The sequence below is a fragment of the Neisseria subflava genome (assembly GCF_003044645.1).
In the GTDB taxonomy this organism is placed as follows: Bacteria; Pseudomonadota; Gammaproteobacteria; order Burkholderiales; family Neisseriaceae; genus Neisseria; species Neisseria subflava_B.
On the sequence record NZ_POXL01000001.1, the window covers coordinates 1 to 230,686 of the forward strand.

The 230,686-nt window shown below is 47.3% G+C and carries 212 protein-coding genes, 3 tRNA genes, 1 other RNA gene and 4 pseudogenes (1 of these 220 cut by a window edge); 116 read left to right on the forward strand and 104 right to left on the reverse strand.

What is annotated here, in order from left to right:
• Positions 1 to 439 precede the first annotated feature (439 nt).
• Positions 440 to 1,093: pseudogene (locus DBY97_RS00005) on the reverse strand (IS1595 family transposase).
• A 95-nt stretch (positions 1,094 to 1,188) separates the two neighbouring features.
• On the opposite strand from DBY97_RS00005, the gene DBY97_RS00010 reads away from it, so the two are divergent.
• Both DBY97_RS00010 and DBY97_RS00015 read left to right on the forward strand, forming a co-directional pair.
• Positions 1,189 to 3,132, forward strand: a complete 1,944-nt coding sequence (locus DBY97_RS00010) for a PEP/pyruvate-binding domain-containing protein (protein ID WP_107857035.1) — start codon at positions 1,189 to 1,191, stop codon at positions 3,130 to 3,132.
• A gap of 91 nt (positions 3,133 to 3,223) precedes the next feature.
• Positions 3,224 to 3,856 (forward strand): histidine phosphatase family protein, encoded by a 633-nt coding sequence (locus DBY97_RS00015; RefSeq protein ID WP_107857036.1) that lies wholly within the window; start codon positions 3,224 to 3,226, stop codon positions 3,854 to 3,856.
• Positions 3,857 to 4,133: 277 nt separating this feature from the next.
• On the opposite strand, the gene DBY97_RS00020 is transcribed toward DBY97_RS00015, so the two are convergent.
• From DBY97_RS00020 to DBY97_RS00050, 6 genes are all read right to left on the reverse strand, one after another.
• The gene (locus tag DBY97_RS00020; protein WP_107857037.1) at positions 4,134 to 5,345 is read right to left on the reverse strand and encodes an NADH:flavin oxidoreductase/NADH oxidase family protein; all 1,212 of its coding nucleotides are present in this window, start codon (positions 5,343 to 5,345) and stop codon (positions 4,134 to 4,136) included.
• Between the two features lie 73 nt (positions 5,346 to 5,418).
• Positions 5,419 to 5,730 (reverse strand): ArsR/SmtB family transcription factor, encoded by a 312-nt coding sequence (locus tag DBY97_RS00025; protein ID WP_107857038.1) that lies wholly within the window; start codon positions 5,728 to 5,730, stop codon positions 5,419 to 5,421.
• A 266-nt stretch (positions 5,731 to 5,996) separates the two neighbouring features.
• Positions 5,997 to 6,332 carry a thioredoxin family protein gene (locus tag DBY97_RS00035; protein WP_107857040.1) on the reverse strand — a complete coding sequence of 112 codons (336 nt, stop codon included), beginning with the start codon at positions 6,330 to 6,332 and terminating at the stop codon, positions 5,997 to 5,999.
• A 92-nt stretch (positions 6,333 to 6,424) separates the two neighbouring features.
• Positions 6,425 to 6,925, reverse strand: coding sequence for an OsmC family protein (locus DBY97_RS00040; RefSeq protein WP_224783358.1), 501 nt, complete (start codon positions 6,923 to 6,925; stop codon positions 6,425 to 6,427).
• A 46-nt stretch (positions 6,926 to 6,971) separates the two neighbouring features.
• Complete coding sequence (locus tag DBY97_RS00045; protein ID WP_234394511.1) at positions 6,972 to 7,277, reverse strand: aldo/keto reductase; 306 nt, start codon at positions 7,275 to 7,277, stop codon at positions 6,972 to 6,974.
• Positions 7,277 to 7,855, reverse strand: a complete 579-nt coding sequence (locus tag DBY97_RS00050; protein ID WP_107857041.1) for an NAD(P)H-dependent oxidoreductase — start codon at positions 7,853 to 7,855, stop codon at positions 7,277 to 7,279. The genes DBY97_RS00045 and DBY97_RS00050 overlap by 1 nt, the downstream gene beginning before the upstream one ends.
• Before the next feature lie 176 nt (positions 7,856 to 8,031).
• Between DBY97_RS00050 and DBY97_RS00055 the strand changes: the two genes are divergently transcribed.
• A complete protein-coding gene (locus DBY97_RS00055; RefSeq protein WP_107857042.1) occupies positions 8,032 to 8,922 on the forward strand; it encodes a LysR family transcriptional regulator in 891 nt (296 codons plus the stop codon).
• A gap of 82 nt (positions 8,923 to 9,004) precedes the next feature.
• Here the strand turns inward: DBY97_RS00055 and DBY97_RS00060 are convergent, their stop codons facing one another.
• Positions 9,005 to 9,856, reverse strand: a complete 852-nt coding sequence (locus tag DBY97_RS00060) for an MBL fold metallo-hydrolase (protein WP_107857043.1) — start codon at positions 9,854 to 9,856, stop codon at positions 9,005 to 9,007.
• A gap of 97 nt (positions 9,857 to 9,953) precedes the next feature.
• Between DBY97_RS00060 and DBY97_RS00065 the strand changes: the two genes are divergently transcribed.
• Complete coding sequence (locus DBY97_RS00065; protein WP_107857044.1) at positions 9,954 to 10,940, forward strand: GlxA family transcriptional regulator; 987 nt, start codon at positions 9,954 to 9,956, stop codon at positions 10,938 to 10,940.
• A gap of 298 nt (positions 10,941 to 11,238) precedes the next feature.
• Here DBY97_RS00065 and ygiD read toward each other — a convergent pair whose 3' ends face one another.
• On the reverse strand, positions 11,239 to 12,024 hold the full coding sequence (ygiD, locus tag DBY97_RS00070; RefSeq protein WP_107857045.1) for a 4,5-DOPA dioxygenase extradiol: 786 nt from the start codon (positions 12,022 to 12,024) through the stop codon (positions 11,239 to 11,241).
• Between the two features lie 243 nt (positions 12,025 to 12,267).
• Here ygiD and DBY97_RS00075 point away from each other — a divergent pair, with 243 nt between their 5' ends.
• From DBY97_RS00075 to DBY97_RS00090, 4 genes are all read left to right on the forward strand, one after another.
• Positions 12,268 to 12,786 (forward strand): GbsR/MarR family transcriptional regulator, encoded by a 519-nt coding sequence (locus tag DBY97_RS00075; protein WP_063068990.1) that lies wholly within the window; start codon positions 12,268 to 12,270, stop codon positions 12,784 to 12,786.
• Positions 12,787 to 13,048: 262 nt separating this feature from the next.
• Positions 13,049 to 13,438, forward strand: a complete 390-nt coding sequence (locus DBY97_RS00080) for a DoxX-like family protein (RefSeq protein WP_107857046.1) — start codon at positions 13,049 to 13,051, stop codon at positions 13,436 to 13,438.
• Positions 13,435 to 13,917, forward strand: a complete 483-nt coding sequence (locus DBY97_RS00085; protein WP_063075737.1) for a DUF2269 family protein — start codon at positions 13,435 to 13,437, stop codon at positions 13,915 to 13,917. The genes DBY97_RS00080 and DBY97_RS00085 overlap by 4 nt, the downstream gene beginning before the upstream one ends.
• A gap of 41 nt (positions 13,918 to 13,958) precedes the next feature.
• Positions 13,959 to 14,798 carry an NAD-dependent epimerase/dehydratase family protein gene (locus DBY97_RS00090; protein ID WP_107857047.1) on the forward strand — a complete coding sequence of 280 codons (840 nt, stop codon included), beginning with the start codon at positions 13,959 to 13,961 and terminating at the stop codon, positions 14,796 to 14,798.
• A gap of 257 nt (positions 14,799 to 15,055) precedes the next feature.
• Here DBY97_RS00090 and DBY97_RS00095 read toward each other — a convergent pair.
• The 4 genes and pseudogenes from DBY97_RS00095 to mobA all read right to left on the reverse strand — a co-directional run.
• A pseudogene (locus DBY97_RS00095) lies at positions 15,056 to 15,184 on the reverse strand (NADPH quinone reductase MdaB); the annotation flags it as partial.
• Between the two features lie 167 nt (positions 15,185 to 15,351).
• Positions 15,352 to 17,064: a DUF262 domain-containing protein gene (locus DBY97_RS00100; protein ID WP_107857049.1), complete on the reverse strand. Its 1,713-nt coding sequence runs from the start codon at positions 17,062 to 17,064 to the stop codon at positions 15,352 to 15,354.
• A 421-nt stretch (positions 17,065 to 17,485) separates the two neighbouring features.
• Positions 17,486 to 18,064: an NAD(P)H-dependent oxidoreductase gene (locus DBY97_RS00105; protein ID WP_107857050.1), complete on the reverse strand. Its 579-nt coding sequence runs from the start codon at positions 18,062 to 18,064 to the stop codon at positions 17,486 to 17,488.
• A gap of 384 nt (positions 18,065 to 18,448) precedes the next feature.
• Complete coding sequence (gene mobA / locus DBY97_RS00110) at positions 18,449 to 19,030, reverse strand: molybdenum cofactor guanylyltransferase MobA (protein ID WP_107857051.1); 582 nt, start codon at positions 19,028 to 19,030, stop codon at positions 18,449 to 18,451.
• A gap of 260 nt (positions 19,031 to 19,290) precedes the next feature.
• Between mobA and DBY97_RS00115 the strand changes: the two genes are divergently transcribed.
• The 3 genes from DBY97_RS00115 to trmB all read left to right on the forward strand — a co-directional run bounded on the left by DBY97_RS00115 (position 19,291) and on the right by trmB (position 22,558).
• Positions 19,291 to 21,051, forward strand: a complete 1,761-nt coding sequence (locus DBY97_RS00115) for a histidine kinase (RefSeq protein WP_107857052.1) — start codon at positions 19,291 to 19,293, stop codon at positions 21,049 to 21,051.
• The gene (locus tag DBY97_RS00120; protein ID WP_070647160.1) at positions 21,048 to 21,704 is read left to right on the forward strand and encodes a response regulator; all 657 of its coding nucleotides are present in this window, start codon (positions 21,048 to 21,050) and stop codon (positions 21,702 to 21,704) included. The genes DBY97_RS00115 and DBY97_RS00120 overlap by 4 nt, the downstream gene beginning before the upstream one ends.
• Before the next feature lie 137 nt (positions 21,705 to 21,841).
• A complete protein-coding gene (gene trmB, locus DBY97_RS00125) occupies positions 21,842 to 22,558 on the forward strand; it encodes a tRNA (guanosine(46)-N7)-methyltransferase TrmB (protein ID WP_107857053.1) in 717 nt (238 codons plus the stop codon).
• Between the two features lie 59 nt (positions 22,559 to 22,617).
• On the opposite strand, the gene ilvA is transcribed toward trmB, so the two are convergent.
• Positions 22,618 to 24,141: a threonine ammonia-lyase, biosynthetic gene (gene ilvA / locus DBY97_RS00130; RefSeq protein WP_107857054.1), complete on the reverse strand. Its 1,524-nt coding sequence runs from the start codon at positions 24,139 to 24,141 to the stop codon at positions 22,618 to 22,620.
• Positions 24,142 to 24,345: 204 nt separating this feature from the next.
• On the opposite strand from ilvA, the gene DBY97_RS00135 reads away from it, so the two are divergent.
• Positions 24,346 to 25,563, forward strand: coding sequence for a D-alanyl-D-alanine carboxypeptidase family protein (locus DBY97_RS00135; protein WP_107857055.1), 1,218 nt, complete (start codon positions 24,346 to 24,348; stop codon positions 25,561 to 25,563).
• Between the two features lie 106 nt (positions 25,564 to 25,669).
• On the opposite strand, the gene DBY97_RS00140 is transcribed toward DBY97_RS00135, so the two are convergent.
• Entirely contained in the window at positions 25,670 to 28,111 is a 2,442-nt protein-coding gene (locus tag DBY97_RS00140; RefSeq protein WP_107857056.1) for a calcium-binding protein, read from the reverse strand.
• 185 nt (positions 28,112 to 28,296) lie between these two features.
• On the reverse strand, positions 28,297 to 29,925 hold the full coding sequence (locus DBY97_RS00145) for an ABC-F family ATPase (protein ID WP_003683571.1): 1,629 nt from the start codon (positions 29,923 to 29,925) through the stop codon (positions 28,297 to 28,299).
• Between the two features lie 185 nt (positions 29,926 to 30,110).
• Here DBY97_RS00145 and DBY97_RS00150 point away from each other — a divergent pair, with 185 nt between their 5' ends.
• The 5 genes from DBY97_RS00150 to DBY97_RS00170 all read left to right on the forward strand — a co-directional run bounded on the left by DBY97_RS00150 (position 30,111) and on the right by DBY97_RS00170 (position 33,780).
• The gene (locus tag DBY97_RS00150) at positions 30,111 to 30,305 is read left to right on the forward strand and encodes a hypothetical protein (protein WP_036493670.1); all 195 of its coding nucleotides are present in this window, start codon (positions 30,111 to 30,113) and stop codon (positions 30,303 to 30,305) included.
• Between the two features lie 13 nt (positions 30,306 to 30,318).
• The gene (locus tag DBY97_RS00155; protein WP_107857057.1) at positions 30,319 to 30,768 is read left to right on the forward strand and encodes a lipoic acid synthetase; all 450 of its coding nucleotides are present in this window, start codon (positions 30,319 to 30,321) and stop codon (positions 30,766 to 30,768) included.
• A 160-nt stretch (positions 30,769 to 30,928) separates the two neighbouring features.
• Positions 30,929 to 31,765: a sulfate ABC transporter permease subunit CysT gene (gene cysT, locus DBY97_RS00160; RefSeq protein WP_004520580.1), complete on the forward strand. Its 837-nt coding sequence runs from the start codon at positions 30,929 to 30,931 to the stop codon at positions 31,763 to 31,765.
• A gap of 84 nt (positions 31,766 to 31,849) precedes the next feature.
• A complete protein-coding gene (gene cysW, locus DBY97_RS00165; protein WP_107723225.1) occupies positions 31,850 to 32,710 on the forward strand; it encodes a sulfate ABC transporter permease subunit CysW in 861 nt (286 codons plus the stop codon).
• Entirely contained in the window at positions 32,707 to 33,780 is a 1,074-nt protein-coding gene (locus DBY97_RS00170) for a sulfate/molybdate ABC transporter ATP-binding protein (RefSeq protein WP_107857058.1), read from the forward strand. The genes cysW and DBY97_RS00170 overlap by 4 nt, the downstream gene beginning before the upstream one ends.
• Positions 33,781 to 33,834: 54 nt before the next feature.
• Here DBY97_RS00170 and ung read toward each other — a convergent pair whose 3' ends face one another.
• A complete protein-coding gene (gene ung / locus DBY97_RS00175) occupies positions 33,835 to 34,494 on the reverse strand; it encodes a uracil-DNA glycosylase (protein ID WP_107857059.1) in 660 nt (219 codons plus the stop codon).
• A 192-nt stretch (positions 34,495 to 34,686) separates the two neighbouring features.
• Between ung and DBY97_RS00180 the strand changes: the two genes are divergently transcribed.
• The 4 genes from DBY97_RS00180 (at position 34,687) to DBY97_RS00195 (ending at position 38,346) form a co-directional block, all read left to right on the forward strand.
• Positions 34,687 to 35,949: a multifunctional CCA addition/repair protein gene (locus DBY97_RS00180; protein WP_107857060.1), complete on the forward strand. Its 1,263-nt coding sequence runs from the start codon at positions 34,687 to 34,689 to the stop codon at positions 35,947 to 35,949.
• The gene (locus DBY97_RS00185) at positions 35,949 to 36,587 is read left to right on the forward strand and encodes a hypothetical protein (protein WP_049333475.1); all 639 of its coding nucleotides are present in this window, start codon (positions 35,949 to 35,951) and stop codon (positions 36,585 to 36,587) included. Before DBY97_RS00180 ends, DBY97_RS00185 begins: the two co-directional genes overlap by 1 nt.
• A gap of 62 nt (positions 36,588 to 36,649) precedes the next feature.
• On the forward strand, positions 36,650 to 36,961 hold the full coding sequence (locus DBY97_RS00190; protein WP_049333474.1) for a hypothetical protein: 312 nt from the start codon (positions 36,650 to 36,652) through the stop codon (positions 36,959 to 36,961).
• A 167-nt stretch (positions 36,962 to 37,128) separates the two neighbouring features.
• Complete coding sequence (locus DBY97_RS00195) at positions 37,129 to 38,346, forward strand: uracil-xanthine permease family protein (protein ID WP_101755453.1); 1,218 nt, start codon at positions 37,129 to 37,131, stop codon at positions 38,344 to 38,346.
• A gap of 117 nt (positions 38,347 to 38,463) precedes the next feature.
• Here the strand turns inward: DBY97_RS00195 and ffs are convergent.
• Positions 38,464 to 38,560, reverse strand: an RNA gene (gene ffs / locus DBY97_RS00200) — signal recognition particle sRNA small type.
• 260 nt (positions 38,561 to 38,820) lie between these two features.
• Between ffs and DBY97_RS00205 the strand changes: the two genes are divergently transcribed.
• Positions 38,821 to 42,654: a DUF3683 domain-containing protein gene (locus DBY97_RS00205; protein ID WP_107857061.1), complete on the forward strand. Its 3,834-nt coding sequence runs from the start codon at positions 38,821 to 38,823 to the stop codon at positions 42,652 to 42,654.
• Between the two features lie 187 nt (positions 42,655 to 42,841).
• On the opposite strand, the gene DBY97_RS00210 is transcribed toward DBY97_RS00205, so the two are convergent.
• Genes DBY97_RS00210 through DBY97_RS00220 form a run of 3 tightly spaced genes read right to left on the reverse strand, consistent with a single transcriptional unit; the run spans position 42,842 to position 45,770 of the window.
• Positions 42,842 to 44,296, reverse strand: a complete 1,455-nt coding sequence (locus DBY97_RS00210) for a LutB/LldF family L-lactate oxidation iron-sulfur protein (RefSeq protein ID WP_107857062.1) — start codon at positions 44,294 to 44,296, stop codon at positions 42,842 to 42,844.
• Positions 44,293 to 44,994 carry a LutC/YkgG family protein gene (locus tag DBY97_RS00215; protein WP_107857063.1) on the reverse strand — a complete coding sequence of 234 codons (702 nt, stop codon included), beginning with the start codon at positions 44,992 to 44,994 and terminating at the stop codon, positions 44,293 to 44,295. The genes DBY97_RS00210 and DBY97_RS00215 overlap by 4 nt, the downstream gene beginning before the upstream one ends.
• Positions 44,991 to 45,770, reverse strand: a complete 780-nt coding sequence (locus DBY97_RS00220; protein ID WP_070814087.1) for a (Fe-S)-binding protein — start codon at positions 45,768 to 45,770, stop codon at positions 44,991 to 44,993. The genes DBY97_RS00215 and DBY97_RS00220 overlap by 4 nt, the downstream gene beginning before the upstream one ends.
• Positions 45,771 to 46,437: 667 nt before the next feature.
• On the opposite strand from DBY97_RS00220, the gene DBY97_RS00225 reads away from it, so the two are divergent.
• The 10 genes and pseudogenes from DBY97_RS00225 (at position 46,438) to clpP (ending at position 58,737) form a co-directional block, all read left to right on the forward strand.
• The gene (locus DBY97_RS00225; protein ID WP_107857064.1) at positions 46,438 to 48,348 is read left to right on the forward strand and encodes an alpha-amylase family protein; all 1,911 of its coding nucleotides are present in this window, start codon (positions 46,438 to 46,440) and stop codon (positions 48,346 to 48,348) included.
• Between the two features lie 155 nt (positions 48,349 to 48,503).
• A complete protein-coding gene (locus DBY97_RS00230) occupies positions 48,504 to 49,328 on the forward strand; it encodes an amino acid ABC transporter substrate-binding protein (protein WP_036490794.1) in 825 nt (274 codons plus the stop codon).
• Positions 49,318 to 50,034 (forward strand): amino acid ABC transporter permease, encoded by a 717-nt coding sequence (locus DBY97_RS00235; protein WP_199900720.1) that lies wholly within the window; start codon positions 49,318 to 49,320, stop codon positions 50,032 to 50,034. Before DBY97_RS00230 ends, DBY97_RS00235 begins: the two co-directional genes overlap by 11 nt.
• A gap of 9 nt (positions 50,035 to 50,043) precedes the next feature.
• The gene (locus DBY97_RS00240) at positions 50,044 to 50,811 is read left to right on the forward strand and encodes an amino acid ABC transporter ATP-binding protein (RefSeq protein WP_107857066.1); all 768 of its coding nucleotides are present in this window, start codon (positions 50,044 to 50,046) and stop codon (positions 50,809 to 50,811) included.
• Positions 50,812 to 50,982: 171 nt separating this feature from the next.
• A complete protein-coding gene (locus DBY97_RS00245) occupies positions 50,983 to 52,902 on the forward strand; it encodes an ATP-binding cassette domain-containing protein (protein ID WP_107857067.1) in 1,920 nt (639 codons plus the stop codon).
• Between the two features lie 47 nt (positions 52,903 to 52,949).
• Positions 52,950 to 53,303 carry a nucleolar protein gene (locus DBY97_RS00250; protein WP_107857068.1) on the forward strand — a complete coding sequence of 118 codons (354 nt, stop codon included), beginning with the start codon at positions 52,950 to 52,952 and terminating at the stop codon, positions 53,301 to 53,303.
• Positions 53,304 to 53,339: 36 nt separating this feature from the next.
• Positions 53,340 to 53,891 carry a hypothetical protein gene (locus tag DBY97_RS00255; RefSeq protein ID WP_107857069.1) on the forward strand — a complete coding sequence of 184 codons (552 nt, stop codon included), beginning with the start codon at positions 53,340 to 53,342 and terminating at the stop codon, positions 53,889 to 53,891.
• Between the two features lie 293 nt (positions 53,892 to 54,184).
• Positions 54,185 to 56,524 (forward strand): annotated as a pseudogene (locus DBY97_RS00260) (DNA translocase FtsK); the annotation flags it as partial.
• A gap of 192 nt (positions 56,525 to 56,716) precedes the next feature.
• The gene (gene tig, locus DBY97_RS00265; protein ID WP_107857071.1) at positions 56,717 to 58,027 is read left to right on the forward strand and encodes a trigger factor; all 1,311 of its coding nucleotides are present in this window, start codon (positions 56,717 to 56,719) and stop codon (positions 58,025 to 58,027) included.
• A gap of 89 nt (positions 58,028 to 58,116) precedes the next feature.
• Complete coding sequence (gene clpP, locus DBY97_RS00270; protein ID WP_049333839.1) at positions 58,117 to 58,737, forward strand: ATP-dependent Clp endopeptidase proteolytic subunit ClpP; 621 nt, start codon at positions 58,117 to 58,119, stop codon at positions 58,735 to 58,737.
• Between the two features lie 64 nt (positions 58,738 to 58,801).
• Here clpP and DBY97_RS00275 read toward each other — a convergent pair whose 3' ends face one another.
• Positions 58,802 to 60,787: a site-specific recombinase gene (locus DBY97_RS00275; protein WP_107857072.1), complete on the reverse strand. Its 1,986-nt coding sequence runs from the start codon at positions 60,785 to 60,787 to the stop codon at positions 58,802 to 58,804.
• 229 nt (positions 60,788 to 61,016) lie between these two features.
• Entirely contained in the window at positions 61,017 to 63,590 is a 2,574-nt protein-coding gene (gene clpB / locus DBY97_RS00280) for an ATP-dependent chaperone ClpB (RefSeq protein ID WP_107857073.1), read from the reverse strand.
• 258 nt (positions 63,591 to 63,848) lie between these two features.
• On the opposite strand from clpB, the gene trpS reads away from it, so the two are divergent.
• From trpS to tpx, 3 genes are all read left to right on the forward strand, one after another.
• Entirely contained in the window at positions 63,849 to 64,859 is a 1,011-nt protein-coding gene (gene trpS / locus DBY97_RS00285; RefSeq protein ID WP_107857074.1) for a tryptophan--tRNA ligase, read from the forward strand.
• A gap of 83 nt (positions 64,860 to 64,942) precedes the next feature.
• On the forward strand, positions 64,943 to 65,482 hold the full coding sequence (locus DBY97_RS00290; protein ID WP_107857075.1) for a hypothetical protein: 540 nt from the start codon (positions 64,943 to 64,945) through the stop codon (positions 65,480 to 65,482).
• A 43-nt stretch (positions 65,483 to 65,525) separates the two neighbouring features.
• Complete coding sequence (gene tpx / locus DBY97_RS00295) at positions 65,526 to 66,020, forward strand: thiol peroxidase (RefSeq protein ID WP_107857076.1); 495 nt, start codon at positions 65,526 to 65,528, stop codon at positions 66,018 to 66,020.
• A 110-nt stretch (positions 66,021 to 66,130) separates the two neighbouring features.
• Here tpx and ftsH read toward each other — a convergent pair whose 3' ends face one another.
• Together ftsH and DBY97_RS00305 are read right to left on the reverse strand one after the other, a co-directional pair.
• Positions 66,131 to 68,092, reverse strand: coding sequence for an ATP-dependent zinc metalloprotease FtsH (ftsH, locus tag DBY97_RS00300; protein WP_107857077.1), 1,962 nt, complete (start codon positions 68,090 to 68,092; stop codon positions 66,131 to 66,133).
• A gap of 70 nt (positions 68,093 to 68,162) precedes the next feature.
• A complete protein-coding gene (locus tag DBY97_RS00305; protein ID WP_107857078.1) occupies positions 68,163 to 68,783 on the reverse strand; it encodes an RlmE family RNA methyltransferase in 621 nt (206 codons plus the stop codon).
• A gap of 111 nt (positions 68,784 to 68,894) precedes the next feature.
• Between DBY97_RS00305 and yhbY the strand changes: the two genes are divergently transcribed.
• From yhbY to DBY97_RS00345, 8 genes are all read left to right on the forward strand, one after another.
• Positions 68,895 to 69,182 (forward strand): ribosome assembly RNA-binding protein YhbY, encoded by a 288-nt coding sequence (gene yhbY / locus DBY97_RS00310; RefSeq protein ID WP_049333825.1) that lies wholly within the window; start codon positions 68,895 to 68,897, stop codon positions 69,180 to 69,182.
• A 224-nt stretch (positions 69,183 to 69,406) separates the two neighbouring features.
• The gene (locus DBY97_RS00315) at positions 69,407 to 70,834 is read left to right on the forward strand and encodes a tetratricopeptide repeat protein (protein WP_107857079.1); all 1,428 of its coding nucleotides are present in this window, start codon (positions 69,407 to 69,409) and stop codon (positions 70,832 to 70,834) included.
• 617 nt (positions 70,835 to 71,451) lie between these two features.
• Complete coding sequence (gene aceE, locus DBY97_RS00320) at positions 71,452 to 74,115, forward strand: pyruvate dehydrogenase (acetyl-transferring), homodimeric type (protein ID WP_107857080.1); 2,664 nt, start codon at positions 71,452 to 71,454, stop codon at positions 74,113 to 74,115.
• Between the two features lie 144 nt (positions 74,116 to 74,259).
• On the forward strand, positions 74,260 to 75,870 hold the full coding sequence (gene aceF, locus DBY97_RS00325; protein WP_107857081.1) for a dihydrolipoyllysine-residue acetyltransferase: 1,611 nt from the start codon (positions 74,260 to 74,262) through the stop codon (positions 75,868 to 75,870).
• A gap of 77 nt (positions 75,871 to 75,947) precedes the next feature.
• Positions 75,948 to 77,732, forward strand: coding sequence for a dihydrolipoyl dehydrogenase (lpdA, locus tag DBY97_RS00330; RefSeq protein ID WP_107857082.1), 1,785 nt, complete (start codon positions 75,948 to 75,950; stop codon positions 77,730 to 77,732).
• 89 nt (positions 77,733 to 77,821) lie between these two features.
• A complete protein-coding gene (locus DBY97_RS00335) occupies positions 77,822 to 78,160 on the forward strand; it encodes a P-II family nitrogen regulator (RefSeq protein WP_003683576.1) in 339 nt (112 codons plus the stop codon).
• Between the two features lie 411 nt (positions 78,161 to 78,571).
• Positions 78,572 to 79,948 carry a UDP-N-acetylmuramate:L-alanyl-gamma-D-glutamyl-meso-diaminopimelate ligase gene (gene mpl / locus DBY97_RS00340; protein WP_107857083.1) on the forward strand — a complete coding sequence of 459 codons (1,377 nt, stop codon included), beginning with the start codon at positions 78,572 to 78,574 and terminating at the stop codon, positions 79,946 to 79,948.
• A gap of 206 nt (positions 79,949 to 80,154) precedes the next feature.
• Positions 80,155 to 80,808: a DUF1287 domain-containing protein gene (locus DBY97_RS00345; protein ID WP_107857084.1), complete on the forward strand. Its 654-nt coding sequence runs from the start codon at positions 80,155 to 80,157 to the stop codon at positions 80,806 to 80,808.
• 115 nt (positions 80,809 to 80,923) lie between these two features.
• On the opposite strand, the gene DBY97_RS00350 is transcribed toward DBY97_RS00345, so the two are convergent.
• The 5 genes from DBY97_RS00350 to lon form a co-directional block, all read right to left on the reverse strand.
• Positions 80,924 to 81,052, reverse strand: a complete 129-nt coding sequence (locus DBY97_RS00350; RefSeq protein ID WP_003683546.1) for a FeoB-associated Cys-rich membrane protein — start codon at positions 81,050 to 81,052, stop codon at positions 80,924 to 80,926.
• Positions 81,049 to 82,917, reverse strand: a complete 1,869-nt coding sequence (gene feoB / locus DBY97_RS00355) for a ferrous iron transporter B (RefSeq protein ID WP_049336637.1) — start codon at positions 82,915 to 82,917, stop codon at positions 81,049 to 81,051. The genes DBY97_RS00350 and feoB overlap by 4 nt, the downstream gene beginning before the upstream one ends.
• A 27-nt stretch (positions 82,918 to 82,944) precedes the next feature.
• On the reverse strand, positions 82,945 to 83,214 hold the full coding sequence (locus DBY97_RS00360; protein WP_036490759.1) for a FeoA family protein: 270 nt from the start codon (positions 83,212 to 83,214) through the stop codon (positions 82,945 to 82,947).
• 349 nt (positions 83,215 to 83,563) lie between these two features.
• Positions 83,564 to 83,833: an HU family DNA-binding protein gene (locus tag DBY97_RS00365; protein ID WP_003683413.1), complete on the reverse strand. Its 270-nt coding sequence runs from the start codon at positions 83,831 to 83,833 to the stop codon at positions 83,564 to 83,566.
• A gap of 185 nt (positions 83,834 to 84,018) precedes the next feature.
• Positions 84,019 to 86,478: an endopeptidase La gene (lon, locus tag DBY97_RS00370; RefSeq protein WP_107857085.1), complete on the reverse strand. Its 2,460-nt coding sequence runs from the start codon at positions 86,476 to 86,478 to the stop codon at positions 84,019 to 84,021.
• A 213-nt stretch (positions 86,479 to 86,691) separates the two neighbouring features.
• Here lon and DBY97_RS00375 point away from each other — a divergent pair, with 213 nt between their 5' ends.
• The 6 genes from DBY97_RS00375 to DBY97_RS00400 all read left to right on the forward strand — a co-directional run bounded on the left by DBY97_RS00375 (position 86,692) and on the right by DBY97_RS00400 (position 92,602).
• A complete protein-coding gene (locus DBY97_RS00375; protein ID WP_107857086.1) occupies positions 86,692 to 86,967 on the forward strand; it encodes an HP0495 family protein in 276 nt (91 codons plus the stop codon).
• On the forward strand, positions 86,967 to 87,569 hold the full coding sequence (lipB, locus tag DBY97_RS00380; protein ID WP_049352317.1) for a lipoyl(octanoyl) transferase LipB: 603 nt from the start codon (positions 86,967 to 86,969) through the stop codon (positions 87,567 to 87,569). Before DBY97_RS00375 ends, lipB begins: the two co-directional genes overlap by 1 nt.
• A 129-nt stretch (positions 87,570 to 87,698) precedes the next feature.
• Positions 87,699 to 88,682 (forward strand): lipoyl synthase, encoded by a 984-nt coding sequence (gene lipA / locus DBY97_RS00385; protein ID WP_070591250.1) that lies wholly within the window; start codon positions 87,699 to 87,701, stop codon positions 88,680 to 88,682.
• 79 nt (positions 88,683 to 88,761) lie between these two features.
• Positions 88,762 to 90,504: a hypothetical protein gene (locus tag DBY97_RS00390; protein ID WP_107857087.1), complete on the forward strand. Its 1,743-nt coding sequence runs from the start codon at positions 88,762 to 88,764 to the stop codon at positions 90,502 to 90,504.
• Between the two features lie 221 nt (positions 90,505 to 90,725).
• The gene (locus tag DBY97_RS00395; RefSeq protein WP_107857088.1) at positions 90,726 to 91,850 is read left to right on the forward strand and encodes a GmrSD restriction endonuclease domain-containing protein; all 1,125 of its coding nucleotides are present in this window, start codon (positions 90,726 to 90,728) and stop codon (positions 91,848 to 91,850) included.
• A complete protein-coding gene (locus DBY97_RS00400) occupies positions 91,847 to 92,602 on the forward strand; it encodes an MAE_28990/MAE_18760 family HEPN-like nuclease (protein WP_070765485.1) in 756 nt (251 codons plus the stop codon). The genes DBY97_RS00395 and DBY97_RS00400 overlap by 4 nt, the downstream gene beginning before the upstream one ends.
• On the opposite strand, the gene DBY97_RS00405 is transcribed toward DBY97_RS00400, so the two are convergent.
• The 5 genes from DBY97_RS00405 to DBY97_RS00425 are packed head-to-tail and all read right to left on the reverse strand — an operon-like array spanning position 92,586 to position 98,087.
• Positions 92,586 to 93,608 (reverse strand): DNA cytosine methyltransferase, encoded by a 1,023-nt coding sequence (locus DBY97_RS00405; protein ID WP_012221661.1) that lies wholly within the window; start codon positions 93,606 to 93,608, stop codon positions 92,586 to 92,588. The genes DBY97_RS00400 and DBY97_RS00405 overlap by 17 nt on opposite strands.
• 60 nt (positions 93,609 to 93,668) lie before the next feature.
• Positions 93,669 to 94,694 carry a TniQ family protein gene (locus DBY97_RS00410; RefSeq protein ID WP_070765483.1) on the reverse strand — a complete coding sequence of 342 codons (1,026 nt, stop codon included), beginning with the start codon at positions 94,692 to 94,694 and terminating at the stop codon, positions 93,669 to 93,671.
• Entirely contained in the window at positions 94,691 to 95,584 is an 894-nt protein-coding gene (locus tag DBY97_RS00415; protein WP_070765482.1) for a TniB family NTP-binding protein, read from the reverse strand. Before DBY97_RS00415 ends, DBY97_RS00410 begins: the two co-directional genes overlap by 4 nt.
• A complete protein-coding gene (locus tag DBY97_RS00420) occupies positions 95,581 to 97,443 on the reverse strand; it encodes a Mu transposase C-terminal domain-containing protein (protein WP_107857089.1) in 1,863 nt (620 codons plus the stop codon). The genes DBY97_RS00415 and DBY97_RS00420 overlap by 4 nt, the downstream gene beginning before the upstream one ends.
• Complete coding sequence (locus DBY97_RS00425; protein WP_070765480.1) at positions 97,440 to 98,087, reverse strand: heteromeric transposase endonuclease subunit TnsA; 648 nt, start codon at positions 98,085 to 98,087, stop codon at positions 97,440 to 97,442. Before DBY97_RS00425 ends, DBY97_RS00420 begins: the two co-directional genes overlap by 4 nt.
• A 241-nt stretch (positions 98,088 to 98,328) precedes the next feature.
• Here DBY97_RS00425 and DBY97_RS00430 point away from each other — a divergent pair, with 241 nt between their 5' ends.
• Positions 98,329 to 98,835, forward strand: coding sequence for a DUF4189 domain-containing protein (locus DBY97_RS00430; RefSeq protein ID WP_107857090.1), 507 nt, complete (start codon positions 98,329 to 98,331; stop codon positions 98,833 to 98,835).
• Between the two features lie 209 nt (positions 98,836 to 99,044).
• Here the strand turns inward: DBY97_RS00430 and hemB are convergent, their stop codons facing one another.
• The 5 genes from hemB to ybaK all read right to left on the reverse strand — a co-directional run bounded on the left by hemB (position 99,045) and on the right by ybaK (position 102,913).
• On the reverse strand, positions 99,045 to 100,046 hold the full coding sequence (hemB, locus tag DBY97_RS00435) for a porphobilinogen synthase (protein WP_003683488.1): 1,002 nt from the start codon (positions 100,044 to 100,046) through the stop codon (positions 99,045 to 99,047).
• 32 nt (positions 100,047 to 100,078) lie between these two features.
• A complete protein-coding gene (locus DBY97_RS00440) occupies positions 100,079 to 100,789 on the reverse strand; it encodes a DUF6973 domain-containing protein (RefSeq protein ID WP_107857233.1) in 711 nt (236 codons plus the stop codon).
• Positions 100,790 to 100,948: 159 nt separating this feature from the next.
• Positions 100,949 to 101,821, reverse strand: a complete 873-nt coding sequence (locus tag DBY97_RS00445) for a DMT family transporter (protein ID WP_107857091.1) — start codon at positions 101,819 to 101,821, stop codon at positions 100,949 to 100,951.
• A gap of 3 nt (positions 101,822 to 101,824) precedes the next feature.
• On the reverse strand, positions 101,825 to 102,412 hold the full coding sequence (locus DBY97_RS00450) for a DnaJ domain-containing protein (RefSeq protein ID WP_107857092.1): 588 nt from the start codon (positions 102,410 to 102,412) through the stop codon (positions 101,825 to 101,827).
• 15 nt (positions 102,413 to 102,427) lie between these two features.
• Positions 102,428 to 102,913, reverse strand: a complete 486-nt coding sequence (gene ybaK, locus DBY97_RS00455; protein WP_049329597.1) for a Cys-tRNA(Pro) deacylase — start codon at positions 102,911 to 102,913, stop codon at positions 102,428 to 102,430.
• A gap of 99 nt (positions 102,914 to 103,012) precedes the next feature.
• Between ybaK and DBY97_RS00460 the strand changes: the two genes are divergently transcribed.
• Positions 103,013 to 103,366, forward strand: coding sequence for a RidA family protein (locus DBY97_RS00460; protein WP_049349838.1), 354 nt, complete (start codon positions 103,013 to 103,015; stop codon positions 103,364 to 103,366).
• 128 nt (positions 103,367 to 103,494) lie between these two features.
• A complete protein-coding gene (gene ttcA, locus DBY97_RS00465; RefSeq protein ID WP_004519719.1) occupies positions 103,495 to 104,454 on the forward strand; it encodes a tRNA 2-thiocytidine(32) synthetase TtcA in 960 nt (319 codons plus the stop codon).
• Positions 104,455 to 104,544: 90 nt separating this feature from the next.
• Here the strand turns inward: ttcA and DBY97_RS00470 are convergent, their stop codons facing one another.
• Positions 104,545 to 105,165 carry a TetR/AcrR family transcriptional regulator gene (locus DBY97_RS00470; protein WP_107857093.1) on the reverse strand — a complete coding sequence of 207 codons (621 nt, stop codon included), beginning with the start codon at positions 105,163 to 105,165 and terminating at the stop codon, positions 104,545 to 104,547.
• Positions 105,166 to 105,552: 387 nt separating this feature from the next.
• On the opposite strand from DBY97_RS00470, the gene DBY97_RS00475 reads away from it, so the two are divergent.
• From DBY97_RS00475 to DBY97_RS00490, 4 genes and pseudogenes are all read left to right on the forward strand, one after another.
• The gene (locus DBY97_RS00475; protein ID WP_107857094.1) at positions 105,553 to 107,598 is read left to right on the forward strand and encodes a TonB-dependent receptor; all 2,046 of its coding nucleotides are present in this window, start codon (positions 105,553 to 105,555) and stop codon (positions 107,596 to 107,598) included.
• 96 nt (positions 107,599 to 107,694) lie between these two features.
• On the forward strand, positions 107,695 to 108,093 hold the full coding sequence (locus tag DBY97_RS00480; RefSeq protein WP_107857095.1) for an extensin: 399 nt from the start codon (positions 107,695 to 107,697) through the stop codon (positions 108,091 to 108,093).
• Positions 108,094 to 108,193: 100 nt separating this feature from the next.
• Positions 108,194 to 109,428, forward strand: a pseudogene (locus DBY97_RS00485) (MFS transporter).
• Between the two features lie 143 nt (positions 109,429 to 109,571).
• A complete protein-coding gene (locus DBY97_RS00490) occupies positions 109,572 to 110,060 on the forward strand; it encodes a DUF456 domain-containing protein (protein WP_049333782.1) in 489 nt (162 codons plus the stop codon).
• Positions 110,061 to 110,128: 68 nt separating this feature from the next.
• Here the strand turns inward: DBY97_RS00490 and DBY97_RS00495 are convergent, their stop codons facing one another.
• From DBY97_RS00495 to DBY97_RS00520, 6 genes are all read right to left on the reverse strand, one after another.
• The gene (locus DBY97_RS00495; protein ID WP_049348483.1) at positions 110,129 to 110,788 is read right to left on the reverse strand and encodes a YecA family protein; all 660 of its coding nucleotides are present in this window, start codon (positions 110,786 to 110,788) and stop codon (positions 110,129 to 110,131) included.
• A 34-nt stretch (positions 110,789 to 110,822) separates the two neighbouring features.
• The gene (locus DBY97_RS00500) at positions 110,823 to 111,614 is read right to left on the reverse strand and encodes a TrmH family RNA methyltransferase (RefSeq protein ID WP_107857234.1); all 792 of its coding nucleotides are present in this window, start codon (positions 111,612 to 111,614) and stop codon (positions 110,823 to 110,825) included.
• A gap of 118 nt (positions 111,615 to 111,732) precedes the next feature.
• Entirely contained in the window at positions 111,733 to 112,281 is a 549-nt protein-coding gene (locus DBY97_RS00505; protein ID WP_107857096.1) for a sigma-E factor negative regulatory protein, read from the reverse strand.
• Positions 112,282 to 112,286: 5 nt separating this feature from the next.
• Positions 112,287 to 112,886 (reverse strand): RNA polymerase sigma factor RpoE, encoded by a 600-nt coding sequence (gene rpoE, locus DBY97_RS00510; RefSeq protein ID WP_036493687.1) that lies wholly within the window; start codon positions 112,884 to 112,886, stop codon positions 112,287 to 112,289.
• A 187-nt stretch (positions 112,887 to 113,073) separates the two neighbouring features.
• Entirely contained in the window at positions 113,074 to 114,429 is a 1,356-nt protein-coding gene (gene tilS, locus DBY97_RS00515) for a tRNA lysidine(34) synthetase TilS (RefSeq protein WP_107857097.1), read from the reverse strand.
• 91 nt (positions 114,430 to 114,520) lie between these two features.
• Positions 114,521 to 115,480, reverse strand: a complete 960-nt coding sequence (locus tag DBY97_RS00520; RefSeq protein WP_107857098.1) for an acetyl-CoA carboxylase carboxyltransferase subunit alpha — start codon at positions 115,478 to 115,480, stop codon at positions 114,521 to 114,523.
• Positions 115,481 to 115,684: 204 nt separating this feature from the next.
• Here DBY97_RS00520 and DBY97_RS00525 point away from each other — a divergent pair, with 204 nt between their 5' ends.
• Positions 115,685 to 116,086, forward strand: coding sequence for an RNA-binding S4 domain-containing protein (locus DBY97_RS00525; protein ID WP_003679090.1), 402 nt, complete (start codon positions 115,685 to 115,687; stop codon positions 116,084 to 116,086).
• A 94-nt stretch (positions 116,087 to 116,180) separates the two neighbouring features.
• Here the strand turns inward: DBY97_RS00525 and DBY97_RS00530 are convergent, their stop codons facing one another.
• From DBY97_RS00530 to DBY97_RS00545, 4 genes are all read right to left on the reverse strand, one after another.
• Complete coding sequence (locus DBY97_RS00530; RefSeq protein WP_107857099.1) at positions 116,181 to 117,380, reverse strand: hypothetical protein; 1,200 nt, start codon at positions 117,378 to 117,380, stop codon at positions 116,181 to 116,183.
• 96 nt (positions 117,381 to 117,476) lie between these two features.
• Positions 117,477 to 119,240 (reverse strand): exodeoxyribonuclease V subunit alpha, encoded by a 1,764-nt coding sequence (gene recD / locus DBY97_RS00535; protein ID WP_107857100.1) that lies wholly within the window; start codon positions 119,238 to 119,240, stop codon positions 117,477 to 117,479.
• Between the two features lie 132 nt (positions 119,241 to 119,372).
• A complete protein-coding gene (gene lolD / locus DBY97_RS00540) occupies positions 119,373 to 120,056 on the reverse strand; it encodes a lipoprotein-releasing ABC transporter ATP-binding protein LolD (RefSeq protein WP_107857101.1) in 684 nt (227 codons plus the stop codon).
• A complete protein-coding gene (locus DBY97_RS00545) occupies positions 120,049 to 121,299 on the reverse strand; it encodes a lipoprotein-releasing ABC transporter permease subunit (protein WP_107857102.1) in 1,251 nt (416 codons plus the stop codon). The genes lolD and DBY97_RS00545 overlap by 8 nt, the downstream gene beginning before the upstream one ends.
• A 214-nt stretch (positions 121,300 to 121,513) precedes the next feature.
• Here DBY97_RS00545 and DBY97_RS00550 point away from each other — a divergent pair, with 214 nt between their 5' ends.
• Positions 121,514 to 121,801 (forward strand): hypothetical protein, encoded by a 288-nt coding sequence (locus tag DBY97_RS00550; protein WP_003683377.1) that lies wholly within the window; start codon positions 121,514 to 121,516, stop codon positions 121,799 to 121,801.
• A gap of 62 nt (positions 121,802 to 121,863) precedes the next feature.
• On the opposite strand, the gene recR is transcribed toward DBY97_RS00550, so the two are convergent.
• From recR to rnr, 4 genes are all read right to left on the reverse strand, one after another.
• A complete protein-coding gene (gene recR, locus DBY97_RS00555; RefSeq protein ID WP_107857103.1) occupies positions 121,864 to 122,469 on the reverse strand; it encodes a recombination mediator RecR in 606 nt (201 codons plus the stop codon).
• Positions 122,470 to 122,551: 82 nt separating this feature from the next.
• Complete coding sequence (locus tag DBY97_RS00560; RefSeq protein ID WP_107857104.1) at positions 122,552 to 124,405, reverse strand: SurA N-terminal domain-containing protein; 1,854 nt, start codon at positions 124,403 to 124,405, stop codon at positions 122,552 to 122,554.
• A 145-nt stretch (positions 124,406 to 124,550) separates the two neighbouring features.
• Positions 124,551 to 124,898: an ArsC family reductase gene (locus tag DBY97_RS00565; RefSeq protein ID WP_107857105.1), complete on the reverse strand. Its 348-nt coding sequence runs from the start codon at positions 124,896 to 124,898 to the stop codon at positions 124,551 to 124,553.
• 82 nt (positions 124,899 to 124,980) lie between these two features.
• Positions 124,981 to 127,461: a ribonuclease R gene (gene rnr / locus DBY97_RS00570; protein ID WP_107857235.1), complete on the reverse strand. Its 2,481-nt coding sequence runs from the start codon at positions 127,459 to 127,461 to the stop codon at positions 124,981 to 124,983.
• 94 nt (positions 127,462 to 127,555) lie between these two features.
• On the opposite strand from rnr, the gene DBY97_RS00575 reads away from it, so the two are divergent.
• The 3 genes from DBY97_RS00575 to DBY97_RS00585 all read left to right on the forward strand — a co-directional run bounded on the left by DBY97_RS00575 (position 127,556) and on the right by DBY97_RS00585 (position 127,921).
• A tRNA-Leu gene (locus tag DBY97_RS00575) sits at positions 127,556 to 127,642 on the forward strand.
• Positions 127,643 to 127,680: 38 nt separating this feature from the next.
• A tRNA-Leu gene (locus DBY97_RS00580) sits at positions 127,681 to 127,767 on the forward strand.
• Between the two features lie 63 nt (positions 127,768 to 127,830).
• Positions 127,831 to 127,921: transfer RNA gene (locus DBY97_RS00585), tRNA-Ser, on the forward strand.
• 177 nt (positions 127,922 to 128,098) lie between these two features.
• On the opposite strand, the gene DBY97_RS00590 is transcribed toward DBY97_RS00585, so the two are convergent.
• The 5 genes from DBY97_RS00590 to dnaQ all read right to left on the reverse strand — a co-directional run bounded on the left by DBY97_RS00590 (position 128,099) and on the right by dnaQ (position 131,557).
• A complete protein-coding gene (locus DBY97_RS00590) occupies positions 128,099 to 128,836 on the reverse strand; it encodes a thermonuclease family protein (protein WP_107857106.1) in 738 nt (245 codons plus the stop codon).
• 73 nt (positions 128,837 to 128,909) lie between these two features.
• Positions 128,910 to 129,581, reverse strand: coding sequence for a ribose-5-phosphate isomerase RpiA (gene rpiA / locus DBY97_RS00595; RefSeq protein WP_107857107.1), 672 nt, complete (start codon positions 129,579 to 129,581; stop codon positions 128,910 to 128,912).
• Positions 129,582 to 129,624: 43 nt separating this feature from the next.
• Positions 129,625 to 130,104, reverse strand: coding sequence for a 2-C-methyl-D-erythritol 2,4-cyclodiphosphate synthase (gene ispF, locus DBY97_RS00600; protein WP_107857108.1), 480 nt, complete (start codon positions 130,102 to 130,104; stop codon positions 129,625 to 129,627).
• Between the two features lie 32 nt (positions 130,105 to 130,136).
• Positions 130,137 to 130,823: a 2-C-methyl-D-erythritol 4-phosphate cytidylyltransferase gene (gene ispD, locus DBY97_RS00605; protein ID WP_107857109.1), complete on the reverse strand. Its 687-nt coding sequence runs from the start codon at positions 130,821 to 130,823 to the stop codon at positions 130,137 to 130,139.
• Positions 130,820 to 131,557 carry a DNA polymerase III subunit epsilon gene (gene dnaQ, locus DBY97_RS00610; RefSeq protein ID WP_107857110.1) on the reverse strand — a complete coding sequence of 246 codons (738 nt, stop codon included), beginning with the start codon at positions 131,555 to 131,557 and terminating at the stop codon, positions 130,820 to 130,822. Before dnaQ ends, ispD begins: the two co-directional genes overlap by 4 nt.
• A gap of 341 nt (positions 131,558 to 131,898) precedes the next feature.
• Between dnaQ and DBY97_RS00615 the strand changes: the two genes are divergently transcribed.
• From DBY97_RS00615 to DBY97_RS00630, 3 genes are all read left to right on the forward strand, one after another.
• The gene (locus DBY97_RS00615; RefSeq protein WP_107857111.1) at positions 131,899 to 132,375 is read left to right on the forward strand and encodes a hypothetical protein; all 477 of its coding nucleotides are present in this window, start codon (positions 131,899 to 131,901) and stop codon (positions 132,373 to 132,375) included.
• A 142-nt stretch (positions 132,376 to 132,517) separates the two neighbouring features.
• Positions 132,518 to 133,201, forward strand: coding sequence for a 16S rRNA pseudouridine(516) synthase (locus DBY97_RS00620; protein WP_107857112.1), 684 nt, complete (start codon positions 132,518 to 132,520; stop codon positions 133,199 to 133,201).
• A 783-nt stretch (positions 133,202 to 133,984) separates the two neighbouring features.
• Positions 133,985 to 135,349, forward strand: a complete 1,365-nt coding sequence (locus DBY97_RS00630) for a sodium-dependent transporter (RefSeq protein WP_107857113.1) — start codon at positions 133,985 to 133,987, stop codon at positions 135,347 to 135,349.
• Positions 135,350 to 135,408: 59 nt separating this feature from the next.
• Here DBY97_RS00630 and dld read toward each other — a convergent pair whose 3' ends face one another.
• From dld to DBY97_RS11415, 4 genes are all read right to left on the reverse strand, one after another.
• Positions 135,409 to 137,100, reverse strand: a complete 1,692-nt coding sequence (dld, locus tag DBY97_RS00635; RefSeq protein WP_036490674.1) for a D-lactate dehydrogenase — start codon at positions 137,098 to 137,100, stop codon at positions 135,409 to 135,411.
• A 165-nt stretch (positions 137,101 to 137,265) separates the two neighbouring features.
• Positions 137,266 to 139,389 (reverse strand): polyribonucleotide nucleotidyltransferase, encoded by a 2,124-nt coding sequence (gene pnp / locus DBY97_RS00640; RefSeq protein ID WP_107857114.1) that lies wholly within the window; start codon positions 139,387 to 139,389, stop codon positions 137,266 to 137,268.
• Between the two features lie 233 nt (positions 139,390 to 139,622).
• The gene (locus tag DBY97_RS00650; protein WP_107857115.1) at positions 139,623 to 140,486 is read right to left on the reverse strand and encodes a phosphoribosylaminoimidazolesuccinocarboxamide synthase; all 864 of its coding nucleotides are present in this window, start codon (positions 140,484 to 140,486) and stop codon (positions 139,623 to 139,625) included.
• Positions 140,487 to 140,649: 163 nt separating this feature from the next.
• The gene (locus DBY97_RS11415; RefSeq protein WP_283120751.1) at positions 140,650 to 142,140 is read right to left on the reverse strand and encodes a calcium-binding protein; all 1,491 of its coding nucleotides are present in this window, start codon (positions 142,138 to 142,140) and stop codon (positions 140,650 to 140,652) included.
• Between the two features lie 441 nt (positions 142,141 to 142,581).
• On the opposite strand from DBY97_RS11415, the gene rfbD reads away from it, so the two are divergent.
• The 5 genes from rfbD to DBY97_RS00695 all read left to right on the forward strand — a co-directional run bounded on the left by rfbD (position 142,582) and on the right by DBY97_RS00695 (position 149,291).
• The gene (gene rfbD / locus DBY97_RS00670) at positions 142,582 to 143,445 is read left to right on the forward strand and encodes a dTDP-4-dehydrorhamnose reductase (RefSeq protein ID WP_107857116.1); all 864 of its coding nucleotides are present in this window, start codon (positions 142,582 to 142,584) and stop codon (positions 143,443 to 143,445) included.
• Positions 143,446 to 143,596: 151 nt separating this feature from the next.
• Entirely contained in the window at positions 143,597 to 146,443 is a 2,847-nt protein-coding gene (gene uvrA, locus DBY97_RS00675) for an excinuclease ABC subunit UvrA (protein ID WP_107857117.1), read from the forward strand.
• A gap of 88 nt (positions 146,444 to 146,531) precedes the next feature.
• Positions 146,532 to 147,542, forward strand: coding sequence for a ParA family protein (locus DBY97_RS00680; protein WP_107857118.1), 1,011 nt, complete (start codon positions 146,532 to 146,534; stop codon positions 147,540 to 147,542).
• 2 nt (positions 147,543 to 147,544) lie between these two features.
• A complete protein-coding gene (locus tag DBY97_RS00685) occupies positions 147,545 to 148,474 on the forward strand; it encodes an SIR2 family protein (RefSeq protein WP_107857119.1) in 930 nt (309 codons plus the stop codon).
• A gap of 286 nt (positions 148,475 to 148,760) precedes the next feature.
• The gene (locus DBY97_RS00695) at positions 148,761 to 149,291 is read left to right on the forward strand and encodes an REP-associated tyrosine transposase (protein ID WP_107857121.1); all 531 of its coding nucleotides are present in this window, start codon (positions 148,761 to 148,763) and stop codon (positions 149,289 to 149,291) included.
• A gap of 296 nt (positions 149,292 to 149,587) precedes the next feature.
• Here the strand turns inward: DBY97_RS00695 and DBY97_RS00700 are convergent, their stop codons facing one another.
• From DBY97_RS00700 to DBY97_RS00725, 5 genes are all read right to left on the reverse strand, one after another.
• Positions 149,588 to 149,953, reverse strand: a complete 366-nt coding sequence (locus DBY97_RS00700; protein WP_107857122.1) for a DUF5339 family protein — start codon at positions 149,951 to 149,953, stop codon at positions 149,588 to 149,590.
• A gap of 190 nt (positions 149,954 to 150,143) precedes the next feature.
• Positions 150,144 to 151,925, reverse strand: coding sequence for an anaerobic ribonucleoside-triphosphate reductase (gene nrdD, locus DBY97_RS00705; RefSeq protein WP_107857123.1), 1,782 nt, complete (start codon positions 151,923 to 151,925; stop codon positions 150,144 to 150,146).
• A 117-nt stretch (positions 151,926 to 152,042) separates the two neighbouring features.
• On the reverse strand, positions 152,043 to 152,552 hold the full coding sequence (gene nrdG, locus DBY97_RS00710) for an anaerobic ribonucleoside-triphosphate reductase activating protein (RefSeq protein WP_107857124.1): 510 nt from the start codon (positions 152,550 to 152,552) through the stop codon (positions 152,043 to 152,045).
• 287 nt (positions 152,553 to 152,839) lie between these two features.
• Positions 152,840 to 153,982, reverse strand: coding sequence for a THUMP domain-containing class I SAM-dependent RNA methyltransferase (locus DBY97_RS00720; RefSeq protein WP_107857125.1), 1,143 nt, complete (start codon positions 153,980 to 153,982; stop codon positions 152,840 to 152,842).
• 116 nt (positions 153,983 to 154,098) lie between these two features.
• A complete protein-coding gene (locus tag DBY97_RS00725) occupies positions 154,099 to 155,490 on the reverse strand; it encodes a nucleobase:cation symporter-2 family protein (protein ID WP_107857126.1) in 1,392 nt (463 codons plus the stop codon).
• A gap of 336 nt (positions 155,491 to 155,826) precedes the next feature.
• Here DBY97_RS00725 and dapA point away from each other — a divergent pair, with 336 nt between their 5' ends.
• The 7 genes from dapA (at position 155,827) to DBY97_RS00760 (ending at position 161,236) form a co-directional block, all read left to right on the forward strand.
• Positions 155,827 to 156,702, forward strand: a complete 876-nt coding sequence (gene dapA / locus DBY97_RS00730) for a 4-hydroxy-tetrahydrodipicolinate synthase (protein ID WP_070748801.1) — start codon at positions 155,827 to 155,829, stop codon at positions 156,700 to 156,702.
• 126 nt (positions 156,703 to 156,828) lie between these two features.
• Positions 156,829 to 157,914 (forward strand): outer membrane protein assembly factor BamC, encoded by a 1,086-nt coding sequence (gene bamC, locus DBY97_RS00735; protein WP_432760700.1) that lies wholly within the window; start codon positions 156,829 to 156,831, stop codon positions 157,912 to 157,914.
• 122 nt (positions 157,915 to 158,036) lie between these two features.
• The gene (locus DBY97_RS00740) at positions 158,037 to 158,267 is read left to right on the forward strand and encodes an NGO_0222 family membrane protein (protein ID WP_003746993.1); all 231 of its coding nucleotides are present in this window, start codon (positions 158,037 to 158,039) and stop codon (positions 158,265 to 158,267) included.
• Between the two features lie 9 nt (positions 158,268 to 158,276).
• On the forward strand, positions 158,277 to 158,870 hold the full coding sequence (gene rdgB / locus DBY97_RS00745) for an RdgB/HAM1 family non-canonical purine NTP pyrophosphatase (protein WP_107857128.1): 594 nt from the start codon (positions 158,277 to 158,279) through the stop codon (positions 158,868 to 158,870).
• A gap of 53 nt (positions 158,871 to 158,923) precedes the next feature.
• Positions 158,924 to 159,286, forward strand: coding sequence for a thioredoxin family protein (locus DBY97_RS00750; RefSeq protein WP_107857129.1), 363 nt, complete (start codon positions 158,924 to 158,926; stop codon positions 159,284 to 159,286).
• A 96-nt stretch (positions 159,287 to 159,382) separates the two neighbouring features.
• On the forward strand, positions 159,383 to 160,558 hold the full coding sequence (gene hemW, locus DBY97_RS00755) for a radical SAM family heme chaperone HemW (RefSeq protein ID WP_107857130.1): 1,176 nt from the start codon (positions 159,383 to 159,385) through the stop codon (positions 160,556 to 160,558).
• 135 nt (positions 160,559 to 160,693) lie between these two features.
• Positions 160,694 to 161,236, forward strand: a complete 543-nt coding sequence (locus tag DBY97_RS00760; RefSeq protein WP_049344773.1) for an opacity family porin — start codon at positions 160,694 to 160,696, stop codon at positions 161,234 to 161,236.
• 111 nt (positions 161,237 to 161,347) lie between these two features.
• Here the strand turns inward: DBY97_RS00760 and DBY97_RS00765 are convergent, their stop codons facing one another.
• From DBY97_RS00765 to ruvB, 7 genes are all read right to left on the reverse strand, one after another.
• Entirely contained in the window at positions 161,348 to 161,716 is a 369-nt protein-coding gene (locus DBY97_RS00765) for a VanZ family protein (protein ID WP_107857131.1), read from the reverse strand.
• On the reverse strand, positions 161,713 to 161,922 hold the full coding sequence (locus DBY97_RS00770) for a dioxygenase (RefSeq protein WP_107857237.1): 210 nt from the start codon (positions 161,920 to 161,922) through the stop codon (positions 161,713 to 161,715). The genes DBY97_RS00765 and DBY97_RS00770 overlap by 4 nt, the downstream gene beginning before the upstream one ends.
• A 103-nt stretch (positions 161,923 to 162,025) precedes the next feature.
• Positions 162,026 to 162,604, reverse strand: a complete 579-nt coding sequence (gene pth, locus DBY97_RS00775) for an aminoacyl-tRNA hydrolase (RefSeq protein ID WP_107857132.1) — start codon at positions 162,602 to 162,604, stop codon at positions 162,026 to 162,028.
• 54 nt (positions 162,605 to 162,658) lie between these two features.
• Complete coding sequence (locus DBY97_RS00780) at positions 162,659 to 162,931, reverse strand: RnfH family protein (RefSeq protein ID WP_063075512.1); 273 nt, start codon at positions 162,929 to 162,931, stop codon at positions 162,659 to 162,661.
• A complete protein-coding gene (locus tag DBY97_RS00785; RefSeq protein WP_063075511.1) occupies positions 162,924 to 163,355 on the reverse strand; it encodes a type II toxin-antitoxin system RatA family toxin in 432 nt (143 codons plus the stop codon). Before DBY97_RS00785 ends, DBY97_RS00780 begins: the two co-directional genes overlap by 8 nt.
• 90 nt (positions 163,356 to 163,445) lie before the next feature.
• The gene (locus DBY97_RS00790; protein WP_107857133.1) at positions 163,446 to 165,353 is read right to left on the reverse strand and encodes an ATP-binding cassette domain-containing protein; all 1,908 of its coding nucleotides are present in this window, start codon (positions 165,351 to 165,353) and stop codon (positions 163,446 to 163,448) included.
• Positions 165,354 to 165,475: 122 nt separating this feature from the next.
• The gene (gene ruvB, locus DBY97_RS00795) at positions 165,476 to 166,507 is read right to left on the reverse strand and encodes a Holliday junction branch migration DNA helicase RuvB (protein ID WP_039862144.1); all 1,032 of its coding nucleotides are present in this window, start codon (positions 166,505 to 166,507) and stop codon (positions 165,476 to 165,478) included.
• Positions 166,508 to 166,723: 216 nt separating this feature from the next.
• On the opposite strand from ruvB, the gene cmk reads away from it, so the two are divergent.
• From cmk to DBY97_RS00850, 10 genes are all read left to right on the forward strand, one after another.
• Entirely contained in the window at positions 166,724 to 167,383 is a 660-nt protein-coding gene (gene cmk, locus DBY97_RS00800) for a (d)CMP kinase (RefSeq protein WP_107857134.1), read from the forward strand.
• A gap of 154 nt (positions 167,384 to 167,537) precedes the next feature.
• Positions 167,538 to 169,223 (forward strand): 30S ribosomal protein S1, encoded by a 1,686-nt coding sequence (rpsA, locus tag DBY97_RS00805; protein WP_003678994.1) that lies wholly within the window; start codon positions 167,538 to 167,540, stop codon positions 169,221 to 169,223.
• A 10-nt stretch (positions 169,224 to 169,233) separates the two neighbouring features.
• Positions 169,234 to 169,548, forward strand: a complete 315-nt coding sequence (locus DBY97_RS00810; protein ID WP_003678992.1) for an integration host factor subunit beta — start codon at positions 169,234 to 169,236, stop codon at positions 169,546 to 169,548.
• 260 nt (positions 169,549 to 169,808) lie between these two features.
• Positions 169,809 to 170,945 carry a cell division protein ZapE gene (gene zapE / locus DBY97_RS00820; protein WP_101755521.1) on the forward strand — a complete coding sequence of 379 codons (1,137 nt, stop codon included), beginning with the start codon at positions 169,809 to 169,811 and terminating at the stop codon, positions 170,943 to 170,945.
• A 94-nt stretch (positions 170,946 to 171,039) separates the two neighbouring features.
• Positions 171,040 to 171,465 (forward strand): nucleoside-diphosphate kinase, encoded by a 426-nt coding sequence (ndk, locus tag DBY97_RS00825; RefSeq protein ID WP_004519785.1) that lies wholly within the window; start codon positions 171,040 to 171,042, stop codon positions 171,463 to 171,465.
• A gap of 168 nt (positions 171,466 to 171,633) precedes the next feature.
• The gene (gene rlmN, locus DBY97_RS00830; RefSeq protein WP_070826197.1) at positions 171,634 to 172,722 is read left to right on the forward strand and encodes a 23S rRNA (adenine(2503)-C(2))-methyltransferase RlmN; all 1,089 of its coding nucleotides are present in this window, start codon (positions 171,634 to 171,636) and stop codon (positions 172,720 to 172,722) included.
• 8 nt (positions 172,723 to 172,730) lie between these two features.
• Positions 172,731 to 173,486 carry a type IV pilus biogenesis/stability protein PilW gene (pilW, locus tag DBY97_RS00835; RefSeq protein ID WP_070748823.1) on the forward strand — a complete coding sequence of 252 codons (756 nt, stop codon included), beginning with the start codon at positions 172,731 to 172,733 and terminating at the stop codon, positions 173,484 to 173,486.
• A complete protein-coding gene (locus DBY97_RS00840) occupies positions 173,487 to 174,371 on the forward strand; it encodes a helix-turn-helix domain-containing protein (protein ID WP_107857135.1) in 885 nt (294 codons plus the stop codon). It abuts the gene before it with no gap.
• Position 174,372: 1 nt separating this feature from the next.
• The gene (gene ispG, locus DBY97_RS00845; protein WP_107857136.1) at positions 174,373 to 175,638 is read left to right on the forward strand and encodes a flavodoxin-dependent (E)-4-hydroxy-3-methylbut-2-enyl-diphosphate synthase; all 1,266 of its coding nucleotides are present in this window, start codon (positions 174,373 to 174,375) and stop codon (positions 175,636 to 175,638) included.
• Between the two features lie 33 nt (positions 175,639 to 175,671).
• Positions 175,672 to 176,517, forward strand: coding sequence for a DUF817 domain-containing protein (locus tag DBY97_RS00850; RefSeq protein WP_107857137.1), 846 nt, complete (start codon positions 175,672 to 175,674; stop codon positions 176,515 to 176,517).
• A 60-nt stretch (positions 176,518 to 176,577) separates the two neighbouring features.
• On the opposite strand, the gene DBY97_RS00855 is transcribed toward DBY97_RS00850, so the two are convergent.
• Both DBY97_RS00855 and DBY97_RS00860 read right to left on the reverse strand, forming a co-directional pair.
• Positions 176,578 to 178,119, reverse strand: a complete 1,542-nt coding sequence (locus DBY97_RS00855; RefSeq protein WP_107857138.1) for an L-lactate MFS transporter — start codon at positions 178,117 to 178,119, stop codon at positions 176,578 to 176,580.
• Positions 178,120 to 178,332: 213 nt separating this feature from the next.
• Entirely contained in the window at positions 178,333 to 178,914 is a 582-nt protein-coding gene (locus tag DBY97_RS00860; protein ID WP_070460856.1) for a superoxide dismutase, read from the reverse strand.
• Positions 178,915 to 179,068: 154 nt separating this feature from the next.
• Here DBY97_RS00860 and dnaB point away from each other — a divergent pair, with 154 nt between their 5' ends.
• From dnaB to DBY97_RS00890, 6 genes are all read left to right on the forward strand, one after another.
• Positions 179,069 to 180,475, forward strand: coding sequence for a replicative DNA helicase (gene dnaB / locus DBY97_RS00865; protein WP_036490624.1), 1,407 nt, complete (start codon positions 179,069 to 179,071; stop codon positions 180,473 to 180,475).
• Between the two features lie 157 nt (positions 180,476 to 180,632).
• Positions 180,633 to 181,325, forward strand: a complete 693-nt coding sequence (locus DBY97_RS00870) for a pilus assembly FimT family protein (protein WP_107857238.1) — start codon at positions 180,633 to 180,635, stop codon at positions 181,323 to 181,325.
• 12 nt (positions 181,326 to 181,337) lie between these two features.
• Entirely contained in the window at positions 181,338 to 182,045 is a 708-nt protein-coding gene (gene pilV / locus DBY97_RS00875; RefSeq protein ID WP_107857139.1) for a type IV pilus modification protein PilV, read from the forward strand.
• Complete coding sequence (locus DBY97_RS00880) at positions 182,045 to 183,028, forward strand: PilW family protein (RefSeq protein ID WP_107857140.1); 984 nt, start codon at positions 182,045 to 182,047, stop codon at positions 183,026 to 183,028. Before pilV ends, DBY97_RS00880 begins: the two co-directional genes overlap by 1 nt.
• Positions 183,007 to 183,615 carry a pilus assembly PilX family protein gene (locus DBY97_RS00885; RefSeq protein WP_107857141.1) on the forward strand — a complete coding sequence of 203 codons (609 nt, stop codon included), beginning with the start codon at positions 183,007 to 183,009 and terminating at the stop codon, positions 183,613 to 183,615. Before DBY97_RS00880 ends, DBY97_RS00885 begins: the two co-directional genes overlap by 22 nt.
• Before the next feature lie 17 nt (positions 183,616 to 183,632).
• Complete coding sequence (locus tag DBY97_RS00890) at positions 183,633 to 184,109, forward strand: PilX family type IV pilin (protein ID WP_107857142.1); 477 nt, start codon at positions 183,633 to 183,635, stop codon at positions 184,107 to 184,109.
• Positions 184,110 to 184,162: 53 nt separating this feature from the next.
• Here the strand turns inward: DBY97_RS00890 and DBY97_RS00895 are convergent, their stop codons facing one another.
• Entirely contained in the window at positions 184,163 to 184,783 is a 621-nt protein-coding gene (locus tag DBY97_RS00895) for a Smr/MutS family protein (protein WP_107857143.1), read from the reverse strand.
• Positions 184,784 to 184,919: 136 nt separating this feature from the next.
• On the opposite strand from DBY97_RS00895, the gene DBY97_RS00900 reads away from it, so the two are divergent.
• The 6 genes from DBY97_RS00900 to mutL all read left to right on the forward strand — a co-directional run bounded on the left by DBY97_RS00900 (position 184,920) and on the right by mutL (position 191,309).
• On the forward strand, positions 184,920 to 185,297 hold the full coding sequence (locus tag DBY97_RS00900; RefSeq protein ID WP_003683408.1) for a hypothetical protein: 378 nt from the start codon (positions 184,920 to 184,922) through the stop codon (positions 185,295 to 185,297).
• Between the two features lie 135 nt (positions 185,298 to 185,432).
• Positions 185,433 to 186,908, forward strand: coding sequence for an anthranilate synthase component I (gene trpE, locus DBY97_RS00905; protein WP_107723134.1), 1,476 nt, complete (start codon positions 185,433 to 185,435; stop codon positions 186,906 to 186,908).
• A 43-nt stretch (positions 186,909 to 186,951) separates the two neighbouring features.
• Complete coding sequence (locus DBY97_RS00910) at positions 186,952 to 187,521, forward strand: RNA 2'-phosphotransferase (RefSeq protein WP_107723133.1); 570 nt, start codon at positions 186,952 to 186,954, stop codon at positions 187,519 to 187,521.
• Between the two features lie 83 nt (positions 187,522 to 187,604).
• The gene (locus DBY97_RS00915; protein ID WP_107723132.1) at positions 187,605 to 188,741 is read left to right on the forward strand and encodes a 5-(carboxyamino)imidazole ribonucleotide synthase; all 1,137 of its coding nucleotides are present in this window, start codon (positions 187,605 to 187,607) and stop codon (positions 188,739 to 188,741) included.
• Between the two features lie 72 nt (positions 188,742 to 188,813).
• Entirely contained in the window at positions 188,814 to 189,296 is a 483-nt protein-coding gene (locus DBY97_RS00920) for a GNAT family N-acetyltransferase (RefSeq protein ID WP_003678948.1), read from the forward strand.
• Positions 189,297 to 189,332: 36 nt separating this feature from the next.
• The gene (mutL, locus tag DBY97_RS00925) at positions 189,333 to 191,309 is read left to right on the forward strand and encodes a DNA mismatch repair endonuclease MutL (RefSeq protein ID WP_107723131.1); all 1,977 of its coding nucleotides are present in this window, start codon (positions 189,333 to 189,335) and stop codon (positions 191,307 to 191,309) included.
• A gap of 57 nt (positions 191,310 to 191,366) precedes the next feature.
• On the opposite strand, the gene kdsA is transcribed toward mutL, so the two are convergent.
• From kdsA to DBY97_RS00940, 3 genes are all read right to left on the reverse strand, one after another.
• Positions 191,367 to 192,209, reverse strand: coding sequence for a 3-deoxy-8-phosphooctulonate synthase (gene kdsA / locus DBY97_RS00930; protein ID WP_107723130.1), 843 nt, complete (start codon positions 192,207 to 192,209; stop codon positions 191,367 to 191,369).
• A 74-nt stretch (positions 192,210 to 192,283) separates the two neighbouring features.
• Entirely contained in the window at positions 192,284 to 192,667 is a 384-nt protein-coding gene (panD, locus tag DBY97_RS00935) for an aspartate 1-decarboxylase (RefSeq protein ID WP_036490602.1), read from the reverse strand.
• A gap of 78 nt (positions 192,668 to 192,745) precedes the next feature.
• A complete protein-coding gene (locus DBY97_RS00940; RefSeq protein ID WP_107857144.1) occupies positions 192,746 to 194,287 on the reverse strand; it encodes a YdgA family protein in 1,542 nt (513 codons plus the stop codon).
• 175 nt (positions 194,288 to 194,462) lie between these two features.
• On the opposite strand from DBY97_RS00940, the gene DBY97_RS00945 reads away from it, so the two are divergent.
• Together DBY97_RS00945 and trpD are read left to right on the forward strand one after the other, a co-directional pair.
• Complete coding sequence (locus DBY97_RS00945; RefSeq protein WP_003683598.1) at positions 194,463 to 195,053, forward strand: aminodeoxychorismate/anthranilate synthase component II; 591 nt, start codon at positions 194,463 to 194,465, stop codon at positions 195,051 to 195,053.
• An 88-nt stretch (positions 195,054 to 195,141) separates the two neighbouring features.
• Entirely contained in the window at positions 195,142 to 196,170 is a 1,029-nt protein-coding gene (gene trpD / locus DBY97_RS00950; RefSeq protein WP_003747072.1) for an anthranilate phosphoribosyltransferase, read from the forward strand.
• A gap of 64 nt (positions 196,171 to 196,234) precedes the next feature.
• Here the strand turns inward: trpD and DBY97_RS00955 are convergent, their stop codons facing one another.
• The 6 genes from DBY97_RS00955 to DBY97_RS00980 all read right to left on the reverse strand — a co-directional run bounded on the left by DBY97_RS00955 (position 196,235) and on the right by DBY97_RS00980 (position 200,765).
• Positions 196,235 to 196,585 carry a CsbD family protein gene (locus tag DBY97_RS00955; RefSeq protein WP_003747074.1) on the reverse strand — a complete coding sequence of 117 codons (351 nt, stop codon included), beginning with the start codon at positions 196,583 to 196,585 and terminating at the stop codon, positions 196,235 to 196,237.
• Positions 196,586 to 196,701: 116 nt separating this feature from the next.
• Positions 196,702 to 197,268: an SGNH/GDSL hydrolase family protein gene (locus tag DBY97_RS00960; protein WP_036490593.1), complete on the reverse strand. Its 567-nt coding sequence runs from the start codon at positions 197,266 to 197,268 to the stop codon at positions 196,702 to 196,704.
• Between the two features lie 122 nt (positions 197,269 to 197,390).
• Positions 197,391 to 197,648, reverse strand: a complete 258-nt coding sequence (locus tag DBY97_RS00965; RefSeq protein WP_070587765.1) for a hypothetical protein — start codon at positions 197,646 to 197,648, stop codon at positions 197,391 to 197,393.
• A 91-nt stretch (positions 197,649 to 197,739) separates the two neighbouring features.
• Positions 197,740 to 198,222: a sel1 repeat family protein gene (locus DBY97_RS00970; RefSeq protein WP_070587768.1), complete on the reverse strand. Its 483-nt coding sequence runs from the start codon at positions 198,220 to 198,222 to the stop codon at positions 197,740 to 197,742.
• A 71-nt stretch (positions 198,223 to 198,293) separates the two neighbouring features.
• On the reverse strand, positions 198,294 to 200,456 hold the full coding sequence (locus tag DBY97_RS00975) for a heavy metal translocating P-type ATPase (RefSeq protein WP_107857145.1): 2,163 nt from the start codon (positions 200,454 to 200,456) through the stop codon (positions 198,294 to 198,296).
• Positions 200,457 to 200,555: 99 nt separating this feature from the next.
• Positions 200,556 to 200,765: a heavy-metal-associated domain-containing protein gene (locus DBY97_RS00980; protein WP_003674677.1), complete on the reverse strand. Its 210-nt coding sequence runs from the start codon at positions 200,763 to 200,765 to the stop codon at positions 200,556 to 200,558.
• Positions 200,766 to 200,912: 147 nt separating this feature from the next.
• Here DBY97_RS00980 and cueR point away from each other — a divergent pair, with 147 nt between their 5' ends.
• Positions 200,913 to 201,305: a Cu(I)-responsive transcriptional regulator gene (cueR, locus tag DBY97_RS00985; RefSeq protein ID WP_107857146.1), complete on the forward strand. Its 393-nt coding sequence runs from the start codon at positions 200,913 to 200,915 to the stop codon at positions 201,303 to 201,305.
• A 246-nt stretch (positions 201,306 to 201,551) separates the two neighbouring features.
• On the opposite strand, the gene DBY97_RS00990 is transcribed toward cueR, so the two are convergent.
• Entirely contained in the window at positions 201,552 to 201,761 is a 210-nt protein-coding gene (locus tag DBY97_RS00990) for a heavy-metal-associated domain-containing protein (protein ID WP_004519826.1), read from the reverse strand.
• Positions 201,762 to 201,905: 144 nt separating this feature from the next.
• Between DBY97_RS00990 and DBY97_RS00995 the strand changes: the two genes are divergently transcribed.
• From DBY97_RS00995 to DBY97_RS01005, 3 genes are all read left to right on the forward strand, one after another.
• Entirely contained in the window at positions 201,906 to 203,078 is a 1,173-nt protein-coding gene (locus DBY97_RS00995) for a sugar transporter (RefSeq protein ID WP_107857147.1), read from the forward strand.
• Positions 203,079 to 203,271: 193 nt separating this feature from the next.
• Complete coding sequence (locus tag DBY97_RS01000) at positions 203,272 to 204,687, forward strand: SLC13 family permease (RefSeq protein WP_107857148.1); 1,416 nt, start codon at positions 203,272 to 203,274, stop codon at positions 204,685 to 204,687.
• Positions 204,688 to 204,805: 118 nt separating this feature from the next.
• A complete protein-coding gene (locus DBY97_RS01005) occupies positions 204,806 to 205,315 on the forward strand; it encodes a peptidylprolyl isomerase (RefSeq protein WP_004519830.1) in 510 nt (169 codons plus the stop codon).
• Positions 205,316 to 205,390: 75 nt separating this feature from the next.
• On the opposite strand, the gene DBY97_RS01010 is transcribed toward DBY97_RS01005, so the two are convergent.
• Positions 205,391 to 205,888, reverse strand: a complete 498-nt coding sequence (locus tag DBY97_RS01010) for a YbhB/YbcL family Raf kinase inhibitor-like protein (RefSeq protein ID WP_070749591.1) — start codon at positions 205,886 to 205,888, stop codon at positions 205,391 to 205,393.
• Positions 205,889 to 206,074: 186 nt separating this feature from the next.
• Between DBY97_RS01010 and ypfJ the strand changes: the two genes are divergently transcribed.
• Complete coding sequence (ypfJ, locus tag DBY97_RS01015; protein WP_107857149.1) at positions 206,075 to 206,914, forward strand: KPN_02809 family neutral zinc metallopeptidase; 840 nt, start codon at positions 206,075 to 206,077, stop codon at positions 206,912 to 206,914.
• A 121-nt stretch (positions 206,915 to 207,035) separates the two neighbouring features.
• Positions 207,036 to 208,418, forward strand: a complete 1,383-nt coding sequence (locus DBY97_RS01020; RefSeq protein WP_107857150.1) for a phosphomannomutase/phosphoglucomutase — start codon at positions 207,036 to 207,038, stop codon at positions 208,416 to 208,418.
• A 104-nt stretch (positions 208,419 to 208,522) separates the two neighbouring features.
• Here DBY97_RS01020 and rpe read toward each other — a convergent pair whose 3' ends face one another.
• Entirely contained in the window at positions 208,523 to 209,203 is a 681-nt protein-coding gene (rpe, locus tag DBY97_RS01025; protein WP_107857151.1) for a ribulose-phosphate 3-epimerase, read from the reverse strand.
• Positions 209,204 to 209,480: 277 nt separating this feature from the next.
• On the opposite strand from rpe, the gene DBY97_RS01030 reads away from it, so the two are divergent.
• Positions 209,481 to 209,909, forward strand: a complete 429-nt coding sequence (locus DBY97_RS01030; RefSeq protein ID WP_049336552.1) for a Spy/CpxP family protein refolding chaperone — start codon at positions 209,481 to 209,483, stop codon at positions 209,907 to 209,909.
• A 65-nt stretch (positions 209,910 to 209,974) separates the two neighbouring features.
• On the opposite strand, the gene DBY97_RS01035 is transcribed toward DBY97_RS01030, so the two are convergent.
• Together DBY97_RS01035 and DBY97_RS01040 are read right to left on the reverse strand one after the other, a co-directional pair.
• Positions 209,975 to 210,841, reverse strand: coding sequence for an ATP-binding protein (locus DBY97_RS01035; RefSeq protein WP_036472369.1), 867 nt, complete (start codon positions 210,839 to 210,841; stop codon positions 209,975 to 209,977).
• A gap of 15 nt (positions 210,842 to 210,856) precedes the next feature.
• On the reverse strand, positions 210,857 to 211,471 hold the full coding sequence (locus DBY97_RS01040; protein ID WP_070826168.1) for a riboflavin synthase: 615 nt from the start codon (positions 211,469 to 211,471) through the stop codon (positions 210,857 to 210,859).
• Positions 211,472 to 211,596: 125 nt separating this feature from the next.
• Here DBY97_RS01040 and DBY97_RS01045 point away from each other — a divergent pair, with 125 nt between their 5' ends.
• The 3 genes from DBY97_RS01045 (at position 211,597) to DBY97_RS01055 (ending at position 213,968) form a co-directional block, all read left to right on the forward strand.
• On the forward strand, positions 211,597 to 212,442 hold the full coding sequence (locus DBY97_RS01045) for a 23S rRNA (adenine(2030)-N(6))-methyltransferase RlmJ (RefSeq protein ID WP_070826167.1): 846 nt from the start codon (positions 211,597 to 211,599) through the stop codon (positions 212,440 to 212,442).
• 130 nt (positions 212,443 to 212,572) lie between these two features.
• Positions 212,573 to 212,926 (forward strand): hypothetical protein, encoded by a 354-nt coding sequence (locus tag DBY97_RS01050; protein WP_070826166.1) that lies wholly within the window; start codon positions 212,573 to 212,575, stop codon positions 212,924 to 212,926.
• Between the two features lie 67 nt (positions 212,927 to 212,993).
• A complete protein-coding gene (locus tag DBY97_RS01055) occupies positions 212,994 to 213,968 on the forward strand; it encodes a class 1 fructose-bisphosphatase (RefSeq protein ID WP_070826165.1) in 975 nt (324 codons plus the stop codon).
• 143 nt (positions 213,969 to 214,111) lie between these two features.
• Here DBY97_RS01055 and waaF read toward each other — a convergent pair whose 3' ends face one another.
• The 3 genes from waaF to guaB form a co-directional block, all read right to left on the reverse strand.
• Complete coding sequence (waaF, locus tag DBY97_RS01060) at positions 214,112 to 215,131, reverse strand: lipopolysaccharide heptosyltransferase II (protein ID WP_070826164.1); 1,020 nt, start codon at positions 215,129 to 215,131, stop codon at positions 214,112 to 214,114.
• A 66-nt stretch (positions 215,132 to 215,197) separates the two neighbouring features.
• Positions 215,198 to 215,962 (reverse strand): energy transducer TonB, encoded by a 765-nt coding sequence (locus tag DBY97_RS01065; RefSeq protein ID WP_070826163.1) that lies wholly within the window; start codon positions 215,960 to 215,962, stop codon positions 215,198 to 215,200.
• A 65-nt stretch (positions 215,963 to 216,027) separates the two neighbouring features.
• Positions 216,028 to 217,491 carry an IMP dehydrogenase gene (guaB, locus tag DBY97_RS01070; protein ID WP_003678893.1) on the reverse strand — a complete coding sequence of 488 codons (1,464 nt, stop codon included), beginning with the start codon at positions 217,489 to 217,491 and terminating at the stop codon, positions 216,028 to 216,030.
• Positions 217,492 to 217,680: 189 nt separating this feature from the next.
• Here guaB and DBY97_RS01075 point away from each other — a divergent pair, with 189 nt between their 5' ends.
• Positions 217,681 to 218,106 carry a DUF4124 domain-containing protein gene (locus tag DBY97_RS01075; RefSeq protein ID WP_049322303.1) on the forward strand — a complete coding sequence of 142 codons (426 nt, stop codon included), beginning with the start codon at positions 217,681 to 217,683 and terminating at the stop codon, positions 218,104 to 218,106.
• A gap of 69 nt (positions 218,107 to 218,175) precedes the next feature.
• Here the strand turns inward: DBY97_RS01075 and DBY97_RS01080 are convergent, their stop codons facing one another.
• On the reverse strand, positions 218,176 to 219,504 hold the full coding sequence (locus DBY97_RS01080) for an anaerobic C4-dicarboxylate transporter family protein (protein WP_107857152.1): 1,329 nt from the start codon (positions 219,502 to 219,504) through the stop codon (positions 218,176 to 218,178).
• 224 nt (positions 219,505 to 219,728) lie between these two features.
• On the reverse strand, positions 219,729 to 221,303 hold the full coding sequence (locus tag DBY97_RS01085) for a glycosyltransferase family 2 protein (protein WP_107857153.1): 1,575 nt from the start codon (positions 221,301 to 221,303) through the stop codon (positions 219,729 to 219,731).
• Between the two features lie 83 nt (positions 221,304 to 221,386).
• On the opposite strand from DBY97_RS01085, the gene DBY97_RS01090 reads away from it, so the two are divergent.
• Positions 221,387 to 222,352 (forward strand): tRNA dihydrouridine synthase, encoded by a 966-nt coding sequence (locus DBY97_RS01090; RefSeq protein WP_107857154.1) that lies wholly within the window; start codon positions 221,387 to 221,389, stop codon positions 222,350 to 222,352.
• Positions 222,353 to 222,393: 41 nt separating this feature from the next.
• Here the strand turns inward: DBY97_RS01090 and DBY97_RS01095 are convergent, their stop codons facing one another.
• From DBY97_RS01095 to DBY97_RS01105, 3 genes are all read right to left on the reverse strand, one after another.
• Positions 222,394 to 223,119, reverse strand: coding sequence for a hypothetical protein (locus DBY97_RS01095; RefSeq protein WP_107857155.1), 726 nt, complete (start codon positions 223,117 to 223,119; stop codon positions 222,394 to 222,396).
• A 157-nt stretch (positions 223,120 to 223,276) separates the two neighbouring features.
• Positions 223,277 to 223,750 carry an iron-sulfur cluster repair protein DnrN gene (dnrN, locus tag DBY97_RS01100; RefSeq protein WP_070460041.1) on the reverse strand — a complete coding sequence of 158 codons (474 nt, stop codon included), beginning with the start codon at positions 223,748 to 223,750 and terminating at the stop codon, positions 223,277 to 223,279.
• Positions 223,751 to 223,932: 182 nt separating this feature from the next.
• Positions 223,933 to 224,865 (reverse strand): AEC family transporter, encoded by a 933-nt coding sequence (locus DBY97_RS01105; protein ID WP_107857239.1) that lies wholly within the window; start codon positions 224,863 to 224,865, stop codon positions 223,933 to 223,935.
• A gap of 179 nt (positions 224,866 to 225,044) precedes the next feature.
• Between DBY97_RS01105 and DBY97_RS01110 the strand changes: the two genes are divergently transcribed.
• Positions 225,045 to 225,800 carry a GNAT family N-acetyltransferase gene (locus tag DBY97_RS01110; protein ID WP_070460034.1) on the forward strand — a complete coding sequence of 252 codons (756 nt, stop codon included), beginning with the start codon at positions 225,045 to 225,047 and terminating at the stop codon, positions 225,798 to 225,800.
• 58 nt (positions 225,801 to 225,858) lie between these two features.
• A complete protein-coding gene (locus DBY97_RS01115; RefSeq protein WP_107857156.1) occupies positions 225,859 to 226,608 on the forward strand; it encodes a lysophospholipid acyltransferase family protein in 750 nt (249 codons plus the stop codon).
• 52 nt (positions 226,609 to 226,660) lie between these two features.
• Here the strand turns inward: DBY97_RS01115 and gloA are convergent, their stop codons facing one another.
• A complete protein-coding gene (gloA, locus tag DBY97_RS01120) occupies positions 226,661 to 227,074 on the reverse strand; it encodes a lactoylglutathione lyase (protein WP_234394512.1) in 414 nt (137 codons plus the stop codon).
• Positions 227,075 to 227,279: 205 nt separating this feature from the next.
• Here gloA and DBY97_RS01125 point away from each other — a divergent pair, with 205 nt between their 5' ends.
• Positions 227,280 to 228,380: a conjugal transfer protein gene (locus tag DBY97_RS01125; protein ID WP_107857158.1), complete on the forward strand. Its 1,101-nt coding sequence runs from the start codon at positions 227,280 to 227,282 to the stop codon at positions 228,378 to 228,380.
• An 86-nt stretch (positions 228,381 to 228,466) separates the two neighbouring features.
• A complete protein-coding gene (locus DBY97_RS01130) occupies positions 228,467 to 228,931 on the forward strand; it encodes a low molecular weight protein-tyrosine-phosphatase (protein WP_107857159.1) in 465 nt (154 codons plus the stop codon).
• A 95-nt stretch (positions 228,932 to 229,026) separates the two neighbouring features.
• On the opposite strand, the gene metW is transcribed toward DBY97_RS01130, so the two are convergent.
• A complete protein-coding gene (gene metW, locus DBY97_RS01135; RefSeq protein ID WP_003682452.1) occupies positions 229,027 to 229,608 on the reverse strand; it encodes a methionine biosynthesis protein MetW in 582 nt (193 codons plus the stop codon).
• A protein-coding gene (gene metX / locus DBY97_RS01140; RefSeq protein WP_063068764.1) for a homoserine O-succinyltransferase MetX crosses the window boundary here: on the reverse strand, positions 229,605 to 230,686 show its 3' portion. The gene runs 58 nt beyond the window's last position; the window shows 1,082 of its 1,140 coding nt (coding positions 59-1,140); the start codon falls outside the window, past its right edge; it ends in the stop codon at positions 229,605 to 229,607. Before metX ends, metW begins: the two co-directional genes overlap by 4 nt.

The following is a 230,686-nucleotide window of genomic DNA, read 5'->3' on the forward strand; positions in this document are numbered from 1 at the left end:
CGGTCGAGGTGGCGGTAATTTCGACACGGTAAGCGGTATTGACCGCCTCGGATGCGCTAAAGGAGCGGACTGAAAGTGAAGGGGAAAAACGGGCAAAGGTAAGGTGGTAGGATTGGCGGGCGGTCATAAGGGTAATATCCGACTGACGATGAACACTGTATGGTAACGGGGATAATGCCGCTGGTAAAGCGAATGGGATGAATGGAAAAAAGTCTGCCCGAACGGTTGAAATAAGGGATAAAGAGACATTCCCCCCGCCCTATTCCACTATTCAGTAAAGCAGTAATACAGTTACTGCAAAACAGAATTGCCAAATTTATCTTAAAAACACCATTTAAATAGGCCGTCTGAAATCACGTTTCAAACGGCCTTTGATAAAACTGATTTATCCAGGCAACAAACAGTTTGATTTAGATTTTGGGGCTGACGTAGATTAGCCCTAAATTCCACACCAATCCCGCAGAATTTTAAGCTGCCGGGAGGGTGTGCCGAAATTAAACCGAAATTCGCATTCTTTCAAGAACAGCGGGAAGGATTTGCGTTCGATTCCGTTGTATTTTCGCAAGACGCGTTTTGCCTGATTCCAAAAATTATCAATGCCGTTAATGTGGTTCTGACGGTCTGCAAATTCCTTGGAATGGTTGATGCGGTAATGAATAAAACCGCTCACATCCAACTTGTCGTAACTGCTCAGACTATCGGTATAAACAATACTGTCCGGCATAATTTTCCGTTTGATAACAGGTATCAAAGTATCGGACTTGGCATTGTTTACAACAACGGTATAGACCCATCCGTTGCGTTTCAGGATGCCAAAGACAACTACTTTTCCTGCTGCACCGCGACCACGTCTGCCTTTAACGCCTTCCGCCGAAATAACTTGCGTCCAGCTCAACAGAGCCCTCAAAAACCTCATCGGCAACCAAGGCCAGTAATGGCTGATAACTATACGAATTTTGCGGTAGAACAGAATAGCGGAGTTGGGCTGAATGCCCAAAATATCGGCAGCGGAACGGGCGGTAACTTGGAGTACAAAAAATTCAAGTAGTTTCTTTTGAACTCTCTTGCTTAATTTACAATTGATTATCTGCATTTTCGTAGCCTAGCATAACCGCTAATCTACGTCAGCCCCTAGATTTTTACCATAGGTATATTTCTTTTCATCTGATTTAGATAACCGACAACATCATGAAGCCTGCTTTTTACCTCCCAATATTGTTTTTACTTTCAGCGTGCCGTCCTGAAGCTGAAACAGCCGATACGGCTGCACCAACGGCACGTAAGCCTTCTTATTACGAGTCTGAAAAGCGTCAAACTGCAGTCACTCCAGTTAAAACACAAATTCCTGCATTATCTGTAATCAAAAGCCAAGCCGATTTTGACTTACTTTCGCGTATCTATGAGCAAGGTAGTGAATATGAAATTCCTCATATCCTTTTCCTCATCGATCGTGAAGACGATAACCGTACTGACTATATCAATACTCCCAAATTTCGGCTGCATGAGCATTATCTGGCTACTATCTCGAAACCCATGCTGTCGAAAACTGAATTGAATCAACAATACCGTAGTCCTAACCGGCGTTATCTGTTTGGCACTATCAGTTGGCAGAATAGCACTCAGGAATATGTTTATGAGTTTTGGGAAGGAGACAAAATCACGCCTGAATTGTTGAAATTGGCGGCAGGCCGTCTGAAAAACAGTTTCTACGCTCCGTTGCGTTATAAAACCAATTCTTTATGGCAGGAAACCGTTGCCGAACAAAGCAAAGTTCCTTTTATTACCCAAGAAAGTTTGATTAAGAATTTCCCCTACCTGCCTCTATACCAAGGCAAAGCGATAGGCACATTACGCATTATTGCCAAAGAAGATGATCTCTATAATGTCGGCTCCGACGATATTATTATTTTGAAAGAGGTTCCCCTAGAGCTGCCACCTGTGGCGGGGATTATCAGTGAGAAACCATCCACTGCACTATCACATGTGAATGTATTGGCACGCGGTTGGGAGATTCCTAATATTTACCTTAAAGACGCAGAAAAAATTCTAGCCCCATATATTGGTCGTCATATCGAATTTGAAGCGACTGCTAAACAATACCGAATTGTCCAAACCAACCGGAACACTACCAGCAAAAGCTTTTCAGACGGCCTTACCCTGCCCCAACCTGATGTTTCCGATTACAGCCTTCGGGCTTTGGCAAACCTGCGCCGTGATGACAGTCGTTACTGCGGCAGTAAGGCTGCCAACCTCGGCCATATCCGCGCCCATATTGAAGGTAGTAATGTACCTGATGGATTCTGCATTCCGTTTGCCTACTATCAAGCCATGATGGATAGGCTGGGTATTAACGCGACAACACTGGCACAAATCGAAACACAAAGTGATGGAGACAACCGCAAGCGCCGCACTGCCTTACTCTCACTGCAGAAAAAAATTACCGATGCCGAAATCCCGTCAGAATGGAAACACAGATGGGCTGAACAATGGCGCAATCAATTAAACAGCAAAGGCGTGTTTGTCCGCAGCTCCTCTAATTCCGAAGACCTACCCAATTTCAGCGGCGCAGGGCTGTACACCACCGTGCCAAATGTTATCGATGAAAACGCGTTAGCCAAAGCAGTGAAGCAATCTTGGGCTTCCGTTTTCAATTACAGCGCATATGAAGCCCGCCGTATTGCCGAATTGCCTCACGATAGCGTGAAAATGAGTGTCTTTGTGCAACAAAGCATCAATGCAGATCTCTCCGGCGTATTGGTTACCATCAATCCCTATGATGCCGCTCAGAAAAATAGCGCCTACATTGCCGCCAAACGCGGGTTGGGTATTCGTGTCGTTGAGGGAAAACGGGTAGCCGAACAGGTAGTCTATAACCGTCGCAATGATTCCGTACAACGTCTCAGCTCCTCTAATGAAACCACAGCGTTGCAACTGGATAAAAATGGTGGAGTACGAGAAGTGCCTGTAACCAGTGGCAACGTGATGAATCAAGAACAAATACGTTGCCTTGACCAAACCGGCCAACAAATCAAACAGCTATTTGCTAATGGCGAGCAGGATATCGAATGGGCGTTTGACAAGGATAAGCTTGTTATCCTCCAGGCACGACCGTATCTAAACGGCACACGTTAAAGTAAAAAGGCCGTCTGAAATTATCGTTTCAGACGGCCTTTGCATCATGAGTTAGTTATACCCTATACTTCCCGTTCTCCAAGGAACTATGATGTCAAAACAACTCACTTTTTATTTTATTCGCCATGGCCGTACCCAATGGAACGAACAGGGGCTTTTGCAGGGATCCGGCAATTCACCACTGACCGAACAAGGGATTGCAGGAGCTCTAAAAACCGGGGCGGTGCTACAACAAGTAGAATTTACCGCTGCTTATTCCAGCATCTTACAACGTGCCATTGATACGGCTAGCCATATTATCGGCCAGCGTCCCATCCCTCTTTTTCAGCACTGTGGACTAAATGAGCAATCTTTTGGAAGTTGGGAAGGTATACAGATCGCTGACCTGCGTAAGCTAACCGAATTCAAACAACTGACCAATGACCCGGCAGCTTATAAAGCATTAAGCAATGGTGGCGAAACCTTTGAACAATTAGCAGTACGTGCAATGGCCGCCATTTACGATATCATTAAGGTACATCAATCGGGAGCCAATATTTTAGTGATATCGCATGGCCATACCTTGCGGCTTTTATTATCCTTACTAGGCGGAGCAACTTGGGAAAATCATCGTGATGAGGGTAAATCCGTGTCATTGTTGAATACTTCGATCAGTATTGTGAAATACGATAGTGAAAGCGGTTTTCATATTGAGCAACTTAACGATGTGGCTCATTTACAATGATCACAATCTATTACCTAATTCACACATCGACACACTGTTAGTCTGTTAACTCAAGCCCCAATACGCTTGTTTTAAATCTACTCATTATTTTTTATTTTAAATCTCAATCCAAACAACGTCTTTTCTATATTTAATGTCTCTACCGTAAATTCTAAAAAACCGTTTGAACTTAAAGATTCAAACGGTTTTTTTGGCATTAATTTATTTATATTCCATGCTTTTAAATACGGTTAAATTTTAAAATTTAATCCTCCTTCAAATCCAACCACTTGCCCCATCAAGCTCTACCTGTACTTAACCCCGCCTTGCCGTTTTCCCACAAGGTTTTCAACAATACTTTCCACGCCGACAATTTAGGATTGGGTTGTTTACCTTGCCCAATCAAGTCCATTTGTGTCATATACCAATTCATCTCCAGCATTGCGCCTGCTTTTTTATCAATGAATGCTACGCCCGTTTTGATGCGGTCGGTTTGCACGATTTGGTAGGTGCCGTTTTGCATTTGGTTTGCTAAATCAGGGACTAAGGCAAACGGGCGAGCGACGCCGACCAAATCCAAATGGCCGCTAGATAAGGCATCTTCCATGGCGTTTTGTGAACGGAAGCCGCCAGTGATAATCAGCGGGGCTTGGCTGACTGCACGGGCTTTTTCGGCGTAATCGATGAAGAAGGCTTCACGTTTGCGGGTGCTGTCTTTGGCGGCGAGCATTTGCGGGCTTTCGTAGTTGCCACCGGAAACTTCAATAAAATCAATGCCCATTTCCGATAGTTTTTGCACCACCTGCACCGATTCGCTTTCGTCAAATCCGCCTTTTTGGAAATCCGCCGAATTGAGTTTTACACCGACCAAGAAATCTTTGCCCACGGCAGCGCGGATGGCAGTGTAGGTTTCCAAAAGGAAGCGCATACGGTTTTCCAAGCTGCCGCCCCATTGGTCTTGGCGGCGATTGTGGTGCGGCGAGAGGAATTGGCTGATGAGATAGCCGTGCGCGCCGTGAATTTGTACGCCTGAAAACCCTGCCTGTTCGGCAATTTTCGCGGTTTGTACGAATTGCTGAATCAGCCCGTTGATTTCATCGGCAGTCAATTCGCGCGGCGGGTTGATAAAGCCGTCCATGCCCACCAACGGCACGGCGCTCGGTGCAAGCGGCGTTTTATTGACCACCGCAGGCGACTGTTTACCCGCATGGTTAATTTGCATGATGAGCAGCGTGTCGTTTTGCGTGCCGGCTTTCGCCCATTTTTTCAGCATCTCAAGGCTGCGGCCGTCTGAAATTACCACATCGTTTATCGAACCTTTGCCGCTTTCGGCGACCATCACATTGCCCGTAACTAAAACGCCCGCGCCGCCTTCTGCCCAAGTGTCGTAGAGGCGGACAAGTTTTTCAGACGGCTGGTCGTTTTGGGCAAGTTGCTCTTCCATGGCGGATTTGAAGATACGGTTTTTGGCGGTTTTACCGTTTTGAAAAGTGAATGGCGTGAATAACATAATCGTTCCTTTAAGTTGATAAGTTTAAAAATGTGAACGTATTTGAGTAAAAATAAAGGGTCAACGGATAACCCTATTTTGAAAGTGGGCAATTTTGAGCCATCAAATCAGCAAGCTGTTTCAATCTCGCCACCGTATCCGCCATGGCAATACTGTAAAACCGCTCTTTGCCGACCTGCTCCACTGCCACCGCTCCGGCTTGCAGCATGATTTTTAAATGGTGCGACACAGCAGGGCGCGACAGATGCAGATGCTCGGTCAGCTCATTCACATTCATCCTGCCATGTTCCCACAATATATGCAGGATTTGATGGCGGTTTTCATCACTCAACACGGTAAAGATGGGAATGCACTCGCGCATTAAATTCATGGTTTGTTGCGGCATATTTGACCTATTGAGTTTATATGTTTAAAAACTTGAACTTATTTTATTGGGAAAGATGGAGAATGTCAAAGGGAATTTTCAGAAGATGGTTTTAGCGTACAAATCACAGCGTTTCATCAATAATCATCTCAGTCTGCAAGCCATTTCAGACGACCTTTTCGTAATAAAGAACGGTCAAATTTTTAAGTGTTTTGCAAATCATCTTAAAAACTTGACCACTTGCATCATTATCAAGACCGCAGCCGTCTGAAACATTGATAGACCGGTTACTGATGTTCGCTTTCTGCTACTTTTGTCCATTTTGCCAATGTCTGCTTCATCTGTGCCTGAGGGATGAAGCGGGCCATCCGTTCTACTTCCTTGCCTTGATAAAACAGCAGCCATGCAGGTACGGTCAGCACATGGAAACGTCCGGCCATTTCGGGTATTTCAGCAATATCGGCTTTTACGGCATACACATTTCCTTCCACCGCCAAAGCTGAATCAAGCTGGGCGGCCACGACCGTACAAACACCGCAGATTGGGGCTTTGATGTACAGTGATACTAAAGGGTGTGTGGCGATGGCCTGTTCGATGTCTTTCAAAGTGTGCAATTGTTGCATGTCATGTCCTCCTTTGAGCGATTAAGCCCTTTTCTAGTTGTCCAGAAAAGGGGCTTTTAACGAAATGAAAACAAGAAAACGTTTTGAGTCGTCTAGATTTTTTCCACAACCACTTTTGCCCGCGCTTTCAGGCTGTTCAACACTGGGGAGGTGGCGGCTGAGCGGTCGGCGAAATTTTGCAGGGTAGGAAGGTCGGCGTCGGCTTTTACTTTTATGGTTAGCACCAGATTATCCAGTCCGCCGTAGCCATCTTCCATGCCGAACAGTTTGGCCATGTCGATACCGCCGCTTGCGGATATTTCAAACTGTTCCAGTTTCACGCCTGCCAATGCTGCTTGCAACTCGAAACCTATGGAGCAGCAGCCTGCCGCAGCGCTGATCAGGTATTCCACCGGATTTGGGGCGGCGTTTTCACCGCCCATGTTTTTCGGTTCGTCTGTGGTAAAGGCAGGGAAGCGGCGCACGGAGATTTCATTCTTCGTGCCGGATACCCAGCGCGAATCGGCGCGTAATACTGCCTTGCCTTTTGCATGGTCGTTTTCAACCGCTGCCATGGTAGTTCGGAAACGTTCGATATCTAACCCGTTAATCATGTTTTGTCCTTTCATATGATGAATTGCAGATGGTTTTTCGCTACACTTACACGCCCATTTTCCACGCGGAGATGCGCTTCAAATTATCCACCGTATCGTGATTGACGATGGCGGCGAACGTGCCGTCCAGTTTGGCAATTTCGGCTTTGTCTTCATCGCTGAGAGCAAAATCAAAGACGTTCAAGTTTTCCGCCATACGTTCGGGTTTGGTGGATTTTGCCAATACAATGATGCCACGTTCCACCAGCCAGCGGGTAATCACTTGCGCCACGGATTTGCCATATTTCGTACCAATTAGCGACTGACAAAATGGTGGGCAAAAGCCCACCGCTTCAAGTTGATGTTTTATCATTAACCGAACACTTTTTTCAAATGTGCTTGGTAGTCTGCGAAGTATTGTTCTACTTGTGGATTTTTAACTACATCGTTACATGTAAATGTCGGTAGACGGGTCAAACCGATGAACTCGTTGAGTTTGTGGAAAGGCATGTACACAGCATCCACATCTTTGCCTTCAAAGAAGTCGCCTTCACGGGTGAACGCTTCAATCGGCGCATTCCAAGTAAGCGAAAGCATGTGTTTTTTGCCTTGCAATAAACCACCTGTACCGAAGCCTTCGGTCGGGCTGATACGATGACGGCCATCACTGTGGTAAAGCTTGCCGTGTCCAGCGATAAATACTTCGTCTATGTATTTCTTCACTGTCCAAGGCTCGTGCATCCACCAAACAGGCATCTGCCAAATCACGGCATCCATCCACAAGAATTTTTCGATTTCTGTCTCAATATCATAGCCAGCATCAATCACAGTTTCTTTTACATTGTGTCCAAGTGCGGTCAAAACTTCTTTTGCTTTTTTGTGAAGCGTGTTGTTTAACTCACCATGCGAATGGCCGAATTCTTTTCCACCGTTTAATAATAAAATGTTCATTTTTACTCCTAGAATAAATAATTTATAAAAAAGGATGTGATGTTTGCGGTTATTGTCTTCTGTTTACTCTCATGAAGTTGCAGTCATTTTATGATTTGTTTTTATTGAGATAAATAGGGTTTATCTTTATAATGTAATGAATTAAATTCACTAATAAAAGAGAGTTTAAAGAGAAAATGCAGAACTTTAACGAACTGAATTATTTTTTGACGTTGGCGCAAACGCAGAGTTTTGTGAAAGCGGGGCAACTTTTGGGGATTTCTTCTTCGGCGTTGAGCCATAGCATGAAAAATTTAGAAACGCGGCTGAACCTGCGTCTGTTCAACCGCACTACACGCAATGTGTCACTGACCGAAGCCGGGCAGCAGCTTTTCGACCAACTTTTCCCACTTTATCAAGCCATAAACCAAGAAGTCGATGCATTAAATGATTTTTTGAATACGCCATCGGGATTGATTCGCATCAACGCCCCGGCGATGGCAGCGGAAGCCGTGTTGTATCCAAAATTAAAGCCGATTTTGAACCAATACCCGAAAATCCGCTTGGAAATCGTGGTGGACGATCGTTGGGCAGATATTGTGAAAGAAGGATTTGATATGGGCGTTCGGTTAGGTAACAAGGTAGCGAAAGAGATGATTGCGGTGCCAATTTCCGCACCGCTCAAAATGGTATTGGTTGCCTCGCCCGATTATTTGGCGCAACACGGCTCACCGAAAAATATTGATGATCTGCAACAGCACCGCCTTATCGGCATAAAACTCTCCGCTGAACACGGCACGGAGATGCAGTGGGAATTCAAATACAAAAAAGAGCTGATTACGTTCACACCAAAATCGCACTTTTCCATCAACAATCATCTGCGTCTGCAAGCCGTTTCAGACGGCCTTGGCATTGCGTGGATAGCACATATGAGCGTAGCGGATGCACTCAATTCGGGACACCTGGTCGAGCTATTGCCTGAGTATGCTATGACTTACGAACCGCTTTACCTCTATTACCCCAGCCGCCGCGGGCATTCCAATGTGTTTAAGTTGATTGTGGATGCGTTAAAAGTAAAAGCCGTCTGAAAATTCAGACGGCTTTTTTATGTGAAAGTGCGGTCAGGTTTTCAGGTATTTTTGCAAATTCTCTTTAAAAGATGACCGCTTATCAATCTAGCCTCACAGTCTCTCCGTCTTCCGGAACGTTCACACGGCTTTCAATGCCTTGACCGCGTATAAATTTACGCATATCGGCGCGGCTGATGGCGGTATGATTCACGGTATCCATGTGTACGGTGATGATTTTGGCTTTAGGCATGACTTGGCTGGCTTTTAATACATCAGCCGTTCCCATAATAATGCCGTCTGAAATGCCTGAAATCAGCGCGTAGCCCGTGTTCATAATCAGATAATCGGGTTTGTAGCGGTTCAATGCTTTGTTTACATCTGCCGTCCACACAGTATCACCCATAATATAAGCAGTTTTATGTCCGTTGCTTTGGAATACCACACCCATTGCATCACCTAAGATTTCGGCTAGCTGAGGGTTGGCATACATGGCTTCTGTACCATGTACGCCGCCGGTTTTGCTGATGGTTACGCCGTTGAAGACAGCGCTGCCGTTCAACACGCGTACATCAGTAAAGCCTTGGCTACGGATTTTTGCCGCGTCGGCTTGGTGCTGCACATATACGGGCAGTTTTTTCGGAATGGAACGTGCTGCGGTTTCGTCCCAATGGTCTTCGTGAGTATGGGTAACGATAACTGCATCCACACCGTCCAAAATTTTATTCACACTCATCGGCAGCCCGACCAGCGGCATTTTGGCTTGGTTATTGAACGTGCCGGCAAAGCCGTTCATGGAATGCTTGGGGGCGAAAAAAGGGTCAATCAAAAACGTCTGTCCTGCATATTCGACTTTGGCAGTAGCGTTACGGATATGTTGGTATGAATCGTCTGCCCAAGCGGAAAAGGCTGTCGCGCCCAAAACAGTGGCAAGAATAAATTGCTTGAATTTCATTATGTTGCTCCTTAAAAAATCATGAAGCGTATTTTAAGCAGCAGGTACATCGGCTAAAATAGGCAATATTGCCAATAAACGTAAGGATAGTGCCAAAATGTCGTCTGAAAACGAGCATAACGAGTTTCGCCAAAATCAAACTGTCCCAAAAATCGTGCTATATGCTCAATCGGGCATGAATGATTTTGTCTTCAACATTCCCTTTTCTGTTTTTCAGACGACCTATCGGGACAATCCGCTCTTTGACCTGAAAATCTGTTCCGATGACAGCAAAGACGTCATCACGGCACTGGGCGCAAGCATTCCCATACACGGCGGCCTAGATTTGACGGAAGAAGCTAACATCATCGTCATCGCAGGCTGGCGCAATATTGAAGAAGCCCCGACGCCGGAACTGGCTGAGAATTTACAGCGGGCAGCGAAACGTGGTGCACATATTGTCGCACTATGCTACGGCTCTTACGCCCTTGCCTACACAGGACTTTTAGACGGCAGAACCGCCGCCACCCACTGGCTTGCCGAAGACGACTTTGTCCGCCGCTTCCCTAAAATTCATCTGGATACCAACCGCCTATATGCGGAAGACGGCAATTTTTTAACATCGGCAGGTGCGGCGGGCGGGCTGGATTGCTGCCTGTACCTCATCCGCAAAATCCACGGTGCAACCGTTGCCAACGACCTTGCTCGTACCTTGGTTGCGGCACCACACCGCGAAGGCGGACAGGCACAGTTTATCCACCGACCTGTCGAACGTCGTACCGCCGATGACAAAATCAATCACTTATTGGACGAACTGCGCCAAAACCTTGCCACCTCATACCGCTTGGACGATTTGGCAAAAAAATTAGCCGTTTCCCGCCGAACCTTTATCCGCCATTTTTCTCAAGCCACAGGCATGAATTTCGGTGAGTGGCTCACCACAGAGCGGCTATGGCAGGTACAGGATTTGTTGGAAAATACGGATTTGCCGATAGAACGCATCGCCGAACAAAGCGGCTTCGGCAGCGCAGTAAACCTGCGTTTACAGTTCAAAGCCAAGTTTAAAATCAATCCGAATGCCTGGCGGAAAGTATTTGGCAGATAGCTCGCGTTAGTCAATCCAAGATACCTGGGTGCAGGCTGCTTTGAAGGTCGTCTGAAAACCCAAAAAGCAGCCTGCACTTTTCAGACGGCCTTTTTTCTTTTTCAAAGAGTATAGAGATTTCAAAGAGTTTTTATAAATCGTCTTCAAAATTCAAACGCTTGTTCTATCCTAATCATTTATATTCAAAGATTACAAGCTCAATTTCACTAATTAATATAGATTACAGATTTTCTATGGACACAAAATGCCGTCTGAAACAATATCGCGCATTTACAAAAAAGGATGGATTTTTTCCTTTTCACCCCACCAAAACCGACGTCATACTAAGCGATCCTGCAAGCAGCTTATCGTTGAAAAATGTAATCTTGTCTTGCGGTTCACGTAATGCCATGGTGTACAGCAACGGTAAGTAATGATCCGGCGTTGGTACAGAAAGCTCGGCCTTTTCGCCTAGCTGCTCATAATGCACCAGAGTTTCATTATCTTGTACCGCAATCGCCTGATTGACCGTTTCACGAAAAGCAAACGCCCAGTCATACCCTGCACCGATTTGATCGATATGTTCCCAGCTTATCGCCCTCAGATTATGCACAATATTACTGCTGCCGATAATCAGCACGCCTTGTTCGCGTAAAGCAGATAATTTTTTCGCCAAATTGAAATGCCATTCAGCTGATTTCAAACGGTTAAGGCTCAGTTGCACTACGGGAATATCGGCATCGGGATAGAGAAATTTCAACACCGCCCAGGCGCCATGATCAAAGCCTCGTGTTGGGTTCAACTCAACATTTTCCGACTGTAATAATGACTTCACTTGCTCCGCCAACTCAGGCGAACCGGGCGCAGGATATTGCACTTGGCTGAGCTCTTCAGGAAAGCCGTAGAAATCGTAAATCATTTCTGGATGTTTGCCAGACGTAACCTGCAAACGGCTACTGTACCAATGCGCTGAAATCATCAAAATGGCTTTGGGTTTGGCAAACTTTTGCGTAATTAGGCTGAAATTCTGATTGAACGGGTTTTCTTTATCTAACACATTCATCGGGCTACCATGCCCAACAAACAATACAGGCATTTTTTTCATTATTTTCTCCTCGTTATCGGATCCAGCAGATTGTATGGATAAATTTTTATTCAAAAAATACCGGTTTATGAATAACATCTTTTCCTCATAAGAAATCATGACTGATAAAGTCTAGAGATATTGAGAGAATATATAGAAGAAGGGGTGATTCAAAAGGCCGTCTGAACATTTTTACTTCATACGCTAAAATTTCTTTATTTCTGTATTGACAGAAATAAAAGATAAAAATAGAATACCATCACTATGAAACTGAATCCGACCACTGAAAAATTTATCCTCCATTGGGGCGAAATGGGTACCAAATGGGGGGTCAACCGTACCGTTGCACAAATCCACGCCCTGCTCTACATCTTGGGCAGGCCGATGAATGCCGAGGAAATTACCGAAACGCTCGGCGTGGCGCGCTCCAATGTCAGCAACAGTATTAAAGAGCTGCAAAACCTGAGATTGGTACATACTGTGCATATCTTGGGCGATAGGCGCGATCATTTTGAAACTTCGGATGATGTCTGGACTTTGTTCCGCACCATTGCTGAAGTGCGTATGCAGCGCGAAATAGAACCGACGCGGCAATTTTTGCAAAGCCTGATCGACAGCCCCGAATTTAGTCAGGAAAATGAAACTGCCAAGCAGCGAATCCAACAAACCCATGATTTCATTAGTACGCTGACCGTGTGGGCAAATGAAATGCTGAAGCTTTCTACTTCAACCATGGTAAAAATTTTGAAAATAGGCGCTGGAATACAAAAATTTTTCCGATGATGGCAATGGACTTGTTCTCAATAAACATAGCCAATCCTATTTAGGATACGGAAACATACTCATGGCAGCCTTGCATGGGCATATTTATCTGAAGCTTGATGTTCTTTGGTAGATTTTGAATCACTGGATATGGATTTCCCACCCAAAGAAACAATCCCGGAGCCTATTTAAAATTTTTTGCCCTATAATTTCTCTTTTAACAGAAATTATAGAAATTACAGACTAATTATATATTTAAACTAAAACAAAATAGGAAACCAGCATGTCCGACAACACTACGCACACCCTACCCGCCTACCTGTCTTACTCGATGGGGCTGCTATGGCTGTGGAGCGGTACCCAACCTCTGTTTTTCATGCCTGAAATGTCATTGGATTTGCTGCATTCGGTCGGTATTCCCGATCCGTTGCAATGGCCTACATTAATCGCCGCTTCTCTGCTGGACATTGGTTTTGCCTTTTTATGCTTCAGCCGCTTTCGCTCCCGTTCCGAAATATGGTTGCTGCAATTGATAACCGTCACGGCATACAGCCTGATTATTGCCTTCAGACTGCCCGAAATGTGGATGCATCCATTTGCACCTTTGATGAAAAATCTGCCGATTATGGCTACTTTGTTTTTCCTGTATCAATCCGTAGGAGATAAAAAATGAATACCTATTTAATCGTTAAAACCCTGCATATCATCTCGGCTACCTTAATGGTCGGCACCGGTTTTGGTACAGCGTTTTACCTCTTTTGGGCAAACCGCAGCGGTTCGGTTGCCGCGCAGTCGGTCGTCTCGCATTGGGTCATCAAAGCGGACTGGTGGTTTACAACCCCCGCCGTTATTTTCCAACCCTTATCCGGCTTATGGATGCTGTATGAACGCGGCTACACTGTTGCCACTATGCTGGAACAAAATTGGGTATGGATGACGCTGGCCTTATACATCTTTTCAGGTATTTGCTGGCTCCCCGTTGTTTGGCTGCAAATCCGCATGGCCAAGATTGCAGAAAAAGCGCATAAAGAAAACGCAGACACCATTCCGGAACCCTACTGGCGTTACGCTAGACGCTGGGAATTGCTCGGCTATCCTGCCTTTTGCGCCACTATCGTGATTTACTTCCTAATGGTGATGAAACCGATTTAAGGGTTTTCAGACGGCCTCAGCAACAATATAAAGAAAAACATATGAACATCATCATTTTCGGAGGCAGCGGCTTTATCGGCAGCCGTACCGTTCAAATCCTCAAAGAACAAGGTCACCAAGTTTGTACGCCCGACCGCCGCGCCTTCGACTTTCTTCATCCCAATGAAACAGCCGCACGCCGTTTATTGGAAGGACAAGACGTCCTCATTAACTGTATTGGCATCATGAGCCGTCATGCCCAAATACTCGAAACCGTACACTACCACACGCCTAGACAGCTCGCTACATGGGCAAAAGCAGCAGGCGTAAAACGCTGGGTGCAACTATCCGCGCTGGGTGCCGATCCATCTCACTCCATCAACTTTGTCGGCAGCAAAGGACGTGGCGATGATGCCATTGCTCAAAACGATATATCGATTGCCATAGCCAGACCATCCGTCGTTTACGGGCGAGGAGGAACCAGTTGCGAGCTATTCATCAAACTAGCCTGCCTCCCTTTACTTCCCCTGCCGGAAGGTGGCCGCTTTCCTTTGCAGCCTGTCCATCTTGCCGATGTTGCCGAAGGTTTGGCAAAACTTGCCGTCCAAGCCGACACCGACCATAGCATCATCAATATGGCTGGCAGTCAAACGCTGACTTTGGCGAAATACCTGACCACCATCCGCCAAACCCTGCACCATAAACCGCCACAACGTATTCTGTCTTTCCCCCTACGCCTGCTTAACCCAGCGCTACCGTTGGCAAATATCCTCAGCAACGGCATTATCAGCCGAGACAGCTTTTCCCTACTCAAGCAAGGCTCATGCGCCGACTATTCTGATTTTGCAGCTTTACTAGGCAGGGAACCATTGGCGGCAGAAAACTTTGCCGGTTGCCTATAAATCGGCTGATAACTATTTAACCTTAAAATCAAGAAAGAAAGGCCGTCTGTTGTTCAGACGGCCTATTCAGACATTGCTATTGACAGGTTCTAGCATCAATAAAGGTATGTTATAAGTTTCCATTTAGGAATTTGGCACATCGGCAAAAACACTATGCCGTTTCGTGCAAGCTTGCTTGTCTTTAGACACACAGTAAGCATAAACAAAAAATGAAAAAAGGTGGGCAAATGCCCACCTCCCAAACCCATATTTTGCAATTAGCCAAACACTTTTTCCAAGTGGGCTTGGTAGTCAGCTAAGTATTGTTCTACTTGTGGATTCTTAATCACATCGTTACATAAGAATGTCGGCAGACGGGTCAAGCCGATGAACTTGTTGAGTTTGTGTTCCATGCTTTCTCCAAATATTTTTATCAATAAAGCTTCTTAAAAGGTTTGAGAATTATCTCATTTTTAATGTTTTTCACAAAATCTTGTATAAATAAAAAACCGTCTGAATGATCGTTTCAGACGGTTTTTTATTGAGCCAAATCTCTTTGAGCAGACTAAAGTTCCTATAGATGCGATAAAGACCAGTTTTTGTAAATACTTTCCAATAATTCTTTTTGTCGATTTTTTACAATCTCTGGTGTCCACTCATTTTCTTTTAATACTTGGCTAGTCAGAGCATAGGAAGAAACGCTATCATTCCCTGAAAAATATTTTTCTTTCTTTATTTTAAATTCCCAATTTGAAGCAGCAGAATTGCGTCTCTTATTCAATGGAACTAAATTTGCCAATCGGTGCAACCAAGTTTGGTGTAGGGTATCGTTCCCATCTTTGTCTACCCACCACTGTTTCCATTGACTGCCGTCCTCTATTGTTTGTGGCAACACATGCTCAATTGTTAATAATCCAGACCCATTATTATAATTAGCTGCACCATCGGAAATCATAGCATCCAATCTTAAAATCAAATAATTTCTTCTAATTGATGTAAGCTTATTATAAATATTGCCATCCAACAGTTCTTTAAAGGATTGTTTTTCCTCGTCGTTTAAGAATAAGTTTGAGCTACATTGTCTTGGATTATTCTGCAAATCCTTTAAGATTAAGGCATAACGTTCAATGCGTTTATTTACATCTTTTGCGGATAGATGCAAATAAGAAGTTAATATCTCTAAATATTTAAAGAACTCAATCGATTGATTACTATCTGGTTTTTGATGTAAGAACAATATCGCTACGGGTAACCATTCAGAAAAGCCTACTCGATTTAACCAATAAACATATTGGTTTATTTCAAATTCATTGCTATCTGCTCGGTACTTACTATTTTTTAATGCACTAAATGCTGAAGCGTAACTAGAAAGTTCATTATCAATAAAGTCTGAAATAGAGGTGATTTTAGGTAAAACTAACTCTTGTAATTCTTCTAAAATACTTCTTTGTGCTTTATTTTTCAACTCTATCATACGGATATGGGTAAATAGTTCATTAAAACGGTTTCGTCCTAACTCTTGCTCTAAATCCTCCCATTTTTGAGTATATTCATCTTGATTAGTCTGTATTTTTCCTATCAAGTCTGCTTTTAAAATATCAGTTGGCAACAAATCCAAACCACGATTATTCATAACGGAAAAAATACGAAATGCTGATTTTTGATTAGGTGTAGATACAATAACCAAGCAACATTTTTGAATTAAAAAACTAAAAAAATCAAAAATAGCTACACTATCATTACTAAATTTATTTTGAATACACTCTAATATGATTTTGGCATTTCTAACTATATTTTTTTGGGCATCATTTTTACAATCATGATCTATAGTTAAATTTTTTAATTCATTGAATCTTAGTTCTTGAATATATTTTCTAAAAAAATCTTTATCACGTTGTCGAAGAGTTAATCTTGGTTGTGCAGCAAGATTTTGTGATTTTTTAGCAGGCTGCTGTAAAATTTCCTTGCCTTCAGGTTTATCTTCGTCTGAAAAATAGTGGGTTAAAGCTGCAATTAGTATAGTTAAACTAGTTAAACGTTGCTGACCATCAACCACATCTGCTTCCGGGTGATGATCTTTTTTAATAACCACAATACTGCCTAAAAAATAGCTTTCATCTGTTTTTCTTTGATAAAACTCATATAAATCATTAAATAATTGCTTGATATGCTCTTCTTCCCAAGAATATGGACGTTGATAATCAGGAATGGAATATTGGAAATCCGAACTGAATACTTTACTTAAATAAAACGCTTCACCTTTAATAGTATAATCTTGAATACTCATAATTTATTCCTAATAACAGTAAGTTTAGACATAAATATTGTACACTAATTATATGTAATAATCCTATACAACAGTATATTTATCATCCAATCCTGTCCACGATAATCCACTATTGAAAACCACAATTTCTGTTCAGATGTAAACTGTTCTACGTAAACTTTTAAACTATTCGTCTTCACTCTGGATGAGAGTTTATCTGTATTGTTAGATTAAATATTCATTCTCCCTTTCTATTAGGAAGTTTGATGTGCAAACTAACTTTTTTAGATAAAGTATTAGATACAATAATACGTTATTTAAGCCAACATATTCCTTTTTACTGCCCATGTTACTAAAAATTGGCTTTAAGATGTATTGAAAATCGAATAAAAAAGGTGAGCCAAAATGCTCACCCTCTAAACGAATGTTTCTCAATTATCAATTAACCAAATACTTTTTCTAAATATGCTTGGTAGTTAGCTAAGTATTGTTCTACTTGTGGATTTTTAATCACATCGTTACATAAGAATGTCGGCAGACGGGTCAGACCGATGAACTCGTTGAGTTTGTGGAAGTGCATATACAATACATCTACACCTTTACCTTCGAAGAAGTCACCTTCACGGGTGAAGGCTTCAATCGGCGCATTCCAAGTAAGTGAAAGCATGTGTTTTTTGCCTTGCAACAAGCCACCTGTGCCGTAGCCTTCGGTTGGATTGACACGATGACGGCCATCACTTTGATAAAGCTTGCCGTGTCCAGTGGTGAATACTTCGTCTATGTATTTTTTCACTGTCCAAGGTTCATGCATCCACCAGCCCGGCATCTGCCAAATCACGGCATCCATCCATAAGAATTTTTCGATTTCTGCTTCAACATCATAGCCGGCATCAATCACGGTTTCTTTTACATTGTGTCCAAGTGCGGTCAAAACTTCTTTCGCTTTTTTGTGAAGCGTGTGGTTCAACTCGCCATGCGAATGTCCGAAATCTTTACCGCCATCCAATAATAAAATATTCATTTCACTCTCCTAAACCAGACAATTCTAAAAAAGAGGGGCTGCTATTATGCCGTTTTAGCCTTTATTTTGAAAGTATGGCCGTCTGAACATCTTAAGCCATGCAACGTAAAATCAGAATATCCTGTGAATTTTTTCGGTCAACTGTTTTACGAGGATTTGTTTGTAGATAATTTGGACTTAGGCAGACTAAATGACCTAAAAGCTTCAGTCGATAGGGAAAAGCTAAAATTTATTTCAACGAGAAACGTATCATTCTTCTGAATATACGGATTGAATAATTTATAAGGGGACTGATTACAAGATAGTTATTACCTATTGAAAGATATTAAATAATCATCAATTTGGCATATCTCTACCTGAACATTAGTCCCCTTATCTACCCAACTACAAAGGCTGGGCCAAATCGTTTTCTGTGTTGTAGCTGATAAAATCCTGCTCATGAGGGAAATGGACAACCCGCGCGCGCTGTTGCTGCAGCCAACCTCGGATGCTGCGCATTCCTGAATAAAGGTATGGCACGGTGCTTTGCAGGATTTGCGGACGGATAAACATCACGCTGTAATGCGGTCTAGCCGGGGTTTCAACGTAAAATGCATTGCACAACGGCGTGCGTTTGGCGATGGTCTCAAACTGGGAAACCAAGTTTTCAGGTAGGCGGGGCATATCGCAGGAGACGATAAGCAACCAGTCTGCAGTAGCAATTTGCAAATCGTTGGCAGCGGTACACAAGGCGGCCAAAGGGCCGTAATGCTGCCATTGGCGCGCATCCGAGAAAACGTGCGCGCTGCGTTGGGCGTAGGATTCGAGATTGCGGTTGGCACTGATGGCGATATGGCTGACTTGCGGGCGGATTTTTTCGATAACGTGGTCTATCAAGGCTTTGTTGTGCCATTGCACCAACCCTTTATCGACACCTCCCATCCGGCTTCCCTGCCCGCCGGCCAATATCAGTGCAAAAATTTTCATTTTGGTAGTCCTTTGCAAAGCAGAGTGTGTAAGTGTTATTCGCGATGTTGTATTTATAGAATAAGTTTTTAAGGCTTCAGGCCGTCTGAAACCTGGTTTTGTGATTTAATTCACTTAAGATGAATTTTATCATAACATGATTTTACATTAAACCCCTGTTTTTTCTTATCATAACCATACAATTATTTTAGATAGGTTGTTTATAGACCAAAAGAATGATATTTTTATAAGATTATCGGATTAGTTTTCCTGCGTACTTTATGCGTTTATTCTCCGGATCTTCAGACGGCCTGAGCCTGTCCTCGCGTTTAAAACTACTGACTGTGTTATGGGTCGGCTCGGCTTTTTTATCGATTGCCTTTACCCTGCTGCTTTCTTGGCGTTTGGAAAGCGCGGCTAAAACGATTGAAGATGCGGGCAGCTTGAAAATGCAGGTATATCGTTTGGCTTATATGGCAAGCGTCCGTACGCCCAATGCTCAAATTGACAACCAAATTAAAGAATTTGAACGTACGCTGGCCAATGTAACGCAAAGCGATGCCATTCATCCGCTGATTCCGTCACAAATGCCGCTGGCTTACGATTTGATCCAATCGATGCTGTTGATTGATTGGGAATCCAACATCAAGCCTTCTTTGCAACATTACGAGCGGCCGACCCAAATCGGCCTATACCGTTTTGCCGGCAATATCGAGCTGTTTTTACAAGCTATGGAAAACGCCAACGAGCAAAATACTTTGTGGCTACGCCGTTTTCAAATGGCGATGATGTTGATGATTTTAGTGGCTGCCGGCTTGATGATTGTTTGGCATTATTCGTGGATCATCCGGCCGCTGGAAAAATTGCGCGACGGGGTAGAAACCATCAGCGAAGGTCGTTTCGGGGTACAAATCGATACAGACCAAATTCGTGAATTCGCCCAAGTCAGCAAGGGCTTCAACCAAATGAGCCGACGTCTGAAAACGCTTTATACGGATTTAGAAGGACAGGTTGACAAACAAACTCAAGATCTCGCGCGGCAAAACCGTGATTTGACCTTACTCTACCAAACCACGCGCAATCTGCACCAAACCTTTACGCCGCAACAGGCCGCAGAAGAATTTTTGGCTCAGATTCTGCCGGCGTTTTCTGCTTTGGGCGGTACGGTATATCTTTCCGATGAAGAACGCAAACGCTCTGACTTGGCGGCAAGTGTCGGTGAAACCGAAGAGGGAAATCGTGTAGAATTCCCAATCGTTTACCAGGACGAACAGCTCGGTGTATTGGCCCTGTATTTTTCAGACGGCCATATGCCCAATGAGCAAGATGAAAAATTGTTGCATACTTTAAGCGGACAGCTGGGCATTTCCATCGCTAACAACCGCATGGAACAAGAGCGCCGCCTGCTTGCCGTCTTACAGGAGCGTAACTTGATTGCACAAGGTTTACATGACAGCATCGCGCAAGCTTTGACCTTTTTGAATTTGCAGGTACAAATGTTGGAAAGCGCGTTTGCTTCAGACCAACGCGAGCAGGCCGAAGAAAATATCGGCTTCATCAAAGACGGCGTGCAGGAATGCTACGAGGACGTACGCGAACTTTTGATGAATTTCCGCACCAAAATCAGTAATAAAGATTTTCCTGAAGCGGTAGAATCGCTGCTGGCGCGTTTTGAACGACAAACCGGTATTCCAGTTGATTTAAAATGGCAGGACGACGGGCAGGCTTTGAATTATGATGAGCATTTGCAGATCATCTTCATCTTGCAGGAAAGCCTGTCTAATATCCGTAAGCACGCGCGTGCGCAACATGTCAGCGTCGAAATTGCCAACCACGGCGATTTTGTCATGACGATTCGTGATGACGGCGCAGGCTTTAATAAAGAACACCTATCAAACCGGCCTTCAGGCGAACATGTCGGCTTGGGCATTATGCAAGAACGGGCCCAACGGATTAACGCAGAATTGGCCATTACATCGCAGATTGGGCAAGGTACGGCGGTTATGCTGACTTTGCCGCAACAAATGAGAACAGCATCATGACGATTAAAATTACCCTTATTGACGACCACACCCTATTTCGCAGCGGTATCAAGGCCTTGCTTTCGCGCCAGCCTGATTTTGAAGTCGTCGGCGAAGCTTCAGACGGCCTGGCCGGCGTAAAAATGGTTGAGCAGCTCAAGCCTGATGTGGTCTTGCTGGACTTGGATATGCCGGTCATGAACGGCCGCGAAGCATTGGCCCAAATTTTAAGTATCAATCCGCAGCTGACCGTCATCATGCTGACTGTTTCCGAAGACAGCGATGATTTGACCGAATGTATGCGTATGGGTGCAAAAGGCTTTTTGCTGAAAAACATCAATGCCGACTTCCTGTTGGAAAGCATCCGTAAAGCCGTCGATGGCGACAATGTCTTCTCTCCGGAAATGACCAGCCGCTTGGTGCAATCGCTGATTTCTCCTTCTCCTTCCCGCTCCGACCATCTGCTGGAGCAACTGACCCCGCGCGAAATGGAAATCTTGGGCTACCTTGCCGCCGGACACAGCAATAAAATCATTGCCCGCCATTTAAACTTGGCTGAGTCAACCGTCAAAGTGCATGTGCAGAACCTGTTGCGCAAGCTGAATCTAAGCAGCCGCGTTCAAGCTGCGGTTTATGCGGTGCAACACAAAGTACCGCAACCGGAATTGTCTTAAAAAGGCCGTCTGAAACCTTCTTTTTAAAAGGTTTCGGGAAGAGCGTTTATTCGCTATAATCACGCCGATTTATATGCAGGGTTGTCTGATTCTTTCAGACGGCCTTTTTATTTGATTTCTCACTGATTTTAAACAATATGTCTGAAAACATTCCAGAAAATACACCCGAAAATACCGTTCCTGAAGAACACAAACGCAGCATCCGCAGTTTCGTCTTGCGCCAAGGCCATATGACCGCGGCCCAACAGCGCGCCATCGATACGATGTGGCCGCAATTTGGTGTGGACTTCCAAGAAGCTCCTTTGGATTTGAACCATGCTTTTGGACGGGACAATCCTAAAGTTTTAGAAATCGGTTTCGGTATGGGCGTCGCGACAGTGGAAATCGCCAAACGTCTGCCTGATACCGACTTTTTAGCGATTGATGTTCACGGCCCGGGCGTCGGCAATATCTTGAAGCTGATTGAGGAAGAACACATTTCCAATATCCGCGTGATGCGTCATGATGCGGTGGAAGTAGTGGAAAAGATGCTGGAAGACGGTTCTTTAGACGGCATTCATATTTTCTTCCCCGACCCTTGGCACAAAAAACGCCACAACAAACGCCGCTTGGTACAAGTGCCGTTTGTTGAAAAGCTGCTGCCCAAACTCAAAAGCGACGGCTATGTCCATATGGCGACCGACTGGGAAGAATACGCCGTGCAAATGCTGGAAGTTTTGAGCAGTTTCGACTCTTTGCAAAACACGGCTGCCGATTACGCCCCTACGCCTGATTATCGTCCTGAAACCAAGTTTGAAGCCCGAGGCAAGCGATTGGGTCATGGCGTTTGGGACTTGGTGTTCCGCAAAAAATAAAGCAAAATATAAAACACAAGGCCATCTGAAAAGTTTCAGACGGCCTTTTATCTTACTGATTAAGCCAAGAAAAGTTTATAAGCCGGATTATCGGTTTCTACTTTATAAACATAACCCAAACTCTCCAAAAAGTCGGTAAAGGCTTCATTGTCGCTTTCAGGTACATCGATACCGACCAAAATACGGCCGTAGTCCGCACCATGATTGCGATAATGGAACAAAGTGATATTCCATTCGGCACGCATATGATTCAAGAAACGGGACAACGCACCCGGGCGTTCAGGAAATTCAAAGCTGACCAAACGTTCGTTGGCTACTTTTTCCGTACGGCCGCCGACCATGTAACGGATATGGATTTTGGCGATTTCATCATTGGTCAAATCGACATTGGGCAGGCCTGCTTCAGTCAGTTGTTCACTGATGACTGCCAAATCTTGCGCACCGGCGGTTTGCAAACCGACAAAAATATGCGCATTTTTATCGCTGCCGTAGCGATAATTGAACTCAGTAATGTTCCGGCTTCCCAGCAAATTGATAAACTTCAGGAAGCTGCCCTTTTCTTCGGGAATGGTAACGGCGAAAATACCTTCGTTGCCCTCGCCCAGCTCACTGCGCTCCGAAACGTGGCGTAAGCGGTGGAAGTTCATATTGGCGCCACTGGTGACGGCAACCAAGTTTTGACCTTGGATATTGTTTTTCGCAACGTAAGCCTTCAGGCCGGCAAGTGCCAATGCGCCAGCAGGCTCGGTAATGCTGCGCGTATCGTCAAAAATATCTTTAATCGCGCCGCACAACATATCCGTATTGACCGTAATAATTTCGTCCAACAGCTCTTTACACAAGCGGAAGGTTTCCTCGCCCACCACTTTAACAGCCGTGCCGTCTGAAAACAGGCCAACATCTTTCAAATGTACGATTTCCCCTGCCTCAACCGATTGCTTCATACAGCAAGAATCATCGGTTTGCACGCCAATGACTTTAATTTCAGGGCAAACCTGTTTAATAAACGCCGCCACGCCTGCTGCCAAACCGCCGCCGCCAATCGGGACAAAAATCGCATTGATATTGCGGTGTTGACGGAGGATTTCCATGCCGATGGTTCCCTGACCCGCAATCACATCAGGATCATCAAACGGCGCGATATAGGTCAGTTTTTCCTTTTCTGCCAACTCCATCGCATAATCATAGGCATCGTTGTAAGACACACCTTTCAATACCACTTCACCGCCACGGCTCTTTACCGCATCAATTTTGATTTTAGGCGTTGTTTCCGGCATTACGATGACGGCGCGGCAACCCAAATATTGCGCCGATAAAGCCACACCCTGCGCATGGTTGCCCGCGCTGGCAGCGATCACGCCGCAATCCAAGGCTTCTTTCGGCAGCTTCGCCATTTTGTTGTACGCGCCGCGAATTTTGAACGAAAACACCGGCTGCAAATCTTCGCGCTTGAGCAAAACCTGATTGTTCAGACGGTCTGACAGACTGCGTGCCAGATCCAAAGGCGTTTCTACGGCTACATCATAAACGGAAGCAGTCAAAATACGGGTTAGATAATCAGAAAGAGGAAGGGAATGGTTCATGGTATTTTAGTGTTCGGAAATAAATTGCAATTCGGTCAAACCGACCGGAGGAAAAAGTTAAAACCATACCCCTGAGGCCGTCTGAAGGCAAGAAAAATCTTAGCAAAGCCTAAATGAGACGGTATAATGTCCGCTTAATATCTATTTAATATGCCAAACTGTTTGCTTCATAACAGTATCCACTCATATTTAAATCCACAAATAATGATGAAAAAAACGCTACTTAGCTTAATTTTTGCTGCCCTCCTGAATACTCCTGCCCTCGCTGCCAACCCGGTTGCATCTACACCTGCCGTACAAAGCGAGGCTCAAACGCAGCCGCTGCTGCACAGCATCAACAGCCCGACAACGCCGCCGGAAATTGCGGCGACGGCCTATATCGTTACCGACCTGCACAGCAAGCAAACCTTGGCATCCAACAATGCCGATACACCTATCGAGCCAGCCGCGTTGACGCAAATGATGACCGCCTACCTTGCCTTTAAAGCACTGGAAAACGGTACACTTGAAGCAAGCCAAATGCTGACCGTTTCCAATGCCGCATGGAAAGTCGAAGGTTCGCGCATGTTCCTTGATCCGAAAGTTCCTGTCAGCGTCAGCTCCTTGATTAAGGGTACAACCATCCAATCGGCCAACGATGCCGCCATTACCCTTGCCGAAGCCATTGGCAACGGCTCTATCGACGAATTCGTCAAACAAATGAATGAAGAAGCCAAACGCTTGGGCATGAAGCACACCCACTTCAACAACCCGACCGGTATTTCTTCTAACGGTCATGTTTCAACCGTTGGCGACCTTGCCATCTTGGCTGCTGCACTCATCAATGACTATCCGAAATATTATCCTTTATTCGCGAATAAATCTTTCAAATACAATAATATCGAGCAACCCAACCGTAATCTCCTACTCTATCGCGACAGCAGTATCGACGGTTTAAAAACCGGCTATTCTGAAGGCGCAGGCTACCATCTTGCCGCTTCCAGCAAACGCAACAACCGCCGCATTGTTTCCATCCTTGCCGGTGCCGAATCCACCGAAGCGCGCGCCAGCGAAAGCAGCAAACTACTCAACTGGTCATTGCAGGCATTTGATACGCCTAAACTGTACAACAGCGGAGAAGTGATTTCCCAAGTCAAAGTTTACAAAGGCAGCACCAAAGCCGTAGATATCGGCTTCTTGGACGATGTCTACATTACCATTCCCCACGATACCGGCAAAAACGTCAAACCTATTTTAGAAACGCTTCAGCCTGTCCTCGCCCCGATTGAAAAAGGCCAAGTATTGGGCAAGCTGAAAGTCATGAAAGACGGCAAAATCATTGCCGAAAAAGACGTCGTCGCCCTGACCGGCGTGGAAGAAGGCAGCTGGTTGCGCCGTATGTGGGATGCGATTGTGTTGTGGTTTAAAGGATTATTCAGTTAATGCCCTTCTAAACATTCAACCATAAACAAGATAAGCTACAAAAAGGCCGTCTGAAACCTGTTTTCTAGATTTCAGACGGCCTTTATTCAGCCTAAAAGACAGCTAATTAGATAATTCCAGCGTTGGCGGTAGATGCTGTGTCATCATGAACATCAGTCGTATCGACAGACGAGTAGCTCATGCGCTCAGTATGCGTATTGACGGCTGACAAATTATTGATATTGCCATTGCCTGACAATCTCCCCATCAACTCTTGCAGGCTCAATGTGCCTTCATCGAAACGGAAGGTATCAATCACGGCATTGTTAGTGTTACCGGAAACGAATTGGTCATTGATGGTAATGCTGTCCCCTTCTGATCCCTTAATGGTAATTTTCCAATCAGTATTGCCTCGAACATCGCTGGTAACATCAATGTGCAGGTCATTAACAGAGATATTTTGGCCGAATTGCAGTGCATTATGTTCGCCTACATTATCGATAATCGTATCCTTACCTTCTCCAAGGCTGAAAACATAAGTATCGGCACCCTTGCCGCCTACCAAGTAATCGGTTCCTTGTCCGCCGAACAAAACGTCGTCGCCATCACCGCCATTCAAACGGTCATTGCCACTTTCGCCCCATAAAGTATCGTTGCCGTTACCTCCATGTATAGAATCATTACCAATACCGCCATTGAGACGATCGTTTCCATCATAGCCAAAAATAATGTCATTACCTGAATCACCGTTAATCGTATCATTGCCCAAACCGCCTCTGATACGGTCATTGCCATCGCCGCCGCTGACAAGAGCATGGCTGCTGTCTGTAATTGTGATGATATTATCAGCACCTAAATGAAGTGAGGCTTGGGTAAGACTGTGATCATCTATTTCCGCTACATTTTTTGCAGAAGTATTTTCTGCTACCGAAAGGCTATGATTATTTTCGATGGTTAATGTAGTCTCGTTTGCAGGCTCCGGAATATTGCCTTCTTTAGGATTACGGGTTTTGGTAATCTCTTGGTCGGAAAGATTATTCACAATAGTGTTATTTTCAATTTTGATATTGTTGAGTTCTCCCAAAATATCTTTTTCGGGAGTAGCATAATCCCTGCCTTCTTCTAAATCGATAGAACCCTTAACACGACCATATGTGTCCGTATTAGTCCCATTGTTTACCAGCAAGTTATCGTGAACGGAAATACCCGTATCATTGAAATCAAAATTATGGCTGTTTTTGAATACAGTGTTTAAGCGTACACCACCCCAATTGGCATTATCTTTGATAAGATTATTGGCTACTTCATGACCTTTACCGCCAAAGATACCAATACCTGCCGCACGCCAGCCTAATTCAACGGTATTATTCAAAAAGCGGTTATTTTCAGCAACATGGGCATTGGTATTCTCATGATGACTTGACCATGTTGCTAAGCCATCATCACCATTGCCGCGGATATTGGAATTGATAACGGTGGAATTACTGGTACCTTGGGCAAAGTTAACGCCGTCTGCAAAGTTGTTGCGAATAGTAGCATTAGAAATAGTCAAACCATTAGTGTAGTGCATATCAGATGCTGGGGCATAATCACCAATCCAGGCACCTACTTCAAAATGTTCAATTTTGATATCGTGAATCGATGAACCGTTACCCAAGGTACCGGAAATAGCTTTATAGTTCGCGCCTTCGTTATAGCGAGAAGTTAAATCCGAATCCATGGAAACATTTCCAAAATCAATTTTATTGGTGCCGTGTTCAAACACGATACCTCCTCCACCTACTTTTGTGCTGGTAAAGTGCAATTTAGTGTGCCATTGTCCTGCTCCACTAATTTTTACACCTTCGGGGGCGTAAATGTGCAGCTGTTGACTGAAATCAAATTGACCTTCAGGAATGTAAACAGATTTTTTAGACGCTTTTGCAGATTCGATTGCAGCCATGAATGCTTGGTAATCATCCGAGACGTCATTGGCAATTGCGCCGAAATCAGTAATGCTGACACTGTTTTCAGGCTGTTTAATGGCATCCGGTGCTTTTTCCAAATCAACCAAGTCAATGCCTATAGGCGTGCTATCGATATTAGTGATGGTAACCTTATCCCCTACCTTAATGTTGGCTTCTTTAAATAATTGGCTGACTTCATCAAATTGGAAGCGGGCAAGCCTATCTGCCGCAGGTGTATCATTAACTTTAATATCGCCATCCGGATGATATTTGTAGTTATCCAAATATTGCCAGTTGGATTTGGAAGATAAATCCAAAGTACCGATCACTGTATTATTGACTTTGACTTCTACTTTACCGCTTTCACCGTCAGGAACGGTATAACGGATGGTTGCAGCATTGGTTTCTGCTTGCGCAATAAATGAAACAGATGCATTAGTTGGCAAATCAACATATGCCTGACCGCTTGCTTCACGGGCAGTTACGCGATCTGTTTCTTTAGAAGAAGAGTGGTTCTCAACGATACCGTTCTTCAACTCACCCTGTTCTGCCTCGTAAGTCGTGTAGGCAAGTTTTGCACCATATTGGGAAGCGTTTGATACTACAGTTTTAAGGTCTACCATTTGATATATTCCTTCAAAAATATTGTATTTTTAAATTAATCTCCGATATAAGTTCCTATTGGTCATAAAATTAGCATAAAAGTTCAGTAATCTATTATTAAGTTTGATAAAGAAAAAAATGCCGTCTGAAAACACAACGGTTTTCAGACGGCATTTCAATACCTTAATAGCTTATCAATATGAGCTTAAACTAAGCCTTTTTTCTCTAGATAGCTTTCGTAATCACCCAGGTAGTGTTCATATCCGCCTTTGCCATCCAATTCGATGATTTGGGTAGCCAGCGAAGATACAAACTGACGGTCGTGTGAGACGAAAATCAGCGTGCCGTTATATTTTTCCAGCGCCATGTTTAAGGATTCAATGCTTTCCATGTCCATGTGGTTGGTCGGTTCGTCCATGACCAAAACATTGGGTTTCAAAAGCAACAGTTTGCCGTAAAGCATACGGCCTTTTTCACCACCGGAGAGAACCTTCACTTTTTTCACGACATCGTTGCTGCCGAAGAGCAAGCGGCCTAAAGTGCCGCGGATGACTTGTTCGTCATCGCCTTCCTGACCCCATTGGCGCATCCATTCGCTCAGGTCCATATCGACGTCGAAGTCGTTTTCATGGTCTTGCGGATAGTAGCCGACACTGGCTTTTTCTGCCCATTTGATGGTGCCTTCGTCCGGCAACAGGCCGTCTGAATATTCGGGGTTGTACGCGCCTGCCAAGAGTTTCAGCAAGGTGGATTTACCTGCGCCGTTCGGGCCGATGATGGCGAGGCGCTGGCCTGCTTCAAGGATGAAGTTCAGGTTTTTAAACAACTGGGTTTCAAAACGTTTGGCCAGTTTTTCAACTTCCACTGCCTGACGGTGCAACTTGGCTTTTTCGTCGGCTTCAAAACGGATATATGGGTTTTGACGGGTAGAAGGTTTGACTTCGACCATCTCCGATTTAATTTTGTCTGCCTGTTTCAGACGGCTGGTTGCCTGACGAGCTTTGGATTTGTTGGCAGAGAAGCGGGCGACGAACTCTTGCAGCTCTTGCAGTTTCTCTTTGGCTTTGGCGTTGTCTTTCAGGGCACGCTCACGCGACTGGGCGGAAGCGAGCATATAATCGTCGTAGTTACCCGGATAGATGGTGATGGTGTTGTAGTCCAAATCCGCCATGTGTGTGCAGACTTCGTTCAAAAAGTGACGGTCGTGCGAAATAATAATCATGGTGGAGTCGTACTGGTTCAACACGCCTTCCAACCAGCGGATGGTATTAATGTCCAAGTTATTGGTTGGTTCGTCCAAGAGCAATACATCTGGTTTGGAGAACAGGGCTTGCGCCAGCAATACGCGCAGTTTGAAGCCCGGGGCAACTTCTGCCATGGTCGCATTGTGCAAATCTTCGGAAATGCCCACGCCGCTCAACAATTCGGCAGCGCGTGCTTCGGCAGTGTAGCCGTCGTATTCGGCAAACTTAGCTTCCAGTTCGGCGGCTTTCATGTAGTCGTCTTCGGTAGCTTCGGGGTTGGCGTAAATCGCATCACGCTCGGTCATCGCCGCCCACATTTCGGTATGGCCCATCATCACTACGTCCAGCACGCGCATGTCTTCGTAGGCAAACTGGTCTTGGCGCAATTTACCCAAACGCACGCCGTTTTCAATCGCTACTTCGCCGGCAGTCTGTTCCAAATCGCCGCCGAGGATTTTCATGAAGGTGGATTTGCCTGAGCCATTGGCGCCGATCAAGCCGTAACGGTTGCCTTCGCCGAATTTGACGGATACGTTTTCAAACAGCGGCTTTGCGCCGAACTGCATGGTAATGCCGTTGGTAGAAATCATTATTCGTAAAACCTTTATAAATAGAATGTTATAATCGGACGCGATTGTAGCATATTTTTGCAAAGACCTCAGGATTGAGGCCATGGCAAATGTGCCCAATACCGATGCAAGATGAAAACAGGCAACGCTTCACGCAAAAATGCGTTGTAGGCAGCCTTTCAGGCCGTCTGAAACGGAGAAACGATATAGAAACGCACAAAATCTATTACGCCGTGATTATTTTGGTATGCGCCGCTTCCATGCTACTCAGCCCGTTTTTCTATATCCGCCGCACACGATCTGGCTCTGAATTGCGGCGCGCGCCCAGACAGTGGAAACCCATCCTCTTCGCCAACATCATCATGATTGCGGCTTTGTTTGTTTGGTGGAAATGGTTTTAAGGAAAAATAAAAAATGAACAAAATCTGGATCAGCACATTACTGCTCACTTTGACAACTGCGGTTTCCGCCGCGCCTATTTTTGAATGTACCAATTCTGCCGGCCGCAAAGTCTATACCCAAGCTGGCGGCAAAAACTGCAAAGCCAGCAATATCGGCAAACCGTCCGTATATACTTCTGCGCCTGTTTCAACACCGGCAACGCCGACTTCCCCAAGCAAAGCCGAGCAGGCGGAAGAAGCTGTCGCCCCGGTCAATCCGGCTGATGTCGGCGCGGCCAAGCGTGCTTTAGATACCGCTAAGAAAAATTTGGAAGAAGGCAAAAAAGTGCGTTATGGCAATGAGCGTAACTACGCCCGTTATCTCGAACGGATAAACGGTTTGGAAAAAGCCGTCCGCTCGGCTCAGGAAAACTATGACGCGGCGCAACGCCAGCCTGCATCTCAAAATCCTGTTGCCTATTGATCCTTACCACACCAGCAAGGCCGTCTGAAACTTGATGTTCAGACGGCCTTTTCATCTTTTCAATATAACAAAATCGTCTTTATACCAAACAAAGCATTCTTTCCAGTTTTCAGACGGCCTTGTTAAAGTAAGCGTGTATTAAATTCTGACGGTTGCCATTATGTTGTTACTCAAAACACCCTCTGTATTGCCGGGTTTCAAGCTCAGCCTGGGTTTGACGGTTTTGTGCCTGTCGCTTTTGGTGGTTTTGCCGTTTGCGATGATGGCGGCCAAAGCGGCGGAAATCGGCTGGAGCGGATTTTGGAACACAATTACCGAACCCAATGTCTTGGCGGCCGTCTGGCTGAGTTTGCGGATGTCGTTTTATGCGATGTTGACCAATATCGTGTTCGGCACGTTGGTCGCCTGGGTATTGGTGCGCTATGAATTTCCGGGCAAAGGGTTGGTAAACGCTTTGGTCGATTTGCCGTTTGCGCTGCCGACGGCGGTAACAGGCATTGCTTTGGCAACCCTATACGCTCCCAATGGCTGGATAGGCCGTTTTTTCGAGCCTTTGGGCATCAAAATTGCCTTTACGCCTACCGGCATCTGGATTGCGCTGATTGTCGTCAGCCTGCCCTTTATCGTCCGCGCCGTGCAGCCGGTATTGGAAGAATTATCGGGCGAGTATGAAGAAGCGGCGGCAACTTTGGGCGCAAGCCGTTGGACTACGTTCCGCCGTGTTCTTTTGCCTGAAATCACACCGGCCCTGTTGACCGGCGCAGGCATGATGTTTGCCCGCTCTACCGGCGAATACGGCTCGGTCATTTTCATCGCAGGCAATATTCCGATGGTGTCTGAAATCCTGCCCTTGATTATTACCGGCAAACTGGAGCAATACGATGCTCAGGGCGCGTCTGCCGTTGCTCTGTTTATGCTGATGATTTCGTTTGTCATCCTGCTGATTTTAAACATTATGCAATGGACTTTAAGCCGCCGCGCCGGAGCGAGGGTTTAACAAACAACAGGCCGTCTGAAACATCAAGCAAACATTTTTCAGACGGCCTAAACGGATACAAGAATAAATCGAGACTTCACTAACATGAAAACCCATTCTACCAATCCAAACCTGAGCGAACCGCGTTGGCTGCGCGTGTTGCTGACTGCTACTGCCTTGGGCTTTCTGCTGCTGATGCTGGTCGTGCCTTTGGTTGCCGTATTCTACGAGGCCTTAAAAGGCGGTTGGGATTTGTACCTGCAATCTCTGACCGATCCCGAAGCATGGTCTGCCATCAAATTAACACTGATTACCGCGCTGATTGTCGTTCCCGTCAATGCCGTATTGGGTGTGGCGATGGCGTGGCTGCTGACCCGTTTTGACTTCCTAGGCAAGCAGTTGCTGACCACCCTGCTCGATTTGCCGTTTTCCGTATCACCCGTGGTGGCCGGTTTGATGTTCGTCTTATTGTTCGGCGCGCACACGGCATTGGGCGGCTGGCTCGAAGCGCAAGGCATACAGATTATCTTCGCCATCCCCGGCATTATTTTGGCGACGCTGTTCGTTACCTTCCCCTTTGTTGCGCGTGAAATCATTCCTTTGATGCAGGCGCAGGGAGACAACGAAGAACAGGCCGCGCTGATTCTCGGCGCAAGCGGCTGGCAGATGTTTTGGCGCGTTACCCTGCCCAACATCAAATGGGCGCTACTCTACGGCATCATCCTTACCAACGCCCGCGCGATGGGCGAATTCGGCGCAGTCAGCGTAGTATCGGGACACATACGCGGCGAAACCAACACCATCCCGCTTTTGGTCGAAATCTTCTACAACGAATACAACTTCACCGGCGCATTCGCCCTCTCCGGCGTATTGGCACTTTTAGCCTTGGCCACCTTGCTGGTGCAAAACATCATCACAAAATTACAAGACAAAAAACTCGCCGCCGCCGAAAGGAACGCAGTATGAGCATCACTATTCAAAATTTAAACAAACACTTCGGAGCATTCCACGCGCTGAAAAACATCAACCTCAACGTCCCCACCGGCAAACTCGTTTCCCTGCTCGGCCCTTCCGGCTGCGGCAAAACCACGCTCCTGCGCATCATCGCCGGGCTGGAAAACGCCGACGGTGGCCAAATTCTCTTTGACGGGCAAGACGTCACCGCCAAGCATGTGCGCGAGCGCAAAGTCGGTTTCGTGTTCCAACACTACGCCCTTTTCCGCCATATGAACGTGTTTGACAACGTTGCTTTCGGTTTGACCGTATTGCCCAAATCCGAACGCCCGTCCAAAGAACAAATCCGCGCCAAAGTCGAAGAATTGCTCAAACTCGTGCAGCTCTCCCACCTCGCCAAATCCTATCCACACCAACTCTCCGGCGGCCAACGCCAACGCATCGCCCTCGCCCGCGCCCTTGCGGTCGAACCCAAACTCCTGCTTCTGGACGAACCCTTCGGCGCGCTGGATGCCAAAGTGCGCAAAGAATTACGCACCTGGTTGCGCGACATCCATCACAACTTGGGCGTAACCAGCATTTTGGTCACACACGACCAAGAAGAAGCCCTTGAAGTTTCCGACGAAATCGTCGTCATGAACCACGGCAAAATCGAACAAACCGGCAGCGCCGAAGCCATTTACCGCAAACCCGAAAACGCCTTCGTTACCGAGTTCCTCGGCGAAACCGATGCTTTTGAAGGACGCATCGAAAAAGGCATCTGGCATTACAACGGCTTCGCATGGAAATTGGACGCGCAATACAAATGGCAGGAGCAAACTGCCATCGGCTACATTCGTCCGCACGAATGGCAGCTGGCCGCCGAAAACGAAACACCGATGATCCGCGCCGAAATCGAAAAAATCCACGCCGTCGGCGCACTGACGCATATTTTGGTGAAACACGACAAACAAGACGTGCATATCACGCTGGCAGGCAGCGATGCCGCGCGTTACCAAATCGCTGAAGGCAAAGAATTGAAGCTGATTCCGAAACAGGTTTATGTCTTTTCTCAAAACGAACTGATTGAATATTCGATTTGAGACTAAAGCATAAGGCCGTCTGAAAATATGCTTTCAGACGGCCTTTCATCTTATTTAAACCTGCCAATCAATCGGCTCTAAATCATGCGCCTGCAAATAAGTGTTTGCCTGCGAAAAATGTTTGCAGCCGAAAAAGCCGCGATATGCCGATAAAGGCGAAGGGTGCGGCGCGGTCAGCACCAAATGGCGGTTGCGGTCGATAAACGCTCCTTTCTTCTGCGCATGGCTGCCCCACAGCATAAAGACTAAATGCTCGCGTTCCTTATCCAATTGTCGGATGACTTCATCGGTAAACGCCTCCCAGCCAAAAGTCGCATGAGAATGCGCCGCACCGGCACGGACAGTCAATACCGTGTTCAACAGCAACACGCCCTGTTCCGCCCAATGCTGCAAATAGCCGTGTTGCGGAATCTGAAAACCTTCAATATCCGTCGCCAACTCTTTATAAATATTGACCAGCGACGGCGGCACTGCAATTTCAGGTTGCACGGAAAACGCCAAACCATGCGCCTGACCCGCACCGTGATACGGGTCTTGCCCCAAAATCACAACCTTTACACTTCTAAACTCTGTCGTCCGAAAGGCATTGAATACATCGCGCTCAGGAGGATAAACGGTTATCCCAGCCTGCCTTTCGTGGCGCACCTTCTCCAAAATCGTTTGAAAATACGCCTTTTCTTTTTCCGCACCAATTGCCTCGTGCCAAGTCTGCATTATTTGCCGCTCCGTATTTGAATGGGCTTATTATAAAGGATATGCCGCATAACGATATGGTTTGTTGTCGCCGCAGGACTGAAGATTATCGACAGCAACAAACCTAAAGCGTCATAATAGCGTTCTGACTCAGGCCGTCTGAAAACCCAATACGGCTTTTCAGACGGCCTTTTTATATCGTTCGATTTTTATATGAATACACAAACCATCAAAACCTATCTTGTCGGCGGCGCTGTCCGCGACCATCTTTTAGGCCTGCCCGTCAAAGACCGCGACTGGGTAGTCGTCGGTGCAGATGCGCAAACCATGTTGGCTCAAGGCTATCAACCTGTTGGCAAGGATTTTCCCGTCTTTCTCCACCCGGACAGCCACGAAGAATACGCCCTCGCCCGTACCGAGCGTAAAACTGCCAAAGGCTATGCCGGATTCAGTTTTCATGCCGATAAAGACGTTACGCTGAAACAAGACCTGATGCGCCGCGACCTGACCATCAATGCCATGGCGCAGGATTCAGACGGCACGATCATCGACCCCTTTGGCGGACAACAAGACTTGGCGGCCGGCATCCTGCGCCACGTTTCGCCTGCCTTTGCCGAAGACCCCGTGCGGATTTTGCGTATCGCCCGTTTTGCCGCGCGTTATGGTTTTCAAATTGCCGATGAAACCATGTCGCTGATGCGGAAAATGGTAGAAAACGGCGAGGCGGATGCCTTGGTTGCCGAACGCGTCTGGCAGGAATTGGCCAAAGGCTTGATGGAGAAAAATCCGCGCCGAATGATTGAAGTTTTGCGCGAATGCGGCGCACTCAAAGTTTTACTGCCAGAAGTCGATGCCCTTTTCGGCGTACCGCAACGCGCCGACTATCATCCCGAAATCGACAGCGGTATTCATACGCTGATGGTTGTACAACGAGCCGCCGAGATGAACCTGTCCCTCGCCGAACGCTATGCCGCCCTATTACACGACTTGGGCAAGGCAAAAACACCGGCCGATATACTGCCAAAACACTACGGACACGACCTTAACGGCGTCGAACCCGTCCGCGAAGTCAATCAACGCCTGCGCGCGCCCAAACACTGTGCCGAGCTTGCCGAACTCGTCTGCCGTTGGCACATCATGCTCCATCAAGTCGGGCAGTTCAAAAGTAAAACTATTTTGAATGTTTTGAAAAAAACCGACGCATTCCGCCGCCCCGAACGTTTTCAGACGGCCTTAAACGTCTGCGTGGCCGACAAACAAGGCCGTCTGAACCTTGAAGACGCCCTCTATCCGCAGCGTGAACACTGGCTGGCCTTACTTGAAGCAGCCAACCAAGTAGATGCAGGCAAAATTGCCGCCGAGTGCCGCGCGCAAGGCAAAGCCCATTTAATTGCCGAACAAATCGATCATGCACGCTTGGCGCAAATTAGGCCGCTGCAAAAAGCGTATCAGGCTGAAAAAATAGGAGGCTATTGATGGCATCTTCGCGTTATAAAATCGAACTCATGCCCGACGGCATTGCCGTATCTGCACGTGTTGTACATGACTCGCAGGAAATCGGTTTTACCGCGGTATTTCTTATGTTTTCCTTTGCTCTTACATGCATCGCGCCGTTTTACCTTGAAGAACACTATTTCACTAATTTAGAAGCCATTCTCATCCCTTTACTTTTTACTTTCTACTTAGTGGGTTCACTTGTTTACGGCCTTCTTTGGCAACTTTTCGTACGTGAAAACATCAAGATCCGTAACCATACGCTGTCTCATGGTTATACCTTGTTCTCCATTGGGCGTTGGCGTAGTTTCCCGTTGTCAGAAATCTCCGAATGGCATTCTCGTGACCATATTCCCAAAGCTCCTATTGCACAAGGAAGGGAACAGAGGTTGCCAAACGAAAACCTATACCAAAATGGTATGAAACGAAAAATTCACAATATCCCCAATATTTTACGTATCCAAAAATGTGTACAAGGTGCATGGTCTTTCGATTATCAGGGAAAAACCATACGTATCGGCGATTTTTTTGATAGCCGCGATTTTCAGGCAGTCAATATTGAATTGAACAGATTTATCCCCACATTCGCCAAAGCCCGTCAACTTAAAGACGCCCTTTGAAACAGCCGACACGATATCCGCTATAATCCGCACCTTAACCATCTTATTTCAACAATAAAATCATGACTATCCAGACCAATTTACTTCACGAAAAAATCAGCAATGAAGATTATCAACGCCTCATTGTCAAACACAGCGAATCTTTCAGCGACGGCGAAATCTGCCTATTGAATGAGATTTTGGAAAAATTTGAATTTGATGTCATACAGGAACAAGCATTGGCGCAAGCTGTGATGCAGCAGGTGCGCTTCGATCCAAACGACTACCATATCGACAGCGACGATGAAGACACGACCGGTATCTGTCCGCACTGCATCAATCCGCCCATGCCGCCCCTGCGCGATTATTTGGTTTGGCGCGAAACACGTGGCTGAAAATTTCCCTAATCGATTTTGATAAGTTATTAACCATTCGTTATCGAACAAGGCCGTCTGAACAGGTGTCATCGTTACATTTGTTCAGACGGCCTTTTGTAAATAAATGTTCATGACTAGGATAAATCAGTATAATCTGCGCCGTTTGAATTTTCTTCGGAGCTTTTATGAATCAGCTTAAAACGGCGGTAGCCGGTGCGCAGATTTTGTTTGTCGCATTCGGTGCCATGGTGCTTGTGCCGCTTCTGACGGGACTGAACCCGGCTTTGGCATTATTAGGCGCAGGCTTGGGCACCTTGTTGTTCCAATTGGTTACCAAACGTAAAGTGCCGATTTTCCTCGGTTCTTCTTTTGCCTTTATTGCACCGATCATCTATTCAGTCAAAGAATGGGGTCTGCCTTCTACCATGTTTGGCCTGTTTGCGGCAGGTTTCATGTACTTCATCTTTGCCGCATTGATCAGATGGCGCGGTCTGGATGCAGTACACAAGCTGTTGCCGCCCGTGGTTATCGGCCCGGTGATTATGGTAATCGGTTTGTCCGTTGCCTCAGAAGCCAGCAAGATGGCCATGGGTCAATCAGGCGGCAAGCAGGTCATCGACTATATCGACTCGCTGATTCTCTCCGGCTTTACCTTTGCGGTAACCGTCATCGTTTCTGTCTTCGGCAGTAAAATGATGAAGCTGATTCCGATTCTGATCGGCGTGGCTTCCGGCTATGTGTTGGCTTTAATCATGGGTTTGGTCGACACCAGCGCCATCATCAAGGCTCCTTGGTTTGCCGTCCCTCATTTTGAAACGCCTCAAGTCAACTGGCAGGCTGCCTTGTTTATGTTGCCCGTCGCCATTGCCCCTGCCATCGAACACATCGGCGGCATTATGGCCATCGGTAATGTAACCGGCAAAAACTACACCAAAGACCCTGGCTTGGACAAAACCCTCGCCGGCGACGGCTTGGGCGTATGCGTGGCCGGTTTGATTGGCGGCCCTCCTGTCACCACTTATGGCGAAGTAACCGGCGCGGTGATGATTACCAAAAACAGCAACCCCGTCATCATGACTTGGGCGGCAATTTTTGCGATTTTCATGGCGTTTTTCGGTAAGTTCAATGCGTTTTTGGCTTCGATTCCCATGCCGGTTATGGGCGGCATCATGTTGCTGCTGTTCGGTACGATTGCCTCTTTGGGCATCAAAACATTGATTGATGCAAAAGTCGATTTGATGCAGCCGAAAAATCTGGTTATCGTCAGCTCCGTATTGACGACCGGCATCGGCGGCATGATTATCAAAGTAGGTACTTTGAGCTTCGCCGGTGTAGGTTTGTGCGCCGTATTGGCCATTATCCTAAACTGCGTTTTGCCCAATACCAAATCAGAAGAAGCATAAATAGCTGGCTCATAAACTCAAAGGCCGTCTGAAAATGAGATTTCAGACGGCCTTTTTATTACGCTTTATACAATGAAAAATGCCAGAGACTTTATCATCTCCGGCATTTTTGAATAAGGTGGCGAGCCGAACCCCCGGCACTGGCTCATCAGAGTGGGCTGCTGGCTTCCGCCCCTGACCCGGTGTTCCGAATTACCATGCGGGGAGACCCGCCATAGAAGAAACGCATTATAGCGATTTTACAGAAAAACTCAAGCGATAAAATCTCTCAGGCTGTCTGAAAACCATTTACACGACAAGATTGTAAACAATATTACCTAGTTGCAAATCATTCCCATTGAAATGTTTATCGTCTTTTCCGTTGAAAAATATCGAAAATTACACTACATTAACACTTTACGCCATCAAGAAGAAATTGCATTTTTCAGACGGCCTTTAATATAAAAACATTACATCCATCAACGGAACACGACCATGACCACGACTACTGCCCCTCAGCGTATTCGAGAAATTCCCTATAACTATACTTCTTATACCGACCGCGAAATCGTCATCCGACTGTTGGGCAACGAAGCGTGGCAAATCCTGCAAGACCTGCGCGGTCAACGCAAAACAGGACGTTCGGCACGAATGCTGTTTGAAGTATTGGGCGATATTTGGGTGGTCGTGCGCAATCCGTATCTGGTCGATGACTTGCTGGAGCACCCAAAACGCCGCGCCGCGTTGGTACGCGAAATGCGCCACCGCTTAAATGAAATCCGCAAACGCCGCGACGATAATCGGCAAGTGGATGTCTTGGTTGCCGCAGCAGAAAAAGCAGTCGAGCGTTTTGATAGCAGTTTTGATGAAACCAGCCAAAAACGCCATCAGATTTTGGAACGCTTAAGTAAAATCACCAAGCCGCACAACATCATGTTTGACGGCTTGGCTCGCGTAACGCACGTTACCGATGCGACCGACTGGCGCGTGGAGTATCCATTTGTCGTCGTCAATCCTGATACCGAGGCAGAAATTGCGCCTTTGGTGCGCACCTTAATCGAGTTAGACTTGGTTATTATCCCGCGCGGCGGCGGTACGGGTTATACCGGCGGCGCCGTGCCTCTGGACGCAAACAGCGCAGTCATCAATACCGAAAAACTCGACAAGCATCGCGGCGTCGAATACGTTGAGCTGGCAGGTTTGGATGGCAGACATCCGATTATCCATTGCGGCGCAGGCGTAGTAACCCGCCGAGTAGAAGAAACCGCGCATCAGGCTGGTTTGGTGTTTGCTGTTGATCCGACTTCCGCCGATGCGTCTTGCGTGGGCGGTAATGTGGCGATGAATGCAGGTGGCAAAAAAGCCGTACTGTGGGGTACTGCCTTGGACAACCTCGCCTACTGGAACATGGTTAACCCTCAAGGCGAATGGCTGCGTATCGAACGCGTGCGCCACAATTTCGGCAAAATCCACGATGAAGAAATCGCCTTGTTTGACGTACATACGTTGGATTCAGACGGCCGCAATATCGTCAATACCAAACGCTTGGAAATCCCCGGCCACAAATTCCGCAAAGTCGGTTTGGGCAAAGACGTTACCGATAAATTCTTGAGCGGTCTGCCCGGCGTGCAGAAAGAAGGCACAGACGGCATCATCACCAGCGTCGCCTTCGTATTGCACAAAATGCCGAAATACACGCGCACCGTGTGTATGGAGTTTTTCGGCACGGTTGCCACCGCCACGCCATCTATTGTCGAAATCCGCGACTTTTTGCTTGCCCATGAAAGCGTACGACTGGCCGGTTTGGAACATTTAGACTGGCGTTACGTCCGTGCCGTCGGTTATGCCACCAAAGCGGCAGGCAAAGGCCGACCTAAAATGGTCTTGCTGGCAGACGTGGTTTCCGACGACGAAGCCGCCGTACAGGCAGCCGCCGAACACATCTGCAAACTCGCCCGTGCACGCGATGGCGAAGGCTTTATCGCCATATCTCCCGAAGCCCGTAAAACCTTCTGGCTTGACCGCAGCCGCACTGCAGCCATTGCCAAACACACCAACGCCTTTAAAATCAACGAAGACGTGGTAATCCCGCTTGAAAGGCTCGGCGAGTATTCAGACGGCATCGAACGCATCAACATTGAGCTTTCTATCCAAAACAAACTCAAACTCTGTGCCGCTTTGGAACAATATCTGTCCGGCAAACTCCCCATCGACAAAATGGGTACGGACCTGCCGACCGCCGAACTTTTAGGCGAACGCGGCAAACACGCCCTAGCCCACGTTTCTGCCGTCAAAGCGCGTTGGGAATGGCTACTTGATAACTTAGACGCGCCGCTTGCCGACTATAAAGCATGCTATGGCGCAGCTGTCCACGCCGCGCCCGAAGCCAAAGACAATGAAAGCTGCTTTATTGCCTTCCGCGATTTCCGCCTGCGCGTGTCTGTCAAAGCAGACGTAATGAAGCCGCTTTCTGAAATCTTCAGCGGCAAAACCGATACCAAAATTATCCAAGGCTTGGGCAAAATCCACGCCAAAACCGTACGCAGCCGCGTCTTCGTTGCCCTGCATATGCACGCCGGAGACGGTAACGTTCACACCAATATTCCGGTTAACTCAGACGATGCCGAAATGCTTCAGACGGCCTATCGTTCGGTCGAACGCATTATGAAAATCGCCCGTTCGCTCGGCGGCGTAATTTCCGGCGAACACGGCATCGGCATTACCAAGCTTGAATTTTTGACCGATGAAGATTTGCAACCGTTTTGGAACTACAAAAACCAAGTCGATCCCAAACACACCTTCAACCGTCACAAACTGATGAAAGGCTCGGACCTGCGCAACGCCTATACGCCGTCTTTCGAGCTTTTGGGGGCGGAATCTCTGATTATGGAAAAATCAGACCTCGGCACCATCGCCGATTCCGTCAAAGACTGTCTGCGCTGCGGCAAATGCAAACCTGTTTGCTCTACTCACGTCCCGCGTGCCAACTTGTTGTACAGCCCACGCAACAAAATCCTCGGTGTAGGCTTGCTGACCGAAGCCTTCTTATACGAAGAACAAACCCGTCGCGGCGTTTCCATTAAACATTTTGAAGAACTGATGGACATCGGCGACCACTGTACCGTGTGCCACCGCTGCGTTAAGCCTTGCCCTGTCAATATCGACTTTGGCGATGTTACCGTAGCCGTCCGCAACTACCTTGCCGATTCTGGCCACAAACGATTTGCGCCTGCGGCTTCAATGGGCATGGCATTTTTGAACGCCACAGGCCCGAAAACCATCAAAGCCCTTCGCGCCGCAATGATACAGACCGGCTTCCCTGCACAAAACTTTGCCTACAAAATCGGCAAGCTTCTTCCGATTGGCACTAAAAAGCAAAAAGCCGAACCGAAAGCCACCGTCGGTACCGCCTCAATCAAAGAACAGGTTATCCATTTCATCAACCGTCCTTTGCCGAAAAGCGTGCCTGCCAAAACTCCGCGCTCCATGCTGGGCATAGAAGACGACAAGAGCATCCCCATCATCCGCAATCCGGCCGCGTCGGAAGATGCCGAAGCCGTGTTCTACTTCCCCGGCTGCGGCTCTGAGCGCCTGTTCAGCCAAATCGGACTAGCCGTTCAAGCCATGCTCTGGCATGTCGGCGTACAAACCGTTCTGCCGCCGGGCTATATGTGTTGCGGCTATCCGCAAGACGCAGGCGGCAATAAGGCTAAAGCCGAAGAAATGAGCACCAACAACCGCGTGGCTTTCCACCGTATGGCGAACACCCTCAACTACCTCGACATTAAAACCGTCGTTGTCAGTTGCGGCACCTGCTACGACCAACTGGAAAAATACCGTTTTGAGGAAATCTTCCCAGGCTGCCGTATCATTGACATCCACGAATACCTGCTTGAAAAAGGGGTGCAGCTAAACGGCGTGCAAGGTCAGCAATACCTCTACCACGACCCTTGCCATACCCCGATTAAAACCATGAACGCCACCCAAATGGCCAGCAGCCTGATGGGACAAAAAGTCGTCTTAAGCGACCGCTGTTGCGGCGAGTCCGGTATGTTTGCCGTCAAACGACCAGACATTGCCACTCAGGTCAAGTTCCGCAAACAAGAGGAAATTGAGAAAAACCTCAAAGAGCTGCCGCAGGGCGAACCCGTCAAAATGCTCACCTCCTGCCCAGCCTGCCTGCAAGGCCTGAGCCGCTATGCCGATGACAACAATATGCCTGCCGACTACATCGTCATCGAAATGGCGAAACACATCCTCGGCGAAAACTGGCTGGATGAGTTTGTGAAAAAAGCCAACAACGGCGGTATAGAAAAAGTATTGCTCTAAAGACTTAGACAAAAACTTTTGGCTGTAATAAAGGCCGTCTGAAAATCTTTCAGACGGCCTTTTGATTCAAAAGAATCAAAATACAATAATCAAATCAAATGCCTTTACAAATAGCGATGCTACACCAGCAGTATTCAATAAAAAATAAAACCTGAGGCTTTTATCCCCCAGGTTTTATTTTCAAGTCTTATGCTTTTTCTTGCTGACGTTTTCTTTCTGCCATCATCTCATGCAATGTTTGCTTGGCAGGTTTCATCGGAACATGGTTATTGGTCCAGCTTAACTGCTTGCTTGGCGTCAATGCACGGAATTTGGTAGCAGCCCAGCCGAATGCTCGGTAAGCCTTACTGCCGCTGAAAATACCGTTAAACGTACGCCATGCCATTTGTTCGCCGAAAGTATGCGATGCACCTTGACCACGGATAGGATGTGGAACGGTTTCTGTTGGCGAACGTTGTGCTTCAACACGCAGACGTTGCATTTGTTCGGTAATCGGAATGCGTACCGGACAAACTTCAACGCATGCGCCACACATGGTACACGCAGTCGGCAGATCGCGTGTCACATCCAAACCTAACAAATGCGGAGAGATAATCTCACCAATCGGGCCAGGATAAGTCGTACCGTAAGCCGCGCCACCGATACGGGTATAAACCGGACAGTGGTTCATACACGCACCGCAACGGATACATTGCAAGGTGCGGCGCATTTGATCTTCTGCATACGCTTGGCTACGACCGTTATCAAGCAGTACCAAGTGCATTTCTTGAGGACCATCCAGCTCTTCGCCACGGCGAGGGCCGGTAATCATATTGAAATAAGTGGTAATGTTCTGACCGATGGCGGAGCGTGGCAACAGGCTGTACAAAGGTGGAACATCCGACAGCTTCGCAACCACTTTTTCAATACCGGTAATGGCGATGTGCACAGGCGGTACAGTGGTACTCAAGCGGCCGTTGCCTTCGTTTTCGACCAGACACAAAGTGCCCGTTTCAGCAACGGCAAAGTTCACACCGCTCAAACCGACATCGGCAGTGCTGTAAATATCGCGCAAAGCTTTACGCGCAAATCCGGTCAGTTGGTCTACGTCGTCTGTTAACGGCGTGCCAAGGTTTTGATGAAAAAGCTCGCTAACCTGCTCTTTGGTCTTGTGAATGGCAGGCATCACAATATGGGTTGGTTTCTCACCGGCCATTTGAACGATAAACTCGCCCAAGTCGCTCTCAACCGCTTTGATGCCTTGGTCTTGCAGATAATGGTTCAGCTCAATCTCTTCGCTGACCATAGATTTGCCTTTCACCATCAGCTTGCCGTTTTTATCGGTAATGATGTTGTGAATGATTTGGCAGGCTTCGGCAGGGGTTTCCGCCCAGTGGACTTTAACGCCTAACTTGGTCAGGTTCTCTTCCAGCTGTTCCAATAATGCAGGTAATTTGGACAACGAACGTTGACGGACATGCTCACACAAGTCACGCAGGCTTTGCAGCTCTTCTTCATCTGTCAAAACGGCTTTGCGCTTGGTCATCAGCATATCCATCGCTGTGCGCAAGCTTTTACGCAGAGGTTTGTCTTGCAAAGAAATCGCGGCGTTTTGCTTGAATGTTTCCGGCTTCATATGGAATTTAATGGTTTGGGAACTCATGCTTTTTCCTCCAAATCGGCAGGGGAAATGTGATCAGGCAGAACGGCCAAAACCACTAAATCGCGCGGGCCGTGTGCACCATAGGCCAAAGTCAATTGAATATCGGCAGTCTTAGACGGGCCGGAAATCAAAATAACGTTGGTAGGCATGCCTTTTTCTACCAGTTTTTCGCCTTCAACAGCATTATGGAATTCGTTGTACATTTTGCTGGTGTCAAATAGGCAGAAATGCACAGGTGGAACCAAACTCAGGCTGCGCGGCTCAACAGGGCTGGACTCCAGCATAATCGTACCGGTACGGGCAATACCGCATTTAGAGCCGCTAAAACCGGCCTCAATATCGGTAAAGAATTCGTTTTTCCAGTCGTCGATTTTTCGCTCAAAACCACGCGCTTCAATATTGGTATCGGCTAAAGCTGCACGAGCCAGCTGACCATGTTCTGTTTCCAATGGGAGCAGAATGTTTTTCAAGCCTTTACCTTCGGCTGCTTGGCGGAATACTTGCGGCCAGTTGGATTTGGTAACCCAATAGATTTCAGTTTTGACGGCACGCATGGCGGCCGCCCAATGTTTCAAACGCTCGACATCGTTTGCCCAAGAAACACCCATTTCACGGTAATAATCGAAAACCGGCGGTTCTTCCATCGGCAAGGCATCGGCTTTTTTCAATTTCGCTAAAATATTTTCGCGCGCGCTCATGCTTTACCTCCGGTACGTTCCAATAGGAAAGATGCAATATGTTTCGGACGTGGCATATTGGGTTCGTCTTTGGCAATTTTGCCGCCGATATTCATCATGCAGCCGCAATCCGCGCTGATGATTTCAGTTGCGCCTGTTTCTTTTAAGGCTGCGACTTTGTCGGTTACCATCGCACCGGAAATATCGGCTTGTTTCACAGAGAATGTACCGCCAAAACCGCAGCACTCGCTTTCATGGTCGTGAACGATACGTTCAACATTTTCCATGCCGTCAATCAGCTGCCAGCCTGACACATGGACATTCATCTCACGACGCGCCGCGCAGGAAGTATGGACAGCCACTTTAACCGGCTCACCTTTATCTTCAGGTTTGTAACCAATCGCCAGCAGGAAGTGGGTAAATTCAATGATACGGTTGGCACAATCAATGGCTTTTTGTTCGTACTCGGTGCCTTTGAACAAAGTCGGCCAATGGTGTTTCATCATGCCGCCGCAAGAACCGGAAGGTACGACAATCGGCCAATTTTCTGGGAATAAATCCAGTTGCGCTTTGGCAACATCAAAGGCTTCTTTAGGATGACCTGACGAATAGGCTGGTTGACCGCAGCAGCTTTGTTCCATCGGATAATGGACACGGATACCCTGTTGTTCGATTAAAGTGATGGCATCCATGCCTGCTTCTGGCATAAAAAGGTCGAGAACGCAAGTACCGAAGAAATAAGCATCGGTTGGCTTGCTGTCGAATACGGTGATTTGTGGTGGTTTGATTGCGCTCATTTTTTTGGAACGGGACAACCCGTTTTCTTGTGTAAAAATAAGATGGGTACTTTAAGTAATTGCTTGTAATGGGTCAAGTCTAATTTTAAAAAATAATATTAAAAAAGCATGACAAACCAGACAAACACCTTTTCCTTATTAACTTGATAATCTACATAATAACCACTATCAATAAGAAAACTGATGGATTCATTTTTTAATAAATGAAACTCGTACATCCCCTCTCTCTTCAAAACACAATAACTGCCTCTTTATAGAATCTTGATTTACATCAGAAGTCATGAACTTAATCTCTATGACTCATTTTTAAACAAAATAAGCAACCCCTTATGCTGTACATATGTTTCAGACGGCTATATCTGAATAAAAAGATGTCTAAGATAATAAAAATAAAAGTTTTTCTCACAAGACTCAGGCCGTCTGAAAGATAAGTTCGTCAAAAGGCTACTTTCCATCTGCTTAATCCTACTTTTAATCAAAATCAAACACTTGAAAAATCATCATCCCTAACCTTGAAAACCCTATGCACACTCAAGCACTTCCAGTATCATTGAGACAGTTTCTTGACGCAAAATTACAGTCTTAGCCGCCCACAATCGGCATGGATTTGCAAAAGAAGTGAAACCAAGCTTCAAAACAATTTCACCTTAATTTCGGAGTAGGCATTATGTTGACCCAGACTCAACAGGTTGATTTGACCTTGCATCACCTTAAAGAACGCACCCTATCGATTTATACCCCCGAACAGCGTGCAAGTATCGAGACATCTGAAGACTGGAAACAGTTTGACAGACGACTTGAGGAACACTTCCCAAAACTGATGCACGAGCTGGACAACGTTTACAACAACAACGAAGCCGTCCTCCCCATGCTGGAACAACTGATTGCCCAAGCATGGCAAAGCTATTCCCAACGCAACGCATCTTTAAAAGATATTGATATCACGCGCGAAAACGATCCTGACTGGATTTTGTCCAACAAACAGGTTGGCGGCGTGTGCTACGTCGATTTGTTCGCAGGCGATCTGCAAGGTTTGAAAGCCCAAATCCCTTATTTCCAAGAATTGGGTCTGACCTATCTGCACCTGATGCCCCTGTTTAAATGTCCCGAAGGCAAAAGCGACGGCGGCTATGCAGTCAGCAGCTACCGCGATGTCAATCCAGCTTTGGGCACAATAGACGACTTGCGCGATGTCATTGCCGCACTGCACGAAGCAGGCATTTCCGCCGTTGTCGATTTCATCTTCAACCACACTTCCAATGAACACGAATGGGCAAAACGCTGCGCCGCCGGTGATCCGCTCTACGACAATTTCTACTACATTTTTCCTGACCGTTGGATGCCCGACCAATACGACCGCACCCTGCGTGAAATCTTCCCCGACCAACACCCGGGTGGCTTCTCCCAACTGGAAGACGGACGCTGGGTATGGACAACGTTCAATTCCTTCCAGTGGGACTTGAATTACAGCAACCCGTGGGTATTCCGCGCTATGGCAGGCGAAATGATGTTCCTGGCCAACTTGGGCGTTGATATTCTGCGCATGGACGCCGTTGCCTTTATTTGGAAACAAATGGGCACAAGCTGCGAAAACCTGCCTCAGGCACACGCTCTGATTCGTGCATTTAACTCCGTCATGCGTATTGCCGCCCCGGCCGTGTTCTTCAAATCCGAAGCCATCGTTCACCCTGACCAAGTTGTCCAATACATCAGCCAAGACGAATGCCAAATCGGTTACAACCCGCTGCAAATGGCATTGTTGTGGAACACGCTTGCCACGCGCGAAGTCAACCTGCTCCATCAGGCATTGACCTACCGCCACAACCTGCCCGACCACACTGCATGGGTCAACTACGTCCGCAGCCATGACGACATCGGCTGGACATTTGCCGATGAGGACGCATGGCAGTTCGGCATCCACGGCTACGACCACCGACAATTCCTCAACCGCTTCTTCGTCAACCATTTCGACGGCAGCTTCGCGCGCGGCCTCCCCTTCCAATACAACCCCAACACTGGCGACTGCCGTGTCAGCGGTACAGCCGCAGCATTGGTTGGTTTGGCTCAAAATGACCCGTACGCCGTTGACCGCATCAAACTTTTGTACAGCATTGCTCTGAGTACCGGCGGTCTGCCGCTGATTTACTTGGGTGACGAAGTGGGTACACTCAATGATGACGACTGGTCGCAAGACAGCAATAAGAGCGACGACAGCCGCTGGGCACACCGTCCTCGTTATAATGAAAAGTTGTACAACCAACGCCATGACAGCTCGACCACTGCCGGTCAAATCTTCCAAGGTTTGCGCCATATGATTGCCATCCGACAAAGCAATCCGCGCTTTGACGGCGGCAAGTTGGTTACCTTCAATACCAACAATAAACACATCATCGGCTATATGCGCAACAACGCACTATTGGCATTCGGCAACTTCAGCGAACATCCGCAAACCATCAGTGCGCATACGCTGCAAGCCATGCCGTTTAAAGCACACGATTTGATCAGCGGTCAAACCGTTTCCCTGAATCAGGATTTGGTACTGCAACCCTATCAAGTCATGTGGCTTGAAATTGCATAAGCCGAAATTTTGATACACCACTCAAGGCCGTCTGAACAAATCAGCGTTCAGACGGCCTTTTAAGAAACTAAGATGTATTTTGTATTTTGGGCAGTTTCGCTTAGAATGCATGCTTTAATACCAGATGACACACTAAAAATCAGGAGTAAAAATCCATGTTGAAAAAATTCGTACTCGGCACCATCGCTGCAGTAGTTTTGGCTGCTTGCGGCGGAGAAGGCAGCAACTCAGCTTCTTCTGCACCGGCCCAATCCGGCGCGGCTTCCGGCTCACTGATTGAGCGTATCAACAACAAAGGTACCATCACTGTCGGTACGGAAGGCACTTACGCACCTTTCACCTACCATGATAAAGACGGCAAATTGACCGGCTACGATGTCGAAGTTACCCGCGCCGTTGCCGACAAACTGGGCGTAAAAGTCGAATTTAAAGAAACACAATGGGACTCCATGATGGCAGGTTTAAAAGCCGGCCGTTTCGACGTGGTTGCCAACCAAGTCGGCCTGACCAGCCCTGAACGTCAAGCAACTTTTGACAAATCCGAGCCTTACAGCTGGAGCGGTGCCGTTTTGGTTGCGCGCAAAGACAGCAACATCAAATCCATCGACGACATCAAAGGCGTGAAAACCGCACAATCCCTGACCAGCAACTATGGCGAAAAAGCCAAAGCTGCAGGCGCAGAACTCGTACCGGTGGACGGCTTGGCGCAATCCCTGACCTTGATTGAACAAAAACGTGCCGATGCAACCCTGAACGACGAATTGGCGGTATTGGACTATCTGAAGAAAAATCCGAATGCCGGCGTAAAAATCGTTTGGTCTGCACCGGCTGACGAAAAAGTCGGCTCAGGCCTGATTGTCAATAAAGGCAACGATGAAGCATTGGCTAAATTCAGCACAGCCATGACTGAGCTGAAAGCTGACGGCACGCTGAAAAAACTGGGCGAACAATTCTTCGGAAAAGACATCAGTGTTAAATAATTTCCTTGCCTCTCTGCCGTTTATGACGGAAACACGCGCTGATATGCTCATCAGCGCGTTTTGGCCCATGGTCAAAGCCGGCTTCGCAGTGTCTTTGCCTTTGGCGATCGCTTCTTTCGTTATCGGCATGATTATTGCCGTAGCCGTTGCTTTGGTAAGAATCATGCCCTCCGGCGGCGTTTTCCAAAAATGCTTGCTGAAGCTGGTAGAATTTTATATTTCCGTCATTCGCGGTACACCGCTGTTGGTACAGTTGGTCATCGTATTCTATGGTTTGCCTTCTGTCGGCATCTATATTGATCCGATTCCTGCCGCCATCATCGGCTTTTCGCTCAATGTCGGCGCATACGCTTCCGAAACCATACGCGCGGCAATCTTGTCCGTACCTAAAGGCCAATGGGAAGCCGGTTTTTCCATCGGTATGACCTATATGCAGACGTTCCGACGCATTATTGCGCCACAGGCATTCCGCGTTGCCGTACCGCCTTTGAGCAACGAGTTTATCGGCTTGTTCAAAAATACTTCGCTTGCCGCAGTGGTAACGGTAACCGAGCTTTTCCGTGTTGCTCAAGAGACAGCAAACCGTACTTATGACTTTTTGCCCGTTTATATCGAAGCCGCCGTGGTTTATTGGTGCTTCTGCAAAGTGCTGTTTTTGATTCAGGCGCGCTTGGAAAAACGCTTTGACCGCTATGTCGCCAAATAAGGAGTTGTCATGATTAAAATCCGCAATATCCATAAGATCTTTGGCGAAAATACCATTTTGCGCGGCATCGATTTGGATGTCGGCAAAGGACAGGTGGTTGTTATCTTAGGCCCGTCCGGCTCAGGTAAAACCACGTTTTTGCGCTGTTTAAATGCTTTGGAAATGCCAGAACAAGGTCAGATCGAGTTTGACAACGCGCAGCCGTTAAGCATCGATTTTTCCAAAAAACCAAGCAAACACGATATTTTGGCACTGCGCCGCAAGTCCGGCATGGTATTCCAACAATACAACCTCTTTCCGCACAAAACTGCTTTGGAAAACGTCATGGAAGGACCGGTTGCCGTACAAGGCAAGCCTGTCGCCAAAGCGCGTGAAGAGGCTGTCAGATTGCTTAAAAAAGTCGGTTTGGGCGATAAGATTGACCTCTACCCCTACCAGCTTTCCGGCGGTCAACAGCAGCGTGTCGGCATTGCCCGCGCATTGGCGATTCAGCCTGAATTGATGCTGTTTGACGAACCGACTTCCGCACTTGACCCTGAATTGGTACAAGATGTTTTGGATACCATGAAGGAATTGGCACAAGAAGGCTGGACCATGGTTGTCGTTACGCATGAAATCAAATTTGCCTTGGAAGTGGCAACCACCGTTGTCGTGATGGACGGCGGCGTTATTGTCGAACAAGGCAGCCCGCAAGATTTGTTCAATCATCCCAAACATGAGCGGACACAAAAATTCCTGCGCCAAATCCGTGCGGACAATGCCGATCTTCAAATTTAATTGAAACGACAGACAATTTGAAAGCATTTCCGACCGTCATTTCATAAAGGCCGTCTGAATAAGTGAAATAGAAATCGTTGATTTCGTTTTCATACTTGTTCAGACGGCCTTTTATATATCTTTTCAGGTAAAATAACGCCTTTCGTTTTACTCATCCCCTTGCCTGCCATCATGATAGAAATTAAAAAACTCACCTTACAACGCGGTTTGAAAGTCCTGCTCGACAAAGCCGATGCCGTAATCAACCCCGGCCAACGCGTTGGTTTAATCGGTAAAAACGGTACGGGCAAATCCAGCCTGTTTGCGCTGATAAAAGGTGAAATCACGCAAGATGGCGGCGAAATCCTTATTCCCAAAACATGGCGCCTTGCTTCCGTCTCTCAAGAAACGCCTGATTTAGATATTTCCGCTTTAGACTACGTTTTGCAAGGCGATGCCGAATTGCAGGCTTTTCAGACGGCCTTGGCTCAAGCAGAAGCGCAAAACGACGGCATGAAGCAAGCCGAATATCACGCCAAACTTGAAGAAATCGATGCCTACACTGCTCCGGCACGCGCCGCCAAACTGCTTAACGGCTTGGGTTTTGCACAAGAAGAACATACCCGTCCCGTCAAATCCTTTTCCGGCGGCTGGCGTATGCGCCTCAACCTTGCCCAAGCGCTGATTTGTCGTGCCGATTTGCTGCTTTTGGACGAACCGACCAACCACTTGGATTTGGAAACCGTGTTGTGGCTGGAAAACCATCTCGCTTCCCTACCCTGTACGCAAATCATCATCTCCCATGACCGCGACTTCTTGAATGCCACCACAACGCAGACCATCGAACTGTCGCAACAAAAACTGACCCAATACGGCGGCAATTACGATTTCTACCAAGCCGAACGCGCCCAACGTCTGGCGCAACAACAAGCCGCCTACGTCAAACAGCAGGCACAAATCAAACATTTACAATCCTTTATCGACCGTTTCAAAGCCAAAGCCACAAAGGCCGTACAAGCTCAAAGCCGCATGAAGGCATTAGCCAAGCTCGAACGCATCGCCCCTGCACATTTGGATAGTGAATTTTCCTTTGAGTTTGCCAATCCAACCCACCTGCCCAACCCATTATTGAAACTCGACCATTCCGACTTGGGTTATGGCGATAATACCGTTTTGCACGATATCACCTTGTCTCTCGAAAGCGGCGCACGTTACGGCCTGTTGGGCGTTAACGGCAGCGGTAAATCTACATTTATCAAAGCATTGGCAGGAAAAATCGATTTACTTTCCGGCAGCATCGTACGCTCCGAAAAGCTCAATATCGGCTATTTTGCCCAGCATCAACTAGATACCTTGCGCGCAGACCAAAGTCCGGTTTGGCATATCCAACAGCTTTCGCCCGAAGTCCGCGAACAGGAAATCCGTAACTTTTTAGGCGGTTTCAACTTTGTCGGTGATATGGCGGTTCAAAAGACCGAGCCTTTTTCGGGTGGGGAAAAAGCACGGCTCGCCCTTGCCATGATTATCTGGCAAAAACCTAATCTGCTGCTGCTTGACGAACCGACCAACCACCTAGACTTGGATATGCGCCACGCCCTGACACTTGCTCTGCAAAGTTTCCAAGGTGCATTGATTGTCGTTTCGCACGACCGCAGCCTGCTTGAAGCGACTACCGACAGCTTCCTCCTTATCGACAAAGGCCGTCTGAACAACTTCGACGGCGATTTGAACGACTACCGTCAATGGCGGTTGGCACAAGAAAACGCTGCAGCAGCCCCCGCCGCTTCTGCACAAAGCCAAAGCCGTAAGGACACCAAGCGCATAGAGGCACAAATCCGTCAGGAAAAAGCCAAACGCAGTAAACCGATTCAGCAAAAAATCGACAAAGCCGAAAAAGAAATCACGCGATTGACTGATATTCAGACGGCCTGTGAAGCATTTTTGGCACAAGAATCTGCTTATTCAGAAGAAAATAAACCCAAATTGCAAGAGACACTCGCACAATTAACAGAAACTAAAGTAAAATTAACGCAACTGGAAGAAAACTGGCTGCAATGGCAGGAAGAGCTTGAGCAAATCCAAGTGGATGTCGAAGCCGAGTTTTCCCAATAAAAATAGAGCCATCAGGCCGTCTGAAACAAAACACAATACGGAAAAACATGACTTCAACCATCAAACAAGCCGGATACTTCCTCGTATCCTCTTTCGTCTTGGGCATTTCTCTTCACGCAGCCGCCGCAGTTTATTCCTGCGGCAACGGCAGCTATACCTCCGAACCTAACTCCTCCTGCGCACAGGCTCAATTGCCTAAAATCAGCGGCCATCAAGGCAACGGTTACCACCTCAACATCCGCAGCCTCAATGCCTCTGATGAACGCACAAGTGCAAAGCCTAAGAAAAAGGCACGCGCGGAAAAATCCGATAAACAAGAGAAAAAAGCCGACAAACCGAGCAAAAACAAAAACCGTGCAAAAGCTAAGAAACAGCAGCCCATGCCGTCTGAACAAGAATAAAATGCTCAACTGCAACGAATCAGCCCTACCCGAATCATGAAAAAATATCTGCTTACCCTATCCCTGCTACCGCTTGCCATTTTCAACAACCAAGCCCACGCCGCAAAAATCTATACCTGTGAAGTCAACGGCTCGATTGTCTATACCTCGCGCCCAAGCGGCAACTGCCAAGCCGTCAACGATTTGCCGATTGTCGGCAAATACAGCAGCAGCCGATACGACGCCCCGGTCAGCGATGCGCCTACACTCAACGCGCCAACATCACAAACGGCTCCGGCAAAAAGCAAAAATACAGCGACAAAATCTAACCACAAAGCAACACCCAAACCTGCCCCTGTCCGCACCGCTTCTGAAACAGCTCCTCCTCCGGTTCCAAAATCCTCCGGCGTCAACAGCCGCCGCTCTATTTTGGAAACCGAGTTGTCCAATGAACGCGCGGCTTTGGCCGATGCCAAAAAGCAACTAAGCCAAGCGCGGACAGCCAAAGGCGGTAGCGTCAATCAACAGGCCATCAGTACGTTGCAAGGCGCGGTTTTGGATAGGGAGAAAAACATTCAAGCCCTCCAGCGCGAACTGGGCAGAATGTAAGTCCAAATCAATCAAAACATCAGGCCGTCTGAACAGGTGGAAACGAAATCCAAAATTTTCGTCACGCCAAACAGACGGCCTGAATCCTATAATGATTACGCCCGTTTCAATTTCTTGTGCCTAGTAAATACGGTATAATTTGCCCTTTACGCACATTACCTCCGGTCTTTTCAGACGGCCTTTATCTCATGACTGCAAAATCTTCTAAAACCCAAACAAAAAAACGCGTCTCTACCAAACCGGCAGCCAAACCGACCACACGCAAATCCACCAAAGCACAAACTCAAGCCGACAATAAAGTCTCCCAACGCCTGAAAGCCGCCAAAGAGCTGCAAAAAAACGAAGAAAAAAAAGCGCGTCCCGAGCATGTCGTCAACTTGATTAATGATGCTTTATGGCTGTTTGGCTTGGTTATCACCATTTATCTGGCCATTTCCCTGGCCAGCTTCAGCATGGACGACCCTGCATGGTCGCGCAGCGTTCCCAAAAGCAATGATGTTGCCAACCTCGGCGGCCTCTTTGGCTCCTATCTTTCCGATGTCGGATATTATTTATTCGGCCTATCGTTTTGGTGGTGGATAGCTGCCTCTTGCGTTTTCCTCTACAAAAATTTCCGCCCCATGAAAAAGCAGGAAAACCACAAGCCTTACAATCACGGTATAGCCGCTTTGGCATTATTCCTCCTGCTGGTGTGCAGCCCGATTATCGAACATTTTCTGTTTGACAACGCATTGAGCGAATCTCTTCCCGTCGGTGCCGGCGGCTTGGTCGGCTTATTGGCCGGCTCAGGCTTGGCTTGGCTGTTGGGTAAGTCGGGCAGCCTGTTGATTATGCTGGTGATGTTGCTGTTGTCCATTTCCCTGCTGGCTCAGGTGTCATGGTTGGAAGTCATGGCCAAATCCGGCAACCATATGGGCGGCCTGTTTGGCAATTTGATGAAAAAACTGTCTCAGTTCCAAAATAAAAAAGAAGATGTCTGCACCGAAGCTTTGGAAACCCAAAATACGCGCCGCATGGTTAAAGAAGCCAAAACCATTACCGCTACTCCGGTTGCTCCGTTGGCAGGCAGCAGCAGCAACCGTAAAACTGTTGCCGTATCCGTTGCGCCGCCCCCTAAAATCCAAACTTCCCTGTTTGACGATACTGAACCTAAAAACAACGGCGAATACCACAAGCCCAACATGAATCTGTTGCGTATGCCGTCTGAAGAACCGGTTGCCGTCAATCCGGATGAATTGCAACAAACCGCAGAATTAATCGAAGCCAAGCTGGCTGAATTTGGAATCGGCGTACAGGTTGTTTCCGCTACTTCAGGCCCTGTGATTACCCGCTACGAAATCGAACCGGCACAAGGTGTCAAAGGCAGCCAAATTGTCGCCCTGTCCAAAGATTTGGCGCGCTCGATGTCTCTGCAAGCGGTACGCATCGTAGAAACCATTGCCGGTAAAAACACCATGGGCATTGAATTGCCCAATGAGAAGCGCCAAGACGTCATGTTGAGCGAAATCCTCTCTTCTCCCGTGTTTACCGACGCCAAGTCCAAACTGACCGTTGCTTTGGGTAAAGATATTGCAGGTACGCCCGTTGTCGGCGACTTGGCAAAAATGCCGCATCTTTTAGTCGCAGGTATGACCGGCTCTGGTAAATCCGTCGGTGTGAACGGCATGATTATGTCCATGCTCTTCAAAGCCACGCCTGACGAAGTCCGTTTCATTATGATTGACCCGAAAATGCTGGAATTGAGCATTTACGACGGCATTCCGCACCTGCTCTGCCCGGTTGTGACCGATATGCGCGAGGCTGGGCAAGCGTTGAACTGGTGTGTTGCCGAAATGGAAAAACGTTATCGCCTGCTTTCCCATGCCGGCGTGCGTAATTTGGACGGTTTCAACCAAAAAGTCGAACAAGCCAAAGCAGCAGGCAAACCATTACTCAATCCGTTCAGCTTAAATCCTGACGATCCTGAGCCTCTGGAAAAACTGCCGTTGATTGTGGTCGTTATCGATGAGTTGGCTGACTTGATGATGACCGAACGCAAATCCGTTGAGCAGCAAATCGCACGCCTTGCCCAAAAAGCACGTGCTGCAGGCATTCACATGATTGTCGCCACCCAGCGTCCGAGTGTCGACGTGGTTACCGGCCTGATTAAAGCCAACATTCCGACACGCATGGCCTTTACCGTACAAAGCAAAATCGACAGCCGCACCATTCTTGACCAAATGGGTGCGGACGAATTGCTCAAATACGGTGACTCGTTATTCCTGCAACCGGGTAGCGCAGAACCGACACGCCTGCAAGGTGCGTTTGTTTCCGATGATGAAGTGCATCAGGTCGTCAATTTCGTCAAAGAACAGGCTCCGACCAATTATGTGGAAGGTCTGCTCAGTGGCGAAGCAGCCATCGAAACCACCAATATTGTCAATCCGAACGCAAACAGCGATGAGTTATTCGATCAAGCCGTTGCCTTCGTATTGGAGAGCCGCAAGACTTCCATTTCCGCCCTCCAACGCCAATTGCGCATCGGCTACAACCGTGCCGCCAATTTGGTAGATGCGCTTGAAAATGCCGGTGTTCTTTCTCCGGCAGACATCAACGGCAGCCGACGGATTCTAGCTCAAAAAGACCAGCTGTAAAAAACAACAATATCGAAACGCAAAGGCCGTCTGAAAAGAATTTCCTACTTTTCAGACGGCCTTTTTATGTTATTCGTGAAACATTGTGTTATACTAAGCAGCTAAATTTTGACCTTATGCACGCTTCCGAAATTCTTCGGAATACTGAGCAGAAGGATAACCGTTTAAACACAACAAATTTAAGGGCTTACGATGAGCGTAACTGTTGAAACTTTAGAAAATCTGGAACGCAAAGTAGTATTGTCTCTGCCTTGGTCCAAAATCAACGCAGAAACTGAGAAAAAACTGAAACAAACCCAACGCCGCGCAAAAATTGACGGCTTCCGTCCGGGTAAAGCACCGTTCAAAATGATTGCCCAAATGTACGGCGCAAGCGCACAAAACGATGTTATCAACGAATTGGTACAACGCGAATTCTACGAAGTTGCCGTTGCTCAAGAATTGAAAGTTGCCGGTTACCCGCGCTTTGAAGGCGTTGAAGAACAAGACGATCAAGAGTCTTTCAAAGTTGCCGCTATTTTTGAAGTTTTCCCTGAAGTAACTATTGGCGACCTGTCTGCCCAAGAAGTAGAAAAAGTTACTGCGACTGTTGGCGATGCCGAAGTTGACCAAACTGTAGAAATCCTGCGTAAACAACGCACCCGCTTCAACCATGTTGACCGCGAAGCCCAAAACGGCGATCGCGTCATCATTGACTTTGAAGGCAAAATCGACGGCGAGCCTTTCGCTGGCGGCGCATCTAAAAACTACGCTTTCGTATTGGGTGCAGGTCAAATGCTGCCTGAATTCGAGGCCGGTGTTGTCGGCATGAAAGCCGGTGAAAGCAAAGATGTTACCGTAAACTTCCCTGAAGACTACCACGGTAAAGATGTTGCCGGTAAATCTGCCGTATTCACCATCACTCTGAACAACGTTTCTGAAGCTACTTTGCCTGAAGTTGATGCTGACTTTGCTAAAGCTTTGGGTATTGAAGACGGCGACGTTGCCAAAATGCGCGAAGAAGTGAAGAAAAACGTTGGCCGCGAAGTTGAGCGCCGCATCGGTGAACAAACCAAAGAATCTGTAATGAATGCCCTGCTCAAAGCAGCCGATTTGCAAGTTCCTGTTGCTTTGGTCAACGAAGAAGCCGCCCGCTTGGCAAACGAAATGAAACAAAACTTCGTTAATCAAGGTATGGCTGACGCTGCCAACTTGGATCTGCCTTTGGATATGTTCAAAGAACAAGCAGAACGCCGCGTTGCTTTGGGTCTGATTTTGGCTAAATTGGTTGAAGAAAACAAACTTGAGCCAACTGAAGACCAAATCAAAGCCGTTGTTGCCAACTTCGCTGAAAGCTACGAAGATCCTCAAGAAGTTATCGACTGGTACTACGCAGAGCCTTCCCGCCTGCAAGGTCCGACTTCTTTGGCAGTAGAAAGCAACGTTGTTGATTTCGTTCTGAGCAAAGCCAAAGTAACTGAAAAAGCGCTGTCTTTTGACGAAGTAATGGGCGCACAAGCTTAATTGCTCCAAGGCCGTCTGAAACAGACAATCAAAAGCACCGAAGCGCTTTAAATGCTTTGGTGCTTTTCCATCATTAACAGGAGACAAAAATGTCCTTCGATTTCAATAATTACCTTGTCCCTACCGTTATCGAACAAAGCGGTCGCGGCGAGCGCGCATTCGACATCTACTCACGCCTTTTGAAAGAGCGCATCGTTTTCTTGATCGGCCCGGTGACAGACGAATCTGCCAATCTGGTTGTTGCGCAATTACTGTTCTTGGAAAGCGAAAACCCAGATAAAGATATCTTCTTCTATATCAACTCTCCGGGCGGTTCGGTTACTGCCGGTATGTCGATTTACGACACCATGAACTTCATCAAGCCTCATGTTTCTACTTTATGCTTGGGCCAAGCGGCAAGTATGGGCGCATTCCTTTTGTCCGCAGGCGAAAAAGGCAAACGCTTTGCCCTGCCAAACAGCCGCATCATGATTCACCAACCGCTCATCAGCGGCGGCTTGGCCGGTCAGGCTTCCGATATTGAAATTCACGCTAAAGAGCTGCTGAAAATCAAAGAGAAACTGAACCGCTTGCTTGCCAAACATTGTGATCGCGATTTAGCCGACTTGGAACGCGATACCGACCGCGACAATTATATGTCTGCCGATGAAGCTAAAGAATATGGTTTGATTGACCAAGTTTTGGAAAACCGCGAATCTCTACAAGCCTAATCTTTATTGGTTTAAATCAAAAGGCCGTCTGAAAAGTATATATTCAGACGACCTTTTTTCAATCCTACTTCGTATTGTCTTTATTATTCACTTGAACCGGATACAGCAAAATCAAAGGGTTGGCTTTTACTTGGTTCCAAAAGCTTTTCAGCAGATTGCGTATACTGCCCAAACGCGTACCGCGGGAACGGAGCGCAACAGCCAAAGCCAAAGAAAAGCTGACCACTAAATTTACCATACCGATTGCCAATACGCTTGCCAAGCCGAGTATAAACGTGAATACATCTGCATGGCCACTGATCGCGGCATAACCTAAGTTTGCCGAAGAAAACGCCACATGACGAATATCCAGCGGCAAACCGAAAAGATGGCCAAAATAGCCTGTCATGCCTAAAAGCATACCGAAAATAAAATTACCCATAAGCGAACCATAATGCTTATGAATATAAGCAGCCAACCGACGGCGCGGCTCCGGACGCATGATTTTTCGTAACAACGGATTAAATGGCAGGCGCTGACGCAGGTTCAGATAATCGGAACGGTTGTCAAAAAAGCCGGCAATAATACCCGAACAAAACAACCATACGCCGGCAATAGCGGCATACCATAAGGTCGGTTGGGTAAAAATCTCAATGGATTTGAACTGATAGGCCGTAACTGCCTCATTCAGCAAGGGCTGATCATGCGTATGGGCATAGCCAAAAGCAATCCCTGCCGCCAACAATACCGCAATCGATACATTGCCAAACACGGCGACACTTTGCGAACGGCACACGTCAATCAGCAGTTTAGCCAATTTATTGTCCACCGCTTTGCTGCCTTCATTCGAGTCCACCTGTTCGGCAAAGCTCGCTGCCGTCATGGCAGGCTGCTTGGTTGCAACAGTGCAATGCAGCATATGAATCAGCATAAAGCCCAAACCATAATTGAGCCCGGCCAAGAATGAAGTAGTAAATTCGCCGAACCCCAAAGACGCAATATGGATTTTATTCAATGCCATCAAAGCAATAATTACGCCGCCGCCCGCTGCGGAATAAAACATTTTGAAATATTCGCTACGGTTGCGCGTAATGTAATGCTCGCCATGATGGCTTTTATTTTCCGTAATACTGCGTGCCAGCATTCGGATGCTGCTTTTACGCAAGTGGCTGGTGCTGTATTGCTCCACCGCCGCATAAATCATCGCATTCATCAGATTGACGGTTAAGCGGGTGCGGCTGGTTTCGATTTGAATATTGGTCAATAATTTCAGGCGATCTATGGTTTGTTGCAAGCGTTCGAGCAAGTGGGCAACTTTTACTGACGAACCAGACCCTGCTCCGGTACCACGACGGCGCAAATAGTCAATTTGATTTTCACACTGGTCAAACATAACCTCCAAATGCGCCGTGTCGTAAGTTTCTTCGCTATGGCGATAGTGTTCTACCAATTTTGCAATTTCACGTTGCAAAGCGACAAATGCCGAATCCGCTTCCAACAAACGGGGAGCAATCCGTATTAAATCCGGCTCAATCGCTTCGGAAGCAATCCAAATAGACAGCATTTCCACCGCTCGCAAACGGGCATCTGCCAACTGTCGGCTGGCCGTCTGAAGCAAAGCAGGATCAGCTTTGCTCTGCAACAATTCATACATGCTCAACCATTGGCGCAAACTCAGGGTTTGCAACCATTTATCATCGTTTTTCGAATGAAAAAGATATAAAAATACTTCGCGCAGATTGGAAAAATCTTTATAAGACGGGCTGAAACGTTCATAAATCCGTATGCCCATCTCCCGAGTAAAACTATGGCGCGAGAAAATACCCAGCTTAATCAGCGCAGGATAGATGTGAACTTTGGACAGCCAGGCATAGAAGCGCAGGCTGAATTGACGACATAGAGCATCGTCTTGTTTTAAAGTAGATAAAATCAAATCAAAACGTTCGGAAGCCTGTTTTTTGCCTCCTCGGCGCAAAAATTTGATTAATGCATTGAGAATAAGAACAAAGTCGGTATCATTTAAGCGCTCCGACAAAATAATGTGAAGATTTTGATTAGTCAGTTTTTGCATTGTAGTATTATTACATAAGATGAGATATTTAGCAAGAACTTCAGCAAACAGGTCGGATTATATCGCATTCTTTATCAATCCACGGCACAAGATTTTCAATTAATATTCTCTAAAATTCAATGAATAATCAAATTACATAACAAATATATAATGTGAATCAATAACTAAGAAAGGCCGTCTGAATTCTTTCAGACGGCCTTTTACAACAACATACTACATTGTTTTAACCTTATGCAAACAAGAGCTTACCACCCTCTTCTTTAACATAGATTGTGCTATCAGGTGCATATTTTCCTTCAAGTAATGCTTTTGCCAGCGTATTTTCGATTTCAGACTGAATAGCGCGTTTGAGTGGACGGGCACCATACACAGGGTCGAAACCGGCTTTGGCAATCAGATCCAAGGCAGCATCATCGATTTTCAGATACAGATGTTGTACTTCCAAACGTTTTTCCAAACCTTTAAGCTGGATTTTCGCAATACTGCGGATATTGGCCTGATCCAAACCATGGAACACGACTACTTCGTCAATACGGTTGATCATTTCAGGACGGAAATGTTCTTTCACATCCTCCATCACAACTTCTTTTACTGCTTCATAGTCTTGAGTACCCATTTGTTGGATATGTTGGCTACCGATGTTGGAAGTCATGACGATAACAGTATTTTTAAAGTCTACGGTACGGCCTTGTCCGTCGGTCAAGCGGCCGTCATCCAATACTTGCAGCAAGATGTTGAATACGTCCGGATGGGCCTTTTCCACTTCATCCAAAAGAATCACACTGTATGGTTTGCGGCGGACTTGCTCAGTCAAGTAGCCGCCTTCTTCGTAGCCGACATAGCCAGGAGGCGCACCGATTAAGCGGGCAACAGCATGTTTTTCCATGTATTCGGACATGTCGATACGAATCAGATGATCTTCGCTGTCAAACAGGAAACCTGCCAAAGCTTTGCACAACTCGGTTTTACCCACACCGGTCGGGCCTAGGAACAGGAAGCTGCCGTAAGGTTTGTTTGGATCGGCAAGGCCGGAACGGCTGCGGCGGATGGCGTCGGATACAGCACGCACGGCTTCATCTTGGCCAACCACACGGCGGTGTAATACTTCTTCCATTTTCAACAGCTTGTCGCGTTCGCCTTCCATCATTTTGGACACAGGGATGCCGGTCATACGGGAAACAATTTCGGCCACTTCATCCGCACCGACTTCAGTACGGAAAAGTTTGTTTTGTTTTTTGCCGTCGAGGTTACTTTCCGCAGCTTGCAACTGTGCGCCCAATTTTGGTAACTCACCGTATTCGAGTTCGGACGCACGGGCAAAATTGCCTTGACGTTTGGCCTGCTCGATTTTGACTTTGATGTCGTCCATCTGTTTTTTGATGTCGGCGGTGCTGGAAGAGACGGCTTTTTCTGCTTTCCAGATTTCGTCCAAATCGGCGTATTCTTTTTGCAGCCCGGCGATTTCTTCGTCTATCAATTCCAGACGTTTCTTGCTGGCATCATCGGTTTCTTTGGCAACGTGCATTTTTTCCATCTTGAGCTGGATAATGCGACGGTCAAGTTTATCCATTTGCTCAGGTTTACTGTCCAGCTCCATTTTGATGCGGCTGGCTGCTTCGTCGATCAAATCAATCGCTTTATCAGGCAGGAAGCGGTCGGTAATATAACGGTCGCTCAACTCCGCTGCGGCAACAATAGCAGGGTCGGTAATATCGATACCGTGGTGGATTTCATAACGCTCTTGCAAACCGCGCAAAATAGCGATGGTATCTTCTACACTTGGCTCACCAACCAATACTTTTTGGAAGCGGCGTTCGAGTGCCGCGTCTTTTTCGATATACTGACGGTATTCGTCCAAAGTAGTCGCACCGATACAGTGCAATTCGCCGCGTGCCAAGGCCGGTTTCAACATATTACCTGCGTCCATCGCGCCGTCGGTTTTACCCGCGCCAACCAAAGTATGGATTTCGTCAATGAAAATCAAAGTGTTGCCATCGTCTTTAGCCAAGTCGTTCAACACACCTTTCAAGCGTTCTTCAAATTCGCCGCGGTATTTCGCGCCAGCAATCAAAGCCGCCAAGTCCAGAACCAAAAGGCGTTTGTTACGCAGGGATTCAGGTACTTCGCCGTTAACAATACGTTGCGCCAAGCCTTCAACAATAGCGGTTTTACCCACACCCGGCTCACCAATCAGCACAGGGTTGTTTTTGGTACGGCGTTGCAATACCTGAATTGCACGACGGATTTCATCATCACGACCGATAACAGGGTCGAGCTTGCCGTCTCGGGCGCGTTGAGTCAGGTCGAGTGTGTATTTTTTCAAAGCATCGCGTTGGTCTTCGGCATTCGCATCGCTCACGTTTTGTCCTCCTCGTACCGCATCGATCGCGGCATTGATGTTTTGTTCGGTCGCACCGGCTTCTTTCAGGATTTTGCCGGTCGCATCATTTTGCTGAACCAAAGCCAGCAGGAAAAGTTCGCTGGCGATATAGGCATCGCCACGTTTGGTCGCAGCCTTGTCCATCAAGTTCAATACAGCTTGCAGCTCACGGCTAGGCATAATATCGCCACCTTGACCGGATACTTTTGGCAAGCTGCTCAAATGTTGCTGCAAACGTTGTTTTACTTGAGGCACATTCACACCTGCATGAGCCAGTAACGCAGCAGCACCACTGTTTTGATCGTCAAGCAACGCTTTTAAGATAAAGCCTGCCTCAAGGTAGCTGCTGTCCGCAGCCAAAGCCAGACTTTGACCTTCTTGCAGAGCTTGCTGAAATTTGGCAGTCAATTTATCAAATCTCATTCTAAGTTCCTCTTCAAATATATTCTGTTAGAACCTATATAAGCGCAAATGTGGATAACTCAAGAGCCATTTACCCCATTAATCAACAATTTTTACTATATTATTGTTTTATAACGTTTTATTTTTATAATTTTATGTGCATAACTTTTATTATCCATCTATTCTTTACTCAAAAGGCCGTCTGAAAAATCAAGAATAATCAGGTATAATCGGCACCATATTTATTTTCAGACGGCCTTTGTGCCGAAGGATACTTTCATGAGCAAAAAACGAGTTTTAACAGGCGTTACCACAACAGGTATTCCACACTTGGGCAACTATGTCGGTGCCATCCGCCCGGCTATCCGCGCAGCGCAAGATTCCAATACTGAATCATTCCTCTTTTTGGCCGACTATCACGGCATCATCAAATGTCATGAGCCGGAAATGATTCATCAATCTACTCAAGCTGTTGCCGCCACATGGCTCGCCTGCGGACTCAATCCGGAACAGACCACTTTCTACCGTCAAAGCGACATTCCCGAAGTGATGGAGTTGAACTGGATTCTGACCTGTATCACTGCAAAAGGCCTGATGAACCGCGCCCACGCTTATAAAGCCGCAGTGCAGGCAAATACCGAAAACGGTCAGGAAGATCCGGATCATGGTGTGGAAATGGGTCTGTACAGCTACCCTATCCTCATGACTGCCGACATCCTGATGTTCAATGCCCATGAAGTTCCAGTCGGTCGCGACCAAATCCAACACGTTGAAATGGCACGTGATATTGCCGGTCGCTTCAACCACCGCTTCCAAGAGCTCTTCACCCTGCCAGAAGTAAAAATCGACGAAAACGTCGAACTCTTGGTCGGCTTGGACGGACGCAAAATGTCCAAGTCCTACGGCAATACCATTCCGCTTTGGGAAAACGACAAGAAAACCCAAAAATCGGTCAACAAAATCATCACCAACATGAAAGAGCCCGGAGAGCCGAAACAGCCTGATGAAAGTCCTCTGTTTGAAATCTACAAAGCCTTCTCCACGCCGTCTGAAACTGCCGAATTCACACAAATGCTGGCCGAAGGCCTTGCTTGGGGTGAAGCCAAAAAACTCTTGGGCGCAAAGATCAATGCCGAGCTCGCAGAACCGCGCGAGCGTTACAATGAATTGACAGCCAAACCCTCTCAAATTGAAGACATTTTGCAGGCCGGCGCACAAAAAGCGCGTAAAGAAGCACGCGAATTGTTGGATAAAATACGCAATGCAGTAGGTATTCGTCCGTTGAAATAATAATAGTAAGGCCGTCTGAATATTTCAGACGGCCATAACATCGTTTATCATTTGAAATATAATCGTTTTCTAGGGTTTCTCATATGAAAAAAACCTTCCCCCTTATCTTACTCAGCCTTTCATTGGCTGCCTGCGGCGGTAAATCTGAAGATACTGCAGCCAATGATGCTGCTTCAGGCAAAGCCCCCAAGCCTACCTTCAAAGTTAAATATATCGATGAACAAGCCATAGCCGGTTTGGATTTAGGTACAGCTCAAGAAGGCGAAACTAAAGAAGGTAAAAAACAACGCACCTATCCGATTAATGGTATAGAGGGCGGTGTTATCAATCTGATTGGTAAGCACCCTACTGACTTAGAAGTCATCAGCGGCCAATGCATGGAGAAAAATGAAAAAGGCGTTTCAGCCGGCTGGTCATCCAACGGAGTTTGCCACACTGCCTTTGCAAAAATGGTGGACAATATTGCCCAAGATAGCAGTAAATTGACCGACTATCTGATTTCACACGCTGCTTTGCAGCCTTATACCGAAGGAAAAAGCGGCTATGCCGCCGTACAAAACGGCCGCTATATTTTAGAAATTGACAGCGAAGGCATGTTCTATTTCCGTCGCCGTCATTACTAAACTCCTGACCATCCTATTTTCCCCCTGACACAAGGACTGAATCATGGCCCAAGTTACTTTCCAAGGCTCACCTATTTCTACAAACGGCAATTTGCCTGCCATCGGCCAAGTTGCACCTGATTTCACATTGGTAGCGGCGGACCTATCTGAGAAATCATTGGTTGACTTTGCAGGCAAACGCAAAGTGCTGAATATTTTCCCCAGCATTGACACTGGCGTATGCGCCCAATCCGTCCGCACTTTCAACAAACGTGCCTCGTCTTTGGACAATACCGTCGTCTTGTGCATTTCTGCCGATTTACCGTTTGCACAAGCCCGTTTCTGCGGCGCAGAAGGCTTGGAAAATGTAGTGACACTTTCTACATTCCGCAGCAGCTTTTCTAACGATTACGGTGTTACACTGACAGAAAGCCCATTACGCGGCCTAACTGCCCGTGCAGTGGTGGTTTTGAATGAGCAAAACCAAGTTCTCCACGCTGAGCTGGTATCTGAAATTGCGAACGAGCCTGACTACGAAGCTGCTTTGGCTGTTTTGTAATTAACCAAATAAAATCAGGCCGTCTGAAAATTTTCAGACGGCCTGAGACCTTTAGCTTATCTTCAAAATAAAAACGGTAGCTTAAAAGCTACCGTTTTCTGTTTCAAACCTTATACAGATTTATCTGTTTTGTCTGCCTCTACTGACTCAGTATTCTGAACCTCATTTTGCTCAACAGGTTCAGTAGCTTCAGCAACAGGCGCTTCAGACTCTTCTACTTTGTCATCACGGACATTGTGGCTGTAATCTTTAGGTGGACTAGGCTGTTTACCGGCCATAATTTCCAAAACTTGGTCTCGATCGATGGTTTCCCAATCCATCAGTGCTTTGCACATGGTTTCCATCTTATCGCGATTTTCATCCAAGATTTTGTAGGCCACTTGGTATTGCTCATCCAAAATACGGCGGATTTCCGCATCGATATCTTGTTGGGTTTTCTCGGAAATATTTTGAGAACGGGTTACGCTGCGACCCAAGAACACTTCACCTTCGTTCTCAGCATAAACCATCACCCCCATTTTGTCGCTCATACCATAACGCGTTACCATCTCGCGTGCCATTTGAGTTGCACGCTCAAAGTCATTAGATGCGCCGGTAGAAATACGACCGACAAAAATATCTTCAGCAATACGGCCACCGAACAAAATTGAGATCTGGCTCAACATTTGGTCTTTGTACATGCTGATGCGGTCACGCTCAGGCAGTTGCCAAGTCAAACCTAACGCACGGCCGCGAGGCATAATGGTTACCTTGTGAACCGGATCAGTAAACGGCAGGCTTTCCGCTACGATTGCATGGCCTGCCTCATGATAGGCTGTCGCACGTTTTTCATCTTCATGCATTACCATACTGCGACGTTCCGGCCCCATGTAGATTTTGTCTTTAGCATCTTCAAAGTCGCTTTGATCGACTTTAACTTTATTGCGACGACCGGCAAACAAAGCAGCTTCATTGACCAAGTTTGCCAAATCCGCACCTGAAAAACCAGGTGTACCACGAGCCAAAGAAGTCAAATCTACAGATGCATCCAAAGGCACTTTTTTAGCGTGAACTTTCAAGATTTGCTCACGGCCACGAATATCAGGCAACGGAACAACGACTTGACGGTCAAAACGGCCCGGACGCTGCAACGCAGGGTCAAGTACATCAGGACGGTTGGTTGCTGCAATCACAATAACGGTTTGATTACTTTCAAAACCATCCATTTCAACCAACAATTGGTTCAATGTTTGCTCACGCTCATCATTGCCACCGCCCAAACCGGCACCGCGCTGACGGCCGACAGCATCAATTTCATCGATAAAGATGATACATGGCGCGTTTTTCTTAGCCTGCTCGAACATATCGCGGACACGGCTCGCACCGACACCGACAAACATTTCTACGAAGTCAGAACCTGAAATACTGAAGAATGGCACACCGGCCTCACCAGCAATCGCTTTAGCCAGCAATGTTTTACCCGTACCAGGGCTACCGGCCAACAAAATACCGCGCGGTACACGACCACCCAGGCTTTGATAGCGGTTAGGCGATTTCAGGTAATCCACAATTTCTTGTACTTCTTCTTTTGCCTCATCACAACCTGCAACATCGGCAAAAGTAACTTTATTGGAATCTTTGTCCAACAAACGTGCACGGCTCTTACCAAAAGAGAATGCGCCGCCTTTACCGCCACCGCCGCTTTGCATGCGCATGAAGTAGAACCATGCACCGATCAACAACAAAACAGGCAGCAGGCTGTAAAACAGACTGGCCAGCATGCTTGGTTTTTCTTCCGGAGTCACTTTGACGCGTACTTTGTTGTCCAACAGTGTTTTAACTAAGTTGTCATCCAAAGGCGCATTGGTATAGAAGGCAGTTTTATCGGTGCGCTCACCTTTAATCAGATAGCCGCTGACAACAGATCCTTCAATATTGACATTGGATACTTCGCCACTATTAACTTGCTGAATAAATTGAGAATATTCGATTTGCTGTTTATCTTCCTGCTTATCGCTGAGCGCATTGAATGCTGCTAAAAGCATAGCACCACCCACTACCCAGACTAATATGTTTTTAATGGTATTCCCCACTGAACAGGCTCCATGGTTACAAAATAAATAAAATCAAGGGAAAGAATTTTAAAGCACCCACCCTACATTGTCAGCGTTTATTTTTACCTAATAGGTAAATCTCACTGGAACGATTGCGGGAAGCATCCGGCTTTCGAGTTTGTACACTGGCAAAAATTTCGCGCATAGCCGCCGTATACTCCTGATAACCCGCACCTTGAAACACCTTCACTAAAAAACTGCCTCCGGTTTTCAAATGTTGGGAGGCAAAATCTAAAGCCAGTTCACACAAATAAAAACTGCGTGCCTGGTCTGTTACGGCATTGCCTGACATATTGGGTGCCATATCACAGATTACAAGGTCTAACGGGCGATTATTCAACAAAGCTTCAAACTGCTCCAAAACAGTATCTTCCCTAAAATCACCCTGAATAAACGACACACCATCAATCGCATCCATCGGTAAAATATCCAAAGCAAACACCGCCCCTGTTTTACCGACCAGCTTGGCCGCCACCTGCGACCAACTACCCGGCGCACTACCCAAATCTGCTAAGACCGTACCCGGCTTAATCAATTTATCTTTCTGATTGATTTCTAATAATTTATAAGCCGCTCGGGCACGATATCCATCCTTTTGTGCCATATGGACATAATGATCGTTGACATGCTCATGCAGCCATGCTTTTGAAGATTTTGAGCGTACAGCCATCTTGATTTGAAATGCTTAAGTTAAAATTAGCATTGTACGTTATTTCCCCCGTAAATGTTCTAAATCGCGTACAATATAGCCATTATTCTTTTTAATTGGATACTTATTAATATGAGCGACAACAAACTAAGCACCAAAGAAATTTTGGCCTTGAAAGCCCAAGCACACCACCTCCACCCTGTCGTTATGGTTGGCCAACAAGGCTTGACCGACTCGGTCATCAAAGAAACCGATGCCGCATTGACAGCGCACGAATTGATTAAAGTCCGTGTTTTTGGCGATGATCGTGCTGAACGTATTGAAATTTGTGATGCACTATGTGAAACACTGGGTGCTCAACTGGTGCAACATATTGGCAAATTACTTGTTTTGTGGCGTAAAAAACCGGACGATAAATAATTTAAAGTGAATAAACAGCAGAAGTATTTTCTCAACCCACTTTATCATATGCCTCTGTTGTATTTATGCAGCATAAAACAAATTATTCCATTATTCTAAGTATAAAAATACAAATACGGTTGCCTGTTTTTGTAAATAACCCCAAAATTACAAAATCATAACGGCCGCACCCTGTCGGCCGATTATTTTATTCTTAATCCTTCACAAAATATAAAAGCAAACCGATGAATGCTCAACAATATGAAGAATCTTTTCTGCTGGCAGAAAAATTAATCACTCAAGATCCACCTGACTTTGCACGAGCCATCCCATTGCTCTGCGAAGCTGCAGAAGCCGGACATATTGAGGCTGCATTTCAGCTGGCAGGATGCCTAATCGAACATCACGAAAATGCGCAAGATTTAGCAATTGCTGTCTCATATCTCAAACAGGCCGCTCAAGCCGGTCACCCATATGCTCGTTACAACCTTCTGCAAATAGAAGAAAGCAGAGGGATTGCAATAGAAGACTTAGTTGACGCCTATCAAGAGCTTGCCGAAGAAGGATTGGCTCCTGCCCAACTGCGCCTGATGCGTTTATATGCAGACAATGGCAATGACCAAGAAGCAGTCAAATGGGCACTGAAAGCTGCCGAACAACAAAATCCTCAGGCACAATACTTCTTAGCCCAGCATTACCAATATTCCAGCTCTCCTGATTTGGAATATTCCCATAAACTTTATCAGCAATCCGCTGCACAGGGATTTATTGCGGCACACTGGCAACTCGGCCTTCAATACAAATTGGGGCAAGGTGTTGCACAAAACCCTGAAAAAGCAATCGAACATTTGCGTATTGCCGCCGATTACGACATTGTTCCAGCGCAAACTTCTCTTGCAGAACTCTTAGCTGTATCAAATCCTGCTGAAGCATTGGAATGGTTTGAAAAAGCTGCCGAACAAGGTGACAGCAATGCGCATGTAGCACTTGCCGAAATCTATCTTCTGGGTAAAAACACCGAACGAGACCCTCAAAAGGCCTATCAGCATGCTAAATTGGCTGCAGATCAAAATGACCCGGAAGGATTGCGTCTTTTAGGCGATATCCATCGCTACGGATTGGGACGAGCAGTTGATGCAGACACCGCGCGTCAATATTATCAACGCTCGGCTGATTTAGGTAATCTTGTCGCTTACCAAAAACTTCTGTCTGACAGCGCATTGAATAACCAGCAAAACTATGAGCTGACGAAAGAAATCGCCCTCCAACGTCAGGAAGCTGAACGCCTGTACAAGCTAGCATTTGCAGCGCACTATGGCTTAAAACGCCAACAAAATTATGCTGAAGCACTGGAGCTATACCTTCAGTCTGCAGAACGAGGGCACAGTAAATCACAAACCAATCTTGGCATGATGTATTACAGCGGACAAGGCGTACCTGTCGATTATGCCCAAGCGGCAAAATGGTTTGAGGCGGCAGCCAAACAAAGGGATACAATGGCTCAATATAATCTTGCCTGTCTGTATTACCACGGCCTGGGTGTAGAGAAAGACATCAATAATGCATGTTTTTGGCTGCAAGAAGCCATCCAACATGGACATGAGCAGCAAGACGTTCTCAAAAAGCTTTTAGCTCAATGGAAGCAATTTCCTCAAAAATCCTCTGCAGTTTAAAGGCCGTCTGAAATTCTCAGACTACTAACAAATGACATGCCCAGCTATTCAACTAGCCTGTGCATGTCATTTTTTAATTTTCCCTTCCTCAATCATCGTACTCTTAAAATTTCACTCTTTCTTAACCTCTTCCAAAATCTTCAGACGGCCCATTCGCTTGTAAAAAATAACACGGTCTGAATTTTCTTTTTCAAACTCGAAGTTTAAATTTAATTTTCGATTTTAGACATATTTTGAAAATTAATTTTCATATTCGAATTTTTTCATCCAAACAACAGAGACTTTTACCGTGTCTGTTTAATATTCTAATTTTAAAACCATCATAAGGGCACTTTTAAAAATCATCAATTCAACCTCTACCCTCCTATTAATATCAACAGCGCGATTTGCCAGTTTGCCCAATTACTGATAGCATTTGCAGATTAGCCAGTTTGCAAAAAATTTTAATTTTTCAGAATTTTCATTGCTTCATATAACGTATTGAAAATATTTAAATAATTAAAATTTTTTCGAATTTGACTCTTGGAATTTTCGTTTATAAGCCGTATTTGTTCACAAACGAAAATATCGGGGTACTACTCCGTCATTGAAAAACACTCAACACAAGGATAGATATTATGTCCACCCAATTACACGATGTTGACCCAATTGAAACCAAAGAATGGTTAGACGCGTTAAGCTCTGTTTTAGAATATGAAGGCAGCGAACGCGCCCAATACCTGCTGGAAAGTTTGGTCAAATACAGCCGTGACAAAGGCATCCGCATGCCTCATGGCACCACTACTCCATATTTGAACACTGTTTCCGTTGAAAACGAAAAAGGCATTCCCGGCGACCAAAACATCGAGCACCGTATTCGTGCTTTCGTACGTTGGAATGCCGCGGCTATCGTATTGCGCGCGGGTAAAAAAGATTTGGAATTGGGTGGGCACATTGCATCTTTCCAATCAGCCGCCACTATGTACGAAGTCGGCTTCAACCACTTCTGGAAAGCCAAAGGCGAAGGCGAAGAAGGCGATTTGGTATTCTTCCAAGGCCACGTTGCCCCTGGCATCTACGCACGCGCTTTCGTTGAAGGCCGTCTGACTGAAGACCAATTGAACAACTTCCGTCAAGAAGTTGCCGGTCATGGTCTGCCTTCTTACCCTCACCCTCACCTGTTGCCTGACTTCTGGCAATTCCCAACCGTATCTATGGGTCTTGGCCCATTGATGGCGATTTACCAAGCACGCTTCCTGAAATACTTGGAATCTCGCGGCCTGGCTAAAACCAAAGGCCGTAAAGTATGGGTATTCTGTGGCGACGGCGAAATGGACGAACCTGAAAGCCAAGGTGCTATTGCTCTGGCTTCACGCGAAGGCTTGGACAACTTGGTATTCGTCATCAACTGTAACCTGCAACGTTTGGACGGTCCAGTACGCGGTAACGGCAAAATCATTCAAGAGCTGGAAGGCAACTTTGCCGGGGCTGGCTGGAATGTTGTGAAAGTCATCTGGGGTCGTCGTTGGGACCGCCTCTTGGCAAAAGACAAAGATGGCATCCTGCGCAAACGTATGGAAGAGTGCTTGGACGGTGACTACCAAACTTACAAATCCAAAGACGGTGCATACGTTCGCGAACACTTCTTCAATACTCCTGAACTGAAAGCATTGGTTGCCGATATGACCGATGATGAAATTTGGGCATTGAACCGCGGCGGCCATGATCCTCAAAAAGTGTACAACGCTTACGACCGCGCAGTGAACCATGCTGATGGCAAACCTACTGTCATTTTGGCTAAAACCATTAAAGGTTACGGCATGGGCGCATCCGGCGAAGGTCAAAACGTTGCCCACCAAGCTAAAAAAATGGACAAAGCGTCTCTGAAACAATTCCGTGACCGCTTTGATATTCCTGTTACCGATGAGCAAATCGACAGCGGCGACCTGCCTTACCTGACTTTTGCTCCCGACAGCGAAGAATACAAATACCTGCATGCACGCCGTGAAGCTTTGGGTGGCTACCTGCCTCAACGTAAACCTACCCAAGAAGTTCTGGAAGTGCCTGAGTTGTCAGCATTTGAGACTCAACTGAAATCCAGCGGTGACCGTGAATTCTCAACCACCATGGCTTTCGTCCGCATCCTGTCTACTTTGCTGAAAGACAAAAAAATCGGCAAACGCGTGGTGCCTATCGTTCCAGATGAAAGCCGTACGTTCGGTATGGAAGGTATGTTCCGTCAATACGGTATTTGGAACCCTAAAGGACAACAATACACCCCTCAAGATAAAGACCAACTGATGTTCTATAAAGAATCTGTTGACGGTCAAATCTTGCAAGAAGGTATTAACGAACCAGGTGCTATGGCTGACTGGATTGCTGCTGCGACCAGCTACGCAAACAACGACTTTGCCATGATTCCTTTCTACATCTACTACTCTATGTTCGGTTTCCAACGAGTTGGCGACTTGGCATGGGCAGCAGGCGATATGCATGCACGAGGTTTCCTGCTGGGTGGTACAGCCGGCCGTACAACACTGAATGGCGAAGGTTTGCAACACGAAGACGGCCACAGCCACATTCAAGCAGACTTGATTCCAAACTGTGTAACTTACGATCCGACATTCCAATATGAAGTAGCCGTTATCGTACACGATGGCTTGCGCCGCATGTATGTTAACCACGAAGACGTGTTCTACTACATCACCCTGATGAATGAAAACTACACTCATCCGGACATGCCTGAAGGCGTAGAACAAGACATCCTGAAAGGTATGTACTTGCTGAAAGCCGGCGGCAAAGGCGATAAAAAAGTCCAATTGATGGGTTCCGGTACCATCCTGCAAGAAGTAATTGCCGGTGCCGAATTGTTGAAAGCCGACTTCGGTGTAGAAGCAGACATCTGGTCTTGCCCATCATTCAACCAGCTGCACCGCGATGCCATCGAAGTGGAACGCTTCAATCGTCTGAACCCATTGGAAACTGCAAAAGTACCGTTTGTTACTTCTCAACTGCAAGGTCATGACGGTCCGGTTATTGCCGCTACCGACTACATCCGCAGCTATGCCGACCGTATCCGCGCCTACATCCCTAACGACTACCACGTCTTGGGTACTGACGGCTTCGGTCGCTCCGACAGCCGCGCCAACCTGCGCAGCTTCTTCGAAGTTGACCGCTACAACGTTGCCGTTGCTGCATTGAGCGCATTGGCCGAGCAAGGCAAAGTCAGCAAAGAAACCGTTCAACAAGCCATTGAAAAATATGGTATCAAAGCCGATTCAGCTCCTAGCTGGAAACGCTAATTGATGTTTCAGACGGCCTGTTTGCTTCATTCAGACATCAGGCCGTCTGAAAACCGAATACTTGAATGGTTTGAACAAACTGTACCGATGTCGTAAGAAACAGTTTTCAGACGACATCAAACTGAAAATGTTAAAGGAACTCAAATGAGTATCGTAGAAATCAAAGTCCCTGATATCGGCGGTCATGAAAACGTCGACATCATCGCCGTAGAAGTCAAAGCGGGCGACACCATCGCCGTTGACGACACCCTGATTACGTTGGAAACCGATAAAGCCACTATGGATGTACCTGCTGATGCAGCCGGCGTCGTGAAAGAAGTTAAAGTTAAAGTGGGCGATAAAATCTCTGAAGGCGGCGTGATTCTGACCGTTGAAACCGGTGCTGCCGCTGCTGATGCCGCTCCGGCTCCTGCAGCAGAAGCTCCTGCTGCTCCAGCTGCCGCGCCTGCAGCCGCTCCTGCCGGTGGCGCTACCGTACAAGTTGTTGTACCTGATATCGGCGGCCACTCTGACGTAGACGTTATTGCCGTTGAAGTTAAAGTCGGCGACACTGTTGCCGTTGACGACACCCTGATTACTTTGGAAACCGACAAAGCCACCATGGACGTACCATGTACCGAAGCCGGTGTAGTTAAAGCCGTATTCCTGAAAGTTGGCGACAAAGTATCCGAAGGCTCTGCCATTATCGAAGTAGAAACTGCCGGCTCTGCCGCAGCAGCCCCTGCTCCTGCCGCTCAAGCTGCCACACCTGCACCAGCCGCTGCTCCTACTGCTGCTCCCGCACCAGCCGCTGCGCCTGCACCTTCTGCACCTGCAGCTGCCAAAATCGACGAAGCTGCATTTGCCAAAGCCCATGCAGGTCCTTCCGCGCGCAAACTGGCGCGTGAATTGGGCGTAGATTTGGGTCAAGTTAAAGGTACCGGTCTGAAAGGCCGTATCATGGGCGAAGACGTTAAAGCCTTCGTTAAATCCGTTATGCAAAGCGGTGCAGGCAAACCTGCCGCTGCCTCTTTGGGCGGTGGTCTGGACTTGTTGCCATGGCCTAAAGTTGACTTCTCTAAATTCGGCAGCGTCGAAGTTAAAGAACTGTCTCGTATTAAGAAAATCTCCGGTCAAAACCTGTCTCGCAACTGGGTTGTGATTCCTCACGTTACCGTACACGAAGAAGCGGACATGACCGAATTGGAAGAATTCCGCAAACAACTGAACAAAGAATGGGAACGCGAAGGTGTGAAACTGTCCCCATTGGCGTTCATCATCAAAGCCTCTGTTGCTGCGCTGAAAGCCTTCCCTGAATTCAACGCCTCTCTGGATGGCGACAACCTGGTGCTGAAAAACTACTTCAACATCGGTTTTGCAGCCGACACGCCAAACGGCTTGGTTGTTCCAGTCATCAAAGATGTGGATCAAAAAGGCTTGAAACAAATCAGCCAAGAGCTGACCGAATTGTCTAAAAAAGCCCGTGAAGGCAAGCTCAAACCACAAGAAATGCAAGGCGCATGCTTTACCATTTCCAGCTTGGGCGGTATCGGCGGTACAGGCTTCACGCCAATCGTGAATGCTCCTGAAGTTGCTATCTTGGGCGTGTGCAAATCCCAAATCAAACCGGTTTGGAACGGCAAAGAATTCGCTCCTCGCCTGATGTGCCCATTGAGCCTGTCCTTCGACCACCGAGTCATCGACGGTGCCGCCGGTATGCGCTTTACCGTATTCCTGGCTAACCTGTTGAAAGACTTCCGCCGCATTACTCTATAATCCGAGCATTTTCAGACGGCCTTTTTACTCAGGCCGTCTGAAAAAAGAAGTCCGAACATCATTCAGAAAGATTAGACATGAGCTTAGTTGAATTAAAAGTGCCCGACATTGGCGGTCACGAAAACGTAGATATTATTGCGGTTGAAGTAAATGTAGGCGACACCATTGCTGTGGACGATACCCTGATTACTTTGGAAACCGATAAAGCCACTATGGACGTACCTGCCGAAGTTGCAGGTGTCGTTAAAGAAGTTAAAGTTAAAGTGGGCGACAAAATCTCTGAAGGCGGTTTGATTGTTGTCGTTGAAGCAGAAGGTGCAGCTGCTGCTCCTAAAGCCGAAGCACCAGCTGCTCCTGCACAAGAAGCCCCTAAAGCAGCCGCTCCTGCTCCTCAAGCTGCTCAATTTGGCGGTTCTGCCGATGCCGAATACGACGTAGTTGTATTGGGTGGCGGCCCTGGCGGTTATTCTGCTGCATTTGCCGCTGCTGACGAAGGCTTGAAAGTTGCCATCGTCGAGCGTTACAAAACTTTGGGCGGCGTTTGCTTGAACGTCGGCTGTATCCCTTCAAAAGCTCTGTTGCACAATGCGGCCGTTATCGATGAAGTACGTCACTTGGCTGCCAACGGTATCAAATACCCTGAGCCTGAACTCGATATCGATATGCTGCGCGGCTACAAAGACGGCGTAGTTTCCCGCTTGACTACCGGTTTGGCAGGCATGGCTAAAGGCCGTAAAGTAGACATTATCCAAGGTGACGGCCAATTCTTGGATCCGCACCACTTGGAAGTTTCTCTGACGACCAGCGAAGTGTACGAACAAGCTACGCCTACCGGCGAGAAAAAAATCGTTGCCTTCAAAAACTGTATCATTGCAGCAGGTAGCCGCGTAACCAAACTGCCTTTCATCCCTGAAGATCCACGCATCATCGATTCCAGCGGCGCTTTGGCTTTGAAAGAAGTACCGGGCAAACTATTGATCATCGGCGGCGGTATTATTGGTCTCGAAATGGGTACGGTTTACAGCACTCTGGGTTCTCGCCTGGATGTGGTTGAAATGATGGACGGCCTGATGCAAGGTGCAGATCGCGACTTGGTTAAAGTATGGCAAAAACAAAACGAATACCGTTTTGACAACATCATGATCAACACCAAAACCGTTGCTGTCGAGCCTAAAGAAGACGGCGTTTACGTTACCTTCGAAGGTGCAAATGCACCTAAAGAACCACAACGTTACGATGCCGTACTGGTGGCTGCCGGTCGTGCGCCTAACGGTAAACTCATCAGCGCTGAAAAAGCTGGTGTTACCGTTACCGATCGCGGCTTTATCGAAGTAGACAAACAAATGCGTACCAACGTGCCGCACATCTACGCTATCGGCGATATCGTCGGTCAACCAATGTTGGCACACAAAGCCGTTCACGAAGGTCACGTTGCCGCTGAAAACTGTGCCGGCCACAAAGCCTACTTCGACGCACGCGTTATCCCAGGCGTTGCCTACACTTCTCCTGAAGTGGCATGGGTTGGCGAAACCGAGTTGTCTGCCAAAGCTTCCGGCCGCAAAATCACTAAAGCCAACTTCCCATGGGCTGCTTCCGGCCGTGCGATTGCCAACGGTTGCGACAATGGTTTCACTAAGCTGATTTTTGATGCTGAAACCGGCCGCATCATCGGTGGCGGTATCGTTGGTCCTAACGGCGGCGATATGATCGGCGAAGTCTGCTTGGCGATTGAAATGGGCTGTGATGCAGCCGATATCGGTAAAACCATCCACCCACACCCAACCCTGGGCGAATCCATCGGTATGGCTGCGGAAGTGGCATTGGGCGTATGTACCGACCTGCCTGCTCAGAAAAAGAAATAAGTTCACTCAAATAAAATTTGAACAAACTTGATGGAACAAAGGCCGTCTGAATGTTTCAGACGGCCTTTTCACAAATAAGGAGACTCAATATGAAAAAAATCGAAGCTATTATCAAACCTTTCAAACTCGACGATGTACGCGAAATCCTAACTGAAATCGGCATTACCGGCATGACTGTCAGCGAAGTCAAAGGTTTCGGCCGCCAAAAAGGCCACACGGAAATTTATCGTGGCGCAGAATACGCGGTTGATTTCCTGCCTAAAGTGAAAATCGAATTGGTATTGGCTGACGATAAAGTCGATCAGGCTGTTGATGCCATTTTAGAAACCGCACATTCCGGCAAAATCGGTGACGGTAAAATCTTTATTTATCCAGTTGAAGAGGCTATCCGTATCCGTACCGGAGAACGCTCAGAAGCAGCGCTTTAATAGAAATCGCAAAATACAGAATACAAATGCCGTCTGAAAAAAGTCATGACTTGTTTTAATCAAGACTTATTTCTCAGACGGCATTATTTTAATAACAACAACCATCCATTTTCTAAAGTCTATCCAAATAAACCGGTTACCGAAAAACTCACGCCATCAAGTATGGAGGAATTCAAGACAATGCTTCCCTTGACCTTCATGAACGACTTTACCGTATCAAATAACTCTTTCCAAAGTAGTGCTTACCCAATCCCATACTTGCAAAACCTCAATACCCTCCTTTTAAAATCAAATTCCTTGTATTTTTTTCCTATTCTTATTGTTGCCTAACTTTTCAGACGACCCCTTTCTTTATCCAAACTCCGTTATAATGACAGCTTTAAAATTAATTTATCCAAAGACAGTCTTATCATGAAACACATCCACATTATCGGTATCGGCGGCACATTTATGGGCGGCGTAGCGGCTATTGCCAAAGAAGCAGGTTTTAAAGTCAGCGGTTGCGACGCAAAGATGTATCCGCCGATGAGCACCCAGCTCGAAGCCTTGGGCATTGACGTACACGAAGGTTTTGATGCTGCTCAATTGAACGAATTTAAAGCCGATATTTACGTTATCGGTAATGTTGCCAAACGCGGCATGTATGTAATTGAAGCCATTTTGAACAAAGGCCTGCCTTATATTTCCGGCCCGCAATGGCTGGCTGAAAACGTATTACACCAGCACTGGGTACTCGGCGTGGCGGGGACGCACGGCAAAACGACCACAGCCTCCATGCTGGCATGGGTCTTGGAATATGCCGGCCTTGCGCCGGGCTTCCTCATCGGCGGAGTACCGGAAAACTTCAGCGTTTCCGCCCGTCTGCCGCAAACGCCGCGCCAAGACCCTAACTCAAAATCCCCATTCTTCGTTATCGAAGCCGACGAATACGATACCGCCTTTTTTGACAAACGCTCCAAATTCGTACACTACCGTCCGCGTACCGCCATTTTGAACAATCTGGAATTCGACCACGCTGACATTTTTGCCGATTTGGGCGCCATTCAAACCCAATTCCATCATTTGGTACGCACCGTGCCGTCTGAAGGCCTCATCGTCTGCAACGGCCAGCAGCAAAGCCTGCAAGATACTTTAGACAAAGGCTGCTGGACGCCCGTAGAAAAATTCGGTACCGAACAAGGCTGGCAAGTTGGTAGCGTCCATGCCGACGGCTCGTTTGACGTACGCCATCACGGCGAAACGGTCGGACACGTCGCTTGGGAACTGATGGGCGAACACAACCGCATGAACGCGCTCGCTGTCATCGCTGCCGCGCGTCATGCCGGAGTCGATATTCAGACGGCCTGCGAAGCCTTGAGTGCATTTAAAAACGTCAAACGCCGTATGGAAATCAAAGGCACGGTGAATGGCATCACTGTTTACGATGACTTCGCCCACCATCCGACCGCCATCGAAACCACTATCGAAGGTCTGCGCCAACGTATCGGTAACGCACGCATCATCGCCATCCTCGAGCCGCGTTCCAATACCATGAAACTCGGCACCATGAAAGCCGCTCTGCCCGCAAGTTTAAATGATGCAGACCAAGTATTCTGCTACGCCGGCGGCGTGGACTGGGATGTTGCCGAAGCCCTCGCGCCTTTAGGCAGCAAGCTGCACGTCGGCAAAGACTTCGATGCCTTTGTTGCCGAAATCGTGAAAAATGCCGAAGCAGGCGATCATATTTTGGTCATGAGCAACGGCGGTTTCGGCGGAATACACGGAAAACTGTTAGAAGCATTGAAATAATGCCTTCTCCAATAACTAAGGCCGTCTGAAAAGTTTTCAGACGGCCTTTTATCATGTGCTAATTAAAATCTATTAGTAATACCCAAATAGCACTCATCCATTATTAGTCCATACATACTTGCTCAAGACCATTTTTCCATTATGCATTGCCAATCCTACCCAAAATCTGATAATAATGCAGACAACATCTAAGCCGTGCATATATCATGAAACACAAAACTGCCTTTAAGCCCATAGTTCTCAGTATTGCGCTTTCCATCCTTCTGATTACAACAGCGGTATTTTTTGCCCGTCATCACAACTCTATTCCAAGCATTGACACCGTTTTCCTACAACAAGAGATTACCGAACCCGAAGGACCATCACCGAAAATCGTACAATCTGCACGAAACCAAATTGGCAAAACCCTTCGTTACGACCCTGCTTACACCAAGCTCAAATATCCAATGGGCAATGTACCGATGGAAAAAGGCGTTTGCACAGACGTGGTCATCCGTGCCTTGCGCGACCAAAATATCGATTTGCAAGAGCTTGTTCATCAAGACATGAGCCGCAACTTTTCCGTTTATCCGAAACGCTGGGGATTAAAACAGCCGGACACTAATATCGATCACCGCCGCGTCCCTAACCTAATGACTTATTTCATGCGCCAAGGCTGGGCCGTTCAAGATACAAACTATCAGGCTGGCGATATTGTAATTTGGGAACTGAAAGGCAACCGTCCCCATATCGGCATCGTCTCCGATCGAAAAATCGGCGATAGGCCTCTGATTATCCATAATATCGGTTTAGGAACCCGTGAAGACGATATCCTCTACCGCTACACCATCACTGGACATTTCAGGCTTCCCGTTCAATAAATCCTGGTGCTAAGCTCTAAATACCTAGTTTTGCATCTGAAAAGCCATAGAGCAATAAAAAAGACCGTCTGAAACCATTTCAGACGGCCTTTTACTTTTACCTAACCCTCTTTATTTAACCACAACCGCCGCATTTACCGCAGCCGCTGCTGCAGTCGCGTTTTTTCGGTTTGAATACGAATTTTCGCAAGAGGAAGAATACGCAGGCAAGCATAATCAAGCCGACGATAATATATTGAGTCATGATGATAGTATCCTTGAAGAAATTTGGTAAACCACGAATGCGGCAAAATAAGCCATCAGGAACAAATAGCCTGTAATCATAAGCATATTTTTCGTGGATTTGGTTTCGCGTCTAATCACGGTCAAAGTCGCGGCACACATCGGAGCATACACATACCAAGCCAAGAAGGCAAAGGCGGTCGGCAAGCCCCAGTTGTTGTGTATGATGGGAATTAATGCGTTTTGTACGGCATCTTCAGACGACGCGCTGACGGCATAAACGGTACCCAATGCGGCAACGACCACTTCGCGCGCGGCAATACCCGGAATCATGGCGATACACATTTCCCAAGTAAAACCCAAAGGTGCAAAAAACGGCTGAATAGCATGACCAAGCGTACCTGCCAAGCTGTAATCGATGGCGGCACCGGTTGCGCCTTCAGGCGGTTGCGGCCAGCTTACCAAGCCCCACAAGACCACGGCCAACGCAAAAATGATGGTACCCGCGCGTTTCAGGAAGGCTTTTACCCTATCCCACAAGCTGGTCATGATGTGTTTGAAGTTAGGCGTACGGAAAGTCGGCAATTCCATCAAAAGTGGGAATTGTTGCACATTGCCTTTCATCCGCGCCAAGCGTTTCATGATATACGCTGCCAATGCAGCCGACAGAATGCCTACGATATAAAGAATAAACAATGTCAGGCCTTGCAGGTTGAAAATCCCACCCACTGTACGGTCAGGAATAACAGCGGCGATAATCAGCGCATACACCGGCAAACGTGCGGAACAAGTCAGCAACGGCGCAACCGCGATGGTAACAAGGCGTTCGCGCGGGTCGTTAATGGTACGCGCCGACATCACGGCAGGAACGGCACAGGCAAAGCTGGACAAAAGGGGAATAAACGAACGGCCGGACAAACCGCTTTTTGCCATGATGTTATCCAGCAGGAAGGCTGCACGCGGCAGATAGCCTGAGTCTTCCAATAGCAGGATAAAGGCAAACAAAATCGTAATCTGCGGCAGGAACACCAACACGCTGCCCAAACCGGCAATGACGCCGTTGACGAGCAAGTCGCTGAGGATGCCCGGCTCCATGTTGGCGCCTATCCATTCGCCCAGCGCGGTAAAGCCGCCTTCGATGGCGTCCATAATCGGCGCCGCCCATGTGTAAACCGCTTGGAACACCATAAACAGGATGACCAGCAGCATAATCATGCCCCAGACGGGGTGCAGCACGATGTCGTCGAGTTTTTTGTGCCATGCGGGCAGCGTCATCTGGGTGCGTACCACTTGTGCCAAAATCGATTCGACTTCTTGATAAAGTTTGTCGCTATCCAGCGCATCGAGCGTGCGTTCGGCAGAGGCGGGGTTTGCGGGGAAAGAGCGTTTGCGCGGCAGCTTCGCCACGGCTTCGCGTACAGCCTGTACACCCGACGCGCTCACTGCAACTGTTTCCAAAACAGGTGCATCCAACAACTCGCTCAGTTTGGCCGCGTCGATATTCAAGCCCCTTTTGCGGGCCACGTCGCTCAAATTCAGCGACACCACCATAGGCAGTCCCAGCGTTTTCAGTTCCAAAATCATGCGCAGGGTCATACGCAGGTTGGTCGCGTCGGCAACGGCAATAATGGCATCGGGCGGAATGCCCATCTTGCCTACCATTACATCTTTCGCCACCGCTTCGTCGGGGCTGGTCGTGCGTAGGCTGTATGTGCCCGGCAGGTCGATAATGCGGACGGCCTCGTCGTCGAGGAAGGCGCCCTCGCGCTTATCGACAGTTACGCCCGGATAATTGGCAACCTTGGCATGTGAGCCGGTCAAACCGTTGAACAAAACGGTTTTGCCGCAGTTTGGCGCGCCAATCAAGGCAAAATAGCTTAGTTCCATCATTTTTCCTTATTCTTTCAGACGGCCTTAAACGGCCTCAACGATACGACACATAATCTTCCCGGCCTCTTCCAACCGCAGGGAAAATTGGGATTGATTGCCCAAGCGTACTGCAAACGGTCCTCTTCCAAAACCGCCCACGGCAATCACTTGCAACGGCATTCCGCTGGAAAAACCCAAATCCGCAAGACGACGGGTTACCAAGGAATCCAATTCACCAAAAACAGGGTTGGAAATAATAGAATCAATATGTACGACTGCGCCTTTTTTCAGGCGCGACAAAGGAATGGTAGACATAAGCCTCTCTTTTCATTTGTTTTAAAATCAGATTATTGAAAAAACGTGAGAAGTGTGGCGAATGTGCGGCACATTTGAAAGATTGGTTATGAATGGCTATTTGCCCCTTCTTTCGATAAGTGCGGTTTGTTTTAAGTATTGTTATTTTTTTGCTAATGATAAAACTTATTAATACAAAAATCAACTGTAGGCAGGAGAATTAAAAAAGCAGAAATCCTTTGATTGTTTGGGTTTCAGCCTTTATATACACTCGATAAACTAAAGGCCGTCTGAAAAGTTTCAGACGGCCTTCAAAATAAAAAACCGAATAGAATCGGTTTTTTATTCCTATTCAGGAAAAAACGCTCAATTACAGAGCATCTTTTAATGCTTTACCGGCACGGAATTTAGGCGTTTTAGCAGCAGCAATAGTCAAAGGCTCGCCAGTTTTAGGGTTGCGGCCTTGACGTTCGGCGCGTTCGCCGACGTAGAAAGTACCGAAACCGACCAGAGTAACAGTGTCGCCGTTTTTCAACGCATTGGTTACGGCATTAGTAGTAGCATCCAAAGCTTTTTGCGCAGCAGATTTGGAAATGCCGGCTTCTTGAGCAATTGCTTCGATCAATTCAGACTTATTCACAATTAGTCCCTTCCTATCGTAAAAAATGATGAAATGCCCGAATACTCGGGGCTTAAGCACTTTTAAAGCACATACGCACTTTATAGCAATTCTGAAATTATCATGTCAAGTAAAAGATGTGGAATTGCCCTATTTTTGTGGCATTCAGGGCAAAACCACATTTTTTGCAACATCAGACGACCAACTTAATGCTTGGTTGCTTTTGTTCTTGACTTCGTCTTAGAAGTTTGCGGGGTCTCAGCATCCGCCAATTCAGCCGCCCATTGCTCAGGCTGAGCTGCCAAACCCAAAGCCAACACTTCATCAATCCATTTGACCGGATGAATGGTCAGACCGGTTTTGACATTTTCAGGGATTTCTTCCAAATCTTTGACGTTGTCTTTTGGAATCAATACATGCTTGATACCGCCGCGCAAAGCAGCCAGCAGTTTTTCTTTCAAACCGCCGATAGGCAAGACTTCGCCACGCAAAGTGATTTCGCCGGTCATCGCCACATCTGCACGCACCGGAATTTTGGTGAAAGCAGAAACCATCGCCAAAGTCATGGCGATACCTGCGCTCGGACCGTCTTTCGGCGTCGCACCTTCAGGCACATGGACGTGAATGTCTTTCTTCTCGTAAAAATCAGGAGCCAAACCCACTGATTCAGCACGGGAACGGACAACCGACCATGCAGCCGATACCGATTCTTTCATAACATCGCCCAGTTGGCCGGTACATTGAATCGTACCTTTGCCCGGCAAAGCTACTGCCTCAACAGTCAACAACTCGCCACCGACTTCGGTCCAAGCCAAACCGGTTACCTGACCGATGCGGTTTTCGCTTTCGGCCACACCATAGTCGAAACGGCGCACGCCCAGATAGTCATGCAGATTTTTCTCAGTAACTTTAATTGCTTTAGGCTTGGCCTTGCTTACTGTTTTGGATTTGGACGCTTTTTTCTTGTCCTCATTCAAAGTAACCTGCATCACCACTTTACGGCAGATTTTGGCAATTTCGCGATCCAACGAGCGGACACCGGCCTCACGGGTGTAGTAACGGATAATATCGCGCACCGCACTTTCATCAACCACCAACTCGCCCTCTTTCACACCATTGCGCTTCATTTGTTTCGGCACAAGGTATTGCATGGCGATATTGATTTTTTCGTCTTCCGTATAACCGGACAGACGGATGATTTCCATACGGTCAAGCAGCGGAGTCGGGATATTCAAGCTGTTTGAAGTGGCAATAAACATCACATCGCTCAAATCATAATCGACTTCGGCATAATGGTCGGCGAACTTATTGTTTTGCTCAGGATCGAGCACTTCAAGCAATGCACTGGCCGGATCACCACGGAAATCGCTGCCCATCTTGTCGATTTCATCAAGCAGAAACAATGGGTTCTTCACACCCGCTTTCGCCATGTTTTGCAGGATTTTGCCCGGCATAGAGCCGATATAGGTACGGCGGTGACCGCGGATTTCACTTTCATCACGCACGCCGCCCAATGCCATACGCACATATTGTCGGCCTGTGGCTTTGGCAATCGATTCACCCAAGGAAGTTTTACCTACCCCCGGAGGGCCAACCAAACACAAAATCGGGCCTTTGAGCTTGTCCATACGTTTTTGAACGGCCAAATATTCCAAAATACGCTCTTTGACTTTTTCCAAACCATAATGGTCGGCATTCAAAATCAAATCAGCCTTGGCAATATCTTTGCTGACACGGGATTTTTTCTTCCACGGCAGCTCAAGCAAAGTATCGATATAGTTGCGCACGACGGTAGATTCCGCAGACATCGGCGGCATCATTTTCAGTTTTTTCAATTCAGACAGACATTTTTCTTCAGCCTCTTTGCTCATGCCTGCTTCTTTGATTTTTGCTTCCAACGCATCCAGTTCGCCGCGTTCGTCTTCTTCGCCCAATTCTTTCTGAATCGCTTTTACTTGCTCATTCAAGTAATACTCACGTTGGGATTTTTCCATTTGACGTTTTACACGGCCACGGATGCGTTTCTCGACCTGCATGATATCGAGTTCGGCTTCCAACTGAGCCAGCAGAAATTCCAAACGCTCAACAATGCCGGCAGTCTCCAGCACATATTGACGCTGCTCCAACTTCAGCTGCAAATGCGCGGCAATAGTATCGGCAAGACGGCTGTTGTCATCGATACTGCTGATGGTACTGATAACTTCGGCAGGGATTTTTTTGTTCAATTTCGCATATTGCTCAAATTGAGTCAGCAAGGTACGACGCAAGGCTTCAATTTCGGGATTGTCCTTGTCGCTGTTTTCATCAATCGCCTCAACATGGGATAAAAACAGTCCGCCTGTTTCGTCAACCGTCAATGCGCGCGCACGACGGATGCCTTCTACCAATACTTTCACGGTGCCGTCAGGCAGCTTCAAAACCTGTAAAACTTGGGCAACCGTACCAGTTTGGTGCAAATCTTCAGCTTTAGGGTCTTCTGTATTAGGGTCAAGCTGGGCCAACAGGAAAACCGGATCATCATTGGCCATTGCAGCCTCAAGGGCCGCAATCGATTTAGGACGACCGACGAACAGCGGCAATACCATATGCGGATACACCACGACATCGCGTAAAGGCAAGGTAGCCAGCGCACTGTATTCCTCGAAATATTTGTCTTTTGTCGGCATAGTTAATAATCTCAATCATTGTTAAATCAGAATGTAGCTCAAAATTGGGCTGAAGCGCTCCATTTCAAGACTTGAAAACAGCTTATCCGCACCTATTTTCGAAAACATCATTTTTAATAGCCCGATATGGACGTTTACGATAAAATATATCGGATTTTGGGCCGTCTGAAAACTTTTCAGACGGCCCTGGCAAACCAAACAAGGTAGTAAACCATGACAGACTCAACCGAAAAAAAATCATTAATTGAATTCCCTTGCACCTTTCCTGTAAAAGTCATGGGCGCAGTTCATCCGGAATTTGAATCCGCCATCTTGGAAACCGTGCGTAAACACGCTCCCGATACCGAGCCGCACCACATTACTGCGCGCCCAAGCAGCAAAGGCAACTACACCAGCGCAACCGTCAAAGTAAATGTCGACAACCAAGAGCAGCTCGACAATATCTACCGCGACCTGACTTCACACGAATTGGTAAAAGTGGTGCTGTAATGAAAATCGTGCACAAAGGCTTGGTCGATTACCTGCCGACTTTCGAAGCCATGAAGGCATTTAATGCCTCGCGTGACGAAAACACCGAAGACGAATTATGGGTGGTCGAACATCCGCCCGTATTTACCCAAGGCTTGGCCGGAAAACCCGAACACCTCCTCATTCGCGACGATATTCCCGTTGTCCAAATTGACAGAGGTGGTCAAATTACTTACCACGGCCCCGGTCAATTGGTCGTCTATACGATGATCAATTTCAAACGCCGTAAAACCAGCGTCCGCCATATCGTTTCCGCACTTGAAAATAGCATCATCGCCACCTTGGCAGAATACGGCATCGAAGCAGCCGCTGACCCCAAACGTCCCGGCGTTTATGTCGGCGAGCGTAAAATCGCTTCCCTGGGCCTGCGTATCAAAGACGGCTCCGTTTACCACGGCTTGGCTCTCAATGTGAACATGGATTTAAGTCCGTTTACCCATATCAACCCCTGCGGTTATGCCGGTATGGAAATGACCCAAATTGCCGACTACGTCTCTCCGGCACCCAGTTTGGCAGAGGTTTCAGACAAACTGACCAAGCATTTACAAAAAGAGCTGGCATAAGTCCGTCTGAAAATATTCGACCCCAACACCATCTTTTAACTGCCCCTCTGAACCCACAAGCCCTTAGGTCATAAAGACTACGATAAGCTTTTCAGACGGCCTTTATAACGACAGAAAGAACACATCACCATGAGTGAAGAAGTAAAACACGACCCTAAACGCGGCATCAAACTGAAAGGCGCAGACAAAACTGCACGCATTCCGATTAAAGTTGTTCCATTGGAACAAAAATTGAAAAAGCCCGAATGGATCCGCGCCAAATTACCGGGCAAGAAATTTTTTGAAATCAAAAACATTCTTCGCGAACAAAAAATGCATACCGTATGCGAAGAAGCATCTTGTCCAAATATCAGCGAATGCTTTACCAAGGGTACGGCCACATTCATGATTATGGGCGATATTTGTACCCGCCGCTGCCCATTCTGCGACGTTGGCCATGGCCGCCCCAATATGTTGGATCCTGACGAGCCTAAACACTTGGCCGAATCCGTCAAGTCCATGAACCTGCGCTATGTCGTGATTACTTCCGTCGACCGTGACGACCTGCGTGATGGCGGAGCCCAACACTTCGCCGACTGCATTAAAGCCATCCGCGAAACCAGCCCGAATACCAAAATCGAAATCCTCGTTCCCGATTTCCGCGGCCGTCTGGACATCGCACTGGAAATCTTGGCAGAAACACCGCCCGACGTGATGAACCACAACTTGGAAACCCATCCAAGCCTGTATAAAAAAGCCCGTCCGGGTGCCAACTACCAACATTCCCTCGAGCTTCTGCGCCGCTACAAAGAAATGATGCCACATATCCCGACCAAATCCGGCATCATGGTCGGCTTGGGCGAAACAGACGAGGACGTGCGCGAAATCATGCGCGATATGCGTGCCAACAATATCGAGATGATTACCATCGGCCAATATCTGCAACCTTCAGACGGCCACTTGCCCGTCTTGCGCTATGTAACGCCCGACCAATTCAAAGTTTTTGAAAAAGAAGCATACGAATTAGGCTTTACCAATGCCGCCATCGGCGCAATGGTTCGTTCCAGCTACCACGCAGACGAACAAGCAGCCGAAGCTTTGCGTGAAACCCACGGTGGTTGCAGCCATCACTAAACAATTGTGAATTCTGACGCTATTTGAGACTGAACTACGCTATTTGCGACTTTATAACGCTAAGTTCGACTGGGCAAATATGGATCAACAACCAGTTATTGAAATTGCCGAATTCCCACATGATAATAAATTGTGGCGAATTGATGGGTTAGGGAAGATTTTTTCCCAATTGAAAAATAACAATAACCTGTTTATTGAAGTCTATTTACGCCCAGTTAACTTTCACGATAATTCTGTATATAACTTTGCTAGATTTGATAGCTCTGGTAGAGAAATTCCAGAATATAATCAATTGAAAAAGATTCCTGTTAATATAGGCTTGCTTCCTATTTTAAGAGTGGGATCTCTTTGGATAAAAGGAAAACTTCAAAACAATAATGCAGTTACAGATATAGCCACTCTTAAAAATATTGAAATAAATGCAAATACAGTAGAAATAATTAATAGCAATTACAAAATAAAATATTTAGATTCAAGCAGAAGAGAACAAGAGTGCAAACTATTGTTGCAGAAAAATTTTGCAACAGATGCAAAAGTACCTTTTTCTTGCTTCAAAATTCAAAATGAGAATTACAAATATGGAATAATTATTCCAGTAATAGAAATTATCCGTTTTTATTATGCCTGTTCAACTAGACTAGCTCATTTAACATTTTCTAATCCAGAAGAAATTACAAAAATTTCATATGCGATAGATAATGAAACAGATAAGGTAGTCATTAAATTACCACAACAATATACAGATCAAGAGGCCTTTATTTTAGCAAGAATATTGACTTCAGATATTGCATTGTCTGGATTCTTTCAGATTAAAAACTCCCTAATAAAAATAGGAGTTAACGAACAACCAACTACATTATTATCTACCAATTTCCCATTTATTAATCCAACCAATTTAATGGTTCGCGGTATTAAAATTGTTGATAGATTCTTAGTTACGGAGATTTGTTCTTGTTCGGCTCCTTTTCCCGATATTTCTGTTGATAGGAGTAATGACAATCGAAAGGGAGATAAAAAAACAGATATACCTGATGATAAAAAGAAAGAGTATCGAAGAGAGGGGCGAACTCCCAGTCTCAAGGGAAATTCTATTATTCAAAATCAATATGAATCAGTCAATTGCGTATCAACATTACAATTTAACTTAAACATAAATTGCTTTTCAGATTTAATCGGTAAAAAGATTGAAAAACCCAAAAAGCCCTTTAATGAATACAAAGCACAGAAACTTGCCATAAATGAAAAAATTAATGTAACTAGCTTAGGAGTGGATTTAGGTACATGGAGCCAAACTACAATTGCACCTGCGTCCATTAGCACTTTTAATACCCAATCTGAAAAACAAAATAGGGCTGCCTTAGCTGCGACTTTTGATAATTCCGTACGGGCTATCGAACATTTGAATGAAGAATATTCAGATATTAAGGCAACTATCTACATGTCTAGCTCTCCAGCTTGTGAGTTTGTTCCATTAACTGACTCAGCCCATAAAGCCCAATGGTCGTATCTTGTTTCCAAAACCAAAACAAGGCGTAAGGTATTATTAGGAAAAATTGAGTACAAAGATAAAACATTTTGGTTGATTGAAATTCAAGCTCGAAAAAGTGAACATTTTGTTACGGCGATTATTTATTTTCAGGCAATTGACGAGACAAAGTATCTGACTCAATTATTATATGTCTTAGCAAAACAGCGAGGAATTTGGGATAAAGTTCCAAAAAACTCCAGTTTACAAATTAATACTCTAAAGCATACACATAAAGATATCAAAAACTACGCTCAAAAAATACACAAAAAAATATTAAATTTTATTTTAAAATAAATTAGTCAGTAATTTATAAATTACCAACTCTCTTATTGATAAGGCTGAGGGTATCGTAACTACTATATAGGGGTAATTATTACCATCTGCATTACCATCTGCTAACATAAATGTTAAGTAAATTCTAAAGACACAAAAGAAAAGGGTTCTTTTGATATTTCAAGGTTATGGTTTTTAATCTAAGACATAATATTAACAATTTCTATTTTTAGGTATTCAAAATGAAAAATCGAGATACTCCGCATAAAAAATTTATTAACCCTACAGGATATAGTCTATTTGCAGAAGAAGAACAACATGATTTTGAATTAATGATTGAAAATCAGATAAAAGAACATGAAAAAGAAATTGATTACTATGTAACTGATTACCCAATAGAAACACTAGTTGCCAAATTAGATCGGCAAGAATTGTTTATTCCAGGCTACCAGAGAAAAAACATTTGGGAAAAACATCGTAAAAGTAGGTTCATTGAGTCTGTTTTAATTGGCCTACCCATCCCATTTTTATTTTTTTGGCAGGATCCTTCAACTGGAAATATGGAAGTGGTAGATGGTGCACAACGACTAACAGCATTGTCTGAATTTATTCATGGTAATTTAAAATTATCCGATTTGGAAAAGCTTATTTATCTTAACGGCCAAACTTATCACCAACTCCTAGAAAGTCGTCAAAAGATTTTCAAAAATAAACCTATCCGAGGCGTAGTACTTAGTAATAAAACAGACAAAGAAGCTCGACTTGACTTATTTGAACGTCTTAATACAGGTAGCAAAAATGCTACACCTGCAGAAATTCGTCGAGGTCTGCTTCAAGGAGCATTTTACGATATGGTTGAGACTTTATCTGAAGATAAAACATTTAATGAATTAGCAAAAATTAGCAAGAATATGCAGGATATGGGGGAGCGAGAAGAATTCATTACTCGCTTTTTTGCCTATGGTGAGTATTTAGACCATTATTCTGCTAATGTTCGTAAATTTATCTTTGATTATACAGAAATCATGAATGAAGAATTTGCTAAAAATCCAAACATGCGTGCGACTTACGAACAAAAATTCCATGAAATTATGGCTTTTTTCAAAGAAAAATATCCAATTGGTTTTAAAAGAGATGGAAAGGGTCAGTCTTCTCGTACTCGTTTCGAAGGCATGGCTGTTTCAGCTTATCTCGCTGAAAAGGAAAATCCAGGCATTTTAGCTCAAGTTACCCCAAAGGAGTGCGTTGATATTTTTGACAGTAAAGAATTCATTGAAGTAACTGGTAGTGATGGTGCAAATGCCACTAAAAAGCTACATGCTAGATTATTTTTTGCTAAAAATGCCTTTAAACGGAATCATCCATGAACTCAGTAAAATCTATGATGGAAAGTCGTGAAGAGGAAATAAACCTATATATGGATCTGCTAAAGTATATCCATGATAGTACTCAACATGGTTTACCAGCTTTACAAAATAGAAATGGTGTTGAATATCAATTGGAAAATACTCATCTCCATATCCTTACCGCTAGTATCTATATGTTACTATATAACTACATTGAGGCTGTTGTTACCCAAAGCCTAAATACTTTAATTTGCTATATTCAAAATGAAAGGATGCCTATTACCCAATTTTCAGAACCCATCCAAAAAGAATGGCTAATAGGAGGGTTAAACCTTAATGATGCAAAAGCTAGTGTAGAAACACGATTAGGTAATGGACTCAAAATGCTTAAACATTTCGGTGATACACAAAAAATAGATATTAAAATTTCTAAAGGAGGAGGAGGAAATTTTAATGATGACGAAATATTTAAGCTTGCAAAGAAACTTCAAGTTAATATGTGTATCGATGACGAAACTCACCGCCAATTACGGCAAGCAGGAAATATTACCTATGAAAGTACGCGCAAATTTCAAGATACTTGTATGAAAGAAATAACCCGTGAACGAAATAAACTTGCTCATGGAGAAATCACCTTTCAAGAATGTGGTAGAAACCGAACAATATCTGATTTAATGGCAATAAAAGCCACTACTTTCCGCTATATGCATTTATTTACTGATGCATTTACTGAATATCTAATGCAGAAGAAATATCTCAAACCAACAGTTTAAAACTATTTCCGATTGCCTCACCTAGCAATACAGGAACAGCATTACCAATCATTCGACTAATTTGGCGAATTGGAGTATCAGTTTCTTGAGTGAACTGGTAATCTAGAGGAAAACTTTGGAATAAGGCTGCCTCCCTTAAAGAAATTGCACGGTCTTGTTCCGGATGCCCAAAGCGTCCATTGCCGAAGCCAATACATAAAGTTGTCATTGTTGGGGCGGGCTTGTCCCATTCCATACGACCATAAATTCGTTTATAAGACTGTCCTTTTTTTTTGCGATGACATGCGGCTCGTAAATCTTCTGGCCAATCCATCCATGTTCCTCCTGGACGAGAAGCACGAATCCGTTCTAGATTACGAGCTGACATTGATGAACACCGATGTAATACATCTATAGTATCTTGTTTGCCTGCTGCCAGTGGCGGCAAGTGTCCAATAGCCTGACGAACTGTTACATGGCAATTTGAATGCGTTGGAGGAACCATCTGAATATTACCGATACGTGATGCAAGTAATACGTGTCTACGTCGTGATTGAGGGACTCCATAATCTGCACATAATACTTTTTCAGCCCAAACTTGGTATCCCTGTTGTTTTAAATTATTTACAAAATCTTGGTATACCTCATGTTTTACAACATCTGGCACATTCTCCATAGTCACAAGCTCTGGTTGCACTTCATGAATCAAGCGAGAAAAAGCGTATAGTAATGGCCATTTTTTGTCATTACGAACATCACGACCTTGATTGTAAGTAGAAAATGGCTGACAAGGAGCACAACCAGCTAATAATCTAACTGCATCTTTTGAATAGTGCGCCTGAATCTGATCTCCAGTAACTGTTTCCACATCTTGTAATATAAATTTTGCACCTTTATTGTTATACTCGTACGCATATGCACAAGCTGCATCAATATCATATCCAGCTTTCACTTTAATTCCTGCTCGAAGTAAACCTGCTGTCAACCCACCTGCTCCACAAAATAAATCTACTGCTTCAATTTTCATTTTTCAACTCATATTTTTGATATAAGGATTATATCCTTAACTTTGATTGGAGTCGAGCTTTTAATAGTATATAAGCTCTGAATAGTACAGTTCCTTATGAACGTTTCTATTCATTTTTAAAATTATTTCCTGAAAACTTTGGGGGCAATCATTAAAATCCTTCAATAAATGGTTATAACGGACGGCTTTATCTTGCCATGCTTTAAATAGATTTTTTGGAAAATTTTGTATTAACCACAAACAAGCATGAATAGTACTGTGTCGTTCCGCCAAACTGCGACTTTCCCAACTCAGTCGACGAGAACGTTCTAATTGAACTGGAATCTGATGTATTTGCTTGCACAAATAAGAGTACAAATCCGGTGCAAGCTTCTTTGATGTAGTAATCGCCAAAAAGTGATGCAGAATTTTTAGTTGTTCTTTTTCAGATTGGTTAAAAAGATAATCAAGATTAGCAATTTGGTTTAACCAATTTTGCCATTGCAGCCTGATTTCATCATTAAAGAAAATAACATTCTCACAAGGACTGTTGCTCAAGTCATATTGACAATTCCAACAATATTTCAACTCTGTAAAGCGCTGCAAATTAGGTTTACCTAAATCTTGTCGGTGAAAAGCAATATATATGCCACATTTAGGACAGCAATCATGCATCATGATTTGATGTATTGGACAAAATGTATATAGGGCTATGCGCCATGATTTTCGGAAATATGTTTCATGGTCAGTAGCTAGACATAGCGGGCAATAAACAATAGCATTATTATCGCGTTTACGGTGATTGGCTTTAAGGCTGTTTATCCACGTCAATTGTCCTGAAAAATTGTTTTTGTCAAATAATCGACCTTGTAGGCTATCTAATGTGGTTGTTTTGATTCGAATGGTTGAACAGCCTGTTTTTTCAGCCAATGTATTGACCAACCAGTCAGGAGTATGGCGATCTATATCCCTATTCCATATCTCATAATTAGGAAATAGCAAATGACAGAAGGTTTGTACTTTCAACCCGTTTGCATGTGCTAAGCGAACCAACCATGATGTAAACAATTCATCAGGATAAGGTTTCGGATGAGCGGGTAAAATCATCTGAGTTTATCCAATTGACGTTTACGTTGGCTTGGACTAATCCAGTTGATTGAATTTAAGATTGTTTCGTTAATACATTCAGTTTGTTGTTGAATGGCGGCTACAGCAGCTTGTGTCAGCAAACGAGAAAGCTCTCCAATATATCCTTCACTCATGCCATATAACTTTGTAGCCAACGAAATTTCATGTAAATCCGACGGCTGACTAAGCGGCAGCATCCGTTCAAAGCTCATCAATAAACGCATAAAATCCTTATTTAATTCCCAACGAGGAAGCACCGCAGGTTCAAAACGGTTGGCCAACTGTGCATCAGTTTGAATGGCTCGATATGCGTCTTTAATACCTACACCTACAATCGGAATTTGTAATTCATTTCCTAAGTATTTAATTACATTTAAAAACGTTTTCTGCTTATTCAAACTACCGGAAAGGATATGGTGGATTTCATCAATAATCAACATTTTAGTATTAACGTATTTGAGCAAATGAAGCACTTGGGCAAGTTTTTTATCTGTCCTGTCATGAGTTTTATAGGGGGCAAACAGTAAATCTAAAATAGCATTGTAAAAACGGCTTTCATCAGGTATAGGTGGTGCTTGAATAATCACTACTGGTGCGATAATACCATTTCCATGTGGATTATCATGGGCTGGATGTTGCCGCAAAAAATGTTTAATCAACATGGTTTTACCGTTATTAGTATCACCAACCAACAACATATTAGGCATACGGTTTTGTTTCGGGAAACTTAGCAAATCTTCCAGTTTTACCAAAACCTGTTGAGCCTGCGGATAACCTATCCAACGCGGGGAACGTATGTATTCGATGCGCTCAATATCACTATACTTTAGTTGTTCTTCTGCTTTGGGAGAAAGGTGAGGATAGTTCATGATAAATCGTCCAAATCATCAAAAGGTTGAATATCATCAAACATATTTTCCTCATTTTCAGACAATATAATATTCCTCGAATCAATTTGAGGCATAGGTAAAGATGCTCGAGTACGTTGATCTAATTGGCGACGTTGTTGAGCGCGACGGATAGCTTTAGTCTTACCTTGAGCTTGCTTTTCCAATTCTCGCATTCGTCCGTATGCTGCGAAAATCATGTTCTCATCAATATTCTGTTTCTGCTCATTTTTTAATTGTCTCTGAATCTCTCGTAGCTCCCAAATGCTGATAACCGGATTCGAACTGTTCCGATAAGGTATTGGAAAATACATCAATAAATCTGGGTCATAAAACCAAATCACGCTTAAATCACGTGGATCTATGCGAAAAATGAACTGGCGAGCCTGTCTAGGATTAGTCGGATTAGTTGCTGCAATCCACGGTCGTAAAACGTCATGCCAATAAGTGATTTTATGGATAACTACCCCATATTGCTGCACCGTTCGCATTTCAAACGGCATAAAGGTCAAGCGCAATAGTGTCTCATCAACCACTTTATCAGGTAATCCTGTTCCTAAAGAAACATCATCTCCTAATACACCTGATTTCCATTTGGCTAACGGTGAGATTCCCAATCCAGAATGAGTACGCTGATGATAAACATCACAAATAAATAGTGTTAACCACGTTTCAAATTCAGTTAGCGTTAATGCCGCCTTACTTTCGGAAGCATAATCTTTTCTTTGTTGTGTATTTGCAAAAGTAGTACCAGTTAAACCGTGGACTTCATCCAAAATCGTACCCAGTAAACGCTCAATGTGTCCTCCGAAATGAGGACGTGCCACAGGCCTCCACTCAATTTCAATACCGTATTGTTTACACGCCTTTTCCAGCACTTTGCCACGGAATTCTTTTGCATTATCCAAATGAATTTTGCGTGGCAAACCCCACACAGGCCACCGCCCTTTCACTCCATGTTTTGCCAACCAGCTTTCCTTAGACAAAATACTATGTGCTAAACACAAACCTGTAGATAATGCACTTGGTGGATCGAATGACACATAAAATCCCGTAACTATTCGACTGAACACATCAATCGCCAGCGTAATCCACGGCCTACCAATAGGCTTACGATATATATCGTCAACTAAAATAATGTCTAACTTTGTATGATCTATTTGTACCACTGAAAGCGGATAATCGGCATTTGGAAAGCTACCTTGTAAAGGAGAAAATTTCATTTCTGCTGCTTTATGGCTTAGCCGTTTAGCAATTTTAATTTGAGGCGCAATATTTTTGATTCGAGAACGAATGGTATTAGCATGAGGAGCTGGTAAATTTTGTTTATGGCAACGCCGTGTAATTTCTCTAATGATTTTCTGTATTGATTTACGTTGTGTGCTTAAATAATCCACTTCCAATACTTGCCTGATAAGCTGTTCTACATCATCAGAAAGCTGTGTTTTACCACTATCACTACGCTGCTTACGTGTTAAAGCAGTCAGAACGCCGCTTTCCTTATAACTTTTTAACCAGCGATAAACCGTACTGATATGTACACCGCATTCGGCAGCTCTCGCTTGAACATCAGATTTACTACGTTTTGGATTTCGGATAAGTGGCTCAATTACATCGAAATGTTGTTGAGCTAATTGCCATTTTTGCTCAGGAATACTATCTAAGTGGGTTAATTCAGCACTCTGGACTGTTGATAGATCCGCTAATTTTGCTTGGTAATCTGCACCGGTTACACTATCGCGTAACTGATATGTTTCTAAATCCAGGACTGCTGTAATTACACAGATTTTGTTTTGAAACAAAACCATTGCACCGACATTCACATTTAAAGTTGCTTTCATTTTTTAAACCATATAGCGGATTGCATAGTGAGTGGTTGATTTAAATCTGCGCCAATTTTTCGTTCTGCAATTAAGTACCACAATACAGGCAATAATTTTGCTTGATTGTATTCATCCTGAAAAGTCTGTTGAATAAGCTGTTTAGGTGTGGATTTTTTCAATTCGCGTAACGATTCATCCAATAAAGTCATATATGCTTCGCTGTATTCGCCAGATAAACCATTTTGTTGATATGGCAATAAAAAGCGTACATTGCATAAATAATCAGTATGAATCTCTAACTCTGTAATCAGTTTAAAATGCCAACCGTGTAATTTGCAAAAATGTAAGGCAGCCTGAAATTTAGGTTTGAGTTCACACCAGTTTTTACGTAAATCGCTACGATATTTTACTTCGTAAATAATTACATCATTTTGATAATGAACCAAAACATCAGGGGTATAGATATGCTTCTTTCCTGCTGGGTCAAACCACTCAATCGTGATAGGCTGTACTTCGAAATGCTGCACATTAGAATCAAATTCCAGCAGAGTTAAAAAATCACGCTCCAAAGATGACTCATAAGCTGCAATGCCTATAGCTTTGTTATATGGAGCGATACCTGTAATATTTCGATAGTTTTTAGGAATTTTACGGATTGGCATAGTTTTATATGTGTAGTAGAAAAAGGATTAAAAGGAAGACAATCTTAATGAGTTAATGCCCTTTATCAATAACCCAAACTCAATTAGCTTTCTTATAATTTAGTCTCAAATAACAATATTATTTTCAAATCTTAATGCAAAATTTTTGTTTTCAGTCGCAAATAACGTTATTAGAAGTATAAGATTTTGCATATTCTAGTCGCAAACAACGTTGGAATTCACAACAATAGGAAAAATCATAATGAAAAAAATGATTGTTATTTTTTTAGGCTTACTAAGCTTTAATGCTTATGCCTATGATGCCACAAGAGGCGCCCTGCAAAACGACCCTACTTTGTGCCAGTATGGATATAATCCAAACTGTGGTTCTAAAAATAGATCTGCTCCCTCTACAGAAATTATTTATTATAATGTTGATGTAAAAGTTCCGCCTTTATTTGCAGCTTTAGCTTTTAGTCGTCAAACAGCCTATCTTGCAGGAGCTGCAAATCAAGACTCTTTAGATATAGCAAAAAAGAAAGCAATTAAAAAGTGTCAAGAAGGTAGTCGCAATACTCCTTGTAAAGTTATTATATGGGTCAAGAATGGTTGTCTTGCTGCTGCTGAAGGAAAAACAAATGACACATATGTTTTATCTCCTGGTTCAGGTTACCCAGGAGAGGCAGAGGGAGTTGCTTTGCAAAATTGTATGAAACAAGGGGCAAGAGAATGTAAAATTATTCAACCTGAATTTTGCTCGATTCGTTAAGTATATATTATGATTTTCCAATAGTAGAAAAATATATTACGCATTCTAAAATAATCAATAAGTTAGTTCGTAAATTTATTAGTATATAATTAAAAGGCCGTCTGCAGCAGTTTTCAGACGGCCTTTATATTGAGCCAATCTTAAGTAATACAAAAAAGCGGCTAAACAGGATAAACACTGTTTGCCGCTTTTTGATTTATTTCTTTATTTTACTTCTTCAACAATTTTGCCGCTTCAATCGCATAGTAAGTCAAAATGCCATCGGCGCCGGCGCGTTTGAATGCCAATAAGCTTTCCAAAATGGTTTTTTCGCCATCCAGCCAACCGTTTTGAATGGCTGCCTGAAGCATGGCATATTCGCCGGAAACTTGGTAAGCGTAAGTCGGTACGCCGAACTCATCTTTAACTCGGCGGACGACATCCAGATACGGAAGACCCGGTTTTACCATTACCATGTCTGCGCCCTCTTGAATATCCAATGCTACTTCGTGCAAGGCTTCGTTAGTGTTTGCAGGATCCATTTGGTAGGTTTTCTTGTCTGCCTTACCCAAATTGCCGGAACTGCCGACAGCGTCGCGGAACGGGCCATAGAACGCTGAAGCATATTTTGCCGAATACGCCATGATGCGTGTATGGATGTGTCCGGCATCTTCCAAAGCTTCGCGGATAGCAAGAATACGTCCGTCCATCATGTCTGATGGGGCAATGACTTGTGCGCCTGCATCAGCATGACACAAAGCCTGTTTTACCAAAACTTCAATGGTTTCATCGTTGAGGACATAGCCATTTTCATCGGTTAAACCGTCTTGACCGTGAATGGTGTAGGGATCCAAGGCAACGTCGGTCATGATACCCAACTCTGGGAATTTCTCGCGCAGGGTTCGCACTACTGTCGGTACCAAGCCTTCAGGGTTATAAGCCTCCTCCGCAAACTCGGTTTTGTTTTGCGTTACCACAGGAAACAAAGCCAGCATAGGAATGCCAAGCTTCAGTGCTTCTTCAGCAGTGAACAACAATTTGTCCAAACTTTGGCGTTTGACACCCGGCATGGATGGGACTGCCTCTTCCTGATTCTGGCCTTCCAATACAAAAACCGGATAGATTAAATCATCTGCCGTCAAAGTATGCTCGCGCATCAGACGACGTGAAAAATCGTCTTTACGCATACGGCGCATACGGGTGTTTGAGACATAACGCGGAGGGAAATTCATAACAATTGCCTTTCAATAATGAAGTCTTAAAATCAGTCTTCGACTTGACGTATGGCTTTAACCGAACGTTTGATTTCGCTGAGCGTACCGGTTTTATAACTATTACGTTCCTGTTCGGTCATACCGTTTTGATCCAATTTGGCGATATTTTTCAATGCCTCGGCATACTGGCCGTCTGAAAGTTTTTCCTGTTTGATGCGCCAACGGTTGTTCACTTCGGAAACCGTCCATAAGCCTACTTTGTTGTAGTAGAACAAAATGCTTGCCGCCAGCGTTTTCATATCGCTGTCGGGCTTGGCACTGCCGATACTGCGGCCGATACGGTTGTTGCGTTGATCGACCGCTTGGTCGGCAAGGTAGCGGCTGAAGTAGTCGTCTTTACCTTCTCGCAACTCCATATCTGTCAAACGCGCATTACCTGCTTTTTCTGCAATAATGCTGTCGAATTTAGAAGCAATCGCTGCCTGCCACAATGCTTGGCGTACGGCATTGACCTGTGTTCCCCTGCTGTCGCCGTTTGCTTTGTCGTCCAAACCTGTACGCTCGGCAAAGCGTGTGGCATTACTGGTCATATTGATTAAGCCTTCGTCTTCCATCCCGATAACTTGGGCGGCCACGGGATGGTTAAGCGCAAATTGTGCCATTTTACTGCGGCGGCTTTGATCTTCCTGATACGATTGGCAACCGGACAATACCAGCATGCCGAAAACGGCGCATTGAATGTGTTTTTTAATATGTTTCATGATGTAACTATCGATATTATTGTGTGAGTTCAACTTATTGTTTAACATAGAAACGCCCGTAAGCGCAAAATAATTCCCATACGGCCAAATCGGCGCATGAATGGCTATTTTATAATAAAAATAAGGCCATCTGAAAATTTTCAGACGGCCTGAGTATTTTTAACCTACCAAACTGCAAATCTGCGGCCAATAAAATAGGCAGGCTATCGAGCAAATAGCAATGCTGATACCGGCTGCATTAATGCTGCTGATTTTTTCCTTAAATATTGCCGCACCGATCAGCGTACCCAAAACAATCACGCCGATATTCATACCGGCAAATACCAAGGTCGGATTATCTTTCATGATTTGGTGTGCCGAGATATAGGTAACAATATTCAAAAAGTTCAGACAGCCCAAAATCATACCACCCACTATGCCCTCTTTGGTCCATTTGCTTCCTTTGGCAAATAGGTAGCCAAACATCAAGATGCCGGCCAAACAAAACGCCACCAGCAAATTACCGGCAAACGCGGTACCGCTTTTCGCCACTTGTTTGAACAAAATATCAATGACGCCATAGCCGCACCAAACGCCCAAAAGCAGCATTACTTGCACGCTGAGACCGCCAGATTTCTTGCCGCCGTCACTTTTCCAAAGCAAGAAAAACAGTGCCGTAAACGCCAATACCAAACCAATCAGACGGCCTTCGGTCAGTTGCTCATGAAACAGCGTAAACGAAGCAACGATGGGCAAAAACAGTGAGAGGCGTTGTGCTGCATCCGACTTGACGATACCTGCTGCATCTACGGATTTGCCCATAATGACAAACACGGTTGGCAGCAATATGCCCAAGGCTGCAAAAAGCCACCAAGTCGGCAAAAATACCTGCGGATTGCTCAAATCAGGTTTTAACACCAGCATGGTCAAAGTGACGGCAACGATGTAGTTCACCGCTACCGCCTGCTCGATATTGATTTTTTGCTTGCGCGCCACTTTCAGCAATACGGAAACCAACACGCTGCAAACGATACTTGCCAATAAATATGCCATGCTTTAGAACCATCCTTGAGTGGAGACGGGCTTATCTTCATTCAGTTTAATCAGTCCGATGACTACACGGTAAATAAACCAAATGGCAGTTACCAACAAAATCAGCCAACCAATTAAGATCAGTGTAGTAAAAGTTCCCAAAACCGTACCCACTAAAGACACCCAAAATGTCTTAATCAAATAATCTATATGACTGGCGTAAATACTGCCTTGAGCCTCATCGCGTTTAACATACGCCATAATCACACCGACAACAGGGGTAAACAAAATCAATAAGCCAACAGCATATGTAACATAAGCTATAAAAACATAGTTTTTCACGTCAGAGCTGGGCGTGTTGACCACATTTGTCGCCATATTAGTGAAGTTGTTGTCTTTGGCTTCCTGATGCTCGTACTGCATAGCCGCATCATAAGCCAGACGTTTTTCCGGATGAGACAATACTTCAAACGCCTGTCCAATGGCTTTAAACCGCTCCGCATCTTTCTGAATATCCGGATTGGCCACCAATTTGCCGTAAGCTTCGCGGATAACGTTGATATCAGCATCCTGAGACACACCCAAGATTTCGTATAAATTTAATTGTTCCATCTTTATTCCTATCCTTTATGAATCGACTGCAACATGAACATCTTGCGGATTGAGCGTCCGCAGGTTTTCAGGCTTCATGCCCACGATAAACCCACGTTTGCCGCCATTGATAAAAATCTCGTCCAAAGCCCAAATACTTTCTTCCACATAAACCGGCAACGCGGTTTTCATACCGAACGGCGACGTCCCGCCGACCAAATATCCTGTCCATTTCGCCGCCTGATCTGCCGTTGCCGGTTCGATGTGTTTCAAACCCAGTTCGCGCGCCAGATTGCGGGTGGAAATATGTTTGTCACCGTGCATTAAAACAACCAAACCTTTTTTATGCTCATCCTGCAAAACAATCGTTTTGATGACCTGATGCTCGGGCTTGCCCGTACATTCGGCAAAACGCGCCGTACCACCATGTTCTTCATATGCGTAAACATAAGGGACAAAATCGATTTTCTTACTGCGTAAAAAGCGTACTGCCTGCGTAACCGGATATTCTGCTTTACTCATGGGTTGTTTTCCGCCATCCTTTTCAGACAGCCCCTCTTAAATGTGGAACGTAAACAGTCGCAATGTTACCATACCTTCTTTTTGAAATCAGGAGACAACATGGACATCCGCTATCTTGGTACAAGCAAACGCTATTCGGAAGCCGTCGTAGCCAACGGCTTGGTTTTCCTCTCCGGCATGGTTCCCGAAAATCCTGAAGCCGATGCCAAAGCGCAAACTGAAAATGTTTTGGCGCAAATCGATTCATGGCTCGCCCAATGCCAATCCGACAAAGCCCACATTTTAGAAGCCACCATCTATCTGCCCGATATGAACGACTACGCCGCCATGAACGAAGCCTGGGATGCATGGACAGCCCCTGAACGCGCTCCGGCCCGTGCCTGCGTGGAGGCGAAACTGGCTTCGCCCGACTGGAAGGTTGAAATCAAAATTACCGCCCTTCAAATCAAATAAAACACAATCCTCAGGCCGTCTGAAAACGCAGCTTCAACCAAGTAAGCGCAGTTTTTCAGACGGCCTTTATTCTTTTGCGGTACAATACCGCCCTTAAATTTTTCTATTATTTCAAAGCACAAACAGCCATGTCCAAAAAAACCAAGCAAGAATTAGAAAACAATAAACTCAGCAAACGCCTGCGCCACGCCGTCGGCGATGCCATTAACGATTTCAACATGATCGAGCCGGGCGACAAAATCATGGTCTGCCTCTCAGGTGGCAAAGACAGCTACGCCCTTTTAGACATCCTGCGCCAGCTTCAAGCCAGCGCGCCGATTGATTTTGAACTGGTCGCCGTCAATCTCGACCAAAAGCAGCCGGGCTTCCCCGAAGAAGTATTGCCAACCTATCTCGAAAGCATCGGCGTACCGTACAAAATCGTTGAAGAAGACACCTACTCCACCGTCAAACGCGTGTTGGACGAAGGCAAAACGACTTGTTCGCTGTGCAGCCGCCTGCGCCGCGGCATCCTCTACCGCACCGCAAAAGAATTGGGCTGCACCAAAATCGCCTTGGGACACCACCGCGACGACATTCTTGCCACCATGTTCCTGAATATGTTCTACGGCGGCAAACTCAAAGCCATGCCGCCCAAACTGGTCAGCGACAACGGCGAACACATCGTCATCCGTCCTCTGGCGTATGTCAAAGAGAAGGACTTGATCAAATACGCCGAGCTGAAGCAATTCCCAATTATTCCATGCAACCTCTGCGGCTCTCAGCCCAACCTGCAACGCCAAGTCATCGGTGACATGCTGCGCGATTGGGACAAACGTTTCCCCGGCCGTATTGAGTCTATGTTCTCCGCGCTACAAAACGTCGTTCCATCACATTTGGCCGATACCGAACTCTTCGACTTTGTCGGCTTAGAACGCGGTCAAAGCCTGAAACACGGCGGCGACTTGGCGTTTGATAGTGAAAAAATGCCGGAACGTTTCTCCGACGGCAGCGAAGAAGACGAAAGCGAAATCAAAATCGAGCCGCAAAAAGCCGAACGCAAAGTCATCAATATTCTGGCAAACAAACCTAAAACCTGCGGTTTATAATTCCATTTAAGTTTCAGACGGCCTTTCGGTAGCTATTTACCGAAAGGCCGTCTGAATATTCATATTTAAAATTTTTCTATTCTTTTTTATCTATTCTTTCCCTGACAAACCGTGCAGCAGCAATCCTAATACGTCTTGCGGCAACTTTTGCGGCGCGGCGGCATAAAGCGCGGTCAGTTGCGGATGGCGCATCAATATATCCGCCTGACGGATGAACAGGTCGATGAGCTCCACCGGCAAATCGGGCTGAATCAGGCGGCGTTGTTGCAGAGCATGGAAGAATCCGCGCATAAAGGCATATTTTTCTTCGTTCAATTCGTGGAAAAACCGCTCCAGCTCCAAATCGGTGTTCTCTTCGATGTCGCGCAGGAAAGCGGCGGAATAGAGTTCTTCAAACGATTGTCTTTGCAGGGCAAACACAGCCTCGGCGGCTTCGCGCAGGCTGCATTGCTGTTCAAGCAGATTTTCAAATTCGGCACGGACACGGTTTTTCTGCTCGGTAACAATTTCCTGCAAGAGTGCGTTTTTACCGCTGTAATATTTGTAAAAAGTGACGCGGCTGACGCTGGCCTCGGCGCAGATACTGCCTACGAATACGGCGGAAAAGCCATGTTCGCGGAATAGGCGGCGGGCGGTGTCGGCGATGGTTTGTTGTTTGCTGGCGGTCATGACGGTAAGAAGATTTTGATTTTGTTCATAAAGGTTTTTCATTAAAGTTATCCGCAAGTCGGATACTCATCATATTTCCCCACGGCGGCAATGGCAATATGGCGGCTTTCAGACGACCTCTTTCCTTGTCTCTCCTCTCCGCCCTACGGATGAGGGCTATCGGATGCTTAGCAGGCCAAATTCATAAAGATTACAGAATCTGCCTCCTCCAACCTTCTCCCCAAAATAGGAGAGGGATTTTTTTTTGGTCGATTCACAAGATAAGAGGGAAGCAAAGTGAATGATAAACACTTGCATTCCTGTTTCTTATTTCTTATACTTTACATTAATAGTTTGTTTTATGTAAATGTGTAAACACAAATATTTGCATACTGACGGAGCAATTGGATTACCTGATCCCCGACGTATGCCGTCTGAAAGGATAAGGAAATGCAGAAACACACCCTCCGCCGCCTCCCCCTATTGATTGCTGCCGCTTTCGCCTCCGAATGGATCTATGCTGCCGATGCGGTGCAAGATCCGGAACAGGTGCAGTTGGAAGAAGTCGTCGTCACCGGCGAACGCACCAACCGCAGCGGCTTTGAAACCGCCACGTCCAACCGCGTTTTCTCCACGCCGAACATCGACCGCAGCGGCCACAATCTTTCCGCCACCGACCTGCTCAAACAGAGCGTGAACACGGTGGACTTGGGCAGCGGCAACGATTTGCCGACCGTGCGCGGCGTGGACGGCTCTGGCCCCGCCGTCGGCGCGGTAGCGTTTTTCGCGGGCACCCGACCGCGCCTGAACCTGTCCATAGACGGCCGCTCCGCCACTTACAACGAATACGCCTTCGGCACGCAGTCGCTGTGGGACATGCAGCAAGTGGAAGTCTTGCGCGGGCCGCAAAGCCATGTACGCGGGCAGAACGCGGTGGCTGGCGCGGTGGTGATGCGTTCCAAAGACCCGACCGACGAATGGGAAGGCGTGCTGCGCTTGGGTTTGGGCAACCAGAAAACGCGCAACATCGCCGGCGTAGTGTCCGGCCCGATTGTAAAAAACAACCTTGCCTTCAGATTGAGCGCGGAGCGGCAGCAACGCGAAAGCTACGAGCCGTTCGTGTCCTATGAGCCGACCGGCAACCCGCGCCGCGCGGAAAACACCAACGTGCGCTTCAAACTCCTGCTCACACCCGAAAACCATCCCGATTTTTACAGCCGCCTGACGCTGAACCACATCCGTTCGCGCGCGCCGCAAAACGAAATCATGGGCAACACCGCCAGCCGCCGTTTTTTAAAAGAAAAGCCCGTGTTCGTAACCGGCTCGACATCGGGCATCTGGGACGTATCGTGGCAGCTTAACGACTATCTAAAACTGGAAAACAAACTGGTTTACAGCCGCTACCACAACGAGCGGCTGCACCTGCCGATGACTGTCAGCCCGCAAGGCGTGCCTGCCGAACTCAAAGGCCGCGAACTGCAATGGGAGCCGGTATTGCATTTTTCCAACAAAGGCCGTCTGAAAGGCCTTGCCGGACTGCACTACTTCCGCAGCAAACAAGACGAATGGGTAGATATCCGCAGCGTCGGCGGCCGCAACACCTTTGACGACCGCAACAGCGTACGCGCCCTGTTTGCCGAAACCACATACAGCCCCAGCGAAAAATGGGACATCACGGCCGCCGCCCGCATTGAAAAAGAAACGCACAAACGAAGCGGCGGCAGCGGCGCACTTCACCTCGATTTGGACAAAGGCCAGACCGTGTTCCTGCCCAAAATCGATATCGCCTTCAAACCCACCGACCAATGGGTCAGCGGCATCAAAGCCGCGCGCGGCTACAACCCCGGCGGCGCGGGCATCACCTTTGGCCGCCCCGTCGTAACCTACACTTATGAGCCCGAATATGTGAACAACTACGAGTGGTACACCCGCTGGCGCAGCGCAGACCGCCGCCTGCAACTCTCCGGCAACCTGTTCCTGAACCACTACCGCGACATGCAGCTTCCCTTCTATCTCGGCACCAACTCCGCCGTCATCCGCAACGCCAAAAAAGTCCACACCTACGGCGCGGAACTCGCCGCCGACTGGCAGGCAACCGACAGCCTGAAACTCACCACCGGACTGGGGCTGCTCAACACCAAAATCAAAAGCTATCCCAACAGCGGCATCGAAGGCAACAAACTCGGCCGCGCGCCCAAATACACCGCCAACATCGGCGTGAAATACCTGAATGACAAAGGCTGGGAAGCCGGCGGCGATGTGCGCTTCTACGGCGGCTACTACTCCGCCGCCGACAATGCCGAATCAGGCAAAATCGGCGCATACAACCAAGTCAACCTCTACACCGCCTACAACTTCAAACAAGGACGCATCTCGCTCTATGCCGACAACGTGTTCAACCGCCGCCGCCCCATATTCATTTCCAGCGCCGACCGCCAAGACGCGCTCTACCAACGCCCCAGAAGCGTGGGCGTGAGCGCGGAATGGAAGTTTTAAATGAAGCTGAAATGATGGAGGCCGTCTGAAAAAACATAGGTCGGACATTTATGCCCGACCTACCGTTTATTCCTCCAAAACACCCAAAGGAATCCCATGCACTACTTCACCCCCGCCAAAACCCTGCCCGAAGGCACCATCTACCTGACCGACCTGACCCACGTCGCCGACTTCGCCGACTGGCTGACCGAATTCGAAACCCTGTTAAACCAAAACCCCCGCTTCGCCACCGTCTGCACCCCGATGCAGCGGCAGGTAAGCGACGAACAGCGCATTGCCGACCGTAAAACTTACATCGAATGGATAAAGGCACATCGGCCGCAACTGTCCGAACGCTGCGCCGCCATGCTCCTTATCGAACCCGACGCGGCGCAACTGGCGTTCTTCCGCGAACAATCGTCCAAACTCGGCCCCGCGCTGGGCGTGAACTACATCGTCGAAGCAGATGAAACAACCGCCCTGCTTCGCGCAGAAGAAGCGTTGAAGGCCGTCTGAAAAGATACTAAACCTATTTAAATACAAATCAAGTATTGTCAACCAATATGTTCAGACGGCCTTGTCCCTTTATTTGCCTCATCTTCAAAAGAATCATGTGATGTCCGACAATCAGACTTCCCCAAACTCACGCGACTGGCTGCTGCTTATCGGCGGCAGCACCTACAAATTCACGCTGACCGGTTTTTATCTGGTCGCGCTGGTGGCCATTTTGAAAAACCACGGTTACAGCCTAAACCAACTAAGCTGGATTCATTTGATCGGCGGTATCGAAGCGGCGAAGGTATTGTTTGCCGCGCTGATGGAGCGGCGGCCGGCGGGGCGGTTCGGACGGTTTCGCGGCTGGCTGCTGGCGGCGACGCTGGGGCTTTCGGCGGTGTTCGGGCTGATGGCCTGTACCGACATCACGCAGAACTTCCCGCTGCTTTTGACCTGCTGCGTACTGCTCTCGGCGATGTCGGCGGTGTACGGCTGCGCGATGCTGGGTTTGTCGTGCATCGTCCTGCCGCACCACGAACGCGGTTTCGGCGGCGTGATTCAAACGATGGCGGCACGCGGCGGCAAGATGATCGGCGGCGCGCTGGTATTGTGGCTGTATCAGGAATACGGACAGACGGCGGCGGCCGGCTTTATGCTGGCGTTCAGCCTGCTGATGCTGCTGCAACTCTTGTACTACCGCGAGCCGGAAAGTCCGACTGCGCAAGGCAGTTGGACGGCGTTGGCAGCACGGCTGGTTTCTTTTTGGCAGCAACCTGAAACAGGCTGGCTGTGGCTGGTTTTGCTGTTTGCCGTTGCCGAACCGTATGCGTTTATGGCGGCAACTTTTGTGCCCAGGCTGGCGGATTTGGGCTTCAACCCGAAGCAGACGGGCGGGATTCTGGCGGTGGGCATTCCTGTTGCCTGCCTGATTGTGACTCCGCTGTCGGGCTGGTTTTCGCGCAATTATCCACGCCGCAAACTCGTTTTCCTGCTCTACGTGCTGCAACTGCCGCTTTTGGCGTCCATGACCGCCATCGATACGCTCGCCCGCGTCCACCCTTGGCTGCCCCCGCGCAAATCATCGCCCTGAGCCTGAGCTACACGCTGCTGCTGCCGGTGATACTGGCGTTGGTGATGGACAAATCCGACCGCTCCACCGCTGCACTCGACAGCAGCCTGCAATTTTCCGTCGTCCTGCTCGGCAGTTACGCGGCCGGTTTCGCCGCCCTACGGCTGGCAAAGGCTATTGGTTATACAGATGCGTATTGGGTTGCAGTGTACTTGGCCGTATCGGTAGGCCTGCTTTTATATTTGAATAGAAATTTATTCAATCATTCAGAGCATGATTCACAATAATTCGCTCAGATATTTATCCATCGATTTTAATTGGGCGCGCCTCCGGATAATTTTTCATTTTATTGCACAATCTCTCATGAAAATATAACAAAACGTGCCCATAATACTGCCGTTATTACACTCTTAAATTTAAAAGGAACCTCATGACTGCTGTTCTCATCGTTCTCGGCTTGATCGCCATTGTTGTCGGCATTTTAGGCACGATTTACCCTGCCTTGCCCGGATTGGGTTTGATGTTTGGTGGTGCATGGCTGTTGGGTTATGCCGGCGATTATCAAGTATTTGGCTCGGGTACGCTGACCTTTTTGGCCATCGTTGCCGTATTCGGCACTGCGATGGACTATGTGGCGGGTGCGTTGGGTGCAAAATATACCGGCGCAAGTAAAACCGCGGTTTGGGGCGCGTTTATCGGCGGTATCGTCGGTGCATTCTTCTCTATTCCCGGCTTGTTGCTCGGTCCGTTGACCGGAGCGGCCATCGGCGAATTTATCGCACGCAAAGACACTTGGCAGGCAGGCAAAGTCGGTATCGGTACGTTTATCGGCTTCATCATCGGTACTGTGGCCAAAATCGGCTGCGCATTAACCATTGCGTTGACCATCCTGTTTGTTTGGTTGGCCTCGTTGTTCTAAGACAAAACATTAAAGGCCGTCTGAATTTCAAGCATTCAGACGGCCTTTTCATTGCACTATTTATTTTCTTATTTGCCGCAGCAGGCTTTGTATTTTTTACCGCTGCCACACGGGCAAGGATCGTTGCGACCCACTTTTTCGCCTTCACGGCGTACGGTTTGCGGCTTATTGATGATAGCCTGCCAGTACCAGTAAATATCAAGCAGGACATGCGGCAAATCAGATTCCAGCTGGGTCAGCTCTTTTTCATTCAGATGCAAGATGACTTCGCCGTTTTCCTCATCGTCATAGATGCCACCCAAAGCCATAATCGGATAGAACAAATCTTCAAACTCTTCCTGATCGACTGCTTCAAACCAATCGGTAGGCACAATATCCAGTGCGTAAAGATAGGCGTTACACCAAGTGTAGAAATCCGGATTGCCGGCTTCATCTTCATAAAACCACAAATCAGGCAGGATTTTCTCGTTGAGCTTCATACGCATATCGGCGGCCATTGCCATCACCAAACGTTCGATTTCGGTGCGCTCCTTGGCATCAAACAAAGATTCTTCACCTAAAATCTCAGGCAACCAGTTGGTCGGATTCAAAGCATCCGGACCGCTCAATAAAGCCATCATAAAACCTTGAACCTCATCACAACGCATGGTGTTGTGGGCTTCAGATTTGGCATCCAGCAATTCCATCAATCGGCTGCGTGCCGCTTCATCAAAAGTCAGTATTTGCATTTTTGTTCCTTAACATAAAATCGTATTATTGTTTTCAGACGGCCTGGGCATGGATACGCTGCCGCATTTGTTCAAACAGACAAACCGTTGCCGCCATCGCGACATTCAAGGATTCGGTTTGTCCCAACATTGGGATTTTGACACAGGCATCGGCCTTCTCTTTTGCCGTTTCACTCACGCCGCTGCCTTCATTGCCAAACATCCAAGCACAAGGTTGACTGAGATCCATCTCATACAAACCGATATTGCGACCGCCCAAGGCAGTTGCCCAAATTTGATGCTTATACGTTTCCATCCAAGCGGATAATTCCACTCGGCTGAAAATAGACAGCAGAAAATGCGCGCCCATCCCCGCTCGCAACACTTTAGGCGACCAGATATCTACGGAATCATTGCCGCACACGATTTTCTTGACTCCGGCCGCCGCCGCGCTGCGTAAAATCGTGCCTGCATTGCCTGGGTCTTGTACCCGCTCCAATACCACGCAATCGCCGTCTGAAGGCAAGCCAGTTTGCTTCGGAATATCAATCCAAGTCATCACATCATCGGCATCGGTCAAACTGGTGATTTTAGATAGCGCTTCGTTACCGACCCAAGTAATCAATCCCTCATCCAACTGTGCCGTAATTTCTTGAATTTCAGGATGTTGCTGTTTCTTTTCAGGCAGGTAAATCTGTTTGGGCGTACCGCCGCTTTGCAAATAAGTTTGCAGCAGATGTACGCCTTCCAATACGGTTTCACCGCTTTCGCGCCTTGCTTTGGCCTGCGTCAGCAGACGGAATAAATGTTTGAGCTGTTCGTTTTGAGCAGAGGTAATCAGTTTCATGGAGCGCATTATAACTGTTTTGACTTCATTGAAGCTATGCTTTCAAACGGCCTGACGGTTTTGCTACGAAAATAAAAAACCCTTGCAATGAAGCAAGGGTTTCACATGATTTCATTTTTTACTGCACAACAGTCTGCTGCTCATTTTGCTGCTCGGTGCGGACAGTAGGACGGTTTTCAAGTTTGCCGTCTTTTGCCGCATTCGGCACAACAGTCTCGCCAGGCTCAGAAGCCACTTTATCAACAGGCGTACCGCTTACCGGAATGATATTTTGGGCAGGCTGAGTATTAGACTTCTCTGCAACTGGCATAGCGTCACGAGAAGTTTGCGGTGTAAATTGCCATACTGCAACAGCAATCGCACACACACTGGCAGCGGCCGCGAAGAATTTGAAGAAGCCGCTATTGGCCGCTTCACGCTGAGCATATTTTTCCTGTTTGCCTTCAGCTTCGGTTTGAGGCACTGTAAATGCTTTGCTTTGCATGGTTTCACCGGCAACACTCGCCGCCACACCCTGACGGATACAGTCGCCGATAATGTGGTACTCATGCCAAGCGCGCATAGCTTCCTCGTCTGCCAATACGGCATCCAGCATCTCATCAGTCAATGCTTCACCGTCCATCAATGCAGACACATACTCCAATGCTTTATTTGTTTTTTCGTTCATTTTTATTACCACCTTTGATCTTCAGAAGTATCCAACAGCGGCCGCAAATCTTTTGCAATCAGTTCACGCGCTCTGAAAATACGCGAACGTACAGTACCTATCGGACAATCCACTACCCGAGCTATTTCTTCATAAGACAAGCCATCCATTTCCCTAAGCGTAATGGCTTGACGCATATCGTCTGGCAGTTGCGCAATGCTTGCTTCGACGGTCTGCAAGATTTCCCGATTCATCATTTCAGCTTCCGGCGTATGGTAATCCGCAATCTGATCGGTTAAATCAAGAACATCTCCCTCCTCATTGGCTGCTTCCGAGCTGACAAAAAACTGGCGACCCGAAGTGGTCAGAAAATTCTTTGCCGTATTGATACCGATACGGTACAGCCATGTATAAAATGCACTTTCTCCACGAAAATTTGCCAATGCACGATAAGCCCTAATCATTGCCTCTTGGGTTACATCGTGTACTTCGTGCTCATCCTGAATAAAACGGGAAATCAGTCTGTTTAGCCGACGCTGATACTTGGACATCAGCATCTCGAATGCCTTATGGTCACCTTTCTGTGCGCGCTCCACCAAAACTTGATCTATTTGGCGATCGTTCATATTCAACCTTTAATCGTTTTACTGCTTTAAACCAAAAATAGTAAAGCGTGCTGTGCACAGTAAAGACAGCAACGCTTTGAAATAGTTCCACAAGATTACACTCAATTGCCAAAGTTTATTCGTATAGATACTCTAACATTGACTATATTTCTTGATATACATGGGCTTAATAAAAGTAATTTAATTACTAATAGTTACTAAACTTAGAGTTAGCCACTTTATTTTTTGCCATGTATTTGGCTAACTTTTCATGAACAGGTAAATAACCTTGCTCCATTCGAACATCACTTCCTACCCGAAGATTAACAACAGCAAGGCACTTGTTTCCCATACTTACGATAATCGGCCAATATTTACGGACGAGTGGCACAATATGACACTCTTGCAATAGTTTTTCGACTGATTTTTCCCTCTCTCCCGAATGAATCACATCACCTTTGACCACACTTCTAAGTACCGCCGGCTTCTCCAACTCCTCTTCTGACAAACCTCCCTTAAACGGTAATAAAACGAAACCATTTTTCAACAAAATATCTTTCAGACGGCCTCGAACTTCCCTGCCATTACACCAAGGAAGTTTTTGAAACTCACTTTCCTGACAAACAAACAGCTTGTCCCGATATGCGACCAGTTCTCCGTCTGACAAATTCAACTGCGCCTGATCTGCGGTTTCCAATACTCGGGCAAAATCGGCAATACTGTGATAAGAAGGCAATGATTCCGTTTGTTTTCGCAAAAAATACCAAAGCAAACGACGACGCAAAAGCGGCGTACATTGCCGCCACAGACTGATGCTGAATATTCCGTTTGGACTGATGCGTTGATATTCAGACTCAATTAATTCATCTAAAAGATGCAAATCTTCCTGCAATAATCGAACATTGGCACAAATTTGCTGCTCAAAATTCGGAATACGCTGCTGCCATTGCGGCAAAGCCTGATTTCTCATCCAATTGCGTAAATAGCCGGAGTCTTCATTACTCTCGTCTTCAACAAAAGACAATCCCCATTGTTGCGCATACTCAGCCAATTCCTGACGGGAAAATGCCAAAAGCGGCCGCCAGATTTGGATCGCTTCATTTAAATCACGCCACACCGGCATGGCCGCCATACCGCGCAATCCGCCTCCGCGTACAGCCGACAACATAAATGTTTCGATTTGATCATTGCGGTGATGGGCCAAAACAATAATTTTTCTCAGGCCGTCTGAAAATGCCTGATATCGTGCAGCCCTAGCCGCCGCTTCCAAACCTTTTCCTTGTTTTTCCACATTGACACGACACACCCGCAAAACAACATTCAAACCCCGACAATAATCCTGACAAAATTTAGCCCAACTGTCGGCATTGGTACTTAAACCATGATGAACATGGACGGCACGCAAATCAAAATGGCGAAGTTCGCGCATCCGATGCAAAAGATGCAGCAGGACGACAGAATCCAATCCGCCACTCAAGCCAACTTCAAAAACAGTATGGCTCGGCAAATCAGGAAAAGCTGCTTGAAAACTTTTAAATAGGGAATCAGGGGATACTTGCGACATTTCAGACGGCCTGAAATTGTGAATGACTCAAAAATAGAACACAAAAAAAGCAAGCAGCGACGGCATCTGCTTGCTTCTTCAACAGTCAAACTTATTTATCGGTAAATTTACCGTAAGCCATGATGCGGTCGAAACGGCGAGAAAGCAAGTCAGGCATGGTCATGCTTTGCGCTTCGCTTAATTGCTGTTCCAAAACGGTTTTGACGTTTTTCATCGTGGTTTCAAAATCACGGTGTGCACCGCCCAAAGGTTCATCAATCACTTTGTCGATGACATCCAATTCTTGCAGGCGTTTGGCGGTAATACCCAATGCTTGCGCGGCATCCGCTGCTTTTTCAGCAGTTTTCCAAAGAATAGAGGCGCAGCCTTCGGGAGAAATCACCGAATAAGTCGAGTATTGCAGCATATTGACGTAGTCACCGACAGCCACTGCCAACGCGCCACCCGAACCGCCTTCGCCAATGATGGTGCACAATACCGGCACATGCAAGCGGGTCAGTTCGTACAAATTACGGCCGATGGCTTCAGACTGGCCGCGTTCTTCCGCACCAATGCCCGGATACGCACCCGGGGTATCGACAAAGGTCATGATCGGAATATTGAATTTTTCGGCAGTCTGCATCAAGCGCAGTGCTTTACGGTAACCCTCAGGACGCGGCATACCGAAATTGCGACGGATTTTTTCTTTGGTATCGCGGCCTTTTTGATGGCCGATAACCATCACGCTTTGGCCGTTGAAACGAGCCAAACCGCCGACAATGGCATGATCGTCAGAATAATGTCGGTCGCCGTGCAACTCTTCAAAATCAGTAAAAATACCGTTGATGTAGTCTAAAGTATAAGGACGTTGCGGATGACGGGACACTTGTGAAATTTGAGCCGGAGTCAGCTTGCTGAAAATTGACTTGGTCAACTCGTTGCTTTTCTTTTGCAGTCTGGCAATCTCGTCGGAAATATCGACGGCAGATTCATCCTGTACGAATCGCAACTCGTCGATTTTATTGGTTAATTCGGCGATGGGTTGTTCGAAGTCCAAAAAAACGGGTTTCATAAAACAAAGCTCTCGGTAACGGTTGCTGACATGATACGCTAATCAGACGTATTTGACAGCATTTCTCAAAGGGAAACTGCCATCTTTTGCAATAAAAAATCTTTCAGACGGCCTTTAACAAAGAAATAGTATATCTGCACTAAACGAATGAAGTGCCGTATCTTATGATAAACTTCAATTCAGTTCAATCATTTCAAACAGGCTATGAAAAACGATCATGACAATTCGTCCATGCGCTTGGACAAATGGCTTTGGGCCGCGCGCTTTTTCAAGACCCGCGCGCTGGCACAAAAACATATTGAGCTGGGCAGGGTTTTGGTAAACGGCTCGAAGGTGAAAAACAGCAAAAATATTTCTGCCGGCGACACCATCGACATGACTTTGAACTCCCTTCCCTACAAATTCAAAGTTGCTGCGCTCAATCATCAACGCCGCCCGGCTCCGGAAGCGCGTTTACTCTACGAAGAAGACATGAAAACGGCTGCCGAACGCGAAGCTCAAAAACAACTCGACCAAGCCAGCCGCATCAGTGCTGCTTATCCGGACGGACGTCCGACCAAACGCGACCGCCGCCAGCTTGACCGTATGAAACGCGATAGCTGGTAAGCGTTGAATCCATTATTTCAGACGGCCCCATATCCATGCCGTCTGAAAACCAAAAACAGGCAGGACATCCTGCCTGTTTTTTTATTTGTGATGATTAAAATTTATATTCTAACTGACCACGAATAACGTTTACGTCCTGCTTATCCGTGCCGACAGTAGGCGTAACCTGTTTGCCTGCCAAATAGAAGCCTTTAAGTTTCCAGTTTTTCCAAGGAATATAGGTTGCACCGATTTGCACGCCTTGGACGTTTTTGCTGTAATCCTCAACAGAAGAGACACCAGACAACGAACCGACACGGCGGTAGTTCAAGAATACGTCGTAAGAATTGCGGACATTCCAGTCGGCCAATTTATAGCGCACTTCAGTGAACACGCCATCATTTTTGATTTTTTGTCCGGCATCATTATAGGCTTTGATATTGGACTTGCTAACCGCCGCCATCCAATGCCAATCGTCATTAAACTTGATGTCCGTACCGATTTCTCCGAAGACCGCATTTTTCTTCGCACCGTGTACATCGATGTCCTTCATGTAGCTGACGGTTGCGCCGACGTTGATATTCTCATTCACAGGCAACATGCTTTGCACCGCGGCAAAATGTCTGCGACGGCCGCCAATGCCCCATGCGTTGTCGTTCAGATTGCCAGTACGGCGACCTGCATAGATTTTAGTAGGCAGGGTTTTATTGTCAAAGAAGATTTCGCCGCCGGTTACTTCGGTATCCCATACGCGACCGTATGAAGAGAACGCACCAAATTTACCGACACGCGCTTTAATGTTGTTGTACAAAGTGCCTTCGGCATACAGTTTATTCACCGGCACATCATGATCGCCATTGAATTTACCGGTTTCCAAATCGATATTCGGCTCGATTTGCGCAACCAATTTCCAGTCTTTGTACAGTTTTGCGCGTACCCAAAACTCCGCATTGAAGTTGGCATTGGTATCTTCAGGCGTCGGATTGATGCTGCTGTTGTTGGCATTGATGTCTTTGGTATCCGCACGTACGCGCAAGCCACCATTTACAGTCAACAAGTCATTGAAAATACTGATTTTATCATCATCTTTGCGAATAATACTGTCGGAATTGACATAATCGTTGGTGGTAGCCAAAGCTGCCGCATCACGTCCGCCATCAGCATTTTCTGCCAATGAATAAGACGATGAAGCCAATAAAATACAGGTTGCAATCAGTTTGGTTTGAAATTTCATGCCGACTCTCCAAAAGAAGGTATTGAAAGTGAAGTATTCGATAAAGCGTACAAAATTATGAATTTCGTATAAATTATTCATTTTATTTACTAATTATTTTTATCGTATGTAAATTAGTGTAATCAGTCAAGCAGATTTAAACGCTTTATCCTCTTTCAGACGGCCTCTTGATTCAAGTCAAACGGAAGCCTGCTCATCAGGCTGTTCAAACTGCCATTTCAAGGCATCGGCCAATGCCGTCCTGCGTTTTTGATGGCATCCAACAGCCTTAACCAATTCCTCCGCATTTCCCCAAAACACGAAACGTTCACGCGCACGGGTAATGGCTGTGTAAAGCAGAGCCTTATCCAAACCTCGGGCTTCTTCTTCGCTTTCCGTTGTTGCAGGCACTGACGGGGGCAACAGCCATACTTCCCGATATTCCGAACCTTGGCTCTTATGCACCGTCATGGCAAAAGCCGATTCAAAATCGGGCAAACGGCTGATGGCAATTTTTTTGAATCCATCTTTTTCAGGAAAATATGCAGACAAGCCATTCAACGATTCTTCATCTTTCATAATCAGCCCGATGTCGCCGTTAAACACTTCCAGCATGTAATCATTGTGCGTAATCATGATGATTTGTCCGGCAAACCAAGGCGTTTCTCCCGAAACCTTGCCTTGTCGTTGCAAGTATTCTTGATAAGCCTGATTCAAATCATCCGCATCCTGCCGCCAAGCTGCCAATACCACCACATCGGCCGCATGACCATAGGCGAGTGCAACATTATTCTTTGCCACAGCCTGCCAATAATCCTGTTGCTTTTGATACAGCAAAGCGACCTGCTCTTTCAGACGGCCTGATTTCATTTCCAATTCTTTGGGGAACTTATCAAACTGTTCGACCGCAGTTTGCTTTTCCCCGGACACCACCGCCCTTGCCAAACAGCCGATACCGCTGTCTGCACCGAAACGGTGGCTGAATGTCAATTTGGCATTGTTTTTCGATAAAGCCTGTGGCTGCCCTTTAATTTCAAAGCCATGATTGGGCAGGTACACTTCCAACTTTCCAGCAGTTTCTTTATCCAAAGCCGTCGGACGCGACAATGCCGCCAATACGGCTCCTAACCCAACCGACGGCAACTGGTTTTCATCGCCAAGCAACACCAGACGACAGCCGGTCGGCACGGCGCGCAATAAATCCAACACCAGCGGCAAATCCAACATTGAGGCCTCATCCACCACCAAAATATCCAATGCAAGCGGATATTCATGATTAAACGCAGGACGCATTTGCGGCGGCCGCAGTTTCAACAATCGATGGACAGTCTGCCCTTCCAAGTTTTCCAAATGCGCTTTAATGCTCAGAGACAAATCAAAACCGTCCAAAGCACGCTGCAAAGCCCGTGCCATATGCGCAGCCGCTTTGCCCGTCGGCGCAGCCAACGCAATACGGGGCAGCTTCGTACTGTTATTACAAATCAGACCCAAAAGCTTTGCTACGGTCGTCGTCTTACCCGTACCCGGCCCGCCGGTAATCAGCATAAAGTTTTGCAGCAAAGCCAAAGCCGCAGCATCCCTCTGCTCTTTGCTGTCTTTAGTATCAAACCAATCGCTCAGGCTTTTTGAAGCTGCCATGAAATTCACTTCTTCCGCCTCGGCACTTGCCAGCCGTTTGATTTCGACAGCCAAATCATGCTCCAACTGCCACATCCGTCCCAAAAACAATTTCCGGCCTTGCAGGATAAGCGGTTTATCCGCATTACCGACCAAATTCGGCAAGTTGCTTAAGGCATCGACATCCGATTTATCCAAGTAAATAAACGAATGCCCGTTTTGCAAGGCTGCAAACAGTCGCACCACATAAGGCTCAATAACGGATGCACCCTGCACTTCGTGGCGGCGGAAAAACGCTATGGCCGCATCTGCGGCAGAGGAAAGGATAGAGTCGGTCGGATTCATGGCTCAGGATTGATTGATGTGGAAAAAAGAAAGGCCGTCTGAAAAACAGCGTTTCCATAAATGAAAACCTATTTTTCAGACGGCCTCTATTATACCTTTCAAAGCATAAAATATTTGCCTGAAATAATAACCTTATTGCAGAACTTGCAGGCTGCCGTCTTTCATGGTCATTACCCTGTCGAAACGCTCAGCCAGCTCGTCATCATGGGTTACCACAATCAGGCTGGTGTTCAATTCGAGTTTCAAATCCAGCATCATGTCCAGCACATTTTGCGCATTTTTACGGTCAAGGTTCCCCGTCGGTTCATCTGCCAATAAGCATTTCGGCTCATTAACCAAAGCACGGGCAATCGCCGCACGCTGACGCTCGCCTCCGGAAAGTTCACTCGGACGGTGCAACATACGTTTGTCCAAGCCAACCTTTTTCAGCATTTTGACAGCCTTCTCCTCAGCCATCGCCTTGGGCATTTTGCCGATTAAAAGCGGCATCATGACATTTTCCAAAGCAGAGAACTCAGGCAATAAATGGTGGAACTGATACACAAAGCCCAAATAACGGTTGCGCAATTCGCCCAATTGTTTTTGGCTCAAACCGCTCAAATCCTGATCCATCAGTATTACCTTGCCTTCAGACGGCATATCCAAACCACCAAGAAGGTGCAACAACGTAGATTTACCGCTGCCTGATGAACCAATAATACTCACGCTTTCCGCTTCAGCAACTTCAAAATCCAAATGATTCAACACCTGTACATTCAATGCGCCGTCATTATAGCTTTTGCCAACACCGATACATTTCAAAATTGTCTTACTCATAGCGCAAAGCCTCCGCAGGTTGGGTTTTTGCAGCACGCCAGCTCGGATACAGTGTAGCAATAAATGCCAAGCCAAGCGAAATGCAGGCAATAACGGCGACATCCTTCAAGTTCACATCACTAGGCAGGTAATCGATGAAATAAACCTGTGAGTTAATCAAATGCACGCCAAACAGGTCTTCAAAAAACGCGACAATCTTACCGACATTCCAACCCAGCAAGACACCGCATACCACGCCCACAAGCGTACCGAAGAACCCCGCAAATGCGCCCTGCACCAAGAAAATCTTCATGACGCCGCCTGGGGACAAACCTAAAGTGCGCAAAATCGCAATATCGGCTTGTTTTTCCGTTACCGCCATTACCAAAGACGAGACGAGGTTAAACGCAGCAACTGCGATAATCAGTGTCAAAATGATGAACATCATGCGTTTTTCCAATTCAACGGCTTCAAAATAGCTGCGGTTGTTAAACGTCCAGTCACGCACCCATACTTCATCTTTTTTAGCATCGGGAATCAACTTGGCAATGAAAGACGGCGCATTCTGAGGATCAGCCAATCGTAAACGCAGCCCACCGACATTTTCTCCCAGTCGATACAAGACTTGCGCATCCTTGATATGCGTCATGGCCAATGTGTTATCGACTTCATAAACACCTGTTTTTACCACACCGACTACATTAAACTGCTTCAAGCGCGGTACTACGCCGGCAGGAGTAACATTCCCCTCAGGCGTAATCACTGTAACCTTGCCGCCAAGCTCCGTACCCAATGCCTCAGCCAGCCCTTGGCCTAAAATAATATCAAATTCTCCCGGCTTCAAATCGTCAAAACTGCCGGCCGGCATATCCTTGCCGTAATCAACGACATTTTTTTCTTCAGACGGCAAGATACCGCGTATCTGTACACCGCGTACTTCTCCTGCATTAGCAAGCAAAGCTTGATCGGAAACATAAGGCGCGCTGGCCAATACTTCCTTTTTGCCTTTTACAAATTCGCGCAAATTCTGCCAACCCGGCGCACTGCCGACATCGTAATAGCCGATTTCCGCATGAGGTGCGACGTTCAACAATTGGCCGCGTATCTCTTTCTGAAATCCGTTCATTACCGATAACACCACAATCAGCGCCGTTACACCCAAGGCGATACCGACGATTGAAATCATGGTAATAAATGACATAAAGCCGTTGCGTTTTTTCGCACGCAGATAGCGCAGGCCTATCCAAGTTTCTAAAGAAGCCATTCAAAAATGCCTCATTCGTTTGTCAAAAAAGGCTTATTGTACCGTAAAACCGACAGGTCGTCCGATTGCCCGACTGATGTAGCATTCAGGGATAAAGTGTATGTAAAACCATGTATCTTCCCGTAAATTCCGCCGAAAAACTTGCACAATCTGCCAATCGCCCTTATTCTGAAGCTGTGACACACTTTGTCACCATCAAAAAGGAAATACACTAATGAACAGCAAAAAATTCTTGGCCCTCGTATCTGTAGCTGTAGGTTTGTCATTCAGCTTCAATGCATATGCCGCCAAAGAAATCAAAATCAGTTCAAACAATACCGCTTACTCCGACGCCGATGTTCAAAAACTGGCAGCCACTGCTGTCGGCATGGGCGTAAAAGAACCTGTCAGCCTCAACAGCGGAAACGGTGTTGTTACCGTATCCGGTAGCAGCGCAACCAAATGCGCATTTAAAGTCGGCAATGGTGATACGCCTCAAATTCAAGGCGTCAGCTGCAAATAATCTGATTTAATCAATAAAAAGGCCGTCTGAAAGACTTTCAGACGGCCTTTTTATATTGCCATTTAAGATTGGATATTTCTTCTATCGTAAACAGCCTGTGCCAAAGTACCGGCATCCACATATTCCATCTCGCCGCCTAAAGGGATTCCCCTCGCCAATCGGCTGACTTTATAAGGAAGATTTTTAAACAATTCTGCCAATACATACGCTGTCGCGTCGCCTTCGGCTGTGAAGTTGGTTGCAATGATAATTTCCTCAATATCACTCGCCTGTAAACGGGCCACCAGCTTATCTAATGCCACTGCCGAAATATCCATACCCTGCGCCGGACTGACTTGCCCCATCAGAACAAAATACAGACCATCATGACAGTTGGCCGCCTCCATACTGGAAACATCCGCCGGCATATGGACAATCATCAAGCGGTTTTTCTCGCGTTTTTCGTCCGCACAAATTTCACACAAATCGCCTTCGCAAAATGTGTTGCACATCCGACAATGCTGCACCTGCTTCAAAGCAAATTGCAAAGCGTCCACCAATTCCTGAGCCTCTTCGCGTTTGTACTGTAAAAGCTGGTAAGCCATGCGTTGAGCGGATTTCGGGCCGACATTGGGCAGAATTTTTAATGCATTAATCAAGCGGACAAAGGCATCAGGATTTTTACTCATGATTTCAGACGGCCTTTTAAAAGATAGCTAAAAATAAGAAAACAGCCGGAATTCATCCGGCTGCCCTACTCAAATACCCTGCTTATTCGGCAGCATTATTAACTTGCTGTGCGCCTTGCGTACGATCGATTTTCTTACCCAAATACTGGAGTAAATTATCGAACACATTGGCAGAAAGCTGCTGAACCAAAGCCTGTTTGGCAGCCGGAATCTGTGAATCGGCATTTTCAGGAGCAGAAACACTCTGAACTTCCATAATCACCGGTGCAGGCATACCTTCCAACAATGCGTACGCAGGTTTACCGCCGACAGGGTGCGCTTTCAACAAAGCCGCATAAGCCTCCGGAGACATGGTTCTACGTGCATCTTGCGCGCTCAATTGCGAAACAGGCGACCATTGAACATCGGCAGCTTTACCGGCTTTCAACGCAGCCAAAGTTTCTTGGGCTTTCTTCTCTGCCAGTTTGGCGGCTTCAGAGCGCAGATATGCTGCACGGACAGTGTCTTTGACCTCTGCAAATGGTGCAATTTTCTCTTCGCGCACCTCTTTCGCACGAATGACCCAAACGGTTTCGTTGTTGATGGCAATTACTTCAGAATTGTGTTTTTTCTTCAGTACATCATCGCTAAACGCAGCATTAATCAACGTTTCAGGCAAACCGGCCTCTTTCGCGCCTGCTTTGGTTACCCATTCATCCAGGTTTTCCACTTTCAAACCTGAATTGGCGGCTGCTTTTGCTAAAGAAGATGGATCATTGAAGGCATCTTCACCCAATTTTTCTTTAGCGGCATTAAAGGCAGAAGCTGCTTTTTTCAGTTTCAAGGCTGCTTCGATCCGCGCTTTGGCTTGTTCCAAAGTCGGCTCAGCTTCGACATTCAAAACTTTGATGATGTGATAACCCAAAGACGATTTAACGGTATCGCTGACTTCGCCTTTGCCCAATGCAAATGCCGCTTTATCGAATTCAGGTCCAAAGCCGCTGCCGCCGCTTTTGCTCAGGTAGCCCAAATTGCCACCTTTGTTGCTGCTGGACAAATCTTTGGAGTACTTAGCCGCCAGTTCGGCAAAAGCATCTGGGTGCGCTTTGAGCTCTGCAGCCATTTTGTCTACTTCGGCTTTAATTTCCGCATTGCTTGCTTCATCTCCGTTAGGCATAACCGGAATGAAAATATGCGCAATTTCGACCCTTGGTGACAAATCTACGCTTTTACTGTCGTAAGCTTTTTGTACTTCTTCCGCACTGACGGTTTGCTTGTCAGCCAAATCTTTAATATTCAAAGCCACATATTCCAGCTTAACGGCTTGAGGAACCAAGTAATCTTTTTTATGCGCTTCATAATACTTTTGCAAAGCCGCATCATCTACTTTTACTTGTGCCGCAAATGCTTCAGGGCTGAAAGTAAATGAACGGATGGTACGTGTTGCTTGAGTCAGGTTAATCAACTGACGCGCTTGCGCATCGCTGACCAAAGTGCCGTTTTGCACCAAATTCAACAGATTTTGCAATTGGAACTGTTCACGGATATCTTCAACGAACTGATCCTCGGTCATCCTGCGTTGATCCAAATATTTCTTGAGCAAATCCTGGCTGAATTTACCGGAAGCATCATGAAAATTCGGATCATCCACAATAACTTGCTTGATTTGTTCCTGAGACACAGCAATGCCCATCAGCTTGGCACCTTGCTTCAGATAAGCACGTTGCAATAACGATTGGAATACCGCATCACGCGAAGGCGCATTATTGCCGGCAGCCTGCTCATTTTGTATCGCAATCTGTAAAGCGTGTTCGCTGACTTTCTCATCCCCGACTTTAACAATGTAATCAGAACCCGGCGAAGACAAATTATTGGCACCGAATCCGATAAAAGTCAGACCGATGATACCTAAAACAATCTGGGCGGGTGTTTTATATTTTTCAACAATATGGAACATATTTATCCGAAAGAAAAGTTTGGCGTGGCAGACGCAAAATGCTGCCGCAAAAATCTTAAAATCCTGAAAACAGGCTCAAAGCGCGTATTGTAACGTATTTTTTCAAGGCTTGCTTTTTCAGACGGCCTAAAAACCTAAAAATGCCTTATCCGAACATTTCCTGATACGCTTCTACTGAAAATCCGACATGAACCTGCCCTTCTTTGACCAACACAGGCCGCTTGATGATGCTGGGATTCTCCACCATCAAAGCAATCGCACCTTCTTTTGTGGCGGCAGATTCTTGCGCATCTTTATCCAGCTTGCGCCAAGTCGTACCTCTTTTATTAAGCAAAATTTCCAAAGCTGCCTGCTCCAGCCAGCCATCAATCAAATCAGCAGTTGGGGCGTTTTTCTTAAAATCTACAAACTCAAACTCAATTCCATTTTCCGCCAACCAACTACGCGCTTTTTTAACCGTATCGCAATTGGGAATACCGTATAGTTTTATCATCTTATTTATCCTTAAGTTTTATTCATGAAATCACAAATTCAGGCCGTCTGAAACCTTTCAGACGGCCTGAATTGAATGCTACTTATTTCTTAGCAGCTTTCTTCACTTTAATCTTCACGCTTTTGCCTTGAGCGTTATTTTTACGCCCGGCCTTAACAGAGGCTGTTTTCGCCTGCGCTTTTTTCTTACCTGCGGCTTTAGGTTTGCTTGGCTTGGCCGGTTTGGAAGCAGGTTTACTTTTTACCTTGGCCTTCTTTGCCTTCACGGGAGCAGCCAACGCTTCATCGATTTCTTTAGCCGAAAGTTTACGCTTACGCTTTTCGACAGGCTTGTCAGCAGCTGTCGGCTTACTCACAGATTTCGCTTTTCTTCCGCCGCGTCTCTTACCGACTGAACCGCCGCTGATTAAGGTCAAATCAATCTTGCTGGTATCCAAATCGGCACGCACGACTTTTACAGTAACCGTATCGCCCATATTGAAACGGACACCACTACGCTCGCCCTCAATTGCCATAATCTCAGGACGGAAGTTGAAATAATCCTCTCCCAAATCGCTGATATGTACCAAGCCGTCGATATGAATATCGTCCAAGGTTACAAAAATACCGAAGCTGGTCATGCCCGAAATCTTGCCACTGAAAACTTCGCCGACTTTGTCGCGCATATAATAAGTTTTCAGCCAGTTTTCCACATCGCGGCTGGCATCATCGGCTCGGCGTTCGCAGAAAGAGGTATGCACGCCCAAAGCCTGCCAGGTTTTATTGGGTTGGTAAGTTTGTCCGTTCAATACAGCCTTAATGGCACGATGGACCGTCAAATCTGGATAACGGCGGATAGGCGAAGTAAAGTGTGCATATGCGCTATAAGCCAGACCAAAGTGACCGTCGCAATGCGGCTCATAAACCGCCTGCTGCATAGAACGCAACATCATTACTTGTAACAATTCCGCGTCTGGACGTTTTTTGAATTGCTCGGCAAGCGCAGCATAGTCTTTCGGCGTCGGATTATCACCGCCACCCAAACTCAGCCCCAGCAAACCAAGCTGCTCGCGTAAAGTGGCCAGTTTTTCGGGGGTCGGGCCCAAGTGATTGCGGAACAAAGCCGTATGTTTGTTCTTCAGCAAAAATTCTGCCGCGCAAACATTCGCTGCCAACATACATTCTTCAATCAGCTTGTGCGCATCGTTGCGGACGACGGGAACAATCTTGTCGATTTTACCGTTGTCATCAAAAATCATCTGAGTCTCAACGCTCTCAAACTCAACCGCGCCACGCTCAAAACGTTTTTTCTGCAAGATTTTAAATAACTGATACAGAGTATCGATTTGCTGTTTAAACGGATGATCCCGGCCGTCTGAAATCCAATCCCAAACTTGATTATAAGTCAGTCGCGCATGCGAACGCATTACTGCCGGATAGAAACGGTATTCCTTGATATTGCCGGCATAGGTAATCACCATATCGCATACCATACACAGGCGTTCGACATCAGGATTGAGCGAGCAGATACCGTTGGACAACTTCTCCGGCAACATCGGAATCACACGGCGTGGGAAGTACACGCTGGTACTGCGTTCCTGAGCATCTACATCAATTCCGTCATCAGGACGGACATAATGACTGACATCGGCAATCGCCACCACCAAACGGTAATTGCGGCCGACTTTTTCAGCAAAAACCGCATCGTCAAAGTCCCGCGCAGTTTCGCCGTCAATGGTTACCAGAGGCAAATCGCGTAAGTCCACGCGCCCTTTCAAGTCGGTTTTACGCACATGATCAGGAATTTTCTTCGCAGCTTTGACACATGCTTCGCTGAATTGATGAGGCAAATGGTGCTTGCGTACAGCAATTTCGATTTCCATACCGCTGTCGGCATAATCGCCCAACACTTCAATCAGCTTAGCCACAGCAGGACGATGCGCTTCAGGATACGTCTCAATTTCAGCCACAATCACTTGACCGGATTGCGGTTTAAAGTGCGCCACGCTTTCAGGTTCCAGCACGATACTTTGGCTCAAACGCTTGTCTTCGGCTTCCAAAATAGCCACGCCGCGATCCATATAAAAACGGCCGACCACTTTAGACTGCGCACGCTCCACCACATCCAAAACCGTACCTTCACGACGGCCTCTGCGGTCAATACCGGCAGGACGAACGGTAACAATATCCCCGTGCATTACACCGCGCATCTGACGCTCATACAAAATAAAATCGCCCTCGCCTGTCGGCGTTAGCGGCACGGCAAAACCAAAGCCGTCTTTATGAGCCTCGACACGGCATTTAACCAATGCCAATTTTTCTGCCGCACATACCGCACCACGTCGGTTGATCAACACCTGACCATCGCGCGCCATCGCTTTCAGACGGCGTTCGAAAAATTCATATTCATCTTCTGCAATCGACAATTCATGTGCCAAAGCTTCTATTTTTGTCGGCACACCTTTTTGTTCCAATAATTCAATAACCCATTCACGGCTGGGCAACGGATGAGCGTAACGTTGTTTCTCCCGCTCCAAATATGGGTCTTTTTCTCGTAAATTTAAAGATTTAGTATTTTTGTTCATTTTGATAGTTGACATTCTTTTTTTAAAATATATAATAGCTGCTTCTTCGCAGTTCAGGTAGTCAACTCTACCTTAAATTGAAGAATAAAGCAAAGCCCAGGTGGCGGAATTGGTAGACGCGCTAGCTTCAGGTGCTAGTGTCCTCACGGGCGTGGAAGTTCGAGTCTTCTCCTGGGCACCAAATATTTTGGTGCTTCTTTGCTTAAGAAAATTTAAATTGCCCAGGTGGCGGAATTGGTAGACGCGCTAGCTTCAGGTGCTAGTATCCTCACGGGTGTGGAAGTTCGAGTCTTCTCCTGGGCACCACTGATAAATCAATCAGTCAAGTTTTCACATTATTCTGAATAACAAGTCAGGGTAATAGTCCACAGAGAGGTGGATGAGTGGTTTAAGTCGCACGCCTGGAAAGCGTGTATACGTGAATAGCGTATCGAGGGTTCGAATCCCTTCCTCTCTGCCAGATACTAAAGACACCAGCTAACGGTGTCTTTTTTCATATCTGCCCTTCTTAAAAATATTACACCACACTTTTATTTCTATTACCCTCTAATCAGAAACCTGCCACTCATTCTTATCTTATACTAAACCTTAATGATTAAAGGCCGTCTGAAAGTTTTCAGACGGCCTCTCTTAAAACCTACCAAATCCCAAACCATTGTTTATCAGACTGCTTTTTATTGCCGTTCTGCTGCTCGTGATTTTGACGGCGAAATTGCCAAGGCGCTTGCGGATTGTCTTTTTTCCATAAGCCTTTACGCTTTTCCTTGGCTTGTTTTTGCGCGGCCGAATAGTCGGTGTAAGCGGTTTTACTTTGTTGTTTTTTGGCATAACTTTCATAATGCCATGCAGCGCCATCCCGTATCTGCATCAAATTCAGGTCAATCGTGCCGACTGATACTTGGGCAACTTCGCGCTGGTAATGGTCGGCTTCAAACACGCGGACTTTGGCTTTTTTATTCAATGCTGCATCAATCAGATTGTCTCGTGATTGCGTACCATAAGCCTGGTTGATTTCCGGTGCATCGATATAGGCCATGCGGATTTTGTGTTTCCTGCCGTCGCTATCGATAATGTGTATGGTATCGCCATCATGGATTTTGATGATTTTTCCGTTGTATGTGTAGGATTGTCGCGATGACTTTTGTTTTTGCTCCGGTTTGGGTTTAACTTCGGCTTTGGTGTCAGATGTGGCTTTGACGACATTTTCACCCAGCCATTCATTAACCTTTTCTAAACCGATATTGTCGCCTTGTGCCAATGTTGCAGCAACGCTTACCCCTGTACGAATCAACTCGGTATCGCGTGAGCTGTAACCAAGTGCACCCAACACGGATAAAACAACGGGCAACCATTTTATAATTTTACTGATTTGCATATTTTGCCAAATTGAAGGCCGTCTGAAAGACCTGATGTACTTTCAGACAGCCTTTAAGATTGATTAATCTCCATTAATCCTGACAAGGCAGGATGACTTTTGCGCCTTCTGCCGTACCCAAAACCAACACATCGGCGGCATCACGGGCAAAAATACCGTTTTCAAGTACGCCGGTGATTTTGTTGATTTCGTCTTCCATTTTCAGGGCTTGGTCGATATTGAGGCCATGAACATCAACGATTTGATTGCCATAGAAAGTGGTATAACCGACACGCAACTCAGGCTGTCCGCCCATGGCAAGCAATTTGCGCGACACCAGTGAACGGGCATTTTCAACCACTTCTACCGGCAATGGAAATTTGCCCAAACGGGAAACATATTTGCTTTCATCGGCGATACAAACAAATTTATCGGATGCGCTAGCCACGATTTTTTCGCTCAAATGCGCACCGCCGCCGCCTTTAATCATTTGCAGCGCGTGGTTAACTTCGTCTGCGCCGTCAACATAAACTGCCAAACCCATCACTTCATTCAGTGAAACTTCAGGAATCTCGTATTTTGCCAAAAGCTCGCTGGATTTTTTAGAAGTAGACACGGCACCCTTGATTTTCTTACCGCTTTTACCCAAAGCTTCGATAAAGAAGTTGATGGTCGAGCCGGTACCGATACCGATGTATTCGTTTTCAGGAACAAATTCCACCGCTTTTTCGGCGGCAATGCGTTTGAGTTCGTCTTGAGTTGCCATGTTGTCAGTCTTTCGGTTTGAATAATAAAGTAATTTTAAGCTCTTAGGCTTTAATCAGCAATACTGCCGCTTGCGCTTCAATGGCTTCCATACGTCCCAGATAGCCAAGTTTTTCGTTGGTTTTACCCTTGATGTTCACGCAGTTTTCAGGCAAACCCAAATCTGCGGCAATATTGGCACGCATTGACGGAATATGCGGCGCAAGTTTTGGCTTTTGCGCAATCACAGTCGCATCGACGTTAACCACCTTCCAACCCAATGCCTGCACGCTTTGATAAGCCTCGCGCAACAGCACACGGCTGTCAGCATCTTTGAATTCGGCGGCAGTATCAGGAAAATGGCTGCCGATATCGCCCAAACCGGCCGCACCCAAGAGGGCATCTGTAATCGCATGCAAAAGCGCATCAGCATCGGAATGACCCAGCAATCCTTTTTCAAACGGAATGTTGACGCCGCCGAGTATCAAATCTCGTCCTTCAACCAACTGATGGACATCGTAGCCCTGTCCGACACGGATATTCATGTTTGTTTCCTTAAATAATGGGTTTTGATTGTTCAGACGGCTTTGAGCAACAATCTGACAATGTATTCGTCTTGCGGCAGCGTCAATTTCAAATTGCGCGTATCGCCCTGCACCAAGCGCGGCCGGATACCCAGTTTTTCAACCGCTGACGCTTCATCCGTAATCTCACTTAAATCATCAACCGATAAAGCACGGTGTAACAAGGCCGTCTGAAAAAGCTGCGGCGTTTGCGCCTGCCATAACCCTGCGCGCGCAACGGTTTCATCAATATGATGACTGCCGTCTGCCCGCTTGAGCGTATCGGCCACCGGTATGGCCAAAATACCGCCTTCATCATTCTCACCCGCCTCATCAAGCAAACGCGTTAGCGCTTCAGGAGGCAGGCAACAGCGTGCGGCATCATGAACCAAAATATTGTCTTGCGCCTCAGCCAAACCTTGCTCCAATAAAACGGACACACCATTGCGTACCGTTTCGGCACGACTTGCGCCGCCTACTCGAAAGACGCGTACTTTCTCAGAAACGGCCGTCTGAAAAACCGAATCTTCCGGCGAAAGAATAACGGCAATTAAATCTATGCGGGAGTGTTGCTCAAAGATTTCTATGGTATGTTGCAATACGGTTTTACCATTGATTTCAACATATTGTTTGGGTTTTCCTGCGCCAAATCGCGCTCCCACACCGGCAGCAGGAATCAAAGCGATATTGCGACACATCATGCTGACGCTCCCGCATTAGCCTCATCAGAAGTTTCGGCCTTGCGCCATACACACACTTCGCCCAAATCGTCCAAATATTTTTCATGTGCGGCCAGCTCGTCCGCATTGGCTTTGATGACTTTCAACTGCGACGTACGTTTGGTTTCCGCAATAACGGTTTGTTTGACTTCGCCCTCTTCTTCCGTCTCGCCGCCCATCAGATCGAACTGCTGACGCGTCATGGCAAGATAGACTTCACCCAAAAGCTCGCAGTCGATTAGCGCGCCGTGCAAGACCCGTTTGCTGCGGTCAACGGAAAAGCGGTTACACAACGCATCCAAACTCGCCTTTTGTCCCGGAAACATCTCACGCGCCATGGCCAGCGTATCGGTCACTTTACAACCGAGTTCCTCAATAGAAGGCAAACCCATGCGGCGGAATTCCATATTCAGGAAGCCGACATCAAACTTAGCATTATGGATAATCAGCTCTGCACCACGAATAAAGTCGGCAATCTGTTTACCCACTTGAGCAAACGGCGGCGCATTCTTCGCTTCCAATACTTCAATCGTCAAACCATGCACCTTCGCCGCATCCTCCGGCATATCGCGTTCGGGGTGGACATATAAATGAAGGTTGGAGTCGGTCATTTGGCGGTTGATCATTTCCAAGCCGGCAAATTCGACCAGACGGTCGCCGTTTTCAGGATAAAGACCCGTGGTTTCCGTATCGAGGATAATCTGACGTTGGCTCATGGTTGGTGGTTTCTGCAATTATCAAAACGCCTTGAATCATACTGAAGGCCGTCTGAAATGTATAGTCAGCAAAACTTTAGCTGCTTTTGAAATACCTTTTTATAGCTGGATTTTTTCAGACGGCCTTTATTCTTTTTTCATCCAATGGCCATCTATTACTCCAATTTTGAGTAGAAAATCCAATTTCTACAAAATTTTTTAAATTTAATTTCTTTAATAATTAATATCTTACGTATAAATTAAATAATAGGAACAATTATCATTTGCAAATTTAAAAAATCGCCGTATAATACAACCCATCGAAACAAAACAACCGCACAACAGAATGAAAGGAGAAGAAAATGCCCGAAAGTATTTTTAAGCAAGTCTCCCTTGATATTCTGAGACTGCACCAACAAGCCATCCGCTCTTTAATCGCCACCAAATGTTGCGATGAGTGCGAAGTACACGACTCAGTATTCATTACTTTAGATGGCCGATATTATGTTTGGCTCCCTTGTATGGGCAAATCGCCCCAATCAGAAACCGGTATCCTGCTGATTGAAGATGAAGACGGCAATACACGCTTGAGCTGGGTTGCCGATACACGCGAAGTCAAGCAAAAGGACAGTCTGTACAACCGCGTTGTTTCCGCCCTGCAAAGAAAAATGCAGCGCACGAAAAACAAGTTTATCCAGTCGGCAAACGCCCGATTGCTTGAGTTGACGCCGCAGCAAGGCCGTCTGACGACAAACAGCAAAGATTTCTCGCTTTCACCACATGACTTGATGAAAGCACTTTATCCGGCAACACATCAAATAGGAGAATTTGCCCTGTAACAGTTTTTGGTAGTGGTTTGTGTTCCTTTTGCGCCCCTTAACATTTTAAAGGGGCGATTTTTTTGCCCCTACTTTTCAGACGACCTAAACACCGGTTTTCCAGTACAATAAAGGCCGTCTGAACATTTCCTACTTTTCAACCATGCAACTGCTCAAATACATCCAATCACAAGGCCTCGGCAGCCGCAAGCAATGCCAATGGCTGATAGATAATGACTGCATCGCCATCAACGGCGAAATCTATAATCGTGCCAAAGACGATATCGACCCGTCTCAAGTGCACACCCTGTCTGTTGACGGCGAAGAAATTGCCGCCGTCCCCATGCCCTATTTCTACATTCTGCTTCATAAGCCTGCAGATTACGAGACTTCGCACAAACCTCAGCAATATCCAAGCATCTTCAGCCTTTTTCCCGACCACATGCGCAATATCGATATGCAGGCAGTCGGCCGCTTGGATGCAGACACAACCGGTATTATTCTGATTACCAACGACGGACAATTTAACCATCGCGTTACCTCGCCCAAACACAAAGTTCCGAAGCTCTACCGCGTCACTTTGAAACATCCTGCCGACGATACCCTTTGCACCACACTCAAAAACGGCGTCCTCCTGCATGACGATAATGAAACCGTCGCCGCAGCCGAAGCAGTATTAGCCGTCCCAACCACATTGATGATGACCATTACCGAGGGTAAATACCATCAGGTCAAACGCATGGTTGCAGCCGCAGGCAACCGTGTCGAGCAGCTCCACCGTGAGAAATTCGGCGACTGGAATGTCGATGATTTGGCCGCAGGAGAATGGAAATTCATCCAAATCTAAAAAAAATTCCAAATTTTTTCGATCATTTTTTAAACAATATAGATTTTTTATTTATTTAAAATCAAATATCTAAACCTTGTTATTTTTATTTAACGAAATTTAACACTGTAAAGACTGAACTATTGTATAATTCGCCTGTCTGAGTAACACTTGCTTCGAAAGAAGTGAGTAAGTGAGTAAGACGTTTTCCCCGTAATGTGTTTGGCCATCTATACTTTCCCCTTAGTATAGATGGTTTTTTTTATCTAAAATTTGGCAACCTAACGAATGTACTTTTAGACGGCCTTTCTCATCTAAAAAAGCCATCATTGCCAAACCCCATCTCTACTCATTAACTTGCCATTATCCCTTTTCTCTTTCTTGTCTCTTCCGCATCAATCTGTGCCGTTCCAATTTCAGACAAATCGTTTTATAGAAAGAAAAACTATCGGCAACTATCCAAGCTAGGGTTACAGAATGTTATTTAGACAGCCTTTAGATAAATACCATCTTTGTTGCCGACATACTTAAAAGCACACCTTAGTACTATCCAATATCCTCACAATAACCCTTTCCCATATCCCACTTTTCAGACGGTCTTTATCGTTACGGCTCTTTCAATCATTCATATCGCTTCAGCCAAATTCTCTGTTTCCAGGTTTCAATACCAAGTAAACCAGATAAATCCACTAAAAATTCTTTATTACATGGTTTTTTTAACTAATTTTCTTTTCCGACTTTAGTCAAGATTCGTTAAATCTTTGCTGTAAAATGTTGTCTTTATTTTTATGCATCTGAGTATTTATGTCTTCCAATCAACCCCGTCAAACCTGGTCCAACCGTTTGACTTACATCCTTACCGTTGCCGGCGCGACTGTCGGCTTTGGCGCAACTTGGCGTTTCCCGTATTTGGTCGGTGAAAACGGCGGCGGCGCGTATGTGTTTCTGTTCTGTATCGCCATGCTGGTCATCGGTATTCCGATGATTTTGGTGGAAAACGTCATCGGCCGCCGTAAAGGCGTGAACGCGCTGGATGCGTTCGGCGGCTCAATGAACGGCAAACCTGTTGCCAAAGTTTGGAAAGCAGTCGGTTGGATGGGCCTGCTCGGCGCATTCGGCATCATGGCCTATTACATGGTACTCGGCGGCTGGGTTATCAGCTACATCGTCAATATCATCGGCGGTAATTTGGATATTTCCAGCCCTGTTTCCGGCGAAGTTACCAAAAGTTTCTTTACCGAACACATCGAAAACAGCCCTTGGGAAATTGCGTTTTACACCTTCCTATTTGTGGTTGTGAACCAATGGATCTTGGTCAAAGGCGTTATCGGCGGTATTGAAAAAGCGGCAAAATACCTGATGCCTTTGCTGTTTTTATTCCTGATTGCGATGGTTGTGCGCAACGTTACTCTGCCGGGCGCTATGGAAGGCATTACCTTCTATCTGAAACCTGACTTCAGCAAAATTACGGCCGAACTGTTCGTCTTCGTTTTGGGTCAAGTATTCTTCGCCTTGAGCTTGGGTTTCGGCGTGATGATTACGTTATCCAGCTATCTGGATAAAAACGAAAATCTGGTTCAGACGGCCGTAATTACCGCAATTACCAACACTTTGATTGCCGTGTTGGCCGGCTTTATGATTTTCCCATCCCTCTTCAGCTTTGGCGTTGCCCCGAATTCTGGCCCAACTTTGGTATTCCAAAGCCTGCCGATCGTGTTTTCCAATATGTGGGCAGGCCCCGTGTTTGCAGTAATTTTCTTCTCACTGCTTCTGATTGCCGCGCTGACCACTTCTCTGACCATTTATGAAGTGTTGATTACAACCATTCAGGAAAAAACCAAAATCCGCCGCGCAGCTGCGATTACCATCGTACTGGCAGGTATTTTTATCTTCGGCAATATCCCGTCCATCTTGAGCTACGGCCCATGGAAAGATATTTCCGTGTTTGGTAAAAACATTTTTGATGCCTTTGACTACATCAGCGGCAACATCCTGTTTATGCTGACCGCGCTTGGCTCAGCCTTGTTTGTCGGCTTCGTGATGAAAGATGAAGCGAAGGACGAATTGCTTTATAAAGGCAACCATACGACGGTCAATATTTGGTTTGCCTATGTGAAATATCTCGTGCCGTTGGTGATTTTGCTGATTTTCATCAGCAACCTGTTCTGATAAGCAAGCATATAAAAAGGCCGTCTGAAAAATTCAGACGGCCTTTGTTTGACTATGCTTTATTCAGCCCAGTTTTTCTTCTTACTGGTTTTACCGATACCGGGGTTAAAGCTGTTGGTTGGGTCGAGTTTTTTATAGAACTGTTTCAGCTCAGGCTTGGCTTCATACAGATGACCGACATTATGCTCGGCAGGATATTGCGCGCCGCGTTGGTCAAGCAAATGGAGCATTTCATGTTCCAAAGCCATACAGTCGTTGCCTTTTTTAATGATGTAGTCCTGATGGAACACATGACACATAAAATGTCCGTAATACAATTTATGGATGATTTTATTGTCGATTTCAGGCGGCAGTGTTTCAAACCAATCACGATCATCACGGCGCAAGGCGATATCGAGTGCAACCAAATCCTCTACTTCATCATCATGTACAGAACGGTAACGGATCGCGGCAGAAGCCACAGCAAAGCGATGCAGCATGGCCGCCTGCGTTTCTTCGGCATTACATTCAAAGAATGCGCCGCCATGGGTTGCAAAATATTCCTTCAAGAAAGCACGCGCTTCTTCTACGCCCTCGCCACCCATTTTTAAAATCAGGTGATGTTCATATTTATCCCGATAGTTGCGCATAGACTTCGGCAAGTGATCGGGCAAAATCTTACTGATCAGTTGCATGAATTTATCAGAGAAGTGTTTTGGTAAGAAACTTATCTTTTTGCTGAATCTATCCACACGGGCTTTCAGATCAAACAGTTTCGGAAGTTGGTGGGTACCGAACGTCTTAATGATATAAAAAGTATCTTTACCATAAACGGCAGCAATATCAAAAGCATGACGATGGATATACTCACCGGAAATAGGCAGGTTTTTAAACTCACTCAAAGCAGCACGACGAATATCGGTCAGCTCATTAATATCATTTGTACCGATATAGAAAACGGCAGTCTGTTTTTCTTGTGGGAACGTATCCAAGCGTACGGCAAACACCATCAGCTTGCCCGCGCAACCTGATGCTTCGTAGTGACGCGCAGGGTCGGCATTAAAACGGGCGGCAGTCGGTTCATTCACTTGGCGGACATGATCGCAATACGCATGGTCATGCCCTTTGCCTGCATTTTGAACAATGTCTTTTTTCTGATAATGGAAACCTTGCAAGTTGGTCAAAATTTCTTCAGGGGTTTCTCCCAAATCAATGCCCAAATGGTTGACCAGCTCCAGCTTGCCCTCTTCGTTGATTTGTGCAAACAGCGCCATTTCCGTATAAGCAGGGCCACGCTGTACCAATGCACCGCCGGAGTTATTACATACGCCACCCAATACAGATGCGCCAATACAGGACGAACCGATCACGGAGTGCGGCTCACGGCCTAAAGGTTTCAGCAGCAGTTCCAATTGATTCAGGGTAGAACCAGGCAGGCAGACAACTTGTTCGTTATTATTAATTGGCTGAATGATGTTCAGACGCATGGTATTTACAATCACGATATCGCGGTCGTAATCATTGCCGTCAGGAGTCGAGCCGCCAGTCAAACCGGTATTGGCAGCCTGCGTAATCACGATAACATCAGCCTCAACACACGCCTGCAAAATTTGCCACATTTCCAATACCGTACCCGGACGGACAACTGCCAGCGCCTTGCCTTCGCCAAAACGGTAGCCTTGACGGTATTGTTCGGTTTTTGCCGGGTCTGTGATGATGTATTTTTCACCGACGGTTTGCGTCAGCCGGCTGATTAATTGTGTAGCATTCATTGCATACTCCTTGAGAGATGAATATATTTATTAAATTGCAAGCATTGTAGTAATCCCTTTTATCAAAGTAAAGGCAAAACCCGTTTTTTAAACTCATCTTTTAAATAAACAAAAGGCCGTCTGAAAATTTCAGACGGCCTTTTGTTTCAAGCTTGAATAATCAGATTATTCGGCTGCTTTCTCTTCGCGAGCAGGCGCTTCCAGCAAAGCTTTGATAGACAGACGTACGCGGCCGCGGTCGTCCACTTCCAATGCTTTTACATTCACAACCTGACCTACTTGCAGGTAGTCGCTGACATTGCGTACGCGCTCGTGGGCGATTTGGCTGATGTGTACCAAACCGTCTTTGCCCGGCATCACGCTGACAATCGCGCCAACGTTGTTGTCGAGGATTTTAACCACAGTACCTTCGTACACTTTGCCCACTTCCACTTCGGCAGTGATTTCTTCGATACGTTTTTTCGCTGCATCGCCTGCTTCTTGAGTAGTCGCAGCGATAGTGATAGTACCATCTTCAGCGATGTTGATTTCAGTACCGGTTTCAGCAGTAATCGAACGAATGGTTTCGCCGCCTTTACCAATCACATCACGAATTTTGTCTTGGTTGATTTTCATGGTGAACAAGCGTGGCGCGTGTGCAGACAGCTCTTGTGGACCTGCAACGGCGGCTTTCATCTGATCCAAAATATGCAAACGTGCTTCTTTGGCTTGAGCCAAAGCGATTTGCATGATTTCTTTGGTAATACCTTGGATTTTGATGTCCATTTGCAGCGCGGTCACACCTTCGGTTGTACCGGCTACTTTAAAGTCCATATCGCCCAAGTGGTCTTCGTCGCCCAAGATGTCGGTCAGGACGGCAAATTTGTTGTTGTCCAAAATCAGGCCCATGGCGATACCGGCAACGTGTGCTTTCAAAGGCACACCGGCAGACAACAGGCTCAAGCAGCCGCCGCAGACGGAAGCCATAGAGGAAGAGCCGTTGGATTCAGTAATTTCAGAAACCACGCGCATGGTGTAGCTGAAATCTTCAGGTTCTGGCAATACGGCCAACAACGCACGTTTAGCCAAACGGCCGTGACCGATTTCACGACGCTTTGGCGCACCTACGCGACCCACCTCGCCGGTAGAGTATGGTGGGAAGTTGTAGTGCAGCATAAAGCGGTCGGTGTATTCTCCGGATAGTGCATCAATGATTTGCTCGTCGCGTGAAGTACCCAAAGTTGCAACCGCCAAAGCTTGGGTTTCGCCACGGGTAAACAGTGCAGAACCGTGAGTGCGCGGCAATACGCCGGTTTGAATATTCAACGGACGAACAGTGCGGGTGTCGCGACCGTCGATACGCGGTTGGCCGTCTAAAATTTGGCTGCGGACAACATCGGCTTCCAAGTGTTTGAAAATGCCTTTGATTTCGTTGGCTGCCAAAGTGTCGGTTTCTTCGGTAATCAACGCTTCTTTCACGGCACTCCAAGCTTCGTCCAATTTGGCAGAACGCGCTTGTTTTTGACGGATTTTGAACGCTTCTTTAATGGTTTCACCGGCAATTTCGCGTACTTTTGCAACCAATTCTTCATTGGTTTCAGGAGCTTTCCAATCCCAAACTTCCGGATTAACTTCGTCGGCAAACTCATTGATGGCGTTAATGGCCACTTGCATTTGATCGTGACCGTAAACAACCGCACCCAGCATCACTTCTTCAGACAAGATGTCAGCTTCGGATTCCACCATCAACACGGCTTTAGAAGTACCGGCAACCACCAAGTCCAATTGTGATTTGGCTAATTCGGCTTTAGTCGGGTTCAAAACGTACACGCCGTTTACATAACCCACGCGTGCCGCACCAATCGGACCGGCAAACGGTACGCCGCTCAACACCAGCGCGGCAGATGCACCCAGCATTGCAGGAATATCAGAATCAATTTCAGGGTCAACAGACACGACCATCGCTACGATTTGGATGTCGTGGTAGAAACCTTCAGGGAACAGAGGACGAATCGGACGGTCGATCAGACGGCTGGTCAGGATTTCTTTTTCGCTTTGTTTGCCTTCGCGTTTGAAGAAACCGCCGGGGATTTTACCTGCTGCGTAAGTACGCTCGAGGTAATCGACAGTTAGAGGGAAGAAGTCTTGGCCTTCTTTCACTTCTTTGTTGGTAGTAACGGCAACCAAAACAACGGTGTCGCCCATAGATACTTTAACGGCAGCAGCAGCTTGGCGAGCGATTTCGCCGGTTTCCAAAGTAACGGTTTGATTACCGTATTGGAAGGTCTTAACGTGTTTATTGAACATCATTGTTCCTTTCAAAATACCGTACTGCTAAAACACTAATAATGCACACTAAAATCCGAATGTGCATAGTTAGGGTTTCAGACCGTGCGGCAGGTTATAAACAAGCTTTCAGACGGCCTTTAAGGCGCTGAAAACAACTCTCGATTATAAAGGCAACCATCCTTAAAATCCAGTATTTATACAATAAAAAGGCCGTCTGAAACATATCCTATTCAGACGGCCTTCAAACTTAAAAATCAATCCTGAGTCAGCAAAGTCAATGCTTCCTGATATTTTTCGACTGTTTTCTGAATTACATCGGCGGGCACTTTAGGCGCAGGCGCTTTTTTGTTCCAACCGCTTTGCTCTAGCCAGTCACGGACAAATTGTTTGTCAAAAGACGGCGGATTGGTGCCGACTTTGTATCGGTCGGCAGGCCAAAAACGACTGGAGTCAGGCGTCAACACTTCGTCCATCAAAGTCAGCGTACCTTCTTCATCCAAACCAAATTCAAACTTGGTATCGCAAATGATAATACCGCGAGATTTCGCATATTCGGCCGCTTCTGTATAAAGCTGAATCGCCTTGGCGCGTACTTCCGCCGCCAGCTCTTTGCCGATGATGCGTTCGCATTCTTCAAAGCTGATGTTTTCATCATGATCGCCGACTGCAGCTTTGGTCGACGGCGTAAAAATCACTTCGGGCAACTGTTGCGCTTCCTGCATACCTTCAGGCAGTTGAATACCGCAAACAGAGCCTGTCTTTTGATAATCTTTCCAACCGCTGCCTGCCAGATAACCACGCACAATGGCCTCCACTTTCACCGGAGTGAGTTTTTTAGCCACGACGGCACGTTTCTCTAAAACTTTAGCTTCGTTTTCAGGCAAAACATCGTAAACCGTATGGCCGGTGAAATGGTTAGGCATGATATGAGCCAGTTTTTTAAACCAAAAATTGGAAATCTGCGTCAGAATCTCTCCTTTACCCGGAATCGGATCATCTAAAATCACATCGAATGCAGACAGACGGTCGGAAGCAACCATTAACATACGTTTATCGTCAATTTCGTACAAATCGCGGACTTTGCCGGAGTAGATTTTTTTCAAGCTGATTTCAGACATTTCGGGTATCTCTTTGGTAAACAGAAGAATTTGGTATTTTAGCCCAATTTGGCATCTTTCGTCAGATTGTTTACAAAATAAAGGCCGTCTGAAACCTTATAGCTCGGTTTCAGACGGCCTTAGACTTTGATTTTAGGGACAAACCCTAAAAACCATCATCCTATCAGATGGCAGGAGCCTGAGTCTGATCTTGGATTTGGTTCACAGCAGACAGAGAGTAGTAGTCGCCGTGGCCGGTTACTTGGTAAGTGCTACCGTCAGCAAACTTGAAGTTTTCAACTTTGTGATCGTTACCGGTGAACCAGTCGTCGATGGTGATGCTGTCGTTAGTACCGACAGAAACAGTCAGGTTAGCACCAGATTTGCTCAGCAATACGTCAGAAGCTGCAACGCCTTTACCGAACAACAGGGTGTCATTACCGCTTTCTTCACGGATAGTGTCGTGACCGTAACCTTTGTCGAAGAAGTAAGTATCGTTACCGGTACCGCCGATCAGAATGTCGTTGCCGACACCGCCGTCGAGGTAGTCGTTACCGTCTTTGCCCACCAGGCAGTCGTCGCCGGCCAAACCGTACAGATGGTTGTTGCCACCGTTACCTTCGATGTTGTTGTTCAAAGAGTTACCGGTACCGTTCAGGTTTTGCATACCTTGCAAAATCAGGTTTTCAACGTGATCGGTCAGAGTGTAGTCGATAACGGTACGAACAGTATCGATACCGGCTTGTGCATTGCCGTACTCGATAACTTGGTCGTTGGCATTGTCAACGAAGTAAACATCGTTACCGTCGCCACCGCGCATGATGTCAGCACCGGAACCACCGTTCAGGTAGTCGTTACCGGCACCACCTTGCAGGTAGTCTTTACCTTCCTCACCGTACAGAGAGTCACCGTCGGCATCACCGTAAATGGTGTCGTTACCAGCACCGGCGTAGATTACGTCTGTGCCGTTGCCACCGTAGATGATGTCTTCGCAAGCAGTACCATAAATGGTATCTTTAGCATCAGTACCGCGGATAACGTTGCCGTCTTTGCAGTCTTCGGCTCGGATGACATTACCTGGGTTTTTGTCTTCGTGACCGTATGAGTTGTTTTGGTTATGGTCGTCAACACAGTCTTTGCAATCTGGCTCTGGCTTAGGCTCAGGTTTTGGCTCTGGCTTAGGCTCAGGTTTTGGCTCTGGCTTAGGCTCAGGTTTTGGCTCTGGCTTAGGCTCAGGTTTTGGTTCTGGCTTAGGCTCAGGTTTTGGTTGTGGCTTAGGCTCAGGTTTTGGTTGTGGTTTTGGTTCTGGTTGCGGTTCTGGCTGTGGCTCAGGTTTAGGCTCAGGTTTTGGTTGAGGCTTAGGCTGAGGTTTAGGTTGTGGTTTTGGACATGGGATCGGTTTGATTGGATCGCAGTTGTAAGGTGGGCAAACCGGAACACATTTGTAGTTAGGCGTTTTTGCCGGTGGGCAGAAAGCCGCAATAGCAGAAACCAAACCAGTTACCGCATTAACTACTGACACGCCGACGCTGGCAATGCTAGCGATGCTGCCGATAGAAACAGAAGATTTTGCTGCAGGAGCGCAGTAGTAAGAAGAGTAGGAAGCCTTAGGCGCAGGAGCGCAGTAAGAACTAACCAGGGGTCTAGTATAATACCCCCCGTAACAGTATGCCATAATAATTACTCCCAAAAGTTAATAAAATATTGGGTTGACGGAACGAGCAAATCCGCCCTTGCCCAATTATTATTTTAGTAATATTTTTCAAAATATTTACTCAAAAATATCAAACGGTAGAATTTGCCGATAAAAGGACGGAGTTTCGCCTGTTTTTAAATTCCATTATCCTAGCAACAATAAAAACATTAACATTGATTCACACTCTCTCAAACAGCATAGATCCTTTATCTATCTTGTTAAAAGCTGAATTTTAACTCTAGTTATAGTAAACAAACATAATACCAATAAATGGTTATTATTATGGATAGATAATATCGACAATTTACCCCAATACAGCCGCATCCGCATTTTGTTCTACGCCAATAATGTGAATTTGTCGTATTTACACTATAATGACACGAACACCTATTTAACAGCTATCAGAGGAGATACTCAACCATGCGTACTTTATTGACCGGAGCCAAAGGCCAGCTTGCCCGTTGTCTGCGCGACCGCCTGCCCGAAGATTGGGAACTGATTGCTACCGACTCTACTTCGCTGGACATTACCGATACCGAAGCCGTGCATCACATGATCAAAAACTTCCAACCTGATGCCATCGTTAATGCCGCAGCTTACACTGCCGTCGATAAAGCAGAAGAAAACGCTGAAGCTGCTTTTGCCGTCAACGCAAGCGCTGTTCACAACTTAGCCGCAGCTGCCCGCGCCGCACACGCCCGCTTTATCCATATTTCCACTGATTATGTATTTGACGGTGAAGGCAAACGCCCTTACCGCGAAACCGACTATACCAATCCGCGCAGCACTTACGGTCAATCCAAAGTAGCAGGCGAGCTTTTGGCTTTAGCCGCGCATCCGGAAAGTACAATCGTCCGTACTTCATGGCTGTTTAGCGAATACGGCAGCAATTTCGTCAAAACCATGTTGCGCCTTGCCAAAGAGCGTGATTCCCTCTCCATTGTTCACGACCAAACCGGTTGCCCTACTTATGCAGGCGACTTGGCTCATGCCATCATCAGTTTATTGCAACAGCCCACTTCCCCACGCGGTATCTTCCATTACTGTGGCAATAAATCGGCAACATGGTACGAATTTACCAAAGCCATCTTTCAGACCGCCCACCAATTAGACGACAGCTTCCGTATTCCGGAACTGAACGCAATCACCACCGAACAATACCCCCTGCCCGCCCCTCGTCCGGCATACAGCATCATGGATTGCTCACGCCTAGAGACCGAATTCGGTATCAAACCGTCCGACTGGCAAAAAGTCCTACGCGAAATTCTCCGCAAAATCGACTAATAAGCTGATCCATCTGTATCAAAGGCCGTCTGAAAACATATTTTCAGACGGCCTCTTTGTTTCTTTTATATCAAATGCTTTATCTATCCAGTCTGTCATTTGAAAAGTGCTACAATAGCCGTTTATTTTATTTTTCAGACGGCCTGACAATATGTGCAACCATCATCCCAAACATTCACACGATAATGACACCATCCGCATCCGCGGCGCGCGTACACATAATTTGAAAAATGTCGATTTAGATATTCCGCGCCACAAGCTCGTGGTGGTAACAGGATTGTCAGGCAGCGGCAAATCGTCGCTGGCGTTTGATACGCTGTATGCCGAAGGCCAACGCCGTTATGTTGAAAGCCTTTCCGCCTATGCCCGTCAGTTTTTGCAGATGATGGACAAACCCGATGTCGATTTGATCGAAGGTCTGTCGCCTGCAATTTCTATCGAGCAAAAATCCACCAGCCACAATCCGCGTTCCACCGTCGGCACGGTTACGGAAATCCATGATTACCTGCGCCTTTTGTACGCCCGTGTCGGCAGGCCGTATTGCCCCGAACACAATCTGCCGTTGTCGAGCCAAACCGTATCGCAGATGGTCGATGCCGTCTTGAAGCTGCCGGAAGACACACGCGTGATGATTTTGGCGCCGGCGGTGCGCGAGCGTAAGGGCGAATTTGTCGATTTCTTTGCCGACTTACAGGCGCAGGGCTTTGCGCGTGTACGCGTGGACGGCGAAGTCTATCAGCTTGACGAAGTACCGAAGCTGGAAAAAAACATTAAACACAACATCGACGTGGTCATCGACCGCGTGAAAGTGAAGGCGGACATCAAGCAGCGGCTGGCAGAAAGTTTTGAAACCGCGCTACGCCACGGCAACGAGCGCGCGTTGGCGATGGAAATGGAAAGCGGCGAAGAGCATTGGTTCTCCGCGCGTTTCGCCTGCCCCGTATGCTCGTACAGTCTGCCCGAATTAGAGCCACGCCTGTTTTCCTTCAACAACCCGATGGGCTCCTGCCCGACTTGCGACGGCTTGGGTAATACTAACTTCTTCGATCCCGAAAAAGTGGTCGCCCATCCCGAACTATCCTTAGCCGCAGGCGCGATTGACGGCTGGGATAAGCGCAACCAATTCTATTTCCAAATGATTCAATCGTTAGCACGCCATTATGAGTTTGATGCGGATACAGCATGGGAAACACTGCCTGAAAAAGTCAAAAAAGTTGTCTTGCACGGCTCAGGCAAAGAAGTCATTGATTTCACATACCTATCCGAACGCGGCACTACCTTCAACCGCAGCCACGCCTTCGAAGGCATCATCCCCAATCTCGAACGCCGCTACCGCGAAACCGACAGCGAAACCGTGCGCGAAAAACTACGCGAATACCAAAACCACCGCGCCTGCCCGAGCTGCGGCGGCGCACGTTTGCGCAAAGAAGCGCGCTACGTTTACGTCAGCGGCGAACCGTTGCACAAAGTCTCCGCCTGGCCTCTGACCAAAACCCACCAATTCTTTGAAATGCTGGATTTGGACGGCAACAAAAAACAAATCGCCGAAAAAATTCTCAAAGAAATCACCGAGCGGCTCGGCTTCCTGATTAACGTCGGGCTGGATTACCTGAATCTCTCCCGCTCCGCCGAAACCCTCTCCGGCGGCGAAGCCCAGCGCATCCGTCTTGCCAGCCAAATCGGCAGCGGCCTGACCGGCGTGATGTACGTTTTGGACGAACCCTCCATCGGCCTGCACCAGCGCGACAATGACCGCCTGCTCGCCACCCTCAAACGCCTGCGCGATTTGGGCAACAGCGTAATTGTGGTCGAACATGACGAAGACGCCATCCGCGAAGCCGATTTCGTCGTCGATATGGGCCCCGGCGCGGGAGAACACGGCGGCAACGTACTGATTGCCGACACCCCCGAAAACGTCGCCAAATGCGAAAAATCCATTACTGGACAATACCTCAGCGGCAAAAAATCCATTGCCGTGCCGTCTGAACGTACGCCCGTCAATCCCGACCGAATGCTCGTCCTCAAAGGCGCGCGCGGCAACAACCTCAAAAATGTTACCCTCGAATTGCCGCTCGGTTTGATTACCTGCATCACCGGCGTATCCGGCAGCGGCAAGTCCACTCTGATTAACGACACCCTCGCCAAAATCACCGCCCGCGAACTCAACCGCGCCCAAGAAGAACCCGCCCCATACGACGACATCCGCGGCCTCGAACACCTCGACAAAGTCATCAACGTCGACCAATCCCCCATCGGCCGCACCCCGCGCTCCAACCCCGCCACCTACACCGGCCTGTTCACCCCCATCCGCGAACTCTTCGCCGGCGTACCCCTCTCGCGCGAACGCGGCTACAACGTCGGCAGATTCTCCTTCAACGTCAAAGGCGGCCGCTGCGAAGCCTGCCAAGGCGACGGCGTGATTAAAGTCGAAATGCACTTCCTGCCCGACGTGTACGTCCCCTGCGAAGTCTGCCACGGCAAACGCTACAACCGCGAAACCCTCGAAATCCAATACAAAGGCAAAAACATCAGCCAAGTCCTCGACATGACCGTCGAAGAAGCCCGCGAATTTTTCGACGCCGTCCCCACCGTATCACGCAAACTGCAAACCCTCATGGACGTAGGCCTCGGCTACATTCGCCTCGGCCAGTCCGCCACCACCCTCTCCGGCGGCGAAGCCCAGCGCGTCAAACTCGCCTTGGAGCTATCCAAACGCGACACCGGCAGAACGCTCTATATCCTCGACGAACCGACCACAGGCCTGCACTTCGCCGACATCGCCCTGCTGCTGGAAGTCATAGGTCGTCTGAAAGGCAAAGGCAACTCGATTGTGATTATCGAGCATAATCTTGATGTGATTAAAACTGCGGATTGGATTGTGGACTTAGGGCCGGAAGGCGGTGATGGCGGGGGGAGGATTATTGCTTGTGGTAGTCCCGAGGAAGTGGCGAAGGTTAAGGGGAGTTATACTGGGAAGTATTTGAAACAAATGCTATAATTAAAAATGATTTCTCTTCAGAAACTTATTTTAAATTTAATGATTAAAATAAGTTATACAATAAATTTGAAAGCCAAGGTTAACAATTATGAAAAGTATTTGTTTTTTTAATAATAAGGGTGGAGTAGGAAAGACAACTCTTTTATGTAATTTAGCAGCCTCTCTTTCTATAAAATATAACAAAAAGATTTTAGTGATTGATTCTGATCCACAATGCAATGCTTCTGCTTATCTTCTTCCAGAAAATAAACTAGAAGAAATTTTATTAAATAATGATTTAAATAATATTGATAGTTTTTATGATCCAATTAGAAAAGGTTTGGGATTTTCAACTAAAAATCCTGAAGTAATAAGAAGTGAGCGCTTTCAAGTAGATCTAATTGTTGGACATCCCAAATTAGCTCTTAGAGAAGATTTAATAGCAACTGATTGGGCGGATACTAAGAATGGTTCCCCTCGTGGTTTCCAAACAACTTTTGCTATGGCAGAATTATTTAATAGAATGAATTCATATGATTTTATATTAATAGATATGGGACCATCTCTTGGCGCGCTAAACCGCTCAATTTTATTAAGTTCCGATTATTTTATTATGCCTTTATCATCAGACATTTTTAGTATGATGGCTATTTCAAATATTCAAACTTCCTTTAAAAATTGGAAAAGGGATATTGAAACAGCTTTAAGACGTTACAAAGAGGAAGAAGGTAATGAGTTTTCATTAAAAGATAATCAACCTATTTTATGGAAATTGAATTTTTTAGGGTATGTTAGACAACAATACAAGGCAAAGTACAAAGAAGGAGAAAAGCAACCTGTTGCAGCATTTGAAAGAATCATTGCTCAACAAGATATAGAATTAGAAAAACTTTGTTCAGAATTCGAAAAATCATTTGTCAATGCAAAGCTAGGTGAAATTCATACGCTAAGCAGCGTTATACCATTATCACAACAGGCACATGCTCCAATATTTGATTTAAATGCAAAAGATGGCATTGTAGGGGGACATTATTCAAGAGTCAGCGATGCAGGGGAATATTTCCATCAGATTGCAGGCAGATTATTAGAAGAAGTAGAAAAATCTCAAATTAGGAGTTAAGAATGAGTAATGTTGTCACTCTAGATAATGACTCTTTTGATACTGCAACAGGAAGTATTAAATGGGATGAAAAATTAGTAGATTCTTTAGCTCGACGCAAAGCTGTAATTATGATAGGTGCTGGAGTTTCACAGAACTCGATTAATAAAGACAAAAAACGTCCTGCAACTTGGGTTAATTTTTTGAAAATATGCTGTGATACTATGGCTAATGACAGTCAAAAAGAATTTATCTTAGATCTTATTAATAAGGAAGATTTTTTGACTGCTTGTGAGTTAATAAAATTAAAAATTGGCGATAAAATTTTCTATGAACATATAATTAATGAATATAAATCTCCTGGCTATGATCATGCAAAAATTCATGAATATATTTTCAATCTAGATGCTTCTATAGTAATTAGTCCAAATTTTGACTGTATTTATGAAAATTTTGCAATACATCAAACTCGAGGTTCTATAATAATAAAACCATATACCTCAAAAGATATCGCTAAATATATTAGAGGAGGAAATAATCGCTTGATTATTAAATCTCATGGAAACGCTGACACTCCTGAAGAATTAATTTTTACACGCAAAGATTATGCTAACGCACGTGTGAATCATGCTCTATTCTATGAAATTTTAAAATCTCTAGCTTTAACGCACACCTTTTTATTTCTTGGCTGCGGCATTAATGATCCTGATATACGTATGATTTTTGAAGATATTCGATTTGCTTATGGAAATACTTTGCCTGAACATTACATGACGATTCCAAAACATGAAGCTAAAGAAGGTATATTAAATTTATTAAATTCTTTAACAAATATAAATTTTTACGAGTACTCTCATGAAAATTGCCATATTGACTTAACACTCTCGCTAAAAGATTTATGCGATCAAGTTGAAGAAGCTAGAGAAAAAATTGCAAGTTTTCGAAAATGGTAATAAATTTGCAAGCTTTAGCCTGCATATCCAAGCAACCGCGTGCGTGGCTACGCTACACACCTTACCTGTGAATTACGCGGAACTTCAAAATTAACGCGTAGGGTGTGTGCGGTACGCACGCACGCGGTTGCTTGATTGACGGTTTGCCGTTTCAACTTTTAACTGCATTGAAGCTAGCGCTTTCAGACGGCCTCTAATGTCGTCTGAAAGCGTCAAATTTAACAAAGCTAGAATCTTAAACAACAAACCGTTCCTTCTCCAACACCCAAACCACAAACAAAATCCTATGGCGCGTTATCGCAGAAACTTCATTGCCGGCGACACATTCTTTTTCACCGTCAAACTCGCCGACCCAAAATCGCGCCTGCTTGTCGAACATATCGACTTATTGCGTGCGGCTTATATGGATGTGCAAAAACAATATCCCTTTGAAACCGTCGCCGTATGCGTGCTACCGAACCACATTCACGCCATTTGGACGCTGCCGCCCGACGATGCGGATTATTCCCTGCGCTGGCGGCTGATTAAAACCAAATTCTCCGCACATTTCCCTCGTGCCGAAAACCTGTCTGCCAGCAAACAGCGGCGGAACGAACGCGGTATTTGGCAACGGCGTTTTTATGAGCACACCGTGCGCGACGAAACAGATTTGCAACGTTGCGCGGACTACATCCATTTCAATCCCGTCAAACATGGATTGTGCGACAATGTCCGCGATTGGCCGTTTTCGTCGTTTCACCGTTATGTGCGGGACGGATGGCTGCCGTTAGATTGGGGTGGCACAAAAGAAACAGCGGTAATAAGTTTCGGAGAGTGAATGCTATAAAAAACTACCGACCGCGTGCGTGGCTACGCCACACACCCTACCTATAAATCACACGAAACTTCAAAATCAACGCGTAGGGTGTGTGCGGTACGCACGCACGCGGTTAGTTTGATTAACTGTTTGCTATTGTACATTTTAACTTAGTTTAAAACTAACACTTTCAGACGGCATAAGAAATGGCCGTCTGAAAACTAGAAATGTTTTATCTAAAATAACCATCCTAATTCACATAACAAAAAACGGATTCCAAATCATTGGGATCCGTTTTTCTGTAAAGCTTAGCCGTATTATTTAGCTTCTTCAGCAGCTTCTTTGGCATCTTCCGCTGCGTCTTTTGCTTCTTCTTTAGCCTCTTCAGCGGCATCTTTGGCTTCTTCTGCTTTTTCTTCAGGAGTTTCTGCAGCAGGAACGCCTTTCAAAGCGTCCAAAGAAGTTTTACAAGTTGCATCACGTTGGTCTGCTGGCAGGTTTTTCAACGCTTCTTTGGTTTGTTCGAAAGATTTTTGCATCATGTCTTTGGTTGCAGCATCTACGTCTTTTGTTGCTTCGGCAAATGCTTTTTCGTATTCGTCACAAACGGCAGAAGAAGATGAGCCTGAACCGCCGCCGCATGCTGACAGGGACAGAGCAGCCAATAAAGCTGATGTTTTCATGTGTCTCTCGCTTTTTTTAAATTTAGGTTAAAGGACGTTATATGTTAATTAATTATATGAAGATGTCAATAGCTTTTGTTTAATTTAATCAAAACTATATCATTGAAAGAGCCAGCCTATCTCAACATGATCAAGGCCGTCTGAAATTTCAGACGGCCTTTGCTTTTATAAGTAATCCTTTTTTCAACGATTACGCCGCTTTACGGTGATAATGCCTGAGCGCGTGTTCTTTGCGCCGTCCGCTACTGAATGCGGATACACGCTTCAGATACCCGATCACTCGGGTACCGTAGTCAATATCGTGGCTACCGCAGGCGGAACAGGCGTGTAGGGTGCGTTTGTCGATGTGGCCGCATTCGTTGCAGATGGTGATGCGCACGTTCACGCAGAAGTAGTTGCAGCCGGTTTGTGCGGCGATGTCCAAGAGCGAGCGGTAGCCGGATTCGGGCAGGGCTTCGTCGAGGTTCAGGTGCAGCGCGGAGCCGCCGTCGAGCCAGTCCACCAGTTCTTTGCCATGCAGCAGGAATTTGTCGAGCGCGTTGATTTCTTCGTCTTTGACGACGTAGAAATAGGAGTTGTAGCATTCGCGGCTGACTTTGTAACCGTCGGCTTTGTCCCATTTGGCGTTTTTCACGCCGAGGTTTTCGGCGGGGACAAACTCAGTGTTGAACTTCACGCCGTAGTGTTTGCTGGCGGCTTGGTTGGCTTCAAATATGGTTTTCAGACGACCTTGGACAAAGTTGATGTAGTCGTCGTTGTAGCCGACTTTGATGCCTTGCGATTCGGCGGCTTCCGCCATGCCGTTGATACCGATGGTGAGGAACTGTTTGTCCAGCGTGATGAAGCCTGCATCGTAAACGGGCAGCATGCCGGCAGCTTGGTATTCTTCCATCAGTTTGCGGTAGGCGTATTGGTATTTGTGGATTTTGGCGACTTCGGCGGCAAGGTCGCGCCCGTCTTGTTCCAGCCGATTCATGTTGATGGTGATGACGTTGATGGAACCGGTCGCCACGCCGCCCGCGCCGAGGGTGTAGCTGAAGGTTCGGTCTTCAATGGCGTTGCGCAGGCGGCAGCAGGAAGCCAAGGAGTCAGGATTGTCGGAAAGATAGACGAAGAAGGAATTGCCTTCCGCCAACTCTTTCGCCATTTCGTCAGCGAACACAGTATCTTTGCATTTGCCGCCGTCAGTCAGCATCGCAGCGGTCACGACAGGGAAGGTCAAAACGGCTTTGGTGCGCTCTTGATTGAACCATTTGAGGAAGAAGTTTTGCAGCTTCGCCACACTCTTCCATGCCGGTTTGCTGAAATCGGGGAAGACGAAATCGCCGAACATCGCGTCGAAATAGTATTGATCGTAAACGGAAATATTCCAAAACACGCTCTGATAGCCGCGCGCGGCGGCAGGCTGATTGATGCTATACACCACCTGCTGCATGTGGTTGGCGATTTCTTTGCCGTGGGTTTCCAAATAATCGTCGCCGTAGTCTTTGCGGGCGAAGTAGTCGAAATAGGTCAGAAATTCCACCGTCGCCACCGCGCCGGCAAACTGCGCGCTGATGGCGAACACAAGATTGATAAACGAGCCGCAAAACGACGCCAAATGTTGCGGCGCTTTGGATTCGCCGCCGAGTTTGCTTAAGCCGTCGAGCAGGAAGGGATACAGCGTAACCGACACGCAATAAGGCTTGAGGCTGGTTTCGTCATGCACATAAACCTCGTGCGCCTCAATCTGGCGGATGTATTCGTCGGCAACAGATTGGTCGAAAATTTCGGCGATTTTGCGCGACACTTGGGCGCGGTTAATCTGCACGAAAAAGTCTTTCATGATTTCCGCTTCCATCGTGGCGATGTTTTTTTGCGTTACGTTGGCATTGGCATCCATTTTCGAGCCGTCCGCCGCGTTTTGCGCGCTGATGTAGTCGCGCATGAATTGTAGTTTTCCGTTTAACTGTTCGGGATGCAGCCGAATCATGTTAATTCTCCTGTATGGTTTGGTTGATTTATCAAGTAATGACGGTCAGGCCATCTGAAACATCGCTGTCAGCGAATACAATAAATTCAATTTAAATCAGTGCAATACAGCATTGAGCTAAATTGAAGCCACTGGAAAAACTTTAGGTACAGGTTTGTCTTTGATAAACAAGCGGTTCAACACCTCGCCCGTACGCAAATCAATAAACTTCTGATTGGTGGTCGGGCTTTCTAAGCCGCCCAGCTCCATCTGCCAGCGGCCGGTTTTCAGATACGTAAGATAAGGCAGAATGCCGTCTGAAACCGCCTCCAGCTCCTCACACTCCAGGCCTGTGTACAAACAGGCTTTCAAACCTTCCTGCGTAACAACAGCCAGCATTTTCTGCAAGGTTTCCGGCTGCCATTCTCCGCCCATAAACAACACGCAGCTAATCAGCCCACGATAGCGTTTCAGACGGCCTTTTAAATAATCCTCGGTCAATTCCGTGCCGATGCCCTCTTTCCATGTATCGGCACTGTGGCAACCTTTGCAACGCAGCGGACAGCCTGAAAACAGAAACGCCAGCGACACTTCGCCCGGCACTTCCTGCCATACAATTTGCTCAATTGTAAATTTCAAGCTGCTCATTGCAACACCATAAACACAAGATATGGTGCGAATTAAAACACAAGACTACTAGATATGGTATTTTTATTTAACAATGCATTTTACTCATATAATAGATTTTTATTATTTATCTGATTGTCTATTACTATAAAATAGTAGTTTTAAACCAATAAAAAGGCCGTCTGAACACGATTCAGACGGCCTAAAATCAGAATACATAAAGCAAACTCCGTTATAACAAAGACGGTTTTAACAAATCAAAAAAAGGCCGTCTGAAATCATCTTTCAGACGGCCTCTATTTCAGGTTTTAGCCCCGATTCGAGCCTTTAACCATATCCATCAAAAACAATCGGCAATCCAAGTTACCATTAAACAGCGGAATCTTACGCTTCGGAGAAAGGCGCATAAATTTCGGCATATCGCGATCGCCGGTAAACATCCCAACCAGCCAGCCTGCGTAGTGCTGTTTCAACCATGTGCCCAGTTGCGGATAAAGCGCCTGTAAAGCCTGAATTTCTGCAAGGCGCACGCCATAAGGTGGATTGGAAATCATAATGCCGTGTTCGCCGTTCGGTCGCGCAGCCTGCGCATCTTGCACGTCAAAGCGGATGAAATTATCCACTTCGGCGGCTTGGGCATTGGCCAATGCGGCACGAATCATATAACGGTCGTTGTCGCTGCCGGAAATTGGCGCGACAGCCGGTTTGATTTGTTTTTCAGCTTCACGGCGCAGGGCTTGCCATTTTTCTTTGTCGAAGTTTTGCAGTTTTTCAAAACCGAAACGGCGCATCAAGCCCGGCGCACGGTGTGTCGCAATCCATGCAGCCTCAATGGCAATCGTGCCGCTGCCACAAAACGGGTCTTGGAAAGGCTGCGTACCGTCGTAGCCTGCCAAAAGCAGCAAACCTGCCGCCAAGTTCTCTCTCAATGGCGCTTCGCCGGTATCCTGACGATAGCCGCGTTTGAAGAGTGCTTCGCCGGAAGTATCGATAAAGATTTCCACATTGCGTTCATCGATAAAGGCATGAATGCGGATATCGGGGTTGATTTTGCCCACGCTTGGGCGCGCATCATAAATATCGCGGAAGGCATCGCAGACGGCATCTTTGATTTTCAAACCGACAAAATCCAAGCTTTTCACATTGGCACGCTTGCCTTCAACTTTGACTTTAAAGGTCTGCTCCAGCTTAAACCAACCTGTCCAATGCAGATTTCGTGCGAGTTTGTAGATATCGTGTTCGCTGCGATAACCGCCTTTGGTCAAGCGCAGTAAAACGCGGCTGGCAACGCACGAATGCAGGTTGATGCGATACACCTGCTCCATCGTGCCTTTACATGCCACACCGCCGTCAACAGCGCGGATATCCTGGCATGCCATGCTTTCGAGTTCCTGCGTCAAAGGCGCTTCCAAACCGCGAGGACAAGTGATAAAAAGTGAATAAACCGTCATATAAAACCTTTCCGGGTAGGGCTATCCGAACCACTCGGATAACAAATAAAAACAATATTATAGCCGAAAAACCAAAGGCCGTCTGAAACTTCAGACGGCCTTTGAATAAAGCTTGCTTAGTGATCCAAACTATCGGTTTCAACCTTAACCGCTTTATCGGTTTTATCCTCCGGCAAAACCAAGTTCAACAATACCGCCATAATACCGCCGGCAGAAATTGAGTTTTGGAACAATACCGGCAGGTTTTTGAACACTTCCGGCTCAAACGCCACGCCCAAACCCAAACCGACAGAAGTCGCCGCGATAACCGCTTCACGACGGCGAATACCGTGGCTGACCAAAATCCGCACACCGGCAATCGCAATCAGGCCAAACATCAATACCATCGCGCCACCTAAAACCGGACTCGGAATCGTGGTAAACGCACGGCCGATAACGGGGAACAAGCCCAATAATACCAAAATCGCCGCAATATATTTGCCCACATGACGCGAAGCCACGCCGGTCATTTGAATCACGCCGTTATTTTGCGCAAAAGTGGTCAAAGGCAAAGAGCCCAACGCAGTCGCAATCACAGATACCAAACCATCTGCCAATACGCCGCCGCGCAGACGTTTGGTGTATTCCCCACCCTCAATTGGCTGCTCGGAGACCATCGCAGTCGCCGTCAAATCGCCCACTGCCTCAAATACGCTCAACAAGAAAATCGCACCGGCAACGATAAACGCGTGCCAATCAAATGCAAAGCCATATTTAAACGGAACAGGCAGGGTAATCAGCGGCAGGTTTTGCAGGGCGGAAAAATCTACTTTGCCCAAAAACAGCGCAACAATATAACCGACAATCAAACCCACCGCGATGCCGCTCATGCGCAGCAATGGATTTTTCAAACAGTTGAAAACCAATACAATCAGCAACACCAGCGATGCCAGACCTAAGTTTTCCATCGAGCCGAACGTACCGTCTGCTTTCGCACCGAAGCCGCCGCCGAAATCGGTAATACCGACATGCACCAAGCTCAAACCGATCAACATGACGACCACGCCGCTTACAGTCGGCGTAATCACTTTTTTCAGATAAGGCAAAAGCCAAGCGGAGAAGCACACCAAAAACGCGCCGACAAAGGACACGCCCAAGAGCGTTGAAATCATCACATCTTCAGTCAAGCCGCCCTCTTTCATACCGGTACCGAGCGCAATCATCACGGTAACAAAAGAGAAGTTAACCGACTGAATCGACAACATACCCGAACCGACCGGCCCGAAACGGTTGACCTGCAAATAAGTACCGACACCGGAAGCCACCATCGCCATCGACACCAAATAAGCCGTCATTTCAACCGGCAGCTCCAATGCCCCGCCGACAATCAGTGCCGGAGTAATCATCGGAACAAAAATCGCCAGAAGGTGCGTAACCGCACTCAACAACGCATTCCCAAACGGCGGCTTGTCTTCCAAACCATAAACCAAATCAAGCGATTCCGCCTGTTTTTCAGTCATTCCGGCCATGTTGAACCTTCTCTCAAGAATCGTTAAAAAATATTAAGATGCGTATTTTAACCAATTTGAAATGTATCAGCAAATTCAAAACCATCAGGCCGTCTGAAAGTTCCACCCAGCCGTTTTCAGACGGCCTCAAACCGCCTTAACACATTTTAATTCTTGACATCATTTTTCCATCTAAAAACAAACAAACCAATGATTTGAAAATGTATTATTCATTAAGATAATGACAAGTCACCATTAAACAGCAAAGCCTCATAGCGGATATGTTTCACACAAACAACAAAGTAAGCTACAATCCGATGAATAATCCACCCACACCATAAAATTAAAGGTTTCCGTATGTTAAAAGGCAGTCTGGTTGCCCTGATTACTCCGATGAATCAAGACGGCAGCATCAACTACGAACAACTTCACGACTTAATCGACTGGCACATTGAAAACGGCACCGATGGCATCGTCGCAGTCGGCACCACCGGCGAGTCAGCCACCCTGCCTGTCGAAGAACATTTGGCCGTTATTGAAGCCACTGTCAAACATGTCAACAAACGCGTTCCCGTTATCGCCGGTACAGGCGCCAACAATACTGTCGAAGCCATCGCCCTTTCCAAAGCCGCCGAGCAAGCCGGTGCGGACTACACCTTATCTGTTGTTCCCTACTACAACAAACCTTCGCAAGAAGGCATTTACCAACATTTCAAAGCCATCGCCGAAGCCACTTCGATTCCGATGGTTATCTATAACGTCCCCGGCCGTACCGTCGTCAGCATGAGCAACGACACTATTTTGCGTTTGGCCGAGATTCCGAATATCGTCGGTGTGAAAGAAGCCAGCGGCAATATCGGCAACAACATCGAATTGATCAACAGCGTTCCTGAAGGTTTTGCCGTTTTATCCGGCGACGACCCTACCGGCTTGCCTTTCATGCTGTGTGGCGGTCATGGCGTGGTAACCGTTGCAGCCAACGTTGCACCGAAACTCTTTGCCGATATGTGCCGAGCCGCCCTTGAGGGCGATATTGCGACCGCCCGTCGCCTAAACGAGCAACTTATCCCAATTTATAACACCATGTTCTGCGAGCCCAGCCCAGCCGCACCCAAATGGGGCCTGAGCTTATTGGGCAAATGCGAACCCCATGTTCGTCTGCCTTTGGTAGCACTGACCGAAGCCGGTCAAGCCAAAGTCCGAGCCGCTCTGGAAAAATCAGGACAAATCTGATCCGGAAATAAGGCCGTCTGAATCCCAAGCACCCTTTTCAGACGGCCTCCCTGTTAAGAACTTCATCCACAGGAAAACAAGATGACCTATATCAAACCCATCGTAGTAGCCCTCGCCCTGATTAGCATGACTGCCTGTTCCGGCAGCAAAAAAGAACAACCCAAACTTGACTATCAAAGTCAATCACACCGCTTGGTCAAACTGGAAGTACCACCTGATTTGAACAACCCAGACCAAGGCAACCTCTATCAATTACCGGCAGGCAGCGGTGCCGTCCGCGCCAGCGACTTCAACAAACGCCGCACTCAGGCCGTACAACAACCTGCCAATGCAGAAGTCTTGAAATCCGTTAAAGGCGTACGCCTTGAGCGTGACGGCAACCAACGCTGGTTGGTTGTCGATGGCAAATCTCCTCGCGAAATTTGGCCTTTGCTGAAAGTATTCTGGCAAGAAAACGGTTTCGACATCAAATCTGAAGAACCAGCCATCGGCCAAATGGAAACCGAGTGGGCTGAAAACCGAGCCAAAATCCCTCAAGACAGCCTGCGCCGCCTGTTGGATAAAGTCGGCTTGGGCGGCATCTACTCTACCAGCGAACGCGACAAGTTCATCATCCGCATCGAACAAGGTAAAAACGGTTCGACCGACATCTTCTTCGCCCACAAAGGCATGAAAGAAGTTTATGCCGACCGCAAAAAAGACACCACCATGTGGCAGCCAAGCGAGAGCGACCCTAACCTCGAAGCCGCATTCCTCGCCCGCTTTATGCAATATTTGGGCGTTGACGGTCAGCAAGCCGAACAAGCTCTGACCCAAAGCGTTGCCGCCCGCAGTAATGCTTCTGAGTTGGCCCGTGTGGACAATGGCACTCTGTTGCTGGCAGGCGATTACGGCCGCAACTGGCGCCGTACTGCCCTTGCGCTTGACCGCATCGGCCTGACTGTTATCAGTCAAAATGCCGAACGCCGCGCTTTCTTGGTTCAACAAGCGCCAACTGAAGGCGAAGCAGTTGCCAATAAAAAACCGGGTCTGTTCAAACGCGTATTTGGCAAAGGCAAAGCAGAAGCGCCAAAAACGTACCCTGAAATCATCGTCTATGTTGAGCCTATCAACAATGGCGCACGCCTCCATCTATTGAATAAAGACGGCAGCCCATACAAAGGCAGCGATGCCTCCACATTGTTGAGCCGCCTGCACACAGAATTGCGTTAATCCGTTATTCGACTTAAGGCCGTCTGAAATATTCAGACGGCCTTTTTAACGAATACGGCATGGTTTCAAATTCTCAATCTGACGTTATAATCAGAGCATTTTTCCCCATTACCCAAGCTGCCATGACCCGACAAAAAGCCTATCTGATCCTGACCGCCCTGTTTACCCTGATGTTTATCGTACTGATTCTGTTGGGCGCTTATCTTCTGAGCATTCACAGCAAACAATTCGCCGTTGCCGCCTTTCTATTTGCCTTTGCCGCCGTTTTTGCCCAAATCGGTAGCCTTGCCCTTTACATCCGTCACAAAGCACGCGCACAAATGGCTCGTATGCAGCAAACCGAAACCCATTAAGGAAAAACCATGTTTGAAAAAATCGTCCTTGCCAGTGGCAACGCAGGCAAACTCAAAGAATTTGCCCGCCTTTTTGACGACTTAAACATCGAAGTCCTGCCGCAATCACAGTTCAATACGCCCGAATGTCCCGAGCCGTACCATACCTTTGTTGAAAATGCCCTGGCTAAAGCACGTCATGCCGCCAAATACAGCGGCTTACCGGCACTCGCCGACGACTCTGGTATCTGCACCAACGCCTTAAACGGCGCACCCGGCATTTTCTCCGCACGTTATGCAGGCGAAAACCCCAAATCCGATACCGCAAACAACGCCAAACTGTCTGCCGATCTTGCCGATAAAGACGATAAAAGCTGTTACTACGTCTGCGTGCTCGTCCTCGTCCGCCACGAAAACGACCCGCAACCCATCATCGCCGAAGGCATCTGGCACGGACAATGGCAGGCAGAAGCCGCAGGTACAAACGGCTTCGGCTACGACCCGCATTTCTATCTGGCCGAACATGGTTGCACCGCCGCCGAGCTTGACCCTGAAATCAAAAATGCCGAAAGCCACCGCGCTCAAGCATTGCGTGAATTGTTAAGAAAAATTGAATCCTTATAAATCGATAGCAGGCTGTCTGAAACCTTCAGACGGCCTACCTCACATTCATTCCCATGCCCAAGCCCACACCTGAAGAATTGGCAGCCTTTGCAAAACACGTCGCTGCCTTCATCCCAACCACACCTGACGAACTTCTTCAACTCATTGACGGTCAAAAAACTGCTATCGTCTTTTTAGGCAAACCAAGCTGTTCATACTGTCGCCGTTTTGTTGCAAAACTGTCTACCGTTTCCTTAAACAAGCAGCTTACCATCCGCTTTACAGACAGCAGCAACAAAGCAGCTTTAAAGACTTTTCGTGAACAACACGGCATCAAAACTGTTCCCGCATTACTCAACATCTCACAAGGCAAAATAAAATTTGTCTGCAATTCCAAATTATCAGAAGAAGAAATAGAAGCTTTTTTGAGCGCTTAGACTGCGCAAATTTCCTACTGATTACTTTCCCGGCCGACATTTCAGTTAAAATAAGGCCCTAAAAATTTCAGACGGCCTCGAGCCTCAACACATATCATGACCCAAATCACTTTCCAACGCCCCGGACAACTCACCGCCCTGCCGCCCTTGTCGCTCTACATCCACATCCCGTGGTGCATCAAAAAATGTCCGTATTGCGACTTTAATTCCCACAGCCTGAAAAACGGCCTGCCGGAAGAAGCCTATATCGATGCCCTATTAACCGACTTGCAGCTTGAATTACCCAATATTTGGGGCAGACCTGTGGAAACCATATTCTTCGGCGGCGGTACGCCCAGTCTGTTTCAAGCGGAATCAATTGACCGTTTGTTAAGCGGCGTGCGCTCGCTGTTGCGCTTGCAACCCGAAGCGGAAATTACTTTAGAAGCGAACCCCGGCACATTTGAAATTGAGAAGTTTCAAGGATTTAAAGATGCAGGTATTACGCGTCTGTCTATCGGCGTACAAAGTTTTAACGACGATATGCTTGCTCGATTGGGACGCGTTCACAATGGCAAAGAAGCCCTGTCAGCCATTGATACTGCATTGAAATTATTTGATAAAGTCAATATCGATTTGATGTATGCCCTGCCAAACCAAACCGTTCAGACGGCCTTAAACGATGTGCAAACCGCTATCGCAACCGGCGTATCGCATATCAGCGCATATCATCTGACAATGGAACCGAACACGCCTTTCGGTCATACACCGCCCAAAGGATTGCCGCAAGATGAAGCGGCGTTGGATATTGAAGATGCCGTACACGGTGCATTGGAAGGCGCAGGCTTTATTCACTACGAAACATCGGCTTTTGCAAAACCTGGTATGCAGTGCCGCCATAATTTGAACTATTGGCAGTTCGGCGATTACTTGGGTATAGGTGCGGGCGCACACGGCAAAATCTCCTATCCCGACCATATTGAGCGAACTGTCCGCCGCCGTCATCCCAACGACTATCTTGCGGCTATGCAGAGTAATCCGCATGAAGCAGTTGAGCGCAAAATCGTTGCTGCCGAAGACCTTCCATTCGAATTCATGATGAACGCCCTACGCCTGACCGACGGCGTACCTGCCGCAATGTTGCAGGAACGTACCGGCGTACCCACTGCAAAAATCATGGCTCAAATCGAAACCGCCAGACAAAAAGGCCTGCTTGAATCAGACCCGACCGTGTTCCGCCCGACCGAACAAGGCTGTTTGTTCTTAAACGATTTGTTACAGTGTTTTTTATAAGTGCGATTTTACAACAGCTGACACATTTTTAGATTTGCTTAATTTTCCACAAGAAAATACAATCAGAATAATTGTTGGGAATGAACAATCCCGGCGATTATCCACTACTCCTAATCCTACATTAAGGACAAAACAATGAAAAAAGTTCTGGTAACACTGATTGCTCTTTCCCTGCCTGCATTTGCATTGGCTGATGAAACCAAAGGTTTTTATGTTCAGGCTGATGCTGGTCATGCTACTGTAAAACTGGGTGGCGCATCAATTAAAGGCTTTAGCCCTCGTATTTCTGCAGGCTACGATTTCGGCGATTTCCGTGTTGCTGCCGACTATACGCATTATAAATCTGCAAAGATTAATGTACCTTCGGTATATGCTGAGGCTAAATATCACAGTGCCGGTGTATCTGCTATTTATGATTTTGACCTGCAAGCTCCTGTAAAACCTTATGTAGGTGTTCGCCTGGGTCTTAACCACTCTACTCATAAATATCAAACAGCCGAACAAACAGCTGAACGTAAGGATACTAAAATTGGCGTAGGTGCAATGGCTGGTGTAAGTTATGATGTAACTCAAAATGTAGCACTGGATGCAGGCTATCGCTATAACCACTGGAGCAAGATCAATAACGTTAAGCTCCATTCCCACGAAGTATCTGCCGGTGTACGCGTAAAATTCTAATATTTAAATACTTGGCATGAAGTAACGATTGCTTCATGCATCAAGTAACAAAAGGCCGTCTGAAACCTGTTTCTCAGGATTTTAGACGGCCTTTAAGTTGTTTAAATATGTCTAACTTTTTGCTGCTTTTACTTTTGCTGCAAACCACAGCGCCGCAGCCGTACCTGCCATATCGGCAATGCCGTCCGCGATTGAACCTTGCCGCGTAGTAGTCAGAAATGCCTGAGCCAGCTCGCTGCCTACTGCGAACAATAAAGCGGCAAACAGAATACCTTTATAGGGAATATTCCTATTGTCTTGAATAAATATTTTTGCGCACAGCCATGCCTGACCGAAAAACAGCCCGAAATGGCCGACTTTATCAAAATGGGGAAATGGTGGAGCGCTATTGCCGCCCTCTTTGAAAAGTAAGGCATAAATAGCGGCGGCAAACCAAATCAAGGCAGCAGCAGTAAATTTGTTTAATGGCAAGGCTTTCATTTCTTGGTCTCTTCATCCAACCATGTTTGGCAGATATCTGCCAAGCGGACAAATTTCCCACCCCGAGCCTTCAAAATATCACGCCATTGTACTACTTCTTCAACATCCGGGGCATCTTCAATGCTGCACTCGTAAAGGCAGAAGTCTAATGTTTCGCCAACAATGCCCGGGGGTTCGGTCTGCATAAGGCTGGTCAGTTCGTTCATATTTACTGTTTCTTCGATTGGTTTATCGCTAGCCAGACTGTGCCGTCTGTTTTCAGGCCGTCTGAACATGATGTGCAAGGCTGTCCGTTTGATTTGGGTATGCTTACTTACTGTGTAAAAAACGTGTTGCCTCTTCCCATTCGCCATTCAACACGGCCGGCAATCCTTGCAGAGATTTGGCGATGGAATCATCAATTTGCTGTCTGTGTTCCGCCGACGGTTTATTCAACACATAACCGACAACCAGATTACGGTCGCCCGGATGATCAATACCTAAGCGCAGGCGGTAGAAATTGGGCGTACCCAAGCGAGCCTGAATGTCTTTGAGGCCGTTGTGTCCGCCGTTGCCGCCGCCAAGTTTGAATTTGATACGGCCGCATGGAATATCCAGCTCGTCATGAACCACCAAGATTTCCTCCGGTTTGATTTTGTAAAACTGAGCCAAAGCGGCAACGGCCTGACCGGAGCGGTTCATAAAAGTCATGGGTTTGAGCAGCCAAACATCGCCATCAGGCGTAGTGGCGCGTGCTACTTCGCCGTAAAATTTCTTTTCGTCTTTAAAATCGACTTTCCATTTCCACGCCAGTTCGTCCAACAGCCAAAAGCCGACATTGTGGCGCGTTTGTTCGTATTCTTGGCCTGGATTGCCCAAACCGACGATTAATTTAATTTTCAAGCTCATTACTGTTCTTTCAGTTTGACAGGCCGTCTGAAAAAGTTTCAGACGGCCTTCGATTTATTCTTGCCCTGCGCGTTTACGTCTCGCTTCTTTCGGATCAATCAACAATGGACGATAAACCTCAATCCGATCGCCATCGCGCAACACAGTCTCGTCTTTCACGGCCTTGCCGAAAATACCCAAAGGCGCTTGCTGCAAATCCAACTCTGGGAATTCCACCTCCAAACCGCTTTTCAAGGCAGCTTCACGTACGGTTGTACCTTCGGCAACAGTCATGCTCTTCAACACTTGCCTATCGGCCAGTCCGTAAACAATTTCAATCTCAAGCATAGCGGCGATCGGCCTCTTTAATAAAAGCATCCACCAGCGTACCGGCGAGATGACTGAACACCGGGGAAATCATGGCAGAGAGTACGGCATTTGAGAAATCGTATTCTAATCTGAATTCGACTTTGCACATATCATCGCCCAAATCGATAAATTTCCAAGTGCCGCGCAGGGTTTTAAATGGTCCTTCGAGCAAATCCATGCGGATTTCCTGCCCCGGGATATTGTGGTTATGCGTCGCAAATGACTGTTTGACGCGCATATAGTCCATAAACAGACGCGCTTTGAGCTCATTGCCTTTGCGTTCGATAACTTCGGTCTTGCTGTACCACGGCAAAAATTTTGGATAGTCCTCAACTTTGTCCACCAGCTCAAACATTTCCTTAGCGCTATGCAGCACCAATACGTTTTTCTCGACTTTTTTCATGTTGGTTGTAGACCTTGTTTTTGAATATTCGGGGTTTAGACGGCATGATTTAGAAAAATATCTGCCCTACTTTGGGACAAAATTCCCAATTTAAACCGCTTCGCCATTTCGTTTCGCTTCCAGCCATTCCCAGCGTTCCAGCTTTTCCAAAAGCGACATCTCGATTTCTTCAGCTCTGCTTTGCAGTGCACCTGCTTTTTCGTAATCTTTGAAAATTTCAGGATCGGAAAGCTGGGTATTGATTTCAGCCTGTTCGGTTTCCAAAGCTGCAATTTCATCAGGCAGGGCATCAAGTTCGCGCTGTTCTTTGTAGGAAAGTTTGACCGTGCGGTTGGCTTTGGATTTGACTTTTTCAGGCTCGGCAGCCGCTTTAGGCGCAGAGGCCGTCTGAATTTTATCTTCCCGCGATTTTGCGTCGATATAATCCTGATAGCCGCCGATATATTCTTTCAGACGGCCTTGTCCTTCAAAAACAATGCTTTGGGTAATCACATTATCCAAGAACATACGGTCATGCGAGACAAGGAATACCGTGCCTTGATAATCACGCAGCAAATCTTCGAGCAGCTCTTGGGTGTCGATGTCCAAGTCATTGGTCGGTTCGTCCAAGACCAAAATATTAGCAGGACGGGTAAAGAGTTTTGCAAGCAGAAGGCGGTTGCGTTCGCCGCCGGAGAGTGAGGAAACAGGACTTTGTGCGCGGGCCGGATGGAACAGAAAATCTTCCAAATAGCTCATCACATGCTTTTTCTTACCGCCGACTTCAACGTAATCATTGCCCTGTCCGAGCGTGTAAAACACAGTATCGTTTTCATTCAACGCGCTACGGAACTGGTCGAAATAAGCAACTTCCTGCTTACTGCCGATACGGATTCTGCCGTAGGTCGGCTGCAATTCGCCCAAAATCAGCTTGAGGAAAGTAGTTTTGCCAATGCCGTTTGGGCCGATTAAGCCGATTTTGTCGCCGCGCTGCAAAATGGCGGAGAATTTGTCCATGATGACTTTGTCGCCATAGGCAAACGAAGCATGTTCCAATTCGGCGATGATTTTGCCGCTTTTTTCGCCGCTATCGAGCTTAAAGTTAACCTGCCCTTGTACATTACGGCGTTCGGCGCGCTGGCGGCGCAGCTCTTCCAAACGGCGCACGCGGCCTTCGTTGCGGGTGCGGCGTGCTTCGATGCCTTTGCGTATCCACGCTTCTTCCTGAGCATGGAATTTGTCGAAGAGGCGGTTGTGTTCAGCTTCGACTGCCAACTCTTGCGCTTTTTTCTCGCTGTATTTGGAGAACGAGCCGGGATAGGAGCGCAGAATGCCGCGGTCGAGTTCGACAATGCGCGTGGCGATATTATCCAAAAAACGGCGGTCGTGGGGAATCACAACCAAGCTGCCTTCAAACGCTTTGAGCAGGTTTTCCAGCCAAATAATTGCGTCGATGTCCAAATGGTTGGTCGGCTCGTCCAGCAACAATACGTCGGGCTTTTGCACCCAAGCCTGCGCCAAGGCGACGCGCTTTTTCTGACCGCCGGAGAGGTTGCCGATTTTTTCGTTTTCCGGCAACCCCAGTTCCCCCAAAGTCTGCTTGACTGCCGCATCCAGCTTCCAGCCGTCCTTCGCTTCAATTTCAAGTTGCAATTCATTGAGCTCTTTCAACAAAGCCTCACTCGAACCATTTTCTAACTCATGGCTGACATGATGATAACGGCGCAATAAATCGCGAATTTCGCCCAAGCCTTCGGCGACGGTGTCGAATACGGTTGCTTCCTTATCAAAAAAGGATTCCTGCGGTACATAAACGATTTTAAGGTTGTTTTGAACAATAATCTGCCCGTCATCGAGCTTTTGTACGCCTGCAAGGATTTTTAAAAACGAAGACTTACCCGCACCGTTGCGGCCGATTAAACCGATTTTCTCGCCGCTGTCGAGTTGAAAAGAAGTTTTGTCGAGCAAGGCGACGTGGCCGACGGCAAAAGAAGCATTTTCTACGGATAAGATATTCATGGGGAAACTTCAAAAAAGAAAAGGGGAACATTTTAACCGATTATCGGCAGATATTTGCCGACAATCATATGAAATTGAAAGTATCAGGCCGTCTGAAAGCAGTTTTCAGACGGCCTTCATGATTATTCTTGAACCTTCAAGCCGAAATGCAGATAGGCTCGTTCGGTTGCTACGCGTCCGCGCGGTGTACGCTGCAAAAAGCCCTGCTGAATCAGATATGGTTCAATCACATCTTCGATGGTATCGGTCGATTCTCCAATCGCAGCAGCCACGTTTTCCAAACCGACAGGACCGCCGCTAAATTTGTGCAGAATCGCCTCAAGGAATTTCCTGTCCATCACATCCAAACCTTGCCCGTCCACATCCAGCATACTCAAAGCCGCATCGGCAATTTCCGCATCAATGACGCCATTGTTTTTCACATCGGCATAATCGCGCACACGTCGCAAAAGGCGGTTGGCGATACGCGGCGTACCGCGGCTGCGCTTGGCCACTTCCATCGCGCCCTCGTCGCCCATATCCAACTGCAACAATTGTGCAGAACGGGCAACAATAGTCGCCAAATCTTTATTCTGATAAAACTCTAATCGGGACACGATACCGAAACGGTCGCGCAAAGGATTGGTCAGCATACCGGCACGGGTCGTCGCTCCTACCAATGTAAACGGCGGCAAATCGATTTTGACCGAACGCGCGGCCGGACCTTCGCCTATCATGATATCCAACTGATAATCTTCAAGCGCAGGATAAAGGATTTCTTCAACCACGGGGCTTAAACGGTGGATTTCATCAATAAACAGCACATCATGCGGCTCGAGATTGGTCAACAAGGCTGCAAGGTCACCGGCACGTTCCAAAACCGGGCCGCTGGTTTGACGCAAATTAACGCCCAATTCTTTGGCAATAATGTGCGCCAAAGTAGTTTTGCCCAAACCCGGAGGGCCAAACAGCAAAGTGTGGTCAAGCGCTTCGCCACGTTTTTTCGCCGCCTGAATAAAAATGGCCAACTGCTCTTTTGCTTTATCCTGTCCGATATAGTCGTCTAAAGTTTTCGGACGTAAAGCGCGTTCAAGCAATTCTTCCTGAGCGGAAATATTTTGAGCAGTGATAATGCGCTGAGGTTGTGCAGAAGTAAGATTATCAGTTTGTAACATAATGTTTCTAAATTCTAAGACCGTTCCCGACCCGTTATTTCAGACGGCCCGAACAATCAGATAAAGCGGTTAAATTATGATTTTGGCCATTATACCCGATAAGGCCGAGCCACTTTTCCCTCAAATCTAAATCACACAAAAATTTTCGTTTTCAGACGGCCAAAGCAACGTATAATAAACGGTTAATTCAAATACCTATCGCATTCAGGAGAACACATGAGCCTCAAGCAAAAAGTCATCGCCATCGACGGCCCCAGCGCATCCGGCAAAGGGACGGTTGCCTCACGCGTAGCCGACGCTTTGGGTTTTCTTTACCTCGACTCCGGTGCACTTTACCGCCTGACCGCGCTTTATGCACAAAAACAAAATGTTGCCTGGACAGATGAAGATGCCGTCAGCACACTGGCAGAAACCTTGCCCGCACAATTTGAAGGCAGCGTCGTATCATTAAACGGCGAAGATGTATCCGAACAAATTCGTACCGAATCCATCGGTATGGGCGCTTCTGCCGTCGCGCAGTTGCCTAAAGTGCGTACCGCCCTTTTGCAGCGACAACGCGACTTCCTAACCGAAAAAGGTTTGGTCGCCGACGGCCGCGATATCGGCTCTGTTATTTTCCCTGATGCCGCATTAAAAATTTTCCTGACCGCAAGTGCCAATGTCCGCGCCCAACGTCGTGCAAAGCAACTCAGTATTCCATGCGAAGGCGTTGAATTCGAGCGCATTTTGTCAGACATTGAAGCGCGCGACGAAGCAGACCGCCGCCGCCCTGTTGCTCCGTTGAAACAGCTGCCCGATGCTCTGCTTTTAGATACCGATAACCTTTCTATCGAAGAAGCTGTAAAAAAAGTGCTTGATTGGTATCATAAAGTTTAAAATTTGGAGTATAATCGCGAAGTTTTCATTTCAGACGGCCTGTTAATCCTATAACAAGGCCGTCTGAAAACATTTCCCAACCTGCCGCGCCAAGGACGGCAGGTCATTTCAAACCTAACCCGCACCCCTTGGCGGTGTACCGAAAAGAGTATATATGACTATGGAAAATTTTGCCCAGCTGCTGGAAGAAAGCTTTACCCTGCAAGAGATGAACCCAGGTGAAGTGATTACTGCCGAAGTAGTCGGCATCGATCAAAACTTCGTTACCGTTAACGCAGGTCTGAAATCAGAATCTCTGATTGATGTTGCTGAATTCAAAAACGCTCAGGGCGAGATTGAAGTTAAAGTTGGCGATTTCGTTACCGTTACCATCGAATCTGTTGAAAACGGCTTCGGCGAAACCAAACTGTCCCGCGAAAAAGCCAAACGCGCTGCCGACTGGATCGCTTTGGAAGAAGCTATGGAAAACGGCGACATCCTGTCCGGCGTTATCAATGGCAAAGTCAAAGGTGGTCTGACTGTTATGATCAACAGCATCCGCGCATTCCTGCCGGGTTCTTTGGTTGACGTACGTCCTGTAAAAGACACTTCTCACTTCGAAGGCAAAGAAATTGAATTCAAAGTGATCAAACTGGACAAAAAACGCAACAACGTTGTTGTGTCCCGCCGCGCTGTTCTGGAAGCTACTTTGGGCGAAGAACGCAAAGCCTTGCTGGAAAACCTGCAAGAAGGTTCAGTTATCAAAGGTATCGTTAAAAACATCACCGATTACGGTGCGTTCGTTGACTTGGGCGGCATCGATGGTCTGTTGCACATCACCGACTTGGCATGGCGCCGTGTGAAACACCCAAGCGAAGTTTTGGAAGTTGGCCAAGAAGTAGAAGCTAAAGTCCTGAAATTCGACCAAGACAAACAACGCGTTTCTCTGGGTATGAAACAACTGGGCGAAGATCCTTGGAGCGGCCTGACCCGTCGTTACCCACAAGGTACCCGCCTGTTCGGTAAAGTATCCAACCTGACCGACTACGGTGCATTCGTTGAAATCGAACAAGGCATCGAAGGTTTGGTACACGTTTCCGAAATGGATTGGACCAACAAAAACGTACACCCAAGCAAAGTTGTTCAACTGGGTGACGAAGTTGAAGTCATGATCCTGGAAATCGACGAAGACCGCCGCCGTATCTCTTTGGGTATGAAACAATGCCAAGCTAACCCTTGGGAAGAGTTTGCCGCCAACCACAACAAAGGCGACAAAATCTCCGGCGCAGTTAAATCTATCACTGACTTCGGCGTATTCGTAGGTCTGCCTGGCGGCATCGACGGCCTGGTTCACTTGTCTGACCTGTCTTGGACCGAAGCCGGCGAAGAAGCTGTACGCAAATACAAAAAAGGCGAAGAAGTTGAAGCCGTTGTATTGGCAATCGACGTTGAAAAAGAACGCATCTCTTTGGGTATCAAACAACTGGAAGGTGATCCGTTCGGCAACTTCATCAGCGTAAACGACAAAGGTTCTTTGGTTAAAGGTTCTGTGAAATCTGTTGACGCCAAAGGTGCCGTAGTCGCTCTGTCTGAAGAAGTTGAAGGCTACCTGCCTGCTTCTGAATTCGCTGCTGACCGCGTTGAAGACCTGACTACCAAACTGAAAGAAGGCGACGAAGTTGAAGCCGTTATCGTTACCGTTGACCGCAAAAACCGCAGCATCCGTCTGTCTGTTAAAGCGAAAGACGCTAAAGAAAACCGCGAAGCGCTGAATTCAGTTAACGCCGCTGCAACTGCCAATGCCGGTACTACCAGCCTGGGCGACTTGCTGAAAGCCAAACTGTCCGGCGACCAAGAATAAGGTTGCAGACATGACGAAGTCTGAATTGATGGTTCGCCTCGCAGAAGTGTTTGCCGAAAAAAATGGCAACCAACTGCTGGCTAAAGATGTCGAATACAGTGTAAAAGTCTTGGTTGATACCATGACCCGCTCACTGGCTCGTGGACAACGTATCGAAATCCGCGGCTTCGGCAGCTTCGACTTGAACCACCGCCCTGCCCGTATCGGGCGCAACCCCAAAACCGGCGAACGCGTGGAAGTGCCAGAAAAGCATGTTCCTCACTTCAAACCGGGTAAAGAGTTGCGTGAGCGTGTAGACTTGGCATTGCAAGAAAGTGCTCATTAATACTTAGTAGCAAAACGCCGCAGAAATGCGGCGTTTTTTTGTTTTCGCCAAAAATACCAAAACCTGCTCTTTTTACGCATACCTTAATCGCACACTATTTCAACTATATCTACTACAATGCTTTTGCAAAAAACGCAGGCCGTCTGAAATCATTTATAATAGACCGAATATTCTGTAATGAAAACATCATTCCAACTACCGTCCAAACTATTGCGAATGATGTTTCAACTATCGCCAGTAAAGCATAATAAAGGTTACACATGAGTAATAGAGACCAACTATTCACACCACCTCCATTTGAAAACCATAGCCCATTGACTTGGTATCAAGCTGCAGCCGAACAGCCCAACTTCATCCGCGACGAAGCACAAGCGCGAGCCATTGAATATTTGGATCGTTTGTGGACCGAGCTGATGATGTTCAAACGCAAACGCAACCGTTTTCTCGGCCGTAGCTTGCGTTCTCCCCAAGTACCTAAAGGACTCTATTTTTATGGCGGCGTAGGACGCGGTAAAAGCTTTTTGATGGATGCTTTTTTCGGTTGTCTTCCCTATCGTCGTAAGCGTCGCGTGCATTTCCATGCCTTCATGGCCGAAATCCATCAACGCCTTAAAGTCTTAAAAAGCGAAGCCAATCCCTTAAAAGCCGTTGCAACAGAAATTGCCAAAGAAACACGCGTATTATGCTTTGACGAGTTTCATGTCAGCGATATTGCAGATGCCATGATTCTAGGCCGTTTGCTGGAAAACCTGTTGAGTGAAGGTGTAGTCTTGGTAGCCACTTCCAACTACGCCCCATCCGAACTCTATCCTCAAGGCCAAAACCGCAGCAGTTTTCTGCCAACCATCGCCCTTATAGAGTCCAACCTGACCGTTTTAAATGTGGATGGCGGCGAAGATTACCGCTTGCGTACGCTGCGTCCTGCTGAAATTTTCTTTGTCCCCAATAATGAAGAAAATGAGCAAAAACTGGCTGCTTTATTTAAAGAAATGAGCGGAATCTCTGAATTAAACCCAGGCATCAGCATTATTCATGGACGGGAAATTCCTCATAAAGCCCAGTCAGAACGCGCCATCTGGTTTGATTTCCGTGCATTATGTTTCGGCCCGCGCTCACAAGCTGACTATCTGTACTTGGCTGAACATTATGAGATGGTTTTCCTTTCAGGATTAGAACGTCTAACCCCGCAAGAAAAAGCAGAAGCACGCCGTCTGACATGGTTAATTGACGTTTTATACGATTTCCGTGTGAAATTGTGTGCTACCAGCGCAGTTGGCGTAAACGATATTTATGTTGAAGGCGATTTTGCCGAAGAATTTACCCGTACAGCCAGCCGTATGGTCGAAATGCAGTCTGAAGTCTATTTGGAGCAACCGCACCTGACTTTAAGCAAATAATGCCTTTCCCAAAAAGGGGCGAAATTTGGTAGAATACACTTCCCTTGCCTCTTGGCTGCGACAACTTACCTATCAATAAAAACAAGGACATAACATGGCTATCGAACGTACGATTTCCATCATCAAACCCGATGCAGTAGAAAAAAACGTCATCGGCAAGATTTATAGCCGCTTTGAAGAAAACGGCTTGCGCATTATTGCGGCGAAAATGAAACATCTCTCTGAGCGTGAAGCAAAAGAGTTTTATGCCGTACATAAAGATCGCCCTTTTTATGAAGACTTGGTTAAATTCATGACTCGCAATCCTGTTATGATTCAAGTATTAGAAGGTGAAAACGCCGTTGCCAAAAATCGTGAATTGATGGGCGCAACCAACCCAGCCGATGCAGCTCCGGGCACAATCCGTGCCGACTTTGCAGAATCTGTCAGTGTTAATGCCGTACATGGTTCTGACAGCGTTGAAAATGCTGCAATTGAAATTGCTTACTTCTTCAGCCAAAGCGAAATCTGCCCGCGCTAAGAGTAAAAGCCTGTAGCCGCTCTACGGCCGTCCGATTCATATCGGACGGCAAAACTGCTTTGTATGTCCTACAAATTAAAGGCCGTCTGAAAACACAAAGGCTTTTAAAGCAAAGCTGCCCAATAAGCCCCTTTGCTTTAAAAGCTTTACTGAGAAACATAAAAATACATGAAAACCAATCTACTGAATTACGATTTAAACGGACTGACGCAACACTTTGCCGAAATGGGCGAAAAGCCTTTTCGTGCCAAGCAAGTAATGCGTTGGATGCATCAAGCCGGTGCACAAAACTTTGAAGAAATGACTGACTTGGCCAAATCATTGCGCGCCAAGTTGAATGAACAAGCCACAATCGAAGTGCCTAAATTAATGATGGCACAAGAATCTACGGATGGCACACGCAAATGGTTGCTGGATGTCGGCACGGGCAACGGTGTAGAAACCGTTTTCATTCCCGAGGCTGAACGCGGTACTTTGTGTATCTCTTCCCAAGTCGGTTGCGCATTGGAATGCACCTTCTGCTCTACCGGACGACAAGGTTTCAACCGCAACCTGACTGCCGCTGAAATTATCGGTCAGCTTTGGTGGGCCAATAAAGCCATGGGCGTTACCCCTAAAAACGAACGCGTTATCTCCAACGTGGTGATGATGGGCATGGGCGAACCCATGGCAAACTTTGATAATGTTGTTACTGCCTTGAGTATTATGCTGGATGATCACGGCTACGGCTTGAGCCGCCGCCGCGTGACTGTTTCCACTTCAGGTATGGTTCCACAAATGGACAGACTGCGTGATGCAATGCCTGTTGCTTTAGCTGTATCTTTACACGCATCCAACGATGAAGTTCGCGATCAAATTGTCCCCCTTAATAAAAAATACCCGCTTAAAGAATTGATGGCGGCCTGTCAACGTTATTTGGTCAAAGCCCCCCGTGACTTTATTACCTTTGAATACGTTATGCTCGACGGCATCAACGACAAGGCACAACATGCACGTGAATTGATTGAATTGGTTAAAGACGTACCCTGCAAATTCAATCTGATTCCGTTCAATCCTTTCCCAAATTCCGGCTACGAACGTTCTAGCAATGAAAATATCCGTGTCTTCCGCGATATTCTGCAACAAGCCGGCTTTGTTGTTACTGTCCGCAAAACCCGCGGCGACGATATCGATGCCGCTTGCGGACAATTGGCCGGACAAGTACAAGATAAAACACGCCGCCAACAAAAATGGCAACAGATTTTGGTCGAACAATAAGGTTAATTATGAAAATCAAGTTCGGATTCGCTTTACTTACCGCACTGACTCTTTCTGCCTGCGCTTCCTCTTCCGGCCCAAGCCCTAAAGAACGTGCCATTCAGGTTTCTAATATCAAAACCCAACTGGCTGTGGAATATATGCGCGGCCAAAACTATCGCCAAGCTACCGAAAGTATCGAAGAGGCGCTTAAATTCAATTCAAAAAATGACCTTGCTTGGTTGGTACGCGCCGAGATTTATCAGTATTTGAAGGTCAAAGACAAAGCCCAGGAAAGCTTTCTTAAAGCATTGTCTTTAAAACCTGATAGTGCAGAAGTTAACAACAACTACGGTTGGTTCTTGTGCAATCAAATGAATGCACCAGCCGAATCTTTGGCTTATTTTGACAAAGCACTGGCCGACCCAACCTACCCAAGCCCCTTTATTGCCAACATGAATAAAGGCATTTGCAGCGCAAGGTTAGGCCAATACTCTTTAGCCCAAGCCTATTTGGAAAGGTCTTTAGCAGCAAATCCGCAATTCTTCCCTGCTTTCAAAGAACTTGCCCGAACCAAAATGATGGCAGGCAATCTGAACGATGCCGACTATTATTTCCGCCAATACCAAAGCAAAGTTGATGTCCTGCAGGCTGACGATTTGCTTTTAGGCTGGCGTTTGGCTACCGCATTGGGTAATAAACACGCCGCATACGAATACGAAGCCCAACTTAGGGCAAACTTCCCTTATTCAGACGAACTACAGACTGTCACAACAGGCCACTAAATGGAAAATAACGATAAAATCAACTACGACACACAAGCCGCCAAAACATTGGGGGATGAATTACGCAAACACAGAACTGATGCCAAAATCGATATTCAAGATGTTGCTTCACGTTTGAAACTGTCTGCAGAACAAATTGATGCTTTGGAAAAAGGGGAATATTCAGGCTTTCCCGGTTTAGTCTTTGTTTCAGGCTATTTGCGTTCATATGCACGATTTCTGAAAATCGACGAACAAACCATCGCCAAACATTTGCTCTCCATTACTCCGCAACTTGAAGACCATGTATACGCGGTAACACGCAGTGCCAACACCGGCTTAAGCTACACAGACACCGAAAAACAAGGCTTCCCAAAATGGATATTGGGGATAGCCGCACTGGCTTTGGCTGTAGGCGGCGTTTACTTTTGGCAAAGCAAATCCAGTTTTGAAAACGAACAGGCAAATATTCAAAACAGCAAAGATGTTGCTGATACGATGAAAACGCCTGCCTTAAAAACGGATAATGTTGCCGTTAGCGAAATGACGGAAGACGGCAAAAAAGAAATTACCAATAAGCCTGAAGTGACTAATGATCAAGCAGCTTCTGAAGCTTCTGCCGTAGCACAAGAAGAGAAGCCTGCCGTCAAAGTTGAGAAAGACGAACTTTGGATTAAAGTCCAATATCGAAGCAATCTGATTATTACAGACAAAGATGGAAAAGTAGTATTCAGCCGTATCGTTCCAGCCGGAAGCGAACAACGTCTGAGAGGCGGCGCACCTTACAATGTTTGGATCGGTATTGCAGCCGGCTCGGAAGCCAATTACGGCGGCACACCTATCGAACCTTTGAAATACCGTGTTGCCGGTGAAAAATCCGCCTCTTTTGTTGCAGGAAAAAACTAAAATGACCACACCTAAACGCCGTCTGACACATCAAGTACAAATCGATCATCTCATCGTCGGTTCGGATGCGCCCGTTGTTGTGCAATCTATGACCAATACCGACACCGCAGATGCAGAAGCAACCGCCCGACAGGTCAAAGAGTTGAGCGATGCCGGCTCGGAAATGGTACGCATCACGGTCAATACTCCGGAAGCGGCTTCCAAAGTAGCCGAAATCCGCAGCCGCTTAGACGATATGGGTTATACCACGCCTTTAATTGGTGATTTCCATTTTAATGGCGAACGCTTATTGGCCGAATTTCCTGAGTGCGGCAAGGCCCTGTCTAAATACCGCATCAACCCAGGCAATGTCGGCAAAGGCGCAAAAGGCGATGAGAAATTTGCCTTTATGATTCGTACAGCGGCAGAAAACAATAAAGCCGTACGCATCGGTGTGAACTGGGGTTCGCTTGATCAAAGCCTTGCCAAACGTATGATGGATGCCAACCTAGCTTCTGCTACACCGAAGCCGCCTGAAGAAATCATGAAAGAGGCTTTGATTGTTTCGGCACTGGAATCGGCAGAAAAAGCCGTGGCTTTGGGCTTGCCCGAAGACAAAATCATTTTGTCGTGCAAGGTCAGCGCCGTACAAGACTTGATTCAGGTTTACCGCGAATTAGGCAGCCGTTGTCGTTACCCGCTGCATCTCGGTCTGACTGAGGCTGGCATGGGCAGCAAGGGCATTGTGGCTTCCACCGCAGCTCTGGCCGTATTGTTGCAAGAAGGCATCGGCGACACCATTCGAATTTCCCTTACTCCCGAACCTGGCTCCCCGCGTACACAAGAAGTCATTGTCGGTCAGGAAATCCTGCAAACCATGGGCTTGCGCTCCTTTACGCCAATGGTTACAGCCTGCCCGGGTTGCGGCCGTACCACCAGTACCGTATTCCAAGAGTTGGCTCAAGACGTACAAAACTATTTACGCCAAAAAATGGCTGTTTGGCGCACTGAATATCCAGGCGTTGAATCATTGAACGTCGCCGTAATGGGGTGCGTAGTCAATGGTCCGGGCGAGAGCAAGCTTGCCGATATCGGTATCAGCCTGCCAGGTACAGGCGAAACTCCGGTTGCGCCGGTTTATGTAGACGGCGAACGGAAAGTGACCCTCAAAGGCGACAATATCGCTGCCGAGTTTTTACAAATCGTTGAAGATTATGTCAAAACCAACTACTGCGAAGGTGGCGCAAAACGTAAGCAAAACCGCGTTATTCCGATTCAATCTGCCTAAAACATTTTCAAGATAAAGAGGCCGTCTGAAAATATGTTAGGCAAACTGGATACTTGGCTGACTGAGCATCCCAAACGCAAGGATTTGCATGGTTGGCGACGCTTTATCGTTGAATTTTGGTTCTTCGGTTTGAAAGAAGCACGAGCCTGCTTATTTGCAGGCTTGTTTTTCATTGCCATGTTCCTCATTCCGAAAACAGGTTGGCTGGGAATTTCGCGCTATGACCTGCTGCTGATTTTTGCCGTCTCCGTACAAGCAGCCATGCTGTATTTCAAGCTGGAAACTTGGGATGAAGTGAAATCGATTACGCTGTTTCACTTGGTGGGCTTTGCTTTAGAGTGGTTCAAGACATCAGGCGATATCCAGTCTTGGAGCTATCCGGATGAGGCTTACACTAAAATCGGCGGCGTACCGCTGTTTGCGGGCTTTATGTATGCTGCAGTCGGCAGCTATATCATTCAAGCATGGCGGCTGTTTGACTTAAAAATCAAAAGTCATCCGCCGTATTGGCTGGGTACTTTGTGCGCACTGGCGATTTATATCAATTTCTTCACCCATCACTATATCGGTGACTATCGCTGGTATCTTGCAGCTTTTGCTCTCGGCCTATACGCCCGAACAACGGTCTTATACACGCCCTATGACACCACTCGCAGAATGCCGCTCCTGCTCGCTTTCGTCCTGATCGGATTTTTCATTTGGCTGGCGGAAAATTTGGGAACCCTATTCGGCGTTTGGCGCTATCCAAACCAAATCGGCGCGTGGGCATCGGTACACATCAGCAAATGGAGTTCATGGGCTTTACTGGTGATGATGACTTTTACCATCGTTGCGAATTTAAAACACATCAAACATACCATCAGCGTATCGAAAGATTAGTTGTTTAACATTTGAAAAAAGGCCGTCTGAAACTTTCAGACGGCCTTTAATTTTCAACAATCAATTAAACAAACTTAAGGCTTTAACAAACACCATAATGACACCATAGCCCAAAGGAACGCAGACCAAAGCCCAGCGCCACCATACTCCAATGCCGCCCGCTGATACTTTCTTACTGATCAGATAAGCATCGGATACAGCGGTTTCATCATCGGGATTGCCACTATGTGCCGCTACTTTAATGTCTTTCTCGTGATGCTTTTCATGAACCGAACGGACACTCAAGTTACACAGCAAACCGACAATCAACAAACCCGCCATAATATACATGGTAATGCTATAAGCTTCAGCAGCCGGAACGCCGCTTTCAATTTGACTTTGGCGGATATAGTTGACCAACACCGGGCCAATAACAGCCGCAGTTGACCATGCCAGCAAAATCCTACCGTGGATTGCACCTACTTGATAAGTGCCGAACAAATCCTTCAGATACGCCGGAATCGCTGCAAAACCGCCGCCATACATGGAAATAATGACGCAGAACCCAATAACAAACAAAGCCTTGTTGCCGCTCTCGCCAATCGACGGAATGGCAAAATACAACAGCGAGCCGAGCACAAAGAAAATAGTATAAGTATTTTTACGCCCGATTTTGTCGGACACGCTGGACCACAAAAATCGGCCACCCATATTAAACAGGCTCAACAGACTCACAAAACCTGCCGCCGCACCCGCACCAATGGCCGCTTGTTTTCCTACAGATGCCTCGGAAAAAAGCTCCTGAATCATGACCGAGGCCTGACCCAAAACGCCGATACCCGCTGTCACGTTCAAGCACAACACCCAAAACAAGAGCCAGAATTGCGGCGTTTTCATGGCTTGTGAGACATTGACATGATTGCTGCTGACCAATTTGCTTTTGATTTTCGGCGCAACATAACCTTTAGGTTTCCAGCCATCGGCAGGTACACGGATCGTAAATGCACCGAACATCATCAACACCAAATAAAACAACCCTAAAACCACAAAAGTCTGCGCGACGCCAACCGAAGTTTCACTGGAGAAAAAATTCATCAGTGACACGGATAAAGGCGAAGCCAACATCGCGCCACCGCCAAAACCCATAATCGCTAAACCTGTCGCCATGCCTGGTTTATCGGGAAACCATTTCATCAAAGTCGATACAGGCCCGATATAGCCCAAGCCCAAACCAACCCCGCCAATCACACCGTTGCCCAAATAAAGCAAAAACAGATTGTGCGTATGGACGCCGATCGCCGACACAAAAAAACCCAAACTAAAGCAGCAGGCAGCAACAAACATTGCTTTACGCGGCCCAACGCGTTCCATCCAAGTACCGAACATAGCCGCTGACGCGCCCAACATCGCCAAGGCAATACTGAAAATCCAACCGACCGTGGTCAGCTTCCAATCTCCTGCAGCCGACTCAGTGATACCGATAAGCTTGGTCAGCGGCGCATTGAACACGGAATAAGCGTATATCTGCCCAATGGCAAGATGCACGGCCAAAGCGGCAGGCGGTACCAGCCAACGATTAAAGTCGGGTTTGGCAATGGTTGCCTCACGGTCTAGAAATTTCATAAAATCCTCTTGTCTATGTGTGTCAAACGCTGATTCCATATCATGCGGAATCAAAAAATTGTTGACAATATTTTAGCATAATCTCCCGTTTATCCTTTTTTTCTGCTCCATGATAATTTTGCGCATCAGACAGAAAAAACATTCATCTAAACGCCCATATCGACAAAAAGGCCGTCTGAAAATTTTTCAGACGGCCTTTTCATTCATATCGTTTTATGCGGCAAAGCGTTTGGCAACTTCATCCCAGTTAACAATTTCCCAGAAACCTTTCAGGTAGTTAGGACGGCTGTTACGGTAGTCGATGTAGTAGGCGTGTTCCCATACGTCGCAAGTCAACAGCGGAGTGTTTTCAGTAGTCAGCGGAGTACCTGCATTGGAAGTAGAAACCAGATCCAATTCACCGGCAGGCGTTTTCACCAACCATGCCCAACCGGAGCCGAAAGTACCGGCCGCGCAAGCATCGAACGCTTCTTGGAATTTCTCGAAGCTGCCCCATTTGGCATCGATGGCCGCAGCCAATTCGCCGGCAGGTTTGCCTTGGCCTTTAGGGGTAAAGCCCAGCCAGTAGAAAGTATGGTTCCACGTTTGGGCAGCGTTGTTGAACATACCGCCGGAAGATTTTTTCAGGATTTCTTCCAAAGGCATTTCTTCAAACTCAGTGCCTTTGATTTGATTGTTCAAATTGGTGATGTAAGTTTGATGGTGTTTGCCGTAGTGAAACTCCAAAGTTTCTTTGGTCAGATGAGGGGACAACGCATCCAGTTCATAAGGCAATTGTGGCAGCTTGTGTTCCATTTTTATGCTCCTAATTATTGATATTTATATTTTGGTAGTGTGTGTTGTCAAATCGACAACATTGCTATTTTACCTGCTTTAGCCTAAACAAACCAATTGAACTTACACTGCGCTATAATAGTGGATTGCAATTTTCCAGCCAGAGATGCCCGTCATGAGCAATTATTCCGATATGCCGTCTGAAGACCGTGAAATCAGCGCATTGTCACTGCCGCCACATTCCACTGAAGCGGAGCAATCCGTATTGGGCGGCTTGATGCTGGAAAATTCTGCTTGGGACCGTATTGCTGATGTCGTTTCCGGCGAGGATTTCTATCGCCACGAACACCGCCTGATTTTTCGTGCAATTGCCAACCTGATTAATGAAAGCCGCCCTGCCGACGTTATTACCGTTCAAGAAAGTTTGGAACGCAATGAAGAATTGGAAGCAGCAGGCGGATTCAACTATCTGATTACACTGGCGCAAAACACGCCATCCGCTGCCAATATCCGCCGCTACGCCGAAATTGTGCGCGAACGTTCCATCATGCGCCAGCTTGCCGAAGTCGGTACAGAAATTGCACGCAGCGCATACAATCCACAAGGGCGTGATGCAGGCCAGCTTTTGGACGAGGCGGAAAACAAAGTATTCCAAATCGCCGAAAGTACCGCCAAATCCAAACAAGGCTTCCTTGAGATGCCCGACCTTTTGAAAGAAGTGGTAGAGCGCATCGATATGCTTTATTCACGCGACAATCCTGATGAAGTAACCGGCATATCGACAGGCTTTATCGACCTCGACAAAAAAACATCAGGCCTCCAACCGGGCGATTTGATCATCGTCGCAGGCCGTCCTTCCATGGGTAAAACCGCCTTTTCGATCAACATCGCAGAACACGTTGCCGTAGAGGGCAAGCTGCCTGTCGCCGTATTCTCTATGGAGATGGGCGGTGCGCAGCTGGTTATGCGTATGCTGGGTTCGGTAGGACGTTTGGATCAAAGCGTTTTAAAAACCGGCAGATTGCAAGACGAACACTGGGGCCGTCTGAACGAGGCGGTCGTTAAACTCTCCGATGCACCCATGTATATCGATGAAACTCCGGGTTTGACCGCGCTCGAACTGCGCGCTCGCGCCCGCCGTCTTGCGCGCCAGTTCAACGGCAAATTGGGTTTGATCGTCATCGACTACCTGCAATTAATGTCAGGCTCCGGCCGTTCTGACAACCGTGCTTCCGAGCTTGGCGAAATTTCCCGCTCCCTCAAAGCATTGGCTAAAGAATTGCAAGTTCCCGTCATTGCCCTGTCGCAGTTGAGCCGTACAGTTGAGCAGCGTACCGACAAACGCCCGATGATGTCCGATTTGCGTGAATCCGGCGCAATCGAACAAGATGCCGACTTGATTATGTTCATGTATCGTGATGAATACTACAACTCAGAATCACCCGCAAAAGGCTTGGCGGAATGTATTATCGGCAAACACCGTAACGGCCCCGTCGGGAAAGTATTCCTCACTTGGATGGGTCAATTTACCAAATTTGATAATGCTGCCTATGTTCCAGAATCTATGTTGATGGAAGATTGAGACAGATTGTCTGAAAAACTAACCGAATTTCATATTTCATTAGTCACGCATTACAAAATCGTTTAAAATAAATCTAATAAAAGCAAAAGCATTGCCACAGGCAAATGCAAAAGAGAAAACGTCAGTTACCCAACACATTACTACCAAAAAATCACTCATGTATCAGACACAAAAAGGCTTCACCCTAATTGAGTTGCTGATCGTCATTACTATTGCAGCAGTAATGGCCGTCATCGCACTTCCCAATATGAGCGAATGGATTGCCTCCCGCCGCGCTGCCAGTCAGGCAGAGCAGGTGGCAAACCTCTTGCGTTTCGCACGAGCCGAAGCAGTCCGCCTCAATCTCCCTGTCTATGTCTGTCCCGTAAAAGTTAGAAAAAACGGCCTGGCTGACGGCAAATGCGACAGCAGCCAAAAAAGCAGCGGCCTGCTCGCCTATGCCGATAAAAACCGAGACAAAGCCTATGAGAATGACACAAGCGATATTTCTCTGCGTTCCATAGTCCTCAACGATACTGACCCAGCCAAAGTTTTCCATACATTCCAACACGTCGCATTTGGAAAAGATAATGCTGATGACGGTGAGGCCGTATTTTGGTCATTTATGCCCAACGGCACATTCGGCTATACCACCTCTAAAACACTCGATAAATCAACAACTTTCAAATACTCCGACGGTTATATCAAGATTAGTATGACTGATAAAGCCGCAACGACCGAAGAAACCAAAAAATCCCGCGCCAGTATCGTCCTTATCGACAGCAGCGGTCGCGTCGAAATCTGCGCCAAATCAGATTCGCGCCCCCTCTGCCAATATTCAGAATCTCAAAGTCCCGAACCCAAAAAATAAAAATACTATCCTATGAAATACATAACATTACATAAAAAAGGGCGTCTGAAAACGAGCAAAGCGAGTTTCGCCCAAACCCGTCATTCAGATTTTTCCAAACCTAACCAAGCAGGTATGACTTTAATTGAAGTCTTGGTTGCCATGTTCGTCCTCGTAATCGGCGTACTCGCCCTGCTCTCCATCCAGTTGCGTACTGTTTCCAGCGTACGCGAAGCGGAAGGGCAAACCATCGTATCCCAGCTCACTCAAAACTTAGTCGAGGGTATGTTGATTAATCCGAGACTTGAAAAATGCGTAACTCCTAAACAGGGAGCTACTACGAGCGGGAGTGATAGAGGGTGGTGTAAGAATTATAGGGATTACTACACCACATACGGTGACTCCTCTACTGAGCCATTGAAAAAAGGACCGGTAAAAGTAAGTATGAGCAAAGAAGAATTAGCAAATGCACAACTTGGTCAATTTCATGACTCTTTAGACAAAGCTTTTCGCGATTCTGACATTTCTGATTTTTATTATGTAGTATGCCAAGATAGTGAAAATAAAGAACCAACCTTTAAAGGAGGATTTAAGGCAAATTGTGATAACGATAAAACTGCCGATACCGTTATCAAAGTATTATGGCTCAAAGATGCAGAAAGCGACAAAGCAGCAAGCGGCATTAAAAAATCCGAAGACTCAATTATTTACACCTACCAAGTACGCGTAAGGGAAAGATAATGAATAAGAAAAACCGCCCACACATTTCGGCTAAAACAGGTATGCAAGGCTTCAGCCTAATTGAATTCCTTGTAGCAAGCGCATTAAGCATGATAGTCCTGCTGGCAGTCAGCTCCAGTTATTTTACTGCACGCAGTTTGAACACTGCTGCCACTGCACGCTTAAATGTTCAGCAGGATTTGCGCAACGCGTCTAATCAGATCGTACGTGATGCTCGTATGGCTGGGAATTTCGGCTGTTTCAATATGTCAGCATATGATGCTCAAGCCGTTATCGCTGATTCTGGCTCCAAAGACTTTCTCAAGCTTAAAGGTAGTGGGAAAATGCTTCCTGCCGTCAGAGAAACAGATTCTTTAGGTGTGACTGACTTCGCACAGAGCGGTAAGGCGCTGATTTTCCAATACGGCATAGATACCGTATCACCAGACGCGGCAACAGTAGTGGCCAGTAGCTGCACAAATATTACCAAACCAGGCAAAAAAATTACGGATAGTAAAGCAGCTTTAAAGACAGATGGTTCCCAAGCAGGCAATATCTCCATAATGAAGCATGAGGTCAATGCCTACGCTGTTGGTACGGCAGGTGGACAAGAAGGTCTATATCGCTTCCAACTGGCAGAAAATGGTAACTGGAGTAATCCCCAGTTATTGATTAAAGGGATTAAGAGCATGAAAATCCGTTATTTTTATGCTGTTGAATGCCCTCAAACAGATGTAGAAAGCAAAGCGGCATCGGCTCCTACCGGAAATACGCCAGTTCAAGGACAGGATGAAACATTCACATATAGCGATGAACTTCCTCCCAAAAGTCCAGATCTTGCTAAAGAAACACCTGCATCTATTGAGTTACTGCTGAACAGTAATGATAAAAGAGAACTTGGCAGTATCAATGCCAGTGGGGATAATGATAAAAATGAAGTCCAAATCTATCGAATCAACGCGACTGTACGCGGAGGAAACAAATGCGCAGACCGATTACTTTAAACCATCCTGCTAAAGCCTCTGCACAAAAAGGCTTCGCATTATTCATTGTCCTGATGATCATGATCGTCATCGCCTTGCTCGTCGTTACCGCGACCCAGTCCTATAATACCGAGCAGCGAATCAGTACTAACGACGCTGATCATAAATTTGCTACGACGCTTGCTGAAGCGGCATTGCGTGAAGGCGAAAACTATATTTATGAGATTGAAGATGGAACCAGAACCTTTGATGATAATTGTACAAATGGTCTATGCAAAGCGAAATCGCTCCCTGCAACGAAGAAAGATGCACCATATCCCACCACCGCAGGAAAAGTAATAGTAGAAGGGAATTCCACTCAAGAGGCATGGTATAGAGAATGTGGAAAGGATGAAGAAAATAAAGATAAGGTTAAGTGCATTGATGTTAATGGTAGAAAGTACCTAGATGATAAAAATAGCGGTGCTAAAAAGCCACCTCGCTACATCATCGAATACCTAAGCACTAACTCCGCTGACAACCGTACCATTTACCGCGTTACCGCCAAAGCATGGGGGAAAAACGAAAATACGGTGGTTATACTACAATCTTATGTAGCCAACGAATAAAATAAATAGATAAAATCATGAATACGTCTATCACTAAATCTCAAGGGTTTACGCTGGTTGAGATGCTGATTGTCGTTGCTATCATCGGCATCCTCAGTACCATCGCTTACCCTTCCTATATCCATTACATCGAACGCGGCTACCAATCACAAGCGCATGCCGAGTTAGTCGCCATCAATTCTGCTTTTAAAACCCAGATGGTTAAAAATCCAAAGTTGAAAGCTGATAAGATTATAAACTTTATTTCCTCATACAAAGGCCATAAAGATTTGGCAGACAAATACAAATACTCTGCTGAAATGATTGATGCCAGTAAAAGCCGGGCCTATCGTTTGAAAGCCATTCCCACAAAAACAGGCTATACCCTTTCCGTTTGGATGGATAGTTTGGGCAATGCTTACAAATGTACTGATATTGACTCTGCCGATAAGTTCAAAACTACAATGACAAATGGCAAAGGTTGCGAATCGGTTTTCAAAAAGAAATCTTCTTAGTCTGACAACCATAAAAAAAGCAGTGTCATTTTATCGACACTGCTTTTTATATTTTACTGCTTCCAATCATCGTCTCGGCGTTGGCGTTTTAACAAAATCCTGACAGCGCCATCATTGCCTTGTCGGGGCTCAACATAAGCCAACACATCAGGATGCTGCATCAACCAGCGGCGCGTCATATTTTTTAAAACCGGTTTATAGCCTGAAGAACCCAAGCCGCTGCCGTGGACAATCTCGCCGCAAACGCCGCGTTTTTTCGTAAACTCAATAAACTCGTTCAATACCTGCTGCGCTTCTTCCTGCGTATAGCCGTGCAAATCTACATCCGCCACCACGGGATAATGGCCGTTTCGCAAACGCATCAAATCATTTTTACCCTGCCCGTTTTTACTGAACGAAGCCGGTGGCTCTTCCCAGCCGCCGCTGCCCACATAAAAATAATCTTCCTGCTCTAAAGTTGCCATTTCTTTAGGTCGCGGCTTGATAGGTGATTTATCACGAGGCTGTTCATAATAATTGCCGGCATTTTTCAACGGCGTAACCTTACCAACCGCCTTGCTGAAATCCACATCCTCTACCTGCTTTTTAGCCTTCGCTTCGGCTTCCCGCTCCGCGGCTTCCTTTTTCGCCTGTTTGCCCAAAGCCTTCAGCGTTTCTTGAAAGTTTGCCGTCATGGTTTGTCCTTTCCAAAAAATTGATTGCGCACATTATAGCAAACCCGGCTACAAGGCCGTCTGAAAGACTCTTATCATCGCTTCTTGTTTAGGGTATAGTATTAACGCATTGCCAGTCTTATAAAAGAGAGAAAATATGTTTAAACGCCCGGAAGAAATCATCGTCTTGATACTTGCCCTATTATGGGTCGGACTCAGCTACTACTTTGCCGCCATCCTAATTTCAGATGCCTACACCATCCTCCTGATTACCGTACTGACTTTCGTTTGGGCAGCCATCTGTTTCCTTTTATGGCAGCGCAACTTAAGCCGTCATATTTGGCCGCTGTTCCTCGGCAGCCTAGTTGCCTGCTGGTGGCCATACTTCACTTGGCTTGCAAGCGATGTTCCCGAAGGCACATGGTATTCAGGCTGGACATTCAAATCCATTATCGCCTTGATTCCCGTTGTTGCCGCTTATATCTTCAAGTGGAAACGAAGCCGGAAAAACAAAATTTCCAATACCCTTGCCTGATACCTCGCGCCGTCTTTTTCAGACGGCGTTTTCCATATTTGACATAACGCTCAGACTGTCAACAATCCCAATAAAATGCTATACTCTTCACACGATTTAACACCCTAACACAGGCCGTCTGAAAGACTTATCAAGATGATCAGCAAACAAGAATACCAAGCCCAAGCCGCACAAGGTTACAACCGCATTCCACTCGTTCAAGAGCTGCTTGCCGACTTGGACACACCGCTCTCAATCTACCTAAAACTTGCCAACAAGCCTTTCACCTACCTGCTCGAATCCGTTGTCGGTGGAGAACGCTTCGGCCGCTATTCCTTTATCGGCCTGCCTTGCAGCCATTATCTCAAAACCAGCGGCAAACATGTCGATGTGTATCAAAACGGCGAAATCATCGAACAACACGACGGTAATCCCCTACCCTTTATCGAAGCCTTCCACAACCGCTTCAAAACGCCCGAAATCCCAAGCCTGCCGCGCTTTACAGGTGGCCTGGTCGGCTATTTCGGTTATGAAACCATCTATAATTTCGAACATTTTTCCCACCGCCTGAAACATACTGCTAAAGCCGATCCGCTCGGTACGCCCGACATCCTCCTGATGCTCTCGCAAGAGCTTGCGGTAGTGGATAATCTAAGCGGCAAAATCTATCTGATTGTTTATGCCGATCCGTCTCAAGCCAACGGCTACGAACGCGCACGCGAACGTCTTGAAGACATCCGTACCCAGTTACGCCAAAGTTGCGCCATCCCGCTTTCCCTCGGCAGCAAGCAAACCCAAGCAGTCAGCGAGTTCGGCGAAGAACCCTTCAAAGCCTGTGTCAACAAAATCAAAGACTACATCTTTGCAGGCGACTGCATGCAGGTCGTCCCCAGCCAACGCATGAGCATGGAATTTACCGACAATCCGCTTGCCCTCTACCGCGCCCTGCGTACGCTGAACCCATCGCCATACATGTTCTACTACGATTTCGGCGATTTCCATATTGTCGGCTCTTCGCCCGAAATCCTCGTCCGCCGCGAACGCGACGATGTCATCGTCCGCCCTATCGCCGGCACACGCCTGCGCGGCAAAACACCAGCCGAAGACCTCGCCAACGAGCAAGACCTGCTGAGCGATGCCAAAGAGATTGCCGAACACGTCATGTTGATTGACTTAGGACGCAACGACGTCGGCCGTATCAGTAAAACCGGCGAAGTCAAAGTCACCGACAAAATGGTGATTGAAAAATACTCCCATGTGATGCACATCGTCTCTAACGTCGAAGGCCGTCTGAAAGACGGCATGACCAACATGAACATCCTTGCCGCCACCTTCCCTGCAGGCACGCTTTCCGGCGCTCCCAAAGTCCGCGCCATGGAAATCATCGAAGAAGTCGAGCCGAGCAAACGCGGCATCTACGGCGGCGCCGTCGGCGTATGGAGTTTCAACAACGACATGGACTTGGCCATCGCCATCCGTACTGCCGTGATTAAAAACAATACCCTCTTCGTCCAAAGCGGCGCAGGTGTAGTTGCTGATTCCGACCCAACATCCGAATGGCAGGAAACCCAAAACAAAGCCCGGGCAGTAATCCGCGCAGCGCAAATGGTGCAAGAAGGATTGGATAAATAATTTTCAGACGGCCTGCGCTCTGAAATGACTAAACAACAAGATTATGATACTAAACGAAAAACAACTAAAATCCATCAGCAAATTCCTCAGCTTCATCTTGCGCCACCATCCTGAGCAAATTGGTATTACTTTGGATAAAGACGGCTGGGTGGATATTAATACCTTACTGACGCAGGTAAACCATCCTGATCGCGGCTTTACGGGCAATCCGCTGACCTATGAAGTATTGTTGGAAGTGGTCGAAAACAACGATAAAAAAAGGTTTACCCTTTCTGAAGACGGCAAACGCATCCGTGCGGCACAAGGTCATTCGACGGCACAAGTTCAGGTCGAACACAAAGTGGCAACGCCTCCTCAGATTTTGTATCACGGTACGGCTGAACGCTCTGTTTCGTCTATTTTGGAACAAGGCCTGCATTCTGCCTCGCGCCATTTTGTCCATCTGTCTGCCGATGCTACAACAGCCGTCAACGTCGGCTCCCGACACGGCAAGCCGCTTGTATTGACCATCGACACTGTCGCCATGCTTGCGGCAGGACATCAATTTTATTTGGCGGACAACGGCGTATGGTTAACTGAAAACGTTCCGCCGCAATTTATCGGCAAACTTTAAAACATCAGGCCGTCTGAAGCTGTAAAACCATTTTCAGACGGTCTGCAAACACCCTACCCAATTTCTTCATAAAGCGATTATCCATGAACACATCCCCCATCCTCCCTCCTGCTATGCTCGGCATTCTTGGCGGCGGACAATTAGGCAGAATGTTTACTGTTGCTGCCAAAACCATGGGCTACAAAGTAACTGTACTCGATCCCGACCCGAATGCGCCGGCAGCGGAATTTGCCGACCGTCATTTATGCGCGCCGTTTGATGATGAAGCAGCTTTGGAAGAATTGGCAAAATGCGCGGCTGTTACGACCGAGTTTGAAAACGTCAATGCCGACGCGATGCGTTTTCTCGCCAAACATACCAATGTTTCCCCCAGCGGCGACTGCGTTGCCATCGCGCAAAACCGCATTCAGGAAAAGGCATGGATACGCAAAGCAGGCCTGCAAACCGCGCCGTATCAAGCAGTTTGCAAGACCGAAGACATCACTGAAGAAAGCGTACAATTTCTGCCCGGCATCCTGAAAACTGCTACTTTGGGCTACGACGGCAAAGGCCAAATCCGCGTAAAAACATTGGATGAACTCAAAGCCGCATTTGCCGAACACGGCGGCGTGGATTGCGTTTTGGAAAAAATGGTGGATTTGCGCGGCGAAATTTCCGTTATCGTATGCCGTCTGAACAATGACAACGTGCAAACTTTCGACCCTGCCGAAAATATTCACGAAAACGGTATCCTCGCCTACTCCATCGTCCCGGCCCGACTGAGTGTCGACATTCAGCAACAGGCACGACAAATGGCGCAGCGTTTGGCCGATGAATTGAACTACGTCGGCGTATTGGCAGTAGAAATGTTTGTTGTCGGCGACACGCATGAATTGGTCGTCAACGAAATCGCCCCGCGTCCGCACAATTCCGGCCACCATACCATCGACGCCTGTGCGGCAGACCAATTCCAGCAACAGGTCCGCCTGATGTGCAACCTGCCTCCGGCTGATACCAAATTACTGAGCTCTTGCTGTATGGCGAATATTTTGGGCGACGTTTGGAAGGAAGACGGCGGCGACCCCGAATGGCTGCCGCTGCAAAGTAACCCGAATGCACATCTGCATCTTTACGGTAAAAAAGCCGCGCGCAAAGGTCGAAAAATGGGCCACTTTACCGTCTTGGCCAATGATGCGGACAACGCGTTCCAAACCGCACAAACCTTACATCAAAGCCTGTAACCTTACCCACTTTTTTCAGACGGCCTTTGATTACCAAAGGCCGTCTGAAATCAATTTTTCCGACCATCCGCCATGAGCCTTCTGACCATCCTCCGTCCGGCAACCGAAAAAGACTGCCAAGCCATACACAACGCCCATCTGCATGCCGTTCAATACGCCTGCATCCGCAGTTACGATGAAACCATTATGCACACATGGGAAAGTCTGCTCGACATCAACAGCTATTTGGAAACCATCTCCGATAAAAACAAAGCTTTGTGGGTGGTCGAATACAAAGGGCTGATTCAAGGTTTCTTCCAAGTCGATTTCAAAGAAGCGCAACTGGACGCCTTATACGTCCATCCGCTCTTCCACAATCTCGGCTTGGGTACGGCCCTACTCAGCCGCGCCGAAGAAATGGCACGAAATGCAGGTCTCAGCTTTCTCAAACTGTATGCTTCGCTCAATTCCGTGCCTTTTTATCGCCTCAACCGTTACGAGTCGCTCGGTACTGCCGTGTTGCAGCTGAACAAAACCGTCCGCGTCGAATGCGAATTGATGCGCAAATACCTGTAATTTTCTCTTCCTCCGTTGCTTTTTTGAAAGAAACCGATGTCCCGAATTGCCGCCCTGCCCGACCATCTTGTCAATCAAATCGCCGCCGGCGAAGTGGTCGAACGTCCTGCCAACGCCTTGAAAGAAATCGTTGAAAACAGCATCGATGCAGGCGCGACGGCGATTGATGTCGAGCTGGCCGGCGGCGGCATCCGCCTGATTCGCGTCAGCGACAACGGCAGCGGTATCCATCCGGACGACATCGAGCTTGCACTACACCGCCACGCCACCAGCAAAATCAAAACCTTAAACGATTTGGAACACGTTGCCAGCATGGGCTTTCGCGGCGAAGGTTTGGCCAGTATCGCCTCCGTCAGCCGCCTGACCCTGACCAGCCGTCAAGAAGACAGCACGCATGCAACCCAAGTCAAAGCCGAAGATGGCAAACTCAGCAGCCCCACCGCCGCCGCCCACCCTGTCGGCACCACCATCGAAGCCGCCGAACTCTTCTTCAACACCCCCGCGCGGCGCAAGTTCCTCAAATCCGAAAACACCGAATACGCCCACTGCGCCACCATGCTCGAACGCCTCGCGCTGGCGCATCCGCACATCGCCTTCTCGCTCAAACGCGACGGCAAACAAGTGTTCAAATTCCCCGCCCAAAGCCTGCACGAACGCATAGCCGCCATTGTCGGCGAAGACTTTCAGGCAGCATCCTTAGAAATCGACAGCGGCAACGGCGCGCTGCGGCTCTATGGCGCGATTGCCAAACCGACTTTCGCCAAAGGCAAAACCGACAAACAATACTGCTTCGTCAACCATCGCTTCGTGCGCGACAAAGTCATGCTCCATGCCGTCAAGCAGGCATACCGCGACGTATTGCACAACGCGCTGACGCCTGCTTTCGTCCTCTTTCTCGATCTGCCGCCCGAAGCCGTGGATGTCAACGTCCACCCGACCAAAACCGAAATCCGCTTCCGAGACAGCCAACAGGTGCACCAACTCGTGTTCCACACGCTCAACAAAGCCCTTGCCGACACGCGCGCCGACTTGACCGAAAGCGTCAGCAACGCAGGCGAAGTGTTGCATGACATTACCGGCGTTACGCCTGCACCAATGCCGTCTGAAAACAACAGCGAAAATCTGTTTGATAGCACATCCAACTACCCGACAGGCAACAAATCCAATACACGCAATGCCTTTGGCTCATCAGGCAAAACCGCGCCCATGCCTTACCAAGCCGCACGCGCGCCGCAGCAACGCAGCCTGTCCCTGCGCGAAAGCCGCGCGGCCATGAATACTTATGCCGAACTCTACAAAAAAACCGACGACATTGACCTTGAGTTGAGCCAATTCGAGCAGGCACGTTTCGGCAATATGCCGTCTGAAACGCCTATTCCCAAAACAGATACGCCGCTTTCAGACGGCCTTCCCTCCCAATCCGAATTACCGCCGCTCGGCTTTGCCATTGCCCAATTACTAGGCATCTACATCCTTGCCCAAGCAGAAGAGAGCCTGTTGCTCATCGATATGCACGCCGCTGCCGAACGCGTCAACTACGAGAAAATGAAACGCCAACGTCAGGAAAACGGCAACCTGCAAAGCCAACGCCTGCTTATTCCCGTAACCTTTGCCGCATCCCACGAAGAATGCGCCGCTCTTGCCGATCATGCCGAAATGCTGGCAGGCTTTGGCTTGGAATTGTCCGACATGGGCGGCAATACCCTTGCCGTCCGTGCAGTTCCCGCTATGCTCGGCAAAGCCGACGTTGTTTCGCTGGCTAAAGATGTATTGGGCGAACTCGCCCAAGTCGGCAGTAGCCAAACCATCGAGGAACACGAAAACCACATCCTCGCCACCATGTCCTGCCACGGCTCAGTCCGCGCCGGCCGCCAACTGACTTTGCCCGAAATGAACGCACTCCTGCGCGATATGGAAAACACACCGCGCAGCAACCAGTGCAACCACGGCCGTCCGACTTGGGTCAAACTGACTTTAAAAGAATTGGATGCGTTGTTTTTACGCGGACAGTAACGCCGATAAAAAGGCCGTCTGAAAATGCTTTCAGACGGCCTTTTAACTTATTTGCCCTTAACGAATATCCATAGGCGCAAACGATTTCACGGTTTCATCGATTGCTTTAACACGGGTCAGGAAATCTTCCAATTGGGCAAGCGGCAATGCGCTTGGGCCATCGCATTTGGCTTGGTCGGGATTGGCATGGGATTCGAGAAACAAACCGGCCAATCGGGTTGCCATACCGGCAAGCGCCAAGTCCAATACTTGGGCGCGACGGCCGCCTGACGCAGCAGCGCCGGATTCACGCGTTTGCAGGGAATGGGTAACGTCAAAAATAACGGGCAGGTTGTTACACGTTTTTTTCATCACGCCAAAGCCGAGCATATCGACCACCAAATTGTCGTAGCCGAAATTTGCGCCGCGTTCACACAAAATGATTTGCTCATTGCCTGCTTCTTGGAATTTCTCCACAATGTTTTTCATTTGAGACGGGCTGAGGAATTGCGGCTTTTTGATGTTGATGACATTGCCGGTTTTCGCCATTGCCACCACCAAATCGGTTTGGCGTGCCAAGAAGGCTGGCAGCTGGATGACATCGCAGACTTCGGCAACCGGTTGGCATTGGTAAGGCTCGTGAACGTCGGTAATCACGGGAACGTTAAACTCGCGTTTCACCGCTTGAAAAATCTTCATACCTTCGTCCAAACCCACACCGCGGAAAGAGTGGATGGAAGAGCGGTTTGCCTTGTCGAAAGAGGCTTTGAACACGTAAGGGATGCCGAGTTTATTAGTTACTTTAACGTATTGCTCACAGGCTTTCAGCGTAGAGTCAAGGTCTTCAAGGACATTGATGCCGCCGAAAAGGGTAAAGGGCGCATCGTTGCTGACGGTGATGTTGTTGATTTGGATATTCACGGCAAAGCCTTTCAGATAAGTTGAATTTGGGAAACAGGCCGTCTGAAACGTTTCAGACGGCCTTCGTTTGAATATTACAACACGGTGTGCGGCGGCTCATAAGAAATCACGTCGCGGATTTTGTTGTTCTCATCGACGAGGACGACTTTCGGCTCATGCGCTGCAATTTCGGGTTCGGACAACATGACGTAAGACATGATAATCACGATGTCGCCTTTTTGAACCAAACGCGCGGCCGCGCCATTGAGGCAAACGACGCCGCTGCCGCGTTCGCCGGGGATGGTGTAGGTTTCAAGACGTTCGCCGTTGTTATTGTTGACGATGGCGACTTTTTCGTTCACGCAAATACCTGCCGCATCCAGCAGGTCTTGGTCAATGGTAATGCTGCCGACGTAGTTGAGATCGGCTTCGGTAACGGTGGCACGGTGGATTTTGCCGCCGAGCATAGTACGGAACATGGGTTTCCTTTTTGATTGTGGGTTGATTTGCGGTTTTAACTTCAATGAAGCTAAAACCGCTGTTTGTGTGATTGAGGATTAGTTATTGGGGAAGTCTGATTCGTCAAACTCGGGTTCCGGGTCGCTTTGAAGGACTTTTCCGTTTAATTTCAACTCGCTGTTTTGCAGAGTCAGATGGGTTTTGACATTATCGTCTTCTAAGGTCAAATATTTTTCTCTTGCCATGCTTTTAATGGTGCTGTCCACCATCAGGCGCAAGGTCTCGTTGATATCGTCGATGCTGGCGCGGCCTGCGGCTTCATCTTCGGCATTGACGCTAAACAGGCTGCTGGCTTGGTTGACGGCGAGCTGCTCCAACAATTTTTGCGGTACGCTCATGTTGAAGTCGGCTTCGGTTTTCTTCAGCATATCGCCCAGGCTGTTGAGGTCTTTAGCCGTCAAACCTTTAAAGGCAAGCTTGCCGCTGACATCGACATCACCATTAGGCATGGTAAATTTGAAAGTTTTGACGTTTAAAACCGGATTGTTGGTAAACAGGCCCGAAGCCTCGTTTTTGGCCGTCTGAAGCAAAGAAGCCTGAATTTCTTCTTCGCTCATTTTCTTCACGGACACTTCGGCAATTTTGTTTTTCAATGCCAAAAGTGATGCCGCATCCAAATGCTCGGCAGCGACGTTGATGTCCAGAGGGCCGTATTTGTCTTCGCCATAAGTCAGGCTTTCAAATTGGAAGCGGCCTTCGCTGTTGATGAATTTATCGACTTCGCCGGTCTGGGTATCGAAACGCAGTTTGTTGACTTCGATTTTAGACGGAGCAATCGTGCCGGTCGGATTGATAAACGCACCGATTTGCAGATTGGTCACAAGGTTGACCAACTCATTCAACTTAACGTTGTAATCGATGTTTTCTTTCCATTGCAGCAAGAATTTATCCAGCGTAATGCTGCTCTTGCCCAAAGAAAGCTTGGTCAGGCCGTCTTCCGTTTCGGATTGGAAGCGCAGGTTTTCCAAAGACACATCGCCTTTGTCGGCCAATTTGACTTGCAAAGACGGCGCAAGGTAATCGTGGCGATAGCTTTTGAAGCCTTGGCTGTAATCGGTATTGCCGCTAAAGCCTTTCCAGTTGAGCTTGATACCGGAAAGCTCTTCATAATCAAAGGCGGGAATATTGAGGCTGAGTTTGCCGTCGCCGGAAAGGTAAACCGTATTGGTCATGGTCAACGGCGTTTGCTGGCCGAAGAAGCGGTCCAAAACTTTTTTGGTTTCCGGATGGTATTGGAATTCGGTTTCCACATGGGCGCGCGTGCCGAAACCGCCTGCGAATGGGCCGTGTGTCACGTGGTTGATGACCGTAATCGGCTCTTGCAGGACGGTTTTCAAATTGTCCGGCAGGTATTTTTGCGTATTTTGAAGCAGGGTCGGCTTGAGGCGGATGACGGTCGTCTCGGTTGAACTGAACCAGCCGCGATCGTATTGATGGGACTCAACGGTCAGGAAACCGGATTCTTGCAACAGCTTTTGTTGCTCGGTCAGGCTTTCTTCCGCTTTGACACCAAGATAATAAGGTGTGCCGAGCGCAGCGGCGACAACAACGGCGGCAGTCGGGATAAGATACTTTTTCATCACTTCAAACAGATTAGGTTCAAAGCGTAAAGCATAGCATTTTTTAGCTGTTTTGTCTTATCCGCCGTTTCAGACGGCCTTTCAGTAAAGATTGTGATATTATGCAAACATAAACGATTTTTACACTTTTGGCAGGCCTTACCCTGTCTGCCAAAATGTCATTAAAGGTTTGCAAATGCTTTTATTCATTGATAATTACGACAGCTTCACCTACAACATCGTCCAATACTTTGCCGAATTGGGGCAGGAAGTTTTGGTTCGCTGCAACGATGAAATCACCATCGAAGAAATCGAAGCCCTAAAACCGCAATATCTGGTCATCGGCCCCGGCCCTTGTTCCCCTAAAGAAGCAGGCATTTCTGTTGCAGCCATGCAGCACTTTGCCGGCAGGCTGCCCGTCATGGGCGTGTGTCTCGGCCATCAAACCATGGGAGAAGCGTTCGGCGGCAATGTCGTGCGCGCGCAAACAATGATGCACGGCAAAGTCTCCCCCGTTTTCCATCACGGCACAGGCATGTTTAAAGACCTGCCCAATCCGGTCAACTGCACGCGCTACCACAGCCTGGCCATAGACCGCGCCACCCTGCCCGACTGCCTCGAAATTACCGCGTGGACGGAAGACGGCGAGATCATGGGCGTACGCCACAAGGAATATGCCGTCGAAGGCGTACAGTTCCACCCCGAAGCCCTGCTGACCGAACACGGCCACGATATGCTGAAAAACTTCTTGGAAGAATTCAAAGACTACCGCCCGCAAAAATCTTAATGAAAGGCCGTCTGAAAGGTGTTTGACAATGTTCAAACCGCATTTTCAGACGGCCTGAATCACATCGGACACAAACAAAGGAACAATCATGATTACCCCTCAACAAGCGATTGAACGCCTCATCAGCAATAACGAACTTTTCTACGATGAAATGACCGACCTCATGCGCCAAATCATGAGCGGCCAAGTTCCGCCCGAGCAAATCGCCGCCATCCTGACCGGCCTGCGGATTAAAGTTGAAACCGTTTCCGAGATTACCGCCGCAGCCAGCGTGATGCGCGAATTTGCCACTAAAGTGCCGCTGGAAAACGCCGATGACTTGGTCGATATTGTCGGCACGGGCGGCGATGGTGCCAAAACTTTCAATATTTCCACGACTTCTATGTTTGTCGCGGCTGCGGCAGGCGCGAAAGTCGCCAAACACGGCGGCCGCTCCGTTTCTTCATCCAGCGGCGCTGCCGATGTCATGGAACAAATGGGCGCCAACCTCAATCTCAACCCCGAACAGGTTGCCCAAAGCATTCAGCAAACCGGCATCGGCTTTATGTTCGCGCCCAACCATCACAGCGCCATGCGCTATGTTGCCCCTGTCCGCCGTTCGCTCGGCTTCCGCAGCATCTTCAATATCTTAGGCCCGCTGACCAATCCTGCCGGCGCGGCAAACCAACTGTTGGGCGTGTTCCACATCGACTTGTGCGGCATTCTTTCCCGCGTATTGCAACAGCTTGGTTCCAAGCATGTTTTGGTCGTGTGCGGCGAAGGCGGTTTGGATGAAATCACGCTGACCGGCAAAACCCGCGTTGCCGAACTGAAAGACGGCAAAATCACCGAATACGATATCAGCCCGGCCGATTTCGGCATGGAAATCCGCCGCAATTTGGACGAAATCAAAGTCGAAAACGCGCAAGAATCCCTGCAAAAAATGAACGAAGTGCTGGATGGCAAAGTCGGTGCCGCACGCGACATCGTCGTCCTCAATGCCGCCGCCGCGCTCTACGCAGGAAATGTGGTCGCATCGCTGGCGGACGGTGTCAAAGCCGCGCAAGAAGCCATCGACTCCGGCAAAGCCAAAGCCAAAAAAGACGAATTTATCGAATTTGGCAAACAGTTTGCCTAAACTTTAAAACCATAAACAAAGGCCGTCTGAAAAATCTTTCAGACGGCCTTTTATTCTTTAAATATTAAAATTTGCTTTTAATATCATTAATCAAGCCTTCAGCTTTTTCTTTGGCTTCTTCAGCCAAGTGTGCTACTTTCTCTTTGGCTTCACCGGCTAAATGAGCTGCTTTTTCTTTAGCTTCACCTGCAAAGTTTTCTACTTTTTCTTTAGCCTCGCCTGCGAAGTGCGCCGCTTTTTCTTTGGCTTCACCTGCAAAGTTTTCTGCTTTTTCTTTAGCATCCGCAGCAACTTCTTTTGTCTTACCGACGCCTTGTTGAACTACGCCTTCAGCTTTGAGTTTGGAATCGTCAAGAACTTCGCCGGCTTTCTCTTTTACTTCACCGCTGATTTGATCTAATTTGCCAGTCATCATTTATTCCTTCTTAGTTTCATGTTGATAAGAGTAATCACTATACCCCAATAGATATTGGGTTGCAACTTAAAGTCTGTCTCAATATTAAAAACATAATAAAAATGGATTACGTCAAGTTAGCACAACTGTTTCAATATCGCTTCGGCTACTGCCTCGCCTATCATCTTGCTGCCGAACTCATTGAAATGAAGTCCATCGCACAGCATCACATCGGTCAAATCCTGCTCAAACATCAGACTGTATAAATCATTGACGGTAAAACCATATTGCCTTGCCAAATCCTCCGCCACACGGTTATAGGCCTTCAAGTCGGCCAAATAGCGGCGCGAGGGTTTGACGATATTGTGTACGCTTTCCAAAAACGGCGTACTGCTCGCCCAAATAATTTTTGCCCCTGTCTGTTTCAAATAATCAAAAATTTGAATCAGGTTGCTGCGGTAGGTTTCTATATCGGCCACTGGCCCGTTACAGCCTTGATTGTGGCGGATGTCGTGCAAACCGCAGTTGATGTGGATAATGTCTCCCCCAGTCGCCCCCTCTGTCCATTGTCCGATATGCTCTAACACATCATACGACGAGCGACAGTTTTCCGATGGAGAAACAATTTCCGTCTCAGGCAAAGCGGCGCGCGTGTAAGGCTCCGAAGCAAGCCGAACGGAATCGCCGATTAAGTAAACGGTCATTTTTGTTCCCCTCCCTTTATTTGAACCAACAGCAAGGCCGTCTGAAATATCACTTATATTATTATAAGAGTGCTATTTCAGACGGCCTTAACTTCAGTCAAGTTCTATCGTTAAATCATCAATTAACGCTGACTGTTTTTATAAAAATCAATTAATTGCTTGGCCTGCAACATGGGCAGCCCAAAACGGTCGCTTACGACTTTCAAATCCTTCCATTCCTGACCGGTCAGATTCTGCCCAACCCATTTGAGGTTTTCCGGATTACTTTTGATTTTCTCAAAATACGCCTGCTTGCGTTTCCAGTTGCGCGACCACACCAGCAACATGGTAAAAATACATAAAACAATCAATACAATATTGGTAAACAACATCATGTCCATACGACATACTCCCACTTGGATCTCAAAATCAGAAAATATGGATTAAAGGCCGTCTGAAAAAACAATGTTTCAGACGGCCTCAGCGTGACGCTCAACGTTGCATTTCCAGCATTAATGCCTGGCAAGCGGATTCGTTTTCCAAAGCACAAGATTCGCTCAGTTGGTTTAAACGGCTGTCGCGGTCTGGTGTATTGCCTTGCGCCATCTCTGCTTTAGTTTCTTCAAAATTGGTACAGGCATTTTCATAACCGCCTTTACAGGCTCGCTCGTAGAGCTTGACCGCTGCGGCATAATCCATGCCCAAACCGCTGGACGGATTGAGATACAGATTGCCCAAAACATTGCAGCCGCGCATATTACCGCCATCGCAGGCTTTTTTCAGAAACGGATACGCATGAGCAGGCGCTTCAAGATAATCGCGCATCCAAATGGCCGCAGTGACACAACTTTCCAGATTGTTCCGATTGCATTCTCGTATCAGCTTATCGTGCTGCTTCTCGCTGTAATCCTCAGCCTGCACGCTAAATGCAGTGGCAACCAATGCTAAACCAAACAATAAACGAAGTGTTTTCATCTGATTATTTCTCCAAAAATACTTGATGACAGGCCGTCTGAAAAAACAGTCTTCAGACGGCCTTTATATTATCACTCAATATTCACCCGTTTCAGGCGCAAGGCATTACCCAATACCGAAACCGAGCTTGCCGCCATTGCCGCGCCTGCGATGACGGGGTTTAAAAAGCCGAGCGCGGCGAGCGGAATGCCCAAAATATTGTAGAAGAAGGCGAAAAACAGGTTTTGCTTAATGTTTTTCAAAGTTGCCTGCGACACCAGCAGGGCATCGGCGAGCTGGTTGACCGAATGTTGCATCAACGTCGCAGATGCGGTGTGTTCGGCAACGTCCGCGCCGCCTTTCATCGCGAAGCTAACATTGGCGGCGGCGAGCGCAGGTGCGTCGTTGATGCCGTCGCCGACCATAGCTACAGTTTTGCCGGCAGCTTTGAGTTTCTGCACTTCGGCGGCCTTGTCGCGCGGACTCATGTTGCCGAAGGCGTGTGCGATGCCCAGTTGTTTGGCGACGTATTCAACCGTGCCTTGGTTGTCGCCGCTCATAATATAGACATCGATATTGTGTTTTTTCAGACGGCCTATGGCTTCGGCGGTATCGGCTTTCAATGCGTCGGCAAGTGCGAATGCGCCGATAGGTTTGTTATCGACCGAGACTGCAACAATACTTGCAATGTCCCAAACGCCGTCTGAAAATTTCGGCAAGGTCAGTTCGGCAAATTCGGCTTTACCCGCTTTCACCAAACCCACGCCGTCCACTTCGGCGGTAATGCCTGCGCCGACAACGGTTTGCGCGTTTTGTGCGGCAGGAATCTCCAAGCCGCGCGCTTGGGCGGCGGAAACGATGGCGCGGGCAAGCGGATGAGCGGCGTTTTGTTCGACGGCGGCGGCGATGCGGTACAAAGCGTCTTCGTCAAAGCCGCTGTCGGGAACGCAATAAACGGCGGCAACCTGCGGCCTGCCTTCGGTCAGCGTGCCGGTTTTGTCCAACACGACGGCATCGACGTGGGCGGCTTCTTCCATTGCCGCCGCGTCTTTAAACCAAATGCCGTGTTTCACCGCCTTGCCCATGCCGACCATAATCGCGGCAGGGGTTGCCAGACCGAGCGCGCACGGGCAGGCAATCACCAAAACGGCAACGGCGTGCATCAGCGCAATCGTCCAATCGCCCTTAACCAGCCAAGTGGCGATAAAAGTCAGAAGCGCAATGCTCACGACGGCAGGCACGAACACCGCCGCCGCTTTATCGGCTACGCGCGCAATCGGTGCTTTACTGCCTTGTGCTTCAGAGAGCGCATTCATCATGTCGCCGAGCAGGGTTTGGCTGCCGAGCTGCGTAGCGCGGTATACCACGCTGCCTTCGGTCATCAGCGCACCTGCCAACACTTTGCCGCCCACCTTTTTCTCTTCGGGGTTGGATTCGCCGGTAAGATGGCTCTCGTCCGCCCAACCGCTGCCGCTCTCGATGATGCCGTCGGCGGCAATGCGTTCGCCGTGGTTGGCGCGGATAAGGTCGCCGATTTGCACTTGGTCGATGGGCAGTTGTTTCCATTCGCCATCGCGTTGCACGTTGACTTGGGTCGGCGTGAGCTTGAGCAGCAAGCCCAAGCTGTTCAGGCTGGATTTTTTGGTGCGGTGTTCCAAAAATTTGCCCAGCGACACAAAACCGATCACCATCACGCCTACTTCAAAATACACGTGTGCCATGCCGTGCGCCGCGTGCGGGCTGAAAAACAGCATATAGACGGAATACAGGTAAATCGACACCGTGCCAATGGTAACGAGCACGTCCATATTCGCCAGCCCGCCTTTAATACTCGCCCACGCGCTTTTGTAAAACGGGATTGCCAGCCAAAGCTGCACCACACTCGCCAATGCGAACTGCCACAACGGCGGAATCATCCAATCGTGCCGCCCGATCATCATCCCTGCCATGCCGATAAGGAACGGAATATTGATGGCCAACAAAAGCCACAGCCTCCAGCTTACATGCGCTGCTTCTTCGGGCTGCGGCAGCGCGTCTTCCGTTTTTTCCTTTGCGCCGTAACCGGTTTTCTCGATAATTTTGGCGATGTCGGCTGCGGAGGTTTTGCTGTCGTCAAACGTAACCTGCGCTTCCTCGCTGGCAAAGTTCACCCCTGCCGATTCGACAAAATCTTTTTTGTTCAACACTTTTTCAATACGCGAAGCACAGGCCTGACAGGTCATGCCTTCGATTTGAAAACGGACTTTTTGTTGCATGGTTTCTTCCTTCTGAATGTGGTTGGGCTACCTGAAAAAAGCGGAGCAGGGTTTTCAGGTAGCCTTTGGGGTGTTGCAGTCGATTTGTTGCGATTCGATTTACAAAGCCGCATCAAAGCCGCCGTCTTCCACCGCTTCTATTAGCGCGGCGGGGTTGGTTTGGGCGGGGTCGAATTCCACGACGGCATTCTTGTTTTCCAGGCTCACTTCGGCCTTGTCCACGCCGTTTACGCCTTCGAGGATGCTGGTAACGCTTTTCACGCAGCCGCCGCAGGTCATGCCTTCGATGTTTAATGTGATGGTTTGCATAGGGTTTCCTTTCTGTTGGAATGAGGCTGAGGTTTTAAAGCCCGTTGCAGCCAAAGCTTTCAGGTAACCTGAAATGATGGGTCTGCTCTTGCTTTCCCGCTAAGTGCCGCCACTATAAAGCTTTACCCGAAGTAAAGGTCAAGCATCATGATGAACATCAGCCAGGCCGCGGCCGAGAGCGGCCTTTCCGCCAAACAAATCCGCGACTACGAAAAGCACGGCCTAATCGCCCCGGCCGCGCGCAGCGAAGCGGGCTACCGCCGCTACGGACAGGCCGACCTTGTCCGGCTGCGCTTTATCCGCCATGCGCGGGAAGTGGGCTTTTCGCTGCCGCAGATCGGGCAGCTTTTAAGCCTGCAACACAACCCGCAGCGCACCAGCCGCGAAGTGAAAACGCTCACCGCGCGGCACATCGCCGAGCTGGAAGCCAAAATCGAACGCTTGCAGGGCATGGTGGCCGAGCTGCAACGTTGGCACGATGCCTGCGCGGGAGACGACTGCCCGGATTGTGCGATTTTGGCCGGACTGGAGGATCGTTAGGCGGCTTGGGCAGAATAGAAACAGGCTACCTGAAAAGTTTCAGGTAGCCTTAGTCGGCCGCTAACGGTTTGGTACAGGCCTCGTCGTAATACGGCAGCCACTTGCCGCCGCTTTGCTTCAGATATGCGCGAAAACTTTTGTTTACCCGTGTGGCGGTGTAATCCAAATAATGGCAAAAAGTAAGTTATCAAGAGACAGAGGCCGTCTGAAGCGTTTCAGACGGCCTTTTCAAAATACGCTTATCGGTTACAAAGCCACATCGTAGCCGCCATCTTCTACGGCATCAATCAGCGCATCGGTATCTGTCTTGCTTTCATCAAAAGTAATCACTGCATTTTTGTTTTCCAAGCTGACTTCTGCTTTTTCCACGCCTTCTACGCCTTCCAAAAGACGGGTTACGCTTTTCACGCAGCCGCCGCAGGTCATGCCGTCGATATTGAGGGTAACAGTTTGCATTTGTATTTCCTTTCATTCAAACAAATATAGTTGCCAAATACTTTACTCCTTACACAAACAGCTTGCAAATTCTTCATTAAGTCCGTCTGAAAAATGCAGATAGGCGTACAATAACGCCTTTTGCTTCATCAAACGGACATAATAATGACTTCAACATTCAAACAATGGGTTAGCGTATGTGCGCTAGCGGTGGGGGCGTTTATTTTCAATACCACCGAATACATTCCGATTGCGCTTTTGAGCGACATTGGTCAAAGCTTTGGCAAAGCGGCAACGGAAGTGGGTATGATGATTACGGTGTATGCGTGGATTGTTGCGCTCCTATCGCTGCCGCTGATGCTGATGACGAAAAACATCGAACGGCGCAAATTATTGCTGATGCTGTTTGCACTGTTTGCGCTGTTTCACGCGCTGTCGTTCTTTTCTTGGAACTTCAACATCCTCTTGGTCAGCCGTATCGGGATTGCGCTGACACACGCGGTCTTTTGGTCGATTACGGCTTCTTTGGCGGTACGGCTTGCGCCCACTGGTAAAACCAATCAGGCTTTGGGCCTGCTCAGTACGGGTACGGTTTTGGCCATGGTTTTGGGCATTCCGCTGGGGCGCGTGGTCGGGCAATACTTCGGCTGGCAGCTCAGCTTCCTGCTGATCGGGGTTTGCGCTGCCGGCGTAATGCTGGTGTTGGCCAAAAACCTGCCTGCTTTACCCAGCCAAAATACCGGCTCTTTAAGCAGCCTGCCGAGTTTGTTCAAACGCCGCAACCTGATGCTACTCTATGCAATGACGGTGTTGATTATTACAGCCCATTTCACGGCATACAGCTATATCGAGCCTTTTGTGTTGCAAGTTGGCAGATTTAAGGCAGAACAAGTTACCATCGTTTTGAGCCTGTACGGTTTGGCAGGCTTTGCCGCTTCTTATTTGTTTGGCAAATGGTTTGCCAAAGCGCAACGTTTGTTTATGCTTGGTGCGGTGGCGGTCATCCTGCTCTCTGCCCTACTGCTTCTGCCGCTTGCCTCTTTCCCGTATGCAGTATATGCGCTGGTGTTTATTTGGGGCGTGGCCATCGTCATTGTCAGCTTGGGTATGGTGTCGAAAGTCTTGGCATTTGCCTCGGATGCAACAGATGTGGCCAACTCGATTTATTCAGGTTTGTACAATGTCGGCATCGGCGGCGGTGCACTTTTGGGGCATTATGTAACCGTCTGGTTCGGTCTTTCCAATATCGGCATTGCAGGCGCGCTCTTGGCTGCGGCCGCTTTGGCCGTGTGCAGCCTGCTGGTTAAAGCACAAGGCAACCCGACACAAAACATTTAAAATCCAATCACTTTCCTAATCGAATGGACAAACAGCCTTCCTGCTGTTTGTCCGTTTTTTATTTTATTTTAAAAAATAATTTACAATTTATTTACACTACATTAAATTACAAATATACTGTCGCTGTCAGGTCGTCTGAAAACGGCCGGCACAAGCGTAAAAGAAAAACCAGCAAATTTCAGAGGAACATTCTATGGATCTGCACGCAAAGGACAAAACTCAGCATCCGGAAAACGTCGAGCTTCTCAGTGCACAGAAGCCGATTACCGACTTTAAAGGACTGCTCACGACCATTATCTCTGCTGTTGTCTGCTTCGGCATTTATTACATCCTTCCCTACAGCCCCGATGCCAACAAAGGTATCGCGCTGTTGATTTTCGTTGCGGCACTTTGGTTTACCGAAGCCGTACACATTACCGTTACCGCGCTGATGATCCCTATCCTTGCCGTTGTACTCGGCTTCCCGGATATGGACATCAAAAAAGCGATGGCCGGTTTCTCCGACCCGACGATTTATATCTTCTTCGGCGGCTTCGCGCTTGCCACCGCCCTGCACATGCAACGTCTCGACCGTAAAATCGCCGTCAGCCTGTTGCGCCTGTCCCGTGGCAATATGAAAGTTGCCGTATTGATGCTGTTTGCCGTTACCGCCTTCCTGTCTATGTGGATCAGTAACACTGCGACTGCCGCCATGATGCTGCCTTTGGCAATGGGTATGATGAGCCACCTCGACCAAGAAAAAGAGCGCAAAACCTACGTTTTCGTCCTGCTCGGTATCGCCTACTGCGCCAGTATCGGCGGCTTGGGTACCGTGGTCGGTTCTCCGCCGAACATGATTGCCGCCAAAGCGCTGAACTTGGACTTCGTCGGCTGGATGAAGCTCGGCCTGCCGATGATGCTGTTGATTCTGCCGCTGATGCTGTTCTCCATGTACGTCATCCTCAAACCTAATTTGAACGAACGCGTGGAAGTTAAAGCCGAATCTATACCTTGGACTTTGCACCGCGTGATCGCATTGTTGATTTTCTTGGCAGCTGCCGTTGCTTGGGTATTCAGCTCCAAAATCAAAGCCGCATTCGGTATTTCCAACCCCGACACCGTTATCGCCCTGATTGCCGCCGTTGCCGTCGTTGTATTCGGCGTGGCACAATGGAAAGAAGTTGCCCGCAATACCGACTGGGGTGTATTGATGCTCTTCGGGGGCGGTATCAGCTTGAGCGCGTTGTTGCAATCTTCCGGCGCATCTGAAGCACTGGGTCAGCAAGTTGCTTCCACATTCTCCCATTCTCCTGCATTACTGGTGATTTTCGTGGTTGCCACCTTCATCATCTTCCTGACCGAGTTCACCAGTAACACGGCTTCCGCCGCCCTGCTTGTGCCTATTTTCGCCAGCATCGCCGCGCAAATGGGTCTGCCCGAACAAGTCTTGGTATTCGTCATCGGTGTCGGCGCATCTTGTGCCTTCATGTTGCCGGTTGCCACACCGCCTAACGCGATTGTGTTCGGTACAGGCTTGATTAAGCAACGCGAAATGATGAATGTCGGCTTATTGCTGAACATCCTCTGCGTGGTATTGGTTGCTCTGTGGGCTTATGTTGTACTGATGTAAACCATCGACCCAAACAACAAGGCCGTCTGAAAGAATATTTTTCAGACGGCCTTGAAGTTTCTCGTTCAGACACAATTTAACGAATGATTCAAAACCGGATTCTAACGAAAGGAAACCCATGATTATCCTGCACACCAACAAAGGCGACATCAAAATCGAACTCGATTTCGACAAAGCCCCCGTTACTGCTAAAAACTTCGAGCAATACGTTAAAGACGGCTTCTACGACGGCGTAATCTTCCACCGCGTCATCAAAGGCTTTATGATTCAAGGCGGCGGCATGGATGAAAACATGAACGAAAAAGAAACCCGCGATCCGATTCAAAACGAAGCGTCCAACGGTTTGCCTAACGAAAAATACACCATCGCCATGGCGCGTACTTCCGATCCTCATTCTGCCAGCGCGCAATTCTTCATCAACACTGCCGACAACGCTTTCTTGAACTTCCGTTCTAAAGAGCTGTATGGCAAAACCGTCGTTCAAGACTGGGGCTATGCCGTATTCGGTAAAGTCGTTGACGGTTTTGACGTTGTCGATGCTATCGAAGGCGTTTCTACCAAACGTCACGGCTACCACGACGACGTACCGAGCGAACCTGTCATCATCACTAAAGCCGAAGTGGTTTAATTGATTTGATTTCCCATAAAAACAGCCTGTCCGTTTTTAACTCGGACAGGCTTTTTTCAATAATGACGCATACCGTCACACATCATAAGTACCGACCACGCATGCCGAATCCAACACATGGCCCTGAATGGCAAAATGCAGCTCATTAAAGCGGAAACCGCGCGGCAAATCCAAAACGGTATCCAGCGCGTACACAATCAGTTCATAACGATGGCGGTTGTTCGGTGGCGCCATACCGCCGTAAAAAGAAGCCTCTTCGATTTCAAATTTACCCAACGCGCTCGCCCAAGTGTTCGCGCCCTGAGTGAAATCTGTTGCAGAAATACTCTCATTTTCTGCCACGGAAGTACGTTTCAAATCCGAAATCAACCAATGTGTCCATACGAAACCCGATGCCGAAATGGCATCTTTGTCTTCCAACACCACGGCAAACGATTTTGTTCCTTCAGGCGCATCTTCGATCTCAAAAGGAATCGAATAAGAAGGCATACCGCTCGGGCTGAACTGGCTGCCGCGCTTGCCGTATTTGTCTTCAAATTCGCCGTTGACAATAGCTTTACTGCTGACTTTCATCTTATATCTCCCAATAGTAGGTTTGTTCATTCTAACAAACACCAAAGCCGTCTGAAAGATACTGCCGTTTTCACTTTCCCGATGTCGCATTTTCAGACGGCCTCAAGCAATATTCACAATTCGATCAAACACATTTGACATTCCATAGTATAATCCGCCGCATGAAAACTACACAGGATACGCATTATGGATTGGAAAGGTCGTGAACAAAGCCAAAACGTCGAAGATCGCCGCGGAAGCCGTGGCGGTGGTGGCGGCAAAACACCGGGCATACTCGGCATTATCGTGGTTTTGGTCGGCGCATATTACGGCGTAGATTTGAGCGGTTTGGTTGGCGGCTCATCTTCGATGGGCATTCCTACCCAGCAAGCTTCCCGACTCGATAGCCAACAAGAAGCCGAATTGAACGAACTGTCCCGCGTCGTCCTTGCCGATACGGAAAAAGCATGGAGCAAATATTTCCAACAACACGGCCAACGCTATACACCGGCAACCATGGTGTTGTATGAAGGCGGTACCTCCACCGCCTGCGGTACGGGCCAATCTGCCATGGGTCCGTTTTACTGTCCGGGCGACCAAAAAGTTTATTTGGATTTGAGCTTCTACGAAGACATGCGCACCAAACTCAAATCTGCCAGCGATGCCGCGTTTGCCTACGTTATTGCCCATGAAGTCGGCCATCACGTTCAAAACCTGCTCGGCATTCTGCCTAAAGTTCACAAAATGCAACAACAAGTCGGCAAGAAAGAGGCCAATGCCCTTTCCGTCAAACTCGAATTGCAGGCCGACTGTTTCGCCGGTATTTGGGGACACTACGCCGTCAACAACAACATCTTCAAAGCCGAAGACATTCAAAAAGCCATGCTGGCTGCTGAATCCGTCGGCGACGACCGCTTGCAGAAACAGGCTCAGGGCTATGTTGTTCCCGACAGCTTTACCCATGGCTCGTCCGAAGAACGCATGACTTGGCTCAAGCGCGGCTTGGAAAGCGGCGATATCAACCAGTGCAACACTTTCAACAATTGATTCGTCCAAACAACACTGTTCTTTGATGTAACGACAAAAGGCCGTCTGAATTCTTCAGACGGCCTTTTAGCCGTGTTAAAATAACGCCTATTATTTTCCCTTAAATTCAAAGGAAATCCACATGGCAAATATCGCCCGCGACATTTTCAAAGCCTACGACATCCGGGGCATCGTCGGTAAAACCCTGACCGACGAAGCTGCCTACTTAATCGGTAAAGCTATTGCTACCAAAGCCTCCGAAAAAGGCATTACCCGCATCGCACTCGGTCGCGACGGCCGTTTGAGCGGTCCCGGCCTGATGGCACAAATTCAACGCGGTTTTACAGACAGCGGCATCGACGTCCTCAATGTCGGCATGGTTGCCACCCCTATGCTCTACTTCGCAGCCATCAACGAATGCGGCGGCAGCGGCGTAATGATTACCGGCAGCCACAATCCGCCCGATTACAACGGTTTCAAAATGATGCTCGGCGGCGACACGCTCGCAGGCGAAGCCATTCAAGAACTTTTAGCCATTATTGAAAAAGACGGTTTTGTTGCCGCCGACAAACAAGGCAGCGTAACCGAAAAAGACATCTCCGGCGAATACCACAACAACATCGTCGGCCACATCAAGCTCAAACGCCCGATGAAAATCGTGATTGACGCGGGCAACGGTGTCGGCGGCGCATTTGCAGGCAAACTCTACAAAGGCTTGGGCAATGAAGTGACCGAACTTTTCTGCGAAGTAGACGGCAATTTCCCTAATCACCACCCCGACCCTTCCAAACCGAAAAACCTGCAAGACCTCATTGTCGAGCTCAAAAACGACGATGCCGAAATCGGCTTGGCATTTGACGGCGATGCCGACCGCTTGGGCGTGGTCACCAAAGACGGCAACATCATCTATCCAGACCGCCAACTGATGCTTTTCGCGCAAGACGTGTTGAGCCGCAATCCTAAAGCCAAAGTGATTTTCGACGTCAAATCCACCCGCCTGCTCGCACCTTGGATTAAAGAACACGGCGGCGATCCTGTGATGGAAAAAACCGGCCACAGCTTCATCAAATCCACCATGAAAAAAACCGGCGCACTGGTTGCCGGCGAAATGAGCGGTCACGTTTTCTTTAAAGAACGCTGGTTCGGCTTCGATGACGGTATGTATGCCGGCGCACGCCTCTTAGAAATCCTGTCTGCCTTCGACAATCCGTCCGAAGTGTTGAACAAGCTGCCGCAAAGCATTTCCACTCCGGAACTCAATATCGACCTGCCGGAAGGCAGCAACGGCCACAAAGTGATTGAAGAGCTGGCTGCCAATGCCAAGTTTGAAGGTGCGACCGAAATCATTACCATCGACGGCTTGCGCGTTGAATTCCCTGACGGCTTCGGCCTGATGCGTGCTTCCAATACCACGCCGATTTTGGTGTTGCGTTTTGAAGCGGATACGCAAGAAGCGATTGAGCGTATCCAAAACCAATTCAAAGCAGTCATTGAAAGCAATCCTGCATTGAAATGGCCGCTGTAAGGGTTTAGGCTAAAACAAAAGGCCGTCTGAAAATCATTTCAGACGGCCTTTAATATTCAATATTGTTATTCCAAAGTTTGAAAGCCAAGAATATCCCGGCTTAGTTATCCGACTTGCGCCAACTGTTGACGCATTTCATCGATAACGGCTTTGTAATCCGGTTTGCCAAAAATCGCCGAACCGGCCACAAACGTATCCGCACCTGCCGCCGCAATTTCAGCAATATTGTCTGTCTTCACGCCGCCATCGACTTCCAATGCGATATGGCGACCGCTTTGCCGTTCATACTCGTCCAACATCTCGCGCACTTTGCGGATTTTCACCAGCGTATTCGGGATAAAGCTTTGTCCGCCGAAGCCTGGGTTGACCGACATCAGCAACACCATATCTAGTTTGTCCAAAACGTTTTCCAGAATATTGACCGGCGTAGCAGGATTCAATACCAAGCCTGCCTGACAGCCGTATTCTTTAATCAAACCCAAGCTGCGGTCGACATGGCGACTGACTTCGGGATGGAAAGTAATGATATTGGCACCGGCTTTGGCAAACGCATGAATCAAATCGTCCACCGGCTCAACCATCAAATGCACATCAACCGGCACGGTTGCATACGGTTTCAAAGCCGCGCAAACCATAGGGCCGAAAGTCAGATTCGGCACATAATGATTGTCCATCACATCAAAATGAATCAAATCCGCACCGGCGCGGATAACTTCGGCAACCTCTTCGCCCAAGCGGGCAAAATCGGCAGACAAAATACTGGGTGCAATACGGTAGTCGGTCATGTTTATTCTCCTAAAGTGTGTTCCTTTGTCATTATCTCATTTTTAACCCTATGTTGTATGCTGCCGACAACGTCTCTACCGTCATTTTTGTGAATTTACATTTCATATACATTAATGAAACTTATAATCACATAGTAAGGCTTTGAAAATAAATTATTAGATTACATACACATTCAAAAAAATCTAACATCATTAACAAAAGTTAACTGCATTGATACTGCCTTTCACACGCTTATCGGTTATATTTCCAAACCTGATGAAACATTAGGAAAACACCGTGTCTGTTGCACTTTCCCGCTATCCGACTTTTATTTTCTTAGCACTCGCCCTACTCTGTTCCAGTCTGCCTGCACATGCCGGTCCGTTTCTAGCCACTTTGGACGACTTCCACCCGAATTGCGACATCCGACAGCTCAATTTATCCGCCGACCAACACGCCGCCCTGCGCCGCCTGCGTACCGACTTCAAACAAATCAACGATAAAGCCTACCGTAAAACCGTACGCTCCGACCGCAACCGCCGTCAAACCATCATCAAAATCCTCTCCGGCGACTCATTCGACTCAAACGCCGCCCGCGATTATGTTGAAAACCGCTACCTCTCCAGCATGGACTATGCGGTGGATGAAATGGAAATCCAATACCGCCTCTATCATCTGCTCAATCCGCGCCAGCGCCAGCAATGGTTGTCTTCATGCTTGCGCTGATGGATAAATAAAAATACAAAAAGGCCGTCTGAAACCATATTCAGACGGCCTTTGCTTTTTCAGCCTTAATCCAACACTCTTTCTTCCGGCAAGCGTCCTGCCCAGTCGCAGGCAAACTGCCATGCCGAGCGGCCCGAACGGCTGCCGCGCATTTGCGCCCATTGCAACGCAGCTTGGCGCGCCGTATCGTCAAAAGGCACATTGAAATCGTCCAACCAGTTGGCTACAGCGGTCAAATAATCGTTTTGATCGAAAGGATAAAAACTCAGCCATAAGCCGAAGCGGTCGGAAAGGGAGATTTTCTCCTCGACGGCCTCTTTCTGATGGATTTCACCGCGAGTGCCCGTAGTACCACCGTTTTCATCCATGTATTCGGGAATTAAATGACGGCGGTTGGAAGTTGCATAAACCAAAACATTGGTGCACCGTTGCGACAGTCCGCCGTCCAAAGCGGTTTTCAAGGCTTTATAGGTTTCATCGCCGGTTTCAAACGACAAATCATCACAGAAAACGATAAATTTCTCGGGACGTTCGGACAACAGCGTCAACAAAGCCGGCAAGCTGATCAAATCGCTTTTGTCCACTTCAATCAGTCGCAGGCCGCGCTCGGCGTATTCGTGCAACAACGCTTTAACCAAGGAAGATTTACCCGTACCGCGTGCGCCGGTCATCAAGACATTATTGGCCGGACGGCCTGCCAAAAATTGCTCAGTATTGCGTTTCAGCCTGTCGGTTTGCGAACCGACTGCCGCCAATCTGCTCAAAGGAAACGTATGCGGACGCGGCAGGCTTTCCAAAATGCCTTTTTTGCCCACGCTGTGCCAACGGTAGGCCAAAGCGCGCCAGTCGGTTTTACCGGCTTCGTCAGGCAGGATTAAATCCAGACGGTTTAAAACGGAATTGGCTTTTTTCAAAAAATTGGATAATTTCATTTCGGCTTTCTTTTTTCAGACGGCCTTTTGCGCCAATACTCGTATCACGGTATCGACAACGGCTTGGGTTTGCGGATCGATTTCAATATTGATGAGGTCGCCTTCTTTGCGGCTGCCAAACAGGGTACGCTCCAAAGTCTCCGGAATCAGGTGTACACAAAATTCGCTGTCGCTGACTTCGCCTATGGTCAGGCTGCAACCGTCCAAACCGACAAAGCCTTTGGTCAGGATGTAGGGCTTGAGGTTTTCCGGCAGATCAAACCAAACGGTACGGTTAAACTCGCTGGATTCGATACGGGAAATTCGGGTAACCGCCATCACATGGCCGCTCATCACATGACCGCCGATTTCGTCGCCAAACCGCGCCGCGCGTTCCAAATTGACACTGTCGCCGACTTTCAAGCTGCCGAGATTGGTTTTGCGTAAGGTTTCGTCCATCAAATCAAAGCTGACTTTGTTGCCGTCGATTCGGGTAATGGTCAGGCAGCAGCCATTGTTGGCGACAGAGGCGCCGGTTTGCAGATTGTCGGCGATTTCGGGGGGCAGCTCGACTGTGTGGGTACGAAAGTCGGGCGAAGGTTGGGCGATGTCTGTAATTTTGCCCATGCCTTGTACGATGCCTGTAAACATGATGTCTTCTTTCCGATGGTACGATAAGGCGGATATTGTAGCATTTTCCAGGCACAAAGGCCGTCTGAAAGCGGTAATGGCGATGGTTTGGGGTATAATCGGATTTTTATTTCCGCAGCCCGATCATGCTCAGCTACCGCCACGCCTTCCATGCCGGCAACCATGCCGATATGCTCAAGCACTTTACCCTCTTCCTCGTCCTCGAATATTTCAACCGCAAAGACAAGCCTTATTGGTATATCGATACGCACAGCGGTGCCGGTTTGTATGATTTGAGCGGCGATGAAGCGCAAAAAGTCGGTGAATACAAACAAGGCATTGCGCTCTTGGAACAAGCTGACAAGCTGCCTTCCGAATTGGCTGAATTTGTAGGCCGTCTGAAACAAATACTGCCGCAAGACAACCTTTACTGCGGCTCGCCTTGGCTGGCACAGGCGATCACGCGCGACAGCGACAAAATGCGCCTCTTTGAGCTGCATCCTGCCGATTTTGTCCATTTGCAAAACAATATGCGCGAAGTCCGTCCGCTGCGCAAAGTGCAAGTCAGCCAAGCGGACGGTTATCAGGGCCTGATTTCACTCTTACCTCCTCCGCCCCGCCGCGCCGCCGTCTTGATTGATCCGCCCTACGAAGAAAAACAAGACTACCGCCGTGTCGTCCAAGTCTTGAAAGATGCTTTAAAACGCTTTGAAACCGGCTGCTACATGGTTTGGTATCCTTGCCTGAGCCGCGAAGAAAGCCGCAAACTGCCGGACGAACTCAAAAAAATCGCTCCCGACAATTATCTCCATGCCGAGCTTCATGTCCATACGCCGCGCAGCGACGGTTTCGGTATGCACGGCAGCGGTATGTTCGTCATCAACCCGCCCTATATGCTTGCCGAACAGTTACAAAACAATCTGCCCGAACTTTCCAAAATTTTGGCGCAAGATGCAGGCGCGCATTATGTATTGGAAAGCAAAACGAAATAAACGCTGCCGTCTGAACGCATACCCAAGCGCTTCGATTTTGCCGCCATACCCGTTCAGACGGCCTTAACCCTTTATACTTAAGCCTTTTTCCACTACAATTCACAACATAACAATTAACGACCGTCCACTCATGAATATACGCACACCCCTAGCCTGCACACTCCTGCTCTGCGCGTGCAGCGAATCAGCAAAAAACGAATTTAAAGAAGAATTTACCCAAAGTTTCCGCACCGAATTTGTCCGCTCGGCAACCAAAGCCTGCGTAGAAAAAGCCGCAGGAAAAAGCCCGTTTGATTCCGCGACCACTGAAAAAATCTGCCGCTGTATCGGCGAAAAAACAGTCGACCAAATCAATCCTGAAGAAGCAACCTCGCTTTTGGGCGGCAGCGACTCCATGAGCGACGAGCTGAAAAAACGCATCAAAGACACCAGCATCGCCTGCACTAAAGAAGTTTTAGGCATGGCCGAGAGCAAAACCAAATGAACACGCCGTTTTCAGACGGCCTGAAATTGAAAAATGCCCGATTCAAACTTAGGAAAAGAGTGAAACCATGAAGACACTGAACCAATTCTTAGCCCAACACCTGCCCGAACACAAACTGCCGCAAGAGCTGGCCAGCGTATTGGAATCCGTAGCCTCCGCTTGTTTGTACATTAACGCCAAAGTCCGCCTCGGCGCGCTTTCCGGCGTTTTGGGCATGGCAGGTACCGGCAACATCCAAGGCGAAGACCAAAAGAAACTTGACGTCATCGCCAACAACATCATGATTGATGTTTTAAAAACCAATGCCAACATCGCAGGCCTTGCCAGCGAAGAAGAAGACACCTATGTCGCCACACACGAAAACGGCGGCTATTTGGTATTGTTTGATCCGCTGGACGGCTCTTCCAATATCGACGTCAACATCTCCGTCGGCACCATCTTCTCCATCTTGGCGAAACCTGAAGGCGCATTGACTACCGAATCCTTCCTGCAAAAAGGCCGCGACCAAGTGGCCGCAGGTTATGTTTTATACGGTCCGCAAACCCAACTGGTACTGACTGTCGGTCACGGCGTATTCGTCTTCACTCTGGACGATGCCAACCAATTCCTGCTGACCAAAGAAAATCCGCGCGTTCCCGAATCTACTAAAGAATTCGCCATCAATATGTCCAACCAAAGACATTGGTTCGCCCCTGTTCAACAATACATTGACGAATTGCTGGCAGGCGAAACCGGCGTACGCGGCAAAAACTACAATATGCGCTGGGTAGCCAGCATGGTTGCCGAAATTCACCGCATCCTGATGCGCGGCGGCGTATTCATGTATCCGCAAGACAAACGCGACCCATCCAAACCGGGCAAACTGCGCCTGATGTACGAAGCCAACCCGATGAGCCTGATTATGGAACAAGCCGGCGGCGCATCAAACAACGCCATCGAAGCCATGCTCAACATCCAACCTACCGGCCTGCACCAACGTGTTGCCGTATTCATGGGCAGCCGCGAAGAAGTCGAATACGTTTACAATCTGCATCAAAAATAATCAGATGTATTGATTTCAAACCAAAAAAGGCCGTCTGAAATATGATTTTCAGACGGCCTTTGGTTAAAAAATAAAAGAAACGAAAGATTAAAAGGACAGACTCAAATCTGTCCTTTACTGTTTTCCGTCTAATCTTTATTGGATTACGCCGAACGAGCCAGCTCTTCCGCCGCTTTTTGCACCATATCCGGCGTCAGCTTGTTCAAACAATCCGTATGCCCCAACGGACATTCTCGCTTGAAACAAGGCGAGCAATCCAAATTCAAACTGATGATTTTTGCCTTTTGGCTTAGAGGCGGCGTATGGTCAGGGCTGGATGAGCCGTAAACCGCAATCAATTTCCGATCAAGCGCGGCCGCAAGGTGCATCAGACCGCTGTCGTTGCACACGACCGTATCGGCGCAAGACAACAGATCAATCGCCTCCGGAAGATTAGTTTTGCCGCAAAGATTGGTACACAGGCCGTCTGAAAGTCGGTTGATTTCATCTGCAATATCAAAATCTTTTTGCGAACCAAACAGCCAAACCTGCCAACCCTCGGCCAAATATCGGCGGCCGAGTTCGGCAAAATGACGCGCAGGCCAACGCTTGGCCGGGCCATATTCCGCACCGGGACAAAATGCCAAAATCGGTTTATCCGTCGTCAAACCATGTTTTGCCAAAGCGGCTTGACGGCTTTCGGAATCAATCGTGAAACAGGGATTATCGGAATGCCCGTTAAAATCCGCTTGGGTTGGATACGCCAGCGCAGTATAGCGGTCGACCATCAGAGGCAACGCGGTCTTATCCAATTTGCGGATATCGTTCAGCAAAAAATAGCGTGATTCGCCGACGTAGCCCGTACGCTGTTTAATACCCGTAGCCAAGGCAATAATGGCGGATTTGAGCGAACCGGGCAAAACAATCACTTGATCATAGCCTTCTTTTCCCAATTCGCGACCGATACGCCAGCGTTTTTTCAATTCCAACGCACCATGTCCAAACGGGTTTTCCATCACACGGTTGATTTCAGGCATACGCTCAAATACGGCCATCGACCATTTGGGCGCAAAAGCATCAATAGTGCAGCCGGGATGCAGCTCATGCAAACGGCGATAAAGCGGTTGGGTCATGACGCAGTCGCCAATCCAGCTTGGGGTAATAATCAGGATTTTTTTGGACATAATGGAATGTGTTTTTAATTTTGGCTTATTGTAATATGTTTTTTAAAAGGCCGTCTGAAACTCAGTTTAATCGCCTAGATTAAACTGTATCAGTTGATAGTATTCAATATCTTCCCGAGCTTTTTTGGAAACAGTTAATCCCAAAACAGCTCTACGCGCAGCATTATCTAATCGGGAATAACCACTGCTTTTGATAATTTTTGCTGTATCAACCTTTCCTCCTGCTACATAAATCTCCATAATGACATAACCCTCTTCTCCATTTTCTGCTGATACAGGAGGATATTTTAGAGAAGGAATCTGTGCAATATTCACCATTGCCTGTTTCTCAGAAATAATAAAAAATTTGGCAACGCTGGGAATGTTGACTTTGATATAGGCTTGCTCTTTGGATACTTTATTCAAACAATCCAATAAAGGCTCACCTATTAAATCCAGTGCAATATGCGGATTATCGTTCCATTGTTTAAATCTATCAGGATCAATTGCTGCACATTTTTGTTCCTGAACTTTCTTCAACTTCTTATGATAACCTTTCAGGGTATGAGCATAAACCCACTTTGGTTTGAATCGTTCAAATGAAGCAATTTTCTGCTTTGCCGACTCCATAAATTCAGAAGAAACTTTACCCCTCTTTCTCCATACTGCTTGACCGACCCTGCCTTGTTCATCAACAGGAACAACAGCCCAAACAAACCCTTGTTGAGCCTCAATAGGTAATCCCAAATTTTTCATCACATTCAGTGGCCTTTTTTCCAATGCCCTAATGGACTCTGAAAATGCTAAGCCAGAAATACCAAGCATAACGGCGGCAAGCAATATTCTCTTCATTTTTAGAACCTTATAAAAACAGAAAGGCCGTCTGAAATATTTTCAGACGACCTTTTTATACTGGTTTAACGATGGTAGTTAGGCGCTTCTTTGGTGATTTGTACGTCGTGAACGTGGGATTCGCTCATACCGGCAGAAGTGATTTCCACAAATTCTGCTTTCTCGTGCATTTCAGCAATATTGGCGCAACCCAAGTAACCCATGCTGGAGCGCAGACCGCCGGTCAGCTGGTGGATGATGTTCACAATCGGGCCTTTGTAAGGAACGCGGCCTTCGATGCCTTCAGGAACATATTTGTCTGTGCTGTCGGTTTTGTCTTGGAAGTAGCGGTCGGCAGAGCCTTGGCTCATCGCACCCAACGAACCCATGCCGCGGTAAGACTTGTAAGAGCGGCCTTGATAAAGTTCGATTTCGCCTGGTGCTTCTTCCGTACCGGCAAACATACCGCCGAGCATGACGCTATATGCACCTGCTGCCAGAGCTTTGGCAATATCGCCGGAGAAGCGGATACCGCCGTCGGCAATCAGGGGAACTCCTGTACCTTTCAGGGCTTCGGAAACATTGTGAATCGCAGTCAGTTGAGGCACGCCCACGCCGGCCACGATACGGGTCGTACAAATCGAGCCCGGGCCGATACCGACTTTAACGGCATCTGCACCTGCGGCCACCAAATCCAAAGCGGCTTTAGCAGTCGCGATGTTGCCGCCGATGACTTGGATGTGCGGATAGGTTTCTTTTACCCAGCGCACGCGATCGATAACGCCTTGGCTATGGCCGTGGGCAGTATCAACCACAATCACGTCTACGCCTGCTTCTACCAATGCTTTGACGCGCTCCTCAGTATCGCCGCCGGTACCCACTGCAGCACCGACGCGCAGACGGCCTTCGGCATCTTTGTTGGCATTAGGGAATTCGGTTGTTTTCAGAATATCTTTAACTGTAATCAGACCTTTGAGTTCGTCTTGGTCGTTCAATACCAAAACGCGCTCAACTTTGTGCGCATGCATGATTTCGCGGGCTTCATCAATGCTGGTACCTTCAGGTACGGTCACCAAACGGTCGCGGGGGGTCATGATGGCAGAAACCGGCAGATCGACACGGTTTTCAAAACGCAGGTCGCGGTTGGTCACGATACCGACCACTTTGCCGTTTTCCACAACAGGTAGACCGGACATTTTGCGTTTGCGTTGTGCGCGCATTTCCAAGACTTCGCGGATTAATGCAGTCGGCGCAACGGTAACGGGATCTTTCACCACGCCGCTCTCATGGCGCTTCACTTTGGAAACGGCACGCGCTTGCAACTCCGGCGTCATGTTTTTATGGATAATGCCGATGCCGCCTTCTTGAGCCATAGAAATGGCCAGACGCGCTTCGGTAACGGTATCCATTGCAGCAGAAAGTAGAGGAAGGTTGAGCGTGATATCGCGGGTGAGTTTGGTTTGAAGTTTGACATCTCGAGGCAGCACGTTTGAGTGCGCTGGAACCAACAAAACGTCGTCGAAAGTATAGGCTTTTTCTACAATACGCATGATGCTCGGTCTTTCAGTTTGTGCAAGATGCACGGCATTATATCACACCGGCTTGATGCTAACATTGGCAATACATGTTTTAACGTTATTTTTTTACATGATTTGATCCGCAGTACAAAAATATGCCAACGCATTGCAGTTTCAAGTAAAATAGGTCGAATGAGAACATCATTTACATAAGGGAAACCCATGAAATCTTCCGTACTCAAAACCTGTCTGATAGCAGCCCTTCTCTCTTCCGCCGCCCTGACCGGCGCGGCCGAGGTTTACACTTGGAAAGGCGCGTCGGGCAACAGCTATTCTGACACGCCAAACCGCCTGCAACCGAAGCGTTCCGGCGTGGTCAACATCCGCACGCACAACGTCAAACCTGCCGTTGCACCTGCTGTTGCAGCATCTGAGCCGGTTGCCGAGCAGCCCAACGAACAGGTTGCGGAACAAAACAAACAAATCGAAGAGCGCAATAAAAAAATCGAAGAACAAAACCGCCAAAATAAGCTGGAAAACTGCAAAATCGCCAAAATCAACCGCCAAGTTGCCGAAAGCGCACGCTTGGCCAATCGCGACAGCCTGATTAAGCAATACCAAAACGACGTCAACAAATACTGCAATTAAGCTCTCGGATAACAATATCAAAAAGGCCGTCTGAAATTTAATTTCAGACGGCCTTATTTTTTCAGCCTATCAATAATACACCTGAACCAACAACAAACCGATGGCTAAACTGAATGCCATGCTCAACAGGCCCGGAATCATGAAGCTATGGTTGAAGATAAATTTGCCGATTTTGGTCGAGCCGGTTGTATCGAAGTCGATAGCGGCAATAATCGGACCGTAGTTCGGAATAAAGAAATAGCCGTTTACCGCAACAAATGTGCCGATAATGATGGGCGCAGGAATACCCAGTTTGATGGCGATTGGGAACAGCGTCGCCACTGTCGCGCCTTGACTGTTGACCAATACCGACAAGACAAACAGGGCGAAGGCAAAGGTCCACGGTGCAGACTCAACCAAATGGCTGACGGTCGATTCCACTTCTGTTAAGTGGCCGTTCATCAAGGTATCGCCTAACCAAGCCACGCCAAACACCGCAATCACGGCACGCATACCGGCATGGAATACCGAACCTCGGGTAATCGCATCGCCATTGGGTTTACACGCCAAGATAATCAGCGCAGAAGCAGACAACATCACGATTTCAATCGTATGCGCCATGCCCATAGGCTTAATCGCGCCATCGTGTTCAAAAGCAGGACGCAGCTCAGGCAGCGCACCCATTACTACCACCAGCAATGCCGCAGTCAAGAAAATACCGACCGACAATTTGGCTTTCGGCGAAATGGCGACATCGGTTTTTTGTTCCTCTACATCGATGTATTCTTTCACATAGTTCGGGTCTTTCAGCAAAGCCTGATAATGCGGATCGTCTTTCAATTCTTTGCCCAGTTTGTTTACAAACACGCAAGCCAAACCGATACCCAAAATCGTGGACGGAACGGTAACTTTCAACACGTCCGCCATCGTGATGTGTTGCGGCTCAAGCATGGTAACGCAGGCAACAACGGCGGCGGCAATCGGGCTGGCGACAATCGCAAATTGGGAAGCGATAACCGCCATCGTCAGCGGACGGGAAGGACGGATGCCATTGCGACGACTGACTTCGGCAATCACAGGCAAGACCGAGTAAGCCACATGGCCTGTACCTGCCAAGACGGTAAAGGTGTAAGTTACCGCCGGCGCGATAAAGGTGATGTATTTCGGATTGCGGTGCAACACGCGCGTGGCAATCTTAATCATATAGTCCAAACCGCCGCTGGCCTGCATGGCCGCCGCGGCAGACACTACCGCCATAATCATCAGCATCACATCAATCGGAGGGCTGGTCGGTTGAAGATGGAAACCAAAAGACAATACGGCCAAGCCGATACCGCCAAGCACGCCCAAACCAATACCGCCAACCTGCGCACCAATCAGGATACACAGCAGCACAACGGCAAACTGAATAAAAAACATAGTTGACATCACAACTCCCAAAATCCGGCCTTAGCCGAAATAAAATTACAAACGGTTGGATTATAGAGTAAACCCTCTTCCCTAACCATACTTTACCTAATTATACATACCGATCTACATTAAATAAATAATATTCTCATTTAACCAATAGACTCATTAAAAGCACAAAAAAAGGCCGTCTGAAGATTTTCAGACGGCCTATATAGTTTAAAAAGATGATACGGCTATTTTCCGGCTATTTCTTCATCTTTTATAAAATCCGATACGCCATGAACACAGCGGATTTTACGTTCCGACAACGTTGCCTCCAACAAGGCATCGTTTTGCGGCAAGGAATCGCGTTCTGCCTCATTGTGCCAGAGGTGGTACGCAATGCCGGCAAATTTCAAATTATGGCGTTTCATCCCGTTATGATAGCAACGGGCGACAAATTCGCTGTCTTCCCTGCCCCAGCCGACAAAGCTATTGTCAAACCCGTTGACGGCAAGCGCATCGCTGCGGAAAAAGCCCATATTGCAGGTTTTGATGCCTTTGTGTTTGCGGTTGCCTTTTCGGCCTGCCAATTTGGCCAAACAACGACAGCGCAGGGCGGACAGCCGTTTTTCTATCCCCGAGCTGAACATAGACAAAGCAGGCAAATCGCCTTCGTCCAAAATATCCTGCGTTTTATCCGCAGTCAAAATCACGCGGGAACCCTGTATCAGACGGCCTTTGCGGGCAATCTTCAAATGATCGGCGATAAAAGACGGATCCAAGACCATATCGCCGTCAATCAACACAATATAATCGCTTTTCGCCTGCGCCAACGCACGGTTGCGCGATTCGGCGGCACGAAAGCCTCTATCCGGCTGCCATGAATGCTTAACGGGAATGCTTGTTCTGCGGCGGATAAAATCAACCACTTCGGCGGTTTCCTGCCTTGAGCCGTCATCCGCGACAATAATCTCATCAGGCAGACGTGTTTGCGATAAAGCCGATTTCAACACCAGCTCCAAAGCATCGGGGCGATTGTAAGTGGTGATAATCAGGGAGACGGTTATCGTGCGGTTGCGCTCGTAGAGTTTGACATATTTGTAATACGAACCTTGTGCATTGGAAACTGAAATCGTCAGCCCGTCCGCCCCATAGGCAAAACCGCGCTTGAGCAGGTAATTTTTCACAAACGATACGCCGCCATGCAGCAAAGCCTTAAACGGCGAACTGTCTTTCTTGAAGCGGTTTTCTTCCGCATACAGCGAGCTGTACTGCTGCATTTTCTGAATCAGCCCTTCGGCGTTTTCAAAAGAATAATGTTTCAGACGACCATCAAGTTGTTTAACCTTGGCCTCCTGCGGCAACACCAAAGACTCATGCACCTGACGGTCGGAAAAACGGGTAAATCTGCGATGATAAAGGCGCGGAATAATATCCGGATACCAGCCGCAGCCCTTAATCAGTCTGCCGTGATAATGGTTCAGACGGGAAAGCGAAAAAATATGCTCCTTCTCATTTTCCAAAACGGCCGCACGAATGGATTCGATTAAAGCCTCATCCGCCACTTCATCGCTGTCTATGCTGAAAATCCAATCGTTTTGCGCCAGTCTGGCCGCCAGATTTTTCATCGGGCCAAATCCGATAAAGTCATGCTTGTAATAGCTGACATTGGAAAATCCCTTGGCAATTTCAAAAGTACGGTCGGTCGAGCCGTTGTCCAACAGCAGGACTTCGTCAAAGTCTTTCAGTGCACTCAAAACTTCTGAAAGATAACGTTCTGAATTTTTTACCAACATGGCGGCGGTTGCCGGAATTGTGTGTATCATAAAAAGGCCGTCTGAAAAAGGAAGCTGTATTTTAACCGATATACCGCTACAATATGTCCTCCTTTTTTCAGACGGCATGACTCATGCAGCTTATTCTTGCCCCCATGCAGGGGCTGGTGGACGATGTGATGCGCGACCTGTTGACGCGTATTGGCGGATTTGACGAATGCGTCAGCGAATTTGTCCGCATTACGCACACGGTCCACTCACGCGCCACTTGGCTTAAATATGTTCCCGAAATCGCCCATGCCAACCGCACGCCGGCCGGCACGCCCTGTACTGTCCAGCTTTTGGGCAGCGATGCGGAAAACATGGCCGTCAATGCTTTGGAAGCCGTGCGTTTCGGTGCGGACAAAATCGACCTCAACTTCGGCTGCCCCGCGCCGACGGTCAACAAACACAAAGGCGGCGCGGTCTTGCTCAAAGAGCCCGACTTGATTTACCACATCGTCCACACCCTGCACCAACGCCTGCCGCAACACATTCCGCTGACTGCCAAGATGCGGCTCGGTTATGAAGACAAAAATCTGGCATTGGAATGCGCTTCTGCGATTGAAAACGGCGGCGCATGCGCGTTAACCGTCCATGCGCGCACCAAAGTCGAAGGCTACGAACCGCCGGCACATTGGGAATGGGTGCGCAAAATCCGCGATGCAGTCAATATTCCCGTTACTGCCAACGGCGATGTGTTCAGCCTTCAAGACTATCTCGACATTAAAACCGTCAGCGGCTGCAACAGCGTGATGCTGGGTCGAGGCGCGGTTATCCGTCCCGACTTGGCGCGGCAAATCAAGCAATATGAAAACGGCGAAACAGTGAAAGACACCGACTTTGCCGAAGTCTCCTCATGGATAGTCCAATTCTTCGACTTATGCCTTGCCAAAGAAGCCAACAACAAATATCCGGTTGCCCGTTTGAAACAGTGGCTGGGCATGATGAAAAAAGAGTTTGAACAGGCGCAGATATTGTTTGACCGCATCCGCGCCGTCAAAGAAGTGGATGAAGTAAAACAGATTCTGCTGTCGTTTGAACAAGAGATGCATTCATGATTTAAAAAGGCCGTCTGAATTTCAGACGGCCTTTGATTTCATCACCTACATACATAATCAGCCAACAGTCTGCCTTTTTCCGCACTGGCTGCATTAGCCATATTTACCTGTCTGGTCTCAGGGCCATTCTTGGATTTCAGGGCTTCGCCATATTTTCTGGCAAACTCTTTATTGGCACTGGTCACTCTTGACTCAGTGGAATCCAATATAAACCCGTCTTGCTCATATTTACCTTGCGCAGTAATAATCAAGATATTTTCAGGTGAAGGATAATCCGGGAAATTAACATAGTTGGTAACCAGCTTGTAGGAAACGCCTTTGCCGTGTTTCATATCCTGACAGATGCCGTTAGGCGCGGTAAAGACTGCATGGCCGATACGGCCGTGGCCGAAATCGTAAAAATCGATTCTCTTCGCAGAAACCAACAGTTTTCTATCGTTGCCGTCATTGATATTTAATGACTTGCCGTTTACCAAAAACAGGGTTGGCAACAAGGGGTTGCCATGAGAGGCTTCCAAATTATATGCTTCGCCCAACAGCTTGCCCTGACGATACACAGTCAAGACAGGCTTTTTCAGACCATTTTCCGGATTGCCGGTTTTCTTAAAAGAAATCTTCTGAAGTACATTGCCAAATTCATAATAAGGGCGCGACTGCACGCCTGTTTTCGTATCCTGCAGGGCGCTCCAGTTGCCGTCCATCGTTTGGGCGCACGCAGTCAAAGCAACAAACAGAATACCCGATAGTAAAACTTTAGAATGTTTCATTCATAAACTCCTTCTCAAGTAAACAAAAAAACGGATGTGTGCCTTTACTGCCTAATTTTGTTTCTTTATTAAAATTTTAGAACCATTGCACTAACTTAGCAAGGGATTAAAGAACAGGCCGTCTGAACATTCAGACGACCTTGATTAAGCTCAAATTTTACGAAGCCAAAACGCGGTGGAACAAAATCTCATTTTCCAAATGGATATGGTCTTTCAAATCATCCACCATCTCTTTGGCCAAAGTGTACAAACGGGTCCAGCTGCCGCAAGCGCCTTCGGGAAGCTCAAAATTGTTGGTCAATTCTTCCAAACGCGCGATGGCTTGGTCGTGTTCTTCATGCTCGTGCATCATCACGCTGATGGGCATTGCCGCGCCGCGACCCACGCCCTGATTAATCATTGGGAACAACATGCGCTCCTCTTTCATCATGTGCATCAACAGCTCGTTTTGCATATAGGCCAACAAATCAGGAACTTCGGCAGGGAAAGTATCGGCATGAACCTGCGCCACTTTTTGCGCCAGCGGAACCAACTCTTCAAACTGGGCGCGGTGGACATTGTGGTAACGCTGCAAAATATGGTCAATGGTGGAATTGAAAGGTGCAGTTTCCCAAAGGGTAAAGTCGGTCATGGCTGTGTTCCTTTAAAGATTGATATTGGATGAATGTTAGACATAAGGATACACGCTGCAAACGGCTTTGTATAGTTTTTTAATTGCTTAATTAATTGATAATAAAAGTTATTTTCAAAATTAAAATACCAAACAGGCCATCTGAAACATAAAGTCAAAGTTTCAGACGGCCTGCCCTTTTCTTAAATAATCCAACGATATAAGGCAATCATTACCGGCATGGTTACCACGCAAAGCAAGGTCGTCAGCCCATAAATCGCGCTGGCTTTTTGGGCATTTTTGCCGTAAACAACCGCCATTTGGGTAACTGTCGAAGCGGCAGGCGAAGTCGTTGCCAAAAAGCTGATTAACACAACCGTATCCGCATGCGCATCATGATGGGCAAAACCGCAGGCTTTAACGGCGAAAAGCAATAATACCGGAATCAAAATCAGCCTTAAAAAAGCAACGAGATAAAGCCTCGGCGTCCACACAATCGAACGCAACGGCAAAGAGGCCAGCAGCATACCCGCCACCAACATGGCAACCGGGCCAATCATGCCGCCCACCGTCGCCAAAGTATTATCGACAATATGCGGCAACTTGATTTGAAAGGTAAACATCAGCAGCCCGACCAACATGGATAAAATGTTGATATTGGTGAAAATAGTTTTCCAAGCCACATTTCCTTGGCCGCAAATCAACAGGCGCAGATGCGTCCAAAACAAAAACGTCTGCACCAAGATAAAACCAGTGGTGTAAATCACCCATTCCGGCCCAAAGACCGACATTACCAAAGGAATAATCAGGTTGCCCGAATTGCTGTACACCGTAGCTGCGTGTTCGAGTGCATCGAGTTTAAACAAGTGCTTAAACAACCTGCCCAGAACAATCAACACCACATGGAAAAACACCGCCAGCATGACGGAAAGCTTCAGCCCTTCGATAATCTGCGGCGTATTGTCCATCTGAAAGGCATGAATCATGACGGACGGGCTGATCAGGTAAAGCGCGATGACAGAGAGCGTGTAGCTGTTTTCCGATTTCAACAGCCCGGCCTTCACCAAGGCCACGCCCATCAAAACAATCAGCGTCAGCTCGATAATTTTTCCGGCAAGCAGAAAAGAGGTTTCCATAACAAAAAAAAGCGGCAAAAACGTTGATTTTACGCTTCTACCGCTTGGCATGCCAAATTCAGACGGCCTGAAGCCTTTTTCCAACAACCCGACATAATTTGCCCTACCGCAAAGCAAATCAATATAAATCTGTCCGTATATCCGCTATAATCAGCCATTTTCTTCAAACAGGAAATATCATGTCCCCCAGCCGTTTCAATCAAACGGGCCCAAAAATCGGCCTGAGCGTACGCCTTGCAGAAACCCAAGCTGAAATCGAAGCCGCCCAAAGATTGCGCTATCAAGTTTTTGCCCAAGAATTGGGTGCGGAAATCGAAAGCGATGACGGCCGCGATGTCGATCCTTATGATGAACATTGCCACCACCTGCTCGCCTTTGACGATGCAACCGGCGAGGTAATCGGCTGCTACCGCCTGATTACCGAAGAAACCGCAAAAAAAGTCGGCGGCTGGTACAGCGAGCATGAATTCGACCTTGAGCCTTTAAAAGACATTCTGCCGCAAACCGTCGAACTCGGCCGCGCCTGTACCCACCCGGACTACCGCAACGGCGGCTTGGTCATGCTGTTGTGGACTGGTTTGGTTAAATTCATGAAAGACGAAAACCTGCGCTTTATGATTGGTTGCGGCAGTATCGAAATGCGTGACGGCGGCAACGATGCGGCCGGCCTGTATCATGCTTTGAAAGACAAATACCTCGCTCCGGCACAATGGTGTGTCAAACCGCTCAACCCGCTTAAATGGGACAGCATCACGCCGTCTGAAAATCCGCCTGTACCTGCACTGATCAAAGGCTATCTCAAAGCAGGCGCGTGGTTCTGCGGCGAGCCTTGCGTCGATGAAGCATTCAACTGCGCGGATGTGCTGATCATGATGGACATCAACCATCTTTCCGACCGCTACTTACAGCGTTTTGCCCCTAAAACCGATTCATAATAAAAGGCCGTCTGAAACTTCAGACGGCCTGCCTAATCTTTATAAAAAAACACACACAATGACCGCCAAAATCCGTTTTATCTTCCGTCTTCTCTGTATTGCCGGCTGCCTTTTGTACGGCATGGCCGAAATGTTTTTTCTGTTTCCCTTTTACAGCAGCAAACGCAAACTGCGCGCGATTCAATTATGGTCGCTGCGCGTGCTCGCCTCCTGCGGCATGAAACTGCAAACTTTCGGCACGCCGCCGCAAGAAGGCCGCGGCCAGATGCTTATCAGTAACCATATTTCATGGTTGGACATTATGGCGGTCAACGGCGCATTTCCCGGCCGTTTCGTGGCTAAAGACGATGTGGCCAAATGGCCGGTGGTCGGTTATCTCGCCACACAGGCGCAAACGGTTTACGTCTCGCGCAACCGCGGTATCAAAGGCAATTCTGCCAAAATCGCAGGCGTAACCGAAGCACTGAAAAACGGCGATACCGTCACCATTTTCCCCGAAGGCACCAGTACCGAAGGCCGTGAAATCCTGCCGTTCAAACCCAGCTTTTTTCAGACGGCCTATGATGCAGGCGTACCGATTATTCCGGTACTCTGCCGCTATCCGAATCCGGACGGCAGCAGCCCCAATCCGCATACTGCCTACTACGGCGACATCAGCCTCTGGCAATCCATCTGCATGGTCATCAGCCAGCCTTCCAGCACGGTCGAGCTGCATTTCCTTGATCCGATTGAAGCGGGAGAAGACCGCTACGCTACCGCGCTTCAAGTACACGCCCTGTTGAGCGAAAAGCAAAAACAGTTGGGCTAATCAAAAAAAGGCCGTCTGAATGTTCAGACGGCCTTTTCCATTATCTTATGTCTTAAGATGAATATTGCACTGAATCGCTACCGCTTTTCTTTTGAATAAATTCAATTTTGTAGCCGTCCGGATCTTCGACAAACGCAATCACGGTCGTGCCGTGTTTCATCGGACCGGCTTCGCGTACCACTTTGCTGCCCATCTCTTTGGCACGTTCACATGCCGCATAAGCATCATCGACTTCAATCGCGATATGGCCGTAAGCATCGCCCAAGTCGTAAGACTCGGTATCCCAGTTGTGGGTCAGTTCCAAAACAGTATGGTCCGCCTCATCGCCATAACCGACAAAAGCCAAGGTAAAACGGCCTTCAGGATAATCGCGGCGGCGCAGCAGTTGCATGTTCAATACGTTTTGATAGAACTCCAAAGAGCGTTCGAGATTGCCGACACGCAACATAGTATGAAGCAAGCGCATGATTTTGTTCCTTTCTGAATTATGTTTGGTCATGGATTATAACACATCGGGCATTTGCCCCCTCATCTTAGAAAATTCCGATACATACACCGTGTAGAAATGAAGCGTATCCTCTATCGCCATTTGAATTTCATGTATTAACAAGCACACCGACTGACTAAATTGCTATAATCGCCACACTTACAACACAACACTTCAAACCGTCATGAAAACCTTTGTTCTTCCAGATACCCGCCCTTATCCGCAGAGCCCTATCAAAAACTACCTTCTGCTCAATGCCTATCAGCTGGCGCACAACTCCTCCTCCGCATCACGCAAGCTTTCAGCCGGCCAACTGCAAACCGAAATCCGCACCATGCTCAGCCAAAACCATTACATCAACCTTTCATTGGCAATGACCATGGCGCCCGATGTCGGCACTTACACTAGCCTGATTCAAAGCGTGGGCGAAGTCCTGAAGGCAGAAAACGATAACGAAGCCCAATGGTTTGCCCTGCCTGTCGTTTTGGTTGCTGGTTGCAAAAAAGAACAAACCCTGCCGCTCACACTGCCTACTGAAGCCCTCTTCGCCTGCCTGCAAAACTACCCCAACCTGCGTGCCCTCACGCAAAACACGCAATGGCTACCCTACCTCGTCCAATCTACCGATTTGAGCAGCGTTACCCCGGGCGAGTGGTTCCAAGCTAAGCAAAACGATAAAGCGGCAGGCGCATTCCTGCAAAAATTCGAATACAAACCATTGACGCTGCCCGAAGGTCAATCCGTCCATGTTGTTTACGCGCTGGGCTACGGTGATAAAAGCATTCAGACTGCCTTGGGCCTTAACCTGCAACAGGCAGGTCTGCCACTGATGCAGGTTTGGCAAGAGCATCTCGCCCTCGACGGCGTTACCCTCTTCACCAACCCGCTCTCGCCCAATACGCCGCTTGACGCGCTGACCGAAGGCAGCCATACCCGCCAACGCATGGCCATGGACGTTTTTGCCACCAACGCCATCCGCGCCATCCGTATGCAAAGCCCGCGTGTCGGCGTTGTTGCCGCAGCAAAAGCGGACGGCAAGCTCCAGTTCAGCTTCAACGCGACAGACAGCGCGTTTGAAATTGTTCCGCAGACCTTCACTTGGGAGCTGGCTTCAACCGACAATATCGCCATCGTGCAGCAAAACTTCCTCGACTTGATGGCTGAATGCCGAATCGAGCACCTCTACCTGCTGCACAACCCATTGGGCGAAAACGAGAACATCCCTACTTATGCCCAAGCGTTGAAACTGGAAGGTCATAATCCTTTCTTCAGCAATGTAAACTAAATTGAAAATGCAACACGCAAAGGCCGTCTGAAAACGGTTTAGCGTGTTGCATTGATTTTCAAACCTTACCGCTCATTTTCACGCATATGAAAACCCACAAAATCCTTTTCGTCTGCCTCGGCAACATCTGCCGCTCCCCCATGGCCGAATACGTCCTGCGCCACCGCGCCCGCGAAGCAGGCATGGGCAATGCAGTCATTACAGCCAGCGCAGGCACATCAGGTTGGCACGACGGAGAAGACATGCACGAAGGCACGCGCCGCGCGCTCAAGCAACACGGCATCGACCCGTCAGGCTTTACCAGCAGCAAAATCAAACCCAGCGATGCCGAACATTTCGACTACATCATCGTGATGGACGACAACAACCTCAAAGAAACCGAAAAGCAGCTCGGCTTCCACCCCGGCAAAATCTTCAAACTGACCGACCTTATCCCTGATTCAGGTTACAACCACGTTCCCGATCCGTGGTACACAGGCGACTTTGACGAAACCTACCGTCTGGTCGATGCCGGCAGTTTGGCCTTGTTGGAAAAATTGAAACAGGCTTAAACCGACTTTAATAATAAAAGGCCGTCTGAACAGCTATCCGCAAAAGCCATGCTTTCGTGATTCCCTGTTCAGACGGCCTTTATTGATCACCGCAATCAACCTACGCGATAAAACGCCAAGCTGCCCAATAAATTCGGCAGATGTTTAATCTGTTTATTGCCGGTCATGACGGCACGCTCAAGCACGCGGATTTTGTTTTTGGCGCACAGCAAATCAAAGTCTTTGAGGGTACACCAATGGATATTGGGCGTATCGTACCAATGATACGGCATCCGCTCGGAAACCGGCATATGGCCGCCGACCGCGATTTGAAAGCGGTTGCGCCAATAGCCGAAGTTAGGGAAGCTGACGATGGCCTGTTTGGCTACGCGCATCAGGCAGCGCAGGATTTTTTCCGTGTTCTGCATCGCCTGAATGGTTTGGCTCAAGACAATCACATCAAAGCTTTGATCGCCAAAAGCCACCAAACCTTCTTCCAAATCAGCTTGAATGACGTTCACGCCGCGGGATATGGCGGCAATCACGCTGTCGGTATCGATTTCAACGCCGTAGCCGGTGCAATTTTTATGCTCTACCAACGCGGCCAGCAGCTCGCCGTCGCCGCAACCTAAATCGAGTACGCGGCTGCCTTCGGGTATCCAATCGTAAATGAGTTGCAAATCGTCGCGCAGATTCATTTTTGGCAGTCCTTGTAAACGTTGTTCATGTAAGCAGCAACCGCACGGATATAGGCCTCGTCTTCCATCAAGAAGGCATCGTGGCCGTGATTGGATTTAACTTCGATGTACTGCACGGATTTTTGCGCGGCGATTAATGCCTTGACCAATTCATGCGAACGTTGCGGCGAGAAGCGCCAGTCGGTGCTAAAGCTGGCAACGAAGAATTTGGCCTGCACATTTTCCACGGCGCGCGTGAGGTTGTGGCCGTAATCGGCGGCCGGGTCGAAGTAGTCGAGCGCCTTGGTCATCAGCAGATAAGTGTTGGCATCGAAACGGCCGACAAACTTATCACCTTGATAGCGCAGATAAGATTCCACTTCAAATTCAACGCCGTAGCCGTATTGATAGCCGTCTGATTTTAAATCGCGGCCGAATTTTTTACCCAAGCCGTCTTCGGCAAGATAGGTGATGTGCCCCATCATGCGCGCGATACGCAAACCGCGTGAAGGAACGGTATGATGGCTGCGGTAATTGCCTTCATGGAAATCGGGATCGGTCAAAATAGCCTGACGGGCAACATCGTTAAACGCGATGTTTTGGGTGGAAAGTTTAGGCGCGGAAGCGATAACGAGCGCGTGAGCAACGCGTTCAGGCAAAGAAATCGTCCATTGTAATGCCTGCATACCGCCCAAACTGCCGCCGACAATGGCCGCCCATTTTTGAATGCCGAGATAATCGGCAAGCATGGATTGGGACTTCACCCAGTCTTTGACGGTTACTACAGGGAAATCCGCGCCATATTCGTGGCCGGTTTCAGGATTTTCGGACAAAGGGCCGGTACTGCCGTCGCAGCCGCCCAAGTTGTTCAAACCGACAACGAAAAAGCGGTCGGTATCAATAGGTTTGCCGGGGCCGACCATATTGTCCCACCAGCCGGCGTATTTATCCTCTGCACTGTGCTTGCCGGCAACGTGATGATTGCCTGACAGGGCGTGGCAGATAAGGACGGCATTGCTTTTGTCGGCATTGAGTGTGCCGTAGGTTTCAATCATCAGGTCGAAACGAGGTAAGGTTTTGCCGTTTTCCAGAGCAAGCG

What these genes read in the sequence shown, in the direction of transcription:
- DBY97_RS00215 (WP_107857063.1), bottom strand. Translation starts at nt 44,994, where the DNA reads ATGAGCGCGCGCGAAAATATTTTAGCGAAATTGAAAAAAGCCGATGCC.
- DBY97_RS00680 (WP_107857118.1), top strand. Translation starts at nt 146,532, where the DNA reads ATGAAAAGTATTTGTTTTTTTAATAATAAGGGTGGAGTAGGAAAGACA.
- ispG (WP_107857136.1), top strand. Translation starts at nt 174,373, where the DNA reads ATGACCACACCTAAACGCCGTCTGACACATCAAGTACAAATCGATCAT.
- rpiA (WP_107857107.1), bottom strand. Translation starts at nt 129,581, where the DNA reads ATGGCAACTCAAGACGAACTCAAACGCATTGCCGCCGAAAAAGCGGTG.
- DBY97_RS00225 (WP_107857064.1), top strand. Translation starts at nt 46,438, where the DNA reads ATGTTGACCCAGACTCAACAGGTTGATTTGACCTTGCATCACCTTAAA.
- DBY97_RS01010 (WP_070749591.1), bottom strand. Translation starts at nt 205,888, where the DNA reads ATGAAAGTCAGCAGTAAAGCTATTGTCAACGGCGAATTTGAAGACAAA.
- ispD (WP_107857109.1), bottom strand. Translation starts at nt 130,823, where the DNA reads ATGATGTGTCGCAATATCGCTTTGATTCCTGCTGCCGGTGTGGGAGCG.
- DBY97_RS01050 (WP_070826166.1), top strand. Translation starts at nt 212,573, where the DNA reads ATGAATATACGCACACCCCTAGCCTGCACACTCCTGCTCTGCGCGTGC.
- DBY97_RS00475 (WP_107857094.1), top strand. Translation starts at nt 105,553, where the DNA reads ATGCAGAAACACACCCTCCGCCGCCTCCCCCTATTGATTGCTGCCGCT.
- DBY97_RS00790 (WP_107857133.1), bottom strand. Translation starts at nt 165,353, where the DNA reads ATGAATATCTTATCCGTAGAAAATGCTTCTTTTGCCGTCGGCCACGTC.
- cysW (WP_107723225.1), top strand. Translation starts at nt 31,850, where the DNA reads ATGAAAACCCATTCTACCAATCCAAACCTGAGCGAACCGCGTTGGCTG.
- DBY97_RS01055 (WP_070826165.1), top strand. Translation starts at nt 212,994, where the DNA reads ATGAAGACACTGAACCAATTCTTAGCCCAACACCTGCCCGAACACAAA.
- DBY97_RS00210 (WP_107857062.1), bottom strand. Translation starts at nt 44,296, where the DNA reads ATGAGTTCCCAAACCATTAAATTCCATATGAAGCCGGAAACATTCAAG.
- DBY97_RS00155 (WP_107857057.1), top strand. Translation starts at nt 30,319, where the DNA reads ATGAACAAAATCTGGATCAGCACATTACTGCTCACTTTGACAACTGCG.
- DBY97_RS00190 (WP_049333474.1), top strand. Translation starts at nt 36,650, where the DNA reads ATGACTATCCAGACCAATTTACTTCACGAAAAAATCAGCAATGAAGAT.
- trpS (WP_107857074.1), top strand. Translation starts at nt 63,849, where the DNA reads ATGAGCAAAAAACGAGTTTTAACAGGCGTTACCACAACAGGTATTCCA.
- DBY97_RS01005 (WP_004519830.1), top strand. Translation starts at nt 204,806, where the DNA reads ATGATTATCCTGCACACCAACAAAGGCGACATCAAAATCGAACTCGAT.
- DBY97_RS01080 (WP_107857152.1), bottom strand. Translation starts at nt 219,504, where the DNA reads ATGTTTTTTATTCAGTTTGCCGTTGTGCTGCTGTGTATCCTGATTGGT.
- DBY97_RS00135 (WP_107857055.1), top strand. Translation starts at nt 24,346, where the DNA reads ATGATGAAAAAAACGCTACTTAGCTTAATTTTTGCTGCCCTCCTGAAT.
- ypfJ (WP_107857149.1), top strand. Translation starts at nt 206,075, where the DNA reads ATGGATTGGAAAGGTCGTGAACAAAGCCAAAACGTCGAAGATCGCCGC.
- DBY97_RS00105 (WP_107857050.1), bottom strand. Translation starts at nt 18,064, where the DNA reads ATGAATATTTTATTATTGGATGGCGGTAAAGATTTCGGACATTCGCAT.
- dnaQ (WP_107857110.1), bottom strand. Translation starts at nt 131,557, where the DNA reads ATGAGCCAACGTCAGATTATCCTCGATACGGAAACCACGGGTCTTTAT.
- DBY97_RS00350 (WP_003683546.1), bottom strand. Translation starts at nt 81,052, where the DNA reads ATGACTCAATATATTATCGTCGGCTTGATTATGCTTGCCTGCGTATTC.
- DBY97_RS00470 (WP_107857093.1), bottom strand. Translation starts at nt 105,165, where the DNA reads ATGAAAAACCTTTATGAACAAAATCAAAATCTTCTTACCGTCATGACC.
- DBY97_RS00810 (WP_003678992.1), top strand. Translation starts at nt 169,234, where the DNA reads ATGACGAAGTCTGAATTGATGGTTCGCCTCGCAGAAGTGTTTGCCGAA.
- DBY97_RS00445 (WP_107857091.1), bottom strand. Translation starts at nt 101,821, where the DNA reads ATGGCATATTTATTGGCAAGTATCGTTTGCAGCGTGTTGGTTTCCGTA.
- lipB (WP_049352317.1), top strand. Translation starts at nt 86,967, where the DNA reads ATGAAAATCGTGCACAAAGGCTTGGTCGATTACCTGCCGACTTTCGAA.
- guaB (WP_003678893.1), bottom strand. Translation starts at nt 217,491, where the DNA reads ATGCGTATTGTAGAAAAAGCCTATACTTTCGACGACGTTTTGTTGGTT.
- DBY97_RS00530 (WP_107857099.1), bottom strand. Translation starts at nt 117,380, where the DNA reads ATGAATAATTTATACGAAATTCATAATTTTGTACGCTTTATCGAATAC.
- DBY97_RS00560 (WP_107857104.1), bottom strand. Translation starts at nt 124,405, where the DNA reads ATGTTCCATATTGTTGAAAAATATAAAACACCCGCCCAGATTGTTTTA.
- DBY97_RS00085 (WP_063075737.1), top strand. Translation starts at nt 13,435, where the DNA reads ATGAATACCTATTTAATCGTTAAAACCCTGCATATCATCTCGGCTACC.
- rlmN (WP_070826197.1), top strand. Translation starts at nt 171,634, where the DNA reads ATGAAAACCAATCTACTGAATTACGATTTAAACGGACTGACGCAACAC.
- DBY97_RS00185 (WP_049333475.1), top strand. Translation starts at nt 35,949, where the DNA reads ATGGCATCTTCGCGTTATAAAATCGAACTCATGCCCGACGGCATTGCC.
- DBY97_RS00430 (WP_107857090.1), top strand. Translation starts at nt 98,329, where the DNA reads ATGAAAAAAATGATTGTTATTTTTTTAGGCTTACTAAGCTTTAATGCT.
- DBY97_RS00870 (WP_107857238.1), top strand. Translation starts at nt 180,633, where the DNA reads ATGTATCAGACACAAAAAGGCTTCACCCTAATTGAGTTGCTGATCGTC.
- DBY97_RS00275 (WP_107857072.1), bottom strand. Translation starts at nt 60,787, where the DNA reads ATGCAAAAACTGACTAATCAAAATCTTCACATTATTTTGTCGGAGCGC.
- DBY97_RS00050 (WP_107857041.1), bottom strand. Translation starts at nt 7,855, where the DNA reads ATGAACATTTTATTATTAAACGGTGGAAAAGAATTCGGCCATTCGCAT.
- DBY97_RS01075 (WP_049322303.1), top strand. Translation starts at nt 217,681, where the DNA reads ATGAAATCTTCCGTACTCAAAACCTGTCTGATAGCAGCCCTTCTCTCT.
- recR (WP_107857103.1), bottom strand. Translation starts at nt 122,469, where the DNA reads ATGAGTAAAAATCCTGATGCCTTTGTCCGCTTGATTAATGCATTAAAA.
- DBY97_RS00980 (WP_003674677.1), bottom strand. Translation starts at nt 200,765, where the DNA reads ATGCAAACCATCACATTAAACATCGAAGGCATGACCTGCGGCGGCTGC.
- DBY97_RS00840 (WP_107857135.1), top strand. Translation starts at nt 173,487, where the DNA reads ATGGAAAATAACGATAAAATCAACTACGACACACAAGCCGCCAAAACA.
- waaF (WP_070826164.1), bottom strand. Translation starts at nt 215,131, where the DNA reads ATGTCCAAAAAAATCCTGATTATTACCCCAAGCTGGATTGGCGACTGC.
- DBY97_RS00055 (WP_107857042.1), top strand. Translation starts at nt 8,032, where the DNA reads ATGCAGAACTTTAACGAACTGAATTATTTTTTGACGTTGGCGCAAACG.
- DBY97_RS00615 (WP_107857111.1), top strand. Translation starts at nt 131,899, where the DNA reads ATGCCCGAAAGTATTTTTAAGCAAGTCTCCCTTGATATTCTGAGACTG.
- mutL (WP_107723131.1), top strand. Translation starts at nt 189,333, where the DNA reads ATGTCCCGAATTGCCGCCCTGCCCGACCATCTTGTCAATCAAATCGCC.
- DBY97_RS00505 (WP_107857096.1), bottom strand. Translation starts at nt 112,281, where the DNA reads ATGAACGAAAAAACAAATAAAGCATTGGAGTATGTGTCTGCATTGATG.
- dld (WP_036490674.1), bottom strand. Translation starts at nt 137,100, where the DNA reads ATGAATGCTACACAATTAATCAGCCGGCTGACGCAAACCGTCGGTGAA.
- ung (WP_107857059.1), bottom strand. Translation starts at nt 34,494, where the DNA reads ATGCAGACTTGGCACGAGGCAATTGGTGCGGAAAAAGAAAAGGCGTAT.
- pilW (WP_070748823.1), top strand. Translation starts at nt 172,731, where the DNA reads ATGAAAATCAAGTTCGGATTCGCTTTACTTACCGCACTGACTCTTTCT.
- DBY97_RS00945 (WP_003683598.1), top strand. Translation starts at nt 194,463, where the DNA reads ATGCTTTTATTCATTGATAATTACGACAGCTTCACCTACAACATCGTC.
- DBY97_RS00305 (WP_107857078.1), bottom strand. Translation starts at nt 68,783, where the DNA reads ATGGCTGTACGCTCAAAATCTTCAAAAGCATGGCTGCATGAGCATGTC.
- DBY97_RS00425 (WP_070765480.1), bottom strand. Translation starts at nt 98,087, where the DNA reads ATGCCAATCCGTAAAATTCCTAAAAACTATCGAAATATTACAGGTATC.
- dnrN (WP_070460041.1), bottom strand. Translation starts at nt 223,750, where the DNA reads ATGACCGACTTTACCCTTTGGGAAACTGCACCTTTCAATTCCACCATT.
- DBY97_RS00335 (WP_003683576.1), top strand. Translation starts at nt 77,822, where the DNA reads ATGAAAAAAATCGAAGCTATTATCAAACCTTTCAAACTCGACGATGTA.
- mpl (WP_107857083.1), top strand. Translation starts at nt 78,572, where the DNA reads ATGAAACACATCCACATTATCGGTATCGGCGGCACATTTATGGGCGGC.
- rpoE (WP_036493687.1), bottom strand. Translation starts at nt 112,886, where the DNA reads ATGAACGATCGCCAAATAGATCAAGTTTTGGTGGAGCGCGCACAGAAA.
- DBY97_RS00020 (WP_107857037.1), bottom strand. Translation starts at nt 5,345, where the DNA reads ATGTTATTCACGCCATTCACTTTTCAAAACGGTAAAACCGCCAAAAAC.
- DBY97_RS00880 (WP_107857140.1), top strand. Translation starts at nt 182,045, where the DNA reads ATGAATAAGAAAAACCGCCCACACATTTCGGCTAAAACAGGTATGCAA.
- DBY97_RS00250 (WP_107857068.1), top strand. Translation starts at nt 52,950, where the DNA reads ATGACTTCAACCATCAAACAAGCCGGATACTTCCTCGTATCCTCTTTC.
- DBY97_RS01040 (WP_070826168.1), bottom strand. Translation starts at nt 211,471, where the DNA reads ATGTTTACAGGCATCGTACAAGGCATGGGCAAAATTACAGACATCGCC.
- lipA (WP_070591250.1), top strand. Translation starts at nt 87,699, where the DNA reads ATGAGTGAAGAAGTAAAACACGACCCTAAACGCGGCATCAAACTGAAA.
- DBY97_RS00240 (WP_107857066.1), top strand. Translation starts at nt 50,044, where the DNA reads ATGATTAAAATCCGCAATATCCATAAGATCTTTGGCGAAAATACCATT.
- DBY97_RS00920 (WP_003678948.1), top strand. Translation starts at nt 188,814, where the DNA reads ATGAGCCTTCTGACCATCCTCCGTCCGGCAACCGAAAAAGACTGCCAA.
- DBY97_RS00145 (WP_003683571.1), bottom strand. Translation starts at nt 29,925, where the DNA reads ATGATTTCTACCAACGGCATTACCATGCAGTTCGGCGCAAAGCCGCTG.
- lpdA (WP_107857082.1), top strand. Translation starts at nt 75,948, where the DNA reads ATGAGCTTAGTTGAATTAAAAGTGCCCGACATTGGCGGTCACGAAAAC.
- nrdG (WP_107857124.1), bottom strand. Translation starts at nt 152,552, where the DNA reads ATGAGCAGCTTGAAATTTACAATTGAGCAAATTGTATGGCAGGAAGTG.
- DBY97_RS00245 (WP_107857067.1), top strand. Translation starts at nt 50,983, where the DNA reads ATGATAGAAATTAAAAAACTCACCTTACAACGCGGTTTGAAAGTCCTG.
- DBY97_RS00440 (WP_107857233.1), bottom strand. Translation starts at nt 100,789, where the DNA reads ATGAAACATATTAAAAAACACATTCAATGCGCCGTTTTCGGCATGCTG.
- DBY97_RS00180 (WP_107857060.1), top strand. Translation starts at nt 34,687, where the DNA reads ATGAATACACAAACCATCAAAACCTATCTTGTCGGCGGCGCTGTCCGC.
- DBY97_RS01130 (WP_107857159.1), top strand. Translation starts at nt 228,467, where the DNA reads ATGAAAACCCACAAAATCCTTTTCGTCTGCCTCGGCAACATCTGCCGC.
- ilvA (WP_107857054.1), bottom strand. Translation starts at nt 24,141, where the DNA reads ATGAACCATTCCCTTCCTCTTTCTGATTATCTAACCCGTATTTTGACT.
- DBY97_RS00415 (WP_070765482.1), bottom strand. Translation starts at nt 95,584, where the DNA reads ATGAACTATCCTCACCTTTCTCCCAAAGCAGAAGAACAACTAAAGTAT.
- ybaK (WP_049329597.1), bottom strand. Translation starts at nt 102,913, where the DNA reads ATGAGTAAAGCAGAATATCCGGTTACGCAGGCAGTACGCTTTTTACGC.
- DBY97_RS00725 (WP_107857126.1), bottom strand. Translation starts at nt 155,490, where the DNA reads ATGGCCGGAATGACTGAAAAACAGGCGGAATCGCTTGATTTGGTTTAT.
- DBY97_RS01020 (WP_107857150.1), top strand. Translation starts at nt 207,036, where the DNA reads ATGGCAAATATCGCCCGCGACATTTTCAAAGCCTACGACATCCGGGGC.
- cysT (WP_004520580.1), top strand. Translation starts at nt 30,929, where the DNA reads ATGTTGTTACTCAAAACACCCTCTGTATTGCCGGGTTTCAAGCTCAGC.
- DBY97_RS00860 (WP_070460856.1), bottom strand. Translation starts at nt 178,914, where the DNA reads ATGGAACACAAGCTGCCACAATTGCCTTATGAACTGGATGCGTTGTCC.
- DBY97_RS00760 (WP_049344773.1), top strand. Translation starts at nt 160,694, where the DNA reads ATGAAAAAAGTTCTGGTAACACTGATTGCTCTTTCCCTGCCTGCATTT.
- DBY97_RS00630 (WP_107857113.1), top strand. Translation starts at nt 133,985, where the DNA reads ATGTCTTCCAATCAACCCCGTCAAACCTGGTCCAACCGTTTGACTTAC.
- DBY97_RS00400 (WP_070765485.1), top strand. Translation starts at nt 91,847, where the DNA reads ATGAACTCAGTAAAATCTATGATGGAAAGTCGTGAAGAGGAAATAAAC.
- yhbY (WP_049333825.1), top strand. Translation starts at nt 68,895, where the DNA reads ATGAGCGACAACAAACTAAGCACCAAAGAAATTTTGGCCTTGAAAGCC.
- cmk (WP_107857134.1), top strand. Translation starts at nt 166,724, where the DNA reads ATGAGCCTCAAGCAAAAAGTCATCGCCATCGACGGCCCCAGCGCATCC.
- pth (WP_107857132.1), bottom strand. Translation starts at nt 162,604, where the DNA reads ATGAGCTTGAAAATTAAATTAATCGTCGGTTTGGGCAATCCAGGCCAA.
- DBY97_RS00480 (WP_107857095.1), top strand. Translation starts at nt 107,695, where the DNA reads ATGCACTACTTCACCCCCGCCAAAACCCTGCCCGAAGGCACCATCTAC.
- DBY97_RS00915 (WP_107723132.1), top strand. Translation starts at nt 187,605, where the DNA reads ATGAACACATCCCCCATCCTCCCTCCTGCTATGCTCGGCATTCTTGGC.
- DBY97_RS00195 (WP_101755453.1), top strand. Translation starts at nt 37,129, where the DNA reads ATGAATCAGCTTAAAACGGCGGTAGCCGGTGCGCAGATTTTGTTTGTC.
- DBY97_RS00700 (WP_107857122.1), bottom strand. Translation starts at nt 149,953, where the DNA reads ATGAAAACATCAGCTTTATTGGCTGCTCTGTCCCTGTCAGCATGCGGC.
- DBY97_RS00990 (WP_004519826.1), bottom strand. Translation starts at nt 201,761, where the DNA reads ATGCAAACTGTTACCCTCAATATCGACGGCATGACCTGCGGCGGCTGC.
- lon (WP_107857085.1), bottom strand. Translation starts at nt 86,478, where the DNA reads ATGCCGACAAAAGACAAATATTTCGAGGAATACAGTGCGCTGGCTACC.
- lolD (WP_107857101.1), bottom strand. Translation starts at nt 120,056, where the DNA reads ATGAGTAAGACAATTTTGAAATGTATCGGTGTTGGCAAAAGCTATAAT.
- metW (WP_003682452.1), bottom strand. Translation starts at nt 229,608, where the DNA reads ATGAATCTGCGCGACGATTTGCAACTCATTTACGATTGGATACCCGAA.
- DBY97_RS00120 (WP_070647160.1), top strand. Translation starts at nt 21,048, where the DNA reads ATGACGATTAAAATTACCCTTATTGACGACCACACCCTATTTCGCAGC.
- rfbD (WP_107857116.1), top strand. Translation starts at nt 142,582, where the DNA reads ATGCGTACTTTATTGACCGGAGCCAAAGGCCAGCTTGCCCGTTGTCTG.
- DBY97_RS00170 (WP_107857058.1), top strand. Translation starts at nt 32,707, where the DNA reads ATGAGCATCACTATTCAAAATTTAAACAAACACTTCGGAGCATTCCAC.
- DBY97_RS00770 (WP_107857237.1), bottom strand. Translation starts at nt 161,922, where the DNA reads ATGAACGAACTGACCAGCCTTATGCAGACCGAACCCCCGGGCATTGTT.
- DBY97_RS00405 (WP_012221661.1), bottom strand. Translation starts at nt 93,608, where the DNA reads ATGAAAATTGAAGCAGTAGATTTATTTTGTGGAGCAGGTGGGTTGACA.
- DBY97_RS00140 (WP_107857056.1), bottom strand. Translation starts at nt 28,111, where the DNA reads ATGGTAGACCTTAAAACTGTAGTATCAAACGCTTCCCAATATGGTGCA.
- DBY97_RS00695 (WP_107857121.1), top strand. Translation starts at nt 148,761, where the DNA reads ATGGCGCGTTATCGCAGAAACTTCATTGCCGGCGACACATTCTTTTTC.
- DBY97_RS00780 (WP_063075512.1), bottom strand. Translation starts at nt 162,931, where the DNA reads ATGCTTGAGATTGAAATTGTTTACGGACTGGCCGATAGGCAAGTGTTG.
- DBY97_RS01000 (WP_107857148.1), top strand. Translation starts at nt 203,272, where the DNA reads ATGGATCTGCACGCAAAGGACAAAACTCAGCATCCGGAAAACGTCGAG.
- DBY97_RS00895 (WP_107857143.1), bottom strand. Translation starts at nt 184,783, where the DNA reads ATGACGGCAAACTTTCAAGAAACGCTGAAGGCTTTGGGCAAACAGGCG.
- DBY97_RS01125 (WP_107857158.1), top strand. Translation starts at nt 227,280, where the DNA reads ATGAAAACCTTTGTTCTTCCAGATACCCGCCCTTATCCGCAGAGCCCT.
- DBY97_RS00565 (WP_107857105.1), bottom strand. Translation starts at nt 124,898, where the DNA reads ATGATAAAACTATACGGTATTCCCAATTGCGATACGGTTAAAAAAGCG.
- DBY97_RS01045 (WP_070826167.1), top strand. Translation starts at nt 211,597, where the DNA reads ATGCTCAGCTACCGCCACGCCTTCCATGCCGGCAACCATGCCGATATG.
- DBY97_RS00075 (WP_063068990.1), top strand. Translation starts at nt 12,268, where the DNA reads ATGAAACTGAATCCGACCACTGAAAAATTTATCCTCCATTGGGGCGAA.
- hemW (WP_107857130.1), top strand. Translation starts at nt 159,383, where the DNA reads ATGACCCAAATCACTTTCCAACGCCCCGGACAACTCACCGCCCTGCCG.
- DBY97_RS00315 (WP_107857079.1), top strand. Translation starts at nt 69,407, where the DNA reads ATGAATGCTCAACAATATGAAGAATCTTTTCTGCTGGCAGAAAAATTA.
- DBY97_RS00395 (WP_107857088.1), top strand. Translation starts at nt 90,726, where the DNA reads ATGAAAAATCGAGATACTCCGCATAAAAAATTTATTAACCCTACAGGA.
- DBY97_RS00785 (WP_063075511.1), bottom strand. Translation starts at nt 163,355, where the DNA reads ATGAAAAAAGTCGAGAAAAACGTATTGGTGCTGCATAGCGCTAAGGAA.
- DBY97_RS00100 (WP_107857049.1), bottom strand. Translation starts at nt 17,064, where the DNA reads ATGAGTATTCAAGATTATACTATTAAAGGTGAAGCGTTTTATTTAAGT.
- DBY97_RS00970 (WP_070587768.1), bottom strand. Translation starts at nt 198,222, where the DNA reads ATGAAAACACTTCGTTTATTGTTTGGTTTAGCATTGGTTGCCACTGCA.
- DBY97_RS00545 (WP_107857102.1), bottom strand. Translation starts at nt 121,299, where the DNA reads ATGGCTTCTTTAGAAACTTGGATAGGCCTGCGCTATCTGCGTGCGAAA.
- pilV (WP_107857139.1), top strand. Translation starts at nt 181,338, where the DNA reads ATGAAATACATAACATTACATAAAAAAGGGCGTCTGAAAACGAGCAAA.
- DBY97_RS00080 (WP_107857046.1), top strand. Translation starts at nt 13,049, where the DNA reads ATGTCCGACAACACTACGCACACCCTACCCGCCTACCTGTCTTACTCG.
- mobA (WP_107857051.1), bottom strand. Translation starts at nt 19,030, where the DNA reads ATGAAAATTTTTGCACTGATATTGGCCGGCGGGCAGGGAAGCCGGATG.
- DBY97_RS01035 (WP_036472369.1), bottom strand. Translation starts at nt 210,841, where the DNA reads ATGAAATTATCCAATTTTTTGAAAAAAGCCAATTCCGTTTTAAACCGT.
- rnr (WP_107857235.1), bottom strand. Translation starts at nt 127,461, where the DNA reads ATGAACAAAAATACTAAATCTTTAAATTTACGAGAAAAAGACCCATAT.
- trpE (WP_107723134.1), top strand. Translation starts at nt 185,433, where the DNA reads ATGATCAGCAAACAAGAATACCAAGCCCAAGCCGCACAAGGTTACAAC.
- DBY97_RS00090 (WP_107857047.1), top strand. Translation starts at nt 13,959, where the DNA reads ATGAACATCATCATTTTCGGAGGCAGCGGCTTTATCGGCAGCCGTACC.
- DBY97_RS00900 (WP_003683408.1), top strand. Translation starts at nt 184,920, where the DNA reads ATGTTTAAACGCCCGGAAGAAATCATCGTCTTGATACTTGCCCTATTA.
- DBY97_RS00740 (WP_003746993.1), top strand. Translation starts at nt 158,037, where the DNA reads ATGACCCGACAAAAAGCCTATCTGATCCTGACCGCCCTGTTTACCCTG.
- uvrA (WP_107857117.1), top strand. Translation starts at nt 143,597, where the DNA reads ATGTGCAACCATCATCCCAAACATTCACACGATAATGACACCATCCGC.
- DBY97_RS00495 (WP_049348483.1), bottom strand. Translation starts at nt 110,788, where the DNA reads ATGCAAATACTGACTTTTGATGAAGCGGCACGCAGCCGATTGATGGAA.
- DBY97_RS00850 (WP_107857137.1), top strand. Translation starts at nt 175,672, where the DNA reads ATGTTAGGCAAACTGGATACTTGGCTGACTGAGCATCCCAAACGCAAG.
- DBY97_RS00035 (WP_107857040.1), bottom strand. Translation starts at nt 6,332, where the DNA reads ATGCAACAATTGCACACTTTGAAAGACATCGAACAGGCCATCGCCACA.
- DBY97_RS00685 (WP_107857119.1), top strand. Translation starts at nt 147,545, where the DNA reads ATGAGTAATGTTGTCACTCTAGATAATGACTCTTTTGATACTGCAACA.
- DBY97_RS00025 (WP_107857038.1), bottom strand. Translation starts at nt 5,730, where the DNA reads ATGCCGCAACAAACCATGAATTTAATGCGCGAGTGCATTCCCATCTTT.
- DBY97_RS00750 (WP_107857129.1), top strand. Translation starts at nt 158,924, where the DNA reads ATGCCCAAGCCCACACCTGAAGAATTGGCAGCCTTTGCAAAACACGTC.
- ygiD (WP_107857045.1), bottom strand. Translation starts at nt 12,024, where the DNA reads ATGAAAAAAATGCCTGTATTGTTTGTTGGGCATGGTAGCCCGATGAAT.
- DBY97_RS00995 (WP_107857147.1), top strand. Translation starts at nt 201,906, where the DNA reads ATGACTTCAACATTCAAACAATGGGTTAGCGTATGTGCGCTAGCGGTG.
- DBY97_RS01085 (WP_107857153.1), bottom strand. Translation starts at nt 221,303, where the DNA reads ATGATACACACAATTCCGGCAACCGCCGCCATGTTGGTAAAAAATTCA.
- DBY97_RS00290 (WP_107857075.1), top strand. Translation starts at nt 64,943, where the DNA reads ATGAAAAAAACCTTCCCCCTTATCTTACTCAGCCTTTCATTGGCTGCC.
- DBY97_RS00255 (WP_107857069.1), top strand. Translation starts at nt 53,340, where the DNA reads ATGAAAAAATATCTGCTTACCCTATCCCTGCTACCGCTTGCCATTTTC.
- clpB (WP_107857073.1), bottom strand. Translation starts at nt 63,590, where the DNA reads ATGAGATTTGATAAATTGACTGCCAAATTTCAGCAAGCTCTGCAAGAA.
- aceF (WP_107857081.1), top strand. Translation starts at nt 74,260, where the DNA reads ATGAGTATCGTAGAAATCAAAGTCCCTGATATCGGCGGTCATGAAAAC.
- gloA (WP_234394512.1), bottom strand. Translation starts at nt 227,074, where the DNA reads ATGCGCTTGCTTCATACTATGTTGCGTGTCGGCAATCTCGAACGCTCT.
- DBY97_RS00955 (WP_003747074.1), bottom strand. Translation starts at nt 196,585, where the DNA reads ATGATGACTGGCAAATTAGATCAAATCAGCGGTGAAGTAAAAGAGAAA.
- DBY97_RS00015 (WP_107857036.1), top strand. Translation starts at nt 3,224, where the DNA reads ATGTCAAAACAACTCACTTTTTATTTTATTCGCCATGGCCGTACCCAA.
- DBY97_RS00420 (WP_107857089.1), bottom strand. Translation starts at nt 97,443, where the DNA reads ATGAAAGCAACTTTAAATGTGAATGTCGGTGCAATGGTTTTGTTTCAA.
- DBY97_RS00500 (WP_107857234.1), bottom strand. Translation starts at nt 111,614, where the DNA reads ATGAAACTGATTACCTCTGCTCAAAACGAACAGCTCAAACATTTATTC.
- DBY97_RS00375 (WP_107857086.1), top strand. Translation starts at nt 86,692, where the DNA reads ATGACAGACTCAACCGAAAAAAAATCATTAATTGAATTCCCTTGCACC.
- recD (WP_107857100.1), bottom strand. Translation starts at nt 119,240, where the DNA reads ATGAATCCGACCGACTCTATCCTTTCCTCTGCCGCAGATGCGGCCATA.
- DBY97_RS00765 (WP_107857131.1), bottom strand. Translation starts at nt 161,716, where the DNA reads ATGAAAGCCTTGCCATTAAACAAATTTACTGCTGCTGCCTTGATTTGG.
- DBY97_RS01115 (WP_107857156.1), top strand. Translation starts at nt 225,859, where the DNA reads ATGACCGCCAAAATCCGTTTTATCTTCCGTCTTCTCTGTATTGCCGGC.
- ttcA (WP_004519719.1), top strand. Translation starts at nt 103,495, where the DNA reads ATGTCCAAAAAAACCAAGCAAGAATTAGAAAACAATAAACTCAGCAAA.
- ispF (WP_107857108.1), bottom strand. Translation starts at nt 130,104, where the DNA reads ATGAATATCCGTGTCGGACAGGGCTACGATGTCCATCAGTTGGTTGAA.
- DBY97_RS00525 (WP_003679090.1), top strand. Translation starts at nt 115,685, where the DNA reads ATGAAAAACGATCATGACAATTCGTCCATGCGCTTGGACAAATGGCTT.
- hemB (WP_003683488.1), bottom strand. Translation starts at nt 100,046, where the DNA reads ATGAATTTCCCTCCGCGTTATGTCTCAAACACCCGTATGCGCCGTATG.
- trmB (WP_107857053.1), top strand. Translation starts at nt 21,842, where the DNA reads ATGTCTGAAAACATTCCAGAAAATACACCCGAAAATACCGTTCCTGAA.
- zapE (WP_101755521.1), top strand. Translation starts at nt 169,809, where the DNA reads ATGAGTAATAGAGACCAACTATTCACACCACCTCCATTTGAAAACCAT.
- DBY97_RS01105 (WP_107857239.1), bottom strand. Translation starts at nt 224,865, where the DNA reads ATGGAAACCTCTTTTCTGCTTGCCGGAAAAATTATCGAGCTGACGCTG.
- DBY97_RS01090 (WP_107857154.1), top strand. Translation starts at nt 221,387, where the DNA reads ATGCAGCTTATTCTTGCCCCCATGCAGGGGCTGGTGGACGATGTGATG.
- DBY97_RS00360 (WP_036490759.1), bottom strand. Translation starts at nt 83,214, where the DNA reads ATGTCTACCATTCCTTTGTCGCGCCTGAAAAAAGGCGCAGTCGTACAT.
- tilS (WP_107857097.1), bottom strand. Translation starts at nt 114,429, where the DNA reads ATGTCGCAAGTATCCCCTGATTCCCTATTTAAAAGTTTTCAAGCAGCT.
- DBY97_RS00345 (WP_107857084.1), top strand. Translation starts at nt 80,155, where the DNA reads ATGAAACACAAAACTGCCTTTAAGCCCATAGTTCTCAGTATTGCGCTT.
- DBY97_RS00885 (WP_107857141.1), top strand. Translation starts at nt 183,007, where the DNA reads ATGCGCAGACCGATTACTTTAAACCATCCTGCTAAAGCCTCTGCACAA.
- ruvB (WP_039862144.1), bottom strand. Translation starts at nt 166,507, where the DNA reads ATGTTACAAACTGATAATCTTACTTCTGCACAACCTCAGCGCATTATC.
- bamC (WP_432760700.1), top strand. Translation starts at nt 156,829, where the DNA reads ATGACTGCCTGTTCCGGCAGCAAAAAAGAACAACCCAAACTTGACTAT.
- dnaB (WP_036490624.1), top strand. Translation starts at nt 179,069, where the DNA reads ATGAGCAATTATTCCGATATGCCGTCTGAAGACCGTGAAATCAGCGCA.
- DBY97_RS00060 (WP_107857043.1), bottom strand. Translation starts at nt 9,856, where the DNA reads ATGAAATTCAAGCAATTTATTCTTGCCACTGTTTTGGGCGCGACAGCC.
- DBY97_RS00410 (WP_070765483.1), bottom strand. Translation starts at nt 94,694, where the DNA reads ATGATTTTACCCGCTCATCCGAAACCTTATCCTGATGAATTGTTTACA.
- trpD (WP_003747072.1), top strand. Translation starts at nt 195,142, where the DNA reads ATGATTACCCCTCAACAAGCGATTGAACGCCTCATCAGCAATAACGAA.
- DBY97_RS00720 (WP_107857125.1), bottom strand. Translation starts at nt 153,982, where the DNA reads ATGACGGTTTATTCACTTTTTATCACTTGTCCTCGCGGTTTGGAAGCG.
- DBY97_RS01110 (WP_070460034.1), top strand. Translation starts at nt 225,045, where the DNA reads ATGTCCCCCAGCCGTTTCAATCAAACGGGCCCAAAAATCGGCCTGAGC.
- dapA (WP_070748801.1), top strand. Translation starts at nt 155,827, where the DNA reads ATGTTAAAAGGCAGTCTGGTTGCCCTGATTACTCCGATGAATCAAGAC.
- DBY97_RS00965 (WP_070587765.1), bottom strand. Translation starts at nt 197,648, where the DNA reads ATGGACATGATGTTGTTTACCAATATTGTATTGATTGTTTTATGTATT.
- DBY97_RS00065 (WP_107857044.1), top strand. Translation starts at nt 9,954, where the DNA reads ATGTCGTCTGAAAACGAGCATAACGAGTTTCGCCAAAATCAAACTGTC.
- feoB (WP_049336637.1), bottom strand. Translation starts at nt 82,917, where the DNA reads ATGGAACTAAGCTATTTTGCCTTGATTGGCGCGCCAAACTGCGGCAAA.
- DBY97_RS00550 (WP_003683377.1), top strand. Translation starts at nt 121,514, where the DNA reads ATGAACAGCAAAAAATTCTTGGCCCTCGTATCTGTAGCTGTAGGTTTG.
- DBY97_RS00390 (WP_107857087.1), top strand. Translation starts at nt 88,762, where the DNA reads ATGGATCAACAACCAGTTATTGAAATTGCCGAATTCCCACATGATAAT.
- rpe (WP_107857151.1), bottom strand. Translation starts at nt 209,203, where the DNA reads ATGACCGACTACCGTATTGCACCCAGTATTTTGTCTGCCGATTTTGCC.
- clpP (WP_049333839.1), top strand. Translation starts at nt 58,117, where the DNA reads ATGTCCTTCGATTTCAATAATTACCTTGTCCCTACCGTTATCGAACAA.
- DBY97_RS00230 (WP_036490794.1), top strand. Translation starts at nt 48,504, where the DNA reads ATGTTGAAAAAATTCGTACTCGGCACCATCGCTGCAGTAGTTTTGGCT.
- DBY97_RS00890 (WP_107857142.1), top strand. Translation starts at nt 183,633, where the DNA reads ATGAATACGTCTATCACTAAATCTCAAGGGTTTACGCTGGTTGAGATG.
- DBY97_RS00960 (WP_036490593.1), bottom strand. Translation starts at nt 197,268, where the DNA reads ATGACCGTTTACTTAATCGGCGATTCCGTTCGGCTTGCTTCGGAGCCT.
- DBY97_RS00940 (WP_107857144.1), bottom strand. Translation starts at nt 194,287, where the DNA reads ATGAAAAAGTATCTTATCCCGACTGCCGCCGTTGTTGTCGCCGCTGCG.
- DBY97_RS00205 (WP_107857061.1), top strand. Translation starts at nt 38,821, where the DNA reads ATGACCACGACTACTGCCCCTCAGCGTATTCGAGAAATTCCCTATAAC.
- DBY97_RS00650 (WP_107857115.1), bottom strand. Translation starts at nt 140,486, where the DNA reads ATGTCTGAAATCAGCTTGAAAAAAATCTACTCCGGCAAAGTCCGCGAT.
- DBY97_RS00590 (WP_107857106.1), bottom strand. Translation starts at nt 128,836, where the DNA reads ATGCAAATCAGTAAAATTATAAAATGGTTGCCCGTTGTTTTATCCGTG.
- cueR (WP_107857146.1), top strand. Translation starts at nt 200,913, where the DNA reads ATGATGAACATCAGCCAGGCCGCGGCCGAGAGCGGCCTTTCCGCCAAA.
- DBY97_RS00115 (WP_107857052.1), top strand. Translation starts at nt 19,291, where the DNA reads ATGCGTTTATTCTCCGGATCTTCAGACGGCCTGAGCCTGTCCTCGCGT.
- DBY97_RS00975 (WP_107857145.1), bottom strand. Translation starts at nt 200,456, where the DNA reads ATGCAACAAAAAGTCCGTTTTCAAATCGAAGGCATGACCTGTCAGGCC.
- aceE (WP_107857080.1), top strand. Translation starts at nt 71,452, where the DNA reads ATGTCCACCCAATTACACGATGTTGACCCAATTGAAACCAAAGAATGG.
- tig (WP_107857071.1), top strand. Translation starts at nt 56,717, where the DNA reads ATGAGCGTAACTGTTGAAACTTTAGAAAATCTGGAACGCAAAGTAGTA.
- DBY97_RS01065 (WP_070826163.1), bottom strand. Translation starts at nt 215,962, where the DNA reads ATGAAGAGAATATTGCTTGCCGCCGTTATGCTTGGTATTTCTGGCTTA.
- ndk (WP_004519785.1), top strand. Translation starts at nt 171,040, where the DNA reads ATGGCTATCGAACGTACGATTTCCATCATCAAACCCGATGCAGTAGAA.
- DBY97_RS00450 (WP_107857092.1), bottom strand. Translation starts at nt 102,412, where the DNA reads ATGGAACAATTAAATTTATACGAAATCTTGGGTGTGTCTCAGGATGCT.
- tpx (WP_107857076.1), top strand. Translation starts at nt 65,526, where the DNA reads ATGGCCCAAGTTACTTTCCAAGGCTCACCTATTTCTACAAACGGCAAT.
- DBY97_RS11415 (WP_283120751.1), bottom strand. Translation starts at nt 142,140, where the DNA reads ATGGCATACTGTTACGGGGGGTATTATACTAGACCCCTGGTTAGTTCT.
- rpsA (WP_003678994.1), top strand. Translation starts at nt 167,538, where the DNA reads ATGACTATGGAAAATTTTGCCCAGCTGCTGGAAGAAAGCTTTACCCTG.
- DBY97_RS00520 (WP_107857098.1), bottom strand. Translation starts at nt 115,480, where the DNA reads ATGAAACCCGTTTTTTTGGACTTCGAACAACCCATCGCCGAATTAACC.
- DBY97_RS00910 (WP_107723133.1), top strand. Translation starts at nt 186,952, where the DNA reads ATGATACTAAACGAAAAACAACTAAAATCCATCAGCAAATTCCTCAGC.
- DBY97_RS00045 (WP_234394511.1), bottom strand. Translation starts at nt 7,277, where the DNA reads ATGATAAAACATCAACTTGAAGCGGTGGGCTTTTGCCCACCATTTTGT.
- panD (WP_036490602.1), bottom strand. Translation starts at nt 192,667, where the DNA reads ATGTTCCGTACTATGCTCGGCGGCAAAATCCACCGTGCCACCGTTACC.
- pnp (WP_107857114.1), bottom strand. Translation starts at nt 139,389, where the DNA reads ATGATGTTCAATAAACACGTTAAGACCTTCCAATACGGTAATCAAACC.
- rdgB (WP_107857128.1), top strand. Translation starts at nt 158,277, where the DNA reads ATGTTTGAAAAAATCGTCCTTGCCAGTGGCAACGCAGGCAAACTCAAA.
- DBY97_RS00220 (WP_070814087.1), bottom strand. Translation starts at nt 45,770, where the DNA reads ATGAGCGCAATCAAACCACCACAAATCACCGTATTCGACAGCAAGCCA.
- DBY97_RS00010 (WP_107857035.1), top strand. Translation starts at nt 1,189, where the DNA reads ATGAAGCCTGCTTTTTACCTCCCAATATTGTTTTTACTTTCAGCGTGC.
- DBY97_RS01095 (WP_107857155.1), bottom strand. Translation starts at nt 223,119, where the DNA reads ATGAAACATTCTAAAGTTTTACTATCGGGTATTCTGTTTGTTGCTTTG.
- DBY97_RS00620 (WP_107857112.1), top strand. Translation starts at nt 132,518, where the DNA reads ATGCAACTGCTCAAATACATCCAATCACAAGGCCTCGGCAGCCGCAAG.
- DBY97_RS00040 (WP_224783358.1), bottom strand. Translation starts at nt 6,925, where the DNA reads ATGATTAACGGGTTAGATATCGAACGTTTCCGAACTACCATGGCAGCG.
- nrdD (WP_107857123.1), bottom strand. Translation starts at nt 151,925, where the DNA reads ATGATTCGGCTGCATCCCGAACAGTTAAACGGAAAACTACAATTCATG.
- DBY97_RS00855 (WP_107857138.1), bottom strand. Translation starts at nt 178,119, where the DNA reads ATGAAATTTCTAGACCGTGAGGCAACCATTGCCAAACCCGACTTTAAT.
- DBY97_RS00460 (WP_049349838.1), top strand. Translation starts at nt 103,013, where the DNA reads ATGGACATCCGCTATCTTGGTACAAGCAAACGCTATTCGGAAGCCGTC.
- DBY97_RS00490 (WP_049333782.1), top strand. Translation starts at nt 109,572, where the DNA reads ATGACTGCTGTTCTCATCGTTCTCGGCTTGATCGCCATTGTTGTCGGC.